General features: G+C 71.3%; 214 protein-coding genes and 3 pseudogenes (2 of these 217 only partly in view). 100 read left to right on the top strand and 117 right to left on the bottom strand.

Annotated elements, in window-relative coordinates:
* From OG371_RS39315 to OG371_RS39330, 4 genes are all read right to left on the bottom strand, one after another.
* Window positions 1-1,672, bottom strand: the 5' portion of a protein-coding gene (locus OG371_RS39315) for an FUSC family protein (protein WP_329061445.1). The gene continues 428 nt to the left of window position 1, outside the view; 1,672 of the gene's 2,100 nt are visible here — the first part of the coding sequence; it begins with the start codon at window positions 1,670-1,672; the stop codon falls past the left edge of the window.
* On the bottom strand, window positions 1,669-4,803 hold the full coding sequence (locus OG371_RS39320; RefSeq protein WP_329061447.1) for a GH92 family glycosyl hydrolase: 3,135 nt from the start codon (window positions 4,801-4,803) through the stop codon (window positions 1,669-1,671). Before OG371_RS39320 ends, OG371_RS39315 begins: the two co-directional genes overlap by 4 nt.
* Before the next feature lie 192 nt (window positions 4,804-4,995).
* A complete protein-coding gene (locus OG371_RS39325) occupies window positions 4,996-9,303 on the bottom strand; it encodes a GH92 family glycosyl hydrolase (RefSeq protein ID WP_329061449.1) in 4,308 nt (1,435 codons plus the stop codon).
* A 451-nt stretch (window positions 9,304-9,754) separates the two neighbouring features.
* Window positions 9,755-10,162, bottom strand: a complete 408-nt coding sequence (locus tag OG371_RS39330; RefSeq protein ID WP_329061452.1) for a DUF6924 domain-containing protein — start codon at window positions 10,160-10,162, stop codon at window positions 9,755-9,757.
* A gap of 52 nt (window positions 10,163-10,214) precedes the next feature.
* On the opposite strand from OG371_RS39330, the gene OG371_RS39335 reads away from it, so the two are divergent.
* Window positions 10,215-10,877 carry a class I SAM-dependent methyltransferase gene (locus tag OG371_RS39335; RefSeq protein WP_329061454.1) on the top strand — a complete coding sequence of 221 codons (663 nt, stop codon included), beginning with the start codon at window positions 10,215-10,217 and terminating at the stop codon, window positions 10,875-10,877.
* A gap of 1 nt (window position 10,878) precedes the next feature.
* On the top strand, window positions 10,879-11,226 hold the full coding sequence (locus OG371_RS39340) for a hypothetical protein (protein ID WP_329061456.1): 348 nt from the start codon (window positions 10,879-10,881) through the stop codon (window positions 11,224-11,226).
* A gap of 88 nt (window positions 11,227-11,314) precedes the next feature.
* Here OG371_RS39340 and OG371_RS39345 read toward each other — a convergent pair whose 3' ends face one another.
* Both OG371_RS39345 and OG371_RS39350 read right to left on the bottom strand, forming a co-directional pair.
* Window positions 11,315-12,643 (bottom strand): M20/M25/M40 family metallo-hydrolase, encoded by a 1,329-nt coding sequence (locus OG371_RS39345; RefSeq protein ID WP_329061459.1) that lies wholly within the window; start codon window positions 12,641-12,643, stop codon window positions 11,315-11,317.
* A complete protein-coding gene (locus OG371_RS39350; protein WP_329061461.1) occupies window positions 12,636-13,463 on the bottom strand; it encodes a M55 family metallopeptidase in 828 nt (275 codons plus the stop codon). The genes OG371_RS39345 and OG371_RS39350 overlap by 8 nt, the downstream gene beginning before the upstream one ends.
* A 192-nt stretch (window positions 13,464-13,655) precedes the next feature.
* On the opposite strand from OG371_RS39350, the gene OG371_RS39355 reads away from it, so the two are divergent.
* From OG371_RS39355 to nikE, 4 genes are read left to right on the top strand one after another with little or no spacing between them, the layout of a single operon-like run.
* A complete protein-coding gene (locus OG371_RS39355) occupies window positions 13,656-15,497 on the top strand; it encodes an ABC transporter substrate-binding protein (protein ID WP_329061462.1) in 1,842 nt (613 codons plus the stop codon).
* A 6-nt stretch (window positions 15,498-15,503) separates the two neighbouring features.
* A complete protein-coding gene (locus OG371_RS39360; protein ID WP_329061464.1) occupies window positions 15,504-16,532 on the top strand; it encodes an ABC transporter permease in 1,029 nt (342 codons plus the stop codon).
* Window positions 16,529-17,443: an ABC transporter permease gene (locus OG371_RS39365; protein WP_329061466.1), complete on the top strand. Its 915-nt coding sequence runs from the start codon at window positions 16,529-16,531 to the stop codon at window positions 17,441-17,443. The genes OG371_RS39360 and OG371_RS39365 overlap by 4 nt, the downstream gene beginning before the upstream one ends.
* The gene (gene nikE / locus OG371_RS39370) at window positions 17,440-19,080 is read left to right on the top strand and encodes an ABC transporter ATP-binding protein (RefSeq protein WP_329061469.1); all 1,641 of its coding nucleotides are present in this window, start codon (window positions 17,440-17,442) and stop codon (window positions 19,078-19,080) included. Before OG371_RS39365 ends, nikE begins: the two co-directional genes overlap by 4 nt.
* Here the strand turns inward: nikE and OG371_RS39375 are convergent, their stop codons facing one another.
* The gene (locus tag OG371_RS39375; protein WP_329061471.1) at window positions 19,081-19,383 is read right to left on the bottom strand and encodes a hypothetical protein; all 303 of its coding nucleotides are present in this window, start codon (window positions 19,381-19,383) and stop codon (window positions 19,081-19,083) included.
* 53 nt (window positions 19,384-19,436) lie between these two features.
* On the opposite strand from OG371_RS39375, the gene OG371_RS39380 reads away from it, so the two are divergent.
* Window positions 19,437-20,042, top strand: a complete 606-nt coding sequence (locus OG371_RS39380) for a TetR/AcrR family transcriptional regulator (RefSeq protein WP_329061473.1) — start codon at window positions 19,437-19,439, stop codon at window positions 20,040-20,042.
* Window positions 20,043-20,216: 174 nt separating this feature from the next.
* The gene (gene mptB / locus OG371_RS39385) at window positions 20,217-21,785 is read left to right on the top strand and encodes a polyprenol phosphomannose-dependent alpha 1,6 mannosyltransferase MptB (protein ID WP_329061475.1); all 1,569 of its coding nucleotides are present in this window, start codon (window positions 20,217-20,219) and stop codon (window positions 21,783-21,785) included.
* A gap of 20 nt (window positions 21,786-21,805) precedes the next feature.
* Here mptB and OG371_RS39390 read toward each other — a convergent pair whose 3' ends face one another.
* Complete coding sequence (locus OG371_RS39390; protein ID WP_329061476.1) at window positions 21,806-22,372, bottom strand: TetR/AcrR family transcriptional regulator; 567 nt, start codon at window positions 22,370-22,372, stop codon at window positions 21,806-21,808.
* Between the two features lie 116 nt (window positions 22,373-22,488).
* On the opposite strand from OG371_RS39390, the gene OG371_RS39395 reads away from it, so the two are divergent.
* On the top strand, window positions 22,489-23,412 hold the full coding sequence (locus OG371_RS39395; protein WP_329061478.1) for an NmrA family NAD(P)-binding protein: 924 nt from the start codon (window positions 22,489-22,491) through the stop codon (window positions 23,410-23,412).
* 52 nt (window positions 23,413-23,464) lie between these two features.
* On the opposite strand, the gene OG371_RS39400 is transcribed toward OG371_RS39395, so the two are convergent.
* Genes OG371_RS39400 through OG371_RS39410 form a run of 3 tightly spaced genes read right to left on the bottom strand, consistent with a single transcriptional unit; the run spans window position 23,465 to window position 26,733 of the window.
* Window positions 23,465-23,878: a TIGR03668 family PPOX class F420-dependent oxidoreductase gene (locus tag OG371_RS39400; protein ID WP_329061481.1), complete on the bottom strand. Its 414-nt coding sequence runs from the start codon at window positions 23,876-23,878 to the stop codon at window positions 23,465-23,467.
* A 15-nt stretch (window positions 23,879-23,893) separates the two neighbouring features.
* The gene (locus OG371_RS39405) at window positions 23,894-24,793 is read right to left on the bottom strand and encodes a S66 peptidase family protein (RefSeq protein WP_329061483.1); all 900 of its coding nucleotides are present in this window, start codon (window positions 24,791-24,793) and stop codon (window positions 23,894-23,896) included.
* Complete coding sequence (locus OG371_RS39410) at window positions 24,790-26,733, bottom strand: prolyl oligopeptidase family serine peptidase (protein ID WP_329061484.1); 1,944 nt, start codon at window positions 26,731-26,733, stop codon at window positions 24,790-24,792. The genes OG371_RS39405 and OG371_RS39410 overlap by 4 nt, the downstream gene beginning before the upstream one ends.
* Window positions 26,734-26,852: 119 nt before the next feature.
* Between OG371_RS39410 and OG371_RS39415 the strand changes: the two genes are divergently transcribed.
* The 6 genes from OG371_RS39415 to OG371_RS39440 all read left to right on the top strand — a co-directional run bounded on the left by OG371_RS39415 (window position 26,853) and on the right by OG371_RS39440 (window position 31,993).
* Window positions 26,853-27,428 carry a DUF3090 domain-containing protein gene (locus tag OG371_RS39415; protein WP_329061486.1) on the top strand — a complete coding sequence of 192 codons (576 nt, stop codon included), beginning with the start codon at window positions 26,853-26,855 and terminating at the stop codon, window positions 27,426-27,428.
* 8 nt (window positions 27,429-27,436) lie between these two features.
* Entirely contained in the window at window positions 27,437-28,243 is an 807-nt protein-coding gene (locus tag OG371_RS39420; protein WP_329061488.1) for an SCO1664 family protein, read from the top strand.
* Between the two features lie 16 nt (window positions 28,244-28,259).
* The gene (locus OG371_RS39425) at window positions 28,260-29,138 is read left to right on the top strand and encodes an aminoglycoside phosphotransferase family protein (protein WP_329061490.1); all 879 of its coding nucleotides are present in this window, start codon (window positions 28,260-28,262) and stop codon (window positions 29,136-29,138) included.
* Window positions 29,139-29,189: 51 nt separating this feature from the next.
* The gene (locus OG371_RS39430; RefSeq protein ID WP_329061492.1) at window positions 29,190-29,996 is read left to right on the top strand and encodes a DUF3097 domain-containing protein; all 807 of its coding nucleotides are present in this window, start codon (window positions 29,190-29,192) and stop codon (window positions 29,994-29,996) included.
* Between the two features lie 91 nt (window positions 29,997-30,087).
* On the top strand, window positions 30,088-30,522 hold the full coding sequence (locus OG371_RS39435; protein WP_329061494.1) for an NfeD family protein: 435 nt from the start codon (window positions 30,088-30,090) through the stop codon (window positions 30,520-30,522).
* 127 nt (window positions 30,523-30,649) lie between these two features.
* On the top strand, window positions 30,650-31,993 hold the full coding sequence (locus OG371_RS39440) for an SPFH domain-containing protein (protein ID WP_442876203.1): 1,344 nt from the start codon (window positions 30,650-30,652) through the stop codon (window positions 31,991-31,993).
* Window positions 31,994-32,048: 55 nt separating this feature from the next.
* Here OG371_RS39440 and OG371_RS39445 read toward each other — a convergent pair whose 3' ends face one another.
* Window positions 32,049-33,392 (bottom strand): MFS transporter, encoded by a 1,344-nt coding sequence (locus OG371_RS39445; protein WP_329061496.1) that lies wholly within the window; start codon window positions 33,390-33,392, stop codon window positions 32,049-32,051.
* A 117-nt stretch (window positions 33,393-33,509) separates the two neighbouring features.
* Entirely contained in the window at window positions 33,510-34,022 is a 513-nt protein-coding gene (locus OG371_RS39450; protein ID WP_329061498.1) for a GNAT family N-acetyltransferase, read from the bottom strand.
* A gap of 94 nt (window positions 34,023-34,116) precedes the next feature.
* Between OG371_RS39450 and OG371_RS39455 the strand changes: the two genes are divergently transcribed.
* Window positions 34,117-34,707, top strand: coding sequence for a TetR/AcrR family transcriptional regulator (locus tag OG371_RS39455; protein ID WP_329061500.1), 591 nt, complete (start codon window positions 34,117-34,119; stop codon window positions 34,705-34,707).
* Between the two features lie 7 nt (window positions 34,708-34,714).
* Here OG371_RS39455 and OG371_RS39460 read toward each other — a convergent pair.
* Window positions 34,715-35,492 (bottom strand): annotated as a pseudogene (locus OG371_RS39460) (SGNH/GDSL hydrolase family protein).
* 112 nt (window positions 35,493-35,604) lie between these two features.
* Between OG371_RS39460 and OG371_RS39465 the strand changes: the two are divergent.
* Together OG371_RS39465 and OG371_RS39470 are read left to right on the top strand one after the other, a co-directional pair.
* Complete coding sequence (locus OG371_RS39465; RefSeq protein ID WP_329061502.1) at window positions 35,605-36,507, top strand: NAD(+)/NADH kinase; 903 nt, start codon at window positions 35,605-35,607, stop codon at window positions 36,505-36,507.
* A gap of 32 nt (window positions 36,508-36,539) precedes the next feature.
* A complete protein-coding gene (locus tag OG371_RS39470) occupies window positions 36,540-37,397 on the top strand; it encodes a S1 family peptidase (protein ID WP_329061504.1) in 858 nt (285 codons plus the stop codon).
* Here the strand turns inward: OG371_RS39470 and OG371_RS39475 are convergent.
* Window positions 37,394-38,242 carry a helix-turn-helix transcriptional regulator gene (locus tag OG371_RS39475; protein ID WP_329061505.1) on the bottom strand — a complete coding sequence of 283 codons (849 nt, stop codon included), beginning with the start codon at window positions 38,240-38,242 and terminating at the stop codon, window positions 37,394-37,396. The genes OG371_RS39470 and OG371_RS39475 overlap by 4 nt on opposite strands.
* An 86-nt stretch (window positions 38,243-38,328) precedes the next feature.
* Here OG371_RS39475 and OG371_RS39480 point away from each other — a divergent pair, with 86 nt between their 5' ends.
* The 12 genes from OG371_RS39480 (at window position 38,329) to OG371_RS39535 (ending at window position 50,973) form a co-directional block, all read left to right on the top strand.
* Entirely contained in the window at window positions 38,329-39,108 is a 780-nt protein-coding gene (locus OG371_RS39480) for an SDR family NAD(P)-dependent oxidoreductase (RefSeq protein WP_329061507.1), read from the top strand.
* A 47-nt stretch (window positions 39,109-39,155) separates the two neighbouring features.
* The gene (locus OG371_RS39485; RefSeq protein ID WP_329073387.1) at window positions 39,156-39,740 is read left to right on the top strand and encodes a cysteine hydrolase family protein; all 585 of its coding nucleotides are present in this window, start codon (window positions 39,156-39,158) and stop codon (window positions 39,738-39,740) included.
* Window positions 39,741-39,814: 74 nt separating this feature from the next.
* Entirely contained in the window at window positions 39,815-40,843 is a 1,029-nt protein-coding gene (locus tag OG371_RS39490) for a LacI family DNA-binding transcriptional regulator (RefSeq protein ID WP_329061509.1), read from the top strand.
* A 75-nt stretch (window positions 40,844-40,918) separates the two neighbouring features.
* Complete coding sequence (gene araB, locus OG371_RS39495; RefSeq protein WP_329061512.1) at window positions 40,919-42,592, top strand: ribulokinase; 1,674 nt, start codon at window positions 40,919-40,921, stop codon at window positions 42,590-42,592.
* 1 nt (window position 42,593) lies between these two features.
* Window positions 42,594-43,280, top strand: coding sequence for an L-ribulose-5-phosphate 4-epimerase (locus OG371_RS39500; protein WP_329061514.1), 687 nt, complete (start codon window positions 42,594-42,596; stop codon window positions 43,278-43,280).
* A gap of 32 nt (window positions 43,281-43,312) precedes the next feature.
* Window positions 43,313-44,818, top strand: a complete 1,506-nt coding sequence (gene araA, locus OG371_RS39505; protein ID WP_329061516.1) for an L-arabinose isomerase — start codon at window positions 43,313-43,315, stop codon at window positions 44,816-44,818.
* Window positions 44,819-44,832: 14 nt separating this feature from the next.
* A complete protein-coding gene (gene chvE / locus OG371_RS39510; RefSeq protein WP_329061518.1) occupies window positions 44,833-45,933 on the top strand; it encodes a multiple monosaccharide ABC transporter substrate-binding protein in 1,101 nt (366 codons plus the stop codon).
* Complete coding sequence (mmsA, locus tag OG371_RS39515) at window positions 45,930-47,480, top strand: multiple monosaccharide ABC transporter ATP-binding protein (protein WP_329061520.1); 1,551 nt, start codon at window positions 45,930-45,932, stop codon at window positions 47,478-47,480. Before chvE ends, mmsA begins: the two co-directional genes overlap by 4 nt.
* Window positions 47,477-48,700, top strand: coding sequence for a multiple monosaccharide ABC transporter permease (gene mmsB, locus OG371_RS39520; RefSeq protein ID WP_329061522.1), 1,224 nt, complete (start codon window positions 47,477-47,479; stop codon window positions 48,698-48,700). The genes mmsA and mmsB overlap by 4 nt, the downstream gene beginning before the upstream one ends.
* Window positions 48,701-48,775: 75 nt before the next feature.
* On the top strand, window positions 48,776-49,624 hold the full coding sequence (locus tag OG371_RS39525; protein ID WP_329061524.1) for an SDR family oxidoreductase: 849 nt from the start codon (window positions 48,776-48,778) through the stop codon (window positions 49,622-49,624).
* A 30-nt stretch (window positions 49,625-49,654) separates the two neighbouring features.
* Entirely contained in the window at window positions 49,655-50,251 is a 597-nt protein-coding gene (locus tag OG371_RS39530; RefSeq protein ID WP_329061526.1) for a TetR/AcrR family transcriptional regulator, read from the top strand.
* A gap of 59 nt (window positions 50,252-50,310) precedes the next feature.
* Window positions 50,311-50,973: a class I SAM-dependent methyltransferase gene (locus OG371_RS39535; protein ID WP_329061528.1), complete on the top strand. Its 663-nt coding sequence runs from the start codon at window positions 50,311-50,313 to the stop codon at window positions 50,971-50,973.
* Between the two features lie 45 nt (window positions 50,974-51,018).
* On the opposite strand, the gene rox is transcribed toward OG371_RS39535, so the two are convergent.
* Together rox and OG371_RS39545 are read right to left on the bottom strand one after the other, a co-directional pair.
* A complete protein-coding gene (rox, locus tag OG371_RS39540; RefSeq protein ID WP_329061530.1) occupies window positions 51,019-52,461 on the bottom strand; it encodes a rifampin monooxygenase in 1,443 nt (480 codons plus the stop codon).
* A 146-nt stretch (window positions 52,462-52,607) separates the two neighbouring features.
* On the bottom strand, window positions 52,608-53,132 hold the full coding sequence (locus OG371_RS39545) for a CGNR zinc finger domain-containing protein (protein WP_329061532.1): 525 nt from the start codon (window positions 53,130-53,132) through the stop codon (window positions 52,608-52,610).
* 25 nt (window positions 53,133-53,157) lie between these two features.
* Between OG371_RS39545 and OG371_RS39550 the strand changes: the two genes are divergently transcribed.
* Window positions 53,158-53,331 carry a hypothetical protein gene (locus OG371_RS39550; RefSeq protein ID WP_329061534.1) on the top strand — a complete coding sequence of 58 codons (174 nt, stop codon included), beginning with the start codon at window positions 53,158-53,160 and terminating at the stop codon, window positions 53,329-53,331.
* Between the two features lie 3 nt (window positions 53,332-53,334).
* Here the strand turns inward: OG371_RS39550 and OG371_RS39555 are convergent, their stop codons facing one another.
* From OG371_RS39555 to OG371_RS39565, 3 genes are read right to left on the bottom strand one after another with little or no spacing between them, the layout of a single operon-like run.
* The gene (locus OG371_RS39555; RefSeq protein ID WP_329061536.1) at window positions 53,335-54,240 is read right to left on the bottom strand and encodes an alpha/beta hydrolase family protein; all 906 of its coding nucleotides are present in this window, start codon (window positions 54,238-54,240) and stop codon (window positions 53,335-53,337) included.
* A gap of 2 nt (window positions 54,241-54,242) precedes the next feature.
* On the bottom strand, window positions 54,243-54,998 hold the full coding sequence (locus tag OG371_RS39560; protein WP_329061538.1) for an SDR family NAD(P)-dependent oxidoreductase: 756 nt from the start codon (window positions 54,996-54,998) through the stop codon (window positions 54,243-54,245).
* Window positions 54,988-55,404: an ester cyclase gene (locus tag OG371_RS39565; protein WP_329061540.1), complete on the bottom strand. Its 417-nt coding sequence runs from the start codon at window positions 55,402-55,404 to the stop codon at window positions 54,988-54,990. Before OG371_RS39565 ends, OG371_RS39560 begins: the two co-directional genes overlap by 11 nt.
* Window positions 55,405-55,475: 71 nt before the next feature.
* Between OG371_RS39565 and OG371_RS39570 the strand changes: the two genes are divergently transcribed.
* Window positions 55,476-56,375 carry a LysR family transcriptional regulator gene (locus tag OG371_RS39570; protein ID WP_329061542.1) on the top strand — a complete coding sequence of 300 codons (900 nt, stop codon included), beginning with the start codon at window positions 55,476-55,478 and terminating at the stop codon, window positions 56,373-56,375.
* Here OG371_RS39570 and OG371_RS39575 read toward each other — a convergent pair.
* Complete coding sequence (locus OG371_RS39575) at window positions 56,353-57,156, bottom strand: pentapeptide repeat-containing protein (protein ID WP_329061543.1); 804 nt, start codon at window positions 57,154-57,156, stop codon at window positions 56,353-56,355. The genes OG371_RS39570 and OG371_RS39575 overlap by 23 nt on opposite strands.
* 52 nt (window positions 57,157-57,208) lie before the next feature.
* Window positions 57,209-58,390: a tyrosine-type recombinase/integrase gene (locus OG371_RS39580; protein ID WP_329061545.1), complete on the bottom strand. Its 1,182-nt coding sequence runs from the start codon at window positions 58,388-58,390 to the stop codon at window positions 57,209-57,211.
* A gap of 226 nt (window positions 58,391-58,616) precedes the next feature.
* Here OG371_RS39580 and OG371_RS39585 point away from each other — a divergent pair, with 226 nt between their 5' ends.
* Window positions 58,617-59,789, top strand: a complete 1,173-nt coding sequence (locus OG371_RS39585; protein WP_329061547.1) for a hypothetical protein — start codon at window positions 58,617-58,619, stop codon at window positions 59,787-59,789.
* 8 nt (window positions 59,790-59,797) lie between these two features.
* Here OG371_RS39585 and OG371_RS39590 read toward each other — a convergent pair whose 3' ends face one another.
* A complete protein-coding gene (locus OG371_RS39590) occupies window positions 59,798-60,571 on the bottom strand; it encodes a hypothetical protein (protein WP_329061549.1) in 774 nt (257 codons plus the stop codon).
* Between the two features lie 51 nt (window positions 60,572-60,622).
* Window positions 60,623-61,309: a TetR/AcrR family transcriptional regulator gene (locus OG371_RS39595; RefSeq protein ID WP_329061551.1), complete on the bottom strand. Its 687-nt coding sequence runs from the start codon at window positions 61,307-61,309 to the stop codon at window positions 60,623-60,625.
* Window positions 61,310-61,399: 90 nt separating this feature from the next.
* Here OG371_RS39595 and OG371_RS39600 point away from each other — a divergent pair, with 90 nt between their 5' ends.
* Window positions 61,400-62,518, top strand: a complete 1,119-nt coding sequence (locus OG371_RS39600; protein ID WP_329061553.1) for an FAD-dependent oxidoreductase — start codon at window positions 61,400-61,402, stop codon at window positions 62,516-62,518.
* A 7-nt stretch (window positions 62,519-62,525) separates the two neighbouring features.
* Here the strand turns inward: OG371_RS39600 and OG371_RS39605 are convergent, their stop codons facing one another.
* On the bottom strand, window positions 62,526-62,990 hold the full coding sequence (locus tag OG371_RS39605) for a MarR family winged helix-turn-helix transcriptional regulator (RefSeq protein WP_329061555.1): 465 nt from the start codon (window positions 62,988-62,990) through the stop codon (window positions 62,526-62,528).
* 205 nt (window positions 62,991-63,195) lie between these two features.
* On the opposite strand from OG371_RS39605, the gene OG371_RS39610 reads away from it, so the two are divergent.
* A complete protein-coding gene (locus OG371_RS39610; protein WP_329061557.1) occupies window positions 63,196-63,783 on the top strand; it encodes a ClpP family protease in 588 nt (195 codons plus the stop codon).
* 76 nt (window positions 63,784-63,859) lie between these two features.
* Here the strand turns inward: OG371_RS39610 and OG371_RS39615 are convergent, their stop codons facing one another.
* Window positions 63,860-65,068 carry an AraC family transcriptional regulator gene (locus tag OG371_RS39615; protein WP_329061559.1) on the bottom strand — a complete coding sequence of 403 codons (1,209 nt, stop codon included), beginning with the start codon at window positions 65,066-65,068 and terminating at the stop codon, window positions 63,860-63,862.
* A gap of 82 nt (window positions 65,069-65,150) precedes the next feature.
* On the opposite strand from OG371_RS39615, the gene OG371_RS39620 reads away from it, so the two are divergent.
* On the top strand, window positions 65,151-65,972 hold the full coding sequence (locus tag OG371_RS39620; protein WP_329061561.1) for an NAD(P)H-binding protein: 822 nt from the start codon (window positions 65,151-65,153) through the stop codon (window positions 65,970-65,972).
* A 29-nt stretch (window positions 65,973-66,001) separates the two neighbouring features.
* A complete protein-coding gene (locus tag OG371_RS39625) occupies window positions 66,002-66,478 on the top strand; it encodes an anthrone oxygenase family protein (protein WP_329061563.1) in 477 nt (158 codons plus the stop codon).
* A gap of 573 nt (window positions 66,479-67,051) precedes the next feature.
* Here the strand turns inward: OG371_RS39625 and OG371_RS39630 are convergent.
* The 5 genes and pseudogenes from OG371_RS39630 to OG371_RS39650 all read right to left on the bottom strand — a co-directional run bounded on the left by OG371_RS39630 (window position 67,052) and on the right by OG371_RS39650 (window position 70,862).
* Entirely contained in the window at window positions 67,052-67,540 is a 489-nt protein-coding gene (locus tag OG371_RS39630) for a GyrI-like domain-containing protein (protein ID WP_329061565.1), read from the bottom strand.
* Between the two features lie 20 nt (window positions 67,541-67,560).
* A complete protein-coding gene (locus tag OG371_RS39635; protein WP_329061567.1) occupies window positions 67,561-67,884 on the bottom strand; it encodes a YciI family protein in 324 nt (107 codons plus the stop codon).
* Between the two features lie 9 nt (window positions 67,885-67,893).
* Window positions 67,894-68,766, bottom strand: a complete 873-nt coding sequence (locus OG371_RS39640) for an alpha/beta fold hydrolase (RefSeq protein WP_329073388.1) — start codon at window positions 68,764-68,766, stop codon at window positions 67,894-67,896.
* A 12-nt stretch (window positions 68,767-68,778) separates the two neighbouring features.
* A pseudogene (locus tag OG371_RS39645) lies at window positions 68,779-70,014 on the bottom strand (RNA polymerase sigma factor); the annotation flags it as partial.
* A gap of 77 nt (window positions 70,015-70,091) precedes the next feature.
* Window positions 70,092-70,862 carry a TetR/AcrR family transcriptional regulator gene (locus OG371_RS39650; RefSeq protein WP_329061569.1) on the bottom strand — a complete coding sequence of 257 codons (771 nt, stop codon included), beginning with the start codon at window positions 70,860-70,862 and terminating at the stop codon, window positions 70,092-70,094.
* Between the two features lie 93 nt (window positions 70,863-70,955).
* Between OG371_RS39650 and OG371_RS39655 the strand changes: the two genes are divergently transcribed.
* Together OG371_RS39655 and OG371_RS39660 are read left to right on the top strand one after the other, a co-directional pair.
* Complete coding sequence (locus OG371_RS39655; protein WP_442876204.1) at window positions 70,956-73,454, top strand: DEAD/DEAH box helicase; 2,499 nt, start codon at window positions 70,956-70,958, stop codon at window positions 73,452-73,454.
* Window positions 73,451-74,098 carry an SWIM zinc finger family protein gene (locus tag OG371_RS39660; RefSeq protein WP_329061571.1) on the top strand — a complete coding sequence of 216 codons (648 nt, stop codon included), beginning with the start codon at window positions 73,451-73,453 and terminating at the stop codon, window positions 74,096-74,098. The genes OG371_RS39655 and OG371_RS39660 overlap by 4 nt, the downstream gene beginning before the upstream one ends.
* Here OG371_RS39660 and OG371_RS39665 read toward each other — a convergent pair.
* From OG371_RS39665 to OG371_RS39685, 5 genes are all read right to left on the bottom strand, one after another.
* Window positions 74,035-74,385, bottom strand: a complete 351-nt coding sequence (locus OG371_RS39665) for a helix-turn-helix domain-containing protein (protein ID WP_329061573.1) — start codon at window positions 74,383-74,385, stop codon at window positions 74,035-74,037. The genes OG371_RS39660 and OG371_RS39665 overlap by 64 nt on opposite strands.
* A 241-nt stretch (window positions 74,386-74,626) precedes the next feature.
* A complete protein-coding gene (locus OG371_RS39670) occupies window positions 74,627-75,424 on the bottom strand; it encodes an SDR family NAD(P)-dependent oxidoreductase (protein WP_329061575.1) in 798 nt (265 codons plus the stop codon).
* Between the two features lie 37 nt (window positions 75,425-75,461).
* A complete protein-coding gene (locus tag OG371_RS39675; protein ID WP_329073390.1) occupies window positions 75,462-76,037 on the bottom strand; it encodes a DUF4865 family protein in 576 nt (191 codons plus the stop codon).
* 58 nt (window positions 76,038-76,095) lie between these two features.
* Entirely contained in the window at window positions 76,096-76,953 is an 858-nt protein-coding gene (locus tag OG371_RS39680; protein WP_329073391.1) for a TIGR03620 family F420-dependent LLM class oxidoreductase, read from the bottom strand.
* A 91-nt stretch (window positions 76,954-77,044) separates the two neighbouring features.
* Window positions 77,045-77,377 carry an ArsR/SmtB family transcription factor gene (locus OG371_RS39685; RefSeq protein WP_329061577.1) on the bottom strand — a complete coding sequence of 111 codons (333 nt, stop codon included), beginning with the start codon at window positions 77,375-77,377 and terminating at the stop codon, window positions 77,045-77,047.
* A gap of 124 nt (window positions 77,378-77,501) precedes the next feature.
* Here OG371_RS39685 and OG371_RS39690 point away from each other — a divergent pair, with 124 nt between their 5' ends.
* Window positions 77,502-78,392, top strand: a complete 891-nt coding sequence (locus OG371_RS39690) for a helix-turn-helix transcriptional regulator (protein WP_329061579.1) — start codon at window positions 77,502-77,504, stop codon at window positions 78,390-78,392.
* Here OG371_RS39690 and OG371_RS39695 read toward each other — a convergent pair.
* Genes OG371_RS39695 through OG371_RS39710 form a run of 4 tightly spaced genes read right to left on the bottom strand, consistent with a single transcriptional unit; the run spans window position 78,380 to window position 81,903 of the window.
* Window positions 78,380-79,054, bottom strand: coding sequence for a class I SAM-dependent DNA methyltransferase (locus OG371_RS39695; protein WP_329061581.1), 675 nt, complete (start codon window positions 79,052-79,054; stop codon window positions 78,380-78,382). The genes OG371_RS39690 and OG371_RS39695 overlap by 13 nt on opposite strands.
* A gap of 51 nt (window positions 79,055-79,105) precedes the next feature.
* A complete protein-coding gene (locus tag OG371_RS39700; protein ID WP_329061583.1) occupies window positions 79,106-80,722 on the bottom strand; it encodes an acyl-CoA dehydrogenase family protein in 1,617 nt (538 codons plus the stop codon).
* Window positions 80,706-81,311 (bottom strand): TetR/AcrR family transcriptional regulator, encoded by a 606-nt coding sequence (locus OG371_RS39705; RefSeq protein ID WP_329061585.1) that lies wholly within the window; start codon window positions 81,309-81,311, stop codon window positions 80,706-80,708. Before OG371_RS39705 ends, OG371_RS39700 begins: the two co-directional genes overlap by 17 nt.
* A gap of 16 nt (window positions 81,312-81,327) precedes the next feature.
* The gene (locus tag OG371_RS39710) at window positions 81,328-81,903 is read right to left on the bottom strand and encodes an ATP-binding protein (protein WP_329061587.1); all 576 of its coding nucleotides are present in this window, start codon (window positions 81,901-81,903) and stop codon (window positions 81,328-81,330) included.
* Window positions 81,904-82,504: 601 nt separating this feature from the next.
* Between OG371_RS39710 and OG371_RS39715 the strand changes: the two genes are divergently transcribed.
* Window positions 82,505-83,494, top strand: a complete 990-nt coding sequence (locus OG371_RS39715) for a tyrosine-type recombinase/integrase (protein ID WP_329061589.1) — start codon at window positions 82,505-82,507, stop codon at window positions 83,492-83,494.
* A gap of 81 nt (window positions 83,495-83,575) precedes the next feature.
* Here the strand turns inward: OG371_RS39715 and OG371_RS39720 are convergent, their stop codons facing one another.
* A complete protein-coding gene (locus tag OG371_RS39720; RefSeq protein ID WP_442876031.1) occupies window positions 83,576-83,959 on the bottom strand; it encodes a hypothetical protein in 384 nt (127 codons plus the stop codon).
* Window positions 83,960-84,025: 66 nt separating this feature from the next.
* Here OG371_RS39720 and OG371_RS39725 point away from each other — a divergent pair, with 66 nt between their 5' ends.
* Window positions 84,026-84,811, top strand: a complete 786-nt coding sequence (locus OG371_RS39725) for a glycerophosphodiester phosphodiesterase (RefSeq protein WP_329061591.1) — start codon at window positions 84,026-84,028, stop codon at window positions 84,809-84,811.
* A gap of 97 nt (window positions 84,812-84,908) precedes the next feature.
* On the opposite strand, the gene OG371_RS39730 is transcribed toward OG371_RS39725, so the two are convergent.
* Window positions 84,909-85,610 (bottom strand): transglycosylase family protein, encoded by a 702-nt coding sequence (locus tag OG371_RS39730; protein ID WP_329061593.1) that lies wholly within the window; start codon window positions 85,608-85,610, stop codon window positions 84,909-84,911.
* Between the two features lie 246 nt (window positions 85,611-85,856).
* Here OG371_RS39730 and OG371_RS39735 point away from each other — a divergent pair, with 246 nt between their 5' ends.
* From OG371_RS39735 to OG371_RS39755, 5 genes are all read left to right on the top strand, one after another.
* Entirely contained in the window at window positions 85,857-87,257 is a 1,401-nt protein-coding gene (locus OG371_RS39735) for an MFS transporter (protein WP_329061595.1), read from the top strand.
* A 21-nt stretch (window positions 87,258-87,278) separates the two neighbouring features.
* Window positions 87,279-88,058 carry a thymidine kinase gene (locus OG371_RS39740; protein ID WP_329061597.1) on the top strand — a complete coding sequence of 260 codons (780 nt, stop codon included), beginning with the start codon at window positions 87,279-87,281 and terminating at the stop codon, window positions 88,056-88,058.
* A 225-nt stretch (window positions 88,059-88,283) separates the two neighbouring features.
* Window positions 88,284-88,631, top strand: a complete 348-nt coding sequence (locus OG371_RS39745) for an RNA polymerase-binding protein RbpA (protein ID WP_091613651.1) — start codon at window positions 88,284-88,286, stop codon at window positions 88,629-88,631.
* Between the two features lie 105 nt (window positions 88,632-88,736).
* Window positions 88,737-90,719: a S9 family peptidase gene (locus tag OG371_RS39750; protein WP_329061605.1), complete on the top strand. Its 1,983-nt coding sequence runs from the start codon at window positions 88,737-88,739 to the stop codon at window positions 90,717-90,719.
* A 97-nt stretch (window positions 90,720-90,816) separates the two neighbouring features.
* Window positions 90,817-91,092 (top strand): hypothetical protein, encoded by a 276-nt coding sequence (locus tag OG371_RS39755; RefSeq protein ID WP_329061607.1) that lies wholly within the window; start codon window positions 90,817-90,819, stop codon window positions 91,090-91,092.
* A gap of 12 nt (window positions 91,093-91,104) precedes the next feature.
* Here the strand turns inward: OG371_RS39755 and OG371_RS39760 are convergent, their stop codons facing one another.
* From OG371_RS39760 to OG371_RS39780, 5 genes are all read right to left on the bottom strand, one after another.
* Entirely contained in the window at window positions 91,105-92,418 is a 1,314-nt protein-coding gene (locus OG371_RS39760; RefSeq protein WP_329061609.1) for a DUF4474 domain-containing protein, read from the bottom strand.
* On the bottom strand, window positions 92,415-92,723 hold the full coding sequence (locus tag OG371_RS39765) for a hypothetical protein (protein ID WP_329061611.1): 309 nt from the start codon (window positions 92,721-92,723) through the stop codon (window positions 92,415-92,417). Before OG371_RS39765 ends, OG371_RS39760 begins: the two co-directional genes overlap by 4 nt.
* 120 nt (window positions 92,724-92,843) lie before the next feature.
* A complete protein-coding gene (locus OG371_RS39770; protein WP_329061613.1) occupies window positions 92,844-93,611 on the bottom strand; it encodes a polyprenol monophosphomannose synthase in 768 nt (255 codons plus the stop codon).
* 60 nt (window positions 93,612-93,671) lie between these two features.
* The gene (gene lnt / locus OG371_RS39775; RefSeq protein WP_442876032.1) at window positions 93,672-95,282 is read right to left on the bottom strand and encodes an apolipoprotein N-acyltransferase; all 1,611 of its coding nucleotides are present in this window, start codon (window positions 95,280-95,282) and stop codon (window positions 93,672-93,674) included.
* Window positions 95,283-95,292: 10 nt separating this feature from the next.
* Window positions 95,293-96,909: an amidohydrolase gene (locus tag OG371_RS39780; RefSeq protein ID WP_329061614.1), complete on the bottom strand. Its 1,617-nt coding sequence runs from the start codon at window positions 96,907-96,909 to the stop codon at window positions 95,293-95,295.
* A 144-nt stretch (window positions 96,910-97,053) separates the two neighbouring features.
* Here OG371_RS39780 and OG371_RS39785 point away from each other — a divergent pair, with 144 nt between their 5' ends.
* Complete coding sequence (locus OG371_RS39785) at window positions 97,054-98,445, top strand: KamA family radical SAM protein (protein WP_329061616.1); 1,392 nt, start codon at window positions 97,054-97,056, stop codon at window positions 98,443-98,445.
* 749 nt (window positions 98,446-99,194) lie between these two features.
* On the opposite strand, the gene OG371_RS39790 is transcribed toward OG371_RS39785, so the two are convergent.
* On the bottom strand, window positions 99,195-99,416 hold the full coding sequence (locus OG371_RS39790; protein WP_329061617.1) for a hypothetical protein: 222 nt from the start codon (window positions 99,414-99,416) through the stop codon (window positions 99,195-99,197).
* Window positions 99,417-99,520: 104 nt separating this feature from the next.
* Between OG371_RS39790 and OG371_RS39795 the strand changes: the two genes are divergently transcribed.
* The 12 genes from OG371_RS39795 (at window position 99,521) to OG371_RS39855 (ending at window position 109,807) form a co-directional block, all read left to right on the top strand.
* Window positions 99,521-99,718, top strand: a complete 198-nt coding sequence (locus OG371_RS39795) for a ferredoxin (protein ID WP_329061619.1) — start codon at window positions 99,521-99,523, stop codon at window positions 99,716-99,718.
* Between the two features lie 5 nt (window positions 99,719-99,723).
* On the top strand, window positions 99,724-100,926 hold the full coding sequence (locus tag OG371_RS39800) for an NAD(P)/FAD-dependent oxidoreductase (RefSeq protein WP_329061622.1): 1,203 nt from the start codon (window positions 99,724-99,726) through the stop codon (window positions 100,924-100,926).
* A 31-nt stretch (window positions 100,927-100,957) separates the two neighbouring features.
* Window positions 100,958-102,172, top strand: coding sequence for a cytochrome P450 (locus OG371_RS39805; RefSeq protein WP_329061624.1), 1,215 nt, complete (start codon window positions 100,958-100,960; stop codon window positions 102,170-102,172).
* Window positions 102,169-103,065: an SDR family NAD(P)-dependent oxidoreductase gene (locus OG371_RS39810; RefSeq protein WP_329061626.1), complete on the top strand. Its 897-nt coding sequence runs from the start codon at window positions 102,169-102,171 to the stop codon at window positions 103,063-103,065. Before OG371_RS39805 ends, OG371_RS39810 begins: the two co-directional genes overlap by 4 nt.
* 58 nt (window positions 103,066-103,123) lie before the next feature.
* Window positions 103,124-103,714 (top strand): TetR/AcrR family transcriptional regulator, encoded by a 591-nt coding sequence (locus OG371_RS39815; protein ID WP_329061628.1) that lies wholly within the window; start codon window positions 103,124-103,126, stop codon window positions 103,712-103,714.
* Complete coding sequence (locus tag OG371_RS39820; protein ID WP_329061630.1) at window positions 103,711-104,124, top strand: carboxymuconolactone decarboxylase family protein; 414 nt, start codon at window positions 103,711-103,713, stop codon at window positions 104,122-104,124. The genes OG371_RS39815 and OG371_RS39820 overlap by 4 nt, the downstream gene beginning before the upstream one ends.
* 595 nt (window positions 104,125-104,719) lie before the next feature.
* Entirely contained in the window at window positions 104,720-105,487 is a 768-nt protein-coding gene (locus tag OG371_RS39830) for an IclR family transcriptional regulator (RefSeq protein ID WP_442876033.1), read from the top strand.
* 248 nt (window positions 105,488-105,735) lie between these two features.
* Window positions 105,736-106,791: an aromatic ring-hydroxylating dioxygenase subunit alpha gene (locus OG371_RS39835; protein WP_329061632.1), complete on the top strand. Its 1,056-nt coding sequence runs from the start codon at window positions 105,736-105,738 to the stop codon at window positions 106,789-106,791.
* The gene (locus OG371_RS39840; protein ID WP_329061634.1) at window positions 106,788-107,009 is read left to right on the top strand and encodes a hypothetical protein; all 222 of its coding nucleotides are present in this window, start codon (window positions 106,788-106,790) and stop codon (window positions 107,007-107,009) included. Before OG371_RS39835 ends, OG371_RS39840 begins: the two co-directional genes overlap by 4 nt.
* Before the next feature lie 21 nt (window positions 107,010-107,030).
* Entirely contained in the window at window positions 107,031-108,005 is a 975-nt protein-coding gene (locus OG371_RS39845; protein WP_329061636.1) for a PDR/VanB family oxidoreductase, read from the top strand.
* A gap of 18 nt (window positions 108,006-108,023) precedes the next feature.
* On the top strand, window positions 108,024-109,226 hold the full coding sequence (locus tag OG371_RS39850; RefSeq protein ID WP_329061638.1) for a cytochrome P450: 1,203 nt from the start codon (window positions 108,024-108,026) through the stop codon (window positions 109,224-109,226).
* A 212-nt stretch (window positions 109,227-109,438) separates the two neighbouring features.
* Window positions 109,439-109,807: a VOC family protein gene (locus tag OG371_RS39855; RefSeq protein ID WP_329061640.1), complete on the top strand. Its 369-nt coding sequence runs from the start codon at window positions 109,439-109,441 to the stop codon at window positions 109,805-109,807.
* Window positions 109,808-109,828: 21 nt separating this feature from the next.
* Here the strand turns inward: OG371_RS39855 and OG371_RS39860 are convergent, their stop codons facing one another.
* Window positions 109,829-110,863 (bottom strand): SDR family NAD(P)-dependent oxidoreductase, encoded by a 1,035-nt coding sequence (locus tag OG371_RS39860; RefSeq protein WP_329061642.1) that lies wholly within the window; start codon window positions 110,861-110,863, stop codon window positions 109,829-109,831.
* A gap of 41 nt (window positions 110,864-110,904) precedes the next feature.
* Between OG371_RS39860 and OG371_RS39865 the strand changes: the two genes are divergently transcribed.
* From OG371_RS39865 to OG371_RS39875, 3 genes are all read left to right on the top strand, one after another.
* Window positions 110,905-111,882, top strand: coding sequence for an AraC family transcriptional regulator (locus OG371_RS39865; RefSeq protein ID WP_329061644.1), 978 nt, complete (start codon window positions 110,905-110,907; stop codon window positions 111,880-111,882).
* Window positions 111,883-112,397: 515 nt separating this feature from the next.
* Window positions 112,398-114,374, top strand: coding sequence for an acetate--CoA ligase (gene acs / locus OG371_RS39870; protein ID WP_329061646.1), 1,977 nt, complete (start codon window positions 112,398-112,400; stop codon window positions 114,372-114,374).
* Window positions 114,375-114,424: 50 nt separating this feature from the next.
* Window positions 114,425-115,033 (top strand): acetate uptake transporter, encoded by a 609-nt coding sequence (locus OG371_RS39875; RefSeq protein WP_329061647.1) that lies wholly within the window; start codon window positions 114,425-114,427, stop codon window positions 115,031-115,033.
* A gap of 58 nt (window positions 115,034-115,091) precedes the next feature.
* On the opposite strand, the gene OG371_RS39880 is transcribed toward OG371_RS39875, so the two are convergent.
* Together OG371_RS39880 and OG371_RS39885 are read right to left on the bottom strand one after the other, a co-directional pair.
* Window positions 115,092-115,634, bottom strand: coding sequence for a hypothetical protein (locus tag OG371_RS39880; protein WP_329061649.1), 543 nt, complete (start codon window positions 115,632-115,634; stop codon window positions 115,092-115,094).
* 193 nt (window positions 115,635-115,827) lie between these two features.
* On the bottom strand, window positions 115,828-116,313 hold the full coding sequence (locus OG371_RS39885) for a GbsR/MarR family transcriptional regulator (RefSeq protein ID WP_329061651.1): 486 nt from the start codon (window positions 116,311-116,313) through the stop codon (window positions 115,828-115,830).
* Between the two features lie 105 nt (window positions 116,314-116,418).
* Here OG371_RS39885 and OG371_RS39890 point away from each other — a divergent pair, with 105 nt between their 5' ends.
* Both OG371_RS39890 and OG371_RS39895 read left to right on the top strand, forming a co-directional pair.
* Complete coding sequence (locus OG371_RS39890) at window positions 116,419-117,972, top strand: GMC family oxidoreductase (protein ID WP_329061653.1); 1,554 nt, start codon at window positions 116,419-116,421, stop codon at window positions 117,970-117,972.
* 27 nt (window positions 117,973-117,999) lie between these two features.
* A complete protein-coding gene (locus tag OG371_RS39895; protein WP_329061655.1) occupies window positions 118,000-119,421 on the top strand; it encodes an aldehyde dehydrogenase family protein in 1,422 nt (473 codons plus the stop codon).
* Between the two features lie 68 nt (window positions 119,422-119,489).
* Here OG371_RS39895 and OG371_RS39900 read toward each other — a convergent pair whose 3' ends face one another.
* The 3 genes from OG371_RS39900 to OG371_RS39910 all read right to left on the bottom strand — a co-directional run bounded on the left by OG371_RS39900 (window position 119,490) and on the right by OG371_RS39910 (window position 123,441).
* On the bottom strand, window positions 119,490-121,064 hold the full coding sequence (locus OG371_RS39900; protein WP_329061657.1) for a succinic semialdehyde dehydrogenase: 1,575 nt from the start codon (window positions 121,062-121,064) through the stop codon (window positions 119,490-119,492).
* 7 nt (window positions 121,065-121,071) lie between these two features.
* Window positions 121,072-122,700 carry a GMC family oxidoreductase gene (locus tag OG371_RS39905; protein ID WP_329061659.1) on the bottom strand — a complete coding sequence of 543 codons (1,629 nt, stop codon included), beginning with the start codon at window positions 122,698-122,700 and terminating at the stop codon, window positions 121,072-121,074.
* A gap of 171 nt (window positions 122,701-122,871) precedes the next feature.
* Window positions 122,872-123,441, bottom strand: a complete 570-nt coding sequence (locus OG371_RS39910; RefSeq protein WP_329061661.1) for a TetR/AcrR family transcriptional regulator — start codon at window positions 123,439-123,441, stop codon at window positions 122,872-122,874.
* A 90-nt stretch (window positions 123,442-123,531) separates the two neighbouring features.
* Between OG371_RS39910 and OG371_RS39915 the strand changes: the two genes are divergently transcribed.
* Complete coding sequence (locus OG371_RS39915) at window positions 123,532-124,494, top strand: NADP-dependent oxidoreductase (protein ID WP_329061664.1); 963 nt, start codon at window positions 123,532-123,534, stop codon at window positions 124,492-124,494.
* A 24-nt stretch (window positions 124,495-124,518) separates the two neighbouring features.
* On the opposite strand, the gene OG371_RS39920 is transcribed toward OG371_RS39915, so the two are convergent.
* The 3 genes from OG371_RS39920 to OG371_RS39930 form a co-directional block, all read right to left on the bottom strand.
* Complete coding sequence (locus OG371_RS39920) at window positions 124,519-128,001, bottom strand: ricin-type beta-trefoil lectin domain protein (RefSeq protein WP_329061666.1); 3,483 nt, start codon at window positions 127,999-128,001, stop codon at window positions 124,519-124,521.
* Window positions 128,002-128,113: 112 nt separating this feature from the next.
* Window positions 128,114-129,526: an MDR family MFS transporter gene (locus OG371_RS39925; RefSeq protein WP_329061668.1), complete on the bottom strand. Its 1,413-nt coding sequence runs from the start codon at window positions 129,524-129,526 to the stop codon at window positions 128,114-128,116.
* Window positions 129,527-129,536: 10 nt separating this feature from the next.
* A complete protein-coding gene (locus tag OG371_RS39930; protein ID WP_329061670.1) occupies window positions 129,537-130,841 on the bottom strand; it encodes an alpha/beta fold hydrolase in 1,305 nt (434 codons plus the stop codon).
* 209 nt (window positions 130,842-131,050) lie between these two features.
* Here OG371_RS39930 and OG371_RS39935 point away from each other — a divergent pair, with 209 nt between their 5' ends.
* Window positions 131,051-131,320, top strand: coding sequence for a cupin domain-containing protein (locus tag OG371_RS39935; protein ID WP_329061672.1), 270 nt, complete (start codon window positions 131,051-131,053; stop codon window positions 131,318-131,320).
* 46 nt (window positions 131,321-131,366) lie between these two features.
* The gene (locus OG371_RS39940) at window positions 131,367-131,744 is read left to right on the top strand and encodes a nuclear transport factor 2 family protein (RefSeq protein ID WP_329061674.1); all 378 of its coding nucleotides are present in this window, start codon (window positions 131,367-131,369) and stop codon (window positions 131,742-131,744) included.
* Here OG371_RS39940 and OG371_RS39945 read toward each other — a convergent pair.
* Window positions 131,712-132,062, bottom strand: a complete 351-nt coding sequence (locus OG371_RS39945; protein ID WP_329061677.1) for an RNA polymerase sigma factor — start codon at window positions 132,060-132,062, stop codon at window positions 131,712-131,714. The two genes, OG371_RS39940 and OG371_RS39945, sit on opposite strands and share 33 nt — an antisense overlap.
* Before the next feature lie 37 nt (window positions 132,063-132,099).
* The gene (locus tag OG371_RS39950) at window positions 132,100-132,222 is read right to left on the bottom strand and encodes a hypothetical protein (protein WP_329061679.1); all 123 of its coding nucleotides are present in this window, start codon (window positions 132,220-132,222) and stop codon (window positions 132,100-132,102) included.
* Between the two features lie 264 nt (window positions 132,223-132,486).
* Here OG371_RS39950 and OG371_RS39955 point away from each other — a divergent pair, with 264 nt between their 5' ends.
* From OG371_RS39955 to OG371_RS39965, 3 genes are read left to right on the top strand one after another with little or no spacing between them, the layout of a single operon-like run.
* Complete coding sequence (locus OG371_RS39955) at window positions 132,487-133,620, top strand: hypothetical protein (RefSeq protein ID WP_329061681.1); 1,134 nt, start codon at window positions 132,487-132,489, stop codon at window positions 133,618-133,620.
* Window positions 133,621-133,667: 47 nt separating this feature from the next.
* Window positions 133,668-134,123 (top strand): MarR family winged helix-turn-helix transcriptional regulator, encoded by a 456-nt coding sequence (locus OG371_RS39960; RefSeq protein WP_329061683.1) that lies wholly within the window; start codon window positions 133,668-133,670, stop codon window positions 134,121-134,123.
* Complete coding sequence (locus OG371_RS39965; RefSeq protein ID WP_329061685.1) at window positions 134,120-134,944, top strand: class I SAM-dependent methyltransferase; 825 nt, start codon at window positions 134,120-134,122, stop codon at window positions 134,942-134,944. The genes OG371_RS39960 and OG371_RS39965 overlap by 4 nt, the downstream gene beginning before the upstream one ends.
* A gap of 11 nt (window positions 134,945-134,955) precedes the next feature.
* On the opposite strand, the gene OG371_RS39970 is transcribed toward OG371_RS39965, so the two are convergent.
* The 7 genes from OG371_RS39970 to OG371_RS40000 all read right to left on the bottom strand — a co-directional run bounded on the left by OG371_RS39970 (window position 134,956) and on the right by OG371_RS40000 (window position 147,719).
* On the bottom strand, window positions 134,956-135,705 hold the full coding sequence (locus OG371_RS39970) for a DUF3592 domain-containing protein (RefSeq protein WP_329061687.1): 750 nt from the start codon (window positions 135,703-135,705) through the stop codon (window positions 134,956-134,958).
* A gap of 54 nt (window positions 135,706-135,759) precedes the next feature.
* Entirely contained in the window at window positions 135,760-136,617 is an 858-nt protein-coding gene (locus OG371_RS39975) for a GH25 family lysozyme (protein ID WP_329061689.1), read from the bottom strand.
* Between the two features lie 161 nt (window positions 136,618-136,778).
* Window positions 136,779-138,050: a S53 family peptidase gene (locus OG371_RS39980; RefSeq protein WP_329061691.1), complete on the bottom strand. Its 1,272-nt coding sequence runs from the start codon at window positions 138,048-138,050 to the stop codon at window positions 136,779-136,781.
* Window positions 138,051-138,209: 159 nt separating this feature from the next.
* Window positions 138,210-141,638: a glycoside hydrolase family 3 C-terminal domain-containing protein gene (locus OG371_RS39985; protein WP_329061693.1), complete on the bottom strand. Its 3,429-nt coding sequence runs from the start codon at window positions 141,636-141,638 to the stop codon at window positions 138,210-138,212.
* Window positions 141,635-145,564, bottom strand: coding sequence for a family 78 glycoside hydrolase catalytic domain (locus OG371_RS39990; RefSeq protein WP_329061694.1), 3,930 nt, complete (start codon window positions 145,562-145,564; stop codon window positions 141,635-141,637). Before OG371_RS39990 ends, OG371_RS39985 begins: the two co-directional genes overlap by 4 nt.
* 201 nt (window positions 145,565-145,765) lie before the next feature.
* Window positions 145,766-146,893, bottom strand: coding sequence for a S1 family peptidase (locus tag OG371_RS39995; RefSeq protein ID WP_329061696.1), 1,128 nt, complete (start codon window positions 146,891-146,893; stop codon window positions 145,766-145,768).
* A gap of 163 nt (window positions 146,894-147,056) precedes the next feature.
* Window positions 147,057-147,719, bottom strand: coding sequence for a TetR/AcrR family transcriptional regulator (locus OG371_RS40000; protein WP_329061698.1), 663 nt, complete (start codon window positions 147,717-147,719; stop codon window positions 147,057-147,059).
* A gap of 81 nt (window positions 147,720-147,800) precedes the next feature.
* On the opposite strand from OG371_RS40000, the gene OG371_RS40005 reads away from it, so the two are divergent.
* From OG371_RS40005 to OG371_RS40015, 3 genes are read left to right on the top strand one after another with little or no spacing between them, the layout of a single operon-like run.
* Window positions 147,801-148,691, top strand: a complete 891-nt coding sequence (locus OG371_RS40005; RefSeq protein ID WP_329061700.1) for an AurF N-oxygenase family protein — start codon at window positions 147,801-147,803, stop codon at window positions 148,689-148,691.
* A 32-nt stretch (window positions 148,692-148,723) separates the two neighbouring features.
* Complete coding sequence (locus OG371_RS40010; protein ID WP_329061702.1) at window positions 148,724-150,271, top strand: flavin-containing monooxygenase; 1,548 nt, start codon at window positions 148,724-148,726, stop codon at window positions 150,269-150,271.
* 22 nt (window positions 150,272-150,293) lie between these two features.
* Window positions 150,294-151,343 carry a hypothetical protein gene (locus tag OG371_RS40015; RefSeq protein ID WP_329061704.1) on the top strand — a complete coding sequence of 350 codons (1,050 nt, stop codon included), beginning with the start codon at window positions 150,294-150,296 and terminating at the stop codon, window positions 151,341-151,343.
* A 21-nt stretch (window positions 151,344-151,364) separates the two neighbouring features.
* Here the strand turns inward: OG371_RS40015 and OG371_RS40020 are convergent, their stop codons facing one another.
* A complete protein-coding gene (locus OG371_RS40020) occupies window positions 151,365-152,615 on the bottom strand; it encodes a S53 family peptidase (RefSeq protein WP_329061706.1) in 1,251 nt (416 codons plus the stop codon).
* Between the two features lie 245 nt (window positions 152,616-152,860).
* Here OG371_RS40020 and OG371_RS40025 point away from each other — a divergent pair, with 245 nt between their 5' ends.
* Window positions 152,861-155,212 (top strand): chitobiase/beta-hexosaminidase C-terminal domain-containing protein, encoded by a 2,352-nt coding sequence (locus OG371_RS40025; RefSeq protein ID WP_442876034.1) that lies wholly within the window; start codon window positions 152,861-152,863, stop codon window positions 155,210-155,212.
* Between the two features lie 83 nt (window positions 155,213-155,295).
* On the opposite strand, the gene OG371_RS40030 is transcribed toward OG371_RS40025, so the two are convergent.
* Window positions 155,296-156,225 (bottom strand): glycoside hydrolase family 16 protein, encoded by a 930-nt coding sequence (locus OG371_RS40030; protein ID WP_329061710.1) that lies wholly within the window; start codon window positions 156,223-156,225, stop codon window positions 155,296-155,298.
* Window positions 156,226-156,531: 306 nt separating this feature from the next.
* Here OG371_RS40030 and OG371_RS40035 point away from each other — a divergent pair, with 306 nt between their 5' ends.
* A complete protein-coding gene (locus tag OG371_RS40035; protein ID WP_329061712.1) occupies window positions 156,532-156,855 on the top strand; it encodes an STAS domain-containing protein in 324 nt (107 codons plus the stop codon).
* On the opposite strand, the gene OG371_RS40040 is transcribed toward OG371_RS40035, so the two are convergent.
* The 4 genes from OG371_RS40040 to OG371_RS40055 all read right to left on the bottom strand — a co-directional run bounded on the left by OG371_RS40040 (window position 156,852) and on the right by OG371_RS40055 (window position 159,830).
* Window positions 156,852-157,160, bottom strand: a complete 309-nt coding sequence (locus OG371_RS40040; protein ID WP_329061714.1) for a protease inhibitor I42 family protein — start codon at window positions 157,158-157,160, stop codon at window positions 156,852-156,854. The genes OG371_RS40035 and OG371_RS40040 overlap by 4 nt on opposite strands.
* Window positions 157,161-157,245: 85 nt before the next feature.
* Window positions 157,246-157,668: a hypothetical protein gene (locus OG371_RS40045; RefSeq protein WP_329061716.1), complete on the bottom strand. Its 423-nt coding sequence runs from the start codon at window positions 157,666-157,668 to the stop codon at window positions 157,246-157,248.
* A 10-nt stretch (window positions 157,669-157,678) separates the two neighbouring features.
* Window positions 157,679-158,893, bottom strand: a complete 1,215-nt coding sequence (locus OG371_RS40050; RefSeq protein WP_329061718.1) for a C1 family peptidase — start codon at window positions 158,891-158,893, stop codon at window positions 157,679-157,681.
* A 97-nt stretch (window positions 158,894-158,990) separates the two neighbouring features.
* The gene (locus OG371_RS40055; protein WP_329061720.1) at window positions 158,991-159,830 is read right to left on the bottom strand and encodes an oxidoreductase; all 840 of its coding nucleotides are present in this window, start codon (window positions 159,828-159,830) and stop codon (window positions 158,991-158,993) included.
* Window positions 159,831-159,926: 96 nt separating this feature from the next.
* Here OG371_RS40055 and OG371_RS40060 point away from each other — a divergent pair, with 96 nt between their 5' ends.
* The 4 genes from OG371_RS40060 to OG371_RS40075 all read left to right on the top strand — a co-directional run bounded on the left by OG371_RS40060 (window position 159,927) and on the right by OG371_RS40075 (window position 163,710).
* Entirely contained in the window at window positions 159,927-160,829 is a 903-nt protein-coding gene (locus tag OG371_RS40060) for a LysR family transcriptional regulator (RefSeq protein ID WP_329061722.1), read from the top strand.
* A 67-nt stretch (window positions 160,830-160,896) separates the two neighbouring features.
* Entirely contained in the window at window positions 160,897-161,244 is a 348-nt protein-coding gene (locus OG371_RS40065) for a YciI family protein (protein WP_329061724.1), read from the top strand.
* A gap of 2 nt (window positions 161,245-161,246) precedes the next feature.
* Window positions 161,247-162,461: an RNA polymerase sigma factor gene (locus OG371_RS40070; protein WP_329061726.1), complete on the top strand. Its 1,215-nt coding sequence runs from the start codon at window positions 161,247-161,249 to the stop codon at window positions 162,459-162,461.
* Window positions 162,462-162,630: 169 nt separating this feature from the next.
* The gene (locus tag OG371_RS40075; protein WP_329061729.1) at window positions 162,631-163,710 is read left to right on the top strand and encodes a GDSL-type esterase/lipase family protein; all 1,080 of its coding nucleotides are present in this window, start codon (window positions 162,631-162,633) and stop codon (window positions 163,708-163,710) included.
* On the opposite strand, the gene OG371_RS40080 is transcribed toward OG371_RS40075, so the two are convergent.
* The 6 genes from OG371_RS40080 to OG371_RS40105 are packed head-to-tail and all read right to left on the bottom strand — an operon-like array spanning window position 163,711 to window position 167,451.
* On the bottom strand, window positions 163,711-164,010 hold the full coding sequence (locus OG371_RS40080; RefSeq protein ID WP_091613545.1) for a hypothetical protein: 300 nt from the start codon (window positions 164,008-164,010) through the stop codon (window positions 163,711-163,713). It lies immediately after the preceding gene.
* Complete coding sequence (locus tag OG371_RS40085; RefSeq protein WP_329061734.1) at window positions 163,997-164,224, bottom strand: hypothetical protein; 228 nt, start codon at window positions 164,222-164,224, stop codon at window positions 163,997-163,999. The genes OG371_RS40080 and OG371_RS40085 overlap by 14 nt, the downstream gene beginning before the upstream one ends.
* Before the next feature lie 48 nt (window positions 164,225-164,272).
* Complete coding sequence (locus tag OG371_RS40090; RefSeq protein WP_091613539.1) at window positions 164,273-164,728, bottom strand: Lrp/AsnC family transcriptional regulator; 456 nt, start codon at window positions 164,726-164,728, stop codon at window positions 164,273-164,275.
* Window positions 164,725-165,867 carry a M24 family metallopeptidase gene (locus OG371_RS40095; protein WP_329061736.1) on the bottom strand — a complete coding sequence of 381 codons (1,143 nt, stop codon included), beginning with the start codon at window positions 165,865-165,867 and terminating at the stop codon, window positions 164,725-164,727. Before OG371_RS40095 ends, OG371_RS40090 begins: the two co-directional genes overlap by 4 nt.
* 10 nt (window positions 165,868-165,877) lie before the next feature.
* Window positions 165,878-166,558 (bottom strand): CPBP family intramembrane glutamic endopeptidase, encoded by a 681-nt coding sequence (locus tag OG371_RS40100; protein ID WP_329061738.1) that lies wholly within the window; start codon window positions 166,556-166,558, stop codon window positions 165,878-165,880.
* Complete coding sequence (locus tag OG371_RS40105) at window positions 166,555-167,451, bottom strand: NAD(P)H-binding protein (RefSeq protein WP_329061740.1); 897 nt, start codon at window positions 167,449-167,451, stop codon at window positions 166,555-166,557. Before OG371_RS40105 ends, OG371_RS40100 begins: the two co-directional genes overlap by 4 nt.
* A 149-nt stretch (window positions 167,452-167,600) precedes the next feature.
* On the opposite strand from OG371_RS40105, the gene OG371_RS40110 reads away from it, so the two are divergent.
* Window positions 167,601-168,554 (top strand): 5'-3' exonuclease, encoded by a 954-nt coding sequence (locus OG371_RS40110; RefSeq protein ID WP_329061742.1) that lies wholly within the window; start codon window positions 167,601-167,603, stop codon window positions 168,552-168,554.
* A gap of 39 nt (window positions 168,555-168,593) precedes the next feature.
* Here OG371_RS40110 and OG371_RS40115 read toward each other — a convergent pair whose 3' ends face one another.
* The 13 genes from OG371_RS40115 to pafA all read right to left on the bottom strand — a co-directional run bounded on the left by OG371_RS40115 (window position 168,594) and on the right by pafA (window position 181,853).
* A complete protein-coding gene (locus OG371_RS40115) occupies window positions 168,594-169,817 on the bottom strand; it encodes a GNAT family N-acetyltransferase (RefSeq protein WP_329061744.1) in 1,224 nt (407 codons plus the stop codon).
* A gap of 58 nt (window positions 169,818-169,875) precedes the next feature.
* Complete coding sequence (locus tag OG371_RS40120) at window positions 169,876-170,238, bottom strand: DUF4333 domain-containing protein (protein WP_329061746.1); 363 nt, start codon at window positions 170,236-170,238, stop codon at window positions 169,876-169,878.
* A gap of 179 nt (window positions 170,239-170,417) precedes the next feature.
* Window positions 170,418-171,236, bottom strand: coding sequence for a DUF4333 domain-containing protein (locus OG371_RS40125; RefSeq protein ID WP_329061748.1), 819 nt, complete (start codon window positions 171,234-171,236; stop codon window positions 170,418-170,420).
* 139 nt (window positions 171,237-171,375) lie between these two features.
* Window positions 171,376-174,156 (bottom strand): DEAD/DEAH box helicase, encoded by a 2,781-nt coding sequence (locus OG371_RS40130; RefSeq protein ID WP_329061750.1) that lies wholly within the window; start codon window positions 174,154-174,156, stop codon window positions 171,376-171,378.
* Window positions 174,157-174,348: 192 nt separating this feature from the next.
* Complete coding sequence (locus tag OG371_RS40135; protein ID WP_329061751.1) at window positions 174,349-175,230, bottom strand: diacylglycerol/lipid kinase family protein; 882 nt, start codon at window positions 175,228-175,230, stop codon at window positions 174,349-174,351.
* Between the two features lie 7 nt (window positions 175,231-175,237).
* The gene (tatC, locus tag OG371_RS40140) at window positions 175,238-176,197 is read right to left on the bottom strand and encodes a twin-arginine translocase subunit TatC (RefSeq protein WP_329061753.1); all 960 of its coding nucleotides are present in this window, start codon (window positions 176,195-176,197) and stop codon (window positions 175,238-175,240) included.
* A gap of 89 nt (window positions 176,198-176,286) precedes the next feature.
* The gene (gene tatA, locus OG371_RS40145) at window positions 176,287-176,616 is read right to left on the bottom strand and encodes a Sec-independent protein translocase subunit TatA (RefSeq protein ID WP_329061755.1); all 330 of its coding nucleotides are present in this window, start codon (window positions 176,614-176,616) and stop codon (window positions 176,287-176,289) included.
* Window positions 176,617-176,652: 36 nt separating this feature from the next.
* Window positions 176,653-176,865, bottom strand: a complete 213-nt coding sequence (locus OG371_RS40150) for a bacteriophage holin (protein WP_329061757.1) — start codon at window positions 176,863-176,865, stop codon at window positions 176,653-176,655.
* A gap of 9 nt (window positions 176,866-176,874) precedes the next feature.
* On the bottom strand, window positions 176,875-177,855 hold the full coding sequence (locus tag OG371_RS40155) for a helix-turn-helix transcriptional regulator (protein WP_329061759.1): 981 nt from the start codon (window positions 177,853-177,855) through the stop codon (window positions 176,875-176,877).
* Window positions 177,852-178,844: a helix-turn-helix transcriptional regulator gene (locus tag OG371_RS40160; protein ID WP_329061761.1), complete on the bottom strand. Its 993-nt coding sequence runs from the start codon at window positions 178,842-178,844 to the stop codon at window positions 177,852-177,854. Before OG371_RS40160 ends, OG371_RS40155 begins: the two co-directional genes overlap by 4 nt.
* Before the next feature lie 9 nt (window positions 178,845-178,853).
* Window positions 178,854-179,285 (bottom strand): winged helix-turn-helix transcriptional regulator, encoded by a 432-nt coding sequence (locus OG371_RS40165; protein WP_329061763.1) that lies wholly within the window; start codon window positions 179,283-179,285, stop codon window positions 178,854-178,856.
* Between the two features lie 75 nt (window positions 179,286-179,360).
* A complete protein-coding gene (locus OG371_RS40170; RefSeq protein WP_329061765.1) occupies window positions 179,361-180,407 on the bottom strand; it encodes an oxidoreductase in 1,047 nt (348 codons plus the stop codon).
* Between the two features lie 87 nt (window positions 180,408-180,494).
* A complete protein-coding gene (gene pafA, locus OG371_RS40175; protein WP_329061768.1) occupies window positions 180,495-181,853 on the bottom strand; it encodes a Pup--protein ligase in 1,359 nt (452 codons plus the stop codon).
* 203 nt (window positions 181,854-182,056) lie between these two features.
* Between pafA and OG371_RS40180 the strand changes: the two genes are divergently transcribed.
* Together OG371_RS40180 and OG371_RS40185 are read left to right on the top strand one after the other, a co-directional pair.
* Complete coding sequence (locus tag OG371_RS40180) at window positions 182,057-183,499, top strand: bifunctional phosphatase PAP2/diacylglycerol kinase family protein (protein WP_442876205.1); 1,443 nt, start codon at window positions 182,057-182,059, stop codon at window positions 183,497-183,499.
* 160 nt (window positions 183,500-183,659) lie between these two features.
* Entirely contained in the window at window positions 183,660-184,847 is a 1,188-nt protein-coding gene (locus tag OG371_RS40185) for an alpha/beta hydrolase (RefSeq protein ID WP_329061771.1), read from the top strand.
* 2 nt (window positions 184,848-184,849) lie between these two features.
* Here OG371_RS40185 and OG371_RS40190 read toward each other — a convergent pair whose 3' ends face one another.
* The 9 genes and pseudogenes from OG371_RS40190 to dop form a co-directional block, all read right to left on the bottom strand.
* Window positions 184,850-185,371, bottom strand: a complete 522-nt coding sequence (locus tag OG371_RS40190) for a serine hydrolase (RefSeq protein WP_329073395.1) — start codon at window positions 185,369-185,371, stop codon at window positions 184,850-184,852.
* Complete coding sequence (locus OG371_RS40195; RefSeq protein ID WP_329061772.1) at window positions 185,350-185,811, bottom strand: serine hydrolase domain-containing protein; 462 nt, start codon at window positions 185,809-185,811, stop codon at window positions 185,350-185,352. The genes OG371_RS40190 and OG371_RS40195 overlap by 22 nt, the downstream gene beginning before the upstream one ends.
* 122 nt (window positions 185,812-185,933) lie before the next feature.
* Window positions 185,934-187,157: an epoxide hydrolase family protein gene (locus OG371_RS40200; protein WP_329061774.1), complete on the bottom strand. Its 1,224-nt coding sequence runs from the start codon at window positions 187,155-187,157 to the stop codon at window positions 185,934-185,936.
* On the bottom strand, window positions 187,154-187,855 hold the full coding sequence (locus tag OG371_RS40205; RefSeq protein ID WP_329061775.1) for a class I SAM-dependent methyltransferase: 702 nt from the start codon (window positions 187,853-187,855) through the stop codon (window positions 187,154-187,156). Before OG371_RS40205 ends, OG371_RS40200 begins: the two co-directional genes overlap by 4 nt.
* A gap of 33 nt (window positions 187,856-187,888) precedes the next feature.
* A pseudogene (locus OG371_RS40210) lies at window positions 187,889-189,346 on the bottom strand (amidase).
* Between the two features lie 138 nt (window positions 189,347-189,484).
* Entirely contained in the window at window positions 189,485-190,294 is an 810-nt protein-coding gene (gene prcA, locus OG371_RS40215) for a proteasome subunit alpha (protein ID WP_329061777.1), read from the bottom strand.
* Window positions 190,295-190,361: 67 nt separating this feature from the next.
* On the bottom strand, window positions 190,362-191,225 hold the full coding sequence (gene prcB / locus OG371_RS40220; RefSeq protein WP_091613480.1) for a proteasome subunit beta: 864 nt from the start codon (window positions 191,223-191,225) through the stop codon (window positions 190,362-190,364).
* Window positions 191,226-191,330: 105 nt separating this feature from the next.
* Window positions 191,331-191,525: a ubiquitin-like protein Pup gene (locus OG371_RS40225; protein ID WP_091613477.1), complete on the bottom strand. Its 195-nt coding sequence runs from the start codon at window positions 191,523-191,525 to the stop codon at window positions 191,331-191,333.
* Window positions 191,526-191,613: 88 nt separating this feature from the next.
* Window positions 191,614-193,116 carry a depupylase/deamidase Dop gene (gene dop, locus OG371_RS40230; protein WP_329061781.1) on the bottom strand — a complete coding sequence of 501 codons (1,503 nt, stop codon included), beginning with the start codon at window positions 193,114-193,116 and terminating at the stop codon, window positions 191,614-191,616.
* Window positions 193,117-193,157: 41 nt separating this feature from the next.
* Between dop and OG371_RS40235 the strand changes: the two genes are divergently transcribed.
* Entirely contained in the window at window positions 193,158-193,670 is a 513-nt protein-coding gene (locus OG371_RS40235; protein ID WP_329061783.1) for an NUDIX hydrolase, read from the top strand.
* Here the strand turns inward: OG371_RS40235 and OG371_RS40240 are convergent.
* From OG371_RS40240 to OG371_RS40250, 3 genes are all read right to left on the bottom strand, one after another.
* Window positions 193,661-194,275: a hypothetical protein gene (locus OG371_RS40240; RefSeq protein ID WP_329061785.1), complete on the bottom strand. Its 615-nt coding sequence runs from the start codon at window positions 194,273-194,275 to the stop codon at window positions 193,661-193,663. The two genes, OG371_RS40235 and OG371_RS40240, sit on opposite strands and share 10 nt — an antisense overlap.
* A gap of 69 nt (window positions 194,276-194,344) precedes the next feature.
* Window positions 194,345-195,268 carry an aldo/keto reductase gene (locus tag OG371_RS40245; RefSeq protein WP_329061787.1) on the bottom strand — a complete coding sequence of 308 codons (924 nt, stop codon included), beginning with the start codon at window positions 195,266-195,268 and terminating at the stop codon, window positions 194,345-194,347.
* 78 nt (window positions 195,269-195,346) lie between these two features.
* On the bottom strand, window positions 195,347-195,634 hold the full coding sequence (locus tag OG371_RS40250) for a hypothetical protein (RefSeq protein ID WP_328612062.1): 288 nt from the start codon (window positions 195,632-195,634) through the stop codon (window positions 195,347-195,349).
* Window positions 195,635-195,802: 168 nt separating this feature from the next.
* On the opposite strand from OG371_RS40250, the gene OG371_RS40255 reads away from it, so the two are divergent.
* Window positions 195,803-196,717 (top strand): DMT family transporter, encoded by a 915-nt coding sequence (locus OG371_RS40255; RefSeq protein ID WP_329061789.1) that lies wholly within the window; start codon window positions 195,803-195,805, stop codon window positions 196,715-196,717.
* Between the two features lie 69 nt (window positions 196,718-196,786).
* Here OG371_RS40255 and arc read toward each other — a convergent pair whose 3' ends face one another.
* Window positions 196,787-198,589 carry a proteasome ATPase gene (gene arc, locus OG371_RS40260; RefSeq protein ID WP_091613459.1) on the bottom strand — a complete coding sequence of 601 codons (1,803 nt, stop codon included), beginning with the start codon at window positions 198,587-198,589 and terminating at the stop codon, window positions 196,787-196,789.
* 350 nt (window positions 198,590-198,939) lie between these two features.
* On the opposite strand from arc, the gene OG371_RS40265 reads away from it, so the two are divergent.
* On the top strand, window positions 198,940-199,845 hold the full coding sequence (locus tag OG371_RS40265; RefSeq protein ID WP_329061792.1) for a hypothetical protein: 906 nt from the start codon (window positions 198,940-198,942) through the stop codon (window positions 199,843-199,845).
* A 10-nt stretch (window positions 199,846-199,855) separates the two neighbouring features.
* Window positions 199,856-200,317 (top strand): hypothetical protein, encoded by a 462-nt coding sequence (locus OG371_RS40270; protein ID WP_329061794.1) that lies wholly within the window; start codon window positions 199,856-199,858, stop codon window positions 200,315-200,317.
* Window positions 200,318-200,320: 3 nt separating this feature from the next.
* Here the strand turns inward: OG371_RS40270 and OG371_RS40275 are convergent, their stop codons facing one another.
* On the bottom strand, window positions 200,321-201,151 hold the full coding sequence (locus OG371_RS40275) for a tRNA (adenine-N1)-methyltransferase (protein ID WP_329061796.1): 831 nt from the start codon (window positions 201,149-201,151) through the stop codon (window positions 200,321-200,323).
* Window positions 201,152-201,224: 73 nt separating this feature from the next.
* Window positions 201,225-202,382 carry a site-2 protease family protein gene (locus OG371_RS40280; protein ID WP_329061797.1) on the bottom strand — a complete coding sequence of 386 codons (1,158 nt, stop codon included), beginning with the start codon at window positions 202,380-202,382 and terminating at the stop codon, window positions 201,225-201,227.
* Window positions 202,383-202,591: 209 nt separating this feature from the next.
* Here OG371_RS40280 and OG371_RS40285 point away from each other — a divergent pair, with 209 nt between their 5' ends.
* The 6 genes from OG371_RS40285 (at window position 202,592) to OG371_RS40310 (ending at window position 207,616) form a co-directional block, all read left to right on the top strand.
* Window positions 202,592-203,485, top strand: a complete 894-nt coding sequence (locus OG371_RS40285; protein WP_329061799.1) for a RecB family exonuclease — start codon at window positions 202,592-202,594, stop codon at window positions 203,483-203,485.
* Window positions 203,485-204,276, top strand: coding sequence for a thioesterase family protein (locus OG371_RS40290; protein ID WP_329061802.1), 792 nt, complete (start codon window positions 203,485-203,487; stop codon window positions 204,274-204,276). The genes OG371_RS40285 and OG371_RS40290 overlap by 1 nt, the downstream gene beginning before the upstream one ends.
* A gap of 63 nt (window positions 204,277-204,339) precedes the next feature.
* Window positions 204,340-205,275, top strand: coding sequence for a ParA family protein (locus OG371_RS40295; RefSeq protein ID WP_329061804.1), 936 nt, complete (start codon window positions 204,340-204,342; stop codon window positions 205,273-205,275).
* Between the two features lie 139 nt (window positions 205,276-205,414).
* The gene (locus OG371_RS40300) at window positions 205,415-206,023 is read left to right on the top strand and encodes a dihydrofolate reductase family protein (RefSeq protein ID WP_329061806.1); all 609 of its coding nucleotides are present in this window, start codon (window positions 205,415-205,417) and stop codon (window positions 206,021-206,023) included.
* Between the two features lie 31 nt (window positions 206,024-206,054).
* Entirely contained in the window at window positions 206,055-206,378 is a 324-nt protein-coding gene (locus OG371_RS40305; RefSeq protein ID WP_329073396.1) for a YciI family protein, read from the top strand.
* The gene (locus tag OG371_RS40310; protein WP_329061808.1) at window positions 206,375-207,616 is read left to right on the top strand and encodes an RNA polymerase sigma factor; all 1,242 of its coding nucleotides are present in this window, start codon (window positions 206,375-206,377) and stop codon (window positions 207,614-207,616) included. Before OG371_RS40305 ends, OG371_RS40310 begins: the two co-directional genes overlap by 4 nt.
* Window positions 207,617-207,639: 23 nt before the next feature.
* Here OG371_RS40310 and hisG read toward each other — a convergent pair whose 3' ends face one another.
* The 3 genes from hisG to OG371_RS40325 all read right to left on the bottom strand — a co-directional run bounded on the left by hisG (window position 207,640) and on the right by OG371_RS40325 (window position 209,536).
* Entirely contained in the window at window positions 207,640-208,485 is an 846-nt protein-coding gene (gene hisG / locus OG371_RS40315) for an ATP phosphoribosyltransferase (RefSeq protein WP_329061810.1), read from the bottom strand.
* Window positions 208,486-208,520: 35 nt separating this feature from the next.
* Window positions 208,521-208,784 carry a phosphoribosyl-ATP diphosphatase gene (locus OG371_RS40320; protein ID WP_091614552.1) on the bottom strand — a complete coding sequence of 88 codons (264 nt, stop codon included), beginning with the start codon at window positions 208,782-208,784 and terminating at the stop codon, window positions 208,521-208,523.
* A gap of 65 nt (window positions 208,785-208,849) precedes the next feature.
* Window positions 208,850-209,536, bottom strand: a complete 687-nt coding sequence (locus OG371_RS40325) for an HAD family hydrolase (RefSeq protein WP_329061813.1) — start codon at window positions 209,534-209,536, stop codon at window positions 208,850-208,852.
* A gap of 186 nt (window positions 209,537-209,722) precedes the next feature.
* On the opposite strand from OG371_RS40325, the gene OG371_RS40330 reads away from it, so the two are divergent.
* Window positions 209,723-210,637 (top strand): PAC2 family protein, encoded by a 915-nt coding sequence (locus OG371_RS40330; RefSeq protein ID WP_329061815.1) that lies wholly within the window; start codon window positions 209,723-209,725, stop codon window positions 210,635-210,637.
* Window positions 210,638-210,703: 66 nt separating this feature from the next.
* Here OG371_RS40330 and OG371_RS40335 read toward each other — a convergent pair whose 3' ends face one another.
* Genes OG371_RS40335 through OG371_RS40350 form a run of 4 tightly spaced genes read right to left on the bottom strand, consistent with a single transcriptional unit; the run spans window position 210,704 to window position 214,320 of the window.
* Window positions 210,704-211,651, bottom strand: coding sequence for a phosphotriesterase family protein (locus OG371_RS40335; RefSeq protein WP_329061817.1), 948 nt, complete (start codon window positions 211,649-211,651; stop codon window positions 210,704-210,706).
* Window positions 211,652-211,667: 16 nt separating this feature from the next.
* Window positions 211,668-212,498: a metallophosphoesterase family protein gene (locus OG371_RS40340; protein ID WP_329061820.1), complete on the bottom strand. Its 831-nt coding sequence runs from the start codon at window positions 212,496-212,498 to the stop codon at window positions 211,668-211,670.
* A complete protein-coding gene (locus OG371_RS40345) occupies window positions 212,462-213,736 on the bottom strand; it encodes an MFS transporter (RefSeq protein WP_329061822.1) in 1,275 nt (424 codons plus the stop codon). The genes OG371_RS40340 and OG371_RS40345 overlap by 37 nt, the downstream gene beginning before the upstream one ends.
* Window positions 213,733-214,320, bottom strand: a complete 588-nt coding sequence (locus OG371_RS40350; protein ID WP_329061825.1) for a winged helix-turn-helix domain-containing protein — start codon at window positions 214,318-214,320, stop codon at window positions 213,733-213,735. The genes OG371_RS40345 and OG371_RS40350 overlap by 4 nt, the downstream gene beginning before the upstream one ends.
* A gap of 147 nt (window positions 214,321-214,467) precedes the next feature.
* Between OG371_RS40350 and OG371_RS40355 the strand changes: the two genes are divergently transcribed.
* Together OG371_RS40355 and OG371_RS40360 are read left to right on the top strand one after the other, a co-directional pair.
* Window positions 214,468-214,956, top strand: coding sequence for a MarR family winged helix-turn-helix transcriptional regulator (locus tag OG371_RS40355; RefSeq protein WP_329061827.1), 489 nt, complete (start codon window positions 214,468-214,470; stop codon window positions 214,954-214,956).
* Between the two features lie 154 nt (window positions 214,957-215,110).
* Window positions 215,111-216,736 carry an ABC-F family ATP-binding cassette domain-containing protein gene (locus OG371_RS40360; protein ID WP_329061829.1) on the top strand — a complete coding sequence of 542 codons (1,626 nt, stop codon included), beginning with the start codon at window positions 215,111-215,113 and terminating at the stop codon, window positions 216,734-216,736.
* A 51-nt stretch (window positions 216,737-216,787) separates the two neighbouring features.
* Here OG371_RS40360 and mshC read toward each other — a convergent pair whose 3' ends face one another.
* On the bottom strand, window positions 216,788-218,026 hold the full coding sequence (gene mshC / locus OG371_RS40365; RefSeq protein ID WP_329061831.1) for a cysteine--1-D-myo-inosityl 2-amino-2-deoxy-alpha-D-glucopyranoside ligase: 1,239 nt from the start codon (window positions 218,024-218,026) through the stop codon (window positions 216,788-216,790).
* A gap of 117 nt (window positions 218,027-218,143) precedes the next feature.
* On the opposite strand from mshC, the gene OG371_RS40370 reads away from it, so the two are divergent.
* Window positions 218,144-219,460, top strand: coding sequence for a cytochrome P450 (locus OG371_RS40370; protein WP_329061834.1), 1,317 nt, complete (start codon window positions 218,144-218,146; stop codon window positions 219,458-219,460).
* Between the two features lie 74 nt (window positions 219,461-219,534).
* On the opposite strand, the gene OG371_RS40375 is transcribed toward OG371_RS40370, so the two are convergent.
* Window positions 219,535-221,493, bottom strand: coding sequence for a VWA domain-containing protein (locus OG371_RS40375; protein ID WP_329061836.1), 1,959 nt, complete (start codon window positions 221,491-221,493; stop codon window positions 219,535-219,537).
* 37 nt (window positions 221,494-221,530) lie between these two features.
* Window positions 221,531-222,928 (bottom strand): ATP-binding protein, encoded by a 1,398-nt coding sequence (locus OG371_RS40380; RefSeq protein ID WP_329061838.1) that lies wholly within the window; start codon window positions 222,926-222,928, stop codon window positions 221,531-221,533.
* 100 nt (window positions 222,929-223,028) lie between these two features.
* Between OG371_RS40380 and OG371_RS40385 the strand changes: the two genes are divergently transcribed.
* On the top strand, window positions 223,029-223,826 hold the full coding sequence (locus OG371_RS40385; RefSeq protein ID WP_329061840.1) for a hypothetical protein: 798 nt from the start codon (window positions 223,029-223,031) through the stop codon (window positions 223,824-223,826).
* Between the two features lie 204 nt (window positions 223,827-224,030).
* On the opposite strand, the gene OG371_RS40390 is transcribed toward OG371_RS40385, so the two are convergent.
* Window positions 224,031-225,083, bottom strand: a complete 1,053-nt coding sequence (locus OG371_RS40390; protein ID WP_329061842.1) for a ferrochelatase — start codon at window positions 225,081-225,083, stop codon at window positions 224,031-224,033.
* An 85-nt stretch (window positions 225,084-225,168) separates the two neighbouring features.
* On the opposite strand from OG371_RS40390, the gene OG371_RS40395 reads away from it, so the two are divergent.
* Both OG371_RS40395 and OG371_RS40400 read left to right on the top strand, forming a co-directional pair.
* Window positions 225,169-225,753: a TetR/AcrR family transcriptional regulator gene (locus OG371_RS40395; protein WP_329061844.1), complete on the top strand. Its 585-nt coding sequence runs from the start codon at window positions 225,169-225,171 to the stop codon at window positions 225,751-225,753.
* Between the two features lie 89 nt (window positions 225,754-225,842).
* Window positions 225,843-227,015 carry the 5' portion of a Cmx/CmrA family chloramphenicol efflux MFS transporter gene (locus tag OG371_RS40400; protein WP_329061846.1) on the top strand. 21 nt of this gene lie beyond the right edge of the window, so the window shows 1,173 of its 1,194 coding nt (coding positions 1-1,173); it begins with the start codon at window positions 225,843-225,845; its stop codon lies off the right edge, out of view.

Below are 227,015 nucleotides of genomic sequence, written 5' to 3' on the forward strand. Positions count from 1 at the left end.
CGAGGTCTCGGGACATCTCGATGATGTTGACGTTGTCGCGGCCCGAGAGCAGGCGTTCGGCGGATTCGAGGAACTCGTCCAGCTCGTCGAGGACCAGGGCGATGTCGTCGAGCATCACCGAGCGGGTGCGGACGGGGACGATGACGAGGGCGGCAAGCAGTCCGGAGGCGGCGCCGACGGCGGTTTCGGCGACGCGGATCCAGAGCACCTCGATGGTGAACGTGCCGAGCAGGCTGTAGAGCAGGGCCAGCATGCTGGTGACGAAAAACGCCATCAGGAACTGCGAGACGCGGGACATGTAGACCATGCCGAAGACGCAGACCATGAGCAGCGCGAGGATGGCGGCGGTGTCGCCGCTGACGAGCAGGGCGAGCACGACGCCGCCGACGATGCCGATCAGGGTGCCGGCGGTGCGGCGGACGCCTTTGACGAAGCGGGCGCCGGCGCTGGAGGTGCCGATGAACACGACGAAGACGGTGAGCACGGCCCAGTACCAGCGCTGGTGGGAGATGAGCTGGCCGGCCAGGACGGCGAGCCCGCCGCCGACCACGGCCTGGATGGCGCTGCGGGTCTGGTTGTCGTAGGCGAAGACCTTGGTGGGCTCGGGTTCGTCGGTTTCGGTGTCGTCGAGGGAGAAGTCGACGCCGCCGTCCTTGGCGGCGACGCGCTGGGCGCGGTCGTCGGCGACGGCGAGTTCGGCGATGGCGCGGCGGACCCCGTCGCCGGGTTTGGCGTTGCGGTCGATGCGGCTGCCTTCGACGAGCATGCGGCTGTATTCGCCCGTCTCGCTGATCAGGGGCAGTTCGCGCGGGTCGCGTTCCATGAGGGAGCGGAATTTGGCGAGGCGGCCGAGGAGGTCTTCGGCGACGCCGGTGTGGAGGCTTTCGGAGCAGGTGCGCTGCACGGTGATGGTGAGCCATTGGACGGCGAGCTCGACTTCGATGGCGCGGCGGCGGAGCTGGTCGGCCTTGCGCTCGTCGACGACGTCGGGGGCGTTGTCCTCGATCAGGAGCACGGACTCGTGGAGGCGGGCGAGGGCGGTGCGGATCTGACGGTCGGCTCGGTCGCCGCCGGCGGCGGTGATGTAGGCCTCGGTGGCGCGGATGGCGGCGGCGACGCGGGCGCGGAACGCGCGGCGGATGCGGATGAACTCGCTCTCGGCGTTGCGGCGCAGCAGGACGAAGCGGACCAGCGCGTTCGAGGCGAGGCCGATCAGCATGGCGATGAGCAGCTGTGGGACCTGGCTGAGGTGGGCCTGCAGGAACATCGGGAAGAAGAACAGGAAGAACATCATCGAGCCGAGCGCGGTGCCGCGGGGGCCGAAGCGCTGGACGTAGACGGCGATGAAGATCAGCAGCACGAAGATGATGCTGTCCAGCGGCGGGTATGCGGCGCCGACGCTGGCGAGGGTGATGGAGGAGGCGCCGACGAGGGCGGCGAGGCCGAGGGTGACCGCTTGGCCGCCGCTGGTCGGGTCGTTCACGGAGAAGGCGCTCATCATCGCGGAGATGGCGGCGACGAGGCTGATGGTGAGCGGGTAGCCCAGTGGCTGCAGCGCGAGGATCGCGATGACGATGCCGAGCACCGCGGAGCCGGCCAGGCGCAGCCGGATGAAGCCGGGGTCGGCGGCCGCGAGCCGGTCGAGGGCGGCGTTGCGGAGGTCGGCGATCATCGGGCGAGCAGCTCCCACTGGGCGAGGGTGACGCGACGGCGGGTGGAGCCGGTGACGCGGAGGCGGTAGTGGGCGAAGGCCGCGGGGGTGGCGAGGGCGAACGGCCGGGTCTGGCGGCGCCAGCGGAACAGCTCGCCGGAGCGTTCGTCGAGCACGGTCCAGCGTCGTCCGTCGGCGGAGCCTTCGAGGGTCCAGCCGGTCGGGTCGCCCGCGCGGCCGCCGGAGGTGAGCGTGTACATGGTGACTTCGCGGGGCGGGCCGTCGACGAGGAATTCGACGGTCGGGGTCCGGCTGGTGAAGGTGGCTTCGGTGCGGCTGGTGTCGTCGATGAGCGGGTACGCGGGGCCGTCGGGGCTGTGGACGGTGCCGCGCAGGTCGGTCAACGGCGTGGGCGGGACCGCCGTGACGGGCTCGGCGCTCCAGGTGCCGGGCTCCGCGCGGACGTCGAATTCGAGCACGGCGCCGCCCGCCAGCACGGCATGCGCGATCGTCGGCGAGGTGTGCGGGGTGCCGTCGATGGTGAGGCCGTGGACGTACGGGGTGTCCGTGGTGGCGCCGCGTGCTCGGATGACCAGGTCCTTACCGTTCTCCAGGTGCACGGTCGCAGTCTGGAACAGGGGTGTGCAGAGGGTGTAGCGCGGGGTGCCGACGGCCAGCGGGTAGAGGCCGAGTGCGCTGAAGACATACCAGGCGGACATCTCCCCGTTGTCCTCGTCCCCCGGGTAGCCCTGGCCGAGTTCGCTGCCGAGGTAGAGCCGGCGCAGGACTTCGCGGACGGTGCGCTGCAGTTTGGCGGGCGCGCCGGCGAAGGCGTAGATGAACGGGATGTGGTGCGACGGCTGGTTGGAGTGGCCGTACTGGCCCATGCGGACGTCGCGGGCCTCGGTCATCTCGTGGATCAGGCCGCCGTACGAGCCGGGTTTGCGGCCGGTTTCGGGGGTGCGGAAGAACTCGTCGAGCTTCGCTTCGAGCCCGGCCGGCCCGCCGTGGAGGGCGGCGAGGCCGGGGCCGTCGTGGGGCACGGAGAAGGCGGTGTTCCAGGCGTTGGTCTCGACGAAGTCGCCGCCCCAGGCCTGCGGGTCGTAGCCCTCGGGCGGGAAGTGGCGGCCGCCGTCGGGGGTGCGGCCCTGGAAGAAGCCGATGCGCGGGTCGAAGTGGTGGACGTAGTGCTGGGCGCGTTGGCGCAGGTAGGCGGCGTTGTCGGCGAAACGGCGCGCGCGGGGGCCTTCGCTTTCGCGGGCGAGGGCGTCGGAGAGGTTGGCGAGGCCGAAGTCGTTGAGGCAGCCTTCGAGCGCCCAGGACAGTCCTTCGCGCACCGAGGTCGGGGTGTAGCCGAGGAATGGCGAGCGGTGGAGTCCCTTGCGGCCGACGCCCGCGCGGGGCGGGGCGACGGTGGCGTTCTTGAGCGCCGCGTCGTAGGCGGATTCGACGTCGAAGGTGCGGACGCCTTTGAGGTAGGCGTCGGCGAAGGCGACGTCCGAGCTGGTGCCCGTCATCAGGTCCGCGTAACCGGGGGAGGACCAGCGGGCGATCCAGCCGCCTTCGCGGTACTGCTGGACGAAGCCGTCGATCATGCGGCCGCAGCGTTCGGGGGCGAGCAGCGCGTACGCGGGCCAGGTGGTGCGGTAGGTGTCCCAGAAGCCGTTGTTGACGTACAGCTCGCCGTCGACGATGCGCGCGCCGGTGCGGCGGCGGGTGCTCGGGCGGAGGCTGCGTCGCACCGGGCTGGCGTGCCGGATGCCGTCGGGAGTGTTCTCGTGGGCGGTGTTCGGGTAGAGGAACAGGCGGTACAGGCTGGAGTAGAAGGTGGTGAGCTGGTCTTCGGTGGCGCCGTCCAGCTCGACCCGGCCGAGCAGTTCCTGCCAGCGTTCGCGGGCGCGGTCGCGGACCTGCTCGAAGGTGGTGCCGGCCGGGATCTCCAGCTCCAGGTTGCGTTTCGCCTGCGCCAGGCTGATCAGTGAGGTCGCGATCCGGAGGGTGACCTCGGGCGCGTCGAAGCTCAGCTGCCCGGTGACGGTCCGCCAAGGCGGGCGGCGGACGTGGCCGCCGCCGGTCGCCGGGGTGTCGGCCTTGGCGTAGACGAACATCCGCCGCGCCCCGGTGGAAAGCCCGCTGCGGACCCAGGTGTGGCCGGTGACGACGCCACTGTCCGGATGGATGCGCAGGCCGCCGCGGTTGCGGGCGTTGTCGAACAGCACCCAGCCACGGCCTTCGGGGAAGGTGAACCGGAAGATCGCGGCGTGCTCGCTGGGCGCGAGGTCGGCCGTGATTCCGCCGGCGAAGCGGACGCCGTAGTGGTGCGGCCGGTCGGTCTCGTCGTCGTGGGAGAAGGCCAGCGAACGTCGGACGGGGTTCGGCTGGACCGGGCCGGTGCCGGGCATCAGCTGGAAGGTGTGCCGGTCGCCCATCCACGGGCTCGGCTGGTGGCTGAGCGCGAACGCCTGCAGCCGCGGGGAGTTCTGCGCGTCGTTGTGCCGGTGGTAGGAGTAGATCCAGTTCAGCGCGCGGGCGTCGGTGACCGGGGTCCAGAAGTTGAACCCGTGCGGCACGGCGGTGGCGGGGAAGGTGTTGCCGCGGGAGAACTCGCTGCTGGAATGGGTGCCGCGGGTGGTGCGGACGTGGTCGACCGGGTCTTTCGGCTCGACCGGGTGCTCGGCGACGCGGACGTCGTCCAGCCAGCCTTCGACGGCCTCACCCCCGGGCGGCTCGGTGACCAGCACGATCCGCCGGATCCGGCGCCCGGCGAACGCCCCGAGCGGGTGCCGGACCAGGTTCCACTGGTCGACCAGCAGCGTCTTGCCCCGGCCCTGCTCACCCGCGGAGATCCCGGCGCTGCTGCCGTCGTCGAACTCGACGTCCAGCGCGACGAACGTGGCGCGGTAGGACGGCACCGGCCGCTCGCCGACCGGGAAGACCACGTAGGACAGTGCACTGTGGGCGGTCACCGGCAGGTCCACGTCGAACAGCACGGCGCGCCCGGGCCGCCCGTAACGCAGCGCGCGCTGCCCGGTGAACCCGACGCCGGCCTTCGCGGTCGGCGACCGGTCCGGCCCGCGGCCCACCCGCAGGCCCGTGCCGACCGGCTGTGGTTCACCGGTTTCGAAGGAGGAGAAGAAGCCGGTGCTCGTCACGCGCTCACGGTAATCGCTCGGACGCCCGGGCACCCGGTGATCGTCCTCCGCGTGGCGCGGCCCGTGCGATGCCGTAGTGGCGGGGAATGCGCCTCAATGTGGCGTTCGGTGCGTCCAACGCACCGAACGCCACATTGGGTGCGTGGCCCCCTCCCGGGATCGGGAAGGGGCCACCGCTGATCATTCAGCCGATCAGAACTTCGCGCACTGCCCCGCGGACGGCCCGCGGACCGTGTTCGCGAGGGTGTTGTCCGTCGGTGCCGGGGTGTTGCCGGCGCAGGCCAGCGGGCCACCGACGGTGCTGCTCGCCAGTACCGCCGCGTGGTTGCCCACCAGGGTCGCCGGGCCGCCGATGGTGGTCAGCTCGATCGACACCGAACCCGTGGTGCCGGTGATCGCCACCGGGCCCGACACCTTCGTGCGGTTCAGCACCACCTGTCCCGCACCGGTCGAGGACAGCGGGCCCGAGATCGAGCCGCCGCGGACGACCAGCGAAGCGCCGCCCGACACCGTGACCGGGCCGGACACCGTCGCGCCGTTCAGGCACACCGTGCCGCTCGACACGGTCAACGGGCCGTTCTGCACGCCGGTCAGCGTCTTCGTGCACGACGCGTCCGGGCGGCCCAGCAGCTCGAACTCCGCCAGCGACGCCGTGCCGCCGGTGGTCGCGGTGACCTCCAGCCGGTAGTAGGCGTAGTGGGCCGGGTTCTTCACCGCGAACGCGCGGGTCTGCTGCCGCCACTGGAAGGCCTGGTCGGTCTGCTGGTCCGCGACCGCCCACGTCTTCCCGTCGTAGGAGCCCTTCAGCACCCAGCTCTTCGGATCACCCGCACCCTTCGGCGAGGTCAGCGTGTAGTGCGTGACCGCCTCGTCCGTCGAGTTCAGCTGGTACTGCACCGCACCGGTCACCTTCGCCTCGGTGTTCGAGGTGTTGTCCACCAGGGCCTTGGCGTCGGAACCGTCCGAAGTGGACAGAGTGCCCCTGCCCGGACCGGTTTCGTCGTGCAGCGGCGTCGGGGGAGTGTCGCCCGTGGTGATCGACTTCGGCGCGTCGTTCGGGCCGGTGCCCCACTTCGACGGGTTCGGGCCCATGTCGAAGTCCAGCGTGCCGCCGTGGGCCAGCAGGTCCTGCGGCAGCGACGTCGAGGTGTAGGGCTTGCCGTTGACCTTCAGGCCCTGCACGTAGACGTTCTTCGCGTTGTTCTTCGGCGCGTTGATCACCAGGTCGCCACCGGGCAGGTGCACGGTCGCCTTGGTGAACAGCGGCGACCCGATCGCGTAGTTCGGGCTGCCCATCTGCAACGGGTAGAAGCCCAGCGCGCCGAACACGTACCACGCGGACATCTCGCCGTTGTCCTCGTCGCCCGCGTAGCCCTGACCCAGTTCGCTGCCGGTGTAGAGCCGCGAGAGCGCCTCACGCACCTTCGCCTGCGTCTTCGACGGCTGACCCGCGTAGTCGTACATGTAGAGCAGGTGGTGCGAGGGCTGGTTGGAGTGGCCGTACTGGCCCATCCGCACGTCCCGCGCCTCCCGCATCTCGTGGATCGCGCCGCCGTAGGTGCCGGGGTAGTTCGCGGTCTCCTGGTCGGCGAAGAACTGGTCCAGCTTGTTCGCCAGCTTGTCCTTGCCGCCGTAGAGGTCCGCCAGGCCCTGACCGTCCTGCGGCACCGTGAAGGCCATGTTCCAGCCGTCGGTCTCGGTGTAGTCCCCGCCCCACACGCGCGGGTCGTAATCGGCCTTGGACTTGGTGAACTGGCCGTTCGCGTCCTTGCCCTGGAAGAACCCGACACTCGGGTCGAACAGGTTCACGTACTGCTGCGCGCGGCTGGTGAAGTACTGGTAGTTCTCCAGGTACTCCGACTTCTTCGGGTCGGTCGCCGGCGCCTGGTCGTACAGCTTCTTCGACAGGTTCGCGATGCCGAAGTCGTTGACGTAGCCCTCCATCGCCCAGGAGAAGCCCTCACCGGTCGAGTTCGGCGTGTAGCCGAGGAAGATCGACTGGTCCAGCCCCTTGCGCCCGACCGCCGAGTTCGGCGGCGTCACGGTGGCGTTCTTCACCGCCGCGTCGTAGGCCGACTTGACGTCGAAGTTCGTCACGCCCTTGAGGTAGGCGTCGGCGAACGCGACGTCCGAGCTGGTGCCCGTCATCAGGTCCGCGTAACCGGGGGAGGACCAGCGCGCGATCCAGCCGGCGTCGCGGTACTGCTGGACGAAGCCGTCCACCATCTTCCCGGCCATGTCCGGCGTGAGCAGCGAGTACGCCGGCCAGGTCGTGCGATAGGTGTCCCAGAACCCGTTGTTCACGTAGGTCTGGCCGTCGACGATCTTCGAGCCGGTCTGCGTCGCGGTGTCCGTGCCCGTCTTCGGCGACACGGGACTGGCGTACTTGTACGCCGGCTTGTCGGCGGTGCCGGTGTTCTCGAAGCCCTCGTTCGGGTAGAGGAACAGCCGGTAGAGGTTGGAGTACAGCGTCTCCAGCTGGTCCTTCGACGCGCCCTGCACCTCGATCACGCCGAGCTGCTTGTCCCACGCCTGCTGCGCGGCGTCACGCGCCTGGTCGAACGACACGTTCGGCCCGGCCTCCATCGCCAGGTTCTTCTTGGCCTGGTCGACGCTCAGCAGCGAGGTCGCGATCCGCATGGTGACGGTCTTGTCCGCGCCCGCGTTGAACCGCATGTAGCCGGTGACGTTGTCCCGGCCCTGCCCGGTCAGCTTCGAACCGGCCGTGACCGGCTTGTCGAAGGTGGCGTAGACGAACATCCGCCCCGCGCCCGCCGAAAGGCCGCTCTTCGCGTCCGTGTACCCGCTGAGGGTGCCGGTGGCCGGGTCGAGGGTGAGCCCGCCGGAGTTGTTGACGTTGTCGAAGATCAGGCTGGAGTCGTTGCCCGGGAAGGAGAACCGCATGACCGCCGCGTGATCGGTCGGCGCGATCTCGGTCTTGATCCCGTTCTGGAACGTGACCCCGTAGTAGTGCGCCCGCGCGACCTCGTCGTCGTGCTTGAACGCCAGCGCCCGCGCGTTGCGGTCCGCGTCCGGCACCCCGGCCGCGGCCGAGGGCATCACCTGGAAGCTCTGCCGGTCACCCATCCACGGGCTCGGCTCGTGGCTCACGCTGAACGCCTGCAACGCGGGCAGGTTGTCCGTGTTGTTCTGCGAGTGGTAGTTGTACAGCCAGCTCGCCGAGCCGGCGTCGGTCACCGGCGTCCAGAAGTTGAAGCCGTGCGGCACCGCGGTCGCCGGGAAGTTGTTGCCCCGCGAGAAGGTGCTGTTCGCGAGCGTGCCGCGGGTGGTGAGCACGTTGTCGCTCGGGCGGGTGCTCGCCGGCGGCGTCGGCGTGGCGGAGATCTTCACGTCGTCCAGCCAGCCCTGGAACGTGCCCGGGCCGTTCGGGTTGTCGTAGCCCACCAGGATCCGGGCGATGGTCTTGCCCTGCGCGGCCGTGCCGATCGCCGAGCGCACCAGGTTCCACTGGTTGGCGTAGAGCACCTTGCTCGCGCCCTGCCCCTGCGGCGAAAGCGGGAACCCGTACTGGTCCGTCGCGCCCAGCGAGCTCAGGTACGTGCCGTCGGTGAAGGCCAGGTCGATCGCGACGTTGGTGCTCGGGTACTTCAGGTCGCCGGTGACGAACTGCGGCTGCACCTTGTACGACAGCTCGGTGGAGGCGACCACCGGGATGTTCACGTCGAAGACCTTGTTGTACGACCAGCCGTGCCCGGCGGCGGTCTGGCTGCCGGAGTACCGGAACGCCTTCTGCCCGGTGAAGCCCACCCGGTTCTTGTTCGTGTACCCGCTGGTGGGGCCGGAATCGACGAAGCTGCGCATGTTCGGCAGCGGCGGCGGCGCCGGATCGTCGTTGGCCAGCAACAGCTCCGAGAGCTGCAGCGCGGTGTCCCCGTGGTTGCGGGTGACGTTCAGCCGGTAGTACTTGAACGGCGCGCTCGGGGCCGCCAGCTTGTAGTCCTTCTGCTGGAACCGGTTCTCGAACGTCTGCCCGGACTGCTTGTCCAGGTCCGTCCACGACTTCGCGTCACTCGAGCCCTGCAGCGTCCAGTCCTGCGGGTCGCGGCCGGCGAAGTCGTTGGCCGAGCTGATCGCGTAGTGCGTGATCAGCGTCGGCTCGGACAGCGTCACCTGCGCCCACGCCGCGGGATCCCACGACAGCCACTTGGTGTCGGTGGTGCCGTCGACCAGGTTGGCCGCGACCTCACCGCCGTCGGTGTTCTCGCTGCTCGCGGTCACCTCGGTCACCTTGCCGCGGATGTCACCTGGGATCGCGGTGCCGTTCGCCCCGTTGACCCCGGACGCCCGCGGCTTGCCCGCCGCGTCGGTGTCAACGGTGTCCTGCCACGTCGGCTGCGGGTCGCTCGGCTCGAACGACGAGGAGAAGTCCGGTGGGGCGGCCGCCTCGGCGGTGGCCGCGGTCACCGGCAGGGCGGCCAGTCCGGCCGCCGCCACCACCGCGACCAGCACGGCGTGGACGGGTCTGGCGCTTCGGGGCATCGTTGCTCCCAGCTTGTCGGGACGGTCTTCACGCGCCCGCGCACAGGGACCCCGGCGGCGGCGCCGGGCAAGCGAAACCCGCGTGTGACATCGATGTCAAGTCCGCGGCGGCAACCTGGCCGGAAACAGACAAGGACGGACGTAACCGGGCTGGTGCAGCCGGCCCGCGGCGCTACCGGCTGAGCGGCCCGGTCCGGCGAGCGCGAGGCGTTCGCGCTCCGGGGGACGATCGGGACCACGCCGATCGCGCTCAGCACGGCCACGAAACCGTTCTGGATCTGGGTGCCGGTGCTCGGCCCGTAGCCGGGCGTCTCGCACATGTACTGGTCGCAGACCTCCGGGGGCGGACCGGCGCAGCCGGCGGCGGCAACGGCAGCCAGTCGGATCCGGGACGATTTCAGGGCAGGCTGACCGCGGGCGCCGGAACCCCTCCCGGACTCGGTCCGGCCTCTCAACCGCTGAAGCCGCGGTAGACGCCGTCCGCGTCGGCCGAGGAGGTGAACTCCGCCCAGTCCATATTGGCCAGCGAGATGTTGTTCTCCACCGACCACAGCTGCGCCGGGATCACCCGCAGCTGCCCGTTCTCGTGCGGGCTCACCCGCACGACCAGCAGCGGCAGCTCCGGCGACGCGAGCGCGGCCCGGTCGGCCAGCACGAGCAGCGCCCACTCCGGGGCCAGCGCGACCAGCTGCTCGACGGTCGCGTCCCGGTACGCCGGGTCCTCGACCACGCGCAGGCTCGCGCGGAAACCGTCCTCGCTCGGGGTCTTGACCGCCTCGAGGACGGCGTCCCACGCGTCCTGATCGGCGAAGTCCGTGCGGATCAGCAGGCCGAAGTGGATATCGGGCAATCGCTCCATGCGCCTCATCCAACTCCCGACGGCCGCCGGCCGTCGCCGGTATAAGGGAACAATGGCCGAAGATCCGATCGACCCCGACGACGAAGCCCGCCGACGTGCCGAGAAGGCGCTGGCGGCCGGGGATCCCAGCGGATGGTTCGAGCCGTTGTATGCCGCGGTGGAGGCAGGGGACGCCGTGCTGCCGTGGTTCCGCGGCGAGCCGTGCGTCGAGCTGGCGGCCTGGGCGCGGGACAACCCCGGCGACGGCAAGCGCGCGCTCGTGGTCGGCTGCGGTATGGGCGACGACGCCGAGCTGCTCGCCGAAAGCGGCTACGACACCGAGGCGTTCGACGTCTCGCCCAGCGCGATCAAGGCCGTGCTCAACCGCTTCCCGGACACCCGCGTCGCCTACCGCACCGCGGACCTGCTCGACCCGCCCGCGGAATGGCGCCACGCGTTCGACCTCGTGGCCGAGATCCTCACCGTGCAGTCGCTGCCGAAGGACGTCCGCGGTACCGCCATCCGGTCGGTCTCGGGGTTCGTCGCCCCCGGCGGCCTCGCGCTGGTCAGCGCGGTGGCCGAGGAGACCATCGACCTGGCCACCTGGGCCGGCCCGCCCTGGCCGCTCAACCGCGCCGAAGTCGAGTCCTTCGCCCGCGACGGCGTCTCCGCCCGATCCCTCGACCGCATCCGCGACGGCCGGCGCTGGTGGGCCGAATTCACCCGGGAGGCCTGACATGACCGGAAACCCGATCGTCGAGCAGTGGCTGGCCGAGCAGGTCCCGCAGGCGCTGCTGCCGACGGAACACCTCACCGCCCTGCTCGCGGTGACCCAGCTGGGCCACCCCGTCCCCGAGGACGTGCTCGACGCCTGGGGCCGCGAAGTCGTGCTCGCCCACCGCGTCGTGGACCAGTCGGAACCGGCGTTCATCGCCGAGGCCCGCCGCCAGGGCTGGTCCTGGGAACGAATCGCCGACCGCCTCGGCCTGCCCGACGCCGAAACCGCCGAACAACGCCAGACCGTCCTCGAAGCCGAGCTGACCCGCACCCATCCGCAGAACCTGCCCGGCGCCTGGCGTCCCTAGGCCGGCCCGGCCCGGTGCAGCGGATGACGCTTTCAGTGCACTCAGCGCGGGGAAAGCGTCATCCGCTACCCACGGGGAGCCCCGGTACTCAGCAGGAATCGAGGAACCGCTTCAACACCCGCGTGCCAAACCGCAGCCCCTCCACCGGCACGCGCTCGTCCACTCCGTGCGCCATCGCGCGGTACGGGAAGCCTGGCGGCAGCCACAGGGGAGCGAAGCCGTAACAGGCCATGCCCAGCTTCGTGAACGCCTTCGCGTCCGTCCCGCCGCCCATGCAGTACGGCACCACCACCGCGTCCGGGTCCTCGGCGCGCAGCGCGGCCGCCATCGCGTCGAACCACGGCGAGTCCACCGGCGCCTGCACCGGCGGCTGGTGCGCGACGAACTCGCGCGTCACCCCCGGGCCGAGCAGGCCGTCCAGCTCCGCGAACAGCTCGTCCTCCGCGCCCGGCAGCACCCGCACGTCCACCTGCGCGGTCGCCGTCGACGGGATCACGTTCACCTTGTAGCCGGCGGACAGCATGGTCGGCGTGGTGCTGTTGCGGACCGTCGGCACCACCAGCGAACCCGCCGGGCCCAGCCGCGCCACCGTCTCGTCCACCGCCGCACCTGAGGACAGGTCCACCGGCACACCGAGCGCCGCACCGGTGCGTTCCAGGAACGCCCGCACCGTCGGCGTCAGCCGCACCGGCCACCGGTGCGCGGCGATCCGATGCAGCGCGCCGACCAGCATCGTCACGGCGTTCTCGTCATTGGGACGCGAACCGTGCCCGGCACGCCCGCGCGCGGTCAGCCGCAGGTGCGCCGTGCCGCGCTCCGCCGTGCCGACCGGGTACAGCCGCACGGTCCGGCCGTCGGCCGCCGGCACGTGATAGGTGTAGCCGCCGGATTCGCTGATCGACGCGGCACAGCCCTCGAAGAACTCCGGGTGCGCCTCGACCAGCCAGTGCGCCCCGAAATCGCCCTTGTCCTCCTCGTCGGCCACGAACGCCAGCACCAGGTCCCGGCGCGGCCGCAGCCCCGACGCGACGGCCGTGAGCACCATCGCGCAGAAGTCCTTCATGTCCACCGCGCCGCGGCCCCACAGGAACCCGTCGCGCACCTCGCCGGAGAACGGCGGCACCGACCAGTCCGCCGCGTCCGCCGGGACCACGTCCAGGTGCCCCTGCACCAGCAGCCCGGGCAGCGACGGGTCGGTGCCCGGGATCCGCGCGAGCACGTTCGCCCGCCCCGGCGCCGATTCCACGATCTTCGCCGGAACCCCGTGGCGCTCCAGGAACTCCGCGACGTACTCCGCCGCGTCTCGTTCCCCCTCAGCGTCGCCGCCGCCGCGGTTGGTCGTGTCGAACCGGATCAGGTCCGCGCACAACGCCACCACATCGACACCGGCGGGATTGTCCACTGTGGAGTCAGCCATAAATGCCCTGCACCGCCCCGGCCGCGATGGCCGTGACCACCTTGAACGCCTTCATCGCCTCGGTCATGCTCGGCGCGTCGAAGCCGACCCGGCGTGTGCCGATCTGCTCCACGGTCGGGATCACCGCGGTCGCCTGCGCCAGGTGGCTCGCGTCGAACTCCACCTCGATCCGGTGCCGCGCCGGCGCCCGCTCCACCCGGCCCGCCAGCGCCATCGACTCCGCCGCGCCCGCCTTCAGCAGGTCCGCGGTGCGCGCCGGCGGCAGGCAGATCGCCGCGTACCGGCTCACGCACTCCTTGACCTGGACCAGCTCGGCCTCGGGGGAGTAGTCCCGCGCGTCCTCGCAGGTCCGGTCGTCGCCGCTGACCAGCAACACCGGCACGCCGTACTCCGCCGCCATCGCCGCGTTCAGCCGGCCCTCGCTCGCCGGCACGTCGTCCAGCCACACCCCGGTGATCTGGTTCTCCAGATAGGTGTGCGACAGCACCCCGTCGAACCCCGCGCCCGCGTGGTAGCCGAGGAACACGACGCCCTCCACCCCGGAATCGATACCCTGCATCATCGACAGCGGCTTGTGCCGCCCGGTGAGCATCCGCGCCCGCGGGTCCAGCTCCTCCAGCAGCAGATTCCGCTGCGAGGAATGCGCCTCGTTGACGAGCACGTCGGTCGCGCCGGCCCCGAACAGCCCCGCCAGCACCGCGTTGACGTCGCCGGTGAACAGGCGCCGGAACCGCTGCCACTGCTCGGTGCCCGGCACGACGTCGTCGGTCCAGGTGACGCCCGTGGCGCCTTCCATGTCCGCCGAGATCATGATCCGCATGCCGGGCACTCTAGTCATCCTACGTCCTGCCCGTCGCACCCCGCCGAAGGTCACGTAGGGTCACCACTCGCGGTGCATAACGATCGAGCACGCACCGTCGCCGCAACATATTGCGCGCTTGCGTCGGTATGTGGTTACTTTTCGGCCTTGGGGTGGCTCGGGGCTAGACGATGGGGTGGTCTGCAAGTGCGGATGAAGCACGTTCAATCCAGGGTGAGCCGCGTGATCGCGGTTTTGACGGCGGGGACGCTGGCGATGCTGCCGCTGGCGGGCACTGCCGCCGCGCAGCAACAGGTCCATCAGCAGCAGCCCGCGCAGCCGAAGGTGCTGCGGGTCGCGCTGACCACCGGGATCGACCATCTCAACCCGTTCACCGCGTCACTCGCGGCGTCCACCCAGGTCGGCCGGTTCATCTACGAGTTCCTGACCATCCCGTCCGCCGACAAGGCCGAGGCCTCGCCCGCGCTGGCCGAGTCGTGGACGACCTCGCCGGACAAGCTGACCTGGACGTTCAAGGTCCGCCAGAACGCCAAGTGGACCGACGGCCAGCCGGTCACCGCGAAGGACGCGGCGTTCACGTTCAACCGCATGCTTTCCGACGAGACCGCGCGCACCGCGAACGGCAACTACGTCGCCAATTTCCAGAGCGTCACCGCGCCGGACGCCGGCACGCTGGTGATCAAGACCAAGGCCGTGCAGTCCAGCATGGACCTGCTCGACGTGCCGATCGTGCCCGAGCACGTGTGGGCGCCGATCAAGGACCTGAACGACCCGAAGACCGACGACCTGTCGGTGATCGGCGTCAGCGACGGGCCCTACCAGCTCACCGAGTACAAGCAGAACGAGTACCTGAAGTTCAAGGCCAACAAGGACTACTGGCGCGGCGCCCCGAAGGTCGACGAGCTGCAGCTGCTGATCTTCAAGGACGTCGAGTCCGCGGTGAACGCCCTCAAGCAGGGTGAGGTCGACGTGATCAACCGGCTCACCCCGACCCAGTTCGACGCCCTGCAGGGCCAGCCGAACATCGCCACCAACAAGGCGCCCGGCCGCCGCTACAACGAGATCAACCTCAACTTCGGCGTCGAGAACAACCAGAACCAGCCGATCGGCAACGGCAACCCGGTGCTCAAGGACCTCCGGCTGCGCAAGGCGATCGCCCAGGCCATCGACCCGAAGACCATCGTGGACAAGGTGATGGGCGGCTACGGCCAGCTCGGCGGCGGCGTCATCCCGCCGATCTACTCCGCCTACCACTGGGACCCGCCGGCCAATGAGGCGATGAAGTTCGACATCGCCGCCGCCAACACCGCGCTCGACCAGGCCGGTTACGTCAAGGGCCAGGACGGCATCCGCGTCGCCCCCGGCGGCGCCCGCCTCGAGCTGCGCCTGACCGGCCACGCGAACCGCCCGTTCGACCAGCGCACCGCCCAGTACGTCAGCGGCTGGCTGCACGACATCGGCATCTCGGTCAAGCAGGAGCTGGTCTCCGACGAGGAGCTGAACGACCGCACCAACGCGGGCAACTACGACCTCGCGATCTCCGGCTACGCCACCAACCCGGACCCGGACTACGCGCTGGCGCTGCACACCTGCGCCGGCCGCCCGAACGCCGAGGGCAAGGGCGCCACCACCGACACGTTCTTCTGCGACCCGCAGTACGACGCGCTGTACGCCAAGCAGCTGACCGAGACCGACCCGGCCACCCGCGCCGGCTACGTCAAGCAGGCCCAGGCGCGGCTCTACAGCCAGGCCGTGAACGTCGTCCTCGACTACGACAACTCACTCGAGGCCTACCGCTCCGACAAGTTCTCCAGCTTCGAAAAGCAGCCCCAGCCCGACGGCTCGATCCTCGAGCAGACCGGCTACTGGGGCGTCTACGGCGCCGTGCCGGCCGGTTCCGAGGCCGCGGCCGGCGACAGCGGCGGCTCGAACACCGTGCTGTGGATCGTGATCGGCGTGGTCGTGGTGGTCGTGCTCGTCGGCGGCGGCGTGCTGATCGGCCGTCGCGGCAAGTCCGCGGACGACCGGGAGTAGCACCTCTTGTCCCAGGCATTCACCTCCGGCCAGGCCTCGGCGCTCGTCGACCCCGACCAGCGCCGAGGCGGGACCGGCACCCTCCGGTTCATCCTCACCAAGGTCGCCGAAGCCGCCGCCAGCATCGTGCTGGTGATCGTGCTCGGGTTCTTCCTGTTCCGGCTGCTGCCCGGCGACCCCGTCGCGTTCATGGTCCGCGAACGGCCCACCGACCCGCACCAGATCGCCGAACTGCGCCAGCAGCTCGGCATCGACAAGCCCGTGCTGGCCCAGTTCGGCAACTACTTCGTCGGCCTGTTCCGCGGCGACTTCGGCACCTCCTACATCGAGCGCCGCCCGGTGATCGACATGATCGGCGAACGGCTCTGGCCCACCGTGCTGCTCGTCGGCAGCGCGACCGTGCTGGCCATCGCGCTCGGCCTGTGGCTCGGCATCCGCGCCGCGTGGAAGCGCGACAGCTTCTTCGACCGCGCCCAGACCGGCATCGCGCTCACCCTCTGGTCGGTCCCGCAGTTCTGGCTGGGCCTGCTGCTGCTGGTCGTCACCAACGGGGTGTTCCCCAGCCGCGGCATGCACTCCCCGGACGCCGGGCCCGGGTTCTTCGCCCAGGGCCTGGACGTGCTGCACCACCTGGTCCTGCCGTGCGTCACGCTGCTCGCGGTGTTCTACGCCCAGTACATGCTGGTGATGCGGTCCTCGCTGCTGGGGGAGATGAACGCCGACTACCTCACCACCGCCCGCGCCAAAGGCTTGCGGGAGGACATGGTCCGCCGCCACCACGCCGTGCCGAACGCGCTGCTGCCTACCGTGACCCTGGTGTTCATGCAGTTCGGCATGGTCGTCTCGGGCGCCGTCACGGTCGAGGCCGTGTTCAGCTGGCCCGGGCTCGGGCAGCTGACCTACGACGCCCTCCACGGCCCGGATCTGCCGGTGCTGCAAGGGGTTTTCGTGGTGCTCGCCGGCGCCGTCGTCCTGATGAACATGCTCGCGGAACTGCTCTACCGCGTGCTCGACCCGAGGGTGCGTACCGCATGACCGCGACAGCACCCGCCGAGAGCGCCCGCGCGATCGCGTGGCGCCGCCGCCGCGCCGGCATCGCCCGCACCTGGCACGAGTTCGCCGCGCAGAAGGCCGCGCTCACGGGCCTGTGCCTGCTCACCCTCACCGTGCTGCTGGCCCTGCTGCTCCCGGTGATCAGCAACTCCGACGGCCTCGACGTCACCAAGGCCACCGGCCACCCGCTCAGCCCGCCGGACGGCCAGTTCTGGCTCGGCACCGACATCGACGGCCGCTCGGTGCTGCTGATGACGTTGTGGGGCACCAGGATCTCGCTGCTCGTCGGGTTCTCCGCCACCGTGCTCAGCGTGCTGATCGGCACCGTCATCGGCATCACCGCCGCGCACTTCGGCGGCTGGGTCTCCACCGTCCTGCTGCGCTTCACCGACTTCTTCCTGGTGCTCCCGTCTCTGGTGCTCGCCATCGCGCTGTCCGCGGTGCTGCCCCAGGGCGTGTGGACGATCATCGTCGCCATCGGCCTCACCGCCTGGCCCAGCACCGCCCGCCTGGTGCGCGCCCAGACCCTCACCATCGAGAGCCGCCCGTACATCGAGCGCTCCCGCGCGCTCGGCGGCGGCCACCTGCACGTGGTCGGCAAACACGTGCTGCCCGGCGTGATGCCGCTCGTGCTCGCCAACACCACCCTGGTGGTCGGCAACTCGATCATCGCGGACGCGACCCTGTCGTTCCTCGGCGTCGGCGACCCCACCTCCATCTCCTGGGGCGCGATGCTCGAGACCGCGCTCAACAACGGCGCCGTCAGCCGCGGCGCCTGGTGGAACCTGCTCCCGCCGGGTATCGCGATCGTGCTCGTCGTCCTGTTCTTCACCCTGGTCGGCCGCGGGCTGGAGACGGTGCTGAACCCGAGGCTCAAAGGACAACATTCGTGACCGCCCTGCTCGAACTGAAGAACCTCGGCGTCACCTACCGCACCGGCGGCGGCGACGTGCCCGCGGTGCGCGGCGTCGACCTGCGCCTCGACCCCGGCGACACGCTCGGCGTCGCGGGGGAGTCCGGCTCCGGCAAGTCCACCGTCGCGATGAGCGTGCTGCGATTGCTGCCGCGCAGCGCCGAGATCACCGGCGAGATCCTGCTCGACGGCGAGGACGTCACCGAGATGCGCTGGGGACGGCTGCGCGCGGTCCGCTGGGCCGAGGCGTCGGTGGTGTTCCAGGGCGCCATGCACGCGCTCAACCCGGTCCACCGCGTCGGCGAGCAGATCGCCGAGCCGATCCGGCTGCACCCGCCCGAAGGCGGCAAGGCCCCCACCGAGGCGCAGGTCCAGGCCCGCGTCGCCGAATTGCTCGAACAGGTCGACCTGCCCCGCTCGCGCGCCGGCGCGTACCCGCATGAGCTGTCCGGCGGGCAGAAGCAGCGCGTGATGATCGCGATGGCGCTGGCCTGCTCGCCCCGCCTGGTCATCGCCGACGAGCCCACCACCGCGCTCGACGTGATCGTCCAGGCCCAGGTCCTTGACCTGATGTCGCGCCTGGTCGCCGAGCACAACATCGGGCTGGTCATGATCAGCCACGACCTGTCCGTGCTCGCCGCCACCTGCCACCGCATCGCCGTGATGTACGACGGGCAGGTGGTCGAGGAGCGGCCCAGCGCCGAGCTGATGTCCTCGCCCCGGCACGAGCACAGCCGCGCGCTCGCCGCCGCGTTCCCCACCGTCGGCGACCCGGTGTCCCGCTTCGCCCCGGCCACCAGCACCCCGCTGCCGGCCGAGCCCGAACACCGGGGCGGCGACGACGGGTCACCGCTGCTGGAAGCCGAAGACCTGCACGTCACCTTCCGCGACCGCACGGGCAAGCGCATCCATGCCGTGGACGGGGTGAACCTCGCCGTGCGACGCGACGAGATCGTCGCGCTGGTCGGCCAGTCCGGCTCCGGCAAGACCACCCTCGCCCGCACTCTGCTCGGCCTCCAGAAAGCGGATTCCGGCGCCGTCCGCCACGACGGCAAGCCCATCCCCGCGGGCGGTGACGGCCTGCGCGCCTACCGTCGCCAGGTCCAGCTCGTCCTGCAGGACCCGACCAGCGCGCTCAACCCCGCCCACACCGTCTACGAGGCAGTGGCCGAAGGCCCGCGCATCCACGGTCTTCCCGACGAGCGCGCGATCGTGTCGCGGGCGCTGGAGGCCGCGGAACTGCGTCCGCCGGAGAAGTTCTTCGACCGGCTCCCGCACGAGCTGTCCGGCGGACAGCGGCAACGCGTCGTCATCGCCGGCGCGCTCGCGCTGGAACCGTCGGTGGTCGTCGCCGACGAACCGGTCGCCTCGCTCGACGCCTCCGTGCGCGGCGAGATCCTCGGCCTGCTGCTGCGGCTGCGCCGCGAACTCGGCCTGGCCGGCCTCGTCATCACCCACGACCTGGGGCTGGCCTGGAACATCGCCGACCGCGTCGCGGTGATGTACCGCGGGAAACTGGTCGAGACCGGCACCGTCGAACAGGTCCTGCTCGACCCCCAGCACGACTACACCAAATCGCTGCTGGCCGCGCTGCCGGGCGGCACCGCCAAGCTGTAGTTACACCGTGCCGAAGGTGGTCACGTCCTCGTAGACGGCTTCCAGCTGCGTGGATTCGACCACCTCGGCCAGCCGCCGCGCCGAGTCCGGGTGCACGAGAGAGGGAAACGCGTCGGCGAGGCGGTCGGCGGGCAGGTCCAGCTCGAAAGTCGAGATGATCTGCCGCTCCTCGGTCAGGCTGCGGCTGATCGTGACCCGGGCCGGGTACGAGTCGAGGGTCAGCCCGGGCGGCAGCCACGCGGCGATGAACTGGGCCTCGGTGACGCCGGGCTTGAGGGTTCGAACGTAGGTGGCGCGGAGCATCGGTCCCCTTCCCCTATTCATGTAATGGACAGTACATGAATAGGCTGGCGGGTATGGCGCGCACCGTGGACACGACCTATCGCGACGAACTCCTCGACGCGGTCGCCCGGGACCTGCTGCGGGCCGGGCTGGTGGGCGCCTCGCTCGAACGGCTCGCGGCCGCGGCGGGCACGAGCGCGCGCATGCTCGTGCACCATTTCGGTACCAAGCAAGCACTTCTTGACGCGGCCCTGCGCCGCTGCCGGGAATGGGAACTGGACCGCGCGCGAGCGGAACTGCCCGCCGGTCCCGACTTCCCGCGGGTCCTGGCGCGCGCGTGGACCTGGTTCGGCAGCGACGAGGCCGGGCAATACTTCCGCCTGTTCGGTCAGCTGGCGGCATCGAGCCGCCTCGGGACGGACCACGCGGGGGTGTCGCGGGTTCAGCTCAGCACCGAGTGGCTCACCGTTGTCGGCGACGGATTCCTGGCCTGCGGCTGCCGCCCGCCGATCGCGCAGCGGTTCGCCACCGTCGTCGTGGCCCAGATCCGCGGCCTGCTCCTGGACCTCGACGCGACGGGCGACAGCGAGCGCGTCCAGGACGCGTACGAGGGGTTCATGGAACTGCTCGTGGCCGATCTCGCCACCGGCAACCGAAAGCCGGGCAAGATCGCCAGGTGATGAGCGGCGAGACCGGCCCCCGATTCACCCGAGGCGGGCTTTTCCGCCGCAGAAACCGGAAAGCCCGCTTCGCCCCGGCCACCCCGGTATGGGCGAACACCTGAACGAAGACCGAACCCTGGCGGGAGCCGGGGCGGTGACCGGAAACTCCACCCGGTAATCTCCTGGATCGAAATGGCGACCACCACCACCGACTCTGCGCAACCGTCCGCGGCCGGCCCGCTGGACGAGCGACTTCTCGTGCCCACGAGGTTCCCGTACCGGACCATCGCGATGGGCACCATCGGCACCACGCTGCTCATGCTCGCCGCCCTCGGGGCCGGCGGCATCCTCATCCGCGACCCCGTCCTCGGGCACGGGCCGCTGTCCTGGATCCGCTACGGCCACGGCCGGGCGCTGGCGAACGCGCTGCTCTACACCGGCTTCGGCCTGGTCGTGTGGGCCTGGGTGCGCCTCGGCCGCTACGTGCTCGCCGGCCGCATCGGCAGCCGCCCGATCCTGATCGCCGCGCTGTGCTGGATGGCGCCGCTGCTGGTGTCGCCGCCGCTGTTCACCCGCGACGTCTTCTCCTACCTCGGACAGGGCGCCCAGCTGCTGTACGGCCTCGACCCGTACGCCAACGGCCCCGCCGAACTGCACGTGCTGCCGAACGTGGTGCAGAACGTCCACCCGCTCTGGCAGACCACGCCCGCCCCGTACGGGCCGCTGTTCCTGCTGATCTCCAAGTGGATCGTGGCGATCACGCAGGACAACATGATCGCCGGCGTGATACTGACCCGGCTGGTGCTGCTGATCGGGCTCGGCATGACGCTGTGGGCGCTGCCCCGGCTGGTCAAGCACCTCGGTGGCAAGCTGCCGGTGGCGCTGTGGCTCGCGGTCGCCAGCCCGATGATGGTCATCCACCTCTTCGGCGGCCCGCACAACGACCTGATGATGCTCGGCTTCCTCACCATCGGCATGGTCGCCGCGCTCGAGCGCAAATACGTGGTCGCGGTCCTGCTGATCACCGTCGGCATGCTGATCAAGCCGACTGCCGCCGTGGCGCTGCCGTTCCTGGTCTGGATGTGGGCCGCCCACATGTCCGGCGAATCGAAGGTCAAGAACTTCTTCAAGGCGGGCGCCGCTTCGGTCGGGCTGTTCGTGCCGGTGTTCGCGGTCGGCACCTGGCTCTCGCTCGGCTCGCTCAACCTCGGCTGGTGGTCCGGCCTCAAGGCCCCGCAGCTGATCGCGAACTGGCTGAACTTCCCGACCGGCATCGGCGAGGCGATCTACAACCTCGTGCACCTGGTCGCGAACGTGCAGCCCTCGCCGTTCGTCACGGTCACCCGCGCCATCGCCATGGTCGGCCTGGCCGCCTTCGGCATCCGCCAGTGGTGGCTCGCCCGCGGCGGCGGCAAGGAAGCCGTCTTCCGCGCCGCGATCACCATGCTGGCCGTCGCGATCCTCATGCCGCCCACCCTGCCGTGGTACCTGACCTGGGGTTTCGTCCTGTTCTCGGCGTTCGGCTGGCAGCGGCGGCACCTCTCGGTCGTGGTCGCCGTGTCGGTCTTCGTCACCCTCGTCTACTACCCGACGGGGGAGCAGGCCCTGTACGACTGGTGGTTCATCGCCATCGTCGTGCTGGTCAGCCTGTACGCGGCCGCTTCGCTGCTGCGCCCGGACCCGCTCGGCCTGATCGCCGCCTGGCGCAAGCCCGGCGAGGAGTTCCTGCCGGAGAAAACCCCGGCGCCCGCGGGCGACTAGCAGGCCCGGGTCAGTTCGGGTCAGTGCTGCGGGCTCAGCCCCGCCACGGCCAGCCCGAACAGCCGGTCCGCCCGCGCGGCCGGATCGGGATGGTGCTCGGTCGCCAGCACCACGCCGACGGCCAGCGTGATCAGGTCCGAGACCGTCACGCCGGCCGTCACCGCGCCGTCCTGCACCGCGCGGCTCAGCAGCGGGCCCGCCGCGTCCTCCAGCGCCATCGAGCAGGAACTCTCGTGCACTGACTCGGGCTCGACGCCGTCGTAGGCCAGCGCGGCCGCCAGCCCCCGCGCGGAGACGCAGTACGCGACGACGTCACCCAGCCAGTCCAGCAGCGCCTTCCGGCTGTCGCCGTGACCGGCCAGCTCCTGCGCGCGTACGCACAGGGCCTCGATCCGCGTCCGGGAAACCGCCTCCACCAACGCCCGGCGCGTGGGGAAGTGCCGCCGCACCGTCGCCGAGCCCACCCCCGCCGTGCGGGCGATCTGCTCGAGCGACGCACCGGCCCCATGCACGGAGACCTCCGCCTCGGCCACGGCGAGGATGCGCACGTAGTTGCGCCGAGCGTCGGCGCGCTGGTGGTCAGGCATGGCGCTCCTCGGTGGTTGTTTCGGTGGTTGCTAAGTGGCGGACCCCGCCGTATCGTAGCGGAACAGAAACGGCGGGGCCCGCCACTTAATCAGCTTGACCCTTACCGAGGAGCACCATGTCTGTTGAGTCCGCGCCTGTCCTCGTCACCGGCGCCACCGGGCGGCAGGGCGGCGCCACCGCCCGTGCGCTGCTCGCCACGGGCGTTCCGGTCCGCGCTATGGTGCGTGATCCGGGCGCCGCCGGGGCGAAGGCCGTCGAAGCGCTCGGTGCCGAATTGGTCACCGGCGACCTGCACGACCGCGAGTCCGTGACCCGCGCCGCCAAGGGCGCCCGCGCCGTGTTTTCCGTGCAGATGCCCGGTTTCACCGGCGAAGCCTTCGATTTCGACGGCGAGGTGACCCAGGGCGTCAACCTCATCGAGGCTGCGAAAACCGCCGGGGTGCCGCAGTTCGTGCACACCTCCGTCAGCGGCGCCGGACAGCACGTCGAGGCTCCCGGCTGGACCGAAGGCCGCTGGGCTTCGATGGAAGGCACGCTGGGCGCCAAGGCCGCGATCCAGGATCGCGTACGCGCCGCCGGATTCCCGCATTGGACGCTGCTGAAGCCGGCGTTCTTCATGGAGAACTTCTTGCCCTCATTGCGTTTCCTGTTCCCGCGGGGTGTTGAGGGCGGTCTCGTGAGCGTCATCAAACCGGACACCCGGCTGTCGCTGATCGCGGTCGAGGACATCGGCACGGCAGCCGCCGCGGCCATCGCCGACTCGGCGCGATTCGACGGCGTCGAACTGGAACTGGCGGGCGACTACCGCTCGGTGACGGAGATCACCGCGACCCTTTCCCTTGTGCTGGGCCGGGAATTGGCCGCACCGGACCTGACCGAGGCCGAGGCCCTCGCCGCCGGAATGCCCGCGATGGGCGCCTCGCACGAGTGGCTGAACGTGGTCGGCCAACCGGCCCGCCCCCAGTTCGCGACGGACCTCGGTCTGCCGCTCACCAGCTTCGAAACCTGGGCGCGGCAGCACATGCGGGCAGACGCCTAAAGGCTCGTGAGTGTTTATACCGGTTAGAACCGTTCTCAACACTCACGAGTCCTTACGAGCCGGCCCACCCGCGCCAGGAGTGCACCAGCGTCGACACCACGGCGTGCTCCGGCGGGTGGGCTGCGTACTGCTCGTACTTCGCGGTCAGCCACTGCAGTGGCTCCGCGCGGTCGGCCGAGTCCAGGACCCGGGCGACGCCGTCCGCACGGGCCCACCACAGCTGGGACCAGTCCTCGGCGTACTCGTCGACCAGGAAGCACACCGCCGGGTTCGCCGCGATGTTCGCCAGGCGCCGCAACGCCGTCGTGGTCTTCGGCTTGTGGTCCACGGCGAACACCACCGCGTCGCCGTGCACCGCGAACGTCACCGGGACCAGGTGTGGCACCCCGTCGGCGCCGGCCGTCGCCAGCCGCGCGACGCGGGCCGCGGAGAAACGGGCCCGGGCGTCCTCAGCAGACAGTCGCATAGCGGCACCGTAGCGTCAGGCCAGCGCGGGGGAGTCCAGTGCCAGCGTGCCCAGCTCCACGTCCAGCGCCGCCCGCGCGCCCAGCGGCACCGTCGGCGACGACGCCACGTGCCCGAACCCGAAGTCGCCCAGCATCGGCACTTCCAGCGGCGCCAGCCGTTCCAGCAGCAGCGACCGGATCTCCGCCGGGTCCCCGCACGCGGCCCACGAGCCCAGCACCACCGCGCGCACGCCGTCGAACCAGCCCGCGCGCAGCAGCTGCGTCAGCATCCGGTCCAGCCGGTACACACTCTCGGTCACGTCCTCCAGCAGCACGATCCCGTCGCGCGCCGAGCCCTGCTCGGCCGTCCCGATCCCCGCCGCCAGCAACGACAGGTTCCCGCCGACCAGCACCCCCGACGCCCGGCCCGGCACCAGCACGTCCGGCTCCGCCGTGCGCAGCACCCGGTGCCGCTCCGGCTCGAACAGCGTCCGCCGCAAGTGCTCCGCGGCGAACGCGTCGAACAGCACGCTCGCGGGCATCGGCGAGAACAGCGTGTCGAGTCCTAAATGGACCGAAACGGCGCGGTGCAGCGCCGTCACGTCGCTCGACCCCGCCAGCACCTTCGGCCCGGCCTCACGCAACGCCGGCCAGTCCACCAGGTCCAGCATCCGCTGCGCGCCGTACCCGCCCCGGGCGGCCAGCACGCACGTCACCTCCGGGTCCAGCCACGCCTCGGTGAACTCCGCCGCGCGGGCCTCGTCCGGCGCCGACAGGTAACCCGACGCGGAAGCCCGAACGGAGGCGCCCACCTGGACCTTCAGCCCCCAGCCGCGCAGCACCGGCAGCGCCGCCTCCAGCAGGTCCGCCGGCACCGGGCCGGACGGCGCCACCAGCGCGATCGTGTCCCCGGCCTTCAACCGCGGCGGTCTCACCGGGAAAGCTCCAGCTTCGCCACACCCGGCGTCGGGAACCCGAACACCTGCCCGTAGAACGACAGCTCCGCCTCCAGCGCCGCGATGATCGTCACGGCCTTGCGGAACCCGTGCTGCTCGCCCTCGAACCGCAGGTACGCGTAGTCGACGCCGCGCCCGGCCAAACCGGCGACGAACCGGTCCGCCTGCTCGGGCGGGCAGATCTGGTCCTCCAGCCCCTGCAGGAACAGCACCGGCCCCGCCAGCGAGCCCGCGTGCGTGATCGGCGAGCGCTCCCGGTACCGCTCCAGCGTCTCCGGGTACGGCCCGACCAGGCTGTGCAGGTACTGCGACTCGAAGTCATGGGTTTCGCCGCCCGCGCCCGTCCACGTGGCCAGGTCCAGGATCGGGAACTTCACCGTCGCCGCCGCGTACGTCGTGGTCATGGTGATCGACGCGGCCGAGGTGAACCCGCCCGCGCTGCCGCCCCGGATCGCCAGGCGCGCGCCGTCGGCGATGCCCTCGGCCACCAGCGCCTCGGCCACCGCCACGCAGTCGCCGACGTCCACCACGCCCCACTGCTCGCGCAGCCGCTCCCGGAACACCCGCCCGTAGCCGGTCGAGCCGCCGTAGTTCACCGCGACCACGCCGATGCCGCGGCTGGTGAAGTACGCGAAGTCCAGGTCCAGCGAGGCGTCGGAGCTGCCAGTCGGACCGCCGTGCACGTGGACCACGAACGGCGGCCGCTCACCCTCGGGCGCGGTGAAGCCCGGGTTGGCCGGCGGGAACACGAACGCCGGGATCGCCGAGCCGTCCGGCGCGGTGAACACCCGCTCCTGCGGCACCGGCAGGTACTCCGGCGCGGGCAGGTCCGCCGGCTGCGGCGTCAGCTCGGCCCAGGTGCCGGCCGCCAGGTCCACGCTCACCACCGCGCGCTCACGCCGCGCGCCCGCCGCGATGCCGGTCACCGCGCCGTCGACCACGGCCAGCCCGGACGACGACCAGCTGGTCAGCTCCCCGGCCACCGCTTCGACCGGCGACACCGAGCCGTCGCGCTCGTCCAGCACGGCCAGCCGCCCGGCGTCCAGCACCGCGTGCCGCCCGCCGCCGAGCGGGGTGAACCAGCGCAGGCCGAGCTTCCACAGCGCCCCGCCCAGCTCCGTCGCCACCGGGGCGAGGTTCACGACGGACCCGTCCAGCCCGATCCGGTGCAGGTTCCACCAGCCGTCCGGGTCAAGCAGCGCGAGCAGCCGGTCCGGCGACTCCCACTCCAGCTGGCACACCGCGACGTCCGCGCCGCCGGCCAGCACCCGGGCGTCGCCGAACGTGCCGTCCGCGGCGACCGGCGCGACGAACAGCTCCGTGCCGTCCCACGGCATCGCCGGGTGGTCCCACGCCAGCCACGCCGCGTGCGCGCCGTCCGGCGACAGCTGCGGCGCGGTGAAGAACCGGCGCCCGTCGACCAGGACACGCTCGGCGCCGTCCAGCGGGATTGCGACGAGCGCTCGTTCGATGTCGGTGCGCCGCGGGCCGGTGCTGCTCTCCCGCACCGCCCAGACCTCGCCGCCGGGACCGGGCCGCAGGTCGCCGTAACGGACTCCTTGCGGCTGCGCGGGTTCCGGCGTCAGCGCCGTGGTCTCACCGGAGGTCAGGTCGTGCGCGTACACCCGCTGGTCGGCCCAGTGCGTGAAGACCACGGTCTCACCGATGACCAGCCACGGCCGGCCGCCGTACTCGTGCACCCGGTTGCGGACGTTCCACGGCGCGGGCAGCACGTCCTGCACACTGCCGTCCGCCGTCAGCCGGACCAGCGCGACGCGGCCGCCCTCGGCGGGCCGGCCCTCGGCCCACCACAGCTCGCCGCCGACCCGGTCGAGCCACGACGCGCCGCCCCCGGCCGCCGCTGCGTCCGCGGCCGAGACGGGTGAGGTCCATGTTCCATAAGGTGAGAGCTCAGGCACCCGAAGAGCCTAACGGCGATCCGCAGCGTGGCCGCACACGCACGCAGCGCGCTGAAATCCCGGTCAACCAGGGGCGGCGGATGCCGATCATGCCCGCGTGGCTTAGGGTCGTAAGTGCTATGTCTCGCGTAATCCACGTCTTCCGCAAGCCCGACCGGTTCGTCGCCGGGACCGTCGGCGAGCCCGGTGATCGCACGTTCTACCTCCAGGCGTCGGAGGACGTCCGGACGATCAGCGTGACGATCGAAAAACAGCAGGTCGTCGTCCTCGCCGAGCGCCTGAGCGCGCTGCTCGAGGAGGTCGCCAGCCGGTTCGGCGCCGACGTCCCCGACGACGTGCCCGAGGACCAGGTAGACGTGGCGCCGCTGACTGTGCCGGTCGAGGAGGAGTTCCGCGTCGGCACCATGGGCCTGGGCTGGGACGCCGACTCCGGCGCCGTCGTCGTCGAGCTGCTCGCGATCACCGAGGGCGAGGTCGACGAGACCGTCGTGCTCGACGACACCGAGGAGGGCCCGGACGCCGTCCGCGTGTTCCTCACCCCGGTGGCCGCGCGCGCCTTCTCCGAGCGGGCCGACCGTGTCGTCAACGCCGGGCGCAAGCCGTGCCCGCTGTGCGCGGAGCCGCTCGACCCGGCCGGCCACATCTGCCCCCGGCAGAACGGCTACCGCCGCGACGTCGACGTGACCGAGGACTGAGGCCGCCCGTGGCGAGCAGCCCACCCGGACCGGCCGACCCCGCCGCCCGCGAATTCGTCACGCACGGCCGCATCGACGTCGAGGGCCGGCTCGTGGACGCGTCCAACGTGACGTTGTTCTGCGCGATCGAGCTGGCCGGCGTCACCGGCCGGGTGGTGTACAAGCCGGTCTCGGGGGAGCGGCCGCTGTGGGACTTCCCGGACGGCACGCTGGCCGGCCGCGAGGTCGCCACCGCGATGATCTCCGACGTCTCCGGCCTCGGCGCGATCCCGCCGACCGTGCTGCGCGACGGCCCGTTCGGCCCCGGCATGGTCCAGCTCTGGGTCGAGACCGGCGAGAACGAGGTCGTCGACGTCTGCGCGCCCGAAGACGTCCCGGACGGCTGGCGCACCGTGCTGCACGCCCACGACCGGCTCGGCGACCCCGCGGTCCTCGCGCACGCCGACCACCCGGGCATGCGGGAGCTGGCGGTGCTCGACATCGTCGTCAACAACACCGACCGCAAGGGCGGCCACCTGCTGGCCGGCACCGACGGCCGCGTCTACGGCGTGGACCACGGCATCTGCCTGCACACCGACCCGAAGCTGCGCACCGTGCTGTGGGGCTGGATCGGCGAGCAGGTCCCGGACGAGGCAGTGGAGAAGCTGCGCAAGCTGCGGTCCGAGCTGGACGGCAAGCTCGGCGCGGACCTCGGCGAGCACCTCACCGCGTTCGAGATCCGCGCGCTCAGCCAGCGCGCCGACCACCTGCTCGCCGAGGGCGTCTTCCCCGAGCCCGGCGACGACTGGCGCGCCATCCCCTGGCCCCTGTTCTGATGACAGCGCTGTTCCGATGACGGCGATCCTCGACGACGCGGCCCGCGCCCGTCTCGTCGATCGCTTCGGCCCGCAGGTCGGCCCGTGGTGCGATGCCTTGCCCGCGCTGGTCGCGCGGCTCACCGAGCGCTGGGGCCTGACGGTCGTCGAGGCCCGTCCGGGCAACACCGGGCGCACGCTCATGTGCCGCGGGACCGAAGGCGAGAGCCGGGTGCTCAAGCTCTGCCCGGACCAGGAGGTCACCGCCGGCGAGGCCACCGCGTTGCTGACCTGGGCCGGTCTCTCCCGGGTGGTGCAGGTCCTCGACGCCGACCTCGAGGAAGGCGCCGTCCTGCTGGAAGGCCTCGAACCGGGCACCCAGCTGGCCGGGCGCGGCGCGGACGTGCCGTGGACCGAGGTGGGGGACCTGCTCGCCCAGCTGCACAGCGTCCCCTTGCCCAGGGTCCAGTTCCCGTCGCTGGCCACCCGCGTCGGGCAGATGTTCGAGCTGGCCGAACGCCGCCTGCGCGGTTCGGCCGCCGAATCCCGGCTGCCGCTGGACCTGCTGCACCACGCCCGCGCCCGGGCCGAAGACCTCGCCACCGGCGGCCCCGTCGCGCTCCTACACGGCGACCTGCACCCCGGCAACGTCCTCGACGCCGGCCCCGCGCGCGGCACCGTCGCGATCGACCCCCGGCCGTGCCTGGGCGACCCGGCCTTCGACGCCGTCGACTGGGCGTTGCTGCCGATGGTCGCGGGCGGCACTCTCGACGACGGCGTCACGAAGCTCCCGGGCCTCGACGCCGATCGCGTCCGCGCCTGGTGCGCCGCGCTCGCCCCGCTCGTCGCCATGGCCCCGCTCCGGGCCGGCCGGTCCACGCCGTTCACCGACGCCCTCCTGGAGATGGCGCGCTGACCGGCGTGGCGCCAGGACGCGGCCACCCCGGCACCACTAGCTTTTCCCACCGTGCGCTCCCATTCGTATGACGACGTGCTGTCGGGCCCGCGGAAGCGGAAGGTGCCCGAGGTGCCGGCGGAACCCGGCCTGGTGGTCGAAGACCCGGCCAGCGGCTACTGCGGCGCGGTGGTGAAGATCGAGTACGGCAACGTCGTCCTCGAAGACGCGCGCGGCCGTCACCGGGTGTTCCCGCTGGCCCCGGCGGCGTTCCTGCTCGAAGGCAAGCCCGTCACCCTGGTGCCGGTGAAGAAGGCCGCCGCGCCGGTGAAGCGGGTTTCCGCGTCCGGCTCGGTGAAGGTGCAGGGCCTGCAGGCCCGCGTCGCGCGCGACTCCCGGATCTGGGTCGAGGGCAAACACGACGCCGAGCTGGTCGAGCGCGTCTGGGGCCACGACCTGCGCGTCGAAGGCGTGGTCGTGGAGCCGCTGGACGGCGTCGACGTCCTGTCCGACCGCATCGCCGAGTTCGGCACCGGCCCCGGGCGGCGGCTCGGCGTGCTCGTCGACCACCTGGTCGCGGGGAGCAAGGAATCCCGCCTCGTCGAGCAGGTCCGCGACGAGCAGGTGCTGGTCACCGGCCACCCGTACATCGATATCTGGCAGGCCGTGAAACCGTCCGCCGTCGGCATCCGCGCCTGGCCCGAGATCCCGCGCGGGATCGAGTGGAAAGTCGGCATCTGCGACGCGCTGGGCTGGGGCGAGACCTACGAAGGCTGGCAGCGGGTGCTGGCCGCGGTGAGCAGCTTCCGGGACCTCGAAACGCCGCTGATCGGCGCCGTCGAGCGGCTCATCGACTTCGTCACCGAGCCGGCGGAGTAGCGCGATTATGTCCCTTTTGTCCAAGGTCACGCGTCGGTCACGTCGGGTCACTTGCCCGGTGCGAACCGACGCGATCTGAGAGCATGAGGCCATGGCAGCGGCTCTGATCTGGCTGATCGTCGGCATCGTCCTGATGATCGCCGAAGTGCTCTCCGGCGACTTCGTCCTGATCATGCTCGGGATCGCCGCGCTGCTCGGCGCCGGCTCCGCGGCGATCACCGGAAACCCGGTCATCGACGTCGCGGTGTTCGCCGTCAGCTCGGTCGGGCTGATCGTGCTCGCGCGCCCCGCGCTCAAGCGCCGCTTCCTCGCCGGCTCCCACATCGCCACCGGCATCGACGCCCTGGTCGGCGCCCGCGCCGTGGTCGTGTCCACAGTGGACTACGACGCCGGCCAGGTGAAGATCGGCGGCGAGGTCTGGTCCGCCCGCGCCGTGCACGAGGCCCAGCCGCCGATCGCGCCCGGCACCAGCGTCACCGTCGTCGAGATCTCCGGTGCCACCGCGGTGGTGGACATCCTCTCGTGACCCCAGAACGTCCGGGAAAGTCCAGGAAAACGGTACTAGGTAAGGGGAGAAGCTCTTGTCGACAATAGCGATCGTCGTGGTCGCGCTGCTGGCCCTGTTCGTCATCATCACGGTGGTCAAGGCGATCATGGTGGTGCCACAGGCGCAGTCGGCGGTGATCGAGCGCCTCGGGCGGTTCCGCACGGTCGCCTCGCCCGGCCTGACGTTCCTGGTGCCGTTCCTGGACAAGGTCCGCGCGCGGATCGACCTGCGCGAGCAGGTCGTCTCGTTCCCGCCGCAGCCGGTGATCACCGAGGACAACCTGACGGTGAACATCGACACCGTCGTGTACTTCCAGGTCACCGACTCGCGCGCCGCGGTGTACGAGATCTCGAACTACATCATCGGCGTCGAGCAGCTCACCACCACCACGCTCCGGAACGTGGTCGGCGGCATGAGCCTGGAGGAGACGCTGACCTCCCGCGACGCGATCAACACCCAGCTGCGCGGCGTGCTCGACGAGGCCACCGGCCGCTGGGGCATCCGCGTCGCGCGCGTCGAGCTGAAGGCGATCGAGCCGCCCGCGTCGATCCAGGACTCGATGGAGAAGCAGATGCGCGCGGACCGGGAGAAGCGCGCGATGATCCTCACCGCGGAAGGCCAGCGGGAGTCCTCCATCAAGACCGCGGAAGGCCAGAAGCAGAGCCAGATCCTCTCCGCGGAAGGCCAGAAGCAGGCGGCGATCCTCGCGGCCGAGGCCGAGCGGCAGTCCCGCATCCTGCGCGCGCAGGGTGAACGGGCCGCCCGCTACCTTCAGGCGCAGGGCCAGGCGAAGGCGATCGAGAAGGTGTTCGCCGCCATCAAGGCCGGCCGCCCGACGCCCGAGGTGCTCGCGTACCAGTACCTGCAGACCCTGCCGCAGCTCGCACAGGGCGACGCGAACAAGGTCTGGATGATCCCCAGCGACTACGGCAAGGCCCTCGAAGGCTTCGCCCGCGCGCTCGGCGCCCCCGGCGACGACGGCGTCTTCCGCTACGAGCCGCCGAAGGACGACAGCCCCCAGCGGCCCGAGCTCGAGGACGAAGAGGTCGCCGGCTGGTTCGACACCTCCAGCGACCCGAAGGTCGCCGAGGCCGTCGCCGCCGCGGAAGCCGTGGCCCGCAAGGAGGTTCCGGGGCCGCTCGGCACCGAGCGGCCCCGCCGCGCCATCGGCCCCGCCTCCTCGGCCGACGACGTCGAAGAGGAAGAGGACGCGCTTCCGCCGGCCCTGGCTCCGCAGCCCTCGAGCCCGCCGCCGGGAGTCCAGCAGCGCCAGCAGCAGGGCCCGCCGTCGCTCCCGCAGCCGCAGCAGCCGCCGACCCCGCCGGGCGGCCCGTACCAGGGCCCGCCCGCGCAGTTCGGCGGCCCGCCGCAGCAGAGCCCGGGCAGCGGCCCGTTCCCGCAGCAGGGCCCGTTCGGCGGCCCGCAGGGCGGACCTCCTCAACAGCGCTGAGCACGAAAGAAGCGGGGCCTCGCCACCACGGCGGGGCCCCGCTTCTCGGGTCAGCTCAACGGGAGTAGACGCTCAAGTCGGTGATGTCGGCCTTCGACCGGTCCGGCAGCGCGATCACACACAGGATCGTGACTACCGCCGACAACACGATGTAGATCGAGATCGAGTACGGCGTGCCCGTCTTGTGCAGCAGCCAGGTCGCCAGCAACGGCGCCGGCCCGCCCGCGAACACCGAAGCCAGCTGATAACCCAGCCCCGCCCCGCCGTACCGCAGATGCGTCGGGAAGCTCTCGCCGATCAGCGCCGCCTGCGGCCCGTACTGCAGCGCGTGCGCGATCAGCGAAACGATGATCACGACGAAGATCAGCGCGTGCCCGCTGTGGCTCAGCACGGTGAAGTACGGGAAGGCGATCGCGGCCGTGAGCACGGAACCGGTGAGGTACACCTGTTTCCGCCCGATCCGATCGGACAGCTGCGAGAACACCGGGATCAGCACCAGCTCCGCCGCCGCGCCGACGAGCACCGCGGTGAGCACGAAGGTGTTGCTGAATTCCGGCCGCTGCACCACATACACGAGCACGTAGCTGGTGAACAGGTAGAACGGCAGCTGCTCGCTGAACCGCAGCCCGGCCGAGAGCAGGATCTCGCGCCAGTGGTGGCGCACCGCGTCCTTCACCGGCGCGCGCGAGGTCTTCTTGTCCGCCACCACGGCGGCGAACATCGGGGTCTCCAGGATCCGCAGCCGGATCACCAGGCCGATGCCCACCAGCACCAGGCTCAGCAGGAACGGGATCCGCCAGCCCCACGCGTCGAAATCGGCGCGCGACAGCGTGGCCGAAAGCAGCGTCATGCCGCCCGTGCCGAGCACCAGCCCGACCGGAACGCCGACCTGGGCGAAGCTCGCGAGCAGCCCGCGCCGGCGTTGATCGCCCCATTCCATCGCGAGCAGCACCGAGCCGCTCCACTCACCGCCGATCGCGATCCCTTGCACCAGCCGCAAAAGCACCAGGATCAACGGCGCGGCGAACCCGATCGCCGCCGTGCCCGGCAGCAGCCCGACCACCGCCGAGGACAGGCCCATCAGCAGCAGCGTGACGATCAGCGTGGTCTTGCGGCCCAGCCGGTCGCCCCAGTGCCCGAAGATCGCCGCGCCCACCGGACGCGCCGCGAACCCGACCGCGTAGGTCGCGAACGACTGCATCACCCCGGCGTAACCCGTGGACGAGGGGAAGAACAGATGCGGGAAGACGAGTGCCGCGGCGGTGTTGTAGAGGAAGAAGTCGTACCACTCGATGGTCGTGCCGATCGACCCGGCCAGGGCCGCCCGCCGGACTTGGACCCGGCGGTCGCGGGCGGAAGCGTCGACTGACTGGGTGACCTCGTTGTCGCCTAGAACCATGTTTCGCACACCTCTCGTGACTGGCGTCACACCATAGTGTGAGGTATGTCGGGGTGCTTGACGATTCCTCACCGCCGAAACGGGCTGACTGTTTCGGGCAGTGACCGAATCCGGGGGCTAGGTGACGGTCCGCTCCCACCGGACCTCGCCGTCCTCGACGATCCCGGTCGGCGTGAGCCCGAGGTGCCGGGCGACGGCGGCCGAGGCGGCGTGCTCCGGGTGGATGTGCGCGAAGACGCCGGTGACGCCGCGCGCGTCCAGCCAGCCGAGCATCAGCGCCGCCGCTTCCCGGGCCAGTCCCTGGCCCTGCCACCGCGCGTCGATCAGCCAGGCCACCTCCGCGGACGCCAGATCCCGGCCGACGGTCGCCTGCACGAACCCGGCCGCCGGCCCGTCCGCGGTATCGCGCACCACCCAGTTCAGCCACCACTGGCTGCCGTCCCCGGACCGGCCGACCGACTGCCGGGCATACCGGGCACGCAACTCGTGGGGCGTCGGCGGCTCACCGCCGGTGAAGGCGTAGAGCCGGGGGTCGGCCAGCACGGGGTGCATCTCGTCGGAGTGCCCGGGGCGCAAGGGTTCCAGGCTCAGCCGGGGACCGGTCAGCGGCTCGGCCCGCAGCTCGTCCATGGCCGGCAAGCCTAGCGGCCGGCTCAGTGCCGTTTGCGTGCCGGAACACGTGCTCAGCGTGCTGCCCGGCGAGGCCCGGCTACCATCAGGCACCGTGACGGACCCGAAACCGCTGCGCGCCGACGCCCGGCGCAACCGCGCCAAGGTGCTCGAAGCCGCCGAGACGGTCTTCGCGGCCAAGGGCACCAGCGCGCCGACCGAAGAGGTCGCGCGCCAGGCCGGTGTCGGCGTCGGCACGGTGTTCCGGCATTTCCCGACCAAGGAGGCACTGCTCGAGGCGGTGCTCCACGTGCGGCTGCGCCGGTTCGTGGACGAGGCGGAGGCCGTGGTCGCACAGAACTCGGCCGACCCGGGCGCCGCGTTCTTCTCGTTCCTGACCAGCTGGGTCGAGATGTCCAGCGCCAAGACCGCGTACTTCGAGGCCCTCAGCGCGGCAGGCGTGAACGTCGAGTTCGCCCGGCACGAGATCGGCGTCCGGCTGCTCGGCGCGCTCGGCGTGCTGATGGGCCGCGCGCAGGAGGCCGGCGCGGTGCGGTCCGACCTCGTCGTCGCGGAGCTGATCCCGGTGATCATCGGCACTGCGAAGGCAGCCGAGCACGTCGGCGCCGACGGTGCCCTGCGCGACCGCATCATCGCGGTCCTGTTCGACGGCCTCCGCTCGGCCGTCGCCTACCACCAAGCCTGAGCTGCGGTCAGTTGTGCGGTGAGAAAGCCGGGCCGACCGGCTCCAGCGTCGGCCGCTTCGGGCTGAGCGTCGCCGGAGGATTCGCCGCGCAGCCGCCGCTGCACCCACGGCATCGCGTGCTCGCGGCTCCACCGCAGGTTCTCCGCCCGCCGCTCGCGGGGGCTGAGCTGCGGGCGCGGGCCCAGCTCCGCCGGGACTAGGTCGTGCTCGATTCCCAGCAGGCCCAGCAGTTCGATCGCGATCTCGGTGTGCCCGAGCGCGTTCAGGTGCAGCCGGTCCGCGGCCCACAGCCGCCGGTCGCGCAGCTGCCGCATGGCCCACATGTCCACCAGCAGCGCGCCATGCCGGGCGGCGATGCCGCGGACGTGCTCGTTGTAGATCGCGACGCGGCCGCGGATGGTCCGGAACAGCGCGTCCTCGACCCCGTCGACGCCGGTGAAGAGGACCACTCGCGCGCCACTGGCCCGCAGCCGTTCGACGGTGCCCTCGTAGGCGTCGGTCAGCGCGTCGACGTCGACCTTGGGGCGCATCAGGTCGTTTCCACCCGCATACAGCGTGACCAGATCCGGTTGCATGGCGAGCGCCGGCTCGATCTGCTCGGCCAGCACCTGCGGCAGCAGCTTGCCGCGGATGGCGAGGTTGGCGTAGCGGAACTCCGGGTCCCGCGCACCCAGCACCTCGGCGACGCGGTCGGCCCAGCCCCGCACACCGTTCGGCGCCGTGGGGTCGTCGTCGCCGACGCCCTCGGTGAAGGAGTCACCCAAACAAACTAAGCGGTTGGTCACGGCGCTGATCTTAACCGCAGGCCCCGTCGGGGATCTCGCCAAGCCGGGCCGTTCCGGGGGAGACTGGCGCCATGACCATCCGGGAACGTCCTCGTGAAGGGGCCCGCTGACGATGCACTCCGCAGGCTTGGTGCTGCACCCCCGGCGGGACTCGGCGGCGGCGGTCGCCGCGGTCCTGGGCTGGGCGACGAACCGGGGCATCGAAATCCTCGGCATCGCGGACGAGATCGACCGGCTGGACTGCGCCGCCGTGCCGGTCACGCCCGAGGAGCTGGGCAGCCGGTCCGACCTGGTGGTCAGCCTCGGCGGCGACGGGACCATGCTGCGCGCGATGCGGCTGGCCGACCGTCAGCGCGCCCCGGTGCTCGGTGTCAACCTGGGCAAGCTCGGCTTCCTGGCCGAGGTCGACGTGCCCGATCTGCCCGACGCGCTCTCGGCCATCGACGGGCAGGACTTCACCGTCGAGCCCCGCCTGGCCGTCGACGCGACCATGCGGGGCAAGACCGTGACCGCGTTCAACGACGTGGCCGTGGTGCGGGTGCCGGGTGACGGCAGCGCAGTGGTCGCGGTGCGGGTGAACGACCAGCCGTTCGTCAGCTACGCGGCCGACGCGGTGATCGTCGCGACCCCGACCGGCTCCACCGCGTACAGCTTCTCCGCGGGCGGCCCGATCACCAGCCCGGCCGTCGAGGCGTTGCTCGTCACACCCGCCGCGCCGCACTCGGCGTACAGCCGCGGGGTGGTCCTGTCCGTGCACGACACGGTGGCGCTGGAGGTGCTGCCCTCCAGCGGACGGCTGGCGGTCGAGGTGGACGGGCAGGTCGCCGGCTACGTCGAGCCTGGTGACAGCATCGACCTGTGCTCACGGCCCAGCGCCGCGCGGGTCGTCCGGCTCGGCATGACCACGTTTTTCCAACGCGCCAGGCGAAAGCTGCGCCTGACCGACTCCGCGGAGATCCCGTCCGTCTGGCCCGGCGATCGTGGCCTTTCGGGCGATGATCTGCCGATCGGGTGAACTTCCGGCCCCTGTCACCCGTCTAGGTGAGTGTGAAGAAGAGTTCCGGCCGGAAACCGGCCCGTCCCGGTGCGCTGGCTCTTGCCATCGTTGTCGGCGCCGGGGTCGCCGGCACCTACGTCAGCGTCCAGAAGGTGGAGGCGGCCGACGAGCACCCGGTGGCCGAAGGGGCCAGCGGGCAGAGCGTTCACCCTGCCTCGGCGCTTCCGGCCAAGCCGGCGCTGCCGCCCAGCGTGATGCCGTTCAACGCGAAGCTGCACTCCGACAACATCCCGCTGCCCACCGGCGGGGTGCGCAGCGGCGGCTGCAGCGGCTCGCTGATCGCCGCGGACTGGATCATCACCGCCGGGCACTGCTTTCACGACGTCAACATGGTCCGGACCGGCGGGAAGCCGGACTTCACCATGAACGTGACCATCGGCAAGATCACCGACTCCGACCCGCGCGGGCACGTGGTGCAGGTAGTGGACGTGCGCCAGTCGGCGGTCAACGACCTCGCGCTGGCCCGGCTGAGCACCCCGATCACCGACATCAAGCCGCTGTCCCTGCCGGACCGCGCGCCGAAGGTCGACGACCCGCTGTCGTTCGCCGGCTGGGGCGCGCTCTCGGCCAACGACACCGTCCAGTCCGACCACCTCAAGCACGGCCGGTTCACGGTGAAGAAGGTGCACCAGTACGAGCTGGAGATCGACTCGGTCGATCCGCGGACCGTCGAGAACAGCCCGTGCCCCGACGACTCGGGCTCCCCGTACTTCATCCCCGACGGCGACCAGAACGGGCAGATCGTGGCGGTGGAGAACAACGGGCCGGACTGCCCGCAGCCCGGCCTGGAAACCACCGCCCGCGTGGACGCCGTGGTCAGCTGGATCCACAAGCAGATCGACGGCTAGCCGGCGTTGAGGCTCTCGGTGCCCAGCACGTTCAGCAGCGCCAGCGCCTCCGCGTCCCGAGAACCCGCCGGCGCGGTGTACAGCACGAGGTGCTGATCGCGGTCGGTCAGGGCCAGGGAGTCGCAGTCGACGGTGATCTCGCCGACGGCCGGGTGGTGGAAGGTCTTGGTGAGCATCGGCACGGCCTGCACGTCGTGCCGTTCCCAGAGGCGGGCGAACTCGGGGCTGCCGGCCAGGAGGTCGTCGACCAGTCCGGTCACCGCGGGATCCGACGGGTACCGGGCGAGCGTGGCCCGCAGTTCCATGACGACGTGCTGCCGGAACTCGGAAGCGTCCGAGATTCCGTACAGGCTCGCGTCCGGTCGGGCCGGGCCGAGGAACGCGCGCCGGGCGAGGTTGCGGTCTTCGGGGGCGAGCGCGGCGAAGTCCTCCATCAGGGCGGCCGCGAGATCGTTCCACGCCAGCACTTCGAACACTGCGGACGTCACGAATCCGGCCGTCTGCGAGATCCGTTCCAGGAGCGCGAGGATGCTCGGGCGGACATCGCGGCGGTGCCGGCCGTTCCGGGCGGGCGCGGTGCCCGCGAGCAGGTGCAGGTGATCGGACTCCGCGTCGGTCAGCCTTAGCGCGCCCGCGATCCCGGCCAGGACTTCGGCCGACGGACGTGGCGCGCGGCCCTGTTCGAGCCGCACGTAGTACTCGGTGGAGATGTGCGCGAGCACCGCGATCTCCTCGCGCCGGAGCCCCGGAGTGCGTCGCCGCGGGCCGGACGGCAGCCCGACGTCCTCCGGCCGGAGCCGCTCACGCCGGCTGCGGAGGAACGCCCCGAGTTCCTGTTTGTCCATACCCCGAGTGTGCCCTTTCGGCGGCCGCGGACCCTAGTACCGTCTGTGCCTGTCTCCGGCTCCCGGACCGCGGTGATGCTTTCGGCATGACCACCAACACCACTCCGATCGGCCTGCTCACCGGCAAGGTCGTGTTCATCACCGGCGCCAGCCGCGGCATCGGCGAGGCCGCCGCCCGGCTCTTCTCCCGGGAAGGCGCGGCCGTCGTGCTCGCCGCCCGCGGCACCGAAGCCCTCGACCGCATCGTCACCGAGATCCGTGCGGAAGGCGGCGTCGCCGACGCTGTTGCTCTCGACCTCGCGGACCAGGCGGGCGTCCGCGCCGCCGTCGGCCGCGTCGAGGAACTGCACGGCCGGATCGACGGCGCCTTCAACAACGGCGCGGCCATCCAGCAGCGGCCCGGCCCGCTCGACACCACCAGCGACGAGGACATCGACGAGCAGTTCGCAGTGAACTTCCGCTCCCACTGGACCGCCATGACCGCCGAGGCCGCGCTGATGCGCCGCACCGGCGGCGGCGCGATCGTGAACACCTCGAGCATCGGCAGCCGCCGCGCGAACCCCCGCCTACCGGCGTACGGCGCCATGAAGCGCGCGCTCAACAGCATCACCGAAACCGCCGCGGTCAGCTGGGCCGGTGACGGCATCCGGGTCAACGGCATCACCCCCGGCGGCACCGCCACGGAAATGATCGACGCCTGGGAGACCGCGACCCCGGGCGTCATCGACCAGATCAAGGCGTCGATCCCGCTGGGCCGGATGGCCGAGCCGCGCGAAGTCGCCGAGGCAGCCGCCTGGCTGCTCAGCGACCGCGCCTCGATGGTGACCGGCGCGATCATCCCGGTCGACGGCGGGGCCGGCGCCTAGGGCCGGGCCGCGCCGGTTCCCCCATGGCTGAGATGATGCGGGAAGCCATGGGGGAGAGGGGCTTCGCCCGAACGAAAGGCACGATTTTGTCCCGCACCGCCCTGCTGCTCATGGATCTCCAGCGGAACCATCTCGCCCGTATGCCTGCCGATTTCCTGCCCCGCGCCGTGCACGCCCTCGAAACGGCGCGCACCGCGGGGATCCTGGTCGTCCACGTGGCCGCCCGGCTGCGTCCCGGCCACGTGGATGCCCACCCCCGCAACAAGATCTTCGGCGGCCTCCCGCCACACGTGTTGACCGCTGACGACCCCGGCGCCGTCATCCACCCCGACGTCGCCCCCGCTGACGGCGAGGTCGTCGTCCGCAAGAACCGGATCAGCGCGTTCGCCGGGAACGACCTCCGGCAGGTGCTGGACGCCCAGGACGTCGGGCACCTGGTCCTGGCCGGGATCTCCACCAGCGGAGTCGTGCTATCCACTGCCCTGCAGGCCGTCGACCTCGACTACCGGGTGACCGTGCTGGCCGACGCCTGCGCCGACCCGGACCCGGACCTGCACGAAACCCTCGTCCGCGAACTCTTCCCCCAGCGCGGCGAGGTCACCACCGTCGGCGAATGGGAGCCGGCGCCGTGACCGAGATGAGGCTTGACGCCGGCGTTGTTATCGCTAACATTGTCGCCTGAACGAGTGACTGGGACCACGCGGCGATGAAGGCGGTGGGCGGGATGGCGGGAGCGGCCGGGCAGCGGCAGGCCAGTCTGACGGACGTGGCCGAGGTCGCGGGGGTCTCGCACATGACCGTGTCGCGGGTGATCAACGGGACCGGTCCGGTGCGGCCCGAGACGCGGGCCCGGGTGCTGGCCGCGGTGGAAGAACTGGGCTACCGGCCCAATTCCGCCGCCCGCGCGCTGGTCACCGGGCGGTCCGGCACGCTCGGCGTGGTCGCGCTCGAGTCCAATTTGTATGGTCCCGCGAGCACCCTGCACGGGATCGAGAACGCCGCCCGCGAGGCCGGGTACGCCATCACCATCTCCAGCGTCAGCAGGCCAGGGCGATCGTCCATTTCGGACGCCGTGGAGAGTCTGCGCCGCCAGGCGGTGGAGGGCATCGTGGTGATCGCCCCGCATGTCACGGCCGGGCGGGCCCTCGCGGGCGCGCCCTCGGACGTGCCGGTGGTCGCCGTCGGTGGCGGGGAGTCCGCGCCGGTTCCGGTGATTTCGGTGGACCAGTACGACGGCGCCCGCCGCGTGACCGAGCACCTGCTCGCGCTCGGCCACCCGACGGTGTGGCACGTCGCCGGGCCAGAGGACTGGCTGGAGGCGATCGACCGCGAGCGCGGCTGGCGCGAGACGCTGGAGCGCCACGGCGCCGAGGTGCTGCCCGTCCTGCGCGGCGACTGGAGCCCGGCGTCCGGCTACGCGGCCGGCCGCGATCTGGCCAAAAAACCCGGCCTGGAAGCGGTTTTCGCCGCGAACGACCAGATGGCGCTGGGGCTGCTGCGCGCGTTCACCGAGGCCGGCATCGCCGTGCCGGGAGACGTGCACGTGGCGGGCTTCGACGACGTCCCCGAGGCCGCGTACTTCACCCCGCCGCTGACCACGGTGCGCCAGGACTTCATCGAAGTCGGCCGGCGCACCTTCGGCCTGCTCACCGCGCGGATGGGCGGCGGCGACCCGCACGCCCGGCACCTGGTCGAGCCCGAGCTGATCGTCCGGGAGAGCACCGGACCACGCTGAGCGGTCCCCACCGAAGGAGGACGCCGTGTTCTCACGTCGCCGAAATGTTAGCGCTAACACTACTGGGAGGGCTGGGTGAGCGAGCCGCTGACGGTCGGCGTCGACTTCGGCACGCTCTCGGGCCGCGCCGTTGTCGTGCGCGTCCGGGACGGGGCCGAGCTGGGCACGGCGGTGTACGAGTACCCGCACGGGGTCGTCGACCGGACGCTGCCCGCGACCGGCGCGCCCCTGCCACCGGACTGGGCGCTGCAGGTCCCGTCGGACTACCTCGGGGTGCTCCGGACCGCCGTCCCCGCCGCGATCCGCGACGCCGGCGTCGATCCCGCGGACGTCATCGGCCTCGGCACCGACTTCACCGCCTGCACGATGGTGCCGACCGCTGTGGACGGAACGCCGCTGTGCGAGCTGCCGGAGTTCGCGGCCGAGCCCCACGCGTACGTGAAGCTGTGGCGCCATCACGCCGCCCAGCCGCAGGCGGACCGGATCAACGCGCTGGCGCGGTACCGCGACGAGAAGTGGCTGCCGCGTTACGGCGGGCTGATCTCCTCGGAGTGGGAGTTCGCGAAGGCGCTGCAGATCCTGGAGGAGGCGCCGCACGTCTATGCCGCGACCGTGCACTGGGTCGAGCTGGCCGACTGGGTCGTCTGGCAGCTCACCGGCCACTACGTCCGCAACGCCTGCACCGCCGGCTACAAGGGCATCCTCCAGGACGGCCAGTACCCCAGCACCGACTTCCTGCGCGAGCTGAACCCCGAGTTCGCCGATTTCGTGACCGGCAAGCTCGACCGGCCGCTCGGCCGTCTCGGCGACCGTGCGGGCCCGCTCACGGCCGAGGCGGCGGCGTGGACCGGCCTGCCGGCGGGCATCGCCGTCGCGGTCGGCAACGTCGACGCGCACGTGACCGCGCCCGCCGCGCAGGCGGTCGGGTCCGGCCGGATGGTCGCGATCATGGGCACCTCGACCTGTCACGTGCTCAGTTCCCGGGAGCTGCGCGAGGTGCCGGGAATGTGCGGGGTGGTGGACGGCGGGATCGTGCCCGGGCTGTGGGGGTACGAGGCCGGGCAGAGCGGAGTCGGCGACATCTTCGCCTGGTTCGTCGAGCACGGTGTCCCGCCGCGGTACCACGAGGACGCGCGACGGGCGGGCGTCTCGCTGCACAAGCACCTCACCTCGCTGGCCGCGAACCAGGGGATCGGCGAGCACGGGCTGGTCGCGCTCGACTGGCACAGCGGCAACCGCTCGGTGCTGGTGGACCACGAGCTGTCCGGGGTCGTCGTCGGACAGACCCTGGCCACCCGCGCCGAGGACACCTACCGCGCGCTGCTGGAGGCGACCGCGTTCGGCACCCGCATGATCATCGAGTCCTTCCAGCGCGCCGGGGTGCCGGTGACCGAGCTGGTGGTGGCGGGCGGGCTGGTGCGCAACGCGTTCCTGATGCAGGTCTACGCGGACGTGGTGAACCTGCCGCTGTCGGTGATCGGCTCGGACCAGGGGCCGGCACTCGGCTCCGCCATCCACGCCGCGGTGGCTGCCGGCGCCTACCCGGACATCACCGCGGCGTCGCGTGCGATGGGCTCCGTCCGGCGCGGGGTGTACCGGCCGGTGCGCGAGAACGTCGCCGCCTACAACCGGCTCTACGCCGAGTACCGCGAGCTGCACGACCACTTCGGCCGCGGCGGCAACGACGTGCTGCACCGCCTCGCCGCCCGCCGCCGCGAGGCCGCCTCCGTCCGGAAAGGACAGTCCTGACATGGCTGACACGGCACTGGCCGAGGAACTGCTCGGCACCGTCGCCGAACTGCGCCGGACGGTCGCGGACCTGCACGGCGAGCTGACCCGCAACGCGCTGGTCGCGTGGACCGCAGGCAACGTCTCGGCGCGGGTGCCGGGGCGCGAGCTGATGGTGATCAAGCCGTCCGGGGTGTCCTACGACGAGCTGTCCGCGGACACGATGGTCGTCACCGACCTGCACGGGCGGCTGCGCCACGGCGAGCTCGCGCCGTCCTCCGACACCGCCGCGCACGCCTACGTCTACCGGCACCTGCCCGAGGTCGGCGGGGTGGTGCACACGCACTCCACCTACGCCACCGCGTGGGCCGCGCGCGGCGAGCCGATCCCTTGCGTGCTCACGATGATCGCGGACGAGTTCGGCGGGGAGATCCCGGTCGGGCCGTTCGCGCTGATCGGCGACGACTCCATCGGCCGCGGCATCGTCGAGACGCTGCGGGCCAGCCGTTCCCCGGCCGTGCTGATGCGCAACCACGGCCCGTTCACCGTCGGGCGCACCGCGCGGGACGCGGTCAAGGCGGCGGTGCTGGTGGAGGACGTGGCCCGGACCGTCCACAAGGCCTTCGAGCTGGGCACGCCCGAGCCGCTGCCCCCGGCCGACGTCGACCGGCTCTACACCCGCTACCAGAACGTCTACGGCCAGCGCTGATCCCGGCCGGCCGGGAGCACCCGAGGAGAACGATGCCTTCGCAGAACAAGCCCCAAATCTGGTTCCTCACCGGGAGCCAGGCGCTCTACGGCGAGGAGACGCTGGCACAGGTGGCCGGCCAGTCGCTGGAAATCCAGCGGCTGCTGGCCTCGTCCGGGCGGCTGTCGGCCGAGCTGGTCGGCAAGCCGGTGCTGACCGAGGCCACCTCGATCCGCCGCTTGCTGCTGGAGGCCAACGCCGACGCCGCGTGTGTCGGCGTGATCGCCTGGATGCACACCTTCTCGCCGGCGAAGATGTGGATCGGCGGGCTGTCCGCGCTGCGCAAGCCGTTGCTGCACCTGCACACCCAGCTCAACGAGTCGCTGCCGTGGCAGAGCATCGACATGGACTTCATGAACCTGAACCAGGCCGCGCACGGCGACCGCGAGTTCGGGCACGTGCTGACCCGGCTGGCCGTGCCGCGCAAGACCGTCGCCGGGCACGCGGCCGACCCGGGCGTGGTCGGCCGGATCGACGCGTGGGCGCGGGCCGCGATCGGCGCGGACCACCTGCGCGGGCTGCGGCTGGCCCGGTTCGGCGACAACATGCGCGACGTCGCCGTCACCGAGGGCGACAAGGTGGAGGCCCAGCTGCGGTTCGGCGTCTCGGTCAACACCTACGGCGTGAATGACCTGGTCGCACTGGTCGACCGGGTGTCCGAAAAGGACACTGACGGACTGGTGGCCGAGTACGCCGAGGCGTACCAGGTGGTGCCGGAGCTGACCGAGCGCGGTGCCCGGCACGAGTCGCTGCGGTACGCGGCGAAGGTCGAGCTGGGCCTGCGCCAGTTCCTCGGCGAAGGCGGCTTCGGCGCGTTCACCACGAACTTCGAAGACCTCGGCGGACTGCGGCAGCTGCCGGGGCTGGCCGTGCAGCGGCTCATGGCCGACGGCTACGGCTTCGGCGGCGAGGGCGACTGGAAGACCTCCGCCCTGCTGGCCGCGGTGAAGGGGATGGGCGAGGGCACCGGTCTCGGCACCTCGTTCATGGAGGACTACACCTACCACTTCGGGCCGGGCGAGCCGAAGATCCTCGGCGCGCACATGCTGGAGGTCTGCCCCAGCATCGCCGCCGCCCGGCCGTCGTGTGAGATCCACCCGCTCGGCATCGGCGGCCGCGAGGACCCGGTGCGGCTGGTGTTCGACGCGGCGCCCGGCCCCGGTGTGGTGCTCGGCCTGGCCGACCTCGGGGACCGGTTCCGCTTGGTGGCCAACGAAATCGACGTGGTCCCGCCGGACGAGCCGCTGCCCGGGCTGCCGGTCGCGCGCGCGGTCTGGCGGCCCTCGCCGTCGCTGGCCACGTCCGCGGAGTCGTGGATCACCGCCGGCGCGCCGCACCACACCGTGCTGACCCAGGCGGTGCCGCTGGAAACGCTGCGCGACTTCGCGCACCTGCTCGGCGTCGAGCTGCTGGTCATCGACGCCGCCACCACCGGCCCCGGCTTCGCCGACCGGATCCGCTGGAACCAGGCCTACTACCGGCTCGCCCAGGGCTTCTGAAAGGAGCACGAACAATGAGGTTCATCCGAGGGATTCGAGGAGCCGCAGTCGCGGCGTTGGCGCTGACCCTGGCCGCCTGCGGGTCGAGCGTGAAAACCGCCGACCAGGCCCCGTCCGGCGGTTCGGCCGCCGGGGCGCTGGTCGGGGTCACGATGCCGACGAAATCGTCCGAGCGCTGGATCCACGACGGCGACAACATCAAGTCGGCGCTGGAAAAGCTCGGCTACAAGGTCGACCTGCAGTACGCCGAGAACGACATCCCCACCCAGGTCAACCAGATCGAGAACCAGATCACCAAGGGCGCGCGGCTGCTGGTGATCGCCTCCATCGACGGCACCTCGCTGACCACGCAGCTGCAGGAGGCGGCGGACCACAAGATCCCGGTGATCGCCTACGACCGGCTGCTGACCAACAGCCCGAACGTCGACTACTACGCCACCTTCGACAACTTCAAGGTCGGCGTCGAGCAGGCGAATTCGCTGCTCAAGGGCCTCGGCACCGGACCGGGCCCGTTCAACATCGAGCTGTTCGGCGGCTCCCCGGACGACAACAACGCGACGTTCTTCTTCAACGGCGCCATGTCCGTGCTCAAACCCCTGATGGACAGCGGGAAGCTGGTCGTGAAGAGCGGCCAGACGACGTTCGCGCCGACCGCGATCCTGCGCTGGGACCCGGCCACCGCGCAGCGGCGCATGGAGGACCTGCTCACCAAGACCTACACCGGCGGAGCGAAGGTCGCCGGCGTGCTTTCGCCGTACGACGGGCTTTCCATCGGCATCCTCTCGGCGCTCAAGAGCAACGGCTACGGCACCGCCGGCCAGCCGTACCCCGTGGTCACCGGGCAGGACGCCGAGGTCGCGTCGGTCAAGTCCATCATCGCCGGGGAGCAGTACTCGACCGTCTTCAAGGACACCCGCCAGCTGGCCGACGTCACCGTGAAGATGGCCGACACCGTGCTCAAGGGCGGCAAGGCGCAGGTCAACAACACCACCGACTACAACAACGGCAAGAAGATCGTGCCGTCCTACCTGCTGCAGCCCGTGGTCGTGGACAAGGCCAACTACCAGAAGGAGCTCGTCGACTCCGGCTACTACACCGCGGGCGAGCTGAAATGACCGAGCTTGAAACGACCGAGCTTGAAACGACGGAGCTGCTCGGCATGCGCGGGATCACCAAGACCTTCCCCGGGGTCACCGCGCTCGCCGACGTCACCCTTTCCGTGCGCCGCGGGGAGATCCACGCGATTTGCGGGGAGAACGGCGCCGGGAAGTCGACGTTGATGAAGGTGCTCTCCGGCGTGCACCCGCAGGGCAGCTACGACGGCGAGATCCGGTTCGACGGCGAGCTGTGCCAGTTCGGCTCGGTGCGCGACAGCGAGCGCCGGGGGATCGTGATCATCCACCAGGAGCTGGCGCTGTGCGGGCAGCTTTCGATCGCGGAGAACATCTTCCTGGGCAACGAGCGGGCGCGGCGCGGGTTCGTCGACTGGAACCGCACCAACCACGAGGCCGCCGCGCTGCTGCGGCGGGTCGGGCTCGCGGAGGCCCCGGTGACGCCGGTGCGTGACCTCGGCGTCGGCAAGCAGCAGCTGGTGGAGATCGCGAAGGCGCTGTCGAAGCAGGTGCGGCTGCTCATCCTGGACGAGCCGACGGCGGCGCTGAACGACGATGACTCCGCGCACCTGCTCGACCTGCTGCGGGGGCTGCGCGAGGACGGCGTCACGTCGGTGATCATCTCCCACAAGCTCGGCGAGGTGATCGCGATCGCCGACACCGTCACGATCCTGCGCGACGGCCGCACGATCGACACCCTCGACGCGGCTGGCCTGACCGAGGAGCGCCTGATCACCGGCATGGTCGGGCGCGACCTCGAGCACCGCTTCCCACCGCGCGAGCCCGACATCGGCGAGGAGGTACTGCGGATCGAGGACTGGACGGTGCACAGCCCGACCCAGCCGGGCCGGGTCGTGGTCGACCGCGCCAACCTGACGCTGCGGCGCGGGGAGGTGGTCGGCCTGGCCGGGCTGATGGGCGCGGGCCGGACCGAGCTGGCGATGAGCGTGTTCGGCCGCTCCTACGGCACCGGCATCTCCGGCCGGCTGGTGAAGGACGGCGTGCCGATCGAGGTGCGGTCGGTCCGCGACGCGGTCCGGCACGGCCTCGCGTACGCCACCGAGGACCGCAAGCGCTACGGCCTGAACCTGATCGAAGACGTCCAGCGCAACGTCTCGGCGGCCGGGCTGCCGAAGCTGGCGCGCCGCGGCTGGGTGAACGAGCCCGCCGAGCACGACACCGCCGCGCGGTTCCGGCGGGACCTGCGGATCAAGGCGCCGAGCGTGCGCAGCGTGACCGGGAAGCTCTCGGGCGGCAACCAGCAGAAGGTGGTGCTGGCCAAGTGGATCTTCACCGACCCGGACGTGCTGATCCTCGACGAGCCGACCCGCGGCATCGACGTCGGCGCGAAGTTCGAGATCTACTCGATCATCAACTCCCTTGCCGCGCAAGGGAAAGCGATCCTGGTGATCAGCTCCGAGCTGCCGGAGCTGCTTGGCCTGTGCGACCGGATCTACGCGCTGTCCGCGGGCCGGGTGACCGGTGAGGCCACCCGCGAGCAAGCCTCCCAGGAACTGCTGATGCAGTACATGACGAAGGAACGGCAATGACTGCAACGGACACGGCCCGGCCCGCCGCGCCCCCGGGCGCCGCCCCCGCGCGGCGGATCTCGATCAACCCGCGCCAGAGCGGGATCTACGTCGCCTTCGCGCTGATCGTGGTGCTGTTCGAGGTGCTCACCGGCGGCGCGCTGCTGGAGCCGCAGAACATCTCGAACATCATCGTGCAGAACTCCTACGTGCTGATCCTGGCGGTCGGCATGATCCTGGTGATCATCTCCGGGCACATCGACCTGTCCGCCGGGTCCGTGGTGGCGATGACCGGCGCGGTCTCCGCGGTGCTGATGGTGAACCTGCACGTGCCGTGGCCGATCGCGGTGCTGATCACCCTGGTCACCGGCGCGTTGATCGGCGCATGGCAGGGCTACTGGGTCGCCTACTTCGGCATCCCGGCGTTCATCGTGACGCTGGCCGGGATGCTGGCGTTCCGTGCGCTCACCCTGACCGTGCTGGGCAACCAGGGCATCGGCCCGTTCCCCGACGCGATCCGCACCCTGTCCAACGGCTTCACCGACGGCTACCTCGGTAACATCGGGCTCGGCCCGCTCGGCGGCGCCGACCTGCTCAGCCTGCTGGCCGGCGTGGTCGCGGTCGCCGCCATCGCCGTCACCCAGCAGCGCAAGCGCTCCGCGCGGCTCGGTTACGGCCAGGAGGTCGACCCGTACCCGGTGTTCGTCGCGAAGGTGGCCGGGGCCGCGATCCTGGTGCTCGCCGTGGTCGTGCAGCTGGCGCGGTTCAAGAACCTGCCGTGGGTGCTGATCCTGCTGGCCGTGCTGGTGGTCGGCTACTCGCTGGTGGCGGGCCGCTCGGTGTTCGGCCGGCACGTCTACGCGGTCGGCGGCAACCTCCAGGCGGCGACGCTGTCCGGGATCAAGGTCAAATCGGTGACGTTCTGGATCTTCGTGAACATGGGCGTGCTGGCCGCGCTCGCGGGGATCATCTTCGCCGGGCGGCTCAACCAGGCCGGGCCGACGGCGGGCGTGAACTTCGAGCTCGACGCGATCGCCGCCGCGTTCATCGGCGGCGCGGCCGTGCAGGGCGGCGTCGGCAAGGTGGTCGGCGCGATCACCGGCGGCCTGATCATGGCGGTGATCAACAACGGCATGTCCCTGATCGGCGCCCCGAGCGAGCGCGTGATGCTGGTCAAGGGGATCGTGCTGCTGGCCGCCGTGGCCTACGACATCTGGACCAAGCGGCGGGGGACCGCCTGAGTCACACCCGCGCGCTTTTCGCGACAACCTGTCGTAAAGTTAACGACAGGTTGTCGCGAAAAGGAGTGTGGCGTCATGGCCCAGCAGCTGATTGTCGTGACCGGAGCGTCGACGGGGATGGGTGCCTCGGCCGCCCGGGAGCTGGCTCGGCGGGGCTTTCACGTCCTGGCCGGGGTGCGGCGCGACCCCGACGCCTTCCGGGCGCCCGGCATCGAGCCGGTCCTGCTCGACATCACCGAGCCCGGGCAGGTGGCGGCGCTCGCCGCGCGGGTGGCCGACGATCCGCGCGAGCTGCACGCTGTCGTCAACAACGCGGGCATCCAGGTGAACGCGCCGGTCGAAGCCCTGCCAATGGCGGAGTGGCGGCGGGTGTTCGAGGTCAACCTGTTCGGGCACATCGCCGTCACCCAGGCGCTTCTGCCCGCGTTGCTGCGCAGCCGGGGCCGGGTGGTCAACATCAGCTCGGTCGGGGGCAAGGCCGCGATGCCCACGTACGGCGCGTACGCCGGGGCGAAGTTCGCGCTGGAGGCGGTCAGCGATTCGCTGCGCCGGGAGGTCGAGCCGCTGGGCGTGCGGGTGGTTGTGGTCGAGCCCGGCGGCGTCCGCACGGAGATGGCCGCGCGCGGCGTCGCGACGGCGAACCGCCTGGCCACCGGGATGACGCCCGAGCAGGACGCCCGTTACGGCCGTCTGGTCCAGGCGATCAACTCGCTGATGTCGTCCGGCACCGAGTCGGGTCTGACCGCCGACGCCGCCGCCCGGGTGATCGCGAAGGCAGTGATGGCCCGAAAGCCGCGCACCCGCTACACGATCGGCCGCGACGCCGCCCTGATCACCCGCCTGACCCGGGTGCTGCCGGATCGCGCGCTCGACCGCGTCATCGCCGCCGGCGTGCGCCGCCACTACCCGGCGGCCACGGCGTGACCCGCGGCTGCGGTCGGGGAGGATGAGCGGATGCCGCGGATCCGGGGCGCCAGCATCGGCGAGCACCACGAGATGGTGTGGGCCGACCTCGCCGAAGCGATGCGGCAGCTGCTGCAGGAGCGCGACTACGAATCGATCACCATGGGCCACATCGCGGCCCGGTCCGGGCTCGCGCGCAACACGCTGTACAACTACGGCCGCGACAAGCACGCGCTGGCACTGGCGCTGACCGAGCGGGCGGGCCGTCCCACCGTCGAGCAGGTGGCCGCGATCGCCGCGCGGTCGGCGGACCCGGCGGCCTCGCGGCTCGGGGAGATCGTCGAGGCGGTACTGGCGGCGTTCACCGACCCGGTTGTGCAGCTGATGTTCCGGACGAGTGCCTCGCCGCCGTCCGAGCAGGGCCCCGGCAGCCCGTTCCACGAGATCGTGGCCGAGGTGGAGAACGTCGTCCAGGACGGCATTTCACGCGGGGAGTTCCGCGACGTCCGCGACGTGCGCCTCGCGGTGGAACTGCTGTCGGGCGTCATGCGCGCGGGCGCGGAACGACTCGGCCGGGACCCGGCCGCCTTGAAGGCCACGGTCCGCGCGGCGCGGGAGATCGTCCTCGCGTCCCTCACCCCCGCTTGAGCCTTACGCCGACAGCAAAACCTCTCGTCGGGCCGTCCGGCGGCCGGTAGACCTGAGGCATGCGGGCACGCTACGACGAGATCGCCGACTGGTACGAGCTGGAGTTCCTTGCCGGGCAAGGCGAAGACGACCCGTTGGAGGTCGGACTCGCGCTGACGACGCTGCTCGGCCCCGGCAGCGGGCCGTGCCTGGAGATCGGCTGCGGCACGGGCGTGCACGCCGAAACGGTGCGGGCGCTCGGCCGTACCCCGGTGGGCGTCGACCTGTCCGGCGAGATGCTGCGCTACGCGAAACCGCGGCTGCCCGTCGCCCGCGCGAACGCCGAGCGCCTTCCCCTGCGCGACGCCTCGGTGCCCGCGGCAGTCGCGGTCCTCGTGCACACCGATATGCCCGGCTATCCGGACGTGGTGCGCGAAGCCGCGCGGGTGCTGGAGCCCGGCGGCGTGTTCGTCCACATCGGAGTGCACCCGTGTTTCTGCGGCGGTTTCGCCGACCGGTCGGACCCGGCCGCGCTGGTCGTGCGCCGTGGGTACCGCGAAAGCGGGTGGACGACCGACTCCTGGACCGACCAGGGCCTGCGCGACAAGGTGGGCGCCGCGCACTGGCCGTTGCCGGACCTGCTGTCGATGTTCCTCGACGCCGGCCTCGTCCTCGACGGCTTCACCGAAGGCGGCGGCGACAGCCCGCTCCAGCTCTCCATCCGCGCACGTAAAAGCTCGTGAGTGTTTATGCCGGTTAGAACCGTCATAAACACTCACGAGTCCTTGTCAGCTGCTGGCGGCGCCGAACCACTTCGCCAGCTGCTTCACCAGATCCGCCTGATCTTCCCCGGCCCAGACGACATGTCCGTCCGGTCGCAGCAATACCGCGGGCGCGTCCACTTCCTCGCTGACGTCGACGACGTGGTCGACCCGGTCCGCCCAGCCCGCGGCCGAGAGCCGGGCGGTCTGGTCGAGCAGCAGCCCGTGGCCTTCGTGCATCAGCTCGTAGAGCCGGCCGTGCTTGAGCGTCACGTCCCGCAGCCGGCGGCCGAGCAGCTCGTGCCCCTCGCCGAAGTCCCCCTCACCGAAGTCATAGCGGATGTCGATCGCGGAGATCTTCCCGATCAGGAGCCGGTTCACCTCCTCGAAGTCCATCAGCTCCGACACCAGCCGGCGCACGGCCCGCGCCCCCGGCTCGGGTGAGCCCAGCTCGACCTGGGCCCGGGTGCTGTCCAGGACGTCGGCGGCCACCGGGTGCCGTTCGGCCTCGTAGCTGTCCAGCAGCCCGTCCGGCGCCCAGCCGTTGATCTCGGCGGCCAGTTTCCAGCCCAGATTGAACGCGTCCTGGATGCCGAGGTTGAGCCCCTGCCCGCCCATCGGCGGGTGGATGTGCGCCGCGTCGCCGGCCAGCAGCACCCGGCCGACGCGGTAGTGCTCGGCCAGCCGGGTGGCGTCGCCGAAGCGCGAGAGCCAGCGCGGGGAGTGGATGCCGAAGTCGGTGCCGGCCAGCGTCCGGACCTGCTGCTTGAACTCCTCCAGCGTCGGCGGGACGGCCCGGTCATGGGCCACCCCGGCGGCCGGCGTGACGAAACGGTACAGCCCGTCGCCGAGCGGCACGGCGCCGAAACCCCCGCGTTCCTTGTAGATCTTCAGCACCGCGGGCATCAATTCCTCTTGCGGCACAGCGACTTCCACCGCGCCCAGCAGCCACTCGTGCCGCGCGGGGTCGCCGGGAAACCCGACGCCGAGCTGCTTGCGCACGGTGCTGCGGCCGCCGTCGCAGCCGACGAGGTAACGCGAGCGCAGGCGCGTGCCGTCGGCCAGCTCGGCGGTCACCCCGTCGTCGTCCTGGCTCAGCCCGGCCAGTTCACAGCCGCGCCGGATCTCGACGCCCAGCGACGCGGCGTGCTCGTTCAGCAGCCGGTCGGTGGTGGTCTGCGGGATGCCGAGGACAAACGGGTACGTGGTGTCCAGCCGGTCCGGCTGCGGTTTGGGGATGCCGGCGAAGAAGCCGCCGACCGGATGCTGCGTGCCGAGCGCGAGGAACCGCTCCAGCAAACCCCGCTGGTCCAGCACCTCGAGGCTGCGCGTGTGCAGGCCCTGCGCGCGGACGACGTCGGTCGGCTCCGCGTCCCGCTCCAGCACGACCACGTCCAGGCCGTGCAGCCTCAGCTCACTGGCCAGCATGACGCCGGTCGAGCCGCCGCCGGCGATGATCACGTCGAACAAGAAAACCCCCTGAGAAAACACTCTGAGAGAACGCTCCGAGATGGCGATTCTGAGCCCTCACGGGGGTCTTGCCACAAGCCCTGGGGTGCGCTATAAGTTGGGAGAGGCGGGGGGAACTCCCCGCATTTTGTCCCGTGTGGACGGACCTAGGCGCTGACTTGGCGCGCGCGGTGCTCGGCCACGGCGACCCGCGTCCCGCACCGCGTGGAGCAGTAACGACGACGGCCGTTTCGTGAGGTGTCCACGTACGCGACCCCGCAGCCCTCGCGGGCACACAGCCCGAGCCGGTCCGGCTCCTCGCACACCAGGTGCGCCAGACCTCCCGCGGTGTACCCGTACACGCGCTCCACGCGCCCTGCGGCCTCGCTTGAGTAATGCAGGTGCGGCGGCTTGCCGTCGTGACGCGAGATGTACGGGCGGCAGGCCGCGGTGGTGAGCAGGTCGTTCACCAGGTCGACGCGCTCGGCGGGCCGGGCGCCGAACACCTGCCACAGCCGCCGGCCCCACGCCAGAATGCGCACGGCCTCGTCGTCGGTGACCTCGGTCAACGACATGGAGTGGGTACGCGCGATCGCCAGGACCTCGGCGGCGCCGGCGTCCGGTCGCAGGCTCAAGGTGGCCAGGTCGGCGGCCACTTGGGCGCCCGACCCGCCGTAAGGGTTGAAGTGCACTGACTCATTACAGCATGCTCGGGGCATGGAAGAAAACCACTGCCCCCGCTGCGGCTGGCCACTGGTCGAGCTGCCCGCCTCCGCGACCGTCCCCGGCTCGGCCGGCAGCCGCGCCGACTACGTGCGCTGCATTTGCGGCAGCTGGCTCGCCCGCGTGAACGGCGTTGTGGTCGGTGCGACCCGCCCCGTGAGCAGGTGAGGATCAGCCCCAGTGCCGGACGAGCCAATCCAGGATCCGGCCCGGGTACAGCTGAAAGTGCCGGTAGCCGTCCCAGCGGCGAGTGGTGCCGTGGATCCAGGACAGCTCCTTCGGCACGTCCGCGGGGATGGCGTCGAAAACCGCCTGGACGTCGGACGGCCTGGTCATGAGGTCGTCGCGGACCTGGTAGACGAACGTCGGCACCCGGACGCTTCCGGCCGGGCCGACCGGGGACATCTCGTCGAGACTGAAACCGGTGCGGCGCCGGATGAGCCGGTCCAGCTCGGTCATCTGCCCGGCCGGGATGCCAAGCGCCGCCAGCCGTCGCTCCAGCAACGCCCGCGGCGACGCCGGCTGGCACGCGACCAGGCACCGGACGTCCGCGAACTCGTGCGGGGCCCGCTGCATCGCGAAGAACGTCGCGTTGGCGCCCAGACATCGGCTGAACAGCGCGATTCCCGCGCCTCGCAGGTCGTCCCGCGAGCGCGCGTACCGCAGGGAACCCACGACGTCGCGTGATTCGAACCGGCCGCTGCTGGTCACGCCCCCGTCGGCGGCGCCGCTGAGGCCGAAGTTGCGCAGGTCGTACGCCAGCACGTGGTAACCGGCGGCGTGCAGGACCGCGAGGTCCAGAACCAGGTCGACCTCGATGTCGTTGCCGGTCCCGGCGTTCATCGACCGCCAGGGCACCAGGTGCGACGGCAGCCCCGAGCGGCTGAAGAACCGCGGGTGGTTGACGATCACGACCCCGGCTCCCGCGCGATCCGCCGGCACGAACCAGCCTTCGAGCGGAGTCCCGTCCTCGGCGGGGAACGTGACGTCCTCGAAGTCCAGTCCGTGGTCGGCGGGGGAGCGCAGCACCGGTGAGCGCGGCGAAAAGCTGAACCGGTCGGCGAGTGTGTCGAGCATGGTCAGGCCCCCGTACGCGTGACGCCGCCGTCGACGTGCAGGATCTGCGCGGTCATGAAATCGGCGTCGTCCGAGACCAGGAAAGCCAGCGCGTTGGCGAGATCTGCCGCGACCGACGGGCGTTTGATGGTCTGCAGCGCCGTCACCCGGGCGAAGACCTCGTCGGCGGTCGGGCCGTTCGTCCGGGCACGGCCCCGGAAACCCTCGGTCGGCACCAGCCCGGGCGCGATCGCGTTGACCGTGATGCCGCTCTCGCCGAGTTCGTTGGCGAGCGCCCGGGTCAACGCGTGCACGGTGCCCTTGCTGGTCAGGTACACGAGGTCGCGATTCTGCGTGAGGGTGATGCCCGAGCCGGTGTTGACCACGCGACCCCACCCGGCGGCCCGCATCCCCGGCGCGAACGCCCGGGTGAACAGCAGGATCGCCTCGACGTTCACCGCCTGCACCCGGCGCCACAGCTCGATGGTCACGTGGTCGAGGTCGGCGACCGGGAAGATGCCGGCGTTGTTGACGAGGATGTCGCAGCGCCCGTACCGCTCGAGAACCGTCGCGGCCACCGCGTCGATCTGCGGCGGATCGCTGATGTCGCACACCAGGCCCAGATGGTCGCCGCCCTCCAGTTCCCGCACGGCGTCCGACGGGTCGTTGATGTCGACCGCGACCACGTTCGCGCCGTCCGCGGCGAGCCGCCGGCAGTAGGCGTACCCGAGGCCCCGCGCCGCGCCGGTGACCAGCGCCGTTTTCCCGTCAAGCGCCACGGGTGAACTCCAGGCCGATCTGCTGCGCGATCCCGAAGTAGTCCTCCAGGTGCCAGGTCCGCACGATCCGGCCGTCGGCCACCTGGTGGAAGTCGGCCGCCCGGAACTCGACCGCGCGGCCGGTCCCTTCGACGCCGAGCAGCGGGCCGGTGTGCTTCGCGCGCGTGACCGCCCGCACCGCGACCCGGTCCCCGCTCACGACGACGTCCTCGATCTCGGTCTCCAGCTCACCGAACGCGCTGCGGAGGTGGCTGATCGCCGCCTTCCACCCCTCCGGACCGCCGCCGGTGCGCAGCGGCGGGACGCTTTCCCAGTCGTCGGCGAGAGCGTCGTCGACCAACCCCGGGTCACCGGTGACGAGGGCCTGGTAGAAGCGGCGCACCGGGATTTCGTTGTCAGCAGGCATGAATCCCACGCTAGGGCTGGGCACCCTCAGTGATCAAAGACCTGTTCCGGACCAGGTAATACGATCGAGGCATGACGGATCTCGACCTTCGGCTGGTGCGGTACTTCGCCACCGTCGCGTCACACCTGCACTACGGCCGGGCGGCGGCCGAGCTGCGGATCGCCCAGCCGTCACTGAGCCGGCAGATCAGCCAGCTCGAAACCCAGGTCGGCGCCCGCCTGCTCGACCGCACGCGGCAAGGCACCCGGCTCACCGAAGCGGGCGAAGCGTTTCTGCCGCGCGCACGCGAGTTGCTGCGCTCGTCCGAGCAGGCCACGGCCGCCGCCCGCGCCGCCGCGCAGCCGACCCGGATCACCGTCGGCTACACCGCGGGCCTGATCGTCACTCCGGCGGTGCGGAACTTGCGCCACCACCATCCCGACGCCGAGGTGCACACGATGCACCTGGAGTGGAACGAGGCGCGCGACGCCCTGCTCGACCGGCGGGCCGACGCGGTGATCACCCGGCTCCCGCTGGACGCCGACGGGCTGCACGTCACGGCGCTCTACGACGAGCCGAAGCTGCTGCTCGTCCGGCTCGGGCACCGGCTGGCGGGCAAGGAATCGGTCACGCTCGACGACATCGAAGGCGAGCCGATCCCGCGGTTCCCGAACCGGGACTTCGACGCGTACTGGCGCATCGACCCGCGCCCGGACGGCCGCCCCGCACCGGACGGGCCGCTGGTCGAGACCATCGAGGACAAGCTCGAATGCATCGCCGCCGGGCAGGCCGTGGCCATCGTCCCGGCCGCGCTGTACGCAGCCGGCCTCCGCGGCGACCTCACCACGATCCCGCTGCACGGTGTCGAACCGGCCCGGGTCGTCGTGGCCACCCGGGCCGGGGACCGCAATCAGCTGGTGGCCGCGTTCCGCGCCTCGGCCGAGGATTGCTTGGCGCAGAACGGAAACGTCACCAGTGAGACGGACGGGTAAGACCGGGCGGAAGCTTTGTCACGGCGTCCCCGCGGGCGGCGTTGACCTGTGACTGGGTGAGGAAGAGGCTGCCGGTGAGGTCGGCCCCGCGCAGGTCCGCGTCGCGGAAATCCGCGCCGATCAGGTCGGCCAGCCGCAGATCGGCGTCACGCAGGTCCGCCGCGATGAGGTACGCGCCGCGCAGGTTCGCGCCCCGGAGGCCGGCGCCCTTGAGCTTCGCGCCCATCAGGTCGGCTCCGCGACGGTCCTTCTTCTTGCCGGGGACGGCGGTGCGCACCAGCTCGCTCGTCCGCAGGAGCAGCCCGTTGACGCGCCCGCGCTGCTCGCCGACGTCGATCGCGAGCAGCGTTTCGGGGTCGCTCGCGGCCAGCCGCTCGGTCTCCTCGAAGGCGGTCTCGAGATCACCGTGCAGCTCGCGGGCGGCGTCGAGGCTGCGCGCTTCGGTCAGGTAAGCCAGGAGTTCGTGCAACTGCCGCATCACCGGCAATGCGGCGAACATCTGCCGGGCCGTCCCGGGTTCGTCACGCCAGCTGCGCCCGCCGAAGGTGATCTGCGAGATCCGCTGCCCGGCGCCGAAGCAGTCGTAGACCGAGCAGCCGGAGAACCCGCGTGGCCGCAGCTGGTCGTGGATGCCGCAGCCGAAGTCCGGCTGGAGATTGTGGCAGGGGTCCCCGGCGGCCTTGTCGATCGCGAAGTCGGCCGAGCGCGTGAAGGTGAGGGCGACGCAGCAGAGCCCGAAGCAGTTCGCGCAGTCCGCCTTCAGCGCGGCGGGTTCGGGCACGGGTCACTCCTCTTGCGGCTGGACGGTTCCCCGGATCGTAGTGAGCGGGCCGTCAGGCCAGCCACCCGCGGTGCAGGGCGGGGGACAGCTCGTGCGCCGCGGAATTGCGGATGCTGTCCTCGTCGTGCAGGTAGATCTCGGTGGTGGACAACGAGGCGTGGCCGAGGTCCTGCTGGACCTGGCGCAGCCCCACGCCCCGTTCCTTCGCGTAGGTGGCGTAGGAATGCCGGGCGGAGTGCGGGTGGATGGTGTCCCGCAACGGGCCCAGGTGCGTCGCGATGAACGAAGCCTGCGAGGTCGCGAGGAGGTCGGCCAGCCAGCGCGCCCGCGGCGGCGCGGCGTCCGGTTCCGGCGCGAACGTCGCGCACAGCCGCCGCAGCACGGCGTCCACATGGGACACATGCACTCGACGTCCGGTGCTGGTGATGAACAACGGTTCGGCCGGCCGGGGGCCGACGTCTCCCCGTAGCGCGGGCACTGTGGCCGGGCGACGCTGGACGAGGTAGGCGTCGACAGCGTCGGCGACCGGAACAGCCAGCGCGACCTCACGGTCCTTGCCGCCCTTGCCGTGGACGCGCAGCACGCCGATGTCCCGCGCCGCGGCGCGCCGGTAGTCGAGCAGGTTGACGCCGACGAGTTCTTCCGCGCGGACCCCGGTGCCGATCAGGATCTCGACCATCGCCCGGTCACGGCGTCCATCGCGGCGGTGCTCGGCCAGCAGGTAAGCCGCCAGCAGCAAGGCGCGGCACGCCTCGAACGACCACCGCTTGGTGGCGGACGGCGTGCCCGTGGCGCGGTTGACCTGCTGGGCCCGCCGGTCGACCAAGGCGACGGGATTGTGCCCGGCCAGCCCTTCCCGCAGCAGGTACTTCTGGTAGAACGCGGACACTGCCGAGAGCATCCGGCCGCGGGTGGCGCCGCTGTATCCCGCGCGGGCCAGGTCGTCCAGCCAGCGCTCGACGTGCTCCACTCGGACCTCGGCGAACGAGTCGATCCCGTTGCGGACACACCAGACCAGCCACTCCAGCCCGCTCGATTGCTCGCGCCGCCGTCGGCCACGGCGTCGCCCGGGATCCGGCGCGACGTACCCGGGCACCCACTCCAGGGGAATGCCGAGGTCGGTGGCGTAGGCGATCCGGGTGTTGAGCGAGGCGTAGATCCGGAGGAACTCCGCGAACCGCTCCGGCCCGCTCTTGCCGGCACCGTCGGCTCCGGGAACCAGGGCAACAGTCATGGATCCGCCGATTTCTCCCTAGCCACCGTGGTTTCCCTGGTCCACCGCAGTCTGGCACAGGCGCCTCAGCAGGCCCGGGCGCGACACAGCCACTCCGCTTTCAAGTTCATATGGATAATCCTCCTTATCCATATGACTCACACCTTCGCAAGTGATGTCACGTTTCAGTTTTGAATCTCAAACTGCTGGTTTCAGATTACAAACTCGAACCTGATAGATTGGTGGAGTGGAGCTAGAAGCTGCTGAGACCAGCGAAGACGGTGTGGACGGTGAGGTGCCGGTCCGGCGTTCGGCCGCCCCGGCGCGGCGGGGGAGCCGGGAGGAGCGGCGCGAGGCGACGTTGCGGGCGATTGCTGCTGAGGGGGTGGGGCACTGCGCCTACTGCGACCGCCGGCTGCCCCCGCTGCCGCCTCGTGGCGGGCGGCCGACGCCGTACTGCCCGGCCGACCCCGGCCGTTACGGCCAGTGGGGCGCGAAGGTGATCAGCTGCGCGATGCTGGACGAAAACCGGGAGATCTGGGTCCAGGTGTATGGGCCGGACCAGTCGATGACGCACGTCGACGTCCAGGTCGTCGACGATCGTGCGGCCACGTTGCTGGCCGCGCTGGAGCCGGTGCGGGACGAGCTGACCGCGCTGCGGACCCGGATCGCGGACGAGACGGCGGCCGCGCTGGCCGACAAGACAGCCGCGGACGCCGCGCGCGATCAAGCCTTGCTGCAGGCGGACCAAGCGGCGGCGAAGCGGGACCAGGCTTTGGCCGAGGCTGAACAGGCTCGTCTGCAGGCTGAAGAAGATCGCGCCGGCCTGCAGGCGGCGAAGCAGGAGGCGCGGGCCGCCGGTGAGGAACGCGATCAAGCGGTCACCAGCAGGCAGGCCGCCCAGAAGGCGAAGGACACCGCCGAGGCCGATCGTCAGCGCGCCCTCGAACAGGTGGCCGCCGCCCAGGACCGGGTGACCGAGTTGCAGAACACGCTGGCCGGTGAGCGTGCCGAGACGGTGGAGCGGCTCGACCGGCTACGGCAGGACGCCGACCGGAAACAGCAGGAGGTCCGCGCGTCGCTCACCGAGGAGTGGGAGCACCGGCTCCGGACCCGCACCGACGAGTTCACCGACCAGCTGCACGGCGTGCGCGAGACCGCCGATCAGCGGATCGCCGACCTGACCGGGCAGCTGACCGCGGCCACCAGCCAGTACGCCGGTGCCTTGGGACCGCTGCACGAGCAACTCGCCGGTCTTCGCGCCGAACTCGCCGAACTCGCCGAACGCGCGGCAGCGGCAACCGAGCTAGCGCAGCGCCGCGACGCCCTCGACCACACCGTGCGCCAGATGCTTGAGCACGTCGGTGACGAAACCCTGCGCCGGCAGTTCGCCGGGATCCTGCACGAGCCTCCCGGCTGACCGCGGGCTCAGTCCCCGGACGGCTGCAGGATGCTTCCCACCACGCTGAACGCCTCGCCGCACACGCCGCAGGTGATGTCGCCGAGGTCGAAGACGGACAGCGCCGCGCGGATCCGCCGGGGTTTCGGGCACCGGCAGACGGCGGCGAAGTAGTTGGCGCCGCCGCGGTGCGCGCCGCGGCCGTCGACCGGGGCGACGTTGACCGGCGGCAGGACCGGCTGCTCGGGATCGCCGGGCTCGCCCAGGTCGTCGGGTGGCGGGGAGGCGCGGTCCTGGGCCCGCTGCGCGACCTCGGTTTCGGTGTGGCGCCAGACTTTCAACGCGTTTTCGAGGACGGCGAGCTGATCGTGGTACGAGGCCACGGTCGCGGGCCGCGCGGTGGTGACCGACCAGCCGATCCGGTCGGCCTGCTCGGCGTCCACCCCCAGTTCGTGGGCGAGCGCGACGAACTTCTTGTTGTGGTACCGGCCATCGCTGACGTCGACGATGTCGCGGGTCGCGGCGAGGCCGTGTGCCGCCTCGTGCAGAGTGGTCCCGAGGATGGCGGCGGCGGGACGGCGCAGCCCCTCGCCGCCGAGGAAGAACTCCGCCCGCGGCTCACGGCCTTCACCGACGTGCCAGCGGGACCGCGCGAAGTGGCCGTGAATCTCGGTGGTGGTGCCCATCGTCCCGGACGCGAGCACGAGAATGGCGTCGGGCACGTCCGGGTGCCGGCGCCGGACCTCGGCCCAGAGCTGCTCCATCGCGTGCATCACGCGGGTTGTCGGCCCCAGTTCGTCCACCGGGTCATGGTGGCAAATCTTCCCGCTTAAGCGGTAACCGGCGCGCCGGGTTCACCGTGGCGCGACGCCGTTCAGCACCTGCTCAAGGCCGGTCTCGAACTCGGTGTCCCGGTCGGGGTGGGTGGTCTCGCGCACGACGCGTTCGAGCGTGGGGTAGCGGCCGGTGGCGAACACCCGCTCCAGGTACGGCCCGGACGCCTGGAGCCACTGGCCCTCGTCCTGGCCGGAGGCGCGTTCGACGCGGCGGCCGGTGACCTCGTCGCGGACCGCGCCGATGACGTAGGAGTTCACCGTGTGCATGGCCTGCATGGCCGCTTCGAGGCTGCCGAAGTCGCCGAGCGCGGCGAGCGTGGCCTCCATGTAGGCCAGCGCGTTCGGGCCGAGGCTGGGACGGCCGCCGATCAGGTCGGCGAACCACTCGTGCCGGTGGGCGGTGTGGCGCAGGGAATGGGCGATGCCGCGCATGGCGGTCCGCCAGTCGTCGTCCGGGGCGGGGCGGTCCAGCTCGGCGTACAGCGCGTCGGCCATGAGGTCGAGCAGCTCTTCCTTGGTGTCCAGGTAGCCGTATAGCCGCATGGGCCCGGCGCCGAGCGCGGCCGCGACCTTGCGCAGCGACACCGCTTCGAGGCCGTCCGCGTCGGCCAGCTCGCAAGCCGCGGCGACGATCGCTTCGCGGCTCAGCGGACTGGGCGCGGGGCGCGCCGGCGGCTCGGGCCGCTCCCACACGAGCTCGCTCATCGTTCTCCTTCGGTTCGGTGGGGTAACGATACAACGCCCCGTTCGATACAGTGTATTGTGGAGATACAGCGTATCGAAGGAGAGTGCTTCATGACCCACATCGCCATCGCCGGAGCCGGGCTCGGCGGCCTCACGCTCGCCCGCGTCCTGCACGTCCACGGCATCGAGTCCGTGGTCTACGAGCGCGACGCCTCGCCCACCGCGCGGGTCCAGGGCGGCAGCCTCGACCTCACCGTCGAGGCCGGGCAGCGGGCCCTGCACGAGGCCGGCCTGACCGAGGGCTTCCGCGCCATCGCCCGCCCGGACGGCCAGGACCTGGTGGTGTACGACCACACCGGCGCCCTGATGCTGCGCAAGGACACCCCGGACGAGGCGGAGCCGTTCGAGCGTCCCGAGGCCGACCGGCCGGCGCTGCGCAAGCTGCTGCTCGACTCGCTGCCGCCCGGCACCGTCCACTGGGGACAGGCCGTGGTGGAGGCGGTGCCGCTGCCCGGCGGCCGGCACCGGCTGCGGCTGTCCGACGGCACGACCACCGAATGCGACCTGCTGGTGGGCGCGGACGGCGCGTCGTCGCGGATCCGCCCGCTGGTCACGCCCGAGGAGCCGGTGCACTCAGGCGCGAACGCCGTCTCGCTCAACATCCCGGCCATCGACCGCGACCACCCGGTGCTGTCGGAGCGGGTCGGGCGCGGCAGCCTCATGGTGATCGGGGTGAACCGCGCGCTCTCGGCCCAGCGCAGCGGCGATGGCAGCGTCCGGGTCAACCTGACGGTGCGCGGCGGCGAGGACTGGTTCAGCACCTCGGGCATCCCGTTCGACGACCCGGCCGCCACCCGCGCGGCGCTCAAGCAGCTCTACGCGGACTGGTCGCCGGATTTCGTCGAGCTGGTGGACGCGGCGACCGGGCCGGTGATGCAGGTCCGGGTGGCCGCCCTGCCGGTGGGCCTGAGCTGGGAGAACATCCCGGGCGTGACGGTGCTCGGGGACGCCGCGCACCTGATGTCGCCGTTCGCCGGGCTGGGCGCGAACCTGGCCATGCTGGACGGCGCGGAGCTGGCGCTGGCCATCGCGGCCGGCACCCCGATCGCGGACTTCGAGGCGAAAATGCAGGCTCGGGCGGCGGAAGCGGCCGCGGAGTCCGCCGCGAACCTCGAGGTGTTCCTGTCCCCGCAGGGCGCCGCGGGGGTGGCGGAGCTGATGGCGGGCTGAGCGCGCCTCAGCTCCGGCGCTGGGCCTGGAGGTGGTCCAGCATCCGGTCGAGGTACCCGGTCAGCTGCGCGCGCTCGGCCGCCGAGAGCGGGGCGGTGACGGTGTCCTGGACGTCGTCGAGCGTCCGGCTCATGCGGTCGAGCTGCGCGCGGCCCTCGGGGGTGAGGGTGATGACGTTGCGGCGCCGGTCGGCCGCGTCGGGCTCGCGGTGGACCAGGCCGCGGGCGGCGAGCTCGTTGACCGCCTCGACGACGTAGCTGCGGTCGATGCGGCAACGGCGCCCGAGCGTGGCCTGGCTGCCGGGGCCGAACTCGTCGAGCGCGGCCAGCAGCGCGTAGTGGTAACGGCGGAACTCGCCGGCGTCGAAGGCGGCGCCCAGCACGTGCCCGACCTGCGTGGCCAGGTGCGTGAGCAGCCAGCTGGGGCGGCCGCGCAGGAGGGCGGGGGTGCGGTCGTCCGCCGGGGTGTCCATGGCGGAGAGCGTAACAAGATTTGTTGGCCGGGCCCACGATCGCTTCGCGGTAGCTGCCTGGCGCACCTACCTCACCGGCCGCGTTCGCCGGGATGATCGCCACGAGCGAACCCCGCACGCCGTGAGCGAACGCCGCCCCTCCGGCGGTCCCGCGCGCCCTACGTTCGGTCAGGACAAGGGATCCGAACACAGGCAGGAGACGACGATGACCGCGGTACCGGTGCTGGAAGTCCAGGGTGGACAGTCGCCCAACGACTCGGTGTACGAGCAGCTGCTGCGCGACCGCATCGTGTTCCTCGGCACGGAGGTCAACGACGAGGTGGCGAACCGGATCACCGCGCAGCTGCTGCTGCTCGCGGCCGACGACGCCGAGAAGGACATCACCTTCTACATCAACTCACCCGGCGGCTCGGTCACCGCGGGCATGGCGATCTACGACACGATGCGGCTGGTGAAGCCGGACGTGGCCACCTGGGGTCTGGGGTTCGTCGCGTCGATGGGGCAGTTCCTGCTGTCCTCGGGCACCCCGGGCAAGCGGTACCTGCTGCCGAGCACGCGGGTGGTGATGCACCAGCCGTCGGCGGGGATCTCGGGCGCGGCGAGCGACATCGCGATCCAGGCCGAGGTGTTCGGGAAGATGAAGCGGCGGATGGCGGAGATCACCGCGCGCCAGACCGGGCAGACGGTCGAGCGCATCACAGCCGACGCGGACCGCGACCGCTGGTTCGACGCCGAAGAGGCGCTGGCGTACGGGTTCGTGGACCACGTCGTCGCCGGTGAGACGGTCGCCTGAGCCGGGTCTCGGTGCCGGAGCCGCGCGTGGGGTACGCGGCTGCGGCATCTTCGGGTTCAGGCAGGTTCGGGCGGGCTCAGGCGGGTACGCGGGTGCGGTATTGCTGGGGGCTGCGGCCGTACTCGCGTTTGAAGGCGGCGCTGAGCGCGAACGAGCTGCCGTAGCCGACCTGGCGGGCGATCGCGCCGATCGTGGCGTCGGGATGCTGGCGCAGCAGGTCCGCGGCCAGCGCCAGGCGCCACGCGGCGAGGTAGGCCATCGGCGGCTCGCCGACGGTGCCGGTGAACCGCCGGGCCAGCGCGGCCCGGGAGACACCGGTGCCGGCGGCGAGCCCGGCCACGGTCCACGGCCGGTCGGGCTGGTCCTGCAACAGCCGTAACGCCTGGCCGACAACGGCGTCTTCGTGCGCCCGGTACCAGGCCGGCGCGGCGGAGTCCGGCCGGGCGAACCAGGTCCGCAGCGCGGCGATGAGCAGCAGGTCCAGCAGCCGGTCGAGAACGGCTTCCTGACCAGGCACGTCACGCCCGATCTCCTCGGCGAGCAGGGGCACGAGCGGACTGTCCCACTCGTCCGCGCGCACCACCAGCACCTGCGGCAACGCGGCGAGCAACCGGCGCGACACCTCGCCGACGGCCGGGTAGGTGCCGGTGAGCAGCACAGTCTCGACGCTGGTCTCGCTGTTTGCCTCGCCGCCGGTGTCGCCGCTTGTCTCGCCGCCGGACTGGCCGCGGGTAGCACCACCCGTCTCGCTGGCGGCCTTGTCGCCCGACTCGCCGCCTGGCTCGCTATGGGTAGCGCCGCCTGACCTGCCACGGGCGGCGCCGCCCGTCTCGCTGGCGGTGTTATCGGCTGACTCGCCGCCTGGTTCGCCACGAGTAGCACCGCCGGACTCGCTGGCGGTCTTGCTGCGTTGCTCACCGCCGGCCGTGCCGTCGGCCGTGCTGCTGCCCCAGGTGCGGACACCGGTGTCGACGAGGTCGGTGAGGTGCTCGCCGTCGGGGGTCCGGCATTCCTGCCCGGGCAGGATCACTGCCTGCGGCGGGGTGGCGGGGTGGTCGGCGAACAGGTACGGCTCGGGGCCGCGGACGATCGCGATGTCACCCGCGACCAGCCGGGACGGTGCGCCGTGGTCGGGCACGATCCACGCGTGGCCGGTCACCACGGCCACGAGCGTGAGCGGCGCGCGGTCCTCGATGCGCAGCGACCACGGCGGGCGCAGCACCGAGCGGAGCAGGAACGCCCCGTGGGCGCGGGGGCCGTCGAGCAGGGCGGCGAGCGGGTCCATGCCAGTCATCGTAGACGCTGAAACATGATATCGAGCTCGTGAACCATGGAACGTCTCACTCCGCTGAGCTTGACTCGCTGACATGACTTCCGAAACGACAACCCTGGTCCTGGGCGGCACGGGCAAAACAGGCCGGCGAGTGACCCGGCTGCTGACCGAGCGCGGCGTCCCGGTGCGGCCGGTCTCGCGCGCGAGCGAGCCGCGGTTCGACTGGGCGGACGAGAAGACGTGGGAGCCAGTGCTCGATGGCGCCGCCGCGGTGTACGTGACCTTCTACCCCGACCTGGTCGTGCCGTGGGCGGCGCCGACCATCCGGGCGTTCTGCGAGCAGGCCGTGGCAAGTGGGGTGCGGCGGATCGTGCTGCTGTCCGGCCGCGGCGAGCCGGACGCGGCAGTCAGCGAGCAGGTCGTGCGTGCGTCGGGTGCCGAGTGGACGGTGCTGCGCGCGAGCTGGTTCTTCCAGAACTTCAGCGAGGACTTCCTGCTCGGCCCGGTGCTCGACGGCGAGATCGCGTTGCCGGCGGGCGAAGTGGCTGAGCCGTTCGTGGATGCCGACGACGTGGCCGAGGTCGCCGTCACGGCGCTGACGACGGACGCTCTGGTCGGCCGGACGTTGGAGCTGACCAGTCCCCGGCTGCTGACTTTTGCCGCTGCCGCAGCCGAAATCTCCTCGGCTGCGGGGCGGGATGTCCGCTACCGTCCGGTTTCCGTGGGGGAGTTCGTCCGGCTGGCGACGGCGTCGGGGATGTCGGCGGACGAGGCCGCGATGCTCGCGGAGCTGTTCACGCGAGTGCTGGACGGCCGGAACTCGTCCATCACCGATGACGTGGAGAGGGCACTGGGGCGGCCCGCGCGGGACTTCGCGGCCTACGCCCGGGCCGCGGCGGAGGCCTGGGCGCGATGACGGTTTCGGCTGCGGGAAAGGAAAAAACGATGTCCTCGGTGTCCGGAATGGTCCTGGTGGCGGCGATCGTCGCGGCGGGGCTGATCGCGGGTTTGTTCTACGCGTACGCGGTGTCGGTGATGCCCGGCCTGGCGCGAGCGGACGACCACACCTTCGTCACGGCCATGCGGCAGATCAACGTCGCGATCGTCAACGGCTGGTTCCTGCTCACCTTCCTCGGCGCCCCACTCCTCGCCGCCGCGGCCGCGGTCCTGCACCTGCCCGCGGACGGACGCCGCGCGCTGCCGTGGCTGATCGCGGGTTTTGCGCTGCTGCTGGTGATGGTCGTGATCACGGCGGCGGTGAACATCCCGATGAACAACGCGCTGGAAAACGGCACCGCGCCCCTGGCCGAACTGCGCGCTCGTTTCGAGACCGTCTGGGTGCGCTGGAACCTGCTACGCGCCTTGGCATCAACGGCGGGCTTCGGCTGCCTCCTCGGTGGATGGCTGGCCCGGGGCCGTTGAACGAGCCGGGCCGCCGCCCTCGGCCGGACCAGCTCGACACTTCGCCAGACCAACCGCCGCTGCCCGACTCGACAGACTCGCCCCAGTTCAACCCAGCGGACTCGGCATTGCCCGAACGAGAGCGGCCGCTGCCGACCTGGCCCAGATCAGCTGACTGGCCCGGACCGACCGAGTCAGTTCCACCGGGCCGGGCTGGACCCAGGCGGATCGGCTCAGCCCGGCCCGAATCGGCAGCGGCTGCCGGTCCGGCGGAGTCCGCCCGGCCGAGCAAACCGGCCCTGCCGAGCGAGCGAAGTCTGCCGAGCCGGCGAAGTCTGCCGATCCAGCTCGATCGCCCTGGCGATACGAGCTCGGCTGCGCCGAGTCAGTTCGGCCAGAGCGAGCCGGCCGAACTGGGGCCGAGCTCCTCAGCCAGGCCAGGCTGGGGTTGGCAGAGCCTGCGAGGCGGTGTCGGCCCAGCCCAGCCAGCCGGGCTAGGCCTAGTCGGTCGCGCCGGGCCAGCTTGGCCGGAGCGAGTCAGCTGAACTGGGCCCCAGCCGGCCAGGCCGGGCAGGCCAGGTCGGGCGGAGCGAGTCAGTCGGCGAGGCGGAAGTACAGGTCGGTCTCCCATTTGGTTGCGTCGGGTTCCTGGCGGGGGTCGGTGCGGTAGACCTCGAGGCGGCCGGTCCAGTGTTCGCCGTCGGGGGTTTCGGTGCGGTCCCAGCGGACGCCTTGCTGTTCGCCCCAGGACAGGACGGCGGCGGTGGCGGCGTAGAGGCCGTCGGGGGCGCCGTGGTGGGTGGTCATGGCGTACTTGCCGCCGGGCACGACGTCGGTGAAGTACTCGTCGCCGAGGTCCACGGGGTCCTCGATGGGGACGCCGGCTTCCACGGTCAGGCTGCTCATGCCCGGCCCGATCACGAGGTAGCGGAAGAACGGCGCACCGGCGGGCGTGACGCCCCGGGCGGCGAGCGCGGCCACGATCGCGGCGATGCGGTGGGCGACTTCGCGCAGGCCTTCGACGGTGACGGTGGCGCGGTATCCCGCGTAGCGCTGGGCGGGACGGTCCACAAAGGACGGCATAACGCTTCTCTCCTCGGTGCTCAGCCCAGCATGGGGCGGATTTCGATGGTGCCGTACGCGGCGGCGGGGTGGCGGGAGGCGATGTCGACGGCCTCGTCCAGGTCGGCGCAGTCGATCACGGCGTAACCGCCGATCTGCTCCTTGCTCTCGGCGAACGGGCCGTCGCTGAGCTGGACGTCGCCTCCGCGGACGCGGACGGTGGTGGCGGAGGCGGGCGGGTGCAGGCCTCCGCCACCGACGAGGACGCCGCGGGCGAGCAGGTCGTCGGACCAGCCGCCGCAGCCGATCGCGAGCTGTTCTTCGGTCGGTTCGCCTTCGCCGGCGATCATCAGCAGGTAGCGCACGGGTTTCTCCTAGTGCTGCTCGAGGACGGCGGTCAGCTGCTCCGCGAACGGGCCCGGCTCGCCGGCGAAACCGCCGTGGTCGCCGGGGAACGGGACGGGCTCCTGGCCGAGGTCGCGGGCCAGCCCGAGGCCGGCGGTGTGGGCGGGGGTGCCTTCGGCAGCGGCGCCGACCGCGACGACGAGACGCGTGGGGGAGGCGCGCAGGGCGTCGAGGTCGGGCTCCCACTGGCCGATCGCCGCCATCAGGTGGCCGAAGAAGAAGCCGAGGTTGGCCTGCATCCGTTTGCCCTGCTCGATTTCCTCGGGCGTGGGGGCGGCGGGCGGGGGCGGGACCTCGAAGCCGGTGCCGGCCATGAACGCGGCGAACGCGGCCTCGGTGCCGTGCTCGCGGTAGATCGCGGGGATGTCCGGGACGTCGGCGAGCATCTCGCCGAGGTAGCGGGAGACCGGCGGCTCGTGCGCGACCAGGGTGCGGACCTGGCCGGGGTGGCGCTTGAGGTGCTCGAGCATCGTGATCGCGCCGCCGCTGTTGGCGAACACGTACGCGGGCTCGCCGCCGATCTCGGCCAGCAGGCGGTGCACGTCGTCGGCGTGGTCGCCCACCAGGTCGGGCCCGGGCTCACCGGTGACGGCGCTGCGCGAGATGCCGCGCGGGTCGAACGTGACCACGGTGTACCGGCTGGTCAGCAGCGGGCGCAGGCCGGTGAACGCGGTGGCGTCGGCGGGGCCGCCGGGCACCAGGAGCAGCACCGGGCCGCTGCCCTCGAGGTCGTAATGCAGTTCGGTGCCGGGCAGCCGCAGGGTCTTGCTGATCACGGGGTGTCCTTCCGTCGGGTGGGTCGGTTCGCCCAGCCGACGAACGGCGGGGGCCGGGACCGACACCCCGGCGCCGGGCAATTCCGAGATCCGGCGGGTGAGGTAGGCGCGTTCGGCTCCGGTGCCCGCCAGCGCCAGCGCTTCGGTGTACGCAGCGCGGGCTTCGGCGGTGCGGCCGAGGCGGCGCAGGAAGTCGGCGCGGGTGGCGGGCAGCAGGTGGTAGCCGGCCAGGTCGCCGCGGGCGGTCAGCTCGTCGGCCAGCGCGAGCCCAGCCGCGGGGCCCGCGGACATGCCGACGGCGACGGCGCGGTTCAGCTCGACGACCGGCGTCGGCAGGTGTTTCAGCAGTTCGCGGTAGAGCCCGGCGATCTGCGGCCAGTCACTGCCCTCGGGGGTGTGGCAGGCCGCGATGGCGGCCTGGATCTGGTAGCGCCCGGGCTCACCGCGGCGCAAGGCGGCTTCCAGAAAGGCGGTGCCTTCGGTGATGGCCGCGGTGTCCCAGCGGGCGCGGTCCTGCTCGTCGAGCGGGACCAGATCGCCGTCGGACGTGACGCGGGTGTCGCGCCGGGCGTGCTGCAGCAGCATGAGCGCGAGCAGGCCGGCGGCTTCCGGTTCCTCCGGCATGAGCGCGGCGAGCACCCGGGCCAGGCGGATCGCCTCGGCCGCGAGGTCCGGGCGTTGCAGGTCCGGGCCGGCGCTGGCCGAGTAGCCCTCGTTGAACAGCAGGTAGAGCACGCCGAACACGGCGGCCAGCCGCTCGGGCAGCAGGTGTGCGGGCGGGACGCGGTAGGGGATGCCCGCGGTGCGGATCTTGCGTTTCACCCGGACCAGCCGCTGGGACATGGTGGGCTCGGGCACGAGGAACGCCCGGGCGATCTCCGCCGTGCTGAGCCCGGCGAGGGTCCGCAGCGCGAGCGCGACCTGGGCCTCCACGGCCAATGCCGGGTGGCAGCAGGTGAAGATCAGCCGCAGCCGGTCGTCCGGCACCCCGCTCTCCTCGGTCCCATCACTGGGCCCGGGTTCGTCGGGAACGATCAGGCGCGCGGCCTCCCGGAGTTTCCCGGCGCCCACCGTTTCGCGCCGGATCCGGTCGATGGCGCGGTTGCGGGCAGTGGTGGTGAGCCACGCCCCGGGGCGTGCGGGGACCCCGTCGCGCGGCCAGGTGCGCACGGCGAGGGCGAAGGCGTCCTGAACGCACTCCTCGGCCAGGTCCCAGTCGCTGGTGACCCGGATGAGCGTGGCCACGACGAGGGCCCGCTCCTCCCGGAACGCCTGGGCGACGGCGGCCTCGGCCGTGCGTCTGTCCGCTTCCACCTCAAACCCCCTCCGGTGACGGCCCAGTGCCGGCACCCGCAGTGAACCTAACCCGGGGGACCGACAGTTTCCGCTCGTCAGCCCCTCGATACGAGATGTTCGACGCCGTCGAGGATGCGCGCGAGGCCGAACCGGAAGTGGTGCTCGGGGTTGTCCGCGGCGCCGTAGGCCTGGCCGGCGGAGGTGCCGACGCGGCTCGCGCGCGGGTAGTTCGCGGGGTCGGCGGCGGGGATCTCGGCCAGGACCGGGGCGCTGCGCTCCCACCACTCGCCGTCGGTCAGTCCGCTGCGGCGGACCACGCGCACGGCGTCGACCGAGCCGCGGGCAGCGCCGCGCACGAACCCGGTGAGCAGGCTGACCACGGCGTCGAGTTCGAGATCGCCGAGGCCGAGCCCGTCGAGCGCGGTCAGCTCGCGTTCGTACTTGGCGAAGGTGTTCGGCCCGAGCGGCGGGCGGCCGACGGTGACCTGCAGCAGCCACGGATGCCGGTGGTAGAGCTGCCAGAGGTCCTCGGCGACGGCGGTGACCGCGTCCCGCCAGCCGGTGGCGGGCAGCTCGTCGGGCAGCTCGCCGTGGGCGCGGTCGAGCATCAGGTCGACCAGCTCGGCGTGGCTGGGCACGTACGTGTAGAGCGACATCGGGGCGACGCCCAGGTCGTCGGCGATCCGGCGCATGGTGACCGCCTCCAGGTCGTCGGCGTCGGCCAGCCGGATCGCGGCGGTGACCACGTCGTCGACCGTGAGCTTGGGCTTCGGGCCGCGCCGCGGCGGTCCGGGCACGCCCCAGAGCAGCTCGATGGCCCGCCGCGGGTCGCCGGCGCCGGTGTACTCGGTGCTCATCCCGGACATTCTGCCCGCCACTTCCTCGTACGCCGTACAGAGTTCTGGTATTTTCATGGTACAACGTACGGAAATCATGGGGGTGGGCAGCTGAAGGCCGTGATCGCAGAGCCTGGCCAGGTCGTTTTCTGGGCGCCGGACGGGGGTGACCCCGGTGGTCCCGGCGCCGCCGGCGTGGTGCGGCTGGTACTGGCGGACGGGATCCGCGAGGTGCCCGCGCGTCGCCTGCCCATCGCGGAGGCGGTGCCGGTGCTGCTGGCGATGCCACCAGACAGCGACGAATCGGCCATTTTCTGGGCTACGGCGGCAGAAGCCGGCGTACGGCTGCGTGAAGCCGGGTGGACGGGCCCGCTGGAGCCGGCCGAGGACCGCTGGCTGCGCCGCCTCGCCGAAGCCATGCCGCCGCACGCCCACGCCGCCCCGGTCCCGGGCGACGACACCCGCCTGCCCGAGCCGTACCCGTTGCTGCTGCGGTTCCTGGGCGACGTCGCGGGCCTGACGGTCCGGGTGTCGCTGCGGGTGGAGGCGGAAGACCCGGCCGGCGGCCGTTTCCGTGCGGTCGTGCAGGTGCACGGCGGGGCGGAGCCGCTGGTGGACGCCGCGCGGCTGTGGGAGTCCGGGGACCAGGAGGCGCGCCACGAGGTGGTGCTGGCGCTGCGCCGGGCCGCGGAGGTGTGGCCGCCGCTGGCGCCGTTGCTCTCGGCCGCGGTGCCGGCCGAATTGCCGCTCGGGGACGAAGAAGTGGTCGAGCTACTGTCTTCCGGCGCGGGCCGCCTCGCCGAAGCGGGCATCAGCGTGCACTGGCCCGCCGAGCTGACGGGCCTGACCGCGCGCGCCGTAGTGGCGGCCGGGGACGCGCCCGGCGACGTGCCGTCGTTCTTCGGCGGCGGCCGGGTGCTGGAATTCGACTGGCAGCTCGCCCTCGGCGGCGCAGTACTGAGTGCGGCGGAGCTGGACGAGCTGGCCGAAGCGCGGCGTCCGGTGGTCCGGCTGCGAGACCGCTGGGTGCTGCTCGATCCGACGTCCGCGGACCGGGCCCGGGAGCGGACGCTGAAGCCGCTGACGGCCGTCGACGCGCTCGGCGCGGTGCTGGCCGGGACGACGGAGGTCGACGGCGAGCTGGTGGAGGTCGTCACCGACGGCTGGCTGGAGACGGTGCGGGAGCGGCTTTCCGAGGTGCCCGAGCCGGGGGAGCAGCCGCCGGGGCTGGCCGCCACGCTGCGCGACTACCAGCTGCGCGGCCTGCGCTGGCTGAGCACCGTGACCGCGCTCGGGCTGGGCGGCTGCCTCGCCGACGACATGGGGCTCGGCAAGACCGTCACGCTCATCGCGCTGCACCTGCACCGCGGCGGCGGCCCGACGCTGGTGGTCTGCCCCGCGTCGCTGCTGGGCACGTGGGAGGCGGAGATCCACCGGTTCGCGCCCGGCGTCGGCGTCCGCCGCTTCCACGGCGGTGAGCGGTCCCTCGAAGACCTCGACGGCTTTGTCCTCACCACCTACGGCACCCTGCGCTCGGACCCAGGGCCGCTCGCCGGGATCGAGTGGGACCTGCTCGTGGCCGACGAGGCCCAGCACGTGAAGAACCACCGCTCCGAGACGGCGAAGACGTTGCGGCAGTTGCGGTCCTCGGCCCGCGTCGCGCTCACCGGCACCCCGGTGGAGAACACGCTGTCGGAGCTGTGGGCGATCCTCGACTGGACGACGCCGGGCCTGCTCGGCACCCACGCGGAATTCCGCGACCGGTGGGCGAAACGCGTCGAGGCCGGCACGGACCCGGCGGCGGCGGGGCGGCTTTCCCGGCTGCTGCGGCCGTTCCTGTTGCGGCGCCGCAAGTCCGACCCGGGCATCGCGCCCGAGCTGCCGGCCAAGACGGAGACCGACCGGCCGGTGTCGCTGACCACCGAGCAGGCCGCGCTCTACGAGGCGGCGGTGCGGGAGCTGATGGCGGAGGTCGGCGCGGCCGACGGGATGGCGCGGCGCGGCCGGATCGTCAAGCTGCTCACCGCGCTCAAGCAGATCTGCAACCACCCCGCGCAATACCTCAGGGAAGACGCTGACACCCCGCTGTCCGGCCGGTCCGGGAAGCTCGAGCTGCTCGACGAGCTGCTGGACACCATCCTCGCCGAAGACGGGGCGGTACTGGTGTTCACCCAATACGTGGTGATGGCCCGCCTGCTGGAGCGGCACCTGGCCGCACGCGGGATCGGCGCGCAGCTGCTGCACGGCGGCACCCCGGTCCGGCAGCGGGAGGAGCTGGTGCGCCGTTTCCAGGACGGGGCGGTGCCGGTGTTCCTGCTCTCGCTCAAGGCGGCCGGGACCGGGCTGACGCTGACCCGCGCCGACCACGTCGTGCACTACGACCGCTGGTGGAACCCGGCGGTGGAGGACCAGGCGACCGATCGGGCGTACCGGATCGGGCAGACCCGGCCGGTCCAGGTGCACCGGCTCGTCGCGGAGGGCACCGTCGAGGATCGGATCGCGTTGATGCTGCGGGAGAAACGGGCGCTGGCCGACGCGGTGCTGACCGGGGGCGAGGCGGCGTTCACCGAGCTGTCCGACGCCGAACTTTCGGAGCTGGTCCAGCTGAGGAGGCACGGATGACCGAGCGGGTGCGGGGTTTCCCCGCGTTCCCGGCGCGCGCCGGCCGGGGCCCGTTCGCGCGCTCCTGGTGGGGCCGCGCGTGGCTGCGGGCGATGGAGGACACGGCGCTGGACCAGCGGCAGCTGCGGCGCGGGCAGCGGTACGCGGCGGCAGGCCTGGTCGGCCCGATCGCGGTCAGCCCGGGCCGGATCGCGGCGACGGTGGACGACACCGACGGCGGCCCGTACCGCACGTCCCTGCGGCTGGCGGAACTGTCCACAACGGACTGGGACCGACTGCTCGGCCATGCCGCGGACCGGGCGGCCCACCTGGCCGCGCTGCTGGACCGCGACCTGCCGCCGGAGCTGGCCGACGACGTGGGGCTGCTGCCCGGCATCGGCGACCTCGACCCGGAGTGCGACTGCCCCGGCTGGGAGCTGCCCTGCCGGCACGCCGCGGCGCTGTCGTTCCAGGTTTCGTGGCTGCTCGACGCCGATCCGTTCGTGCTGCTGCTGATGCGGGGGCGCACCGAGCGCGAGGTGCTGGACGAACTGGGCCGGCGGACCTCGCGCCCGCCGGAAGGGGTGCTTGCCGCGGACGCCTACGCCCGCGCCGTGCCGCCGTTGCCGGACCTCGCGGAGTTCATGCCGGTGCCACGGCACTGACCGCCGTCATTCAGCAGTGTCGCGGTCGGAGCCTGCCGGAAACGCCCCGGCGCGACGCCGTACTCGCGGCGAAACGCACTGGAGAGGGCGAATTCGGTCGAGTACCCGACCTGACGGGCGATCGCCAGCGACGCGTCGGTCTCCCGCAGCAGCCGGGCGCCGCGCCCGAGCCTGGCGACGGTCCACGCGTGTTCCGGGTGCTCGTGGATCTGCCGCAGCGCGGCGGCGATCGCCGGATCGGCGGTGCCCGGCTGGGTCTCGTGCTGGTCGTGCCACTGCCGCAGCACCTGGACCAGGCTCGGGGTACCGGTCGCAATCCGGCGAGACGGCGATGAGGCCGGGCAGCGCGCGGAGGTACTGCGGCACGCGGCCGTACTCCATCCGGTAGGCCCCGCACAGGAACTCGAAGTCGCACGGCCCCGGCGCGGGCGGGATCGGGCCCATCTCCGAAGGCGGCCCGGACCATCCGGATGACCTCGCTCAGCACGTCCATGCCGCCATGCTGATCAGCGGCGGGCCGCCGGCGGCTCAGGTGTGGGTGCCACCGTCGATCCGGATTTCGGTGCCGGTGATGAACTCGCCGTCGTCCGAGACCAGCATGGCGACGACGCCCGCGACCGCCTCCGGCCTGGCCATCGGCGCGCCGATCTCGGCGGTGACGTCGGTGGGCAGGATCGGCAGCAGCCGGCCGAACAGCGTCCAGTCGACGTCCTGCGGCATCCAGGTCGCGGCGCTGTCGGTGATGCCGCTCTTGACGCTGCCCGGCGCGACACTGACCACGCGCACCCCTTGCTTCGCGTACTCCAGCGCCAGCGAGTGCGTGAGCGCCTGGATGCCGCCCTTGCTGGCGGAGTACGCCGCCATGTACGGGTGGGCGAAGCTGGCCGAGGTGGAGCTGAAGTTCACCACCACGCTCTTGCCGGCGGCGATCAGCGCGGGCAGCGCTTCCCGCGTGACGAGGAACGTGCCGGTCAGGTTGACCGCGATGATCCGGTTCCAGAACTCCAGCGACGTCTCGTGGGTGTGCGAGGCCCGCAGGATGCCGGCGGCGTTGACCAGCGCGTCGAGCCCGCCGAGGTGTGCGATCGCCGCCGCGGTGCCCTCGGCCACGGACTGCTCGTCGCCGACGTCCATCAGCAAGGTCTCCAGCCTGGCCTTGGACTCCGGCTCGGACTCGGCGAGTTCGGCGGTGCCCTTGAGGCCGTCGACCGAGACATCGGTGGCGACCACCCGCGCGCCCTCGGACAGCAGCCGCAATGTGGTGGCCCGGCCGATGCCCGAACCGGCACCGGTGACCAGGATCCGGCGATCGTGCAAGCGTGTCATCGTCCTCCTTCGGCCGTACTGATCACCGTAGGAGACTTCACCACTGTTGACCATGCCCCAGCGAAGCCAGCTCCGGCGCCGAAACGTGCCCGACGCGGTAGCGCACCGGGTCCTCGGCCGGCGCGGTGTCCTGCCACAGCGTGTACCGCACCAGCTCCCACGCGCGTGGGTCGATGACCAGCGCCGTGGAGTGCACGCCGTCGCGCCGCGCGTGGTCCCGCAGCGCCTCGAGCTCCGGCCGGACGACGTCCGCGGGCCATGTCTCGCGGGGGATCAGCTCCGTGCGCTTCCCGGCCGCGCGCGGCGTTTCGCCGAACGCCGGCCCGGGCTCGAACGCCAGCACGGTCCAGTGCTGCACCGGCGGACGGCCGAAGTCGTCGATGATGCCGCGGTACCCGCCGTCCCACAGGAAGGAGTGCATGCCCGCCGGGTCGTGCCAGAGGTAGAAGGGGGAGTACTGGTTCAGCTCCGACCCGTCGACGCCGCGCTCGCGCACCCCGTACGCCTTGAGCCCGAGGCCCGGCAGGCCGTCCAGCAGCGGTCCCCGGGTCCGCACCCGGTGGTGGATCACCTCCATGTCGTAGTCCGCGGGCAGGGTGATCTCGTAGTGCATGGCGTGCACGGCGGGCCTCCGTTCGTCCCGTACATACTAGTAGGTACAGAGCCTTTTCTCAGCCGGGCAGCAGGGCCTCGGCGAGACGGCGCCACTGCGGCATCGCCGATCCGCCGGGCTCGGTGCCGAGCACCTGGATGCCGACGTGGTCGGCGCCGGCGTCGAGGTGCTCGTTCAGCTTGCGGGTGATCGTGTCGAGGTCGCCCCAGAAGACGAGGTCGTCGACGAGCCGGTCGCTGCCGCCGTCGAGGTCGGCCTCGGTGTAGCCCAGGCGCAGGAACTTGGCGATGTTGTACCGCTGGGTGAAGTACACGTGCAGGTGCTCCCGCGCGATCGCGCGCGCCCGGTCCGGGTCGGTTTCGAACAGCACGGCGTGCTCGACGCCGAGGAAAGCCTTGTCTCCCAGCACTTCCCGGGCTTGGGCGGTATGCGACACGGTGACGTGGTAGGTGTGCGCGCCGTCGGCCCGCTCGGCGGCCAGCTGCAGCATCTTCGGCCCGTACGCCGCGAGCAGCCGCCGCATCGGGGCCTCCGGCAGCGGGTTGGCGCTGGTCGTGGCGTCCAGCTCGTCGAGGTACCCGGCCATCGCGTCCAGCGGTTTGACGCCGGGGCGCGCATCACCGACGCCGAGGCCGAGCAGGTGCCGGCCAGGGTAGGCGTCCGCCAGCAGCACGGCGGCACCCTGAGTCCAGCGCGGCTCGCGGGACCAGATCTTCGCGATGCCGTTGACGATCCGGATCCGCTCGGTGGCCGAGAGCAGGAACCCGGCGTGGGTCAGCGCCTCGCGCCCGTCCCGCTCCGGGATCCAGAACGCCGGCCAGCCGAGGCCCTCCAGCTCCTGGATCGAGTCCCGCATCCGGCTCGCCGGCTGGTCTTCGAAGTCGAACGTCCAGATCCCGAAGCGCCCCAGGTCCATTCCGTCGATCGCGCCCATGTCTCCTCCAGCCGGGTGGGTGACTCAACGGATCGAAGTATCGCAGAACTTCGATATGAGTCTCCGGCGAGGGTCAGAGCGACTGGCCGAGCGCGCCCACGATCCAGGAGATCCGCTCTTCGTCGCGCCGGTAGTGCGTCCACTTCCCGACCCGGGTGGCGCGGACCAGCCCGGCCCGTTGCAGAACCGCCATGTACGCCGACACGGTGGACTGCGCGAGCCCGGTCTTGGCCTGGATGTGGCTGACGCACACCCCGACCTCGTGCGGGTCGGCGATCCCGTCCTCGACGGGAAAATTGCGCTCCGGCTCGCGCAGCCACTGCAGCAGCTGGAGGCGCACGGGATTGGCGAGCGCCTTGAACACGTCAAGCAGCTCGTCGGGCGAGGGTTCGGCTGAGGTCGTCATAGCTGATCAAGCCCGAGTATAGGGCCGTGCCGACGATTCGCGGACTGTCGATGCCACGCCGAGGGGGACGGATTGGGCCACCTTCGCCGCGCCCGTGCCGATGTGGATGTCCGACACTGCGGTCATGACCGCAGAGGAGACACCGTCCGCACTGGCCCAGTTCCTGCGTTCCGCGCGCTCCCGGCTCAGCCCGGACGACGCGGGGCTGGGGGAGGAGGGCACCGGCCGCCGTCGCGTGCCCGGGCTGCGGCGGGAGGAACTCGCCCGGCTGGCCGGCGTGAGCGTCGACTACTACACGCGCCTCGAACAGGGCCGCAGCCCGAGCGCGTCCGCCGCGGTCCTCGACGCGCTGGCCACCGCCCTGCACCTCGACGACGCGGAACGAGCCCACCTGCACACCCTCGCGCGGCCCGTCTCGGCCCAGCGCAAGCGCCGGGCCCGCCCGCAGCGGGTCCACCCCGTCACCCTCGACCTGCTCGACACCTTCGAAACGGTGCTGCGCCCGGCTTTTGTCCTCGGCCGGCGCCTGGACGTGCTCGCCCACAACCGCCTCGCCGGCCGGCTGATCACCGACTTCCGGTCCCTGCCCGCCGCGGACCGCAACCAGGCCCGGTTCGTCTTCCTCGACCCGCACGCCCGGGAGCTGTACACGGACTGGGCGGCCGTCGCCGCCGACACCGCCGCCATGCTGCGCCTCGACGCCGGCCGCCACCCCGATGACCCGGCGCTCGGCGCGCTCGTCGGCGAGCTGTCCATCCAGAGCCCGGAGTTCCGCCGCTACTGGTCCGACCAGCGGGTCCACCAGCGCACCACCGGCACCAAGGGCTACCACCACCCGCTGGTCGGCGACCTCACCGTCACCTACCAGGCCCTCACCCCGGGAGACGACGCCGAGCAGATCCTGTTCGTCTACCACACCGAACCGGGCAGCCCGTCCGAAAACGCGCTGCGGCTGCTGACCGCGGCGGAGGCCGACGCACCGGCGAACACCCGGGCCGAGTCCTACCCGTCCTGAACGCAGCCCTTGCGCGCCACCAAGTACGCCTGCGGCACCTTCTCGTGCGGCGGCTCCGGCGCCCGGACCAGGCGGGACTCGATGGTGAACCCGGCGTCCGCCGCCAGCTGCTCGATCAGCTCCGGCCGCAGGCGGTACGCGTCGAGGGAAAGGCCCTCGTGGCCGTACCCCTGCTCGATGTGCCGCACCTCGTCACCCACCTGGAAGGCCAGCAACAGCCGCCCACCCGGCAGCAGCACCCGCGCCAGCTCCGCGAACACCTCCGGCAGCCGGGCCGGCGGCGTGTGGATGATCGAGTACCACGCCAGTGCGCCCGCGAGCGACTCGTCCGCCAGCTCCAGCGCCAGCAGCGAACCCACCTCGAACTTCAGCCCCGGCCACGCCCGCCGCGCGACCTCCACCATGCCGGGGGAGAGGTCCACCCCGAACACGTCCAGCCCCAGCGACGCCAGGTACCCGGCGATCCGCCCCGGCCCGCACCCCAGGTCGCCCACCGGGCCGGCCGCGCCCACCAGCTCGGCGAACGCGTTCAGCATCGCGCGGTCCCAGGTGCTCTCCGCGAGCATGCCCTCCGCGATCTCGGCGTAGCTCGCGGCGACGGTGTCGTAGGCGGTCCGCGTCGCGGACACGAAACCGGGCTGGGCATCGGGGGAGACGGTCATGACCGCTGACCCTAAACCCTTGCCCGCCAACGCGTCCGCGAAACGCCGGGACTACACCCGGGCCCGGTCGATGATCGCCGAAGTGTCCGTGCCGGCCGGCAGCGTCCCGAACGCGATGCCCCAGTCACCGGCGAACCGCGACGCGCAGAACGCGTCCGCCACCGCCTGGTTCCCGTCGCGCACCAGCAGGGAACCCTGCAGCACCAACGCCATCGACTCCACCACCCGCCGCGCCCGGAACTCGATGTCGTCCACATCGGACAGTTCCTTCTTCAGCCGGCCCACCGCGTCGTCCAGCCGCGAATCCGCGCCCGAAGCCAGCTCGACCTCCGCGAAGTACGCCGCCACCGACTCCGGCTGACGCGCCATCGCCCGCAACGCGTCCAGCGCCGCCACGTTGCCCGAGCCCTCCCAGATCGACATCAGCGGCGCCTCCCGGTACAGCCGCGGCATGCCCGACTCCTCGACGTAACCGTTGCCGCCAAAGCACTCCAGCGCCTCCGCCGCGTGCGCCGGCGCCCGCTTGCACACCCAGTACTTCGTCACCGCCAGCCCCAGCCGACGGAACGCCTGCTCCTGCTCGTCACCCGTCCGGTCGCCCGCCGCCGCCAGCCGCATCGCCACCGTGGCCGCCGCGTCCGACTCCACCACCAGGTCGGCCAGCACGTTCGCCATCAACGGCTGGTCCACCAGCGACTTCCCGAACGCCTGCCGGTGCGTCGCGTGGTGCACCGCCCGCACCGCGCCCAGCCGCATGCCCGAAGCACTGCCCAGCGCGCAGTCCAGCCGCGTGTTGTTCACCATCTCGATGATCGTGCGGACCCCGCGGCCCTCCTCGCCGACCAGCCAGCCCACCGCGTCCTCGTACTCGATCTCCGACGACGCGTTCGACCGGTTGCCCAGCTTGTCCTTCAGCCGCTGCAGCCGGATCGGGTTCCGGCTGCCGTCCGGCAGCACGCGGGGGAGCAGGAAACACGACAACCCGCCCGGCGCCTGCGCCAGCGTCAGGAACACATCCGACATCGGCGCCGAGGTGAACCACTTGTGGCCCACCAGCCGATAACTGCCGTCACCCGCCGGCCGCGCCGTCGTGGTGTTCGCGCGGACGTCCGAGCCACCCTGCTTCTCGGTCATCGACATACCCGCGATCAGCCCGCGCTTCGAGCTCGGCTCGCGCAACCCGAAGTCGTACTCCGTCGACGCCAGCAGCGGCTCGAACCGCTCGGCCAGCTCCGGCGTCGCCCGCAACGCCGGCACGGCGGCGTAAGTCATCGAGATCGGGCAGGTGTGCCCGGCCTCCACCTGACCCCACACGTACAGCTTCGCCGCCCGCGCCGCATGCGCACCGACCCGACTGTCCCGCCACGGAGCCGCCTGAAGACCGTGCGACACCGCAACACGCATCAGGTCGTGCCAATGCGGATGGAACTCGACCTCGTCGATCCGATGCCCGTACCGATCGTGCGTGCGCAGCACCGGCTCGTTCTCGTTGACGATCCGGCCCCACTCCTGCGCCTGCTCACCACCGGCCAGCCGGCCCAGCTCGTGCAGCTCGTCCACGGCCCAGCCGGCGTCCGCGCGGCCGACGGCCTCCAGCAGCGCCGGATCGTCCGCGACGTCGTAGACCAACGGCGGCACCTGGTTGGTGACTTCATGCGTGACGGACATCCGAACCTCCCAAGGACCGCACGACAAACGTGCGCAACTCGACGACATCAGCGGTCCCGCCACTGGTCAGCGGGCCGATCAGCACCTCGGCCGCAGCACCCACCAAGGCGGCGGCGGTGATCTTCGCGTCCTGCGCGGGCAGCACACCCGCCCGTACGCCATCGGCAACGTGCTCGGCCACGACATCCCGGAACGCCCGCCGGAACTCCAGCCGCTCCGCATCGATCAGCGCGTCCACCGGCTCCGCCAGCAGCGCGTACGCCAAGCGCGGCGCCTTCAACGCCCGCGCGGCGAACGTCTCGAACACCGCGACCACTCGGCCGGCTGCGTCCCCGGGCCGCTCCGACGCCGCGCGCACCGCCTCGACCTCACGGGACACGACCTGCCGGAACACCCGCACCACCAGCTCGGCCTTGGTGGGGAAGTGGCGGTACACCGTGCCCACCGCGATCCCGGCCCGCTCCGCGACCGCGGCTACCGAACACCCCGCGTACCCGTGCTCGGCCAGCTGCTCCATCGCCGCGACGACGATCGAGTCGCGCAACGCGTCCAGCCGCTCCTGCACCTTCGGGGTCCGTCGGTAGGGCATGTCAAGAAGTGAACCACTAATTCACATCTTCGGTCAACGTCAGGTGCGGCCCGAAGTCGACCGGGCCCAGCTCGCACACGGGCAGCAGAGCGGGATCGGGGAGAAAGTGGACGGTCGTCCCGGTAGAGCCGACCACCGGGACCGGAGTGAGGTCCGTGACGGGCACACCCCACTCGTACCGCTGTGTCCACGAGGCACCGTCCCGGCGATTGGTGTGCACCAGCCACACGCTCAGCGCGGCGACCACTGACATGCCGCGGCGCGGATGACCGTCGGGGAGGAGCGGCGGCTCGGGGGAGTCGACGAACCGGAGATCCCGGGTCGCCATCACGGGTTTCCGGATGGTGCGGCCTTCCTCATCAACCTGGGTGACGGTGCCACGACCTTCGTCAGTCACCGAGATCGAGCCGTCGGGGTGGAAGGTGACGCACGCGCGTCCCGCGCCGAGGTCTTCGGCTTCCTCGGACGGATAAGCCAGGACTTCCAGCAACAGGTGCCGCGCACCGCCGGGAGCGAAGACGTCCGGGCGCCGGCGGACCGACTCGAGGTGTTCGACGTCGACCGTCCGGGACCAGTCATGGGTGTTTGCCATCGGAGGAGTCTCTCCAGAACGGCTCCGGCGTTCAACTTGACATAATGTACATTATCGGCACTGGGATAGCGTCCTGAAGGAAGGACTGGAGAGGGGTCTCAGGAAGCAATCTGAGCGGGTTTTGTCGCCCGAGGCCGGTGGCGCCGACGACTGCGTCTCGCCGAGTCCGGTCCTGTGTCGCAGTTACCCGTCGCCGACTGCATGCGCCGACCCTCAGGGCGCCACCGAGAGATCTTCCGGGAAGAGATCCCCGAGTTCGACGCCTCTGACGTGCGATTACTCGATTCATTTCGTCACCGTGACGAATTGGTGTCGAGTGGCCGGACGTTCAGGTGGAGCGTCAGTAGAACACCTCACGAAGTTGATCAGCGTAGGCCGGGCCCAGGCGCCGGGAAGCCGGTCGGCAGCGATTCGAACAGGTGAACGCATGTCGCCCACGGTGTCTCGGGGTCACCAAAATGGCCTCAGCGGACCATTCGCGACGAGGTGGCCGGATCGAGAGTCCCCCGGAGAGGCAGACCGCCCGATATCGCCGTTTCATGCATAATAGCAATTATGCATGAGTCTGGATAGTCATCCGGCTGCGTAGATTGTCGGTGCCGTGCGGTACAAGATCCGGATGCAGCTTTCCCAGGCGCAGCAAGCCTTCTTCGCGGCCCGGCGGCCGCGCAAGGATTCGCCGCACACCACTGCCGCTTACCGGCGCGACCTCGCCGGGATCACCACTCTCCTGCTGGCCGAGGCGGGCCGGTCCGAGGACGAGCTGGAGGTCGAGCACCTGACCGCCCCGGTGCTGCGGGCGGTCTTCGGCGCGTTCGCCGACGGGCACGCGAAAAGCTCGGTGCTGCGGGCCTGGTCGACGTGGAACCAGTTCCTCACCTTCTGCGTGTCGGACGGGCTGCTGGCCGGCAATCCGATGGGCGCGGTGGCCCGGCCCAAGACTCCCCCGCTGACGCCGAAGCCGTTGCGGGGCGAGGAAACCCCGGAGCGTCTGCTCGCCGCTGCGGCCGATGGCGCGCGGCGGGCGCGGGATCCGTGGCCGGAGCGGGACGTGCTGGTGCTGGCCCTCGGGCTGGTCGCCGGTCTCCGGGCGGCGGAGATGCGGGCGCTGGCTCCGCGGTCGGTCGTGGGACGCGCGGGTGAGCTGCGGCTGCACGTCCACGGGAAGGGCAGCCGGGACCGGTCGATCCCGGTGCAGCCGGTGCTGGCGAAACTGATCGAGGCGTACGTCGAGTCGTGCCGGCGGCGGTTCCCCCAGCGGCGGTTCTCATCCTCGGAGCCGTTGCTGCGGGATCGCGCGGGCGAGCCGATCGGGCGCGGGGCGTTGGAGTACCTGGTGAAGTCGTGTTACCGCTGGGCCGGCCTGCACGACCGGGTGCCGACGGGGGCGAATCTGCACGCCCTGAGGCACACCTTCGCGACGCGGCTGGCGGAGGACGGCGCGACGGCGTCGGAGATCATGAACCTGCTGGGCCACGCGAGCCTGGCCACGAGCCAGAACTACATCGAGGCGACCGGGCGCGAGCAGCGGGCGGCTGCGGCGAGCAACCGGACCTACCGGGCACTGGACGGGCTGGGCGCGCCGGAGTGAGCGGGCCTGCTTTCCCGGAATCGCTGTGGAAGCAGAGCGATTTCCGCGCGGGCTCGGCTGTTCCGGAATCGGCAGCGCGGGTCAGCGGAGTTGTTCGAGGTCCTTGGCCGCGTGCACGATCTCTTCGGCGAGTTTGCGCAGCTCCCCCGCGGCGGCGCCGTCCTCGGCGGCCGTGACGATGTCTTCGGCGGCGCAGCGGAGCTGGAAGAGACGGTCCTGCAGTGCGGCGATCTCGGTGTCGGACAGCACGACGGCGTCTTCGGGCAGGCCGCTGCGCTGGAGGGCGGTGCGACGTTCGTACGCGCGCTGGCGGCAGGACTGCCCGCAGTAGCGGCGGCGCCGGCCGACGTTGCCGCCTTCGGGGAGGCGGCGGCCGCACCAGCCGCAGTGCTTGGGCGCGCTCGGGCGTCGCGGGACGACCAGCTCGTCTCCGGTCAGCGGGGCGTGTTCGGCCAGATCCCTCACCCGGCAGACCATAGCTGGCCATGGCTCGCTCATGCCGGGGCCATGCCGGAAGCGCACACTGGTTCCATGCGCCCACCGTTTCCGTACCTGGCCGGCTCGCTCCCCCGTGCGTTCGCCCACCGCGGCTGGCATCTCGGTGACCTGGCCGGGATGGAGAACTCGCTGCCGGCGTTCCGGCAGGCGGTGGCCGAGGGCTACCGGTACGTGGAGACGGATGTGCACGCGACGTCGGACGGGGTGGTCGTGGTGCACCACGACGGCACGCTCGACCGGACCACCGACGGCGGCGGGGAGATCGCGGCGCAGACGTGGGCGCAGCTGAAAAACGTGAAGGTCGGCGGGCGGGAGCCCTTGTCGCGTCTGGAGGACGTGCTCGAGGAGCTGCCCGAGGCGTGCTTCAACATCGACGTGAAGTCGAACGGCGCGGTGGAGCCGTTCGTACGGGTGCTGAAGCGGACCGGGGCGCATGGCCGGGTCGCGGCGGCCTCGTTCTCGGACGCCCGCCTGGCGCGGCTGCGGCGGCTGGCGGGGCCGGAGCTGCTGACGGCGATGGGTCCGCGGTCGGTGCTGGCGCTGTGGGCTCAGGGCTGGATGCCGCTCCTGCCGGTCGGACGGCTGGCGAGTGGCTGGCTGGCGCAGGTCCCGGTGCGGCAGGGGCCGCTGACGGTGGTGGACCGGTCGTTCGTGAAGGCGGCGGAGCGGGCCGGGGCCGAGGTGCACACCTGGACCATCGACGATCCGGCGCAGATGCGGGAGTTGCTGGACCTCGGCGTACACGGGATCGTGACGGACCGGCCGGACCTGCTGCGTGAGGTGCTGGTCGAGCGGGGTGCGTGGCAGCCGGCCGAGTGACCGCCGCTCGCGCCGGCATCTGACGCGCACGCCGTCAAGGACTCCTTACCGGCGCCCCACGCGGGCAAGGAGTCCTTGACGGCAGGTGTCGGCCGGATCAGCGGGGCGGTTTGCCTTCCCAGGCGGCTTTCCAGGTCTTCGGGCCGAGGCGGCCGGAGTCGTTGATGCCGTTGGCGCGCTGGAGGGCGAGGACGGCGTCGCGGGTTTTGTCGTAGTAGCAGCCGGTGCCGGTGAAGCCGTAGCCGAAGGCGTTCATCCGGAGCTGGAAGGTCTTGAGGGCGGGGGCGCAGTCGCCGTACGCGTAGACGAGGCCGGGCCAGGCGGGCATCGCGCCGGACGGCGGTGCCGGGGTGGGCTTGGGCGCGGGGGCCGGCGGGGCGGGCTGGCCACCGCCGCCCATGTAGGCGGAATCGTCGTAGGAGGGGACGCGCTTGCTGCGGGCGTCGTTGTCGGCGGCGAGGCTGAGCATGCCGGCGCACTCCCAGGGCTGCCAGCCGCGCATGCGGTACAGGTAGAGCGCGCGGTAGTCCTGTTCGCGGGGGCTGGCCTGGTCGGGGCGGCCCTGCCCGCCGACGCTGCGCCAGGTGTCGAGGTTGAACTGGTAAGCGCCGTAGTAGCCGTTTCCGGTGTTGGTGTTGTAGCGGCCGCTGGCCTCGCACATGCGGAGTTTGGCCCAGGAGTTGGAACTGGGGTCCGCGGACGCGGCGCCGGTGACGGCGAGCTGCAAGCCGAGCACGGCCAGGGCGAGGATCAGGCATCTCGCCGCGGCCCGGTGAGCAGTGCGAACGCGGTTGGTCATGGGTGCACAGTAAGCAGGAGCCCCACTGTCCACAAGAGTCACACGACGAACACCAGTCTCACATGAACCATCGAAAAACCCCGTCAACGACACGCGGGAATCGTGTTCACGGCGGCCGTTCGGAGTAGTTCTTGATGATCTTCGGCGACGAACCGGACACGGTTTCGCTCATTCGGCGGTGTGCCCGGTCGCCGTCGCAGTAGTGTGCCGCCTGACCTGGAGGTTCGTGACCGACGAGGAGCCCCGATGACGCTGGCCGACACCCGTGACAGGAAGCGGGAACGGTGGGGCTGGTACTTCTACGACTGGGCGAATTCCCCGTTCTATTCGTCGGTCACGACGGTGTTCGGCGCGCTCTACATGAGCACGATCGCGGCCTCGGACGCGAAACAGAACATCACCCTTAACGGGGACAGGCCTTGTGTCGGCGTCACGGGCGCGGACGACAAGCTGCGGAACTGCGACGTCTCGTTGTTCGGCCTTCATTTCCCGGCCGGTTCGACGTGGGGCTACCTGCTTTCGGCGGCGACGGTGGTGCAGGTGCTGGTGCTGCCGATCGCGGGCGCGGTGGCGGACCGGAGCCGGAACAAGCGGCGGATCCTGGGCGGGTTCGCGCTGCTGGGCGCGGTGGCGTCGGCGCTGATGTTCTTCATGGCCGGCTCGGACTGGCAGCTGGGCGCGGCGCTGTTCATCGTGGCGAACATCGGCTACGGCGGTTCGCTGGTCGTCTACTACTCGTTCCTGGTGGACATCGCCGAGCCGGACGAGCGGGACGACGTTTCGGCCAAGGGCTGGGCGTTCGGGTACCTGGGCGGCGGGGTGGCACTGGCGTTGCAGCTGGCGTTCTACCTGAGCCGGGATTCGCTGGGGGTCAGCACGGAGACGGCAGTGCGGATCTGCTTCCTCACCTCGGGTCTGTGGTGGGCGGTGTTCACGGTGCCGACGTTGCGCGCGCTCCCCCGCGTCCACGTGCCGGCGGCCGTCGAGTGCGGGGTGTCGGTGCTGCGGGCGGGGTTCCGGGAGCTGCGCCAGACGCTGCGCGAGGCCCGGCAGTTCCCGCTGACGCTGGCGTTCCTGGGCAGTTACCTGCTGTTCGCGGACGGGATCAACACGGTGGTCAGCGTGTCGGCGCAGTACGGGAAGGACGAGCTGCGGTTCTCCGACGAGGTGCTGATCGTGACGGTGCTGGTGATCCAGTTCGTCGCGTACGCGGGCGGGGCGCTGCACGGGCTGGTGGCGCGGCGGCTCGGCGCGAAGCGGACGATCCTGGGCAGCCTGGTGCTGTGGGTCGTGGTGCTGGGGTGCGCGTATTTCGTGCAGCCCGGCAAGTCGTTGCAGTTCTACGCGCTGGCGGTGGGGATCGGGCTGGTGCTGGGCGGGACGAACGCGTTGTCGCGGTCGCTGTTCAGCCAGATGATCCCGGCCGGGAAGGACGCGCAGTACTACTCGCTGTACGTCGTGGGCGAGAAGGGCACGTCGTGGCTGGGCCCGCTGGTGTTCGCGGGCGTGGGCCAGGCGACGGGGTCGTTCCGGCTGGCGATCGTGGCGCTGGTGGTGTTCTTCGTGCTCGGGCTGGTGTTCGTGGCGCTGGTGCCGGTGCGGCGCGCGATCGTGGCCGCGGGGAACCGTCCGCCGGAGGTGCTGTGAGCCCCGATAGGGTCGAACGTCGTGACTGCGCTCAACGACAGCGGGCTCGATGCTCCGCCGCCCGCGGAAGACCCCACCGACGCCCTGTCCCCGGTTCCCCCGGCGGGCGCGCGGCTCAGCGCGGTCCCCGGCGGGCGGCTGAAGTTCTGTTACGGCCCGATGGACTGCGGGAAGTCGACGCTCGCGCTGCAGATCGACCACAACCACGCGCGGCAGGGCCGTCGCGGGCTGGTGCTGGTGCGCCACGACCGCTCCGGCGAGCCGCAGATCACCAGCCGGATCGGGATCACACGGCGGGCGACTGAGGTCGGCACGGGCACCGACGTGCGGGAGCTGGTGCGCGCGCAGTGGGCGCGGGGGCAGCACGTGGACTACATCATCGTGGACGAGGCGCAGTTCCTCTCCCCCGCGCAGGTGGACCAGCTGGCGGAGCTGGCCGACGAGGCGGCCGTCGACGTGTACTGCTTCGGCATCGCGACGGACTTCCGGAGCCGGCTGTTCCCGGGGGCCGCGCGGCTGTTCGAAGTGGCCGATGACCTGCAGCCCGTCCAGGTGGAGGTGCTGTGCTGGTGCGGGCTGCCGGGCCGGTTCAACGCGCGGGTCAGGGATGACAAAATACTTCGCGAGGGTGACACTGTTGTAGTAGCTGACACGGAGCAGGTCATAGTTGAAACTTCAGCTTCGGCACGATCTGATGCCGAAATGGCTACGGTCCGTTATCAGGTACTGTGCCGCCGACACTTCCGTTCGGGCGACCTGGGTCCCGCGACCGAGCACCACGGTCAGTTACGGTTGTCATGAACACAGGGTCAGTAGCCCAACTGGGGGATATCCGCACTAAGAAGGCGGTGACCGCGTCATGCCAGAGCGCGAAACGTCTCCTAGTAGTGGAAGCTGACGCCGAGGGGTGACACAGCTCATCGTGAGCAACGACATGATGTCCCGGGAATCCCTCGGACGCCGCGATCGTTGCATAGGGTGAGCACCACCCTGGCTCCACCCGGAGCTGACTGAAAGGACTCCATCATGGCCGACCGTGTTCTCCGTGGAAGCCGGCTGGGAGCGGTCAGCTACGAGACCGACCGCAACCACGATCTCGCCCCGCGTCGCACCGTGCGCTACGCCTGCCCCAAGAACCACGAGTTCGAGGTGCCGTTCTCCGACGACGCCGAGATCCCGACGGTGTGGGAGTGCAGGCTGCACGGCAGCGAGTCCGAGATCGTCGATGGCGGGCAGCCCGAGCAGAAGAAGACCAAGCCCCCCAGGACCCACTGGGACATGCTGCTGGAGCGCCGCTCCATTCCCGAGCTCGAGGATCTGTTGAACGAACGTCTCGCCGAGCTCAAGGGACGTCGGACCAGCCGGTCCGCGTGAGTCTCGGCCAGTAGCTGGCTCCCACCACAGGAAAGCCCCCGTGACCTCCCCCCACGGGGGCTTTTCGCTGTCCTGGGCCGGTCTCCGGGGTGGAAAACTGGGGTGATGATCTCCCTGCCCGAACAGCTGGCCCGTACGCGGCGATTCACTCTGGGCGCGCCGGATCGGTTCCGTCTGACTCAGGGCGGGGTGGTGCTGTTCCTGCGGAGCCGGGGCGGCGAGGACCCGGTGGACTGCCTGTGGGCGCTGGACCTCTCGGGGACCGAGCGGCTGCTGGCGGATCCCGCGCGGCTGTCCGGGGACACAATCGGTGCCTACGAGACGGGCGGCGCGCTGGCGGCGTTCGTCCACGGCGGGGGCTTGTGGACGGTGGACGTCGGCGGTGGTTCCCCGGGGCGGCTGCCGGTCGAAGGCCCGGTCAGCGATCCCCGGCCGGACCCGAGTGGAATGCGCATCGCTTACGTCCGTGACGGAGCCTTGCGAGTGGCCGAGGCCGACGGGACCGGCGACCGGGCGCTCCTGGTGCCTGACTCCCCCGGTGTTTCGTACGGCGTCGGCGAGCACACCGACGACGGCCATTGGTGGTCGCCGGACGGGTCGCGGCTGCTGGTCGCCCGCGTGGACTCCGCCGCGGTGGCGCTTTGGCACACCACCGACCCGGCTCGGCCGGACCGCCCCGCGCGGGCGTACCGCTACGCCGCGGTTGGCCAGGCGAACGCCGACGTCGCGTTGTGGATCACGGGGCTGGACGGCGAGCGCACGGAGGTGAAGTGGGACCGGGATGCGTTCGAGTACCTGGTCGATGCCTCCTGGACTGCTCTCGGGCCGACCGCTCTGGTGCAGTCACGCGATCAGCAGACCGTCCGGTTCCTCGGCATCGACCCCGTCAGCGGAGCGACAACCGTCCTGCACGAGCAACGGGACGCGGCGTGGGTGCAGGTCGTACCCGGCCTGCCCGCGCGGACGGACGCCGGTGCCGTCGTGGCGCACGTCGACGAGCCCGAGACGCGGCGGCTCACGGTGGACGGTGCGGCCGTCACTCCGCCGGGCCTCCAGCTTCGGGCCGTGCTGGACGTCGATGGTGACGACGTGCTGTTCACCGCGTCCGAAGAACCCACCGAAACGCACCTCTGGCGCTGGCGGGCGGACGGTCTCCGACAACTGAGCGCCGTGCCAGGCGTCCACTCCGGTGTACGGCGCGGCGGCACGTTGGTCCAGGTCGCCCTCGGCCCGGACTCCCCCGGCGGCCGGGTGACGGTCGTGCGCGAGGGGCAGCCGACGGTGCCGGTCACGTCGCTGGTGGCGCGGCCGGTGCTGGATGTCGACGCGACGCGGCTGGTCCTCGGGCCGCGAGAGCTGCGGGCGGCGCTGTACCTGCCGTCGTGGCACCGGCCGGGCGACCGTCTGCCCGTGCTGCTCGACCCGTACGGCGGCGCGGCGCGCCAGCAGGTCACGGCCGGGCTGGACTGGCGGATGCTGACCGCGCAGTGGTTCGCGGAGCAGGGTTTCGCCGTCCTGGCCGCCGACGGCGCCGGCACCCCGGGCCGCGGCCCGGCCTGGGAACGCGAGTCGTACGGCGACCTGCTCAGCCCGGTTCTGGACGACCAGGTCACCGCACTGCACGAGGCCGCGCGCCGGTTTCCCGACCTCGACCTGGCCCGCGTCGGCATCCGCGGCTGGTCCTTCGGCGGTTGCCTCGCGACGTTCGCCGTCCTGCGCCGGCCGGACGTCTTCCACGCCGCCGTCGCCGGCGCGGGCGTCACCGATCAGCTGCTGTACAACGCCCATTGGCGCGAACGCTTCCTCGGCCACCCCGCCGACTTCCCCTCGCGGTACGAAGCGCTGTCGCTGGTGCGCGCCGCACCGTCGCTGACCCGGCCGTTGCTCCTGATCCACGGCCTCGCGGACGACAACGTCCACCCGGCGAACACGGTCCGCCTGTCCGCCGCGCTCCTGGCCGCCGGACGGCCGCACGAGGTGCTGCTCCTGCCGGGTGCCGGGCATCAGGTGATGGGGTCGCCGTTCACCGTGGGCGTGCTGCAGCGTCAGGCCGGGTTTTTGCAGCGTCATCTGGGCGAGCCAGGATAGGCGGGAACCGGCGCCCGGGAGGCTCGCCGGGTGCTGACCACCACGGAGGTTTCGGCGATATCGACCGCTTCGCGGCGAATCCGCATATTGTGTGGCCATGACTGAGCCCAGACGTGGCGCCGCCGGGACCTCCGACAAGACTCCGGAGGAGCTGGCCCGCCTGCTGAAGGCCAAGGCCAGGAGCGCCGCGATCGCCGCGTTGCGCGAGGGGCTCGAGGAAATCGAGGGCGAGCACGGTCAGCACCTCGCCGATGAGGTGGCCGGGCTGGTCGACGTGGCCGCGGTGTTCGCCGGGCTCGACGACGAAGCCGAGGCCCGCCCGGACGAAACAGACGACGGGCCCTGGGAACTCAAGTCGCTCTCCGCGCGGTGACCGGGGAGCGCGTCACTCCTGCCAGTCGTAGCTGAGCGTGGGCGGGTGGTCGGAGCCCTTCGTCACCTTGAGGTTCGCCTCGGGGTGCGCGGTGGCGTAACGGGTCATCTCGTCGTACATCCGGTCACGCATCTCCGAGTCCCGCACCTCGATCGTCGCGCGCTGGCCCAGGTCCGCGGGATGCACTCCGGGCTCGGTGCGGATCCCGAGGTTCCAGAAGTGCCGCTTGTCGGTGCCGTCGGCGCCCTGGCCGTCGTTGGTGAAGTAGACCTTGCCGCTTTTCTTGTCGTAGATCTGCTGGGTCACCTTGATCTGGTCGTCGCCCTGGGCCGCGTTGAAGTACCCGGAATTGTTCTTGGCGTCGCTGGTGTAGAAACCGACTTCGCCGCCGAACGCGCCGCCGAATCCGTAACTGCCCTTCCACAGTTCCAGCCGGTACTTCTTCCCGGTTTTCGGGTCGGTGAACTCCATGTTGTCGCCGTTGTCGCTGGTGCGGTGCAGGTCCGCGCCGATGACCTTCTCCAGCTTGTCGTAGATGTCGTGCCAGCCCAGGTAACGCTGTACGGAATGCTCGCCGGTGGTGTAGAAATCGCCGTCCTTGACGTATTTGAAGCCGAAATAGTCGTAGATCTTCTGCGCGACCTCGGGGTCCTGCATGATCTTGTCCCAGTCGCCCGTGACCAGGGCGAGCCGGAGCTTGGGGTTTTTCGCGACCAGCGCGGCGATACCGGGGATCTCACGGAGGATGAGCGCGCCGATCTCGGCGATATTGCGCTTTTCCGAGCCCGCCAGCTCCCACACCTGGCCCGGTTTGTTGCGGATCTTCAAGCCCTCGGCGAGCAGCACCGCGTCGTAGGTCTTGACCACCAGCTCCAGATCGGCCAGCAGGGCCAGCGCCTCGGCCTTGGCGATCTTGTCCTTCGCCCAGGCGAGCACGATGTTGCCCTTGCCGTGCGCATGGTCCTTCCACATGCCGTCGAGCTTGTCCTGCAACGCCTGAGCGTCCGCGCGCTTGCTGCCGGCCTCCTGCTGGGCCTTCGCCAGCGCGTCGCGGACCACCTCGAACGACCGGGCCGAGTCCTCCAGGTCCTCGGCCTGCGCGTCGCGGTTCTTCTTGAAGTCGTCCAGCGAGGACAGCGCCGCCTCGCCGGCCCCACCGTGCCAGCCCTCGGCCAGCTCGGTCCGGACGCTCTCCACCAAGGACTTGGCGTCGTTGACCGCTTCCTTGGCGGCCCGGCAGGTCCGCGCCCGATCGTCCAGGTCGGCCGGGCTGCCCTTCTGGACCTGGTCGGCGAGCTGGTGGATCTTGTCGAACACCGCGCTCATCGGTCGATCCCCTCGAAGTCGCCGTCCAGCGCCTTCAGGAAGACATCGCGCGCGTTGGCATCGGAGCGGTCGTAGCTCTTGGCGGCGTTCCGGATGCCCTCCACCAAGCTCTCGACCTGCTCCTGCGCGGCCTGCAGGTCCTCCTGCCGGGTCAGGAGCCAGACGTCGTAGTCACCGGCGTAACCGTCGGCCCGGCCGGTGCTCCCGACGTTCGGCGCCCCGCCCGCGGACAGCACCGGCGGCTTGCCTGCGGCCAGCTTGGCCGCCGCCTTCCCGATGTTCGCGACATTGACCTCGAAGCCCACAGAACTTCCTCCCCCAGCAGTCCCGAGTGACACTCCTCACCAGGAATGTAACACTCATGCCGCTTTGGGACGGAGAAGTTCCGCTTCTGGTTCCCTGTCCGTTTTGCCGGGCGAGCCCGCTCAGCCGCGCCCGAACAGCCGCTTCACCTGGGTGACCCGGCGCTGCACACCCCAGGCCGCCACCCGGAAGAACGCCTCGCGCATGATGTCGCCGCTCATCTTCGACACGCCGATCTCGCGGTCGGTGAAGGTGATCGGGACCTCGACGATCTCGAAGCCCGCGTCAGCGGTCCGGCGGGTCAGGTCGATCTGGAAGCAGTAGCCGTGCGAGGCGATCTCGTCCAGCTCCAGCTTCTCCAGCACCGGGCGCCGGTACGCGCGGAATCCCGCCGTCATGTCCGACACCTTCAGGCCCATCGCGATCCGCGAGTACACGTTCGCGCCGCGGGAGAGCACCTTGCGGCTCATCGGCCAGTTCACCGTGCTGCCGCCGGGCACGTACCGCGAGCCGATGGACAGGTCGGCGTCGCCGACGGCGTCCAGCAGGCGCGGCAGGTCCTCCGGGGCGTGCGAGCCGTCCGCGTCCATCTCCACGAACGTCGCGTAGCCCTTGGCCAGGCCCCAGCGGAACCCGGCGATGTACGCCTTGCCCAGGCCGGCCTTCTCGGTGCGGTGCAGCACGTGGACGCGGTCGTCGCCGTCCGCGCGCTCGTCGGCCAGCTCACCGGTGCCGTCCGGGCTGCCGTCGTCGACGACCAGCACGTGGACGTCCGGGAGTACCTTGTGCAGGCGGTCCAGAACCGGGCCGAGGTTCTCCCGCTCGTTGTACGTCGGGATCACCACCAGCACCGGCTCGATTCCTTCGGCCCCCCGCGGCGCCTGCGCCATCCGTTCTCCTCCGAATCCCGCGGGATCGCACCCGCCGCTTCCCCTGCTGTCGTGCCGGCGCTAGCTCGCGCGGCGGGTGCGAAAACGGAGTACGAACCCGCCGGCGACACCGGCGATCGCCAGTGCCAGCAGTCCGTACTCCGTCCACGCACCGAGTCGATCCGACAGCGTAGTCTGCGTCCGCAGCGGCACGCGGCCGACCAGGGCATCTGCCGTGAAAAGGCCGGTTGAGCTGGTGATCGTCCCGTCCGGCGCGACAATCGCGCTCACCCCGGAGGTGGCGGTGACCACCACGGCGCGGCCGTGCTCCACCGCCCGCAGCCGCGACATCGCCAGCTGCTGGTAGCTCATCTCACTGCGCCCGTACCACGCGTTGTTGGTCGGCACCACGAGCAGCTCGCCGCCAGCGGCGGTGGCCTCGCGGGCCGGGTAGTCGAACGCCGTCTCGTAACAGATGAAGACGCCGACCTTGGTGCCCGCGACCGACAGCGCTGCGTTGCTGCCGTCGCCGGTGGTCATGTCGCGGGTGTCGTCGACGAACGGGGTGACCAGCCGGGCGATGGCGCGGGCCGGCACGTACTCCCCGAACGGGACGAGCTGCTGCTTGGCGTAACGCTGGCCGGGGCCGGTGCGCGGGTCCCAGACGACCGCGGAGTTCTGCGCGCTGCCGTCGGGCAGGCGCACCAGCGCGCCGATGATCGCGGGGATGCCGTACGCGGACACCATCTGGTCGATGCCGGGGTCGTCGCCGTCGTAGGAGGTCGCGGTCTCGGGCCACAGCAGCAGGTCCGGCTTGGGGACCTGGCCGGACTGGATCTGCCCGAGCAGTTTGGCGCTCTCGGCGAGGTGGCTGTCGCGCAGCACGTTCCGCTGGCCCTCGAGCTCGATGCCGATGTCGGGGGCGTTGCCCTGCACGGCCGCGACGGTCAGGGAGCCGTCCTGCGCGGCGGTGCCGATCGTCGGCCACAGCGCCAGGCCGGCGACGACGGGCAGCACGGTGAACACGGCGGGCCAGACGAGCCGGCGGTCCCGCGCCTTCCGCTCGGTCCACAGCCGGGCGACGAGCGCAGCGAGCCCGAAGCCGGTCAGCACCACGGCCAGCCCGACCAGCGGCGCGCCGCCGACCGAGGCGAGCGGCAGGAACGCGCCCTCGGGCTGGCTGAACGCCACCCGGCCCCACGGGAAGCCGCCGAGCGGGAACCACGCCCGCGGCGTCTCCAGCCCGACGAACACCAGCGCGCCCCAGAGCGGCGCCAGCGGCAGCCGGGAGACGACCGTGATCAACCAGCCCGCGAGTCCGAAGTAGAGCGCCAGCACGACCGACAGGCCCAGCCACGGCCACGGCCCGAAGTCGCGGCCGAGGAAGTCCTGCAGCCACAGCAGCTGGGTCAGGAAGAAAACGACCCCGAACACGAACCCGTAGCCGAATCCGCCGCGGAACGTCCGTCCACGCAGGACCAGAGCGAAGACGGCGAACGCGATCGGCGCCAGCCACCACAGCGGGCGCGGCGCGAAACTCAGCTCGTAGACGCCGCCGGCCACCGCCGCGACGACGAGCCGCAGCAGCCAGGCCCGCGTGAATCGCCGTTTTCCGGCCGGTTTCGGAGTGTTCTGCCCGGAGTTCGCTTCGTGCGGGACGCCCGGTCCGGGATCCGCGACTTTCACTGGCACACCGGGAACTCTAGGCGGCGGAGGTGAAGCCCTCGTGGATGACCGCCCCGTCGCGGACCGTGCGCAGGCAGCGCGGCAGCGGCGTTTCCCCGTCCAGGCGCGGCAGCGGCGGCACGCCGGAGCGCGGGTCGGTGGACCAGCGCTGCACGCGGGCGTCGGCGGTGGCGACGACCAGCTCGGTCGCGTCCCAGATCGCGTAGTGCGCGGGGGCGCCGGGGACGAGGCTGCCGGTGACGCCGTCGTTCACCCCGGCGGCGCGGTGCCCGGCGCGGGTGTGCGCGGTGAACGCCGCCCGCGCGGACAGCCGGGCGCCCTGGGTGTGGTGGTGCACCGCGGCGCGCACGGCGGCCCAGGGGTCAAGCGCGGTCACCGGTGAGTCGGAGCCGAACGCGAGCACCACCCCTTCCGCGGCGAGGGTGGCGAACGGGTTGAGGCCCGCGGCGCGGGCCGCACCGAGGCGGTCGGCGTACATCCCGGCGTCCCCGCCCCAGGCCGCGTCGAACAACGGCTGCGCGGACGCGACGACACCCCAGCCGGCCAGCGCACGGGCCTGGTCGGCGGTGACCATCTCCAGGTGCTCGAGCCGGTGGTGGCGCGCGGCGAGCGCGCGCTGCCCGACCTCCTTCTCGGCCAGCCGGAAGCCCTCCACGACCTCGGCCGTCGCCGCGTCGCCGATCACGTGGAAACCGGCCTGCAGCCCGGCTTCGGTGCAGGCGGCGAGGTGGTCGGCGATGGCGGCGGCGTCGAGGTAGAGCGAGCCGGACGTGCCGGGCTCGTCCGCGTACGGCGTGGTGAGCGCGGCGGTGCGGGAGCCGAGGGCGCCGTCGACGAACAGGTCGCCGCCCATGCCGTGCGCGCCGAGTGCGCGGGCGGTTTCGAGGCCGGCCTGGCCGGGTTCGCCCCAGTAGCCGACGACCTCCGGGGACCCGGGCTCGGCGGCGAGTGCGAGGAGGCCGGCGAAGTCGTCGCGGCCGGCGATGTCCGGGCCGCCGCACTCGTGCACGGAGACGATCCCGCGGGCGGCCGCCGTGCTGAGGAAGGCGCGTTGCGCGGCCGTTCGCTGCTCCGGCGTGATCGCCGCGCGGGCAGCGGCGCGGACCGCGTGGTGGGCGTCGCGCGTGAGCGGGCCGTCGGCGGACCAGCCGGCGGCTTCGCGCGCTGCGGGCGCCAGCTCGACCAGCGCGCTCGACACGAGCGCGGAGTGGACGTCGACCCGGCTCAAGTACACCGGCGTCGCACCGGCGGCCTCGTCGAGTTCCACGCGGCTGGGCAGGCGGGGCTCGGCCCAGCCCGACTCGTCCCACCCGTGCGCGAGCAGCACACGGCCGGGGACGGCGGCTTCGTGCACCGCGGCGAGCAGGGCGGCGGCGCTGCGGACGCCGGCGAGGTCGAGCCCGGTCAGGTGCAGGCCCGTCGCGGTCGCGTGGACGTGCGCGTCGACGAAGGCGGGGGCGACGAACGCGCCGGCGAGGTCGACCTTCCGGGCGCCGGGGTGCAGCGCGCGGGCGGGGGCGTCCTGGCCGACCCAGACGACCGTGCCGCCGGACACCGCCATCGCGGTCGCGTCCGGCGAGGAGGGGGTGTAGATCCGGCCGCCGAGCAGGAGCGTGGTGCTGTCGTTCGTCACGGTGTACGAGTCTCCCCCGGCCTCGAGGGTCCGCTTTGCCGGGGTGCGACCAGCCGACTCCCCCTGTCACTGTGCAGGAAGATTTACGCCGTGAGAATGTTATGACAGGATATTTTAACGCGATACCGACGACTAGGAGTACAAGTGACTGCGATCCAGGAACCTGTGACGCCTGCCGCCGCCCAGGACCAGCCCTATGAGTACGCCCGCGCCGAGCTGGTCGAACCCGACTGGCGCAGGTTCCCCGGCTGGCAGGCCGTCACCGATGCCGAATGGCGTGACGCGCAGTGGCAGCGGGTGCACTGCATCCGCAACGTCAAGCAGCTGCGCGCCCTGATGGGCGACCTGCTGGAAGATCGCTTCTACGAAGACCTGCTCGCCGACCAGCGCGAGATGGCCACGATGTCGATGCTGCTGCCCCCGCAGATGCTCAACACCATGGCGCCGACGGCCGGCACCGACCCGGCGAAGGTCACCGAGGCGTTTTACGCCGACCCGATCCGGCGTTACATGATGCCGGTGCGCAGCGACCGCGACCCGGTCTGGCCGAATCACCCGCACTCCGAGCGCGACTCGCTGCACGAGGCCGAGATGTGGGTCGTCGAGGGCCTCACCCACCGGTACCCGACGAAGGTGCTGGCCGAGATGATCTCGACCTGCCCCCAGTACTGCGGGCACTGCACCCGGATGGACCTGGTCGGGAACTCGACCGAGCAGGTGGAGAAGCACAAGCTCAGCCTCAAGCCGGTCGACCGCCAGGACGCGATGATCGACTACCTCAAGCGCACCCCGGGCGTCCGCGACGTCGTGGTCTCCGGCGGCGACGTGGCCAACGTGCCGTGGCCGCAGCTGGAGTCGTTCCTGATGCGGCTGATGGACATCGAGACCGTGCGCGACGTCCGGCTGGCCACCAAGGCACTCGCCGCGCTGCCGCAGCACTGGCTCCAGCCGAAGGTCGTCGAGGGCCTCGAGCGCGTCGCCGTCACCGCGCAGCGCCGCGGGGTGAACCTGGCCATCCACACGCACGTCAACCACGCCCAGTCGGTGACCCCGCTGGTCGCGGAGGCCGCGCGGACCGCGCTGGAGGTCGGCGTCCGCGACGTGCGCAACCAGGGCGTCCTGATGCGCGGGGTGAACGCCACCTCCGCCGCGCTGCTGGACCTCTGCTTCGCCCTCCAGGGCGAGGCGAACATCCTGCCGTACTACTTCTACATGTGCGACATGATCCCCAACGCAGAACACTGGCGCGTCGCCGTCTGGGAAGCCCAAGAACTCCAGCATTCGATCATGGGCTACCTGCCGGGCTACGCGACGCCGCGGATCGTGTGCGACGTGCCCTACGTCGGGAAGCGCTGGGTGCACCAGCTGGCCGAATATGACCGTGAGCTGGGGATTTCCTACTGGACCAAGAACTACCGCACCGGGATCGAGCACTCCGACCCCGAAGCCTTGCAGCGGCGCTACCCGTACTACGACCCGATCCAGACCCTGCCCGAAGCCGGCCAAACCTGGTGGAACACCCAACCCCGCTCTTGACCACGTAGCCACATGATCCCCACTGCTTGTCCGTAGCCGGGGAGGAACCTCTGAGTCGTACCAACCGACCAAAGGTTCCTCCCCCGTTACCTGCTCGACAGGAGCACGAAAACGCCTTGACCAGCGTAGATGCAGACGCAACCACGACCGTGACACTGTCATGGCGTTGGCGCTGACACAGCGAAACGGGCCCACCGACTCGGCACCGCGGGCCCTGGCCCGGGCATCCGGATCCATGAGCCCGATCGGCGAACGACCCAGAAACGTCCCAGTGATTCCACAGTGGACACTCCCGGCACACTTCGCCAGCCGGTCCACCAGCGGACCTGCGACTACCAGAACCGCACCCGTCGGGCGAATTCGCTCATTGCGAAGATAACGGCACCTAAAAGAACAAGCGCCTGAGCGCGAAGTGAATCCGCCGGGCTGATTCGACCACTGCGCACACCGTGCCGAGAGCCCTGCAGCAAGCTGTCGCCGGGCGTACCCACTTGCTAATCCGCGTAGATTCGTCACGCTGTGAGAACCACTATGGCTCTCTACCGGGGACTCCGACCCTCGCGGGTGGTGATCGTCTTCGACGACGGCGACGCCTGGACCTACTGGGCACGCCGGCCACCGGAACTCGTCCACAAGGGACATCACGCTCCTCGGCTCGACCACGCGCGGCGCAGTAGGTCCCGGCGAGGCCTTCGGCCACTACCGGTTCCTCGGTCATCGTGACTCGCAACGCAGAGGAACGGCTGCCGTCAGGAACGGGTTTTGCTCACCTGTTCGGTGTCTCGGGGCAGCCCGGGACCTCGTTCGGCGATCTGAGTCCGGAGGACCTCGTCCGCTCCCCCGGCGATCGTGTGGGCCCGCGAGTACAACTGCGCGTCCTGCCACCAGCCGTCGGCGACCACGTCAGGGTCGCCCTCGACGAGCAGCCCTCGAGTGCCCTGGATATCGCGGCGCTTGCCGGTTTCAAGCACGACCGCAACCACCTCGCACCTGGAGCCGGACTGCTTGCAGGACTAAGAAGACAGTCGTAAGGTTACGAGTGTCTGGTAAAACTTTTATCGAGGGAGCCGAGTCCATGAAGATCGTTGTCGACGAGGAGAAGTGCTGTGCCGGAGGTCAATGTGTGCTGGCCGCGCCGGAGGTGTTCGACCAGCGTGACGAGGACGGAGTCGTCGTGCTGCTGAACGCGAACCCGGTGACTGAGCTGCACGAGGGTGTGCGCGAAGCCGCGCAGATCTGTCCTGCCGCCGCTATCGCCGTTCACGAGGACTGACCCCGATGAAGCCCACGCGGATCGTGATCGTGGGAGCCGCGGCCGCCGGGCTGGCGGTCGCCGAAGGTACTCGATCGGCCGGATACGGTGGGCAGCTGGTCATGGTGGGCGACGAGGCGCACGCGCCTTACGACCGGCCGCCGCTGTCAAAGCAGGTTCTCCTCGGGGAGTGGTCTGCGGAGCGGATCGCGCTCCGCAGTGACGCGGATCTCGGCAAGCTGGGTCTCGACCTGCGGCTGGGCATTCCCGCCTCGGGTCTGGACGCCGACGCCCGCGAGCTGGTGCTCGCCGACGGCGCCCGGATCGCCTTCGATGCGCTGGTCGTCGCGACCGGGGTGCGGGCGCGGAAGCTGCCCGGCGCCCCCGAAGCGCGGAACGTCCACGTGCTGCGTGACCTCGGTGACGCGCTCGCCCTGCGGCAGCAGCTGACACCCGGCGCCCGTCTGGTGGTGATCGGCGCGGGAGTCCTCGGTGCCGAGGTCGCCGCCGTCGCCACCACGCGGCGGGCCACGGTCACCTTGGTGGATCCCGTGCCCTTGCCGATGACGCGGGTCGTGGGCGACGACGTCGGCGAGTTCATCGCCGGTCTGCACCGTGAGCACGGGGTCGACGTGCGCTGCGGCGTGGGCGTGCGCCGGTTGCGCGAGGCCGGCGGGCAGGTGAGCACGGTCGAGCTCGAGGACGGCACGCAGGTTCGGGCCGATGTCGTCCTGGTCGCGATCGGTGCTGTTCCGGCGGTGGACTGGCTGCGCGATTCCGCGGTGCCGCTGGGCGGCGCCAAGGCCGCCGAGGGCGCGGGCGGTGTCCTGTGCGCGGCCGGCGGCAGGGCGATCGATGGCGTTTACGCGGCCGGCGACGTCGCAGCGTGGCGCACGCCGGACGGTGACGGCTATCTGAGAGTGGAGCACCGTCTCAACGCGACAGAACAGGGCCGCGCGGTAGCGAAGTCCATTGTGGATCCCGCTTTCCGGCACGCTCCTGTCGTTCCCTACTTCTGGTCCGATCAGTACGGCCTCAAGATCCAGTCTTTCGGGCTGCCCGGCCCGGACGACGAGTTCGTCGTCGTCGAAGGCTCGCCGGCGGAGCGCCGTTTCGTCGGCGCGTACCTGCGGGCCGGAGTGGTGACCGCGGCATTGGGCGTCGGCATGCCACGCCAGTTGCGAGCGTGGCGAGCCCGGGCCGGCCACCCCGTACCGCGTGACCTCTAGACAGCACTTTCCCGAACTGTAGGAGACTTCCATGACCGAAACCCTTGCCGACAAGCCCGGTGACCCGCTGTTCTTCCCCGCCGCGCGGAGCTGTCCCATCAGCGCGCCCCCGGCGTACACGGAGTTCCGTGAGGCCGGAGGCCTGCACAAGGTCAAGATCTGGGACGGCTCACAGCACTGGCTCGCCACCCGGCACGAGGACATCCGCGCGGTGCTGGGCAACCCGGCCTTCAGCGCGGACGTGCGCTCAGAGGGCTTCCCGCTGGTGCACGCCGGCCAGGACGAACAACAGGGCGGGCTGTTCCTCCGGCTCGACGATCCCGAGCACGCCCGGATGCGGCGCCTGCTCACCCGAGAGTTCAGCGTGAAAGCCACCCAGGCCCTGCGCGACGAGCTGCTGGCCATCACCGACGAGCTGATCGACGCGATGCTGGCCGACGGCGGCCCCGTCGAGTTCATCAAGCAGTTCGCCCTCCCGCTGCCCTCGCGGGCGATCTGCCTCATCCTCGGCGTCCCCTACGAGGACCGGGAGATCTTCCAACGCCACGCCGACGTCGGTACGGACCTGTCGATCTCGCACGAAGACCGGATCACCGCACACCGGGAAACCGGCGCGTACTACGGCGAGCTGATCGAGCGCAAGCGCCGCGAACCCGGCGACGACATGATCAGCAGGCTGCTTGCCGAAGACGGATTCACCCCCGAGGACCTGCCCCGGCTCGTGGGGATCCTGGTGGGTGCCGGCCACGAGACCACCGCCAACATGCTGGGGCTCGGCACGCTGGCGTTGCTGGTCAACGACGCCGAGCGCGAGCGGCTGCGGGCGCACCCGGAGCTGGCCCCGAGCACGGCGGAGGAGATGCTGCGGTACTGGAGCATCGTGTCGACCGACCCGCGCCGAGTCGCGCTGGAGGACGTCGAGATCGGTGGACAGCTCGTCCGCCGCGGCGAAGGGGTGATCGTCTCCCTGGTCGCGGGCAACCGTGACCAACGCCGTTTCGGCGACACCGCGGACCAGGTCGACATCGGCCGCAACGCGCGGCAGCACGTCGCCTTCGGGTTCGGCACCCACCAGTGCCTCGGCCAGAACCTCGCTCGCGTGGAGATGCAGGTGGCGTGGCCGCGGTTGTTCGAGCGGATCCCGGACCTGCGGCTCGCGACCGGCGAGGACGAGGTTCCGTTCAAGCTGAACTCGATCGTCTACGGCGTCAAGGAGTTGCCGGTCACGTGGGGACCGGAGCAGTGACCTCGACGGAACCGGGCGGCTACCTGGACGGTCGCGGAAACCGGCTCGCCGGGCTCGGCGCGCTCGTCTCCGGCGCCGGAAGCTCCGGTGACTTCCTCGGCACCCGCGCCGCCACGGCAGCGCTGTTCGCGGTGCAGGGGGCCCTCACCGGAGTGCTGGACGTGTCGCCCGAGCGTGCGGCGGCCACCTGCGAGCTGATCAAGCGCCACGGTGGCACCGCGATCGCGCTGACCGCGGACATCACCGACGCCGACGCGGTACGGGCCGCGGTGGAGGCGTTCACCGCGGCAGCGGGCCGACTCGACGTGGTCGTGAACAACACCGGGATCAGCGCCGGCGAATGGGACCAGGTGTTCGCCGTCGACGCGAAGGGCACCATGCTCGTCAGCGAGGCCGCACACCCGCACCTCGTCCGCAGCCCCGCCGCCTCGGTGATCAACGTGTCCACCGTCGCGGCGCTGCGAGGCTTCGGCGGCGGCGCCTACGCGGCCAGCAAGGGCGCGGTCCTCTCGATGACCACCGATTACGCCTACCGATGGGGACCGGATGGAATCCGGGTCAACTGCCTGGTGCCCGGCCACCTGAACACACCCATCGGGAACCAGGGCGGCGCCGGGGCGAGAGAGGCCCGCCGCAAGGCCAACTTGCTCGGCACAGAAGGAGACGCCTGGGACCTCGCCTGGGCCGCGCTGTTCCTCGCCGGCCCGGAATCCCGGTTCATCACCGGCGTGACGCTGCCCGTCGACGCCGGCACGACCATGGCCACCGGACTCGCCATGCTGGGCCGGCGGACGTCATGCTCCCCGCGCGCGACACGCGAACCCACGCTGCGGCCCGTACACACGATCCCGGTGACCGATCATGATGCCCATGGAAACAAGCCGGACCGGTGACAAAAACTCCTCGCCCGAGCCGCGCAGACCGCGAAGTCCCCGGGGTCAGGGCGAGCGGTTGCGCGCGGAAATCCTGGCCGCGGTGGCGCACCTGCTCGACGAACAGGTTCGCCGTCCCGACCTCAACCTGTCGCTGCGGGAGGTAGCGAGGGAAACCGGAATCGCCACCCAGAGCGTCTACCTCCATTTCGCGAGCAAGGAATCCCTAGCCTGGGCGACCGCGGCCGACGGGTACGGCCGGCTCGTCGAAGCGATGCGCGAGGCCGAGCGGACCACGCCTGGGAGCGCAGCCGACCGGCTCCGCGCCCAGGCGCACGTGTTCTGGCGATTCGCCGAAGACAACCGAGGCGTGTTCCGGCTGATGTTCGGGCACGACGTGACCCGCCTCGACCCCGACGAGGCGCAACAGCACCCAGGCGGCCGGCTCTGGCGCCAGTGGATCGACGCGGTGCGCGCATGCGGGGCCGAAGGACACATCCGGCCGGCGGATACCGAACAGATCGCCCTGCACCTCTGGTCAGGGCTGCTGGGCCGGTTCGCGCTGTGGTCGACGACCTTCGGCCGCCACGACACCGCCGACCCGGCCGAGTTCACCGACTACCTCATCGACCGTCTCCTCGACGGGAGCACGACGAAAGGACCACGATGACGGACAATGATCCCAGCCGCACGGACGCGGCGCGGCGAGCGGACGGCGAGGAGGTCGTCCGCCGCATGTTCGGCCAGGATTTCCTGGACCGCACCATGGGCGGAATCTCGCAGGGCGACGACGCGCTCGCCGCGATGGTCGGTTTCGCGCTCGAACAATGTTACGGCGACATCTGGACCCGACCGGGGCTGAGCCCGCGCGAGCGCAGCCTGATCACGCTGGGCATCCTCATCGCCGCCGGGCACCCCGACGAACTGGCCAACCACGTGCGGGGCGCCCGCGGCAACGGCCTCACGCGCGAGGAGCTGGCCGAACTGGCGCTGCATTCGGTGCCCTACGTCGGCTTCCCCGCGGCGGGACAGGCGATGAGCGCGATCCTCGATGCGTGGGCCGAAACCGGCGAGGCGTAGCCGGACAGCTCGTCGCCGGTCGTCGTCTCGGAAGTCGCGGTCGAAATCGCGGTGCGCCTCCGGCAGCGTCACCGCTACTCCGGCCCGCCCGAGCAGGCAGGCCAGCACCATGCTGCCCGGCCCGCCGCCGACGATCACGCACCGTGGCTGCGCGCAGTTCATGCCGTCGCCCCGGATTCGGGGCTCGCACCGACGATCGAGCCGAGCCGAAACTTAGACCGCTTCGAGGTTGTCCGCGGTGACGGCGAATCCGGGGGCGCTGGCTGAAGCCCGGTCCTGCAGCAGGGTGATCGTGTCGTACTGACTCAGGGCCTCGAAGCGCGTCGGGCTGTGGAGGTGACTTCGATCGTCAGCCAGGTCCTGTCCAGGCCGCCCGCTCCGGTCAGGCTGACCGGACGTGACTGTTCGAGCCATCGCCGGACCTCCACCAGCTCGCGGCGTCTGCCGACGAACCCCGTGCACGAGCTGGGCAGATTCCCGGCCGGGATGTGGTGGACTTCGCTGACCCATCACTCCGGCGTTCCAGGCCTGACCGGGCACCAGGGGTGTCCGACGTGACCGGTCAAGCCGGTGAGCGATCAAGGACTAGTGAGCAATGATGCGCAGAGGTCGCCCCGCCGGCCCCACCGGCTCCGTCGTCGGCCGGACGTTGCAGATGCTGGACGCGTTCAGCGCCCAGCGCCGGGCGCTGAGCCTCAGTGAGATCGCTCGCCGGACGGACATGCCCCTGTCCACGGTGCACCGGTTGATGCACGAGCTGTGCGCGTGGGGAGCCGTCGAACGAGGTGAGGACGGCCTGTTCCGGATCGGGCTGCGCTTGTGGGAGCTGGGCTCGCTCGCGCCGCGGGGCCAAGGAGTACGGGAACACGCCCTCCCTTTTCTTGAAGATCTTTCACAAATCACCAGGGAAAACGTGCAACTGGCCGTCCGGGAGGGCGGCGAGGTGGTGTTCCTCGAGCGGATCGGCGGCACCGGCGCGGTTCCCGTCCTGACCCGGGTCGGTGGGCGTTTCGCACTCACCACTACCGGTGTCGGCCTGGTGCTGCTCGCCCACGCCCCGGCCCAGGTTCAGGAGGACGTCCTCGGCAAGCCCATTGAGCGGTACACGAGCAAGACGGTCACTGATCCCGGCCAGCTCCGCCGCATGCTCGCTGACGTGCGCGCTCAAGGCTTCGCCACCAGCGACCGGCAGATCTCCATGGACACCTTCTCGGTGGCAGCGCCCGTACAGGACGCCCACGGCCAGGTCATCGCCGCGGTCTCCCTGGTTGTCCACCACGGAAGTAGCAAGCCGCTCGCCTTGGCGCAGCTGGTGCGCACCAGCGCGCGGGCGATCTCACGGGCACTCGACACACCGATCTGATCTGGGAACCCCGAACTGCCAGCGAAAGTCTTCCATTTTCCGGGAAGGCTGTTCGGGGCGAGGGGCCTGCCCGTCACGCTGTCACTCACCCGGCCGTCACCTCGCAGCCGACAACGGAGTTCGCATGCGCAGCCCTGATCCGCGTTCCCTTCGTTGCCCGCTCGCGCGCCACCGAAGACCGGCACCGGCTTGCTTCCGGCCCGCCGGCCATCGGCACGAACCGACCTCCATCCGAGGGGACAACGCTCATGACGACCATCCCGCGCGACCAGTGGTACGTCGCCGCCTACAGCACCGAGATCACGCACGATCTGTTCTCCCGCACCATCTGCGGTGAGCCGATCCTGTTCTGGCGCACGCGCCGCGGGGAGGTCACCGCCGTGCCCGACCGCTGCGTGCACCGGCGGTTCCCGCTCTCGCAGGCGCCGTCGCGACTCGTGGACGACCAGGTGGTCTGCGGATACCACGGGTTCACCTACGGCACGGACGGCAAGTGCGTGTCCGTGCCGGGTCAGAGCCGCATTCCGCGCACTGCCCGGCTGCTGCCGTACCCGTTGGCCGAGCAGGACTCCTTCGTGTGGGTCTTCATCGGCGACCCGGCCAAGGCGGACACCTCGAGGATCCCGCGGGCCCCCTACCTCGACTCACCGGACTACACCGCCGTGCGGGGGATGGAACCGTTGAAAGCACGGTACTCGCTGCTGGTCGACAACCTGCTCGACCTGTCGCACGAAACGTACCTGCACGGTGGCTACATCGGCACTCCGGAGGTGGCGGCGACCCCGACCACGACTGAAGTCGACGAGGATGCCGGCATCGTCTACGTCTCTCGTCACATGGACGACGCCGAATGCCCCCCGTTCTACGCCAAATCGACCGGCCTGGAGGGCAGGATCGCGCGATGGCAGGACATCGAATACACGCCGCCGTGTCTGTACAAACTGCACAGTCGCATCGCGACCGTGGGCTCCGTCCCCAATCCTGACGGCAGCGACCCGGACGCTTTCCACGTCGAGGTCGTCTACGCGATCACCCCGGAGACCGAACACTCCACCCACGACTTCTGGTCCGTGGCGCGCGACTTCGCGCTCGGCGACGGCGCGGTTTCGAAGTTCCTCGCCGAGAACAACTGCACCGTCGTCCTCCAGGACGTCGAGGCGCTTGATGTACTCGAGCAGGTCATCTTGCACGAGCCTGAGGGCTACCAGGAGCTGTCGGTCAACATCGACACCGGTGGCCTCGCAGCACGGCGGATGCTCCAGCGTATGGCGGCCCCACAACAGACCCGGACGGCCCGGGCATGAACGACGTACCGGCCAACCAGCCCATGTTGTCCGGCGAGCGCGTGTACCGCATCCACTGGGTACTGGGTACGGACCGGTTGCGGGCGGTCTGCCACTGTTCCGCCGAACGTGAGTTCGACGACCCCGTGGACCTGTGGGAATGGCTGCTCTCGCATCCCGCGGGTCACGACACGATCCGCTCCGGACCGGACCCGGCACCGGTCCTGGCTTCGCGCTGAGACCAGGAGGGGAACACTCCGATGAAGACCGAACCCCACGTCGAGCACGAGCTCGACCTCGTGCTCGAACGCAAGGAAACCGTTGCCGAAGGCGTCGTCCGGCTGACGCTGCGGCACCCGGAGGGCCAGTCGCTGCCGGACTGGGAGCCGGGCGCGCACCTCGACCTCGTGCTGGCCCCAGAGCTGACCCGCCAGTACTCGCTGTGTGGCGACCCGCGCGACCGGTCGGTCCTGCAGGTGGCTGTGCTCCGTGAGGAAGCCGGGCGCGGTGGGTCCCGGCACGTGCACGACACGCTCGCCGAGGGTCAGCGGGTGCACGTGCGCGGCCCGCGCAACCACTTCCCCCTGGTGGAGGCCAAGCGCTACCTGTTCATCGCGGGCGGCATCGGCATCACCCCGATCCTGCCGATGATCGACAAGGTGGCCGGCTTGAGCAGCGACTGGAAGCTCGTCTACGGCGGCCGGAGCCGCTCGACGATGGCATTCCGCGACGAACTCGAAACCCGCTATCCCGGTCACGTCGAGATCCACCCCCAGGACGAGCGAGGCCTGCTCGACCTGCCCGCCCTGCTCACCGAGCCCGGCGGCGACGCCGCCGAGACCGCGCTCTACTGCTGCGGGCCGGAGGCACTGCTCGGTGCCGTGGAGCAGCACTGCGTCACCCGGCCGGCTGGTGCCCTGCACGTGGAACGATTCGCGCCCAAGTCCGGCGTGAACGACGGTCCCCGCGAAGCCTTCGAGGTCGAACTGGCGCAAACCGGCACCGTCGTCCAAGTTCCCGCTGGCCGCTCCATCCTCGATGTCGTCGAGGCGTCCGGCGTGCCCGTCCTCTCTTCCTGTCAGGAGGGCACCTGCGGCACCTGCGAGACCGCAGTCCTCTCCGGGAAGCCGGATCACCGTGACTCGGTCCTCACCGACGACGAGCGGGAGGCCGGCGACGCGATGATGATCTGCGTGTCCCGCTCGTGCTCGCCCCGTCTGGTCCTCGATCTCTGACTCACGCAGGAGACACCGATGCCCGCCACCGCAGGAAACAGCACGGCCCCCGTGCTCGGCGTCGACCCGTTCGCCGAGACGAACCTCGCCGATCCGTATCCCATGCACGAGGACCTACGCGAGTCCGGCGCCGTGGTTTACCTCGAGCGCTACCGGGTTTGGGCCATGGCCCGGCACGCGCAGGTGTATGCCGCGCTGACCGACCACGAGACATTCTGCTCCAGCCGCGGCGCAGGACTGTCCGACTTCCACAAGGAAAAGCCCTGGCGGCCGCCGAGTCTGCTGCTCGAAGCCGACCCGCCGGACCACGCCGTGACCAGGGGCGCGATGGGGAAGGTGATTTCGGCGAGCACCGTCCGCGGATTCCGGGAGACATTCCGGGCCGAGGCCGAAACGCTCGCCGACGAACTCGTCGCCCGAGGACGATTCGACGCCGTGACCGATCTCGCCGAACGTTATCCGCTGAAGGTGTTTCCCGACGCAGTCGGCCTGCCGGTCGAAGGGCGGGAGAATCTGCTGCCTTACGGCGCTCTGGCATTCAACGCCTTCGGCCCGCACAACCACCTCCTCGAACGTGCCCTGGCCGGCGCGGCGCCCGTCCAGCAGTGGATCTGGGACAGCTGTCAACGAGACGCGCTCGCCCCTGGCAGGCTGGGGGCGCAGGTGTGGGAGTCCGCCGACCGCGGCGAGATCACCCACGAGCAAGCCCCCATGCTGGTCCGGTCGCTGCTGTCCGCCGGCGTCGACACAACCGTCTACGGCATCGGCAACACCATCCAGGCGCTGAGCGCCAACCCCCAGCAATGGGCGCGCCTGCGCGAAAAACCCTCACTGGCACGCTTCGCCTTCGACGAGGCCTTGCGCTACGAATCGCCCGTGCAGACCTTCTTCCGGACCACCACCCGCGAGATCGAGGTAGCCGGGGTCCGGATCCCCGAGGGAGAGAAAGTACTGCTCTTCCTCGGCGCCGCCAACCGGGACCCACGGAAGTGGGGACCGGACGCCGACCGGCTGGACATCACCCGCAAGGCCGCCGGGCACGTGGCCTTCGGCATGGGCATCCACCAATGCGTCGGACAACCCATCGCCCGCCTTGAAGTCGAACTCGTGCTCACCGCACTCGCCAAGCGGGTCGACCGGCTCGAATCCGCCGGCGAGCCGGTTCCAAAGTTGAACAACACCCTCAAGGGCTGGAGCAGCGCTCCCGTCCAGGCAATGTGACGCCACCTGATAGCGAAAGAAGATTGATGTCACAGAAAGTTCGCGCGGTCGTGGCCCACGCCCAGGGCAAGCCGGTCTGCGTGGAGGTGATGTGGTCCCCGGGCCTGGCGAGGCGGTGGTCCAGGTCCGGGCGTGCGGCCTGTGCCACACCCAGCCCCGTGAAGCCTGCGAAACAGACAGGAGCTTCTGACATGAAAAGAAGGAGCGTCACCATGCCAGCCACCGGCCCCGACTTCATCTCCCTGCAAGCTCGCGACCTCGACGCTTCGCAGGCGTTCTACGAGCAGTACCTCGGCCTCGTGCGCTCCCCGGTGGGCCCTCCGCACGCCGTCGTCTTCGAGACGAAGCCGATCGCGTTCGCTCTCCGCAACGTTGTTCCTGGCGCCGACCTCGCGTCCGTCACCCAGCCCGGCATCGGTGCCGCGAGCTGGCTCCACGCCACCGACGTCCAGGACATTCACGATGCCCTCGTCGCCGACGGCCACACGATTGTCTCCGCGCCGATCGACGGGCCCTTCGGCCGGACGTTCACCTTCGCCGACCCCGACGGATACCAGGTCACTCTCCACGACCGCTCCTGATCACGAAGTACTGCCGGAGTATCAGTCCTTGAGCAGTCGCTCGCTCAGCTCCCAGAGTCGTTGCGCCGACTCGGGATCGACGGCGTGCGGCACGACGGTGGCCGGGGGATTCTGCTCGGTGCTGAAGTCGATGGGCTGCGGGTCTTCGTCCAGCGGCGAGATGTCGTTGTCCTTGAGGTAGACACCGCCGATCTCGGTGAGCAGTGAACTCGTCGACGCGAACACGCTGGTGCTTGCCCCCTGCCGCAGGGACTTCCGGTCACGGTCGGGGTCGATGATCGGCCGGCCCGACTCGTCGATCAGCCCCATGGCCCGCTGTGCGTCGTCGCCCATCACGGATTTCCGCGCTTCGCCCTCAGCCCGCCAGGGCCCCAGGCTCGTGCCGACGACGATGCCTGGGTGCACGGCGTAGCCGCGGATTCCCTCGTCGGCCCATCGGCGATCCAATTCGACGGCGAACAGCACGTTGGCAGTCTTGGACTGGCCGTATCCGAACATGCCCAGGTCGTCGTAGCCGGTGGTGAAATGCGGGTCGTCCCAACGAATGCCGGACAGGCGGTGTCCACCGGAGGTCAGGTTGACGACACGAGCACCGTGAGCGGCGCGCAGCGCGGGCCGCAGGCCCAGGGTCAGCTGGAAGTGGCCCAGATGATTGGTGGCGAACTGCGATTCGTAACCACGGGCATCCCGGACCAGGGGGCCGCCCATCAGGCCGGCGTTGTTGAGCAGGAGGTGGAGCGGGCGGCCGGAGCCGAGGTACCGGGTGACGAAGGCGTCGATCGACTCCGGGTCGAGAAGGTCCAGCCGACTGATCTCCACGCGCTCGATCCCGGCCAGCTTCGCCGCGGCGCGGTCAGGGTTGCGCGAGGCGACGGTAATGGACGCACCGGCCTTGCTGAGCGCGCGAGTGGTCTCCGGGCCGAGGCCATTGTGGCCGCCTGTGATGACCACGCTCGTGCCTGCAAGGTCGATGCCCGCCAGCACGTCGTCGGTCGTCGAGGCGGCGGTGAAGCCGGATCCGAGGGGGTGCTGCTTCGGTGTCGTGTTCTGCGTCATGCCCACAACCCTGCACCCGCGCCAGCGGACTCTGAATCCTTGTGAGTCCGGATCTTTTACGCAAGAGTACAGAGATGGCCAGTGATCACCTTTCCGAGGTTTTCGACCTCATCGAGGTCCGTGGTGTGGTGTCGGGAGGGTTCGCGGTGCGGGGGCCGTGGGTGTCGCGCGCGGCGATCGAGGGGCTGAAGTTCTCCGCGATGGTGGGTGGCCGGGCCCGGCTGACCGCCGAGGGCGTCGATGGCTCGATCGAACTCGAGCCTGGCGACGTCGCCATCCTGAACAACCGGTCGTGGCTGGAGATCGAGGGCGGCGACGGCGACGGCCCGCGCCGCGAGGTCATGCCGGAGGCGGACTTCAGGTCCGCTCGCCAGATCGGCCACGACCGCGGCACCGACGTCGTCGTCGGCGGTCATATCGACCTCAACGCGGCCGGCCAGGCGTTGCTGCTGCAGGCGCTCCCGCCGCTGGCACACGCCCGCGGGTCGGCCGCCGCCGCGGGAAACCTGCGCGGCAGTCTCCACCGGCTGTTCGACGAGGTGACCGAAAATCGGATCGGTTCCGCGTTCGCGATCCGGCAGCACGGCCAACTCCTGCTGCTCGAGGTACTGCGCACCTACGTCGACCAGGCCGAGTTGCCCCCGGGGTGGCTACGGCTGGTGACCGACGAACGGCTGCGACCGGCGCTCAGCCTCATGCATGCCGATCCCGGAACGCCCTGGAGCTTGCGGGAACTGGCGCGTGCCGCGGCGATGTCGCGGACGTCCTTCGCCGGACGCTTCCGGACCGTGGCGGGCGTACCGCCGCTCGCCTATCTCAACCGCTGGCGGATGTTGCTGGCACAGCGGGCTCTTCGCGACGGTGATGTGCGCGTCGGATCGCTGGCGGCCGAGCTGGGATACGCGTCGGAGAGCTCGTTCAGCACCGCGTTCAAACAGGAGGTAGGTGAATCACCGCTGCGCTACCGATACCGGGTCCGCGATGAACTGCCTGCCCCCGCGAACACCTTGACGACTTAGTTTCACCCATCCAGACCCGAGGGCCGGAGGCGGTGCCGCAACCGCGCGGCACCGCACCTCCCAGTGCGACAATGACAGTATCCGACGAGATACCAGTACTATCCACAGTGGACGCCAGCTCAATCGTACAAGTCCCTGCGCGGAAACGGTGAGGGCGGCCGGTGCAGTCGCGCCGTCCGCCCGTACGGGACTCATCGCGGAGAACTGCTTGCGCGCCGGCAGCGGTGACGGTGACCATCGGCAGCGGCCCGAGGTCGTGGTTGGCGATTTTCCTCTTGCGTCCCTTGGTTTCCTTGCCCGTCTGTACCGGCGCCGACTGCGGCCACGGTAGCCGGCCACCCGGCGCCAATTCCACCTAAAGCAACAAATAGTGTTTATGACCTATTCAGTACAAAACCGGCTGTGGTCTGGTCTGGATTCCGCATCTCCCGTCAAAGCTGTCCTGTTTAGAGGTGGCGTACCGGCTGGCGGGCTCCTAATATGCAGGGACTTCACTCCGGCGATTGGGAGTCGGCATGGGCAATGAGACGTTGGACAATCTGCTCAATGAAAGCCGTACGTTTCCCCCGAGCGACGAATTCGCTGCTCAGGCCAACGCCAAGGCCGAGCTGTACGCGAAAGCGGACGCCGACCGGGAGCAGTTCTGGGCCGAGCAGGCTGAACGGCTGACCTGGGACACGAAGTGGTCCCAGGTATTGGACTGGACCAATGCCCCGTTCGCGAAGTGGTTCGTCGGCGGGAAGCTGAACGTCGCATACAACTGTGTCGACCGCCACGTCGAGGCCGGCCACGGCGAGCAGGTGGCGATCCACTGGGTCGGCGAGCCCGGCGACACCCGCGACATCACGTACGCGCAGTTGCAGGACGAGGTGTCCAAGGCCGCGAACGCCCTGACGTCACTGGGCGTGAAGGCCGGCGACGTGATCGCGATCCAGTTGCAGATGATCCCCGAGGCCATCTTCGCGATGCTCGCCTGCGCCCGGATCGGCGCGCTGCACAGCGTGGTCTTCGGCGGCTTCTCCCCGACCGCGCTGCGGGCCCGGGTGGACGACGCCGCGGCGAAGATCGTGATCACCTCCGACGGCCAGTACCGCCGCGGCAAGGCCGCGCCGATGAAGGCCAATGTGGACGAGGCGCTCGAGGGCGCCGAGACCGTGGAGAAGGTCATCGTGGTCCGCCGCACCGGCTCGGACCTCGAGGGCGAGGTGCCGTGGACCGACGAGCGCGACCTGTGGTGGCACGAGCTCGTGGACGGCCAGTCCGCCGAGCACACGCCCGAGGCGTTCGACGCCGAGCACCCGCTGTTCATCCTGTACACCTCGGGCACCACCGGGCGGCCGAAGGGCATCCTGCACACCTCCGGCGGCTACCTCACCCAGACCGCGTACACGCACCACAACGTGTTCGACCACAAGCCGGGCGAGGACGTCTACTGGTGCACCGCCGACATCGGCTGGATCACCGGGCACAGCTACATCGTCTACGGCCCGCTAGCGAACCGCGTCACGCAGGTCGTCTACGAAGGCACGCCGAACACCCCGCACGAGGGCCGGCACTGGGAGATCATCCAGAAGTACAAGGTCTCCATCTACTACACCGCGCCGACGCTGATCCGCACGTTCATGAAGTGGGGCGCGCAGATCCCGGCCGAGTACGACCTGTCGTCGCTGCGCGTGCTGGGCTCGGTCGGCGAGCCGATCAACCCCGAGGCGTGGATCTGGTACCGCGAGACCATCGGCGCGAACTCCGCGCCGATCGTCGACACCTGGTGGCAGACCGAGACCGGCGCGATCATGATCTCGCCGCTGCCGGGCGTCACGTCAACGAAGCCGGGCTCGGCGCAGCGGGCGCTGCCGGGCATCTCCGCGAAGGTCGTCGACGACCAGGCCCAGGAGGTCGGCAAGGGCGGCGGCGGGTACCTGGTGCTGGACCAGCCGTGGCCGTCGATGCTGCGCGGGATCTGGGGCGACAACGAGCGTTACCGGGAGACGTACTGGTCGCGGTTCGCCGAGCAGGGCTTCTACTTCGCCGGCGACGGCGCGAAGTACGACGCCGACGGTGACATCTGGCTGCTCGGCCGCGTCGACGACGTGATGAACGTGTCCGGCCACCGCATCTCGACCACCGAGGTCGAGTCCGCCCTGGTCTCGCACCCGACGGTGGCCGAGGCGGCCGTGGTCGGCGCTTCCGACCCGACCACCGGGCAGGGCATCGTGGCGTTCGTGATCCTGCGCGGCAACGCGGTGGACGGCGGCGACGAGGCGATCCAGGCCCTGCGCAACCACGTGGCCAAGGAGATCGGCCCGATCGCGAAGCCGCGGCAGATCATGGTGGTGCCGGAGCTGCCGAAGACCCGCTCGGGCAAGATCATGCGGCGCCTGCTCCGTGACGTCGCGGAGAACCGGCAGGTCGGCGACGTCACCACGCTGGCCGACTCGTCGGTGATGGACCTCATCTCCACCGGCCTGCAGTCGGGCAGATCCGAAGACTGAGTCAGGTCCAGCGCCCCACCATCTTCTCGTGCAAAAAGGAGTGAGGACGAATGACGAGCGCAGAGTCGCAAACCGCATCGGGAACGACGGCAGCCGCTTCGATCGCCGACCCAGGCCCGTTGGGCCTGGCCGGGTTCGCGGCGACGACCTTCGTACTGAGCATGGTCAACGCGGGCTTGGTTCCCAAGACGATCGAACCGGTAGTACTCCCCCTCGCACTATTTTACGGCGGAATCGCGCAGCTGCTGGCGGGTATGTGGGAATTCCGGAAGAACAACACGTTCGGGGCTACCGCCTTCGGCACATATGGCGCTTTCTGGCTTGCGTTCGCCTTCTACGTATGGCAGTTCGCGGGGAAGATCCCAGCCGCTGACGCCGGCACCGCCACCGGGATGTTCCTGTTGGTATTCACCATCTTCACCGCGTACATGGCTGTCGCTTCTTTACGCACCAACGCTGTGCTCGTCGCTGTTTTCGTCCTGCTTTTTCTCACCTTCCTGTTCCTCACGATCGGCGAGCTGGCCGGCGCGGAGGGGATGGGCAAGGTCGGTGGCTGGCTGGGGCTGCTCACCGCGGTGGCTGCCTGGTACGGATCGTTCGCGGTAGTCGTGAACTCCACCTTCAAGCGGACAGTCATGCCGGTGAAGCCGCTGGCCTGACATCAGCGTCCGGCTGGCCCGAACCGGAGGTGCCGGCGCTGACAGGCCGGGCGCTGGATCAGTGCCCGGCCTGCGGCCGCGTCGTGGCACAGGTCGTGCAGGCGGGAGTTCGGCGGCGTCGTCGAGGGCGATGACGCCGCCGGAGGCTTCGCTCCCGGGTTCGCCGAACTACGATATCGCGCAGGCCGTTGACGACCTCGCGAGCCAGCCAGGTGCTGAGAAGCCCTTGCTGGTCGCCGGCGTGCAGCGCGTCGTAGATGTCCCGCGGCAGCGCGTTGCCGTTCTCGTCGAGCCGGCTGTCCAGGCCCATGATGAGGATGTTGGTGTCCCCGTTGGCCGATTTCGTGTCGCCGCCGAGCGCGTCCGAGGTGTGCAGTCCGGCGACCAGGTTGTTGTACTGCGTCCAGCCGTAACCGGTCAGGCACAGCACCAGCAGCGACAGCACCCCGGCCACCACAGCGCCGCGCTCGCCGCCGACGCGGGGAACCAGCCCGGACGCGCGGCCGGTCCACCGATCGTCGATCCACCATGGCCGCCGGCCTGTCGCCGGGACCAGCTCTCCCCGGAGAGGGGAAAACCGGTCCCTATCGCGGCCCTCCACAGCAGACCTCTCTCACCTTCGGAACACACCACGCGCCCAGGATCGGACGTGCCGGCGGGGACTCGGTTGCCCCACAGTGACGAACCACGCACCACCTCAGCGCCACCACCACAACCACGAACGCGGAATGCCTCACCGCAATTCGAGCCGCGACTCGTCGTCGATCGGCACCCGCCAGGCGACCTGGTCGAGGTCAGCTCTCGGACTTGGCCCGGCTGGTGTACTCGGCCAGGAGCGCTTCGAGCTGCCCGGTCATGAAAACGTAGTAGTCGCGCATCTGCCTCAATCGCCCGCGCTGTTCGGCCGGCAGGTGCGCCCCGTACTCCTCCGCGTTCCCGGCCAGCTCCAGCAGTTCGCGAGTCATGGTCACCTGGTGCCGCAGGCAGCCGATCCAGGCGTCGTCACGCCAGCGGTAGACGAACTGGCGGCTGCCGGGTTGCTTGGCACGCTCGACGACGCCGTTGACCATGAGCAGCCGGGTCGTCTCCGACACCGAGCCCTTGCTCGCGTCCAAGGCCTCCTGGAGCTGGCCCAGGGTCAGGGGCTTCTCACTGAGTATCAGCACGCCGCTTGTGCGCCCAGCCATCGGCGGCCACCCCATGGCACGGCCGATGCGCAGGCCGAAGTCCTCGATGAGCGCGTTCTCGCCGGGCCGGCTGTCACTCGCGGGCAAGGTCATCGACACCCCACTCTAGCTCAGAAGAAACTGAACGTTCACTCTTGACTGAACGTACGGCTTCGGCACATTCTAACCGCGACGACGACCCGGCGAAGGAGCAGGCACATGGCGAACAGCGGCTGGGACCTCATCGTGGTCGGTGCCGGATCCTCGGGCGCGGCGCTCGCGGTGCGGTCGGCGGAGCGGGGTAAGCGGGTCCTGCTGCTCGAGGCCGGCCGCGACTACCGCTCGGCCGAGATGCACGAAGCGTGGCGCTCGCCCAATCCGATCGTCGCCCTGCTGCACCCGACGGCGGCCGAGGGCATGGTGTGGCCGGGCCTGGACTCCACCCGGACGGAAAAGCAGCCGCCGGCACCGTACTGGCGCGGCCGCGGCGTCGGCGGCAGCTCGTCGATCAACGGGCAGATCGCGATCCGCCCGCCGATGGCGGACTTCGTGGACTGGGCGGTGCCCGGCTGGGCACCCGACGACGTCCTGCCGTACTTCGCCAAGCTGGAGGACGACGAAGCCTTCGGCGACGAGCCTTACCACGGCCGTGGCGGCCCGACGCCGATTTTCCGGACGCCGCAAGAGAAGTGGGGAGCCGTCGACGCCGCACTCCACCGCGCCGCGACCGCGGCGGGGCACAGCTGGGCGCCCGACGCGAACGCCCCGGGCGCCACTGGCGTGTCGCCTTACCCGATCAACTCCCGCGACGGACGGCGGGTCTCGGTCAACGACGCCTACCTGGAACCCGGCCGGACGCTGCCGAACCTGACGATCCGCGGGGACGCGCTGGTGGACCGGGTGCTCTTCGAGGGCAGCCGAGCGGCCGGTGTCCGAGTCATCCGCGGCGGGACGGCCACGACGGAGCTCGCCGACACGGTCGTGCTCAGCGCGGGCACGATCCACTCGCCGGCGATCCTGCTGCGCTCCGGAGTAGGCCCGGCGGGGCACCTGCGTTCGCTCGGCCTCGACGTGCGCGCGGACCTGCCGGTCGGCCGCGGCATGCAGGACCACCCGATCGCGATGGTCCAGCTGCCGCTGACCGAAGCGGCGGCGATCAAGACGCCGGACGACCGGCACACCAACGTCTGCGTCCGCCTCACCAGCGGTCCCGGCGCGCCCGACGGTGACTTGATGTTCGTCTCGATGAACCAGAGCGTGCTGGCCATGGCCTTCGCGAACACCGGGGCCGGGGCCGGCTCCTACGGGGTGTGGCTCAACCAGAGCCACTCGCGCGGCGAGGTCGGCCTGACGTCGGCCGACCCGGGCGTCCAGCCGCAGGTGCACCAGCGGATGCTCGCCGACGAGCGCGACCTCCCGCGGCTGCGCGCCGGCGTGCGGGCGCTGGTCGAGCTGGCCCGCGGCGAAGAAACCGCCCGGATCCTCGGCGGCTCGCTCGAGCGCGCGAACGAGCCGCTGTTCGCCGCCCTCGACCACGACAGCGAGCTCGACGACCACCTCCTGGCCACGGTCGGCGACTCGCAGCACGGCACCAGCACGTGCCGGATGGGTGACCCCGCGCACGCCGGCACGGTGGTCGACCCCGCGTGCCGCGTGCTCGGCGTCGACGGTCTCCGGGTGGTCGACGCGTCGATCTTCCCCGCCGTCCCCCGCGCCAACACCAACCTCGCCGCGATCATGGCCGGCGAGCTCATGGCCGACCGGCTCGGCTGACCCGGCACCGACCTCGGAGGAATCCTCATGAAGACCTTGCAGAACCTGATCGACGGCCAGTGGGCGGACTCGCGCGGCGAGATCTTCCTGGACCTGGTGAACCCGGCGACCGAAGAGGTCATCGCCCGGCATCCCGCGGGCTCGCCTGAAGACGTCGAAACCGCGGTGGCCGCGGCGATCGCGGCGCAGCCCGCCTGGGCGGCGACGCCGGTGGCCGAACGGGCCCAGCGGATCACCGCCTGGGCCGACGCCGTCGCCGCGCACGCCGACGAGCTGGTGGAGCTCGAATGCCGCGAGATGGGCAAACCACTGGGCATCGGGCGGACCTTCCTCGACGGCGCGGTCGCCGGCCTGCGCGCAGCCGCCGAGGAAGCGCTTTCCTACGACTTCGAGCGGACCGTCGTCCGGCCCGACGGCGCCCGGACGCGGATCCTGCGTCACCCGCTGGGCGCCACCGCGGTCATCACGCCGTGGAACTTCCCCGTGACGGCCGTCCTCGCGGCCATAGGGCCGCTGCTGGCCTCTGGGAACACGGTGGTCGTCAAGCCGTCCGAGCGCGGGCCGTTGTCGGTCGTGCGCCTGCTCGAGCTGGCCGACATGGCGCCGGGCGTGGTGAACCTGGTGCTCGGCGACGCCCGGGCCGGGACCCCGCTGGCCGAGCACGAGCAGATCCGGCTGGTGCACTTCACCGGCTCGGTCGCCACCGGCAAGCGCGTGGGCGCGGCGGCAGGACTGCGGCTGCACCGCGCGGTCCTCGAGCTGGGCGGCAAGGACCCGGTCGTGGTCGACGCCGGCGTCGACCCGGTCGCCACGGCCCGCGCCGTCGCCTTCGGCGCGTTCATCAACACCGGGCAGATCTGCACCTCCATGGAACGCGTCTACGTGCACTGCGACGTCGCCGAACCGTTCGTCGAGGCGCTCGTCGCCGCGGCCGAAGGCTTCACGGTCGGCAACGGCCTGGACGACGGCGTCATGCTCGGCCCACTGGTCGACCGCCGGCAGCGGGACCTCGTCGCCCGCCACGTCGAGGACGCTGTGCATAAGGGCGCGAAGGTCCGCACCGGCGGCGGCGTCCCCGAGGGGAAGGGCTTCTTCTACCCGCCCACCGTGCTCACCGACGTGGACGACTCGATGCTGGTCATGACCGAGGAGACATTCGGGCCGATCGCCCCGGTCGTCGTCGTGGACTCTTTCGAGGAAGGACTCGAGCGAGCCGCCCGGTCGAAGTACGGGCTCGCGGCCACGGTCTACACCGCGGATCCGGACCACATCGACGCCTCCGCCCGCATCCCGGCCGGCGTCACGTGGATCAACCAGTGGCAAGGCGGCGGCCCCGAGCGGCTGTACGAGCCCGCCGGCGACAGCGGCATGGGCGCCACCGGGGCGCGCGCCGCCTTCGACGCTGCCACCCGGCCGGCGTCGATGCACATCCCGGCGGCGACAGCGTGACCGCGAAGACCGCGATCGAGCAGCGGATCCGGACGGCGGGTGCCGGCCTGATGATCCTGATGCGTCGGCTACCGGATGCGTAACCGGCGCATCATCTTCAGGGCCGAGAGCATGCCTTCGACGTACTTCTCGTAAGCCTGCCCGGGACGGGGGCTCATCACCTGCTTCTTGAGCACCGCCATGTTTTTCACGTCGGTGTACTTGAGCAGGCCCTGATCGCCGTGGCGGGCGCCGACGCCGGAGTTCTTCACGCCGCCGGACGGGGTTCCCTTCGCGGCGTACGCGGTGGCGAGGATGTCGTTGATGTTCACGTTGCCGGACTCGATGCGGGCGGCCACGGCGCGCGCGGCGGCGACATCCCCGCCCCAGACCGAGGCGTTGAGGCCGTAGTCGGTGTCGTTGGCCAGTGCGACGGCCTCGTCGACCGTGCCGTACTTGTACAGCGCCACCACCGGGCCGAAGGTTTCGGTGACGCCGCAGAGCATGTCCTTCGTGACGCCCTCGAGGATCGTCGGCTCGAAGAACGCCGGGCCCAGGTCCGGCCGCGGCTTTCCGCCGCACAGTACGGTGGCGCCCTTGGCCACCGCATCGTCCACATGCGACTGGACGCGGCGCAGATGGTCAGGCGAGACCAGCGAGCCCATCTCCGGGCCGAAATCGTACGCGGCCCGGACGTCGAGCGCGCGGGCCTTGGCCACGTACGCGTCCTTGAACTCGTCGTAACGGGACTCCGGCAGGTAGATCCGCTCCACGTGCATGCAGATCTGCCCGGTGTTGCCGAACGCCCCGAAGACGGCGCCGGACACGGCCTCGGCCAGGTTCGCGTCCTCCAGCACGATCATCGGGTTCTTGCCGCCGAGCTCCAGGCAGCAGCCGATCAGGTTCCGCCCGGCCTGCTCGCCGATCACCTTCCCGGTGGCCGTGGAGCCGGTGAACATCACGTAGTCGGCGTGGTCGATCAGTGTCGGCCCGACGTCCGGGCCCTCGCCGCAGACCACCTGGAACAGGCCTTCGGGCAGGCCGGCCTCCTCCAGCATCCGGATGCCGTACAACGGCGAGAGCGCGGTCTTGTTGTCCGGCTTCAGCACCACCGCGTTGCCCGCCATCAGTGCCGGCACGGCGTCGGAAATGCCGGTGGCGAACGGGAAGTTCCACGGCGCGATGATGCCGACGACCCCCTTGGGCTGCCGGATCTCGGTCGAGGTCGTCAGCAGCGGCACCGGCCCGCCGCGCTTCACCGGCGCCAGCAGTTTGGCGGCGCGGCGCAGGTAGTGGCTCATCACCATCGGCGGATCGCAGCTCTCCTCGATCGCCATCCGCCGGTTCTTGCCGCTCTCGACCTGGATGAGATCGGCGACGGTCCGCGCGTTGTCCACGAACAGCGCGTGCGCCCGCTTGAACACGGCCAGCCGCTCCTTGACCGGGGTGGCGGCCCACTTCCGTTGCGCCTCCCGCGCGACGGTGAACGCCTGCTTGATGTCGTCCGGGGTCGACTGCGGCAGCTCGACCAGCACGTCGCCGGTGTAGACCTCGGTGAGCGGCCAGGTCGCGCCGGACGAGCCGGGCACCCGGGTGACGAGCTGCCGCAGGAACGCGTCGGTGGCCGAGGCCGGGCGGGTCAGCCCTAGCGGGGTCACGGTCATGGCCGGCTCACTTCCCCGCGAGGACGAGCTGCGCGCCCGCCTCGCCGATCATGATGGCGGGGGCGTTGGTGTTGCCACCGGTGATCGACGGCATGATCGAGGCGTCGCAGACCCGCAGGCCCTCGACCCCGCGGACCTTGAGCGCGGGATCGACCACCGCCAGCTCGTCCACGCCCATCCGGCAGGTGCCGACGCCGTGGTATACCGACGTCGCCCGGTTCAGGATCGCGTCGCGCAGCTCCTGGCCCCGCAGCCCGGTGCCCGGGTGGATCTCCTCCTTGACCGCGCCCTTGAACGCCTTCGACGCGAAGATTTCGCGCACCATTTCCGAACCCTCGCCGAGCACCTCGAGGTCGGCCGGGTCGGACAGGTACTGGAAGTCGATCAGCGGCGCCGCCGTCGGGTCGGCCGAGGCGAGCCGCACCGTGCCGCGGCTCTTCGGATAGATCAGCGTCGCCATCACCGTCAGCGCCGGGCGCTTGTCGACGGCGTGGCGGATCGGCGCGTCCTGGTTGGGCGAGACGTACGCCCACGGCAGGACGTGCAGCTGGAGGTCCGGAACCGCGTTCGCCTGGGAGGTCCGCAGGAACGCGACGGCTTCGAAGACCGAATTCGCCATGAACGTGCTGCCGGGCCGGATCAGCTCCTTCGCCAGGCCGCGCGCGAAGTACGGGGCGGTGCCCTTGTTCCGGCTGGACGAGACGTGGAACGTCAGCGCGTGGAACATGTGGTCGTGCAGGTTGTCGCCGACCGGCAGGTCCGCGACCACGTCGATGCCGTGTTCCTTGAGGTGCTCGGCGCGGCCGATGCCCGACAGCATCAGCAGCTGCGGGGACCCGACGAATCCGGCGGAGACGATGACTTCCTTGGCGGCGCGGACGATTCGCGTGCCACCACTCGCGTCGACGACCTCGACGCCGGTCGCGCGGCCGTTCTCGATGACCACTTTTTTGGCCAGCACGCGGGTTTGCAGTTCGAGCGTCCGCGGTGCGAGGTGGTGCACGTAGCCGCGCGAGGCGCTGTACCGCAGGCCGTCGGCGGCGTTCTGCTGCATCCGGCTAACGCCCTCTTGGGACTCGGCGTTGTAGTCGTCGAGGATCTTGCAGCCGATCGTGTCGGCGGTGGCTTCGAGGAACTGCAGGGAGCCTTCCTGCGGGGTCTTCGCGCGGGTGATCCGGATCGGCCCGCCCTTGCCGCGGAAGGCGTTTTCGCCGTCTTCGAAGTCCTCCATGCGCTTGTACGCGGCGTTGACGCTGTCGGCGTCCCAACCCGAGTTGCCCTCGGCCGCCCACGAGTCGTAGTTCGCGCGGTTCCCGCGGACATAGACCATCCCGTTCACCGAACTGGACCCGCCGACAACCTTGCCCCGCGGCACCGGCAACCGCCGATCGAGAACGTGTTTCTGTGGCACCGAGTAGTAGCCCCAGTCGACCGTCCGCTTGAGCTGGGGCACCGCGTGCATCGGGGCCGACATGCCCGGCTTCCGGACCAGCAGCTGCTCATCGCTCTTCCCGGCTTCGAGCACGATTACGCTGGCCCCGGCCTCAGCCAGACGTCCCGCGATCGCCGCGCCCGAGCTGCCCGACCCGACGACCACATAGTCCGCCTGGTCGCCGCGCACCGGCCTCTTCGCCATGTTCGCTCCTCGGTCCACCGCCGCCGATACTGTAACCTGTTCTAGTTCTGTTCGACGGTATAGCGGACGGGCCCGGTTCCGCAACGCCCAGCGCCCGGCCGGACGGCGAAACCCATCGCGCCTCCCCCGGTGGGAGCAGGCGCGATGGGTTCAGCTTGGCTCGGAAAACGCTCAGGCGCGCCGGAGGCTGTCCATCAGGAGGTTCAGCAGGCGGCCGGCTTTGGCTTCATGTCCGGGCCGGGGGGCCACAGTGAAGATGCCGATGAGGGCGGAGGCGATGTCGTCGGCGGGGACGTCGGAGCGGAGGTCGCCCGCCGCGTCGCCGGCGTCGAGGATCGTGGTGATGGCGGCCAGCAGCTCGGTCCGGGTCTCGGCATGGGCGATCTCGCCCGACTCGATCATCGCGAGCAGCGTGTCGAGCATGCCGTTCTTGGTGGCGATCCAGTCGCCGAACAGGTCCATCCAGCGCCGCATCGCCCCGGCCGGGGGCAGTTCGCCGAGCAGTTCGCGGGCGCCGGTCGTCAACCGGGCGACCTGATCCCGGTAGACCGCGTCGACCAGCGACTCGCGCGTCGGGAAGTGCCGGTAGAGCGTGGCGATGCCGACTCCGGCCTCGCGGGCGATCGCGCGCAGCGACGGCTCGGCGTCCGCCGACACGAACATGCGGGTCGCCACCGCGAGCAACTGGTCGCGATTGCGGGTCGCGTCCGCCCGTGGCGCGCGCTGCTCCGCCTCAGTCAAAACGGATCACGCTCCGGTTGTGTTATCGTCGGCCATGGAGACGGAGCATAGTCCGTTTCGTGTTCCCCCAGGTCAAGGAGACAGGCGTCCATGCAGCACCAGAGTCATCCCCCGGCGACGGGCCGGAGCAGGGCGGTCCGGCTGGATTCCTTCGGCGGCCCCGAAGTCCTGGACGTCCGCGAGGTACCCGCGCCGCAGGCCGGCCCGGGGCAGCTCCGCGTGCGGGTCACCGCCGCCGGGCTGAACCCGATGGACTGGATCATGACCGCCGACGCGGACACCGCGGCCCGCTTCGGCCTGAGCCTGCCGGCCGGGTTCGGCACCGACTACGCGGGAGTGGTCGACCAGGTCGGCGCCGGAGTGACTGGGTTCGCCCCCGGCGACCGGGTGTTCGGCGGCGCCCTGTCCCGTGCGGTCGCCGACTTCGTGGTGGTGGACGCCGCCGGGAGCACCGCGGCGAACGAGGCGCACCGAACTCCCGACGGCGTCGACGACCGCACCGCCGCCACCCTCTCGATCGCGGGCCGCACCGCGGCCGCCGCCCTCGCCGTGATCAACCCCGGCCCGGACGACACGGTGCTGCTCGGCGGAGCGGCGGGCGGGGTCGGGGTGTTCGCGGTCCAGCTGGCCCGGCTCGCCGGAGCACGCGTGATCGGCACGGGATCACCGGCATCGGCCGATTTCCTGCGCGATCTCGGGGCCGAGCCGGTTGCCTACGGCGACGGCCTGGCCGACCGGGTCCGGGCCCTCGGCGGGGTCACCGCCGCCGCCGACCTGCACGGGACCGAGACAGTGCACGCCGCAAGGGAACTCGGCATTCCGGACGCCCGCATCTGCACTATCGCCACGCAAATAGACGGAGTGGCGGCGGCCAACGGCGCGAGCGCCCCGCTCGGCGCCCTGGAGGAGATCGCCGGCTTGGTCGCGTCGGGCCGTCTGCGGGTGCCGATCGCGGCGAGCTTCCCGATCGAGCAGATCCGCCCTGCGGCCGAGCTTCAGGCCAGCCGACGCGTGCATGGCAAAGTCGTCATCGAAGGGCTCGTGAGTGTTTAGGACGGTTCTAACCGTCATAGCCACTCACGAGTCCTTGCCCAGGTGGAACTGCTGAGCCGCGGTCTGGTTGCAGTCGTGGATCTGCAGCCGGTCGCCCGCGGTACCGGCGTTGTTCGGATCGTCGAGGCAGCGGCCGGACTGGGGGTTGAGCAGTGAGCCGTCCGCCTGCGTGACCCAGGTCTGCGCGCCGGAGGTGTTGCAGTCCCAGAGCTGCACCGGGGTGTTGTCGGCGGTGAGTCCGTTGTTCACGTCCAGGCATTTGCCCAGCGCCCGCAGAGTGCCGTCGCCGGGCGCGGACCAGCGTTGGGCGTCACTGGTGTTGCACCGGTAGAGCTGCACCGCGGTGGCCGACGCCGGGTCCGCGTCGGCGACATCCGCGCACTGCCCGCCCGGGCCGCTGATCTGCGCCGGCGGGAACCGCCAGACCTGGGTGGCCGCGGTCGAGCAGTCGGCGAGCTGGGCCGTGCCACCGGCGGGAACGTTCAGGCAGCGGCCGGACTGCGGGTTCACCAGCGTGCCGTTCGCCCGGAGTTTCCAGGACTGCGAACCGGTGGTGTTGCAGGTGTAGAGCTGGACCGGGGTGCCGGCGGCAGTGCCGCCGTTGGCCGCGTCCAGGCACTTCCCGAGCATCTTGACCGCACCGGCGGCCGGCGGGGTGACGAGCTGGCCCGCGGAATGGTCACAGGCCTGCAGCTCGATCGGCTGGTTGTCCGCGGAGGTCCCGCCGCGCACGGCCAAGCATTCGCCGCCCGAGCCCAGGACTTCACCCGACGGCGGGTTGCCCGCCGCGCTGCCCGTCAGGGTCACGGTGTGCGCGCTGCCGACCGGCAGGCTCGCCGTGTTGACGGTGACCGTGCGGGAGTCGGCGTTGTAGGCCCACGCCGTCTCCGGCAGCTGAGTGCCGTCCACCGAAACCGCCGTCGGCGCAACGGTATTGCTCAGCCGCAAGGTGTACGCGCGGGCGGTCGCGGCGCCCGGATAGGTGCCGGCCGTGGCCCCGACGGTGAGTGCCCGGCCGGCGTCGTTCCAAGTGACCGGTGTGGTGGCGGATGGGCCCGTGCCTTCGCCGGAATCCTGGTACAGCGAGAAGTTCCCGTTGGCGCCCGCCGAGACGGAGAGCGTGAGCTGGGTCAGCGGCTGCTGCTGGTTCTGCGTGTAGTCGGTGCGGGTCGGCAGGATTCCGCCGGACTTCACCAGCACCGGCATGCTGGTCAACGGCGCCGTGATCGTCGTGGTCGAGGGGCCGGTGTAAGTCGTGCCGGTGAAGTAGTCGGTCCAGGTGCCCGGCGGGATCCAGGCGCTCACCGAGCCGCCGGCGGACGTGATCGGCGCGACCAGGACGTTGCCGCCGTACAGGTATTCCTGCGGGTGGGTGTAGGCGTCGTTCTGCGCCGGGTAGTCAAGGTAGAGCGGCTGGGTGATCGGGACTCCGGTGGCATTCGCCTGCCGGGCCAGCGTGTAGGTGTAGGGCACCAGCGATTCGCGCAGCCGCAGGAATCGCTCGGCGCTCGCCGCGGCGTCGCCGTTGTAGTTCCACGGCAGCCGGTCGCCGTGGTCGGAGTGCAGGCGGTCGACCGGCTGGAACGTGCCCAGCTGCACCCAGCGCGCGTACAGGTCGTCGGGCAGGTGGCCGCCGTGGAAGCTGCCGATGTCGTGGCTGACGTTGACCAGCCCGGCCGCACCCTCGTCCGGGGTGAACCGCGCCTCGAACGCGAGCATGTCCCAGGTGGCCGGCGTGTCCCCGGTGAACTGCACGGTGTTGCGCCGTTCCGACCACGGGCCGCTGGGGTACGAGCTGTGGATGCCGCCCTGCTCGGCGCCGCCGGCCCGGGCGAAGGAGAACCCGCGCAGGCCGCGCGCCCTGGCGTCGTCGGCGTACGCCTGGTTGATGAAGTTGTCCGCCCCGACGTGGGGATCACCGGCCCGCGACGCGCCGCAACCCGTGCAGTAGTCCAGCCACCACTCACGAACCCCTTGCTGCTCAAAGGAATCCTGCACACCGAGGTACGACTTGAGGTGCGCGGGATTGGTCCAGTCCCAGCTGTAGGTGTTCCCGCCGTTGTCCAGCAGCCCGCCGGCCTGGGCGTTGGCGGCGGCGAACTTCTGGTCGTCGCCCGCGATGGACGGGTGGATGTTCAAGGACACCGAAAGGCCCTGCAGCTTGGTCCAGTCCAGGAAGGCCTGCGGGTCGGGGAACAGCGCGGGGTTCCAGTTCCAGCCGTTCCACTGCGACGGCGACTTCCAGTCCGTGTCGACCACGAGCCAGTCGATCGGCGTGAAGGTGGAGCGGAACGCCGGCAGCAGGGTGTTCTGGTAATCGGCGGTGGTGTAGGCGAAGTACCGGGAGTACCAGACCCCGTACGCGGACTGGGGAAGCAGGTCGGCGCCGCCGCTGAGCGCGTTGAGGTCGGCGAGGCCCTGCTTGTAGTCCTGGCCGTAGCCGAACAGGTAACCGTCCTGATACGGCTGGGCGCCGTGGGCCGGGCGGTCGGTGATCGACCGGTCGGCGTTCAGCAGCGCGGTCCGGGTGTCGTCGAGCAGGTACCAGCCGTCGCGGTCCAGGATGCCCGGGTGCTCCGGCGTGGGCACGGCCTCGGGATTGTCCAGCGATCGGTCCCAGCCGCCCAGCACGTTCTTCGGTCCCGCGCCGTACCCGGTGCTCAGCAGCGTCTCGTCCGCGCCGGGGAAGGCCGCGCCGGTGGAGGTCACCGCGACGCTGTCGAGGTTGACGTTGCCGGAGGCGCCTTGATCCTGCGCGATCCGCACCGAGTGGGTGCCCGCGCCGAGGCTGATCGCGGCCGAGACCGTCGACCAGGTGTCCCAGGAACCGGTGGGCGGCAAGGTGAGCGTGGGTCCGGGCGCCCCGTCCACAGTGGTCGCCAGCGTCCGGGTTGTGGTCTGGCCGTCACCGCCGGCCGCGTTGGCGTACCGCACCGCCAGCTGGTAGGTGCCCGTTGCCGGGATCGCCGACACCTGCTCGGTCAGGCTCGAGCCGGTGGAGGTGAACCCGGCGAGGAAACCCGAGCCGGAATAGCCCTGATGGTCGTACGCGGTGGAGGCCGTGCCGCCGAGCAGGCCGTTCTCCGCCTGGCAGGCGGTGCCGAAAGCGCAGTACGACGGGAAAGCCGGTGCCCCGGTGACGTTCGTGCCCGCGAGCTGGACCGAGGTGTTGGCCGCGGTGAACGGGCCGCTGCCCTGCCGGTAGCGCACGGTCACCCCGACGGTGTGGATCTCGCGCACGCCGTTCGCGACGTCCGTGGTGAACGCGGGCACCGGCAGGTTCCGGGTAAGCGCGGTGAAGGTGGCTCCGTCCTGGAACTGGTCGTCGCCGGCGTACTCCAGCCGGATCAGCGTCGGGGTCAGCACCTCGAACCGGGCGTGCCCGTCGGTGACCACGTTCGACGCGGCCTGGGCGGCCGGGGTGGCGACGAACGTCGCGGCCGCCACGACAACGGTGGCCAGGATCCCGTGACCCCACGAGCGGATGAGCGAACCGTGTCGCGGCACAAGGCACCCCACTGGATTCGGCGAAGTGAATCAACGGTGAGCGATCACTACGAAGATGAACCTTGTCCGGTGGACATCGCATCCGCCGAACGAACCAACCCGGGACGCGGGATCACCCCTGCTCCGAAGTACGAAGCGGGGTTTCCCGAATCGCCCACGCCGCCGCGAGGGCCAGCAGGCTCAGGACACCGGCGACCACGAAGATCCGCGACACCCCGGTGACGACGCCCTGCGCGTCGCCAGTGCCGCCGGCCGTCAGCAGCGCTCCGAACACCGACGTGCCGAGCGCGCCGCCGATGGTGCGGAACATGGTGGTGTTCGCCGTCGCCACGCCGATTTCGCCGATGGCCACGGTGTTCTGCGCGATCAGCGTCATCATCTGCGTGCTGAGGCCGAGCCCGAAGCCGATCAGCACCAGCGCGCCGCTGGTGATCCACACCGAGGTGCCGGCGTGCAGCGTGGCGAGCACACCGCACCCGATGGCCAGGCAGAGCGTGCCCACGATCGGGAAGACCCGGTACCGGCCGGTCCGGCTGCTCAGGCGGCCGGCCACCTGGGACGCGATCACCACGGCCAGGGTCATGGGCAGCAGCAGGATGCCCGAGCCGGACGCCGTCGCGCCCTGCACGTTCTGCTGGAACAGCGGGACGAAGGTGATGGTGCCGAAGCTGACGACGCCGACCACGAAGATGATCGCCGTCGTCGCCAGGATGTTGCGCCGGGCGAACAGGCTCAGCGGCAGGATCGGCTCGCGAGTGCGGCGCTCCACCAGCACGAACGCGATCAGCGCGACGACAGTGACGACGGCCAGCAGGCCCGTGGGCCCGGCCTGGCCGATCGTGGTCGTCAACAGGAGCAGGCTGGTCACCGCGGCCGTGAGCAGGAACGCGCCGCGCAGGTCGAGGTGGACCTCGCGGTGCGGCACCGGTGGCACCACCAGGACCAGCGCGGTCGCGGCGATCACCACCAGGCCGAGCGGGAGGTTCAGGTAGAAGTTCCAGCGCCAGCCCAGCAGCGAGGTGACCACGCCGCCGAACAACGGCCCGCCGATCTGCCCGGCGGCCATCACGCTGGCGGTCATGCCCTGGTACCGCCCGCGTTCACGGGGCGGCACGAGCACCCCGATCAACGACAGCGCGCCGACCGCGAGACCGCCGCCGCCGAGCCCCTGAACCGCCCGGAAAGCGATCAGCTGAGCCATGTTCTGCGCGAATCCGCAGGCCACGGAGGCGACGGTGAACAGGACCAGCGCGCTGAGGTGGACCCGTTTGCGCCCGTAGAGGTCACCGAGCTTGCCCCAGATCGGCGTGGAAGCCGCGGTGGTGAGTGTGTAGGCCGTGACGACCCACGCGAGGTGGCTCAGGCCGCCGAGTTCGGCGACGATCGTGGGCATCGCGGTGCCGACCACGGTGTTGTCGAGCATCGCGAGCAACATCGAGAGCAGCAGGACGCCGAACGCGACCCGGAGCCGCTTCGGGCTCATCGGCGGCGCTGCGGTTTCCCGCTGGAGCACAGGAACGGACATGGTCCCCGCCTCAGTTCGTGACGTCGAGGCCGAGCACCACGTCCGCGGTGCGGTCCGGCTGCTCGAGCTGCGGCTGGTGACCGGCCTCCCGGATGACGGTGAACTTCGCGCCCTCGTCGTGCTCCCCCGCGAACGACGCCGCGTACGCCCGGCCGTAGGCGACATCAACGATCCCGTCGCTCTCGCCCCAGGCCACCCGCACCGGCAGCCGCACGGATTCGAGCCGCGCCCGCAGCTGCGGGTCGTGCATGTACGGGTTGCCGGCGTAACGGTCCAGCGCCGCGGCGTTGTCCTTCATCGCGGCGAGCCGCCCGGGCGGCATGGTGGCCGGGTCCATCCGAAAACGGTCGGGGTCGTGGAACACCAGGTCCGCCAGCCGGCCCGGCGGCTCCGCGGAAATGTCGGTGATCGGGTGCCTGTCGACGGTGATCCCGACCGCGTCCAGCAACACGAGCCCACCGACCCGTCGAACGCCTTCGGGCTCGGCGTCACGGGCTTCCTGCTCGTCGACCCCCATCCGCGCCGCGATCCAGCCGCCCACCGAGTTGCCGGCGACGAGCACGTCACGCAGGTCGAGTGCCTCGATGAGCCGGCGGAACGCGCGGGCGATGTCCGCGACGTCGCGCACCTGCTCGGAACCGGGTGTCCCTTCGAACCCGGGGACGACCGGCGTGAGCACCCGGACCCCGCGCGCGGCGAGCGCGGCGGCCAGCCCGGCGACCGACGCCGGGCCCGCGCCGCCGTGGACCAGCAGCACCGGCCGTCCACTGCCGTGGCTCTCGACCCGGACCACCAGATCGTCGTCGAGCCGGTGGTCTTCGATCTCCGGTTCGGAGGGCGTTTCGGGATCGTCTTCGGCGTAGGTGGTCGCGGCCTCGGTCTGGTAGTTCCCCATGATCTCGGCGAGCTCCTCGCCGTTCGCCGGCCGCCCCGCCTTGGCCGCGAAGTCCCGCAGGTCCCGGAAATACTGGACATACAGGTCCGGGGTGAAGGTGTTCAGCATGACCGCCGGCTCGTCACCCGGGTTGGCGAAGGTGTGCGGCGCCCCCGGCGGGACCATGACCAGGCTGCCGGGCGCGGCGTCGTAGGAGTCCTCCCCCACGGTGAACCGGACCGTGCCGCGCACGACGTAGAAGCCTTCGTCGTGCGCGGCGTGCCGGTGCTGCGGCGGACCGGTCACGTGCGGGGCCACGACGATCTCCCCCAGCCCCAGTCGATGGCCGGTGGTGCTGCCGTCCTCGAGGATCCTCAACCGGATCGGCCCGGTCAGGGTGATCTCGCCGGCTTCCGGCCCGACGATCGCGATACGCGTCACGTCTGCTCCTTCATGAGAGTGAACTTGCATGGAGAGACTACGACCCAACGTCTGATGTATGCAAGTCCACTCTCATAACAGTGGGGTACTCTCGTCGGGGAGCGCCTCAGGCGACGGGGAACGTGGCGCCGATCCCCATGCCGGTGATCCACTCCGGCACCGGCTCGTAGCTGGTCCACACCAACGGCGCGTACTCCCTGTTCGAGTACGTGGTGCCGCCGGACCTCGGCGGCCCGCCGACCCACATCCACAGCCGCGAGGACGAGCTGTTCACCCGCGTCCAGGGCCGGGTCGAGGTCGAACTCGACGGCACCCGGCACGTGCTCGGCCAAAGCGATTCGCTGCTGATGCCTCGCGGCGTGCCGCACGTGTTCCGCAATCCGTTCGACGAGGAAGCGCGCGTCATCGCCGTGGTTTCGCCGCCGGGCTGGAGAACTGCCACCGAGCGCTGTCCGAGCTGCCACCCGGGCGCGACATGAAACCGGTGGCGGAAGTAATGGTCCGCTACGGGCTTTCGCTGCAGAAATGACGGATCACGAAGACATGGTGCGCGCCATGTGCGCGGCCGTCGACGCCGGTGACGCCGAAGCGTTCGGCGCCTGGTTTGCCGACGACGCCACGTACACCTTCGGCAATGGCGGGACGCTGGTCGGCCGCGAAGCGATCGTCGCGGCCACGGCCGGCGCTGCCGGGGCCCTGCCCTGGGTGCGCCACGTCGTCGACCAGGTCGCCGACACCGGCGGCGGTCAGCTGTTCTGCCGGTTCACCATCAGCACGGCGGCTCCCGACGGCGCCGAGCTGGCCCTGCCGTGTGTCACGGTCATGTGGCTGGACGGGGCGCGGGTGACCGACTACCGCGTCCACCGGACCTCACGCCCGCTTCGCCTTGGCCCCGGGGACTGAACGAGGGCCGCGGCGGAGGCGGTCGAGACCGGTCAGGCAGCCGCCGACGGGCTTGCTCAGCACCCGGACGAACCCCTCCCCGGCAGCGCCCCGCTGCCCCGCGTGCCACACCTGGCAGAACACGGCGATCACCACGTCGTCGGCCAAGGCCCCGTCGCCGACGCGCGAGCGCACGATCCACAGCACCGCCGCGCTGTAACGGGTGACCAGGACTTCGAACGAGTCCAGGTCACCCGTCGCGGCTCTCGCGAACAACGCGTTGTCATCCTGCGCCCGGAGAACAGCGTCCGGCGGGCGGCGCACGACGCTTTTCACCACCAGGTCCACCTCGTCATCACCCCTCGGCCGGAATCGGCTAGAACGAGAATGCCGCCCAGAGCATCGCCCACGCGACGACGCAGACGACCACCACCACGGCCACGATGTCGACGGCACCGCGGAGGAACCGCCGAAATGCCGGCACACTGCGAACATTCATTTCAACTCCCCTTCCCTGGCCTTACGTGATGATCGAACGTTACCCCGAGCTCGCACAAAGTCATTGCTCATACGGGGGTCACCCGCGAAGGGGACCCAGGACCGTAATCTCGCGGTGAAACGGTGAAAAACGCACCGGAACCGGTCGGATTGTGACGCGATAGACTCCCCGGAAAGTGTTTCCCGAACGCCTCAAGTAATAGTAAAAACAGCTTCGGCCACCACAGCGCACCCGAGACCGGAGCCTCGTGGTCTACTGCGCTTCGTGTCGCTGACTTCGGAACTGGCCGATCCCGCGAGCGCGCTCACCTCCTGGTGCGCGCGCGTCTTCACCGGCACCCCGGCCGTCGCGGCGGAGGTCGCCCGGGCGGTCCGGGATGTCAAACCGGTCCGCCCCGTCGGACGCGACGTCCCGCGACGGCATTGGGCGGAGATCGGCGGGGCCTTCGGGCAGCGGGTGGCCGACCTGGTGCAGCCCGCGCCGCCGTATTACGCGCTGCTCGGCCTGGTCGGCGCGCAGTGGGCCACCGGTGACTGGGCGCACCGGCAGGCCGCCGCCTACCCGACCCATCGCGATCTGCCCGAGGAATACCGCGCGCGGGCGCTGTTCGTCCGGCCCGCGGCGACCACCTGGCTCGACCTCGGCGACCCGTTCCCGGCCGCCGTCGAGGTGCCCGACACCGAAGCAGTCTTGGGCGAGCTGCTGGAACGCTCGCGCGGCTACCTCGCCGAGCACGCGCCGTCCGGCACACTCGCCCAGCCGGGCGCCGAAGCCGGGCTGGCGCGCACGAACTGGGTGCTCTCGGCGTGTGAGGACATCTACCGCTCCGGCGGCATCGACCCCCGCCTCGCCCGCGCGGTCGACGGCGGCGCCCCGACCGTCGACCTCCTGCGGGGGCTGGCCGGCGAGGACCAGGTGGCCGAGCTGGTGCAGCTCGCCCAGCGGCTGCACGAAAGCGGCGCGCTCTGGGAGCTGCGCTCGCTCGCCGGGAACCCGCCCGAAGGCCGTCAGCTCGGCATCGCGGGCCCGACCATCGTGCCCGGCTGGGCCGACGGCGACATCCTGCTCGGCGCCATCGACCCGGAAACCGGCGTCGACGAGCGGGGCACGACCCTGGTGGACGTCAAAACGGTCGCCACCGTCCGCGATCCCGACCGCGTCGCGTGCTGGCTGTGGCAGATCCTGCTCTACGCCTGGCTCGACACCAGCGGCCTGTACGACATCCGCCGCGCGGGCCTGCTGCTCGCCCGCCACGGCACCCTGATCACCTGGCCGCTCGACGAGCTGGCCGGAAAGCTGCTCGGCGGCCCGGAAACCACGGAGTACCGGCGCGACGAGGCCCGCGAGATCGTCGGCCGGATCCTGGCGTCGGTGGGCCTGGAGCTGCCGCCGGTCTAGCGTTCAAGGCATTGACTGTTAGGTCATTAATGATTAAGGTCCTCAGTATGGAGTACGCCGAAGGGCCTCTCGACCGGCTCAGGATCATCCACTGGGCCCAGGTGCAGGCGGGCCAGGAGTGGATTCGCACCCGCGGGCTCAGCCTGCAGCAGGCGTTCGTGCTGAGTCACCTCGCGGAGCACCCCGGCGCCATCCAGCGCGACATCGCCGAGGCGACCCGGACGAGCGCGGCCAACGTCTCCGGTGTCCTGCGCGGCCTCCAGGCCCACGACCTCGTCGAACGCCGTTATGAGGACGGCGACGAACGCAGCAAGCGCGTCTTCGCGACCGACGCAGGGGTCGAGCTCATCGCCGGGCGCGACGAGGCGATGGCCGCGGTGGACGAATCGATCCTCGCCCCGCTCACCAAGCCCGAGCGGGCTGCTTTCCACCAGCTGCTCGGCAAGATCACCGCCGGCTTGCCGGACCCGGGCAAGCAGAATCCGCGGAAGGACCCCCCGTGACGACAACGGAAAACCCGCTGCTGACGATGATCCGCGAGGTCTGCGCCCTCGGCCGCGTCGAGTTCGAGCGGCCGCACACCGCCGAGGGCGATCCCGGCGCCGGCCGCGCGCTCGTCCGGGGGCTGCGAGCGGTGGACCCGGGCGGCGAGCCCAGTGACATCTCCCTGTCCCTCGGCCTGCTGGCGCCCCGCGCGCCGTACTTCGACCGGCTCGTGCTGGCCGCCATCGCGGCGCAGGTCCCGCAGGTGGTCAACCTCGGTGCCGGTTACGACGACCGCGCGCTGCGGTTCCGGCGCTCCGGGGTGACGTTCTTCGACCTCGACCGGCCCGGCATCATCGCGGACAAGGTCCGCCGGCTCGCAGCGACGGGCACCGACACCAGGCACCTCATCCCGGTCGGGCTGGACTTCCGGACCGACGACGTCGCCGAAGCGCTCGCCCGCGCGGGCCACGACGCCACCCGTCCGACCCTCTTCCTCGCCGAACACCTCGCCCTGTTCCTCGAACCGGACGACGTCCTCGCACTCCTGGCGGGGCTTTCCGCCCGCGCCGCCGAAGGCAGCACGCTGGCCCTCACCGCCGAGGTGCACCCCGAGGGTCTCGATTCCGATCGGGTTGTCTCCGTTGTGGATCAGGAGATGTTCGGCGGCGGCGGACCGCTGCACACGATCCAGGCCCGCGACGCCTGGCTGGCGCTGTTCGCCAAGACCGGCTGGACGGTGGAGGACCCCGACGAGGTGACGGCGGTCGGCCACTTCGCACTGCCTGTGGGCGGGCAGGTGGTCCAGATCCAGACGCAGTTCCTCACGGCGACCTGCTGAACCGGGCTCGGTCAGTGGCCGGACCGGCCGAACAACCCGGAGAACTGCCGCTCGGCCTCGTCGAACTGCTGCTGGGTGAGACGGCCGTCGCGGACCATCGCGCGCAGCTGGTCCAGCGCGGTGTCCAGGCCGTGGGCGCTGGCTTCGTGGATGTGGGAGGCGAGGTCGCTCGCGACACCGTCGGACCCCGACACCGTCGTCGTGGTGAACACCGACGCACCCTTGGACGAGGTTTTCCCTTGCTGCCGGAACATCTCGTCGATCCAGGCCTGCCGCTTGCGGCCCGCGCGCCGGGCCAGGTCGACGGCCAGCGCGGTCAGGTCGTCGGCCACCACTGCCTTCGCCGGGTCGGCCAGGTCGTACGCGATCGTGGCGGGAGTGCCCGCGGGCAGCGCCGCCGTGGTGCGCTCGACCGCGCGGATCGGCGTGCCGGCCGACCGCGACTCGAAGGTCAGCTTCCGCACCGCGTGCCCGTTCACCCTGGTCCCGGTGTACGACACGTCGACCAGCAGGGCGGGCACCCGCGAACCGGTGTCCAGCAGCCGCCGGCGAGTCCGGGCCGCGGCCCGCCAGCGCACGAGCAACGTCGCCGTCGTGCCCACGATCCCCACCGCGACCAAGCCGAAGCCGGCCGTCAACACCAGCAGCACCGGCTCGGGCGTGATCAGGTACGCGCGGCCGAACACCAGCGACAAGGGCGCAGACCACACCAACTGGACAAGCAGGACCACCACAACGATCCAGCGGGTGCTACGCGGCATGAAGTGAATTTAGCCAGCCCAGCGCCCGAGTCAATCGGCCGGTCGGACGTCTCCTCAGGCCGCGGCCGCGGACGGGCCCGCGGCCAGCGCCTCGACCCGGCCCATCGGCCCGTTGTAGTAGTTCTGGTCGCCGGGCAGGCTGCCCGAGCGCGAGAACTGCCAGATGCTCTGCTTGTCCCAGCCGGCCGGCAGCTCCCCCACCTGCGGCGCGTAGCGGGCGAGCCACAACGGGTCGGTGTTGCCGAAGCGGCTCGTGTTGCCGGTGCAGAGCTTCCACCACGCGGTGCTGGTGTAGATCAGCGCGCTGCGTTTCTCCTTGGCGAGGTAGGTGCTGGTGAAGTCGGCGATCCAGTTCGTCATGTCGGCCGGGTTCTTGCCGTAACAGGAGTCGCCGTACGGGTTGTACTCGAGGTCGACCGCGCCCGGCAGCGTCTTGCCGTCGCCGTTCCACCCGCCGCCGTTCGCGATGAAGTACTCGGCCTGCTGCGCGCCGGTGGAGACGTCCGGGCGGGCGAAGTGGTAGGCGCCGCGGATGATCCCAGCAGCGTGCGCGCCGTTGTACTGCCCGCCGAACTGCGGGTTGACGAACCCGGTGCCCTCGGTGGCCTTGACGTAGGTGAACCGCGCGCCCGAGCCGCTGGCCGCCGCCCAGTCGACCGGGCCCGTGTGCCCGCTGACGTCGTGGCCCAGGGTCTGGTCGCCGGTCACGTCCGCGCGCGCGGTGTCCGGTCCGCCGTGCACGCCCTCGTGCGCCTCGATCTGTGAGCCCGCGTAGTTCCCGGCGGCCTGCGAGTAGTCGGCGGCGGCCGCCGTCCCCGCGGTGATCAGCCCCCACGGCAGCGCGGCGACGGCCGCGAGCAGCAGCCCGGTCCGCCACCGTCGGCTCCGCTCGTTTCCCGGCAGTTCAGGCATTCCGGCTCCGATCTCGGCACTGGCAGGTCCGGTGATCATGGTGCCTGCGCTGTACCGCCCCCGCTCGTCCGCCGTCACCCGTTCGTGGTCAGCCGGACGAGAACGGGGCCGCCGGACCAGGTCGTGCCCAGTCCGGCGGCCCCGCGGAAAACCCCGGTGGCTCAGCCGATCTGCTGCACCAGCGCCGGGACGAACTTGGCCGCGTCGAGGGTGCCCCAGCCCGACACGATGTCGAAGCCCTTGCCCGCCGTGTAGCCGTCCACGCCGTCCGTGGCATTGCTGCCCGAGGTCACGTCGACGATGCCGTTCGCTGTCGCGCCGGCGCCGATCTTGTACAGCGCCGGGTTGATGAAGCCCAGTCCCTTGCCCGCCTTCTGTGAGGCGAGCGCGACCACCGCGGCGAACAGCGGCGAGGACTGCGAGGTGCCCGACGTGCCGAGCAGCGAGATGTCCGGCAGCGATCGCCCGGTGGCCTTGATGGTCTGGTCCACGTCGGCCTGCCAGTCCGGCGCGGGGTACTCGTGCGACACGCCGCCGCCCGAGAGCGGCCACACAGTGTCAGGCGAGGTACGGGCGCCGGTGGAATCGGTGTGCAGCACCGTGCCGCCGACGGCCGTGACGTAGGAGTTCGCGGCCGGGAAGCTCACGACCTTCTTGCCCCACGGCGAGTTGTCCTTCTTGGTGCCGGTCGAGCCGTCGTCGCCGGTGGACGCGGTGACCGTGATGCCGGCGTCGGTCGCCTTCTTGAAGTGCGCGTCGAGGCCGTGCAGCTGCGCGGAGCTGTCGAAGTCGTCCTCCGGCGTGCCGAGGCTCATCGAGATGACGTTCGCGGAGTGGTGGTCGGCCAGGTAGTCGATGGCCGTCATCATGTCCGGGAACCCGTCGATGCCCTGGGTCTCCGAGGTCGGCGTGGCGACGACCAGGATCTTCGCCTTCGGCGCCAGTGTGTGGAACATGGCCACGTCGAGGTCGGTCTCGCCGCCCCAGCTCGAGCAGTCGGCGGGCGTGCCGGGGTCGCCGCACGCCGGGACCTTGCCCGCGGGCTCGAGGATCTGCACGTCCGCGGCGGGCAGGTTGTGCGACTTCGAGTAACTGTCTATGTAGGACTTGATGTCCTTGTCCCCGTACGAGACGACCGTCGCCAGCGTGGTGCCGGTGCCGTCGATTCCCTGGTCGTACAACGGTTTCGTGTCGTACGAGGTCTGCAGGCTGTTGCCCGCCGCGGCGAGCGCGCGATCGGTCAGCGCCGCCCGCTCCTGCGGCGACCTCGCCCCGCTCAGCAGCGACGCCGCCGCGCTGAACTGGTGGTGCTTGGCCACCGGCGCCGCGGTCGCCGGCGCCCCGGCAGCGCACAGCGACAGGGCGGCAGCGGCCCCCACGGTCAGCGCGAGTGTCCGGCGCGCACGAGAGTTCTTGCCGAGCTGAGCAGCCATTCTGTTCCTTCCGGCGGCTCCCGCGGGTGCGGGATTTTCGGGGTGTACCACCGGATTAAAACTCTCCCACCCCGCGGCTGCCACGGCCATTGGTCGCGGATGCCCCCAAGCGGTCAGCAAGGGGACGAAGTGGACAGCCCGGCCGGACGGCGCCGGTGCTCAGGCCCCGCTGAACGCCGTCGCGAACACGTGCAGCTGCTTGGCCACCGGCAAGGTCACGAAGGCGACCGGCTTGCCCGCCGTCAGCGGCACCGATGCCGCGTACAGGCTCACCTTCTGATCGTGCGGGTACGTACTCCCCGCCGGCCGGTTCCAGTACGGCGTGGTGGCCACCAGCACGCAGCCGTCGACGGCCTGGTTGGCGTACCAGTCCGCGACGGTCAGCGTCGAGGTGGACGTGGTGCCATCGGTGTACGTCACGGTGACCGGGCCGCTCTGGGTGCCGTTGGTGCCGGCGGCGAGGAAGGACAGCGCCGAGCCCGAGCCGGGTTGGGCGATGCTCTGGCCGGCGGCCGTGACGGTGTCCGGCTGGCCCGCCGCAACGTCCGGCCAGGTGAACGTCGCGGGGCCGGACCGCACCTGACCGCCCGGGGTCACGCCGACGGATGCGAGTGCCTGCGCGGAAAAGCTGAAGCCGGCGCCGTCGAGGTTGCCCGAGGCCGGGTCCGCGTCGTCGGTCACACCGACGTCGGTGTACGCGGCGGCCAGGCTCGGGTACGACACCTGCACGGTCGCCGGCCCGGGGCCGGTCGAACCGCCCGCGTACCGCGTGGTCGCCGTGAAGTTCGCCGGGCCGGGAGCGGCGTCGGACGCGGCGGTCACGGACCACGTCGTCGACACCGTCTGTCCTGATCGCACGGTTGGGAAGTGCGCCGTGGTGCGCGGCGTCGCGGTCCAGCCCTTCGGCGGCGCAAGGCTCGTCACGGCGTCGCGCACCGGCTCGGTCGCGCCGTTGGTGAAGGCGGTGGTCACCGCGAACGTCTTGCCGCCGGTCGCGATCGCCGGCGCGGCCACCTTGGTGAACCGCGGCCCGGACGTCCGGTCGACGCGGAAGCCTCCGGAGAGCGGCAGGTTCCGCGAGGAATCGCCGACGCGGACGGTGTACTGGCCGGCGCCGAGTTCCCACGCGTGCGCGTCGCTGCTCCAGTACGACGCGTCCTGCGCGGTGAGGTCGAACTGCACCCGCTTCGTCTGGCCCGGCTGGAGATCGACCTTCTGGAAGCCCTTGAGCTGGCTGCCCGGCTCGCCGGTGGCCGCGGGGTCGCCCAGGTACAGCTGCGCCACCTCCGAGCCCGCCCGCGCGCCGGTGTTGGTGACGTCGGCGCCGACCTTCAGGTGCCCGTTCTCGCCCATCGTGGTGCCGTCCACCTTCAGGTTCGAGAACCGGAAACTGGTGTAGGACAAGCCATAACCGAACGGGTAGAGCGGGGCGAGCTGCTTCTGGTCGTACCAGCGGTAGCCGACGTCGAGCCCCTCCGAGTACTGGACCTTGCCGTCGACGCCGGGCCACTGCTGCGGCGTCGAGGCGGGCACCTGGTCCAGCGACGCCGGGAACGTGACCGGCAGTTTGCCCGACGGCGTGGTGTCGCCGAAGAGCAGCGAAGCGATGGCGTTACCCGATTCCTGTCCCGGGTACCACGCCTCGAACACGCCCTTGACCTTCGACAGCCACGGCATCGTCACCGCGGAGCCGGTGTTGAGCACGACGACGGTGTTCGGGTTGGCCGCCGAGACGGCGTCGATCAGCTGGTTCTGGTCGGCCGGCAGGCTGATGTCGGCCAGATCGCTGCCCTCGGACTCGAAGTCGTTGGCGTAGACGACCGCGACGTCCGACTTCGCGGCCAGCGCGGCCGCCTGCCCGGGCAGGTCCTGGCCCGGCGGAAGCCAGCCGAGCGTGACGGTCGAGTCGCCGCCGCCCTGGTAGTAGTCGACCTCGACCTGCACCGGCCGGCCCGCGGTCAGCGGGACCTGCGCGGTTTTCGTGGCCGCCGCGTGGTCGCCCCAGTTGTCGATCACCTGCTGCCCGTTGACCAGCAGCCTGCTGCCGTCGTCACTGGTCAGCCCGAGGGTGTACGTGCCGGTCGCGGGCGGGGTGAGCGTGCCGGTCCACTTGGTGGAGAAGTTCGTCGCGGGCAGGCCGGGCGCGGGCGTCGTGCCGGTCCAGGTGAAGTCGACCTGCGGGTCGGTCCGCGTGACAGCGGGGGCACCGGACGAGTCCGTGTTCGGGTAGTAGTCGCCCTGCAGGCCGTGGCCGGTGCCGGACGGCGGCGTCAGGTAGTTGCTTTCGATCGCCGGGAGCGCGCTGCCCTGGCCGAGGTTGCCCTGCGCGTAGTCCACGGTGACGCCGGATCCGGCGCGCGCCTTGATCCCGTCGAACGGCGTGACGGTGCCGGTGCCCGCGATGTGCGCGCTGCCGCCGCCGGAGCTGAGCGTGTTCTTGCCCGCGCCGTCGCCGATCACCGCGATGGAGTGCACCTTCGCCGGGTCCAGTGGCAGCACGCCGCCGTCGTTCTTCAGCAGCACCGTGCCGTCCTCGGCGGCCTTCTTCGCCACGTCGAGGTGGGCCGGGGTCGACGCGGGCGCGCCCGGGGTGTCGGGCGACGGGTGCTCGAACAGCCCGAAGCGGAACTCCTCGCGCAGGATCCGGCCGACCATGTCGTCCAGCCGGGACTGCGGCACCTGTCCATTTTGGACGGCGGTCTTCAGCGCGGTGCCGAAGAAGTCCTGGCCGGGCATCTCCATGTCCATCCCGGCGTTGGCCGAGCCGGCCGCGCTGTGCGTGCCGCCCCAGTCCGAGGTGACGAAGCCGTCGAAGCCGAAGTCCTGCTTGAGGATGGCGTCGAGGTAGGAGTTCTCGCACGCGTACGTGCCGTTGATCGAGGAGTAGGAGCACATCGCCGAGGACGGCTTCGCCTGGTCGACCACCGTGCCGAACGCGCTCGCGTAGATCTCGTGCACGGTGCGGTCGTCGATCACGGCATTGTCGGCGGTGGTGTTGCGGCTGGTCTCCTGGTTGTAGACGGCCCAGTGCTTCACCTGCGCCATCACGCCCTGGGACTGCACGCCCTCGATGTCGGCGGCGCCCATCTGCCCAGCCAGGTACGGGTCCTCGCTGTAGGACTCGAACGCCCGGCCCCAGCGCGGGTCCCGGACGATGTTGATGGTCGGGCCGAGGTCGACGTCGACCCCCTTGGCCTTGTCCTCGGCGCCGATCACCGACCCGTAGGTCTTGGCCAGCGAGGAGTCGAACGACGCGGCGACCGCGGACGCGGCGGGCAGCTGCGTGGTGCCGCCGAGGTTCACCCCGAGCGGGCCGTCCTCCATCTTCAGCGACGGCACGCACAGCCGGTCGTTGCCCGCGACGCGGCCGGTGTAGCCGGCGGCCGCGGTCCCGTGCACCATGGTGATCTTCTCGTCGAGCGTCATCTGCCCGAGCACCTGCGCGATCCGGGTGCCGATCGGCGCGGTCGAGCCCACCCAGGGGCAGCCGGCGGAGCCCGGTGCCGGGGGGGCGGCCTCGGCGGTGGCGGGGACGACGGTGCCGGCAATGAGCACGGCCGCAATCAGGGCTGTTGCACGCCGCGTCACGGCGTCACCTCCGCGATCCTCGTATAACTGTTCTGTGCGGCCGAAACGACGATCCGCACCTGGTTCGTGGTCACCGGCGCGCCGAACGGCACCCGCCGGTACACCGACGCATTGCCGGTCACGTGCGCCTGTTCGGCCCACTGCGTGCCGTCCCAGGTCTGCACGGTGAAGTCGGTCGGCACGCCATCGGGGTGGGACGCGAAACCGATGCCGGTCAACGCGGTCGCGGCGGGAGCCGTGACGGTGAGCGTGTCCGGGTAGGCGTTGTCGGTGTCGTCGTTCCAGAAGGTCGCCAGGTCATGGTCGATTGCGTTGGCCGCGACGTACGTCCGCGTCGCGCCGTCGACGGTGTTGGGAGGGTGCTCACTCGACGCGGCTGCCGTGGTGCCGCTCGCCCAGCTGCCGAACACCGGGACGGTCACCGTGACCTTCCCGGTCGCGCCACCCGGTGCCTTCGCCGTGACCGTCACCGGGTACAAACCGCTCTTCGTGCCGGCGGGCACGGTGATCCGGACCGTGGCCGAGGCCGGGGAAGTGGCCGGGGTCAACGGGATCCGGTCCGGCGTCGCCGTCACGGTCCAGCCGGCCGGTACCTGGGCACCGAGCGTCGCCTGACCGGCCGCGGTGGAGCGGCCCTCCAGGACCACGGAGACGTCGCCGCTGCTGCCCGAGGTGATTGCGGCGGGGGTGCCCGCGGTCAGCGCGAGCTGGGTGAACGTCGGCTGTGGCGGGGTGACGGTGAAGGCGTAGTCGCCCGAGCCCACGGTGAGGGTCAGGGTCTGGTCGTCGGCCGGGCCCACGGTGAGCCCGGGGTCGGGCCGGGCGGGGTGGCCGTAGATCGTGCGGCCACCCTCTCGTACCGAGGACTGCTTGCCGCCCAGCAGCGGCAGCTTGATGGTCGCCGTCGCCCCGACGGGGATCGTCGCGCGGTAGGTCAGCGTGCTGCCGTACCGCTGCCACGAGCTTACGATCGTGCCCCGCACCGTCTCCTGCTTCGCCGACGCGTGGGTCAGGTCGCCGGCCACGGCGGGCGCGAGGGTGAACTCACGGTAGCCGGGCGAGCCCGGCTGGATTCCGCCCAGCTGCTGGTAGAACCACTGCCCGATCGCGCCGCCGAGTCCGATGTGGTCTTTCGACGAGGTCCCGTCCGGCGCCGAGGAGTTGTCCCATTTCTCCCAGATCGTGCCCGGGCCCTGGTTTACCATGTAGCCGAAGCTCGGGTAGTCGGTGCGCTGAGCGACTGCGAGCGCGACATCGTCGCGCTGGTAGCGGCCCAAGGCTTGGAACACCAGCGTGGTGCCGACGAACCCGGTGGTGACGTGGTTCTGATGCGCGGCGAGGTCGGCGACGAGCCGGTCCGCGGTGGCCTGGTCCCGGCCGGCCGGGACCAGCCCGAACACCAACGGCAGCGCGTACGAAAGCTGCGTGCCGGTGCCGAAGACTCCGGTGTCCGGGGCGAAGTAGCGCTTGAGGAAGCCTGCCGCGATCTGCCCGGCGAGCGCGGTGTAGTGCGCGGCGTCGGCGGTTTTCCCCAGCGCCGTGGCCATCTTCGCGAGCAGGGTGGTGTCGAGGTAGGAGAAGCCGGTCTGGAAGTAGCTGTGCGGGGTGCTGACCGTGGACAGCCAGTCGTCGCCCCATGAGGTGGGCGCGTTGACCACGATGTGGTCGGCGTCGCTGATCGTGGCGAGGTAGTCGACCCAGGACTTCACCTGCGGATAGTGGGCGGCGAGCAGCCGGGTGGTGCCGTACTGGGTGTAGGAGTCCCAGACGATCTGCGGGTACGCGGTGCCCCACGCCGGGTCGGTGAGCCAGTCCGTGCGGCCGCCGGTGGGCGCGACCGAGGGCAGGCTGCCATCGGCGTTACGGCTCGTGACGATGTCGCCGAGCCATTTGCCGTACAGCGACTGGAGGTCGAAGTTGGCCGTCGCCTCCTGGTCCGAGTCCCCCGCGTCGCCGAGCCAGCCGTGTTTCTCCCGGGTCGGGCAGTCCATCGGCATGGTCTCGAGGTTGTTCAGCTGGGTCTGCGCGACGGCGGCCTGGATCTTGTCGAGCCCCGGGTCGGAGGTGCTGAACGCACCGGTCGACGGCACATCGGTGTGGATCTCCTGCGCGGTCACGGTGAGCACCGCGTCGTCCGGGATGCCGGTCAGCTCGAGGTAGCGGAACCCGGCGTAGTTGAAGTGCGGCCGGTACGTCTCGGCGCCGGCGCCGCGGAAAGTGTAGCGGTCGGTCTGGCGCTGCGTGTCGGTGGCGTTGAAGCTGATGTTCGCGGTGGACACCCGCCCGGTCGGGTCGAGGATCTCGCCCTTCCTCAGCACTGCTGTCGCGCCCGCGGGCTGGGTGGCCTTCAGCGTCGCCTGGCCCGTGCGGTTCTGACCGAAGTCGTAGACGCGCACGCCTGGGGCCGGCCGGGTTTCCTTGACCGGGGCGAAGTCCGCGACCACGCGGGTGGGCGGGGACGGGTCCGCTTCCAGTCGCGTGAGGCCGCTGTCGGTCACCGCCGGGTGCGGCGCGTAGACGCCGATCTCCGCCAGCCGGAAGGTGCAGCTGGTGCCGGCACAGGGCAGCTTCGTCGCGGTGATCCGCACGTACCGGCCCGTGACGTCGGCGGGCAGGGTGACCGGCGCGGTGCCCGGGTTGGCCTGGTCCGCGCCGGTCCGGTCGGCGACCGTCGTCGCGGTGGCGAAGGCCGGGTCGTCGCTGACCTGGACCCGGTAGCGCACCGGGAATCCCGCGCCGACGAGGTCGCCCGCCGGGTCGTTCGCCGGGCGCGCGGGGAACAGCGACACCGAACCCAGCCGCTGCGAGGAGCCGAGGTCGACCTGCACCCACTTGGTGGCGTCCGCGACCGGTCCGATGGCCGAGTGGAAGCCCTCCGACGCGTCGGACGAACCGTCGATGCCGTCCGTGGCTGCCGACGGCGACCAGCCGCAGCACGTGGTCGTGTCCGAGGCCGTGACCGGCCTGCCGGCCGCGAGACTCTGCCGGTGCGAAGCCGGGGCCACGGCATGGGCCGCGGGCCAGGTGCCGGCGTCGAAGCCGGCCGAATCCCAGCCCGGGATTTCCTGACGGGCGTCGTAGGCCTCGCCGTTGTAGAAGTCGTCGGCGGTGACGGGGCCCGCGTGAGTCTTCCAGTCCGGGCCGGTGCCGAACCGCGCGGACGAACCGTCGGTGTAGGTGACGTCGACCTGGGCCACGAGCGTCGGACGGCCGGGGAACTGGCCCTTCCCGGCCATGAACGCGAGCGCGTTGGGTCCGGGCTTGAGCAGGCTCGTGACGTCGAAGCCGCGGTAGAGCACGCGAACGGCGTAGTCCGTAACCGAAGAGTCGAGGACGCGGTCCGGCGCCACCAGCGCGCCGTCGAGGTGCGGCTCGGCGATCCCCTGCGCCCCGAAGTACAGCCGAGCGCGGGCGACCGGCTTGGTGACGTCGAAGCTGCCGCGGACGAGCGCGCCGTAGTCGGCCTGCAGCCACCAGGCGGACCAGTCGGCCGGGTTCAGCAGGCCGGTGTCGAACCGGGAGGGCGCCGACCACGGGGACTCCGCGCCCTCCCGGTTCCACGTCCGCACGGACCACTCGTAGGTCTGGTCGCTCGTCAGCGCCGGGCCGGTGACGTCGATCGAATCGGCCGAAGCGACCCGGCCGGAGTCCCAGTGGCTGCGCGCACCGTCGACGCGGATCTGGTACGCCGTCTGGGCTTCCGCTCGCCCGGTGTCGTTCACGGTCCACGTGAACGTCGGGTGCGGGCTGGCGACGAGCACGTCGGAGGCCTGTCCGTCAGCACGCAGGGCGGTCGGTGCCAGCGGCCGCCCGTGGGCCGTGTCCGGCTCCGCGGACGCGAGTGCGGGCACCGTCGCGGCAACGAGCGCCACGGCCAGCGCGCCGAACCAGACCTGGGCCGTACCCGCGAATCCCGACCGGCGCATGAACGTCTCCCGCCGTTGTCAAAACGTTTCACCCAGCCGGGATCTGTCTACCGCCACCGCGGGGCGGAAAACAACGAACGGGGCCGAACCTGTCCGGATACGGTCAGCGGAACCACCGCATCCGCCGCTTGACAGGGTCCGGCGCTGCGCCGTTCGGCGCAACGCCGGACCCTGGGTCCACTATGGACGATCTCGGGGAGGTCAGCCCGTGACGAGGGACCGGCCGTAGGTCTGCAGGATCTCGTTCACCGGCTGGAACCAGGTGTTGCCGCCGGCGGTGCAGTCGCCGTAGCCGCCCGAGGTGACGCCCTGGGCCTGGTCGCCGGTGATGAAGGAGCCGCCGGAGTCACCGGGCTCGGCGCACACGCTCGTGCGGGTGACCTGGTAGACCGCGCCCTGCGAGTAGTTCACGGTGTCGTTGATGGTCAGCACGGTGCCGCAGTGCCAGTGCGAGGTCGAGCCGGACCGGCAGATCGAGGACCCGACCGGGGCGACCGAGGAGCCGCGGACGATCACGTCGCTGACCGTCCCCCAGCCGAGCACGACCGGGGCGGTCCACCAGCCGTTGCCGATGTTGATGATCGAGTAGTCGTTGCCGGGGAACGAGGAGCCGCCGAAGGTGCCCATCGCCGAGCCGTCCCAGCCGACCACCGAGCTGCCCGCGCTGCCGCAGTGCCCGGCGCTGACGAACCCGCCGTTCACCGAGAACCCGATGGAGCAGCGCGTGTTCCCGTTGATGTAGTAGGGATCGCCGCCGACGGTGCCGGCCGAGAAGGTCTGCGGCCGGGGCTGGGTCGCGACGGTCACCGGCCCGGCCGCGCGGGCGCGGGCGAGGAAGGCGTCGACGTCCGCGCCGTGCGCGCCCGGCTGGAGGCTGACGACCACGCTGCCGGTGCGCGGGTCCGCGCTCCAGCCGCTGACCTGGGCCGGGGCGGGCTTGGTCTTCGTCGAGGCGTCGATGGCCGCCTTCGCCGAGTCCAGCGCCGCCGCGCTGATCCGCGCCGGGGCGGTCTCGGCGCCCGCGCGGTGGACCGCGTCGGCCGCGGCCGGGTTCGTCACCCCGACGACCAGCTTGCCCAGCGCCGGGTCGAACCAGGCGCCGCCGTACGCCGCACCGGCCGCCTGCTGCGCGGCGGGCATCAGCTTCGACGCCGCCAGCTCCTGCGTGAGCCGGGCCTGCGCCTGCCCTGCGCTCAGGCCGAGGTCTCGTTGCATGGCCGCGAGCAATTCGGGCGAGGCCTGCGCGGTGGCGGCTGGCGCGACTACCGCCGCCAGGCTCGCCGTGAGCGCGGCCGCACCGGCCAGTGCCAGGGTGATTCTTCGACGCATCGGAACTCCTCCAAGGTCGGGGGAAAGAAACCCACTGCCCGCCGAGTGTGGGAAGCCGATCGGAACCGGTCCAGCATTGGCCCGCGTTTTGTCTGAAACCTGTCGCTGTGACTACTCCGAGCGTCCACAGGGGAATGGACTTCCGGGCAAAACCGCCGCCCGTTCAGCGGCCGGCGTGGTCCCGGTGGGGACGCAGGGCGCGCACGATCGGCGTCAGGTACAGCTCCGCCAGGCGCCGTCGTTCGGCCGGGGAATCGAGCGGCAGCACGGTCTCGGGCGTGAGCACCAGCGACAGCACGACGCGGACCAGGAGTTCGGCCGCGCTGTCGACGTCGCGGTCGGGCAGGTCGAGGTGGTCCGCGGCGATCTCGGCCCGGATGAGGCCGGCGATCCAGGCCCGGGCCGCGGCCACGACCCCGCCGGCCTGAGTGGTCAGGTGCGGCAGGATCAGCTCCGGCTCGGTGCGCAGCAGCCGGTTCAGCAGCCGGTGCGCGCGCAGGAATTCGAGGCAGAACAACAGGCCCTCGACGAGTTTGTCCTCGGGGCGCGGGTGCTTCGCGACGACCTCGTCGACCTTGGTCAGGAACCGGCGCAGCTCGTGCATCAGCAACGCGTTGAGCAGCTGGTCCTTCTTGGGGAAGTAGCGGTAGATCGTCACCCGCGACAGCCCGACCCGGCGGGCGACGTCGTCGATGGTGAACCGGCGCAGGCCGAAGTCCTCCGCCTGCTCCAGCGCGGCGCCGAGGATGCGTTCGGACCCCTCGTCCGGCAGCTCGCTGGCCCGCGCGCGGCGCAGCAGGTCCTCGCCCGTCCCGTCCACCGTCATGCGAAAAGCCTAACGCCTTTACAGCTTGACTAACATTGTTACATGCGTTCTGCTGTACGGACGCAGCGACGGGAGGCTGAGATGGTGCGAACCGATCGTGAGACCACCGCGAACAGGCTCCTGAAGGCCAGCGCGAACCTGTCGTACGACCCGCACGTGGACATCGACTGGAACGCCCCGCTGGTCGACGGCAGCTTCTTCATCCCCGAGCGCACCGTGTCGCTGTACGGCACGCCGCTGTGGGACCGGATGAGCCACGAGCAGCAGGTGGAGCTTTCGCGGCAGGAGCTGATCAACTCCGTCAGCGTCGGGATCTGGTTCGAGATCATCCTCATGCAGATGCTGCTGCGGATGTCGTACCGCACCGATCCGACCACCGCCCACGTGCGGTACGCGCTGACCGAGATCGCGGACGAATGCCGGCACTCCACCATGTTTTCGATGCTGATCGAGCGGGTCGGCGGCCGGCCATACCGCAACCCGAGGCCGTTGCAGCTCACCGCTCAGGCCCTGCCGCTGATCCTGCGCGGCCCGTCGATGTGGGTGGCGACGCTGATCGGCGAGGAGGTGTTCGACGCCCTGCAGCGCGAGCATCTGAAGGACGAGACCGTGCAGCCGCTGGTCCGCGCGGTGATGCGGATCCACGTCACCGAGGAAGCCCGGCACGTGCGCTACGCCCGCGAGGACCTGCTGCGCCTGCTGGAGCACTCCCCTTGGCCCGCCCGGGAATTCACCCGCGACGTGGTGGCGGTCGGCGCGCTGATGCTGGCCCGGATCCTGGCCCGCCCCAAGCAGTACGCCCGCGCCGGGCTGCCGAACCCGAAGCAGGCCGCGGAGCTGGCCTGGGCCAACCCCCAGCGCCGCGAAACGCTGGCGTCGGGCGCCTCCCGGCTGGTGCGCTTCCTGGAGGAGGCCGACCTCATCGGGGGCCCGAGCAAGAAGCTGTGGCGCGACTCCGGCCTGCTCGCCTGACCATCGCCGGACGCTACCGAGGGAGTACCGCCTTGCCCCCATCACCTCAGCACGAGGTCATCGTCATCGGCGCCGGGTTCGCCGGGATCTGCATGGCCATCCGGCTCCGGAAAGCGGGCGTGCGCGACTTCGTGATCCTGGAGCGCGCCGACGACATCGGCGGCACCTGGCGCGACAACCGGTATCCCGGGGTGGCGGTGGACATCCCGTCGGTGACCTACCAGTTCTCCTTCGCGCAGAACGGGAACTGGCGGCGCGTGTTCGCCAAGGGCGCCGAGGTGAAGGAGTACGCCGACCGCCTGGTGGCCGAGCACGGTCTGCGCCCGCACGTCCGGCTCGGCCAGGACGTGGTCGACGCCGAGTTCGATGCCGAACGGCACTGCTGGGTGGTCCGGACGGCGGCGGGCGACGAGTTCACCGCCCGGTTCCTGGTGTCCGCCCACGGGGTGTTCGGCAAGGCCAACACCCCGGACATCGAGGGCGTCGGCGAGTTCGCCGGCCGGACCGTCCACACGCTGCACTGGGATCAGGACTACGCGCCGCAAGGCGAGCGGGTCGCCGTGATCGGCACCGGGGCCTCGTCAGTGCAGCTGGTGCCGGAGCTGGCCCGGGAAGTCGAACGGCTCGACGTCTACCAGCGCACGCCGATCTGGGTCATGCCCCGGCCCGACCTGAAGCTGTCCCCTCGCGCGCGGACGGTGCTCGACCGGTTCGCCCCGGCGCGCTGGGCGAGCCGCGGCCTGGTCAGCACCGGCATCGAGCTGGCGATGTGGCTCGGCGTCACGAACTACACCCGGCTGCCGTTCCTGACCAAACGCATCGAGAAGCTGTCGCTGCGGCACCTCCGGCAGCAGGTTTCCGATCCGGGCCTTCGGGAACGGCTGAAGCCCGGCTACGATTTCGGCTGCAAGCGACCGGCGCTGTCCAACCATTACTGGAGCTCGTTCGAGAAACACAATGTCGAGCTGGTGACCGACAGCATCAAGCGAATCCACCCGCACGCCATCGAAACCGCGGACGGCACGGTCCGCGAGATCGACACCCTGGTGCTGGCGACCGGGTTCAAGTTCTTCGAATACGACAGTGTGCCGGGTTACGCGGTGCGCGGCGAAGACGGGGTCGATCTGCGCGACTGGTGGGCGGAGAACCGTTTCCAGGCGTACGAGGGCATCACCGTGCCGGGTTTCCCGAACCTGTTCCTCATTCCCGGCCCGCATTTCGCGACCAGCTGGTCGTGGCTGGTGATGGCCGAGAACCAGACCGCGCACGCGCTGCGCTGCATCACCCACGCCCGCGAGCGGGGCGCGACGTACGTGGGCATCCGCCGTCCCGCCCACGACCGCTTTTACCGGGTTATGCGGCGCGGGCACCGGAAATCGTTGTTCACCAGCGCCTCTTGTGCGGATTCGAACACCTATTACCTCGACCGCAACGGCGAGCCGTCGATCGTCCGGCCGCAATCCAGCGCACAGGTGTGGTGGCGGGCCCGCCACTTCCCGCTGGCCGACTACGAATGGCGCAGGCCGGTTCCCGACGGTGCGAAACAGCCCGGGGTCACCGCCTCGAACCGATTGTCGTGATCGGGGCGCTAAAGTCTCCGCGGTGAACTTCAGAACGCACCCGTACCGCACCGTTTCCCTGCTCATCGTCGCTGTTCTGGCGTTCTGGACACTGGTCGCGTACGGCGTGGGTCTGGTGTGGGACAAGGTGTTCGGCCCGCAGGCGCCGACAAGCCTGCCCGCACCGTGGCCGTCGGCGGGCGGCTCGGCCGTGCGCACGGTGCCGCTGCCGACCGGCGAGATGATGGCGGCGTTGCCCTTCCGGACCGCGGCCGACGCGCTCTGCACTGCGATCCCGGAGCAGACTTGGTCGAAGCTGCTCGGCGGCCCGGTCGCGCTTGAGATCGACGGGCAGGGTTCCTGCCACGTCGTCACCGCCACCCTCAGTCTCCGGGCGCACCTGGCCAGTGCGGCCGACGACATCGTGATCGGCGCCCGGCGGCCGGTAACGGTGGCCGGGCACCGGGCCACGCTCACCGGCGACCAAGGGGCGGCTGACGCGAAGCTGTCCGTCACGATCGCCGACGCCGCCCCGACCACCTGGGTCGACCCCGAGCTGACGTTCGCCCTCACCCGGCATCCGGCCGCCGACCCCGACACCGACCTGCTCGCCCTGGTCCAGGGCATCGGGAACGCGGTCGTGCCGGCAGTGACGGCGCCCGGACCGTCGCTGCCCCGGGTCGTCGCGAACGCCCTGCCGCCGCGGCAGGTCAGCAGCGTGCCCGGGATCGGCATCGCCGACAGCGCCTTGCCGATGGCCGCCTGGCAGCTGTGCACCCAGCTCGCCCAGACGCTCGGCCGGCCCATCACCGACACCCAGCCCAGACCCGACGGCAGCTGCGACACCCAGTCCGGCGCCATCCTGGCGAGCGCCTCGTACTCACCGCCGGCGTGGAGCGACAAGGAGCAGAGCTGGCCGGACAGCGTCGCCGGACGCCCGGCCCGCTTCGACGGCACGACCGTCGTGGTCAAACTCCGCGACGACTCGGACCAGTCCGTGCAGATCCGCTACAGCGTCGCCCGGTCGCACAACGAGCGGCAGGATTTGCAGGACTTCGCGGACCGGATGATGCCGCCGTTGCTGGGCCGCTGACCCGACAACGGCGGCGCCACCTCAGAACGCCGTCGTGCCGTGCGGGGTGCCGAGCCCGGTCGGGCCGTCGTAGCCCGCGCCCGCGGTGCACAGGTACGAGCCGCCGCAGCTGCCGTTGTTGCCGGACGTGACGTCGTACAGGCCCTCGGGGTGCGCGTACGGCGCGGATCCGGCGGTGACGGAGTTCCCGGCCAGCGCGTACACGCTCGCGATCACCGGCGAGGACAGGCTGGTGCCGCCGACCTGCACCCAGCCGTCGGCGCCCTGAGCGAGCCCGAGCGAGAGCAGCAGGTCGCAGAAAGCCGAGCTGCCGCAGCTGTTGTACGTGTCGTAGACGCCCAGCCCGGTGTTCGGGTCGGCCACCGCGGCGACGTCCGCGACGGTCCGCTTCGCACAGCCGGTGTCGTGCTGCCACGCGGGTTTCGTCTCGATCGTGGAGCAGCCGCTGCCGCTGCCCGACCACGTGGTTTCCGACCAGCCGCGGGTGGTGCCCGCCGCCTTGCTCAGCGTGGTGCCGCCGACGGCGGTGACGTACGGCGAGGACGCGGGCCAGCTGACGCCGTAGCCGGAGTCGCCGGAAGACGCGGTGACGGCGATGCCCGGGTGGTTCAGGTGGGCGTCGGCGGCGGTGATGGTCGGGTCCTCGGTGCCGCCGTAGCTGTTGGAGATGGCCACGACGCCCGGGGTCGCGGCGGCGGTGTCGACGGCCGTCATCAGCGGGTCGGTGTCCGCGGAACTCGCTTCGACGAGCAGGATGTGGCAGTCCGGGCAGGTCGACGAGACGGCGTCGAGGTCGAGGCTGATCTCTTCGGCCCAGCCGTAGTCGCCGGCGGGCAGCGGGCCCGCCGCGCCGTTCTGGTTGACCTTCTTGAAGCAGCCGTTCGCCGTGGTGCACGGGGAAAGCCCGCGTGCGGAGCGGAACTGCGCGAGGTCGGCCTCGGCGGTCGGCGCGTCCATCGCGTCGACGATCGCGACGGTGCGGCCGTCCCCGTGGAGCCCGCCGAGGTTGTACGCGGCCTGGATCTCGGCCGGCCCGTAGCCGACCGGGGTCGAGGTGAGCAGCGGGCCGCTGCCCTTCGGCGACTTCACCGCCTTGCCGAGGCAGTGCAGCTGCCCCGAGGCCGAGCAGGCGAAGTTCACCAGACCACCACGCAGGAGCGGCGTCGCCTCGGCGCTCGTCGCGGTGACCAGGGAAAGCGGGACGACGGCGGCCGCGGCCAGCACTGCCGCCGCGAGCGCACGGACCAGGGTTTTGCCGCGAGAGGGTGACATCCTGCCTCCTCGGAGAACGCGAACACGCTGAGACAGAAGATGGTCGCACGTCACCCGGTCGCGGATCACCCGTCCGAAGGAGGGAATTGCTGACCGTGGTCGTTTTCGATCATTGGTCCAGACAAATGTTACCGACTCGTGACAGTGGTCCCGCAGGCCGGGAGCTACTTTGTTGTGACTCACAACAAATGCTCGTCGGTGCATTACCAACGGCAGTGGATTTCCAACGGCGGAGGTGTCACGGCGTGAACCGGAACTTTGTGTTGCCCCGAAGACCGCAGGTGTCCCGAAGGCCACGGCGGGGCTCCCTCGCCGCTCTCGCGTTCGCCGCGGCGGGCCTGCTGGCCGGCGCGGGACTCGTGGCCCCCGCCGCTTCGGCGGCGGCCGACTACACCCAGAGCGCGACCCAGCTCAGCAGCAGCCAGGCGCAGATCTCGTTCACCCCGACCACCGCCTCGCTCTACGTCGATGTGCACTACACCGGCGTCCCCGGGATCGGCCAGCAGAACGTCCGGATGACCAACAGCTCCGGCACCTGGAGCTACACCGTCGGCGGCCTCAGCACCGGCACCGTGCTCGACTACTGGTTCACCTACGAGAAGAGCGGGCCGCAGTACGACACCCCGCACTTCAGCTACACCCAGGGCGGCGCGACCGGGACCGTCGGCGCACCGGCCTTCAGCCCCGCGGGCGGCACCTACGCCGGCGCCCAGACGGTGACCCTCACGACGGCGACGTCCGGCGCGAGCATCCGGTACACCACCGACGGCTCGACCCCCACGGCATCGTCCACTTTGTACAGTGCGCCGATCAGCGTGCCGACCTCGCGCACGATCTCGGCGATCGCGATCAAGTCCGGCTCGGCGAACTCCCCCGTCACCAGCGCGACCTACACGATCGGCGCGCAGGCCGGCTGCACCACGCAGCCGAACGTGCCCAACTTCGGGCCGAACGTGCGGATCTTCGACCCGAGCATGTCCGCCGCGGCCATCCAGTCGCAGCTCGACACCGACTTCAACGCACAGAAGGACACCCTCACCGCGCAGTTCGCCGACCGGCGGGTCGCGCACCTGTTCAAGCCGGGCACCTACAACGTGCACGACAACGTCGGCTTCTACACCTCCGTCGCGGGCCTCGGGCAGAACCCGGACGACGTGCAGATCAACGGCGACATCACCGTGGACGCGTTCAACGCCTCCGACCAGGGCGTCGCGCTGCAGAACTTCTGGCGCTCCGCGGAGAACATGGCCGTCACGCCCAGCAGCGGCAACGACCGGTGGGCGGTGGCGCAGGCCGCGCCGTTCCGCCGGATGGACGTGCGCGGCGGGCTCCAGCTGTACCCGGCGAGCTACGGCTACGCCAGTGGCGGCTACATCGCCGACACCCGCGTGTCCGGGCAGACCGCGTCGATTTCGCAGCAGCAGTGGTACACCCGCGACTCCGCGCTGGGCAGCTGGGCCGGCGGCGTCTGGAACATGGTCTTCTCCGGCACCACGGGCGCCCCGGCGAACACCTTCCCCAACCCGCCGGAGACCACGCTCGCGACCACCCCGGTCTCGCGCGACGTGCCGTACCTCTACGTCGACGGCAGCGGGAACTACCGCGTGTTCCTGCCTTCACTGCGCACGAACGCGTCCGGGCCGAGCTGGGCCGGCGGCAGCACCCCGGGCTCGTCGCTGCCGATGAGCCAGTTCTACGTGGTCAAGGCGGGCGACACCGCCGCGACCATCAACAGCGCGCTTTCCTCGGGCTGCAACCTGTTCTTCACCCCGGGCATCTACCACCTCAACCAGACGCTCAACGTCACCCGGGCGAACACCGTGGTGCTCGGCGTCGGCTACCCGACGCTGGTGCCGGACAACGGCGTCAACGCCATGCAGGTCGCCGATGTGGACGGCGTCCGCGTCAAGGGCCTGCTGTTCGACGCCGGCACCACGAACTCCCAGGCGCTGCTGACCGTCGGCGCGTCCGGGTCCACCGGTGACCACACGGCGAACCCGGCCACCCTGCAGGACGTGTTCTTCCGGATCGGCGGGCAGATCGCCGGCAAGGCCACGAACAGCCTGGTGGTCAACAGCAACAACACGATCATCGACCACACCTGGGCCTGGCGCGCCGACCACGGCAACGCCGGCACCGTCGGCTGGACCACCAACACCGCCGATACGGGCGTGCTCGTCAACGGCAACAACGTCGAGGCGACCGGCCTGTTCGTCGAGCACTACCAGAAATACCAGGTGATCTGGAACGGCCAGGGCGGCAAGACGATCTTCTTCCAGAACGAGATGCCCTACGACGTGCCGGACCAGGCTTCGTGGAACGCGCCATCGGGCGTCGCCGGATACGCCGCGTACAAGGTGGGCGCGAACGTGACCTCGCACGAAGCCTGGGGGATGGGCAGCTACTGCTTCTTCGACACCAACCCCGCGGTCTCCAGCTACCACGCGTTCGAGGTGCCGAACAACGCCGGCGTGCGGTTCCACAGCCTGCTCACGGTGTCCCTCAACTACCGGGGCACGATCACCCATGTGATCAACGACGCAGGCGGAACCACCCCATCGGGGACCGTCCCGGTCGACGTGGTGAGCTACCCGTAGCCGCTGAGATGCGGTAGAAAGCAGATGGCCTCCTTGCCGGTCCCCCGACCCGGCAAGGAGGCCATCCCTCTTTCCGGCCTTCCTCAGTCGGTGCTGGTCTTGACCGTGAACGAGTCGATGCTCATGCCCGCGCCCGGGGTGATGTCGGCCGAGGGCGAGGTGCAGCCGCAGACCTTGTTCGGGTACGAGCCGCCGATCGCGACGTCGAAGATGGCGAAGAAGCCGTGGTCGACCGCGGCCTTCCAGGTGGCGTCGGAGACCTGGTTCTGCTTGACCGAGTAGGTCTGCGTGCCGTCGAGGGAGAAGCGCAGCTCCTCCGCGGCGGCGTTGCGGCGGTCCACGACCACCGAGTACGTGTGGTAGCCGGTCTGGCAGCCGGGGCAGTCCTGCAGGTCGCTGGTGATGCCGTCCGGGTCGTGGCACTCGCCCGCCCACTGTCCACAGTGGAACGTGGTGGAGTGCTTGCTGAGCGCGTTGACGTCCTCCATGATGTCGATCTCGCCGATGCTGGGCCAGTTCGTGGCGCCGACCGGGCGCGCGTCGGCGCCCATCGCCCAGAACGCGGGCCAGTACCCGAGGCCGCTGGCCGGATTCGGCTGCTGGAGGGTAGCGCTCATCTCCATCTGGCCGCCGGCGGGAGCGCCGAAGTCGGTGCGCTGGGTCTCGATCCGGCCCGAGGTCCAGTTGCCGCCGCCGTCGCGCAGGGGCTTGATGACCAGGTGGCCGCTGCCGTCGTGGTAAACGTTGTCGGTGGAGTCGGTGGAGGTCTCGATCTCGCCGGTGCCCCAGTTCGCGGCGCCGCCGGGGTAGCCGGTCCCCTTGTCATAGAGCCAGTCCTGCGTGTTCAGCCCGGTGCCGGCGGCCCCGTCGAAGTTGTCCTGGAAGACGGTCGTCCAGGTTTCGGCCGCCTGGGCCGGGGCGCCCGCCAGCGCCGTGGCCAGCGGGAAGGCGAGCGTGGTCAAGAGGATGGAGAGGCGCTTGGTGGTCCGGCGCGTCGGGCTGCGTCGATGCATGAGTCCGCCTTCTCGTCGGTGAGATCGGAATCGATTCCGATCCACTGTCGGCGACGGTTCGCGCGGGGGTCAAAGAACAGTGCCCGGCCAGGAAGACCTCGCGGTACGCAGGGGCACCACCCGCGGCACGGGGTTTGAGCGGGCGGCCCGCCGGGAACGCGCCGCGCCGGCGTGAACGCGGTGCGTCATCAAATTTGGCCGAAGCGTGACTATTCGATGTCACCACTCAACGCGCCGCGGCCGCTGAGCCTGCCGTACGCTGGAATTTCCGGTGAAGCCGGTGCCACTTGGCGGTTGGAGGCCAGGATGAGCCTGCTGAGCGTCTTTCTTGACGGAGAAGTCCTTCTCACCGTGGACGGCGTGCTCGACGGCGGCGTCGCCCCGGCCTACCACCACCTCATCGAGCAGGCGCTCGAGCAGGAGGCCCGCCGCGTGGTCGTGGACCTGACCAGGACGACCGCGGTGGACGGCGGTGGTTCCGCGGTGCTGGCCGCGACGGCCGCGGCCTGTCTCGCGCAGGACACGCACCTCATCATCGCGCTGCCCAACGGCGTCGAGGCCGAGATCACCGATCCCGGCCAGGTGCGCGTGCTGCTGCGCAGTGTCGATCCCTGGCAGGACGCGGGCTAACGGACCTGCACGGCCAGCCGGAACCGCCGGGCCACCTGCGTGGTGTCCCACGGCCGGACCAGCCGTGCCGCGACGCTCGTCTCCCCCGGTCCCCCGGCGCGCAGCAGGAACCGGTGCTCGCCGGTCGCGCCGGGCTGTCCCGCCGCCGGTTTCAGCGCCTCCTCGACAACGGCCAGCGCCGGGTCGAGCGGGTCGAGCTGCCACTGGTAGCCGGTGCCGGCGTTCTCGGGCAGGCGGAGTTCGACCTGGTCGCCGGGGGCCAGCGTCAGGGTCCTGGTGTCGTCTTCGATCGTGACCACTCGCATCGGGTCTCCTGTCCGCTCGGCTTGGGCGCGCCCGCGGCCCGGTGCAGGCTGCGGGCGTTCCCCGGCATGGTCGGCGTGGCCCGGTTTACCAGAGGTAGATCTCGTGGATGAGGCCGTCGCCGGGTTCGGGATAGGTGACGGAACCCGCCAGGCGGCCCGAGCTGGCCAGCATCAGCAGCGCTTCGTGCACGCTGTCGCTGGGGGTCGCCAGGCGCTTCCAGCCGATGCCGTCGATGTAGGCGTAACCGTTGCGGTCGGCGTTGTTGGTCCACAGCGAGAGGACCTTCTTGGTCGACTGCCACACGGCGGCAGCGGTGACGCCGGCGGCCGCGGACTGCGGGGCGCCGGGCGGGCTGAGCAGGGGTTCCGCGGGCGCTGTCGCCGTGGCGATAGTGCTCGTCGCGGTCAGCTGGTCCGGGGTGAGCGGTTGTGGCGCGGTGTCGGGGCTGGCGCCGGCGGACAGTGCCGCCGGGGCCGGCGCGCCGGCCGGACTGATCGATGCGGCCATCTTGGCGCTCCTAGAACACGTAGGTTTCGATGATGGTGCCGTTGCTGTTGAACGCGTTGACCGGACGGCCGCCCTGCTTCGCGGCGATGAGCTCGACGAGCATCGCCTTGTTCATCACCTCGTCGTCGCCGGCCAGGTGCAGCCAGCCGAGGTTCTGCAGGTAGGCCCAGGTGTTGCGGTCCGAGTCGTTGCTCCACAGCCCGAGCACCGGCGTCGAGCCGGTCCAGGCCCGCAGGTTCACGGCGCCGACCTGCTCGACCTGCCAGGTCTCGATGCCGCACTCGCCGTAGCCGATCCGGAAGAACCCGTTGTCGCCCCAGCCGGTGCTCCAGCTGTTCTTCGCGATCCAGCAGCCCTGGTTGTCGTCGTAGCCGACGAGGGTGACGCAGTGGCCGCCGGCCAGATCGCCGGTCACGTGACGGTAGACGCCACTGCGGTAGGCGAAGAAGTCCTGGTAGACCAGGAAACAGGCGACCAGCGCGCCGCGGGCGGTGAGCTGTTCCTTCATCGCCGCCGGGTTGCCGGTCAGGTCGCTGGAGGACGGGACGGTGGCCAGGCGGTTCGGCCAATCGGCGTTCAGCACGGCGCCGGTGCGATTCCGTGGGCTGTACGGGAAGTAATTCTCGTAAGTGATGCCGACGTCGTGGCACGCTTTCAGCGCGCGATCGGGCATCCACCCGGTGTCACAGTTGGCGTTGTCATTCTTGCCGTGGGTGTAGAACAAATGCGCTTCGGACAGATCCAATTGAAGCCCGGGCTGACCGCGGGTATAGGCGGCGACGGTCTCCATCGTCCCGACCACGCCGAAAGCGACGCAACAACCGCAGTCGCCTTGATCCTTGACGGGTGTGACAAAATTCGCGCCGCCGACGTCCCGTCCGTCGAACTGCGCGCCCGCACCCGCGCCGGCCACGGCAGAGGCCCGTGCGGCCTGGCCCGCGGCGAGTGTTTTCGCCTGAGATTCGAGTTGTCTTCGCTCGTTTTCCCGTGGCAACGGGACACCGAGCCGTTGCCCACGTTGATCTTCGCCGAGAATGGTCATGGTGGTTTCGCCCATGATCCACGGGTGCCCCTGCGCGGCGAGTTCGGTCCGGATCCGGTCGAGGTCGACCGGCGTACGGTTGGTGCTGGGATCGGCCATGATGACTCCAAATCCTGGGCTGTCATGCGGCGGCCATGCACAAACAGTCCTACCCGGCCCGCGAAATCCCACCAGCTCCTTCATCCCTTTGCCGGTTGGCAGTTTTGTGGCACCGTGCTGATCAATTCTGCTGTCTGTGATTATCGGCTAAAAATATGTTGCGTAAATGTTCTCGACCGGGTCAGGAAAACGCGGTATCCCGGCTGACGTCCTCCCACGCGGCCAAATCCGCGGCGACGGAGTCGTGGTGGGCGCGGATCGCTTCCACCGCGTCGGCGCCGAGGGCCAGCCGCAGCGGCGCGTCCGAGTCGCCGACGGCGCGGACGATCGCGGCGGCCGCCTTGGCCGGGTCGCCGGACTGGGTGCCGTCCATGCTGTTGATGGCTGCGCGGGTGTCGCCGGTCGAAGCGGCGTACGCGTCGAGCTCCTGCGAACGGTGCATCGCGCCGCCGCCGAAGGACGTACGGAAGGCGCCCGGCTCGACAATCACCACCCGCACCCCGAACGGCGCGACCTCCGCGGCCAACGACTCCGAAATGCCCTCCAGCGCGAACTTCGCGGCACAATAGGCGCCCAATCCCGGCGGCGCGGTCTGCCCGCCCATCGAGCTCATCTGCACGACCACGCCGCTCCCCTGCTCGCGCAGGTGCGGCAGCACCGCCTTGGTGACCTCGACGGCGCCGAAGAACATCACGTCCATCAGTGCCCGCAGATCGGCGACGGACAGCTCCTCGACGGCGCCGACCGAGCCGTGGCCGGCGTTGTTCACCACCACGTCGATCCGGCCGAACTCGTCCAGCGCGGTTTTCACCGCGGCCTGCACCTGTGCGGAGTCGGTGACGTCCAGCGCCGCCGCGCGCAGCCGTCCCGCGCCCTGGTCGACCAGCTCGTCCAGGGTCTCCGGGCGGCGCGCGGTCGCGAGCACCCGGTCTCCGGCCGCGAGCGCGGCCAGTGCCAGCTCGCGGCCGAAGCCGCTCGAGCAGCCGGTGATCAGCCAGACGCGGCCGTCGGTGTTCGTCATCGTCTTCCCTCCGGAGGTGGTCCTGGTTCCCGATCTTGGCGACGCCCGGCCACCGGCGCCAGCACCGGTTTCCTGACGGGGCTACAGTCGGAGCCTGTGACCCCGGAGCTTCGGCAGTTGCGGTACTTCGTCGCTGCCGCCGACGAAACGAGCTTCACTCGTGCCGCGGCCGGCCTGCACGTGGCGCAGCAGTCGCTTTCGCAGCAGATCTCGGTCCTGGAACGGATCCTGGGCACGAAGCTGTTCGACCGCGGCGGCCGGGGCGCGCGGCTGACGGCCGCCGGTGAGGTGTTCTTGCCCGAGGCCCGCGCCGTGCTGGACCGGGCCGAGGAGGCGGTCGCGACGCTCGCGCGCGCCGTGCGAGGTGAGCTCGGCACACTGCGGCTGGCCTTCCTGGCTTCCACCGCGAACTACCTGCTGCCACCGGTGGTCCGGGCGGCGCGCGATCAGCTCCCCGGCCTCACGCTCAGCACGGCGGAGGTGTCGATCGCGGAGCTGGTCGACGGTGTGCGCGCCGGCCGTTTCGACGCGGCCTTCACCCGGCCGCCGCTGGTCGAAGACCTGGCCAGCCGGACGTTGATCACCGAGCCGGTGTGCGCGGTGCTGCCGGACGGGCACCAGCTCGGGGACCGGGCCGGGCTCACGCTGTCCGACCTCGCCGACGAGCCGTGGGTGCTGACGCCGCGCGCGAGCTGGGAGCCGTGGCATCGCAAGTACGACGCCGATTTCGCCGCCGCGGGCTTCACCCCGCGGGTCGTGCAGCGCGCCGCCACCGCGCAGGGACTGCTCGGGCTGGTCGCCGCGGGGGTCGGCGTCACGCGGCTGGCTCGCTCGGCCCACAGCCTCCGCCGCACCGGCGTGGTTTTCGTGCCGCTCGCCGGGGACTCCGCCCGCACCGAGCTGGTGTGGCGGCCCGGCCACCGCTCGTCCGCGCTGGACGCCCTGGCCGGCGTCGTGACCGCGCTGGCCGCCACCACCGATCTGACCGGTTCCGGCTGAGCGCTGTCGAAACGGCCGGCTCCCGTTCGTGTAAGGGGTGACCGCACCCGAGGAGAGGGAGTTCCCGATGAAGCAGTACCTGCTGAGCGTCTACCAGCCCGACGGCCCCGTGCCGGACGCCGAAGTCCTCACCGAGATCTCCGGGCAGCTCGACGCGCTCAACGCGGAGCTGAAGGCCGCCGGCGCCTGGGTGTTCTCCGGCGGCCTGCACGCGCCGGACTCGGCCACGGTCGTCCGCGCGAAGGAGGGCGACGTGCTGATGACCGACGGCCCGTTCGCCGAGGGCAAGGAGCACCTGGGCGGGTTCACCATCGTCGCGGCGCCCGACCTCGACGCCGCGCTCGGCTGGGCCGGCCGGCTCGCCGCGATCACCACCCTGCCCGTGGAGGTCCGGCCGTTCCGGGGCGAGGCCTGACCGTGTCCACTGTGGACGCCGAAACGCTGGACCGGGTGTTCCGGGCCGAGTACGGCCGCACCGTCGCGGTGCTGACCCGGATGCTCGGCGATCTCGACCTCGCCGAGGAGGCAGTGCAGGAGGCGTTCACCGTGGCCGCGGACCGCTGGCCGTCCGCCGGGCTCCCGCCGAGCCCGGCGGGCTGGCTGGTGACCACGGCGCGGAACCGGGCGCTCGACCGGCTCCGCCGCGAATCCTCCCGCGACGACCGGCACGCCCAGGCCGCGCTCCTGCACGCGCGCGGCGAACCCGTCGAGGAGGGACCTGTGCGTGACGAACGGCTGCGGCTGATCTTCACCTGCTGCCACCCGGCGCTGGGCATGGCGGCGCGGGTCGCGCTGACGCTGCGGCTGCTCGGCGGGCTCACCACCGGCGAGATCGCGCGCGCGTTCTTCGTGCCCGAGCCGACGATGGCGCAGCGGCTGGTGCGCGCCAAGGCGAAGATCCGCGACGCGCGCATCCCGTACCGGGTGCCCCGCGACGCCGATCTGCCGGACCGGCTGACGGCCGTGCTCGCCGTCGTCTACCTCGTCTTCACCGAGGGCCACACCGCGGGCGCGGGCCCGGCGCTGGGCCGGCCGGACCTGGCCGCGGAGGCCATCCGGCTGGGCCGGCTGCTGGCCGGGCTGATGCCGGACGAGCCGGAGGTGCTCGGCCTGCTCGCGCTGATGCTGCTGACCGAGTCCCGCCGGCCCGCGCGCACCGGCCCCGATGGCGCGGTGGTGCTGCTCGCGGCCCAGGACCGCACCCGCTGGGACGCCGAGCTGATCGCCGAGGGGCAGGAGCTGGTCCGCCGGTGCCTGCGCCGCGACCGGCCGGGCCCGTACCAGCTGCAGGCCGCGATCAACGCCGTGCACAGCGACGCCCCGGTCGCCGCGGGCACCGACTGGGCCCAGATCGTCCGCCTCTACGACCACCTGCTCGCCCTCACCCCGACGCCGGTGGTCGCGCTCAACCGGGCGGTCGCCGTGGCGGAGGTCGACGGCCCGGGCCCGGCACTGGCGCTCGTGGAGGCCCTCGACTTGGGGAGTTACCACCTGTTCCACGCCGTCCGCGCCGATCTGCTCGCCCGGCTGGGACGCACCGGCGAGGCCTCGGCCGCCTACGCCGACGCGATCGGGCTCAGCGGGAACGAGGCCGAACGCGAGCTGCTGGAACGCAAGCGCGCCGCGCTTTGAGGGGTTGACAGGGGCGCCCCCTACCGGTCCACTGTGGACGGAATTCGGCCAACGGCGCAGGCAGGCAGCGGGCACGCGCGAGGCCTGTGGCGTCCCTGGTGGTGATGAACATCCCAGGGCAGGCCAGGACGAACCTCGTGGTGCCGCGGCTCGCTAGACTCGGGCGGCGATGCGACGATTCAGGTGGTGGTGGGGGGCGCTGGTCCTCGGCTGCGTGGCCGTGCTGGCGGGGTTCTTCCTTTTCTTCGGCGCTTCGAGCCGGACCGGGCAGCCGTTGCCGCGCCAAGGGCCGCCGGGCACGGGCCCGCTGACCGTGGTCGCCATGGGCGACAGCACGGTGTCCGGCGAGGGCGCGGGCAGCTACACCCCGGACACCGACGGCCGCAACGGCGATTGGTGCCACCGCTCGGCGGACGCGTTTGTGCAGAAGGTGCGGATCCCCGGCGTCACGGCGCGGGTGAACCTCGCGTGCTCCGGGGCGCCGTCCGCTCAGGTCGCGCTCGGCGGGCAGCCGCAGTGGGGCGAGCCGTCCCAGGCCGGGCAGCTGGCGAAGGTCGTGAAGGACCACCGGGTGGCCGCGGTGGTGATCGCCGTGGGCGCGAACGACGACCCGCAGTTCTCCGCGCAGGTGACCGCCTGCTTCAAGGCATGGTTCAGCTTCGGCGGGCCGTCGTGCAACGTGGCGCTGCAGCAGACCTGGAAGTCCAAAGTGGACGCGATGGTGCCGAAGGTGGTCAATGCCGTCGGCGATGTGAAGAAGGTGCTGGCGCAGGCCGGTTACGTGCCGGCGGACTACCAGCTGGTGCTCCAGTCCTACGCCACCCCGGTCGGCCCGGGCATCCCGGCGAACCTGCAGAGCCTCGACGGCTGCCCGTTCCGCACCGACGACCTGAGCTGGATCGCGAGCACGGGCATCACGACGCTTTCGGCGGGTCTCAAGCAGGCGTCGGTCCAGAGCGGCGCGCGGTTCCTGGACCTGGCGCGCGCGGGCGCGAACCACGAGGCGTGCAGCGGCGGGGCGGACCCGGCCAAGGAGTGGTTCACCCGGCTGACGCTGCACCTGAGCGACCTCGGGCAGACGGACCGGGCGCAGCACGCGCTGCAGGAGTCCTTCCACCCCAACGCCGCGGGCCACCTCGCGATCGCCGACTGCCTCACCGAGTTCCTCGCCGTGCGCGAGGGCAACGCGGCCTGCCTGAGCGGGCCGGACGGCAAGCTGCACGCCGTCCCGGAAGTCACCGCCCGCTGATCAGAGATCGAGCGCGGCGCGCAGGGCGACGTCGATGTTCTCCTGCACCTCGGCGTCGATCTCGGCGATGCGCTCGTCGAACCAGGGCCGGTACAGGCGCGTGAGATTGAGCGTGGACACCCAGTAGCGGGCGTCCACGGCGACCCCGAGGATGTCCTGGGGGTCGCGGTCGAGCAGTTCGGTGCCGAGCAGCCAGGGCCGCTCGGATTCGTTCACCCCGTCCGAGGACAGCAGGACCACGGTGCGGGTCCGGGCCGGATCGGTCGGGGGGTGGTACGTCCAGACTTCACCCCTGCGCACGCATGTCCTTTTCCGCCGCGCTCCGCTCGGCCTCGTCCGACTCCGCGGCCGGCGCGGCGGGCGCCTGCTGCGGGGTGTAACCGGTGCGTACCGCCTCACGCCGGGCTGCCTTCGACAGCCAGGAGGAGACCGAAATCCCGTGCGCCCGCGCGGCTCGCTCGGCGAACTCGAGCGCCCCGCTGTCCAGGGAAAGTGTCACCTTACGTGTTGCCATACTTTTTATCGTACCAGTGACCGCACTGCCGGGAGCCGTTCTCCTTGCTCAGAGCGTCGGCGACCGGCCCTCGAACGGCGTCGAGAGCACCACCGTGGTCCGGGTCGAGACCTTCGCCGCCTCACGGATGCGGCGCAGCAGGTCCTCCAGGCCGAGCGGCGAGGCGACCCGTACGAGCAGGATGTACGACTCGTCGCCGGCGACCGAATAGCAGGACTCGATCTCGGTGATGTGCTGGATCCGCTGCGGGTAGTCGTCCGGGGCGGCGGGGTCGTTGGGCGTCAGCGAGATCAACGCGGTGAGCGGCAGGCCGATCTGCTCGCCGTCGAGCCGCGCGGTGTAGCCGAGGATGACCCCGCGCTGCTCGAGCCGCCGGACGCGCTGGTGCACGGCCGACACCGAAAGCCCCACCCGCTCGGCCAGGTCGGTGAAGCTGCGCCGCCCGTCGGCCGCCAGCTCCTGCACGATCGACTGGTCGAGCGGCTCCAGGCCGGGCACGGTCATGCGTCCAGCACGGTCAGCTCGTGCGGCCGGGTGTTGAAGGCCTCGACGCCGCTCTCGGTGACCACCACGATGTCCTCGATCCGGGCGCCCCAGCGGCCGGCCTGGTAGATGCCGGGCTCGACGCTGAAGGCCATGCCCGGCTCGAGCGGCAGCTGGTTGCCGGCGATGATGTAGGGCTCCTCGTGCACGTCGAGGCCGATGCCGTGGCCGGTGCGGTGGATGAAGAACTCGCCGAACCCGGCGGCCTCGATCACCTCGCGGGCGGCGGCGTCGATCCGCTCGGCGGTGACGCCGGGGCGCACCTCGTCGACCGCGGCCTGCTGCGCGCGCTGCAGCACCGCGTACGTCTCGGCGACGTCGGCGTCACGGGGCTCGCCGACGGAGTAGGTGCGGGTGCAGTCGGAGTTGTAGCCCTCGGGCAGCGGGCCGCCGATGTCGACGACCACGACGTCGCCGCGCTGGATCACGCGGTCGGACACGTCGTGGTGCGGGCTGGCGCCGTTCGGGCCGGAGCCGACGATGACGAAGTCGGCGTGGCTGTGGCCCTCCTCGACGATGGCGGCGGTGATGTCCTGGCCCACCTCGGCCTCAGTGCGGCCCGCGCGCAGCCACTCGCCGACGCGCGCGTGCACGCGGTCGATGGCCGCGCCGGCGGCGCGCAGGGCGGCGATCTCGGCGGCGTCCTTGCGCATCCGCAGCTCGCGGATGACCGGCCCGGCGAGGGTCTGCTCGGCGTCGCCGAGGGCCGCGCGCAGGGCGAGCACGTGCAGGGCCGGGGTGAAGTCGCTGACCGCGACGCGGCCGGGCTTGCCGAGCCGGTCGGCCACCAGCCGGTACGCGTCGTCGCCGTCGACCCAGGTGAGCACCTCGATGCCGAGCTCGGCGGTGGGCACGTCGGCGTAGCCGGGGGCTTCCAGCTTCGGCACGACCAGCGCCGGGACGCCGTCGGCGGGCACCACGAGGGTCGTCAGCCGCTCGAACGAGCCGCCCGCCTGGCCCAGCAGGTACCGCAGGTCGGAACCGGGGGCGATGAGCAGGGCGTCGGTGTCCGCCTTCGCGGCCGCGGCGGCGGCGCGGTCGAGGCGGGCGCGGAGCGCGGCGGCGTCGGGGGCAGGCGTGTGGAGGGATCGGCGCGACATGAGTTGGAGCCTAGTACCGGCGCGGGCCGTGGTCCGGCACCCGGTCCGGGGCCGGGGTTTCGAACAGCGGCGGCAGGTAGCGCAGCATCAACGCGGACCACACGACATGGGTCAGCAGCGGGGCCTGGACGCCGCCGGTCACGCGCCGCTGGAGCCCGAACACCGTGCCCATCACGACGGAGGCGAGCACCAGCGCGGGGTTGCGGGTGGCGACTGTGGACAGCGCGTACACAGCGGTCGAGGCCGCGACCGCCGTACCGGGCTCCTGCACGACGCCGCGAAAGAAGACCTCCTCTGCCGCGCCCGTGACGAGAGTGGTCGCGAGCACCGCCGGGCCGGAGCCGCGGTGGGCGTAGGCGAGCACACCGGCGAGCGCGCGGGAGAGCACCGGGATGCGGCGGGCGACCAGCGCCGCTGCGTAGAACACGCCGAACGCCCCGGCACCGATCAGCACCGGGGTGGCGACCGGATGGCGGGACCGGCCGCGTGGGGGCGGCCCCGCGGCCAGCCCGCCCGCGATCCAGGTGGCGGCGACGGCGTTGGTGAGCACGTAGAAGCGGCCGGAGCCGGGCCGGGTGGCCAGCGAGAGGCCGAGCAGCCCGGTGCCCGCGGCCGTGAAGACCGGAAGGAGGACGCGCCGCTGCTTGGCCCCGGTGGTGAAGGCGGTGAGCAGGCCGCGCGACGCCGTCAAGCCGTCCGCCGTTCGCGGGCGCGCTCCCCCAGCGCGGACAGTGCGGCGGCGTCGTAGTCCATCGGCTCGAACGGGACGAGCTTCCGGATGCCGTCGTCGCGCACCACGACCTCGTTCGCCATCGAGTCGATCAGGGTGCGGCCGGTGGTGACGTCGACGTCGGTGACCAGCGCCAGCCAGTACGAAGACAGCCTCGGCGTCAGCAGCGGCACGGGCACGATCAGCGGGCGGCGGCCCTCCAGCTCGGCCAGGCGGCGCAGCATGTCCACGTACGCGAGCTGTTCGGTGCCGCCGATGTCGAACGTGCGCCCCTCGGCGTCGGCGGGTTCGAGCACCCCGGCGAGGTAGCGGATGACGTCGGCGATCGCGATCGGCTGGGTGCGGGTGGCGGCCCAGCGCGGGGTGACCATGGCCGGCAGGTGCTCGACCAGCTGGCGGGTGATCTCCCAGGAGATGCCGCCGTGGCCGACGACGATGCCGGCCCGCAGCACGGTGACGGGCACGCCCGCGGAGCCGAGCAGGTGCTCCACCAGGCGCCGGCTGCGCAGGTGCGCGGACAGGTCGTCGGTGTCGTCGCCGAGCCCGCCGAGATAGACGATGCGGCCCACTTCCGCTTCCTTGGCGGCCTGGGCGAAGGCGCGGGCGTGGGCGGCGTCGCGGCGTTCGAAGTCGGCGGCGTCGAGGGAATGGATGAGGTAGTACGCGGCGTCGGCGCCTTCCAGCGCGGCGCGCAGTGAGCGCGGCTCGGCCACGTCGCCGCGGACGGCGGTGCCGGCCCCGGTGTACTCGGTGGGTCGCCGGGTCATCGCGCGTACCTCGTGCCCGGCCTCGGCGAGCGCGGGCACGAGCCGGCTCCCGACGAAGCCGGACGCCCCGGTCACCAAGACCTTCACGGCCGTCCCCCGCTCTTCGCCCGCCCTTGTTCGTCCGGTGTGGACATCGTGCTCCCCTCCTGGCCCGTCCCCGCCCGGTTACCCCGGCGGGGCCCGGGGCAACCGGCGCGGCACCGATGGTCCGGCGCCCGGCATGGCACGCTGTGCGGGTGACCGGACCACTCGCCTTGCTCGACTCCGCCAGCCTGTACTTCCGCTCGTTCTACGCGCTGCCCGACTCGATGACCGCGCCCGACGGCACCCCGGTGAACGCCGTGCGCGGCTTCACCGACACGATCGCGCGCATCCTCACCGACCGCCGCCCGTCGCGGCTGGTGGCGTGCCTGGACGCGGACTGGCGGCCGAAGTTCCGCACCGACCTGCTGCCCAGTTACAAGGCGCACCGGGTCGCGGCGCCGGGCCACGGCGAGAGCGAGGCGGACGTGGAGGAGGTGCCGGACACGCTCACCCCGCAGGTGCCGGTGATCCTCGACGTGCTGGCCGCGTTCGGCTTCGCCACCGCCGAGGCCGCGGGCTACGAGGCCGACGACGTCATCGGGGCGCTCGCCACCCGCGAGCGGGACGCCGCGGTGGAGGTCATCACCGGCGACCGCGACCTGTTCCAGCTGGTGCGCGAGGAGCCGACGCCCACCGCCGTGGTGTACGTCGGCAAGGGCTGGGCGAAGGCGGAAGTGCTGGGGCGCAAGGAGATCGCCGAACGCTACGGGGTGCCGGTCGAGCACGCGGGCCCGGCGTACGCCGACATGTCCGCGCTGCGCGGCGACCCGTCCGACGGGCTGCCCGGGGTCGCCGGCATCGGCGAGAAGACGGCGGCGAAGCTGATCACGCAGTTCGGCTCGCTGGAGGAGCTGATCGCGGCCTCGTCCGCGGGCGACGCGCGGGTGCCGCTCAAGACGCGGCTGCGGCTTTCCGACGCCGCCGACTACCTCGCGGTCGCGCCCACCGTGGTGCGCGTCGCCGTGGACGCCCCGGTCGAGGTGTCCGGCCCGGACGCGGTGCCCACGCGCCCGGCCGACCCGGAGCGGGTCGCGGAGCTGGCCGAACGGTGGAACCTGGGCCGGTCGGTGGAGCGGCTGCTCGCCGCGCTGCCCCCAGACTCGTGAGTGTTTATGACGGTTCTAACCGTCATAAACACTCACGAGTCAGAAGTGCGTGCCGCACCACGGGCGTTGCTCGGTGGTGAACAGGATGTCGGCGCGCGCGGCGGCGGCCGGGTCGGTCGCGGTGAGACGGCCGGCCTGCAGCAGGCTCGTCGCGCGCCACTCGCCGAGGTAGAGCATCGCGAGGGCCTCGGAGTCGAGCTGCAGGTCCGCCGGTGCGTCGGTGCGGTGGGCGCCTTCGGGGCCGACCGCGTAGTGGCCGGTGTTGGCGGGCAGCTGCGGGTCGGTGAGGCCGAGGACCACCGGGGCGGCGTCGCCGTAAGTGCGGGCGGCCAGTGCACCGGCGACGTCGACCACCCGTACCCACAGCTGGTCCCCCAGCTCCGTGGTGTGGGCGCGGCGCGGGTCGGTGAGCAGGACGCCGACGGGATCGTCCACCGGCCGGTCGCGGGCGACGACGGTGCCGATCAGGTCGACCGACAGCAGGAACCGCCACAGCCCGGCGATCGCCGCGGGGTTCGCGCCGTTGAGGTCCCGCACGTCCAGCAGCGCCCGCCGCTCCGGCTCGTCGGTGGTGCCCCGGTCCACGCTGCGGAACACGGCGAACCCGTCGTCCTCGCCGTCCAGTCCGGTGTGGACGGCCACGCGGTAACCGCCGCCGTAGCGGACCTGGCGGTTGTGCTCGCTCGGCCACCAGTAGGCGGGGCGTGCGAGCTGGCCCGGCCGCGGGGCGCGCTCGATGATCCGCTGGTACAGCGTGGGGATCTGCACCACCGCCTGGTTTTCGTCGAGCAGCCGGACGGTGCCGGTGGACGGGGCGCTGCCGCGGATCCGGGCCGGGTGCTCGACCCGGACCGAGCGGCCGAGTGTGGCGGCGCCGTAGCCGAAGCGGCCGTAGATGACCGCTTCGCTGGCGTACAGCGCGGCGAGGCTGATGCCGCGGGCGGCGAAATCCTCGAGCTGGGTGCGCATCAGCGCGCTGACGACGCCGCGGCGGGTCCAGTCCGCACGGACCCCGACGCCGTCGACCGCGCCGGTGCTCAGGCGCGCGCCGCCGGGCACGACCAGCTCGGTGTCGAACGAGCCGGTGATCCCGACCGGGCCGGTTTCGGCGAAGGCGCCGAACTTCCGCTCCGCGGCCCAGGACTCCGCGTACTCGCGCCAGTTCTCATCACTCGGCACGCGCGAGTGCAGGGCCTGCATCAGGAGGGTGAAGGTGGGCCGGCGCTCGTCGTCGGTGATGGGCCGTACCGCGAAGTCCGTCATGCCCCTGATCAAACCAAGCCGGCCGGTCCGGGGCCATGCGATTTAAGGGCCGAGCCATTTACCGGGGCGCGTCCACCCGGTACTGGCCTTCGGTGCCGGTCACGGTGATGGGCACGCGCTTGCGCTCCCCCGCGACGTCCACTGTGCACTGGAACCGGTTGCCGTCGGCGACGGCCTGCCGGTCGGGGCAGGTGACCTGGCCGAGGTCGTGCAGCCCGTAGTTCTCGGTGAGGATCTTCGCGACACCGGCGCTCATGGCCTTGGCGTCGAAGACCCGGACCGGCGGCGGGGACGAGGGAGCGGTCGAGGGGTGGCTGAAGGTGGTCGTCCACTCGGGCTGCCCCGCGTTCGGGCCGGCGCCGCAGCCCGCGGCGGCCAGCAGCCCGATCACGCACAAACCCAGCACCCGCAGCGCGCGCATGCCCACGATCCTCCGCCCCGAAGGCCTTTGGTCAAGGTCAGGAAAAAGTACCGCACCACACCGCGGCGCGCGTCCCGGACAAGCTGTCCGCGCGGCTCCGTCGACCCGGCCGTGACACCGAGGACGGGCCGCCGGTTTCCCGGGCGGCCCGTCCTCGGGCGGTGCTTACTGAGCTGCGCTCACGGCGAAGTGGGCGGCGAGACCTCGTAGTTGCCGTCGGTGCCCTTGACCGTGATCGGGACCTGCTGCGGCTTGCCGCTGATGGTGGCGGTGCACTCGAACTTCGCGCCGTCGGTCACCTTCTGCTCGGCCGGGCAGGTGACGCCGCTGACGCCGTCGATCTTGTACGTGTCGGTCAGCAGCTTCGCCACGTCGGTCTGCATCTGGGTGTTGTTGAAGACCTCGGTCCGGAAGAACCCGGGCGCGACGAAGCCGAGGATCGCGACCACCGCGACCACGACCACCAGCGCGCCGATGCCGATGAACAGGCCCTTCTTGGAGCCGCCCGGCTCCTTCTCCCCCGCGGCCGGGGCGGCGGGCTGACCGTAGTCGTACTGGCCCTGCTGCTGCGGGTTCTGCCCGTACTGCTGCTGGGCCTGGGGACCGCTCGGCGGCTGGCCGTACAGGGGCTGCTCCTGCGGCCCGCTCTGCGGGTACCCGCCGGGCTGCTGCTGGCCGTACTGCTGCTGGTTCGGGTCGTACGGCTGGCCGTACTGCTGCGGTGGCTGCTGGCCCCACTGGGTCTGCTGCGGCGGGGTGTAGCCGCCGGGCTGCTGGCCGTACTGCGGCTGCTGCGGCGACGGGGGCTGGACCCACTGGGTGGGCTGCGACGGGTCGTACGGCTGCTGGGGTGGCTGCTGCCCGTACTGCTGCGGGTTGTAGGGCTGCTCCTGCGGCCCGCTCGGCGGGTACGCGCCGCCCGGCTGCTGCCCGTATTGCGGCTGCTGCCCGTACGGGGGCTGCTGCTGCGGGTCGTTGCCGCCATACGGCGTGCTCATCGTTCGCCTCCGCCTCGCTTCGCCTGGTCTCGAGCGCGATCCAACCACAGGTCGGGGCCGAGCACACGCGCCCACGCACACCCTGTCCGCCAGGTGCGCCACAGATGCCCCCGAACGCACTCCCGGGGTAACGCGGACCTCACGCCGCCCCGGCCGCGACGACGCCCCGGCGCAGGGCGCGGACGGCCTCGGCCGCGGTGGCGCCGACCGGGTCGGCCTTGCCCAGCACGTCGCGGACCTGGTCGAGCAGGTCGATCACCTGGCGGCACCAGCGGACGAAGTCGCCCGCGGACAACTCCTGGCCGTTGGTCTCCGCGGCGGTGAGCACCTTCTCCAGCGACTCGCCGCGGGCCCACCGGTAGACCGGCCAGGCGAACCCGGCGTCGGGCTCGCGGGTGCGGTCGAGGCGGTGGCGGCGCTCGTCCTCGGTCAGCTCGACCCACAGCCGGGTGGTCTCCTGCCAGGCGGCGGGCACGCCGCCGGCCGGCAGCCGTGGCTCGCCCGCGGTGTCGCGGCGGGCTTCGAACACCAGCGTCGAGACCACCGCGGCCAGCTCGGCCGGGCCGAGGCCGGCCCACACGTCGTTGCGGATGCACTCGGCGGCCAGCAGGTCGGACTCGCTGTAGAGCCGGGTGAGGCGCTGGCCGTGCTCGGTGACGCGGTCCTCGCCGTCGCCCGCCGTCGCCGGCCCGAGGTACCCGCGCTCGCCGAGCAGGGCGAGGATCCGGTCGAACGCCCGGGCGAGCGAGTGGGTGGTCGCGGCGACCTTGCGTTCGAGCTGGGCGGTCTCCTCGGTGAGCCGCTGGTAGCGCTCGGCCCAGCGCAGGTTCGCCTCACGCTCGGCCAGTCCGTGGCAGGGGTGCGAGCGCAGGGCGCGGCGCAGGCTGGCCAGCTCGGCGTCGTCGTCCGCGCCTCCGCGGCGGCGCTGGCGGCCGGGCAGCGCGATGCCGGCGTTGCGCAGCGAGGACGCGATGTCGCGGCGGGTCCGCGGGGAGCGCAGCTCGATGTGCTTGGGCAGCCGGATGTGCCCGAGCGGTTCGACCGGCGCCGGGAAGTCGGCCACCGACAGCGGGCCGGACCAGCGGTCCTCGGTGACGACCACGGGGCGCGGCTCGCGGATCGGGTCGAGCCCGGGGTCGACGACCACGGCGAGCCCGGCGCGGCGGCCGGCCGGGACCGCGATCACGTCGCCCTTGCGCAGCTTCTCCAGCGATTCCGCCGTGCCCGCGCGCCGGGACGCGGTGTTCTGGCGGGCCAGCACCTTCTCGCGGTCGGAGATCTTCGCGCGCAGCTCGACGTACTCCAGCGTCTGCGCGAAGTCGCCGGTGACGGCCTTCGCGTAGCCCTTGAGGGCTTCCTTGTTGCGCTCGATGCGGCGCGCGGTGCCGACCACCGAGCGGTCGGCCTGGAACTGGGCGAACGACTGTTCCAGCAGGTCACGGGCGGCGTCGGCGCCGACCTGCGCGACCAGGTTCACGGCCATGTTGTAGCCGGGCCGGAACGACGAGCGCAGCGGGTACGTGCGGGTGGAGGCGAGGCCCGCGACCTGCTTGGGGTCGACGCCGGGCTGCCAGGACACGACGGCGTGGCCCTCGATGTCGATGCCGCGGCGCCCGGCGCGGCCGGTGAGCTGGGTGTACTCGCCGGGCGTCAGATCGACGTGCGCCTCGCCGTTGTACTTGACCAGCCGCTCGAGCACGACGGTGCGGGCCGGCATATTGATGCCGAGCGCGAGGGTCTCGGTGGCGAACACGACCTTCACCAGGCCGCGGACGAACAGGTCCTCCACGGTCTCCTTGAACGCCGGCAGCAGCCCGGCGTGGTGCCCGGCGATGCCGCGCTCCAGCGCGTCGCGCCATTCCCAGTAGCCGAGCACGCCGAGGTCGCCCTCGGGCAGGTCCTTGGTGCGCTCCTCGACGATGCGGCGGACCTCGTCGACCTGCTCTGGGCCGTTGAGCCGCAGGCCGGCGCGGACGCACTGGGTGACCGCGGCGTCGCAGCCGGCGCGGGAGAAGATGAACACGATCGCGGGCAGCAGCCCGGCGTGGTCGAGCCTTTCGACGACGTCCACGCGCGACGGCGGCCGGAACCTCGGCCCGCGCTGGGGCGCGCTCCGGCGTCCGCCGCGAGGCCCGCGGAAGCCGCTGGGACCGGCGTAGCGGCCCATTTCCTCGGTGCGGCGCAGCAGGCTGGGGTTGATCCGCAGCTCGGCGCCGGGGTCGGCCTCGTCCTGGCCGGCGAACAGGTCGAGCAGCTGGTTGCCGACCTGCATGTGCTGCCACAGCGGCACGGGCCGGTGCTCGTCGACGACGACGGTGGTGTCGCCGCGGACCTCGACCAGCCATTCGCCGAACTCCTCGGCGTTGCTGACCGTGGCGGACAGGCCGACGACGCGCACGTGCTCCGGCAGGTGCAGGATCACCTCTTCCCAGACCGCGCCGCGGAACCGGTCGGCGAGGTAGTGCACCTCGTCCATCACGACGTAGCCGAGCTCGGGGATGGCCGAGCTGCCGGCGTACAGCATGTTGCGCAGCACCTCGGTGGTCATGACGACCACCTGGGCGTTGCCGTTGATGGAGGTGTCGCCGGTGAGCAGGCCGACCGCGTCGGCGCCGTACCGGTTGACCAGGTCGGTGTACTTCTGGTTCGACAGCGCCTTGATCGGCGTGGTGTAGAAGCATTTGCGGCCCTCGGCCAGCGCCAGGTGCACGGCGAATTCGCCGACCACGGTCTTGCCGGCGCCGGTGGGCGCGCAGACCAGCACGCCGTGGCCGTTCTCCAGGGCCTCGCACCCGCGGACCTGGAAATCGTCGAACTCGAAGGACACCTCGCCGGCGAATTGGGTCAGCCGGGGGTACTTCCCGCGGCGCCGCGAGACCGCATAGGCCTCGGCCGGGGACTGAGAAGGGCTACTGGCCACTCCGTCAGGGTTCCACACGGCACCGACAGTCCGCACGCCGCGTGACGATCAGCGCGCCCCAATGTGGCGTTGGTTGCTCCGGCCCTGCCCCGCCGCCACCCTCAACGGAGGCGCTCCGCGCCCAGCCCTTGTTCCACGCACCCAATGTGGCGTTCGGTGCGTCCAACGCACCGAACGCCACAGTGGGGCGCTTCAGGCGACGACGGTCAGCGCGTCCGGCACGCAGGTGACGGTGAACGGCGCCGTGCCCTGGGATTCGCCGTCGGCGTAGGTGGGCCAGCCGGGGCCGGTGAGGGTCAGCTCGCGGGCGCGCAGGGTGCGGACGGCGGGGTGTGTCACGTGGCCGCCGGAGCGCAGGCCGGGCAGCAGTCGCAGCAGCTGGAGGCGGGTGGCGGCGCCGATGACGGTGACGTCGAAGAGGCCGTCGTCCGGGGTGGCGGCCGGGCAGATGGGGACGCCGCCGCCGTAGAACGGGGTGTTGCCGATCGCGACTAGGGTGGCGTCGAGGTCCAGGGTGGTGCCGTCGGCGGTCAGGGTGAGCGGGCTGGGGCGGAACGCGGCCAGCTCGGCGAGGATCGCGACGTCGTAGCGATGCGGGCCGGACGGCCAGCGGAGCCGGTTGGCGCGGGCGTTGACGCTGGCGTCGAAGCCGGAGCAGAGCACGGTGGCGAACCAGGTGTCCGCGGTCCGGCCGAGGTCGATGCGGCGGCGGGTGCCGTCTTCGAGCGCCGTGACGAGCTTGGTGACGGCGGACGATGCGTCCGGCGGGCTGCCCAGCGCGCGGGCGAAGTCGTTGCCGGTGCCGGAGGGGACGAGGCCGAGGGCGACGTCGTGGTCGGCGCAGAATTGCACGCCCTGGTGGGCCGCGCCGTCGCCGCCCAGGACGATCAGCACGTCCAGGCCCGCGTCGTGGGAGGCGCGCATCAGGGCGCGGGACTCCTCGACGGTGTTGGCCACCAGCACGTCGAGGCGGTCGGCGCAGGGGCGCAGCCGGGCGGCGACGGTGTCCGCGATGCGAGCGGCGGCGCCGTGTCCGGAGGCGGGGTGCACGGCCAGTGCCGCGTGCAGGCCCATGCCGGCGTTACGTGATGTCGTCGGTGCGGTTGCCGCCACCGCGGGCGACGGGCTCGTCGTCGGCGGTGCTCGGGGTGTAGTCGAACGGCGCGGCCTCGTCGTCGGCCAGCTGGTCCCAGCCCTCGTCCTTACGGACCTTGTCGCGCTTGCGGTCGTGGAAGCGCGCGAGCTGGATGGAGATCTCGAACAGCACGGTCAGCGCGGCGGCCAGGCCGAGCATGGAGAACGGGTCCGAGCCGGGGGTGGCGAAGGCGGCGAAGACGAACAGCGCGAACACCAGCCCGCGGCGCCACTTCTTGAGCTGCTGGTACTTGACCACGCCGACGCGGTTGAGCATCACCACGAGCAGTGGCAGCTCGAAGCTGACGCCGAAGATCAGCAACAGCGACAGGATGAACGAGATGTACTTGTCCGCGGTGAGCGCGGTGACGAACTGCTCCTGGCCGAAGCCGGCGAGCAGGGCCAGCGCGTGCGGCACGAGGTAGTAGGCGAGCACGGCGCCGGCGGCGAACAGGACCGAGGCGAACGCGACGAAGGTCAGCGCGTACTTGCGCTCCTTGGAGTACAGGCCCGGGGCGATGAACGCCCAGAACTGGTACAGCCAGAACGGCGAGAGCAGCACGGCGCCCGCGGCGACACCGACCTTCAGGCGGACCATGAAGATCTCGAACGGGACGGTCTGCAGCAGCTTGCAGCCGCCCTGGTCACTGCCGAAGCGCTGCGAGGGCGGGATCGCGCAGTACGGCTGGGTCATGATGTTGCCGAGCGACGGGATCGGGCCGAGGTGCTGCTCGAACCAGATCCAGCCGAAGATGCCGCCGATGACGATGAACAGCAGGGCGAACCCGAGCCGGCGGCGGAATTCGTAGATGTGCTCGATGAGCGTCATCGTGCCGTCGGGGTTGACCCGGCGGCTGCGGCGCCGCCGGGTGCTCCGGCTGCCGTTGCCGTTGACGGCTTCCGCCACTGGTCGTTCCGTTCTCATCGTCGGCCGCGCGAGCGCGCCGGGTGGTCAGCGCGCTGCGCGGCAGGGGGACCGGGTGGGGCCGGCTGAGCTCAGCTGGCGTTCTTCTGCGGCTGGTCGACGGTCTGCTGCTTCTTCAGCTCGTCGAGCTGGCGCTGGAGGTCGGCGACCTGCTTGTCCTGGGCCGAGGTGACACCGGCGGCGGGCGCGGGGCTCGCGGCGGCGGCCGGCGGGATCTGCCGGGTCTCGGCCGGCTCGGCGTCGTCCGCGTTCTTCTCGCCGGAGAGGTCCTTGGTCTCGGCCTTGAAGATCTTCATGGACTTGCCGATGGCGCGGGCCGTGTCCGGAAGCCTCTTGGCACCGAACAGCAGAACCACGAGAAGCACCAGGATGATGATGTGCCACGGCTGCAGCGCGTTCATGGTCGGTGGCCTCCTTCTTTCCGTCTCAGGGAGATGTTACTGGTTTTCCGGAGCCTCGCGGCGCTGCACCACAGCCACGCGAAGAGCGGCGGAGCGGGCCCGGAGCAATCCGGTCCGCTCCTGGGTGTTCGTAGCCACCATGCTCATGGTGCGGCGGAAACCGCGCAAGACCCTGAGCGTCCGCACGAGCAGGACAATCAGGACAAGAAGACCCGCCGCGAGGAGCACGACGGTGGGCAGGTACGGCACGTCGTTACCTTAACGCTCGTAGGTTGACGGTAGGTGACGGGCACGGGCCACCGCGTCGGCCGCGCGCCGGCGGACCGCTTCGCCGAGGGCCGCGGGGCTCTCCACCAGCGCGTCCCCGGCGAGGCTGAGCACCAGCCGGACCATCCAGGACTCGTCGGCGTAGCGCATCCGGATCCGCAGCCGGCCGCCCGGCAGCTCGGCCAGCTCCTCGCACGGGTAGTACTCGGCGACCCAGCGGGCGTCCGGGCCGAGGACCAGCTCGGCCTCCTGCTGGTCCGGGCGCGGGGCGAAGAGGCCGTCGGACAGGTCGGTGGGCCGGGCGTGCGCGGGCGGCGCGGCGGGCTCGTCGAGCACGGTCAGCTCGTCGATGCGGTCCAGGCGGAAGAGCCGGACGCCTTCGACGCGGCGGCACCAGGCTTCGAGGTAGCCGACGGCCTGCACGATGAGCAGCCGCATCGGGTCCACGGTGCGCTCGGTGACCTGGTCCTTGGACGCGGTGTAGTAGCGGATCCGCAGGGCGCGCCCGGCTTGCAGGGCGCCCGCGACGGCCTCGCGGGTCTCCGCGGTGCGCTTGCCCTCGCGGACCCCGCCGGCGACGACCACGCCGGCCGGCTGGGCCTGCCCGGCGGCGACCTCGATCTTGGCGATGGAGCGGCGCACGGCGTCGGCGTCGACCACTCCGGGCGTCTCGGCCAGGGCGCGGAGCGCGACGAGCAGGGCGGTGGCCTCGCTGCCGGTCAGCCGCAGCGGCCGGTTCATGCCGGCGTCGTGGGTGACGACGATGGTGTCGCCTTCGAAGGACAGGTCGATCAGGTCGCCGGGGCCGTAGCCGGGCAGCCCGCACATCCAGAGCAGCTCGAGGTCCTTGCGCAGCTGCTTGGGCGTGACGTCGAAGTCCTGCGCCGCGTCGTCGACCCGGATCCCGGGCCGGGCCAGCAGGTAGGGCACGAGCGCGAGCAGCCGGGGCATGCGCTCGGTGGAGCTGCTCATCGGCTGCTCCCCGCGGCGGTGCGGGCGAGCACGTCCTCGAGCCGGTGCTGCACGGCCTTGGCCAGCACGTCGGGCTCCAGCACCAGCACGTCCGGGCCCTGGGAGGCGATCCAGTCGGCGGCGGACTCGGGGAAGTTCAGGCCGATCTCGACCAGGTCGCCCGTCTCCCCGCCGATGGTCTCCCGGCCGACGACGCGGCCGCGGCGGCGGACCCCGGCCGCGCGGCCGTCGGCGATCCAGAGGCGGGCGGTGGTCACGGGCGCGGGCTCCTCGCCGCCGCCGGTGACCGAGACGAGCTGCAGCAGGTTGACGCCCTCGGGCCGGGTGACCGCGCCGGCCGGGCCGATCGCGGTGACCTGGCCGGTGACGCGGGAGAGCCGGAAGCAGCGGGTGGCGCCGCGGTCGCGGTCGTGCCCGACGACGTACCAGCGGGCGCGCCAGGACACCACGCCCCACGGCTCGAGGGTGCGCATCATCCGCTCCGGCGAGCCGACGCGCCGGTACTCGAAGCGGACGGCGCGGCCGTTCTGGACGGCGGCGAGCAGCGGCCCGAACGCCGGCTCCGCGCGGACCCGCGGCTCGATCACGGTCGGGGCCTGGTCGTCCACCTCGACGCCGGCCGCGCGCAGCTTGACCAGCGCGCCCAGCGCCTGCCCGGTCAGCTCGGGCGAGTCCCAGAGGCGCACGGCGAGGCCGACGGCCGCGGCCTCGTCGGGGGCCAGGTCGATCTCGCCGAGCTCGTAGTCGCGGCGGGCGATGCGGTAGCCCTCGACGGCGTCGAAGGCGGAGTTGCGGCCGGTCTCCAGCGGGATGCCGAGCTCGCGCAGCTCGGTCTTGTCCCGCTCGAAGGTGCGGAAGAACGCCTCGTCGCTGGCCGCGTCGGTGTACCCGGGCACGATCCCGCGGATCCGCTCGGCAGTGAGGTACTGCCGGGTGGACAGCAGGGCGAGCACGAGGTTGACCAGGCGTTCGGCGCGTGCGGTGGACACCCGGCAACCCTAGACCGTGCCGTGGTTCCCGATCGTGAGGTCCGGCGTGCGCGCGTCGTAACCGGCGCGCGCGGCGTCGACCTCGTCGAAGTGCGTCTCCGCCCAGTCCTTGAAGCCGGTCATCAGCGCGTGCAGGCTCGCGCCGAGGCCGGTCAGGGCGTAGTCGACGCGCACCGGCACGCCCGCGGTGACGGTGCGGGTGAGCAGGCCGTCGCGTTCGAGCACGCGCAGGGTCTGGGTGAGCATCTTCTGGCTGACCCCGGCGATGCGGCGCGAGAGGTCGCTGTAGCGCTGCGGGCCGTCACCGAGCGCGACGAGGATCAGGCTGACCCATTTGCCGGCGATCTCGTCGAGCAGCTTCCGGGTCGGGCAGGCGGCGAGATAGGCGTTGTATTCGGCGTCTTCGGCTTCGGGGTGCTGTTCGGCCGTGCTGGTCGCCACGACGGACCTCCTTGCGCTGCCGACCCTGCTTCCCGTCGGAGAGTAGCTCCCCGCGGGTTCGGTGGTAGGCCCGCGTCAGCGGCCGAGCCGGGCGATGCGGCCCTGGACACCGCTGGCCCAGCAGCTGCCGGTCGGGGTGCAGTCGACCGTGTCGAAGCTGCCGGTGTCGAACGAGGTCCAGTGGCGTCCGCCGTCGGGGCTGAGGTCGCTGCCGCCTGGGCCGACGGCGAGGACGGTGCCGCCGAGCCAGGCCAGCCCGGAGCGGTAGCCGTCCGGGTGCTGCGGCGGGGTGTGCCAGGTGCGGCCGCGGTCGCCGCTCAGCGCGACGGCGGGGCCGGGCGCGGTGGGGTTCGCGAAGTCGCCGCCGATGGCGACGCCTTGCCACGGCGTGCGGAACGCGAGCGCGAACACCCCGGCCGAGGCGCTGCTGGGCAGCGGGGTGACGGCGGCGCTCCAGTGCCGTCCGCCGTCACCGGAGTGCAGGACCCGGGCCTGCGCGCCGCCGCCGGTGGCGAGCCAGGCGTCGGCCGGGCCGGAGGTGGTGACGCACTGGCCACTGGCGGCGAAACCGGCCTCGCCGGGCAGCGCGGGCGGGAACGCGGTGTCGGGGATCTGGTGCCAGCTGCGGCCGCCGTCGGAGGTGGCCTGCATCCGGAACTTCCCGTCGACGGGGTCGCTCATGGCGAGGCCGCGCCACGGGTCGAAAAAGGCCAGGCAGTCGTAAAAGGCCTTCGCGTCGGGGTTCTGGAAGGTCTGGCGCCAATGCCGTCCGCCGTCGTCGGTGCGGTAGACGCGCGAATCCGGGCCGGGCCCGATCGACAGGGTCACGGCGTGCTCCGCGTCGAACGCCTCGATGTCGCGGAATTCCAGCGTGCCGGTTCCGGGCGGGCCGACGGACGACCAGGTGCGCCCGCCGTCGACGGTCCGCAGCACCGTCCCCTGCGTCCCGCTGACCCACGCGACGCGGCTGCTCACCGCCGAAAGGCCGCGGAACTGCGCGGTCACCCCGGTCGGGGCCAGCTGCCACGAAGGCAACCGGTCCGGCAGCGACGCGGCCGAGGCCGTCGCCGGGACCAGCAGGATCGCACCGAGCAGGACGAGCAACGCACGCACCAGACGCATGCGCCAGATCCTGCCGCACCGGGCCGGCGACTTTCGTAGGAAACGCGGAAGAGGCCGCCCCATCGGGACGGCCCCTTCCGGTACCGGCTACAGAGAGCTGATCAGCCGTTCCACGCGCTCGTCGACCGAGCGGAACGGGTCCTTGCACAGCACGGTGCGCTGCGCCTGGTCGTTGAGCTTCAGGTGCACCCAGTCCACGGTGAAGTCGCGGCCCGCGGCCTGCGCGGCGGCGATGAAATCGCCCCGCAGCTTCGCGCGGGTCGTCTGCGGCGGGGTGTCCTTGGCGACCTCGATCTCGCCGTCGTCGGTGACGCGGCGGACCAGAGCCTTGCGCTGCAGCAGGTCGAAGATGCCCCGGCCGCGGCGGATGTCGTGGTAAGCCAGGTCGATCTGCGCCACCCGCGGGCTGGACAGGTCCAGGTCGTGCTTGGCGCGGTAGCGCTCGACCAGGCGGTGCTTGATGGCCCAGTCGATCTCGGTGTCGATCTTGCTGAAGTCCTGCTGCTCGACCGCTTCCAGCGCTCGGCCCCACAGCTCGACCACGCGGTCGTTCGCCGGGCTGGAGCCGTTTTCCTTGAGGTGCTGCACGGCGCGGGCGTGGTACTCGCGCTGGATGTCCAGCGCCGAGGCCTCGCGCCCGCCGGCGAGCCGGACCTGCCGGCGCCCGGTCAGGTCGTGGCTGATCTCGCGGATCGCGCGGATCGGGTTGTCCAGGGTGAAGTCCCGGAACTGGACGCCGGCCTCGATCATCTCGAGCACCAGGTTCGCCGACCCGATCTTGAGCATCGTGGTGGGCTCGGCCATGTTCGAGTCGCCGACGATGACGTGCAGGCGCCGGTAGCGCTCGGCGTCGGCGTGCGGCTCGTCGCGGGTGTTGATGATGGGCCGCGAGCGGGTGGTCGCGCTCGAGACGCCTTCCCAGATGTGCTCGGCTCGCTGCGACAGGCAGTAGACCGCGCCGCGCGGGGTCTGCAGGACCTTGCCCGCGCCGCAGATGAGCTGGCGGGTGACCAGGAACGGCAGCAGCACATCGGCGATCCGGGAGAACTCCCCGGCCCGGGTCACCAGGTAGTTCTCGTGGCAGCCGTAGGAGTTGCCCGCCGAGTCGGTGTTGTTCTTGAACAGGAAGATGTCGCCGCCGATGCCCTCGTCCGCCAGCCTCCGCTCGGCGTCGACGAGCAGGTCCTCCAGGATCCGCTCCCCCGCCTTGTCATGGGTGACCAGCTGGACCAGGTCGTCGCACTCGGCCGTCGCGTATTCCGGGTGTGAGCCCACGTCGAGGTAGAGCCGGGAGCCGTTCGACAGGAACACGTTCGACGAGCGTCCCCACGAGACGACCCGCCGGAAGAGATAGCGCGCCACCTCGTCGGGCGAGAGCCTGCGCTGGCCGTGGAAGGTGCACGTGACCCCGAACTCGGTCTCGATGCCAAAGATCCGCCGCTGCATCCCACCAGAGTAGGCGCTGGACCCCCTCCGACGGTGCGCCGTTCGGGCGGCGACACGCGGTCGGTACGTTGCGTTCGGTGAAAAAGCGTGCGAATCCGGCGCCAGCCGATCGTGTGCCCGGCTCGACGGACCGGAGGTCCCCCAGCGTGTTCTCGCAGCTCAGCCGGCCGTTCCGGCGGGTCGGCCGAACCGATCGCGCGCTGATGCGGCGCAGTGCGGCACTGCCGGAGACCCGGGCCGACCAAGTACTGGGATCGCTTTCGAAGGCGGCGAACCAGTCGCGGCTGTGGTGGGTCGTGGCCGCGGCGCTGGCCGCGCGCAAGGGTCCGGCGCGCCGGGGCGCGTTGCGCGGGGTGGCCGCGATCGCCGGGGCGAGCGCGGCCGCGAACCTGATCGGCAAGCCGTTGTTCCCACGCCGCCGCCCGGCCGAGGACGAGGTGCCCGAGCACCGTCGTCTGCGCGACCGCCCGGTCTCCTCGTCGTTCCCCTCGGGCCACGCCGCTTCGGCCGCCGCGTTCGCCACGGCGGTGGCGATGGAGTCGCCGCGCGCGGGCCTGGCCCTCGTCCCAATCGCCGGCGCGGTCGCGTACTCGCGGGTGCACACCGGTGTCCATTGGCCCAGTGACGTCGGCGCGGGCATCGCGATCGGCGTCGGCGTGGCCGCGCTGACCCGGCACTGGTGGCCGCTGGGGCCCGACCGACCCGCGCGCACCGCGCACGCCGCCGAAGCCCCGGAGATGCGCGACGGCGAGGACATGCTGGTGCTGGTCAACCGGCACTCCGGCGTCGACGGGCACGACCCCACCGAGGATGTCCGCTACGCCTGGCCGAAGGCGACGATCCTCTACCCGGACCCGTCGCAGGACCTGCGCGACCAGCTCAACGCGGAGATCGACGCCCGGATCGGCGGCATCCGCGCGCTGGGTGTGGCAGGCGGGGACGGGACGGTGGCCGCGGTCGCCTCGATCGCCGCCGAGCGGAACCTGCCGCTGGCGCTGATCCCCGCGGGCACCCTCAACCACTTCGCCCGCGACGTCGGGGTCCGCTCGATGCCGGACGCCGACGCCGCGACCGAGGCCGGCCACGCCGTCGGGATCGACCTCGGCGAGGTCGAGGTCACCGGGGCCGGCGAGCCGGAGCACCGCTGGTTCGTCAACACCGCGAGCCTCGGCGGTTACCCGGAAATGGTGCGGTTGCGCGAAAAGCTCCAGCAGAAGCACCCGAAGTGGCCTGCGGCGGCGATCGCGCTCGCCCGGGTGCTGCGCCGCGCCAAGCCGTTGCGGATCCTGCTCGACGGCGAGGCCGCCGAGGTCTGGCTGATCTTCGTCGGCAACGGCACGTACGCGCCGAAGGGCTTCGCCCCGTCCCGCCGCCCGGCGCTCGACACCGGCCTGCTCGACGTCCGGTACCTGCGCGCCGACCTGCCGTACTCCCGGGCCCGGTTCCTGCTCGCGATGGTCACCAACAGCCTCAACGCCAGCCACGTCTACCAGCAGCTCGACCGGCCCGAACTGCACGTGCGGCTGCTCGACGGCAATCGCCGCGTGGCCACCGACGGCGAGGTCGGCCCGCTCGGCCAGGAGTTCCACTTCCGGTCCCGGCCCAGTGCGCTGACCATCTACCGCAACCGTGACCAGGGTATTTGAGGCACTCTTTACCCGCTCTCAACAAATCCACAGCGACTGGTTCCTAAAATGATCTTTAGAGGTGCGGGCGACCCTTGCCCGCACCGGCTCATGGCAGGGATTCCCAGTTGCGTTTGCTTTCCCGCGGCGGCTCGTGCTGCCCCCGACCGGCGGTGCGCCGGTGATCCCGCACGCCGGCGTCGACCCGGTGCTGCCGCCCGATGTCACCGCGCAGGCGCGTGACCTCGGCCCGCTGGAATCGCCGCTGATCTGGCTCACCGCCGCGGGCGCCGCGGTCGCCATCCTCGCCGTCACCATCGCGCTTTCGCGCAACCGGAGGGCCCGGCGCTGGGGAACCTCGGGCGCGGTGGCGTTTTTCCTGATCGCAGCCGTCACCGCAGTCAACAGCTACGTCGGCTACGTCCGCACGCCCGACGACCTCGGCCGCCTCTTCCAACGCGGCTCCGGCGTCGCCAGCGCGGTGGGCCAGCTCCTCACCGACAGCGATCGCGAGTCGGACGCCATCACCCCGGCCAGCCAGGCCACCGCCGCGCACCAGCAGCCGAACAGCAGCCAGGCGATCGAGGTGCTCAGCGTCGCCGGCCCCGCCGACAGCGTGCCCTCCGGCGACAATTACGTGATCCTCCCGCCGGGCTATTCCGACCCGGCCAACGCGCACCACCGGTACCCGGTCGTCTACCTGATCCACGGCTACCCGTACGGCGGCCCGCGCGACTGGCTGACCTCCGGCTCGGCCCCGGACACCCTCCGCAGCCTGGAAGCGGCGAAGGTGATCGAGCCGATGATCGTGGTCAGCGTGGACATGACCGCGGGCCAGCCCAGCAAGGACTGGGAGTGCCTCAACGTGCCCGGCGGCCCCCAGCTCGAGACCTACCTGGCCAAGACCGTCGTCCCCGCGGTCGACCACCGCTACCGCACCGTCGCCGACCGGCGGCACCGTGCGCTCGGCGGCATGTCCGGCGGCGGCTTCGGCGCGCTCAACATCGGCCTGCACCACGTGGACGAGTTCGGCACGCTGGTCATCGCGCTGCCGTACGACGACTTGAACGACTCCATCGGCGTGCTGAACGGCAACCAGGCCGCGATCGCCGCCAACACCCCGCGCCGCTACCTGCCCACGATGACCTTCAGCGCGCCGGTCTCGGTGATGCTCGCCGTCGGCACCGGCGCCCCCACCGACGTCGCCACCGCCCGCCGCATCGCCACCGCCTTCCACGAGCGGGGCCAGGAAGCCGTCGTCCACTCCGAACACGGCTTCAACCACACCTGGCACACTGCCCGTGCGACGCTGCCGTATCTGCTCGCCTTCGCCGACCAGAACTTCCGGGGTTCGCCGCCGGCTTCCTGACCTCACGCGAACTGGTCGTAAACGGCCTTCATCCACGGGACGGTGTCGCGCTGGGGCAGTGCGTAGCCGATACCCCAGCGCAGCGCGAGCCCGTTGACCAGGTCGATGCCGTCGGCCTGGACGTCGAAGACGAGGTCGATCGTCTTCTCGCTCAGGAGCCGGACGCCGTCGACCTCGCCGCCGCGGGCGAGCACGGACAGGATGCGGGCGACGGAGCGGGCGTTGCCGTGGCCGTTCGCCGCGCCGATCTCTGCGGTCCGCCAGGCCGGGGTGTTGGCGGCGTCCGCGGTGGCGGCTGGCCCGGTCAAGGTCTTGCCGGCGGGGCTGTCCGGGTCCACCGCCGGGCGGTCGGCGGGCAACGGCGGCGGGACGACGTCGGCGATCCGGCCCCAGTCCTCCCGCGCCGCCCCGATCTGGAAGTCGGCGCCCAGCGGCCCGGCGATCTCCTCGGCGACGAACTCCCGCAGGGACCGGCCGCTGACCCGGCGGACGACCTCGCCGATCAGGTGCCCGAAGGTGAGCAGGTGGTAGCCGGACGCGGTGCCCGGCTACCACCAGGGGGCTTGCGCAGCCAGCCGGGCCGCGGCCCCCTCCGTGTCGTAGAGGTCTTCGATCGTGGCCGGCTGCTCGAGGCCGGACACCCGGAGGTGTGTGAGAGCAGGTGGCGGATCTGAATGTCCTGCTTGCCGTTCGCGGCGAACTCGGGCCAGTACCGGGCCACCGGTGCGTAGACGTCGAGTTCGCCGCGGTCCACGAGGATCAGCGCGGCCAGGCTGGTGACCGTCTTCGTCGTCGACCACACGGTCGTGATGGTGTGCTCGTCCCAGGCGACGGCGCGGGCAGGGTCGCGGAACCCGCCCCACAGGTCGACCACGCGCTCGCCGTTGAGGTCGACGACCAGCGAGGCGCCCAGCTCCTCCCCGGAGTCGAGATTTCGTTGCAGCGCACGGTGAACGGCCTCCAAGCGCGGCGTGGTCGTGCCCTGCAGATCGGCGCGCTGCGCCTCGGGGCGCCCGTACCCCGGTCGAGGACCGTTCGGGTATACAGACCAGGGATTTCCGCCAAAGTTTCGTGCTAGCCAAAACGTCAGGGCCGGCGGCCGTGGAAGGTGCGGCGCAGGTCGCTCACCCAGGCGCCGGGGTTCTCCCAGGGGATGAAGTGGCCGCCGTGATCGTGGGCCGTGACGTTGACGTGGTTGAACCACGCGGCCTGCGGGCCGGCCTTGAACGCCTCCACGCGCTCCTCGGCGGAGTGGATGCCGGGCGGATTCTCATACGTGACAAGGGTGAGCCCGACCGGGGCCGTCACGACCGGGGTGCGGTCGTGCGCCGGGGTCCAGGGGTAGCGGTTGGCGTTGGCGTAGTACCGCATGGACGTGGCGATGGAGTTGGTCACCCAGTAGATCGTGGCGTGGGTGAGCAGATCGTCCTTGGTGAAGACGGACTCGACGTCGCCATCGTTGTCGCTCCAGGCGTTCCAGCGCTCCAGCAGCCAGGCGAGCAGTCCGGCGGGCGAGTCGCTGAGGCCGTGGGCCAGGGTGGCGCCGTCGAGCATGTGCACGGCGAGGTGGGACGCCGAGCGGTGATCCTGCTCGATGATGCGGGCGCGGACGTCGGCGGGCTGGTCTTCGGTCAGCGGCCGGTTCCGCGCGAAGTCCCAGGCTCGCGGGCCGGTGAAGAAGTCGAGCGGCAGCCCGGAGCCGATGTGGATGCCGTACAGCTCGTCGGCGTACTTGTGGCCGAGCTGGCTGGTGACGATCCCGCCGATGTCGCAACCCCCGGCGGCGTACTTGCGGTAGCCGAGGGTCTCGGTCATCAGCGTGTGCCAGAGGTCGGAGACCTTCCAGAAGTTGACGTCCGGGAAACCGGTCAGCGGCCCGGGGAAGCCGAAGCCGGGCAGGGACGGCACGATCACGTCGAACGCGTCCGCGGGGTCGCCGCCGGACGCGGCCGGGTCGGCGAGCGGGTCGATCACCCTCGACCAGTGCCAGAACGTCCACGGCCAGCCATGAGTCAGGATCAACGGGATCGGGCGAGGACCGCGGCCGGGCTTGCGCATGAAGTGCACCGGGACACCGGAGACGCTCACCTGGTAGTGCTCGTAGGCGTTGATCGCGGCCTCGGCCTTGCGCCAGTCGTAGCCCTCGCGCCAGTAGGCAGCCAGCTCACTGACATAGGCGGCCGACACGCCATAGGACCAGTCCTCGTTCCCCTCGTCCAGCGGCGGCCGGGTCAGCGCGAGGCGGGCGCGCAGGTCGTCGAGGACCTGGTCGGGCACCCGGATCGGGGTGGGCTCCAGGGGGAAGGTCACTCGGCCTCCAGGACGAAGAACAGGAAGCACAGGAACGCTTCCTTGTCGCCGAATTGCTCGGGGAAACGCTCGCGGGCGCCCGGCGCCGGGTACGGCTCGCTGATGACGGCGGTCCGGAAGCCGGCCGCGGTGAAGGCGTCGGTCATCGCGTGCAACGGCCGGTGCCAGTACGTCAGCACGGCTTTCTCACCGTTGAAGGTGTACTCCTCGGACCACTGCTCGGTCGCGAAATAGCTGCCTTCGGGATGGACCATCTTGTAGATGATGGGGTGGTTGACAACCAGGATCAGCCGGCCGCCGGGCTTGAGCACCCGCCGCAGCTCGGCCAGCGGGGCAGTCCGGTCATGGAGGTAGTGCAGGACCAGGGACACGACCACGTCGTCGAACACGCCCTCGGCAAACGGCAGCGGCTCGGCGAGGTCGGCGACCTGCAGGGCCGCGTCTTCGCCGAGCCGTTTGCGAGCCAGCTCCACCATCGTCGTGCTGGCGTCGAAACCGGTCACGGTGGCGCCCCGGTCACGCAGCTGCGCGAACAGGGGCCCGGCGCCGCAGCCGGCGTCGAGGATCTGCCGGCCCGCCACGTCCCCGGCCAGGTCCAGGATCGCGGGCCGCGTGTAGTAGGCGTTGATCAGGCTGGTCTCGTTTTCGACGGTGTACGCCTCGCCGAAGGTGTTGTAGTCGTTGGAAACAGAAGCCATGCCACCGATCCTGGCACGATCGGCCCCGGCGGCTCAGGCAAAACCGGGCGGCGGGGTGAACCCGCCGAACTCCTGCTCGACCAGTTCGGCGAACCGCAGCGGAGTGCGGTCTTCGAGATACGGCCCGACGATCTGCATGCCGTACGGCAGCCCTTCCGGCGAGTGCCCGATCGGCACCGCGGTGGCCGGCAGCCCGGTCAGCGTGGCGGCACTCGGCCAGAACAGGTGGCTGTCGTAGGGGTACGCCGTGCCGTCGATCTCGAGTCTGCGCTCGCCCCGCTCCGCATGGTCGTGGGGGAACGCCGGGGTCGGCGTGATCGGGAACAGCACCGCGTCGAATTCCCGGAACAGGCGCCGCCACCGATCGGCGAGGCCCACCCGGACCCGGTCCGCCCGGACCCAGTCGGCGTGGCCGGCCACGGCCCCTCGGGTCATGATCGCCTGCACCGTGTCGGCTTCCGGCGGAATCCCGGCGGCAGCGGCCTGGACCGCCCGGTACGCCTCGGGCGGCATGTCCACGCCGAATCGCGACGACAGCAACGTCAGGTAGGTCTTCGCCGTCTGCTCGAGGTCGGGCAGCAGCTCGCTGTGCCGGGCGACCGTGGCACCGGCCTTCTCAAGCCCTTGCGCGATCCGCTCGAAGCCCTCGCGGATGACCGCCGCCGTCGGCACCAGCGGATGGCTGTCGACGACCAGCACCCGGAAGTCGCGCAACTCGGCACCGCGCGACGGTTGCAACGCCAGCTGGTAAGCGACTGCCTCCACCTCGTCGGGACCGGCGAGCAGCAGGGTCGCCAGCGTCAGGTCGGCCGCACTGCGCGTCATCGGCCCGACCACCGCGAGATCCGGCGGGGCCGCCAGCGCGGGCACCCGCGGCGGCACATTGCCACGGCCCGGCAACAACGGCAGCGACGGCTTGTGCGCGAACACGCCGCAGAAATGCGCCGGAACCCGCAGCGACCCGGCGAGGTCGGAGCCGAGCGCGAGCGAGACGTACCCCGCCGCGAGCGCCGCCGCGGAGCCACCGGAGGAGCCGCCCGGAGAGCGCGTCAGCTCCCATGGATTGCTCGTCGTGCCGTAGATGTCGTTGTAGGACTGCCAGTCGTGCAACAGGTGCGGCACATTCGTCTTGCCGACGACGACCCCGCCCGCGTCCTTCACCCGCGTCACCAGCACCGCGTCCTCGGCCGGTTACCGGCCCGCCGCCTCGGGAATCCCCCAGGTGGTCGGCAAGCCGGCGACGTTGAAGGATTCCTTGACCGCCACCGGAACACCGAGCAGCGGCGCGCGCTCACCCCGCGCCAGCGCCGCGTCAGCCCGCTTCGCGGCGGCACGGGCACGCTCGAAGTCCCGCACCACCACGGCGTTGACCTTCTCGTCGAACTCCTCGATCCGCGCGATGCTCAGCTCGAGCAGCTCGGTCGCCGAGACGGTCTTCGCCGCCAGCGCGGCCACCTGCGCACGCAGCGTCGCAAATTCCAGTCCGGACATAGACTCCCCCTCGGATCCGTTTCAGAGTACGGAAAGCGCCAAGCGGTTTTCCCTCCCGCACCGGATGGGCCGCTCCCCCGGAACGCAAGATGGGCCGCGCCCGGGAAACCCCGGCGCGGCCCATCCAGGCGCACAGCGTCACTCCTTCGCGGAGTCACCCTTAGCGTCGGAGTCCTTGTCCTTACTGCCCTTTTCCTTGCCGTCCTTGTCCTTCTCGTCCGGCTCGTCGTCCTTCTTCTCCGGCGGAGCCGGCAACAGCGCGTCCAGCGCCGCACCGGTCAGCCGGCGGAACGCCCGCCGCGGACGGTCCCGGTCCAGGACCGCGACCTCCAGCTTGATCTGGTCCGGCACCCCGCCATTGCCGTTCGACGAAGCCGCGACCGTCGCCTTCAACGCCTCCACCGCCGTGCCCAGCGCGGTCTCCAGGTCGTGGTCCGGGTCGACCGTGTCCTTCAGCTTCGTGCTGATCGGCTCGGTCTGCCCGCCCATCACCACATACGGCGACTCGTCGAAGATCGAACCGTCGTAGGTCAGCCGGAACAGCTGGTCCTCGGCCTGGCTCGACCCCACCTCCGCCACGCAGACCTCCACCTCGAACGGCTTCAGCTGCTCGGTGAAGATGCTGCCCAGCGTCGCCGCGTACGCGTTCGCCAACGCCCGCGCGGTCACATCCCGCCGGTCGTACTGGTAGCCCTTCAGGTCCGCGTGCCGGATCCCGGCCACCCGCAGGTTCTCGAACTCCGAGTACCGGCCGACCGCGGCGAACCCGATCCGGTCATAGATCTCCGAGACCTTGTGCAACGTCGCCGACGGATTCTCGGCCACGAACAGGATCCCGCCCCGGTACTTCAGCACCACGACGCTCCGGCCGCGCGCGATGCCCTTGCGCGCCAGCTCGGAACGCTCCCGCATCAGCTGCTCGGGAGAGGCATACAACGGCATCGTCACGGTGTCGGCTCCACGTTCTTCGAGGTAACGGCGTTCGATGGTCCAGTGCTGAGCGCGCTCACAGGCCTCAGCTCGTCCGGTGGTGCGTCCGCTCGGCCCGGCCGGCCACCACGGCCTCCGCCACCGCGGCCGTCTCCTCGGCCGGCAGCTGCACCGCACCGTGCTCCGCGGTGATCGTGACCACGGTCGGGAAGATCCGCCGCACCATGTCCGGCATGCCGCTCGCCGTGTCGTCGTCCGCCGCGTCGTACAACGCCTCCACGGCCGACCGCACGGCCGCCTCGGCGTCCGCATCGGGGTCGTACAGCTTCTTCAGCGCCGACTTCGCGAACAGCGAACCCGAACCCACCCCGGCGTACCCGGCGTTCTCCTCGTACCGGCCGCCCGCGGCGTCGTACGACACGATCCGCCCGGCGTGCTTCGCGTCCACGGCCTCCAGGTCGTACCCGACGAACAGCGGCACCACCGCCAGCCCCGCCATCGCCATGTCCAGGTTGGCCTTCACCATCCCGGCCAGCTTGTTCGTCTTGCCGTCCAGCGACAGCGTGACGCCCTCGATCTTCTCGTAGTGCGCCAGCTCCACCGCATACAGCCGCACCATCTCCACGGCCAGCCCGGCCGTGCCCGCGATGCCCACCGCCGAGTACTCGTCGGTGACATGGACCTTCTCCATGTCCCGGCTCGCGATCAGGTTCCCCGACGTCGCCCGCCGGTCACCCGCGATCAGCACGCCCCCGGCGAAAGTCAGCGCCACGATCGTCGTGCCGTGCGGCACACCCAGCTCGCCCGCCCCGGACGGCACCCGCCGCGCCGGCAACAGCTCAGGCGCCTGGTCCCGCAGGAAGTCCGCGAACGAGGACGACGCCGGCGAGAAGTACGCGGCGGGCAGGCCCGGACCGGAAAGCCCCGCGCGAGGGGAGGTGTTGTCCATACGTGCTCTTGGTTCCCATCTGTGCTGTGGTTGTCCCGACGAACGCTTCGCGCACCCGCGACCACCGCCCCGCCAACGCACCGGGACGGCGACCACGGGAGACGACTACTCGCCGCCCTTCTGCACGTAGGCGCGCACGAAGTCCTCGGCGTTCTCCTCCAGCACGTCGTCGATCTCGTCGAGGATCGTGTCGACGTCCTCGCCGAGCTTCTCGCGCCGTTCCTGACCCGCCGCTCCGGCCGCCTCGAACTCCTCGTCGGAGTCGCCGCCGCCGTGCTTCTCGACCTTCTCCTGCGCCATCTCGCCTCCCGGTGTGGCTGATGATTCCTAGCCTACCCAGCGGCCCCGACATTCGGGGCAACGCCGCGATCGCGATCCCCCGGACGCCCTAGTCCGAACCGGTGATGGCCTCGACCAGCTCCTCCGCCGTCGCCGAAGCGTCCAGCAGCTTCCCGACGTGCGCTTTCGTCCCCCGCAGCGGCTCCAGCGTCGGGATCCGCACCAGCGACTCCCGGCCCACGTCGAAGATCACCGAATCCCACGACGCCGCCGCGATCGAAGACGCGTACTTCTCCAGCGCCCGGCCCCGGAAGTACGCCCGGGTGTCCGAAGGCGGCGTCGTGATCGCAGCCTGGACCTCATCCTCGGTCACCAGCCGCTTCATCGAACCCCGCGTGACCAGCCGGTTGTACAGGCCCTTGCCCAGCCGCACGTCCGAGTACTGCAGGTCCACCAGCCGCAGCCGCGGCGCGCCCCAGGCCAGCTGGTCCCGCTCCCGGTACCCCTCCAGCAGCCGCAGCTTCGCCGGCCAGTCCAGCCGGTCCGCGCACTCCTGCGGGTCCCGCGCCAGCGCGTCCAGGATCTCGCCCCAGACCCGCAGCACCTCCTTCGAGGCCTCGTCGGCGCTCGTGCGCTCCAGGTTCGCCGCCGCGATCTCGTGATACGCGAACTGCAGGTCCAGCCCGCTGTACTTCTTCCCGTTCGCCAGCTCGACCTGCACCTTCAAGGTCGGGTCGTGGCTGATCTGGTGCACCGCGCGCACCGGCTCGTCCAGCTTCAGCTCGTCGAACCGGATCCCCGACTCGATCAGGTCCAGCACCAGCGCCGTCGTGCCGACCTTCAGGTACGTCGAGTACTCCGCCAGGTTCGCGTCGCCCACGATCACGTGCAGCCGCCGGTACTTGTCCGCGTCCGCGTGCGGCTCGTCCCGGGTGTTGATGATCCCGCGCTTGAGCGTCGTCTCCAGGCCGACCTCGACCTCGATGTAGTCCGCGCGCTGCGAGAGCTGGAACCCGGCCTCCTCGCTCTGCTGCCCGATCCCCACCCGGCCCGAGCCCGTGATCACCTGGCGCGAGGCGAAGAACGGCGTCAGCCCCGCGATCACCGCGGTGAACGGCGTCGACCGCGCCATCAGGTAGTTCTCGTGCGTGCCGTAGCTCGCGCCCTTGCCGTCCACGTTGTTCTTGTACAGCTGCAACGGCGGCTGCCCGGGCACGGTGGCCGCCTTCAGCGCGGCCTCCTCCATCACCCGCTCGCCCGCCTTGTCCCAGATCACCGCGTCGCGCGCATTCGTGACCTCGGGCGCCGAGTACTCCGGGTGCGCGTGGTCCACGTACAACCGCGCCCCGTTGGTCAGGATGACGTTCGCCGCCCCCAGGTCCTCCACGTCCGGATCGTGCCCGGGACCGCCCGGGCCGGTCAGGTCGAACCCGCGCGCGTCCCGCAGCGGGGACTCCACCTCGTAGTCCCAGCGGGCCCGGCGGGCCCGCGGAATGTCCGCCGCCGCCGCGTAGGCGAGCACGACCTGAGTCGAGGTGAGCACCGGGTTCGCCGTGGCGTCCCCGGGCACGGCGATGCCGTATTCGACTTCGGTTCCCATGATCCGACGCATGCCACCCACCCTACGGGGTGCACCCGTGCGACGATGCCCCCATGCCAGGCAGTGACGAACTCGTTGCCCTCTATGACCGAACCGGCCGGGCCACCGGGGAAGTGCTCCGCTCCCGCGTCCGCGCGGAAGGACTCTGGCACGCGGCGGGCGTCGTGCTGGTCCGTTCGGGCGACGGCCGCTCCGTCTACGTCCACCTCCGCACCCCGGACAAGGACGTCTTCCCGTCCACCTGGGACTGCTGGGCCGGCGGCGTGGTCGCCGCGGGCGAGACCCCCGCCGAATGCGCCCGCCGCGAGCTCGCCGAAGAACTCGGCGTCCACGGAGTGGAACCGGAACCGCTGTTCACCCTCGTCTACGACCAGGGCACCCTCCACTGCCACAACTTCGCCTTCGAAGTCCGCTGGGACGGCCCCATCCGCCACCAGCCCGAGGAGATCGTCGAAGGCCGCTGGATCCCGCTCGAAGAGCTGCGCAGCTGGGTCGAAGACCCCGACCGCCCGTTCATCCCGGACGGCCGCGCCGGCGTCCTCGAATGGTTCCGCCGCTACGGCTGAGCGACCAGCTTCGCCACCAGCTTCGGCAACAACCGCTTCGCCGCGTCCGCCGCCCGCGTCGGCGTACTCGCCGCGACGCTCAACGCCGACACGAGATTCCCCTTCGCCGCCAGCACCGTGCACGTCGAGCCCTCGCACCACGCCCGCAGCGCGGTCACGCCCTCCTGCGGCGGCAGCGAAAGCACCGTGCCCGCACAGTCCGCGCCGGACACCACGTCCGCACCCGGCCGGTCCGGATAAGCCGTCACCTGATGATCCAGCACCGAGCCACTCGGGTACACCCAGCTCGCCGACCGCCGCTCCCCCGCAGCCAGGCCGTTGAGACAACCCGAAACCTTGCCCGCGCCCGGGTGCACACCCTCTTCGGCAACGTCCTCATCGGACAGCAGCGCCGCCGGGGCGGCCGCGATCGCCGCCGCGCGCGGGTCCGGCTTCGGCACTACCGGCACGGCCGACGGACGCGGGGCCGGCGCGGCGGCCGCCGAGGGCGTATCACTCGGCGTCGGATCGTCGTAGTACGTCTCGAGATTGTTGGGCCGGTTGCCGCACCCGGCCAGCCCGACGAACGCGACCGCGGCCACGGCGAGCACCTGCCGATGACGCACTTGCTGCCCCTCCGCAAGATCCGCGCCCCGCCCAGCCGGAACGCGATTCAGCGAGGGTAGTGCAGCCGCTCAGTCCCACCCGAGCCGGGACCGGTGCCGCCAGTACGCGCCCGGCTCCTCGGCGGCCGCGGCCAGCCCGGCCAGCTCGTCCGCGCCCAGTGAGACGTCCGCGGCAGCCAGGTTCGCCGCCAGCTGAGCCGGGCTCGACGGCCCGATCACCGCCGCCGACACCCATTCCTGCGCCAGCACCGCCGCAACGGCGACCGCGTCCGGCCCGACTCCGTGCGCCTCGGCGATCCGCGCCACCACCGGCGGGGCCTCGACCGCGAGCCGCCCGTTCGCCAGCGTCTCCTTGACCAGCACGCGTTTCCCCGCCGCCCGCGCCTCCGCCAGCGCGGGGCCGACCGACGTTTCCAGCACGTTCCAGGTGGACTGCACCGCCGTGAACACCGGCCGCCCCGCCACCTCCAGCGCGAACGCCCGCCGCACCGCGTCCGCCTGCGCCGGCCCGGAGGTCGAGAACCCGACCTCGACCCCGGACGCGGAAAGCCCCGCCAGCGCCTCGATCAGCGGCTCGTCCGAGAACAGCGGACTGTCCACAGTGAGCGAATGCACCTGGTAGAGATTCACCCGATCACCGAGGAGCGCCCGCGTCTGCGCCCACTGCTCGCGGAACCGCGCCGCCGTGTGCTCCTTGACTTCGTGGACCTCGGCGTCGAGTCGCCACTCGCCGACGTAGCGGTAGCCCCACTTGCTCGACACGGTCACGTCCGGGTGGCCACGCTCGTCGAGCCAGCCGGCCAGGAACTCCTCCGAAAGCCCGTACGAGCGCGCCACATCGACCCACCGGACGCCCGCGCGATAGGCGTCGTCCAGCACAGCGTGGGTGGCGGCCCGCATCGCCGCGACGTCGCGTGACACCGGCAGGTCCCGGCCCAGGTTGATGTACGCGGGCCGGCCCAGTGCGGCGAGCCCCACCGCGATGCGATCCATGGGTTCCCTTGTCTTTGCTGGGTTTTGGGGGTCGGTGGCCACGGCTGATTTTCCTACGACGCCGGGCTGTATAGGCCGTTATACATCTTGTTTGTGCCGGAGGATGGCCAGCCATTGGCCGGAGTTCTGGGCTTGGCGGTGGAGCTTCTCGAGCCGCGCCGCCGGGGCCCGGACGTAGCCCTTGCCGAAGACCGGCGCGATCTGACGGAGGCTCGCACCCTCCTCACGGGCGGCCAGCAGCGCCCAGTCGGACGCGTCGGCGCACGCGGCCGAGGCGCGGCGCAGCTCCCCCAGCAGCTCGATCAGCTCCGGTGCGCCCACCTCCCCCGCCTGGACGGCGGCCGCCGTCGTCTCCAGCCAGGCCATGACGTCGGCTTCGGTGATCGGCGCGCGTGGCCGACCTGCGTCATCTGTGCTCACGCCCGTGAGTATAGGGCGTTATACAGCAGTCTTAGCGCGCAGTCCGAAAACCGCTGGCCCCGCGGCGCGGCGAACCCGTTGACTGGGCGGGAATTCACGAAGACCGGGAGGACCATGCCCAGGCGGTTCGGTGTCACCGCGCGGTTCGTCGCGCTGGCGACGGTGTGGGGTGCCAGTTTCCTGTTCATCAAGGTGGGCCTCGAAGGCCTCTCCCCCGCGCAGGTCGCGCTGGCCCGGGCCGGCTTCGGCGCGCTCGGGCTGGCCGTGGTCCTGGTGGTGCGACGGCGGCCGCTCCCCCGCGACCCGGTGCTGTGGGGCCATCTCGCGGTCGTCTCGGTGCTGCTGTGCGTGGGGCCGTTCCTGTTGTTCTCCTGGGCGGAGCAGTACGTCCCGTCCGGGCTGGCCAGCATCTTCAACGCGACCACGCCGCTGCTGACGATGTTCTTCGCCGCCGCCACGCTCCCCGCGGAGCGCCTCACCCGACCCCGCGCCGTGGGTCTGCTGCTCGGTTTCGCGGGCGTGCTGACGCTCGTCGGGGTGTGGCAGGGCATCGACCTCACTCATGAGCTGACCGCGCAGCTGGCCTGCCTGGGCGCCACGACCTGCTACGGCGCGGCGTTCGTCTATCTGCGCCGTTTCGTTTCGCCACGTGGTGCCGACCCCGTCACCGTCGCGTTCGGACAGGTCGGCTTCGCCACGGTGATCCTGGGCCTGCTGGCCCGCGCGGTGGCCACCTCCCCGGTCCACCTCAGCCCCGCCGTGGTCCTCAGCATGCTCGTGCTCGGCGTGTTCGGGACAGGCGTCGCGTACGCGTGGAACACCGCCGTCATCGCCGCCTGGGGAGCCGCCAACGCGTCCGCCGTGACTTACCTCACACCAGTGGTCGGTGTGGTCCTCGGAGTGGTCGTGCTGAACGAACCCGTGCACTGGAACGAACCCGTCGGCGCGGTCCTGGTGGTGCTCGGGATCCTGGCCTCCCACGGACGGCTCCGGCTGCGCCGGAGGGCCGCGCTCACCGCCATTCCCTGAGGCGTTTTCCGGCCCGGACACGGCAGTGGGGCCGCCGGCGAACCGGCGGCCCCACGTGCTCCGTGCCTGTTACAGGTACTGACCCGTGTTGGTGGCGGTGTCGATCGCCCGCCCCGAGTCCTGGTTCTTGCCGGTGACGAGGGTGCGGATGTAGACGATCCGCTCCCCCTTCTTGCCGGAGATCCGGGCCCAGTCGTCCGGGTTCGTGGTGTTCGGCAGGTCTTCGTTCTCCGCGAACTCGTCGACGATCGCGTCCAGCAGGTGCTGCACGCGCAGGCCGGGCTGGTTGGTCTCCAGCACGGACTTGATCGCCGACTTCTTCGCCCGGTCCACGATGTTCTGGATCATCGCGCCCGAGTTGAAGTCCCGGAAGAACAGGACCTCCTTGTCCCCGTTGGCATAGGTCACCTCGAGGAACCGGTTCTCGTCGCTCTCCTCGTACATGCGCTCGACCGTGTGCTGGATCATCGCGTCGAACGTGGCCTTCTGGTCCCCGCCGAACTCCGCCAGGTCATCGGCGTGGATCGGCAGGCCTTCGGCCAGGTACTTGGAGAAGATGTCCTTCGCGCCTTCGGCGTCCGGACGCTCGATCTTGATCTTGACGTCGAGCCGGCCCGGCCGCAGGATCGCCGGGTCGATCATGTCCTCGCGGTTGGAGGCGCCGATGACGATGACGTTCTCCAGTCCTTCGACACCGTCGATCTCCGAGAGCAGCTGCGGCACGATCGTGGTCTCCACATCGGAGGACACGCCCGAGCCACGGGTGCGGAAGATCGAGTCCATCTCGTCGAAGAACACGATGACCGGGGTGCCCTCGGACGCCTTCTCACGAGCCCGCTGGAAGATCAGGCGGATGGACCGCTCGGTCTCGCCGACGAACTTGTTGAGCAGCTCGGGACCCTTGATGTTCAGGAAGTAGGACTTCCCGTCCTCGTTGTCGCCCCGGGCCAGCGCCACCTTCTTGGCCAGGGAGTTGGCCACCGCCTTGGCGATGAGCGTCTTCCCGCAGCCCGGAGGGCCGTACAGCAGCACACCCTTCGGCGGCCGCAGCTGGTACTCCTGGTAGAGGTCGGCGTGCAGGAACGGCAGCTCCACCGCGTCGCGGATCTGCTCGATCTGCCGGCTGAGGCCGCCGATGTCCTCGTAGCGGACGTCCGGCACCTCCTCCAGCACCAGGTCCTCGACCTCGGCCTTGGGCACCCGCTCGTAGGCGTACCCGGCCTTGGAGTCGACGAGCAGCGAGTCCCCCGGCTTCAGGGGCTGCTCGGCCAGCAGATCGGAGAGCAGGACGACCCGCTCCTCGTCCGCGTGCCCGACGACGAGCGCGCGAAGGCTTTCGCCCTCCACCTCCGCCGCGAGCACCTCACGCAGGGAACACACCTCACCGGTGCGCTCGAAGCCGCCGCCTTCGACGACGGTGAGCGCCTCGTTGAGCCGCAGCGACTGGCCCCGTTGCAGCGACGAGACCTCCACGGCCGGCGACACCGAGACCCGCATCTTGCGGCCCGAGGTGTAGACGTCCACCGTGTTGTCCTCGTACGCCGCCACGAACACGCCATAACCGCTGGGCGGCTGGGCCAGGCGATCGACCTCCTCGCGGAGGGCGAGCAGCTGTCCCCGTGCTTCACGCAGGGTCTCGACCAGCTTGGTGTTCCGCTCGGTGAGCTGGCTCACCCGCTCGGACGCCTCGGCGAGGCGCTGTTCGAGAACCCGGTTCTGTCGCGGCGAATCGGTCAGTTTGCGGCGCAGCAGCGCCACTTCCTCCTCGAGAAAACGAATCTGCCGGGCTTCCTCGTTCGATGGCTGCCCTGCTCCGCTCGTTGCTGAAGGGTCGGCCTCCTCGCGCCGACCTCCGGGAAGGTCATGATGCATTGGGCACCTCCTCGGAGTGCTTTTCATTCCACGGTACCGGCGATCACCGACAAGAAAAGGCCTTTCCGCATTACAAGATCGGCGCGTCGCGTCTTCTCCGCCCGCCCAGCACGGCGGCCACCGCAGCGCAAGCGGCCATTTCGGTGCCCGGGCACCGGACCGCGACACGCCGTGTTCCACCAGGCGAAAGCGAGCAGCACAGAGATACCCGCCACGCTGCCCGTCGAACCCTGTTTTCGGGCCAGTTCCGGCCTCCGCGCACGGATCCGGCCGCTGGTGGCTAGCATCGGCCGCGACCTCACCACACCTGGTGGCCGGGTCTCCACGCGCAGCAGCTAGGGGGCACAGACATGACCTACCCGCCGCAGCAGCCCGGCGGCTACGGCCAGCAGGGCGGCGGTTACGGGCAGCAGCCGGATCCGTACGGCCGGCCGCAGCAGCCCGGCTACCCCCAGTCGGGCCCGCAGCAGCAGCCCGGCTACCCCGGGGCCGGACCGCAGTACGGCCAGCAGCCCGGCGGGTACCAGGGCCGCTACCCCCAGCAGGGCGGCTACGGGCAGCAGCCGTCGGGCTACCCCCAGTCCGGCCCGCAGCAGCAGCCGGGCTATCCGGGCGGGACGCAGCAGTTTCCGCAACAGGATGCCTACCAGCAGGGCGGATTCGGCGACCAGTACGGCCAACCGGGTGGTTATTCGCCGAGCGGCTACGGTGAGCAGCCCCCGCCGAAAAAAAAGAAAACCGGCCTGATCATCGGCATCGCGATCGGCGCTGTGGTCGTCGTCGGCGGGGCGGTGGGCCTCATCATCGGCCTGACCGGCAACGACGACAACTCCACCACCGCCGCGCCGCCGGCCTCGAGCGCGCCGCAGAACCCCGCGCCGAGCCAGCCGAAGAGCAGCTCGCCGACCAAGCCGTCGAGTTCAGGCTCCGCCCCGACGACCGGCGCCGGCGGCACCGGCCCCGCGCCCGGCGGCAAGGCGTCCTCGCAGGAGCTGTTCCAGGCCGCCGCGGCCGACTTCAGCGCCGGTGACGGCAAGGCGCTCTCCACGCTCGCCTGCCGCAGCATCTACTCCGGCGGCGCCGTGGACATCCAGACCATCCAGGTCCAGCTCACCGGCACCGCGCAGGAGAACGGTGACAGCGCCACCGTGCGATACACGGCCACGCAGGGCACGAAGACCGCGAACGGGACCATGACGTCCAAGCGCGAGTCCGGCGTCTGGTGCCTCGTGGACGCCCAAGCGGACAAGAAGTGAAACCCCGGCGGTGAGCGGACGGCTCACCGCCGGGCTCGCCCTGCTCGGCGCGCTGGTGGCCGGGGTGGTGATCGGGCTGCTCCTGGTCGCCCCCGCCGGCCCCGATGACGCTGCCGTGCCCCCGGAGCCGCCGCCGACCACAACCGTTACGCACTCCAGCGCGGTGACCCCGGCGCCGGACGCCGACGTCGCCGCGGTCACGGTCCTCGCGCACGCGATCGCCGACGCGATCCAGCGCCGGGACGCGAAGAAGTTCGGCACCCTCACCTGTCAGCCGCAGACCTCGGATGCGCTGTCCGCGTTGCAGAAACGCTGGGACGCGGCCGGGCCGATGGCCGTCACGCTGCCCGAGGCGCCGATCGTCGACGGCGATTCGGCCAGCGTCAACGTCCACGTCGAGGGCACCGGAGGACGCAAGCAGACGCCGTTCCCGATGCGCCGCGAGAACGGCCGCTGGTGTGTGCCGGGCTGAGGCTCAGCCCTTGCCCTTGGCGGGCCGCCGCGAAACCCGCGGCGAGACCGTGCCGTCCGCCAGCCGGCGCGCGGTGAGCAGGAACGCGGTGTGCGCGACCATCCGGTGGTCCGGCCGCACCGCCAGGCCGACCACGTGCCACGGGCGCACCAGCGACTCCCACGACTCCGGCTCGGTCCAGCACTGCTGCTCCCGCAACGACTCCGTCACCCGGGACAGCTGGGTCACCGTCGCCACGTAGACGGTCAGCACGCCGCCCGGCACCAGGTGCGCGGCGACGTTCGGCAGCTGGTCCCACGGCGCCAGCATGTCCAGCACCACGCGGTCCACCTCGCCGGTGTGCGTGGCGAGGTCGGCGACGGTGAGCGACCAGTTGTCCGGCTTCTCGCCGAAGAACTTCACCACGTTGCGCTCGGCGTGCTCGGCGTGGTCGTCGCGGATCTCGTACGAGGACACCCGCCCGGCCGGGCCGACCGCGCGCAGCAGCGAACAGGTCAGCGCGCCGGACCCGGCCCCGGCCTCCAGCACGCGCGCGCCGGGGAAGATGTCGCCGAACATGACGATCTGCGCGGCGTCCTTGGGGTAGATCACCTGGGCGCCGCGCGGCATCGAGAGCACGTAGTCCGGCAGCAGCGGCCGGAGCGCGAGGTAGGTGCTGCCGCCCGCGGACGTGACCACCGAGCCCTCGGGGAGCCCGATCAGGTCGTCGTGGGCGAGGGCGCCGCGATGAGTGTGGTACTCCCCGCCCTCGGCGAGGGTCAGGGTGTAGTGGCGGCCCTTCGAATCCGTCAACTGAACCCGGTCACCCACACTGAACGGTCCACTGACCGACAACTTCGTCCTCCACCCTCACGCGAAACGCTGGCGTCAGATCTTCCCAGGTCGCCCGCGCGGGCCGCGGCTGGGGTCAGTACCCGCGGCGGTCGCGCACCAGCGCGGCCCGGAGATCGTCCCGGCGCAGCACCCCGGCCGGGCGGCCTTCGTCGTCGACCACGAGGAACTGCCACGCGGGGGTCTCGCGGACCCGCTCGGCGATCTCCTCGCCCGGTTCCGACGCCAGCAGCACGGTCTCGGCGCGGATCGGCTCGGCCGCCAGCTCCGCGGGCGCGTGCGGATTGGCCGCGGCGAGCTGTTCGGCCGCCTGCTCGTCGAGCAGCCCCGCGGCGACGCCGTCCGCCCGCACCAGCACCACACCGCGGCCGGCGGACGCGGCGAGCGCGTCGGACACCGGGCTCTCCGCGGGCAGTTGCAGGACCGGCCGCACCAGCTCGGTGATCTCCAGCCCGTCCGGCCAGCTCCGCCGGGCTTCGGCGACGAGCTCGGCGCGGGCGCCCATGATGACGAACCACGCCGTGACGACGCAGACGCCCAGGCGCAGCCACCGGTCCTCGCTCGCGGTCGCCAGTCCCCACAGCGCCCACACGATCAGCGCGGTGGCCACGAGCGCGCCGCCGGCCACCGCGGCGCGGGTGCCCTTGGCGCGCAGCCCGGTCGCCGCCCACACGCCCGCGCGCACCAGGCGCCCGCCGTCCAGCGGCAGTCCCGGGAGCAGGTTGAACAGGCCGACCGCGAAGTTCGCCACGGCGCACTCGGCGATCAGCAGCCACACCGCGCCGTCCGGCGGCACCGCGAGCATCAGCAGCGCGCAGAACCCGCCGAGCACCAGCGACACGGCCGGGCCCGCCGCGGCGACCAGCCCCTCCTGCCCCGGCTTGCGCGGGGTTCGCGCCACTTCGGACAGTCCGCCGAGCAGGAACAGCCGCAGCCGCCGCACCGGGATCCCCAGCCGCAGCGCGACCAGGCAGTGCCCCAGCTCGTGGGCGAGCACCGAGAGCCCCAGCAGCACCGCGAACGCGGCCGCCAGCAGCCAGGACGTGAGCGTGGACGCGTCCGGCAGCAACCGGCTGACCAGCGGCGCGTAGAGCACGACGATGATCGCCGAGCCGATCCACCACGACGGCGCGAGCAGGACCGGGACCCCGCGGACCCGGAACAGCAGCAGCCCGCCGTCGCCGGTGGCGGCGCGCCGGGGCGGCCCGGCGTTGTGCTGACTGGTCGCGGCCATGCGGGCAAGAGTAAAGGGCAGGGTGTGGGGAGGCGGTTATCCGCCCGGCGCGGACGAGTGGTGTCGCCTCCCGGCCACGGGGTTTGCCCAGTGCCGGACGCAGCGGATGACGCTTTCGCCTCGCTCAGTGCGGGCAGCGCGTCATCCGCTCCGGCACGGCGGCGAGTCGCGCGAGCGGAAGTGTCGGTGCCCGGCGTTACGCTCTGGCCATGCCCGACACCGCTACGGTCACCACTCCCCCCGAGGCCGGTGGCGCGCCCGTCCGCAGGCGGCCCGCGCTGTCGCCGTCCCGCGCGAGCGACTTCAAGCAGTGCCCGCTGCTCTACCGGTTCCGGGCCGTCGACCGGCTGCCGGAAGTGCCCACCCGGGCACAGCTGCGCGGCACGCTCGTCCACGCCGTGCTGGAGCGGCTCTTCGCGCTGCCGGCGAACGAACGCGTCCCGCCGCGCGCGAAGGAGCTGATCGAGCCCACCTGGGCCGAGCTGTCCGCGGGCAGTCCGGAGTGGACGGACCTGTTCGAGGGCGAAGATGACGACGAGACCGGCAAATGGCTGCAGTCGGCGGAAAAGCTGCTCGACTCGTACTTCGGGCTGGAGGACCCGCGCCGGCTGGAACCCGAGGCCTGTGAGCTGCACGTGGAGATCGAGCTGGGCTCCGGGGTGCTGCTGCGCGGCTACATCGACCGGGTCGACGTCGCGCCCACCGGCGAGATCCGGGTGGTGGACTACAAGACCGGGGCGGCGCCGCGCGAGATCGGCGAGGCCAAGGCGATGTTCCAGATGAAGTTCTACGCCGTGGTGCTCTGGCGGCTGCGCGGCGTGGTGCCGCGGCAGCTGAAGCTGATGTACCTGACCGACGGGCAGTCCCTCGCGTACACGCCGGACGAGGCGGAGCTGGTGCGCTTCGAGCGCACGCTGGAGGCGATCTGGCAGGCCATCCTCAAGGCGGGCAAGACCGGCGACTTCCGGCCCAACCCGGGCAAGCTGTGCTCGTGGTGCGACCACCAGGCGCACTGCCCGGAGTTCGGCGGCACGCCCCCGGAGTACCCGGGCTGGCCGGAGCCGGACGCGGGCGAAGAGACGGCACTGGACCGGGCCGACTGATGGCCGACGCTTTTTACGCCCCGCTCGGCGAAGAGCGGTACGCCGCGACCGAGCACACCAGCGGTCCGTGGGCGCCGGGCGCGCAGCATTTCGGCCCGCCGTCGGCGCTGCTCGTGCGCGGGCTGGAGCGGATCGAGGCGCCGCACCCTTCGCTGCTGGCGCGGGTGACCGTCGAGATCCTCGGCCCCGCGCCGGTCGCGGAGCTGGACCAGCGGTCGTGGGTCGAGCGGCCGGGCCGTTCGGTGGAGCTGCTTCAGTCGGAGCTGTCCGCCGCCGGCCGGGTCGTCGCCCGCGCCTCGGCGTGGCGGCTCGCGACCACCGACACCGAGTCCGTGGCCACCGACGCCGGGCCGCTCCTGCCCTCGGCCGAAGCCGGCACCGAGACGGCGTTCCCGGACGACTGGTCCGGCGGATACCTGCAGGCCATCGAGTGGCGCGCGGTGCGCGGCGGGATCTCCGCGCCCGGGCCCGCCGCCGTCTGGGGCCGGCAGCGGATCCCGCTCGTGGACGGCGAGGAGCCGACCGGGCTGCAGCGGCTGTTCGCGATCGCCGACTCCGGCAACGGGGTGTCGCACTTCCTGCCGGCGCGCGACTGGTGGTTCATCAACTCGGAGCTGACCGTCCACCTGCGCCGCGAGCCCGAGGGCGAATGGGTCGGGCTCGACGCGGTTACGCTGGTCGGCCCACACGGAATCGGCACGGCCACGAGTACCCTGCACGACGGTTCCGGTCCGGTCGGCACGGGGGCGCAGGCCCTGCTCGTCCGTCCGCGACAGGCCGGAGGCGAATAACCGCGCGGACCCGCCCCGGATCCAATAGCCTTCGCGGAACGACCGACAAGGGAGCGCTCCGGCATGCAGATCACCTCGGTGGTCAACCAGAAAGGCGGGGTCGGCAAGACCTCGCTGAGCGTCGGCACCGCCGCGGCACTCGCCGAGCGCGGCCGGCGGGTGCTGCTGATCGACCTCGACCCACAGGGGCACGCCACCACGGAGATGCTCGGCCTGGACGAGGTCGCCTCAGACATGCCCAGCCTCGCCAAGGCGCTGACCAAGCTGTGGAAGGGCTCGATCGAGGAGCTCGCCGTCCCGCATCCGCGCAGCAACATCGGCCGCGGCGGCGCGTTCGACGTCATCCCGACCTCGCCGGGCATGTTCGACCTGATCCGCCGATTGGACCAGTTCCGCGTGCCCGGCTGGCAACTCGCCCGGGTCGTCCAGTTCGCCAACTACGACCACGTCGTGATCGACTGCCCGCCGGCGCTCGACGTGCTGACCAACAACGCGCTCGCGGCCTCGCACGGGATCCTGGTGCCGGTGCAGCCGGACAAGACCAGCATCCGCGCGATGCGGCTGCTGGCCGACCAGGTGCGCTACGTGGAGCAGACCACCGGCCGCTCGCCGATCGCGTGGTACGGCATCGTGCCCGGCCTCTACCGGCGGCCCATCTCGCACTACGCGGCCGCGGCGCTGCAGGAGATGTACAACTTCGGCGTGCCGATGCTCTCGCACGTCCCGCTCGGCGTGGTGATGAACGAGGCGGCCGCGCACGGCGTCCCGGTCACCACGTACGCGCCGGAAACGCTGCAGGCCCTGTCGTTCCGCGAGATCGCCGACACGCTCGACGGCTACCTCGCCCAGAACCCCGGCCCCACCGAGGTCCCGGCCGACGACGAGTTCGTCTTCGAGGACTTCATCTCCGAGGTCGCGGTGGCCCGCAACGTCAACGACAACGGCGCGCGCAAGAAGCTCTACGACCTGATGCCCAAGCGCCCGCAACGGCCGCGCTGACCGTCCACTGAGGAACCCGGGCGCGCCGGAAAACCCGGGGAAAGAAAATCCGCGGGCGGTGTCGGATCGGGGCCGCGGTGTTCGTGGCAGGGGTGAGAGGCCGCCCGCGAGGGGCGCCCCTGAGGGACAGGGAACCGCGATGAAGCTGACGACCATCACGCAGATGACCATCGACGGCGTGACGCAGGGCAACGGCGGCGCGTCCGATGAGGACCGCAGGAACGGGTTCGACCGCGGCGGCTGGGCGAAGGGCGCGGGCGACGACGAGACCCGGGCGTTCATCACCGAGGCCTACCAGCGAGCCGGCGCGTTCCTGTTCGGACGCCGGACCTACGAGCTGTTCGCCGGTTCCTGGGGAACCGCCGAAGCAATGCGCGCCCACCCCATCGGCGTCGCGCTGAGCCAGGCACCCAAGTACGTCGCGTCGACCACGCTCTCCGCACCGGATTGGGCGGACACGACCGTCCTCACCGGTGACCTGGCGGCGGCCGTCCGGGAGCTGAAGGCCAAGCCGGGTGGTGAGCTCCAGGTGCACGGCAGCAGCGTCCTGGTCCAGTGGCTGCTGGCGAACGGGCTGGTCGACGAGATGACGCTGATCGTGATCCCGGTGATTCTCGGCCAGGGCGCGCGGTTGTTCCCGGAGAGCGGCCCGGATCTCGCGCTCGAGCCGATCGACTCGCGCGTCGACTCGAAGGGCGTGACGATCCAGCGCTACCGGCCCGCCGGACGCCCCCAGTACGCCGCATGACACCTGAACCGCTCACCCACAGGAGATGACCGTGCAGTACCTGCTTTCCGTGATCCACGACCAGCCCAGCCTCGCCGACGCGGACGAGCAGGCGGCGATCGACGTGTTCAACGAGCGGCTCCAGACCGAGGGCCACTGGGTGTTCGCCGGCGGGCTCGGGGCTCCCGTGGCGGCCACGGTGATCGACAACCGGGGCGGCGAGGCGATGATCACCGACGGGCCGTTCCTGGAGTCGAAGGAGTACCTCGCCGGCTTCTGGATCATCGAGGCCGACGACCTCGACGTGGCGCTCACGCTCGCCACCGAGGGCTCGAAGGCCTGCAACCGCAAGGTCGAGGTCCGCCCGTTCCTGTGAGCAGCGCGGACGTCGAAGCGGCGATCACCCGGGCCCACCACGAGGAGTGGGCCCGGGTCGTCGCCGCCCTGACCCGGCGGTTCGGCAGCCTCGACATCGCCGAGGAGGCGGCGGCCGAGGCGTTCGCGACCGCCGTCGAGCGGTGGCCGTCCGACGGTCTGCCGCCCAACCCCGGCGCCTGGCTGACCACCACCGCGAATCGCAAGGCGATCGACCGGATCCGGCGTGAGAACAAGCGCGACGACAAGCAGAAGGAGGCTCGGGTCATGTACGACGACGACCCGCCCGAGCCTTCCGGTGCCGTCGACGACGACCGGCTCCGGCTGATCTTCACCTGCTGTCACCCGGCATTGGCGATGCAGACCCGCGTGGCGCTGACGTTGCGGATGGTCGGCGGCCTGACCATGCCCGAGATCGCCCGCGCCTTCCTGATGCAGGAAAGCGCCATGGGGCAACGGATCACCCGCGCGAAGGCCAAGATCAAGGCGGCGCGCATCCCGTACCGGGTGCCGTCCGCCGACGACCTGCCGGCCCGGGTGTCCGGTGTGCTCGCCGTCCTCTTCCTGGTCTTCAACGAGGGTTACCTCGTGACCGGCCCCGGCACCGATCCCGTCCGCCACGATCTGACCGCCGAGGCGATCCGCCTCACCCGCCTGATTCGCACACTGCTGCCGGAAGACGGTGAGGTGACCGGCCTGCTGGCGCTGATGCTGCTCACCGAAGCCCGCCGCACCGCCCGCGTTTCGGCCGACGGCGAACTGGTCTCCCTCGGTGAGCAGGACCGCGGCGCCTGGGACACGGCGCTGATCGCCGAGGGCCACCGGCTGGTGCGCGAACGCCTGGCTGCGGCCGCCGCCGGAGTGCCTCCCGGCCGCTACCAGATCCTCGCCGCGATCAACGCTGTGCACACTTCGGCCCGCGACGTCCGCGACACCGACTGGTCCCAGGTCGTCGCCCTCTACGACCAGCTCGTCAGCCTCGACCCCTCACCGATCGTCGCCCTGAACCGCGCCATCGCCGTCGCCGAAATCGACGGCCCCCAGCCGGCCTTGGCGACCGTCGACCGGCTCGAACCCCAGCTGGCCGGCTATCACGCCTACCACGCCACCCGAGCCGACCTGCTGCGCCGCCTGGGCCGAAGCGCAGACTCGCGCGCCGCGTACGACAAAGCCATCGAGTTGGCGGGCAACACCGCCGAGACCGCGGCCCTGACCCGCCGCCGCTCCCAGCTCGGGTAACGCGGCTCAGAAACGCGGCAAGCTCAGAGCCGGCACGACCGGATGTCCGAAGCGAGAATCGCCTTCGCGCCGGTTTCGGCCAGTTCGTCCATCACCCGGTTGACCGCCTTGCGCGCCACCATCGCCCGGACGGCCACCCAGTTGTCGTCCGCGAGAGGGGCGACGGTGGGGGACTCGAGGCCGGGGGTGATGGCGATGGCCTGTTCCAGGATGGAGCGCGGGCAGTCGTAGTCCAGCATCATGTACTGCTGCGCGAAGACGACCCCGCGGAGCCGGGCGGCCACCTGGGACTTCGCCTTCGAGGCGGCGCTGCCCTCGCGCTCCAGCAGGACCGCTTCGGACACGCAGATCGGGTCGCCGAAGGCCACCAGGTTGTTCTGGCGGAGCGAGCGGCCGGATTCGACCACGTCGGCGATCGCGTCGGCGACGCCGAGCTGGATCGAGATCTCCACCGCGCCGTCGAGGCGGATCACCTCGGCCTCGACGCCGTGGCGCTTGAGGTCTTCGCGCACCAGCCGCGGGTACGACGTGGCCAGGCGCTTGCCGTGCAGGTCGGCCGGCTTCCACTCCTGGCCGGCCGGGCCGGCATAGCGGAAGGTCGAGCCGCCGAAGCCCAGCGCGAGCACCTCGGTCACCGGCGCGCCCGAGTCGAGCGCCAGGTCCCGGCCGGTGATGCCGAGGTCCAGGTCGCCGGACCCGACGTAGATGGCGATGTCCTTGGGGCGCAAGAAGAAGAACTCGACCTCGTTGACGTGGTCGAGCACCGTCAGGTCACGCTGCTCATGCCGCCTGCGGTAGCCCGCCTCGCCGAGCATCTCCGACGCCGTGGCGGCGAGGGCTCCCTTGTTCGGCACGGCAACACGCAGCATTTCGCTCTCTCCTCGGTCTCCGGTGCGCGAGCGCGTCACAGGTAGCGGTAGACGTCCTCGGCCGAGATCCCCCGGCCGAGCATCAACACCTGGACCCGGTACAGCAGTTGCGAGATCTCTTCGGCCAGGCGGTCGTCGGACTCGTGCTCGGCGGCGATCCACACCTCGCCGGCCTCTTCGAGCACCTTCTTGCCCTGGGCATGCACTCCGGCGTCCAGGGCCAGGACGGTGCCGGACCCGTCGGGACGGGTACGCGCGCGCTCGGCAAGCTCCGCGAACAGCTCATCGAAGGTCTTCACGGTCTGCAGATCCTTCCACCCCGCGCCCGCGTCCGCCGCCCCGGGTGACCTCGCTGACGCCCGCGTCACACCAGGCTCCGCAGCCCGGCGAGCGTGCCGGCGTCGACGCCCACGAGCGAGCCGCGGAACACCCGCCGCTCCCCCGGCGGCACGTCGACGTCGTTGGGCACGACCAGCACCGTGCAGCCCGCCGATTCGGCCGACTCCGCGCCCGGCGGCGAATCCTCCACCGCCACGCACTGCCCGGCCGGCACGCCGAGCAGCTCGGCGGCCTTCAGGTACGGGCGCGGGTGCGGCTTGTTCAGCCCGTCCACCTCGTCGCCGCAGACGGTGACGGTGAAGAACTCCCGCCCGATCGTGTTCAGCGCCAGCTCGGTCAGGGCCCGCTCGGTGGAGGTGACCAGCGCGGACGGCACGCCCGCGGCCTTCACCGCCGCCAGCGCCTCGCGGGCGCCCGGGCGCCACGGCAGCGCGTCGTCGAACAGCCCCGCGGTGCGCCGCCGGATCCATTCGCCGGTCTCGGCGACCGACTCGGGCGTGACCGGACGCCCGGTCGCCTCCAGCAGCACGGCCGAGGTGGCGTCCATGTTGGACCCCACCAGCGTCAGTCGGACCTGTTCGCTCAGCCGCCCGCCGAGCATCTCCGCGGCCTCGTAGAGGGCGACGTCCCAGAGCTTCTCGGAATCGACGAGGGTGCCGTCCATGTCCCACAGGACGGCAGCCAATCCGTCCGAAGAGGACGGTGCAGTCACGGTTGTCTCCTTGTCTTGTCGGGCGCCGCCGGCGGGCGCGGTGGCGCCACGCCGGAGCGGACCCGCCCGGAAAGTGTGGTCTTCACGCCCGGCCGCGCCCGGCACCGGCGGCGGGCGGGCCGACGGTCACGGCCTGCGGTCGGACATGCTGCACAGGGTACGGGCGCAGGGTCGTAGGCTGGTCAGGTGAGTGAGCCCGTCGACGAGACCCAGCGACCCCCCGAGCCGGATCGCGACCGCCCGGAACCGAACCGCCCGCTGATGGTGGTGGCCTTCGAAGGCTGGAACGACGCTGGTGACGCGGCCAGCCGCGCGGTCGAGCACCTGCAGCTCAACTGGGACGCCACCCCGCTGGCCGAGCTGGAGCCGGACGACTACTACGACTTCCAGGTGAGCAGGCCCACAGTGCGCATGGTGGACGGGGTCACCCGGCGCGTGGACTGGCCGACCACCCGGTTGTCGGTCTGCCGTCCCGAGGGCCTCGACCACGACGTGGTGCTCGTGCAGGGCCCGGAGCCGAACATGCGCTGGCGCGCGTTCTGCGCGGAGCTGCTGGAGCACATCATGCAGCTCGACGTGGCCACCGTCGTCACGCTCGGCGCCCTGCTCGCGGACACCGCGCACACCCGGCCGGTCCCGGTCACCGGCACGGCGTACGACAAGGACACGGCGAGCCAGTTCCGGCTGGAGCTGAACAACTACCAGGGCCCGACCGGCATCGTCGGCGTGCTGCAGGACTACTGCGTGCAGGCCGGCATCCCGGCGGTGTCCATCTGGGCCGCGGTGCCGCACTACGTCTCGCACCCGCCGTCCCCGAAGGCGACTTTGGCGCTGCTGCACAAGCTGGAGGACGTCCTGGACGTCGAGATCCCGCTGGGCGCGCTGCCGGAGCAGTCCGAGGAGTGGGAGCGCACGGTCACCGAGATGGCCGACGAGGACGAGGAGATCGCCGAGTACGTCCGCGGCCTCGAGGAGCGGGGCGACGCCGAAACCGACGTCACCATGGAGGAGGTCTCCGGCGACAAGATCGCCGCGGAGTTCGAGCGGTACCTGCGCCGGCGCCGTCCGGGCCAGGAGGGCGGCGGCTTCGGCCTCCGCTGACGCGAGCCATTCGGAGGGGCTTCTCACCACCACGGTGAGGGGCCCCTTCGCTCGTTTCCGGGACGGTCAGCGGCGCCAGCGGGTGGCGAACGCGCGGGCCGGGTTCGCCACGAACATCGCGTCGGTCACGTCCTCGCCCAATGCCTCGGCCAGCCGGGGCCGCAGCGTGGTGAGCAGGTACGGGATGCCCGGGCCGCCGCCGGAGGACAGCCGCGCCGCCGCGGTGGTCGTGTCGCCGCCCAGCAGCAGCTGCCCGGTGTGCCCGGCCGCCGACAGCTCCAGCAGCAGGTCGGCCAGCCGCCAGTCGGTGGCGTGGTTGGCGCGAGACGGCCCGTCGAAGCCGAGGTAAACGCCGGTGGCGGCGACCTCGCGCAGCACCCGCAGGTCCGGATTGCGGTTCAGGTGCCCGAGGATCACCCGTGACGGCGGCACGGCCAGCTCCCCGCACAGCAGGTCCGCCACCTCGCGCGCGGCGGTGCCCAGCTCCAGGTGCACGGCGATCGGCGCGCCGGTCTCGTGGTGGGCCTGCGCGGCGGCGACCATCGTCCAGTGCGCGTGCCGGTCGACGACGTGGAACGCGCCGGCCACCTTGATCAGGCCCGCTTTCGGGCCGCTGCGCTCGCCGTCCGGGTCGTCGCCCGCCGGGGTGCCCGCGATCAGGTCGGCCACGAAGACCTCGGCCAGCCGGTCCGCGACGCGGTCGAGCAGCTCGGCCGGGTAATGCTCGGCCCGGTGCAGGCCGGTCGCGGCGACGAGCGCCACGCCGGTGGCCCGGGACAGCTCCGCCAGGTCCGCGGTCCGCCGGTTCAGCCCGAACGGCGTCCACTGGACCACCGTCCGCCCGCCCGCCGCGGCGAACGCGCGCAGCTCGGCCTCAGCCGCCGCGCGGTCGTCCAGCTCCTGGCCGGGCAGCTGGCGGGAGGCGAAGAACAGGTGGTCGTGCGCGTCGGTGCGGCCGAGCGCCGCTGGGGAAACGTCGCCGAGCACCGTGCGCACCAAGGGTTCCCCGGTCACCTCGGCAGCCTAGCCGTCAGGCCGTGAGCAGCTTCCGGACCGGGACCGCGCCGCGCGCCCGTCGGCTCCACTCGCGCGGGTAGCCGAGCGAGACTTCCTCGAACCGGACGCCGTCGGCCGAGGTGGTGCGCGGGATGTGCAGGTGGCCGTACACCGCCAGCTCGGCGCGGTAACGCAGGTGCCAGTCCTCGGTCTCGGTGGTGCCGCACCAGAGCGCGAACTCCGGGTAGTAGAGCGGCGCCGTGGGATGGCGGTGCAGCGGCCAGTGCGACATCAGGATCGTGCCGTGGTCCTGCGGGATCGCGTCGAGCCGGTCGGTGCTGACCTTCAGCCGCTCGGCGCACCAGGCCTGCCGGCTCGGGTACGGGTCCGGGTGCAGGAAGTACTCGTCGGTGCAGACCACGCCGGCCTCGCGCGCCTGCGCGAGCGCGACCTCGCGCGGCTGCCCCTCGGCGGCCGGGGTGCGCCAGCTGTAGTCGTAGAGCACGAACAGCGGCGCGATGGTCAGCGGCCGCGCGCCGTGCTCCCACACCGGGTACTCGTCCTCCGGGGTGAGCACGTCGATCGAGCGGCACAGCTCCACGAGGTGCTCGTAGCGGGCCTGCCCGCGCAGCTGCACCTCGTCCTTGGGCGTGGTCCACAGCTCGTGGTTCCCTGGCACCCACACGACTTTCGCGAACCGCTCGCGCAAGGTGGCGAGCGTGTCGCGGATCGACGACGCGCGTTCGGCGACGTCGCCCACGACCAGCAGCCAGTCTTCCGGCGCGTCGGGCACGACCCGGTCGACGATCGGCGCGTTGCCTTCGTGGGTCACATGGAGGTCGCTGGTGGCGAAGAGAGACGGCACTCCTCCACCGTAACCACTCCCGGACCGGCAGATCGCCGGAACCGCCCCTTACCCGCCCCCAGCAGCACCAGCCCGGCGAGCACGTAGATCCCGGCCTGCACGTCCAGCAGCGCGGCAGGCCCGGTGACGGCCACCAGCACGCCCGCGAGCAGCGCCCCGGCGGCCGTGCCCGCCGCCATCACCGCGAACACCGTGCTCAGCACCCGCCCGGCCCGCTCCGGCGCGGCCAAGCCCTGCAGGTGCGAGAGCAGCCCGGCGCCGGTCACCACGGCAGGCGCGCCGACCACCATGAACAGGCCGACGTAAACCCCGAGCGCCGTGGTGAGGAACGCCAGGTTCCAGATCAGCGCGGACAGCACCCCGGTCACCAGTGAGCCCCACGCCAGCAGCCGTACCGGCGCGACCCGGCGGGCCACCGTCGCCACCGCGAACCCCGCGGCCAGCCCGCCGATCGCCTGCACTCCGCGCAGCAGCCCGGCGTCGGCCTCGCTGCCGCCCAGCACGTCGAGCACGAACACCACGAACAGCACCAGGAACATGCCCTGCGCGATGGCGGCGAGCACCGTGGCGACGCCCGTCGCGCGCAGCCGCGGGTCACCCGTCAGCTCACGCAGGCCCGCCAGCCACGCCGCGAACACCGGCTCTTTCACCGGCGCCACCACGGTTTCCGCGCTGACCCGCCGGAACGGGCGCACCAGCAGCAGGCCCGCCAGCGCGAGCGCGCCCAGGTACCCGAGCACCACGCTGTCCAGCCCGCCCCAGCCGACCAGCACCCCACCGGCCCAGCCGCCCGCGAGCCGGGCGACGCTGCCGTTCACGCTCATCAGCCCGATCGCACCGGTCACCTCGCTCGCGCCGACCAGCTCCTGCACCAGGGCGTTGCGGGCCGGCTCGAACACCGACGAGAGCCCGGCCTGCACGGCCATCACGACGTAGATCAGCGCGACCGGGATTCCCGCGCCGGCCAGCAACGGCAGCACCACCACGGCCTGGCCCGCGCACACCGCGACCAGCACCGCGCGCCGGTCCCACCGGTCGGCCACCACCCCCGTGACCGGGCTGAGCAGCACGGTCGGCAGCAGGCCCAGCGCGACGCTCACCCCGGTCGCCACGGCCGAGCCAGTGCTGGTGAACAGGAACAGCGGCACCGCGACCTGCAGGATCCACTCGGCCGTCTCGCCGAAGAAGGCCGCCACCCACAGCCGGACGAACGCGGGGATCGCCAGCAGCTGCCTCATGCGCTCGGCTTCCCGTCGTGCTCGATCCGCAGGAACGCGCGCACCCCCAGGTGCACCGGGCGCGCGTCGGCGGGCGTGTCCTGCCGGATCGGGCTCGCGTAGGGGCGCACCAGCGCGTCGATCGCCTTGACCAGGCGTTCCAGCTCCGCGGGCGTGACCCGCAACGTGTAGTTGCTCATCCCGCCGGCGTCGCGCCACTCGGGGTCGAGCCCGTCGAACGAGTCCAGGTACCGCTGCGTCAGCTCCTGCTCCTGGTTCAGCTGCGAGCCGACCACCGCGAGCTGCGCGCTGGTCAGCACCGGGTCGTCGCCGAAGTCCCCCAGGTCGAGGCCGACCTGGCGTGCCAGCCACGGGCGCTCCCGGCCGTCACCGCCCTCGGACCGCTCGACCAGGCCGTACTGCGCGAGCTGACGCAGGTGCCAGCTGCAGTTCGACGCCGTGGACCCGACCGCGTCCGCGCACTCGCTCGCGGTCCTCGGCCCGACGGCGGTGAGGTACTGCAGCAGCGCCATCCGCAGCGGGTGCGCCAGCGCTCGCAGCAGCTCGGCGTCGTCGACTCGCTTGCGCGGGGGCAGCTCGGCCATGGTTCGCTCCGATACCTGAAAGACTTCTTTCGAAAGACTTCCTTCAGATTCGCAGCCGCCTGACCTGCTGTCAACCGGCTTCGCTACCATCACGGACAGTTACTGCGCGAAGCAGCGACTGCGCCCGCGAGCTCTGAGGACGGTCTGTTGCCCCACCAGCGAGAACTCGCCACCGCCGCCGCACTCGCACTGCCCCGTTTCGTCAGCTCCACCGTCCGCTTCCACACCGCGGTCGCCGACCGGCTCGGCGTGACACCGGCCGAGCTGCACTGCCTTCAGCTCGTGCACAGCGGCGCCACCGACTCCCCCACCGAGCTGGCCCGGCTGCTCGGGATGACCACCGGCGCGTTCACCCGGATGCTCGACCGGATGGAGCGCGCCCGGCTCGTCGAACGCGCCACCGACACGGCCGACCGGCGACGGCTGCGTGTGCGCCCGCTGCCCGACCGGATGGCCGAGCTGACCGACCTCTACGCCCCGCTCGCGCAGCGGCTCGGCGAGCGGATGGCGTCGTTCGACCGGCGTCAGCTCACCGCGCTGGTGGCGTTCCTGACCGAGGGCGAAACGGCCGCCGACCAGGAGGCCGCCGCCCTGCTCGCCGGCGGCGAAGAGACGGCCCGCGAAATAACGGGTTGACTAATCCGACAGGTGTTGCGTTAGTATCTGCGCACTATGAACCGCTGAACCGAGCCCTTCCCCGTACTGAGGCCGCTCCGGTCGAGCCATCCGCTCCCGTGAGCCACGAGTCCCGTCGGGGAACCCGCTTCCCACTCAGGCCCGGTGATCACTCATGTCTCTTTTCCTGCAAGCCAAGGACGTCGTCTTCGGCTACGGCACCCACACCGTCCTCGACGGGGTCTCGCTGACGGCCTCGGCCGGCCAGCGGATCGGCCTCGTCGGTGAGAACGGCTCGGGCAAGTCCACGCTGCTGCGCCTGCTCGCCGGGCTCGAAGTGCCGCGCTCGGGCGAAATCGTCCGCGGCGACGACCTCGGATTCCTGCTCCAGGAGCTGCCGTTCCCGGGCACCGCGACCTTCGCCGACGTCGTCGACGGCGCACTGGCCGAGATCCGCTCGGCCGCCGGCCGGCTGGAGCGGCTCACCGCCGCGATGGCCGACCGGCCCGAGGACCCGGAGCTGCTCGACGAGTACGGCCGGGTGCTGGAGTGGGCCCAGGCGCACGACCTCTGGGACGCCGACCGGCGGGCCGAGCTGGTCACCGACGGGCTCGGACTGGCCGGCGTCGGCCCCGGGCGGCGACTGTCCACATTGTCCGGTGGCCAGCGCTCCCGGCTCGGGCTCGCCGCGCTGCTGATCCGGCGGCCGGCCACGATGCTGCTCGACGAGCCGACCAACCACCTCGACGACGCCGGGATGGAGTTCCTGGAGCAGCACCTGGCCGAGCTGACCGGGGTGGTCGTGCTGTCCTCGCACGACCGGGTGTTCCTCGACGCGGTCTGCACCGGCATCGTCGACCTCGACCCGGCGCCGGCCGACCGGCTCACCGGGGGCGCGACCCGCTACGGCGGCGCGTACACCGACTATCTGAAGGAGAAACGTGCCGAACGCGCGCGCTGGGAACAGCGCTACACCGAGGAGCAGGACGAGCTGAAGGAGCTGCGCGAGTCGGTCGCGGTGACCGCCCGCCGGGTCGCGCACAACCGGCCGCAGCGGGACAACGCGAAGACGCTCTACGACTTCAAGGGCGGGCGGGTGCAGAAACAGGTCTCGCGCCGCGTCCGCAACGCCCAGCTCCGGCTGGACGAGCTGGAACGCGACCAGGTGCGCAAGCCTCCCGCTCCCCTGCGTTTCCAGGGTTCACTCACCGCGCGGGCGCCCGGCGAGGGCCCCGCGATCTCGGTGCGCGGGATCGAGGTGCCAGGACGGCTGAGCGTGCCCCGGCTGGACGTCACCGGTTCGGCGCGGCTGCTCGTCACCGGCGGCAACGGCGCGGGCAAGTCCACGCTGCTGTCGGTGCTGGCGGGCCGGCTCGCGCCGTCGGCCGGGACCGTCCACTTCGGACCCGGGGTGCGGGTCGGGATGCTGGACCAGGACGTGGTGTTCGACGAGCCGGAGCGCTCGGCGCACGAGGTGTACCGCGCCGCGCTGGGCGAGTCGGCCCCGCCGATGTCCCGGCTGGGCCTGCTCGGGCCCCGCGACCTGGGCCGTCCGGTGGGCGAGCTGTCCGTCGGGCAGCGGCGGCGGGTCGCGCTGGCCGTGCTGCTCGCCGACCCGCCGGACGTGCTGCTGCTCGACGAGCCGACCAACCACATCTCGCTGACCCTGGCCGAGGAGATGTTCGCCGCGCTCGGCAGCGCGCCGGGCGCCGTCGTCATGGCGTCTCATGATCGGTGGCTGCGCCGGGACTGGCGGGGAGACCACCTGGAGCTGGTGGCGCAGCAGCCGGTCGCCGTATAGGGCGTTATACGGTCCGGTGGACCGGGGTGATCCAGTCCACCGGACCGGGGCTCAGAGCTGGATGCCGAGCAGCGCGTCGACGGCGGTGCGGATCAGCGCGGGCGCGGCGGTGTCGGTGCCGTCGCGCCGCAGCGCCCCGGCCGCCCAGGCGTCCACCGCGGCCAGTGCCTTCGGCGTGTCGAGGTCGTCGGAGAGGTGGTCGCGCAGGCGGGCGAGCACCTCGGTGGCGTCCGGGCCGGCCGGCAGCGCGACGGCTTCGCGCCAGCGGGCGAGCCGGTCCTGCGCCTCGGTCAGCAGCCCGCCGGTCCACGGCCGGTTCTCGCGGTAGTGCCCGGCGAACAGCGCCAGCCGGATCGCGCCGGAGTCGACGCCGTCGGCGCGCAGCCGCGAGACGAACACCAGGTTCCCGCGCGACTTCGACATCTTCTCGCCGTCGAGGCCGATCATCCCGGCGTGCACGTAGTGCCGGGCGAACGGGTGGTCCCCCGCGACCGCCTCGGCGTGCGCCGCGCTGTACTCGTGGTGCGGGAAGATCAGGTCGGAGCCGCCGCCCTGCAGGTCGAAGCCGAGGCCGAGGCGGTTCACCGCGATCGCGCTGCATTCGATGTGCCAGCCCGGCCGCCCGGCGCCCAGCTCCGACTCCCAGGACGGCTCGCCCTCGCGCGCCACCCGCCACAGCAGCGCGTCGAGCGGGTCCCGCTTGCCGATCCGGTCCGGGTCTCCCCCGCGCTCGGCGAAGAACTTGTTCATCGTCTCGGCGTCGTAGTTGGACTCGTAGCCGAACCGGCCGGTGGCGTTGCGGTCGAAGTAGACGTCCGGGAACTCCGGGTCGTCGGCGCGGTAGGCGCTGCCGTTGGACAGCAGCTTCGCGATCACCTCGACGATCTCCGGGATGCTCTCCACCGCGCCCACGAACTGCCGCGGCGGCAGCACGCGCAGCGCGGTCATGTCCTCGCGGAACAGCGCCGTCTCGCGCATCCCGAGCACCACCCAGTCGTCGGAGTCGCGCTCGGCGCGCTCCAGCAGCGGCTCGTCGATGTCGGTGACGTTCTGCACGTAGTGGACTTCGTGGCCATTGTCCCGCCACACCCGGTTGACCAGGTCGAACGCCAGGTAGGTGGCCGCGTGGCCCAGGTGCGTGGCGTCGTACGGGGTGATACCGCAGACGTACATCCGGGCAGTGGCACCCGGCGCCGTCGGGCGGACCTGCCCGGTCGCCGTGTCGTGGAGCCGGAGGGGGCGGGGGGTGCCCGGAAGCCGGGGCACGTCGACGGATGACCAAGTCTGCATACCCCGACTGTAAGCGTGACAGCCGTACGCTTTCCCACCCGGTGGGAGCGACGGGTGCCGGACCGGGGGGGTCGAGTCCGGTGGACACCGGGTGCCTGCACGAGTACCAACAACAGCATGGCCCTGCGGACACCGTCCCGTTCCCGAACCTCGTCCCTGCCACCCGGCCCGCGGCTCCCCGTCGTCGTGCAGACGGTTTTGTTCGGTGCCTTCCGTCACGTGTTCCAGCCGCTGCTGCAGCGGCGCTACGGCAGCGTGTTCCGGCTGCGGATCTACCCCGAGCGCAACGTGGTGCTGGTCGGTGACGTCGAGCTGATCAAGACGGTGTTCGCCGGGCCGGTGGAGACCTTTCACGCGGGTGAGGGCAACGTGGTGCTCAAGCCGGTGATGGGCGAGCATTCCGTCCTGCTCACCGACGAGCGGGAGCACCTGCGGGCACGGCGGCTGCTGATGCCGGCCTTCCACGGCGCCGCGCTGCGCGGCTACCGCGAGCTGATCACCGAGCTGGCCACGGCGGAGCTGGACCGGTGGCCCTCGGGCACGCCGTTCCGCGCGCACGACCGGATGCAGGCGCTGACGCTGGAGATCATCCTGCGCGTGGTGTTCGGCGTGGCGGAAGGGCCGCGGCTGGACGAGCTGCGGGCGCTGCTCGGGCACGTGGTCGACGTCGGCGCGCTGGACCTGTTCGGCTGGCACAGCCCGGCGCTGCAGAAGGTCGGCCGGTGGCGGCGCAACCGGGAGCGCCAGGACCGGGTGGACGAGCTGCTGTACGCCGAGATCGCGGACCGGCGGACCGCCACGGACCTCGACGGCCGCACCGACGTGCTGTCCCGGCTGCTGTCCGTGCCCGGCGAGGACCGGCTGACCGACGCCGAGCTGCGCGACCAGCTGGTCACCCTGCTGCTGGCCGGGCACGAGACCACGGCGACCGCGCTGGCCTGGGCGTTCCACGAGCTGGCGCGCAACCCTGAGGCCGCCGCCGCGACCACGCGCGCCGCGGACGAGGGCGACGAGAAGTACCTCGAGGCGGTCGCGAAGGAGGCGATGCGGCTGCACCCGATCATCTCCGAGGTCGCCCGCCGCCTGACCGCCGACATCACCCTCGGCGGCTACACGATCCCGGCCGGGCACACCGTGCTGCCGTCGATCTCGATGGTCCACGCCGACGCCGCGCACCACCCGTCGCCCGAGGTCTTCGACCCTGCACGGTTCCTCGGCGGCGGCCCGGAAACGGGCACCTGGCTGCCGTTCGGCGGGGGCGCGCGGCGCTGCCTCGGCGCGGGATTCTCCTTGCTGGAGGCGACGATCGTGCTGCGCGAGCTGTTCAGCCGCTACCGCGTCACGGCCGCCGACCGGCGCCCGGAGCCGACGAAGACCCGGCACATCACGCTCGTGCCGGGCCGCGGCGCGCGGATCGTCGTCCACCGCCGCTGAGTCGATGCAGCGGATGACGCTTTCCCCGCGCTCAGCGCAGCGAAAGCGTCATCCGCTGCAGTTGCATAGTCGCGCTACCGGCGCCGGGTGCGGAGGTAGTCGTTGACCACGGCGGCGCCGAGCCCGTCGACGTCCGGCGCCACCACCCGGCCGCCGGAGCGCCGGGCGATCACGTCGACGAACGCCTCCAGGCGCGGGTCGTCGCCGAGCCGGAACACCGTCACCGAGGCGCCCAGCTTCGCCAGGCGGTCCACTTCGGACAGTGTCTTGTGGATGGTCCGCGGGTCCGGCGGGTAGTCGAAAACCGCCTCGCCGTCGGGTTCCAGGTGGGCCGTGGGCTCGCCGTCGGTGACCATCAGGACCACCGGCTGGGCGTCCGGGTGCCGGCGCAGGTGCCGTCCCGCGAGCAGCAGCGCGTGGTGCGCGTTGGTGCCCTGCTCCCAGGTGCCCTCCAGCCCGACCAGCTCCGGCAGGTCCACCGGCATCGCGTAGCGGCCGAACGTGATGAGCTGCAGCGCGTCGTTGCGGAACCGGGTGCTGATCAGCTGGTGCAGCGCGAGCGCGGTGCGCTTCATCGGCAGCCAGCGGCCCTCCTGGACCATCGACCACGACGTGTCCACCAGCAGCGCGACCGCCGCCCGTGAACGGTGCTCGGTCTCCACCACCTCGACGTCCTCGACGTCGAGGGTGACCGCGCCCGAGCCCAGCGACGTCGAGCGCAGCACGGCGTTGCGCACCGTCCGCGGCACGTCCCACGGCTGCATGTCCCCGAACCGCCACGGCCGGCTGGCCCCGGTCGGCTCGCCCGCCGCGCCGGCCGACTCGGTCTCCCGGTCGCCCGTCTTGCCGCGCAACGCGTTCACGATGTCCGACAGCGCGGTCTCGCCGAGGCGCCGCAACGCCTTGGGCGACAAGCGAAGCGTGCCGTCGGCGGCCCGTTCGAACAGGCCCTGGCGGCGCAGCTCCCGTTCCAGCTCCGACAGCCGCCGCGCGTCGACGCCGGCGTCCTTGCCCAGCTGGCGCTCCAGCGACTCGAGGTCGATGTCCTCCAGCCGCGCGCCGGGATACGACTGGCCCAGCTGCTCGGCGAGCCCGTCCAGCTCGGCCAGGTCGGCCATGGCCTGCGCGCCCTCGCCCATGCCGAGCGGGTCCTGGCCGCGGAAGCGCTCCGAAGACGTCCAGTCCTCCCCCGGCCGCAACGCCTGCAGCTGCGCGTCGAGCGCCGAAAGCTGCTGCGCCAGCCGCGGGTCGCCGAACGCCTGCTGGGTCAGCTCCGCCAGTTCGGCGCGCTGCTCGGCGGACATCGAGTTCATCATCCGCTGCGCGGCGGCCGCGCGGGCGGCGAGCACGTCGATCAGCTCGTCGACGTTCTGCGGGTTCTCGGGGAAGAACTCGCCGTGCCGGTTCATGAACTCGGCGAACCGCTCCTCGATGTCGTCGGCGCCCTGCGCGTGGGCAGCGAGCAGCGCGTTCAGGTCGCCGAGCATCTGGTTGATCTGCTCGACGTCCTCGGGCCCGGCGTTCTGCAACGCCTCCTTCATGCCCTGGAACCGCGAATCGAGCAGCTCACGGCCGAGCAGGTCACGGATCTGGTCGTACTTCTCGCGTCCTTCGGACGAGCGCCAGTCGTACTCACTCAGCTCCCGCACGGCCGCGGCGGTGCCCGGCGGGAGCGCGTCGAGCTGCGCTTCGCGGAACCGCGCTTCGTCGTCGGGGTCCGGGAAAAGCTCCCGGCGCTCGGCGGTCAGCGCCTCGCTCAGCAGCTGCTGGACCTCCTGCAGCGTGCCGTCGAGCCGGTGCCGCCGCTGGATCTCGGAACGGCGCTGCCACAACCGCCGGGACAGCTCGTCGAGGCCCGCCGTGCGCTCGGTGCCGCGCCGCAGCAGCTCCTCCAGCGCCGAACGCGGCGACGAGCCGGCCATCACCTCGCGGCCGATCTCGTCCAGCGCGTCCCGCAGGTCCGCCGGCGGCGCCAGCGGATCCGGCCCGTCGTGCCACGGGCCGTACGCGTAACCCTCCGGAAGCTGTGTCAATGCCGCCTCCGCGGGAAAGAGTACGTCGGCGGGTGCATTACTGGCCGTACACCGTGGTGTTTTCGTCGGAGTCCTTGGCCAGCCGCCTGGCCAGGAACAGCGACTCCAGAGCCAATTCCACCGCCGCGGCGATGCGGCCGGCGGGCTCGTCGGAGCCCACCCCGGCCCGCTGGGCGACCTCGTGCAGCACCGGCAGTTCCGGCAGCGCGGCGAGCACGTCCTTGCCCGGCACGCGCTCGCCGGTGGCGACCAGGTGCCCGTCGGCGACGGCGTCGGACAGCGGGCGCAGGTCCAGCCCGGCGAACCGCTCGCGCGCGGTCTCCGCGACGGCCCTGCGCATCAGGTGCACCAGGTGCTCGACCTCGCGCCCCTCCTCACCCGGTTCGAACTCGATCTTGCCGCGCAGCACGGCGGGCACCGAGTCGAGGTCGACCGGACGCGCGACGGGCGGCTCCTCGCCGGTGAGCGCGGACCGGCGCAACGCGGCAGCGGCCACGGTCTCGGCGGCGGCGACCGCGAACCGCGCGGACACCCCGGAGCGCTGGTCGATCACCGGCGACTCGCGCAGGTTGCGCACGAACCGGGCCAGCACCTCCAGCAGCGGCTCGCCGACCTCGGCGACCAGGTTCGTCTCCTGCCGCACCACCGCGACCTCGGACTCGACGTCCAGCGGGTAGTGCGTGCGGATCTCCGCGCCGAAGCGGTCCTTCAGCGGCGTGATGATCCGGCCGCGGTTGGTGTAGTCCTCGGGGTTCGCGGTGGCGACGAGCAGCACGTCCAGCGGCAGCCGCAGCGTGTAGCCGCGGACCTGGATGTCGCGCTCCTCCATCACGTTCAGCAGCGAGACCTGGATGCGCTCGGCGAGGTCGGGCAGCTCGTTGATGGCCACGATCCCGCGGTGCGCGCGCGGCACCAGGCCGAAGTGGATAGTCTCCGGGTCGCCGAGGCTGCGGCCCTCGGCCACCTTCACCGGGTCGACGTCGCCGATCAGGTCGCCGACGGAGGTGTCCGGCGTCGCCAGCTTCTCGGTGTAGCGCTCGCTGCGGTGGCGCCAGGCCACCGGCAGGTCGTCGCCCAGCTCGGCGGCCCGGCGGATCGACGCCGGCGTGATCGGGTCGAGGGGGTGCTCGCCGAGCTCGGAGCCCTCGATCACCGGCGTCCACTCGTCGAGCAGGCCGGCCAGGGTGCGCAGCAGGCGCGTCTTGCCCTGGCCGCGCTCGCCGAGCAGGACGACGTCGTGGCCAGCCAGCAGCGCGCGCTCGAGCTGCGGCAGGACTGTGCGGGAGAAGCCGACGATGCCGGGCCACGGGTCGCGGCCGTCACGGAGGGCTTCGAGGAGGTTGTCGTGGATCTCGCGCGCGATCGGGCGCGGCGCGTGGCCGGCGGCGCGAAGCTCGCCGGCGGTACGGGGAAAACCGTCTGGAACAGCGTTCACCCCCTCGACGCTACTTACCGTTCGGGTGTACGTCGACGTGGAGCGACTCCAGCGTGGGCGATCGGCGGCCCCGGCCGGCAGACGGGTAAAATAGGGCGTCGTGTGCCGTCCCAGTGCGACCCTCGCCGTCTGGTCTTCCGCGTGGCTCAACGGAGCCGCGGCTTCCGACGATGTGCTCGACTCCCTCGAAGCCTGGGGTGAGGCGCACGACGTCGTCGCGGCCGACGCGCCCGCGGCGGAGGCGTTCGAGCTGCCGCTGGCGTTCAACCGCGCGGCCACCCCGGTCCAGCTGATGATGGCGTTGCGCGCGCAGGGCGCGAAAAGCGCGCAGCTGGTGCTCCCGGTCCCCGGCGACGTCCGCGGCCTGGGCGGCGGCGGCCCGTTCACCGAGGCGGCGCTGCGCTGCGGCGACGCGGTGGTGCTCGCCGAGCTCGGCTTCGGCCTGGTCCCGGAGCCGATCGCCGAGGGTCTGATGCGCTGGACCGTCTACTCGCTCAACGCGCCGGCCCCACTGGAGTACCAGTCGCTGCCCGACGCCGAACACGGCCTCACCGACGCCATCCGCGCGAGCGCCGGCGCGCTGCAGACCCTCGACGTGGCGAGCGACCGCCCGAGCGTGCGCGCCGAGCTGTCCGCCCACCTGCGGTCCCAGCCCCAGGTCGAGTGGCCGGCCGGGATGCCCGCGCGCTCGCTGCGCGTGCTGCAACGCGCCGAGGAGATCTCGGCCATCCTGGCCATCGCGCGCACCGACGACCCGGGCGGCGCGCTGTCCGCCTCGGCGGCGGTCCAGCGCGCCGAAGCCCTGCGTCCCTTGGCCGAGGCCGTCCGCACCGCCCGCGCCGCCGCGGTCAACGAGGCGGTCCGCGTCTTCGCCGACCAGGGCGACCGGCACCCCTGACGCCGGGCTTCCGTCAGGTGCCCGCCGGGCGCCGGGCGGCCGCGGGGATGCGCCCCAATGTGGCGTTCGGTGCGCTCAACGCACCCAATGTGGCGTTCGGTGCGTCCAACGCAACCAACGCCACATTGGGGCGGAACAGCCGAGGCCGGGCCGGCCGAGTCGGAACCGGGGCTGCCGGGGCGGCCGGGGCTCGGACCGGACCGGTCAGGCGGGACGGGGCGAAGGGCGTTTCGCCGGTTCGCAGCAGCCGATCGCGCACGGGGCGCCGTTCACTGTGCAGCCCGCGGCCGGGAACTCCGAAAGCTTGCGGGCCGGGGCGTCCTCGAGGTGTTCGCGGATCAGCTCGACCACCAGCTCGGCGAAGCGGGGGTCCGAGTCGGGCGTCGCGGCGCGGGCGAAGGCCATGCCGTGCCCGGCGGCGCGCTCCGCGGCCTCGTTGTCGAGGTCCCAGATCACCTCGAGGTGGTCCGAGACGAAGCCGATCGGGCTGACCACCACGGCTTCGACGCCCTGCTCGTGCAGCGCGTCGATGTGGTCGACGATGTCCGGCTCCAGCCAGGGCACCTGCGGCGGCCCGGAACGCGACTGCCACACCACGTCGTACTCCGCGATCCCCGCCTCCGCCGCGACCAGCCGGGCGGCCTCGGCGATCTGCTGCGAGTAGCGGTAACCGCCGTCCGACGGCGGGCCCGCGGCCTTGTCCGCGCTCACCGGCACGGAGTGGGCGGTGAAAACCGTCCGGGTGCCGGGCCGGTCGCCGAGCCGCGTGTGGGCGGCGCGCACCGCGTCCGCGACCGCCGAGACGAACAGCGGGTGGTCGAAGAACTGACGCAGCTTCACCAAGTCCGGCGCGCCCTCGCCCACCGCGGCCCGGGCGCGCTCGATGTCCTCGTCGTACTGGCGGCAGGCCGAATAGCCGCCGTACGCACTGGTCGGAAAGACCAGCGCGCGCCGCACGCCATCGGCCTTCATCTCGGCCAGCGTCTGCTCGACCATCGGGTGCCAGTTGCGGTTGCCGAAGCGCACGGGCAGTTCGACGCCCTCGGCCGCCAGCTGCTTCTCGACCGCCGCGATAGCGCTGCGGTTGAGCCGGTTGATCGGCGAGACCCCGCCGAAGTGCTGGTAGTGCTCGGCCACCTCGAGCAGCCGCTCGCGCGGCACGCCCCGGCCCCGGGTGACGTTCTCCAGGAACGGCATCACCTCGTCGGGCCCCTCCGGACCGCCGAACGAAAGCCATAACAACGCGTCGTAACCCACCAGCCCATCTTGCCGCTGTGGCCGCCCCCACGGCGAGCCGGGCTCGTTGTGTACTGATCCATCCAAAACGTGCTACGGTCGCTGCATGCCCAGGCCACGGGAGTTCGACGAGACGGTCGCACTGGAAGGCGCCATGAACGCCTTCTGGGCGCACGGCTACGAGGCGACCTCGACCCAGGACCTGTGCGCTGCCACCGGACTCGGCCGCAGCAGCGTCTACAACACCTTCACCAGCAAGCACGTCCTGTTCCAGCGGGCGCTCGAGCACTACACCGAGCGCGGCGCCCGCAGTCGCGCCGAAGTGCTGGAACACGCCGAAGACGGCCTCGACGCGATCCGCCGGCTGCTGGCCGACCTGATCGAGGACGAACTCGGCAACGGCCGCCGCGGCTGCCTGATGGTCAACACCATCGCCGAATTCGGCACCGCGGACGCGGAAATCACGACCAGGGTCGAGGCGGACACCACGTCGTTTCTGGCCGCCCTGACTGATTACGCCCGTCTCGGCCAGGCGGACGGCAGCATCACCCGCGACCGGGACCCGGCGGACATCGCGCAGTTCGTGCACAGCACGGTCGGCGGGCTGCGGCTGATGTCGCGCCGCGGCGGCCAACGCCCGGCGATGGCGGCGGTGGCCGACATCGCCGTCTCCGCGCTCGCCCGTCGCTGACCGGAAACCCTTCCCGCCCAGCCCTTTCTCATCAGCGTTGATGGCACGTGGGTCCGTTTTGTATCACTCAATCCAAAAGGAGGAGACCCGTGCCCCTGGCCGTCTTCGTGCTCGGGCTCAGCATCTTCGCGCTCGGCACCTCGGAGTTCATGATCACCGGGCTGCTGCCCGGGATGGCCACCGACCTCGGCGTCAGCATCCCCGACGCCGGCCTGCTGATCTCGGCGTTCGCCGTCGGCATGGTGATCGGCGCGCCGCTGCTCGCCGTCGGGACACTCCGGCTGCCCCGCCGGACGACCTTGCTGGCACTGCTGGTGGTCTTCGGCGCCTCACACGTCGTCGGCGCACTCTCACCCGGTTACGCCCTGCTCTTCGCGACTCGCGTGGTGAGCGCGCTGGCCTGCGCCGGGTTCTGGGCCGTCGCCGCCGCGACCACCATCTCGCTGGTGCCCGCGGCCCGGCGCGGACGCGCGCTCGCGGTGCTGGTCGGCGGCCTGACCGTGGCGAACATCGCGGGCGTCCCGGCCGGCACGCTGCTGGGCCAGCACGCGGGCTGGCGCACGGCGTTCTGGGCGGTGGCGGCGCTGACCGTGGTGGCGGCGGCCGGGGTGCTGGCGTTCGTGCCGCACACCGCCGTGGACGCCTCCGCCGTGCGCGTGCGGACTGAGCTGAGCGTGTTCCGCAGCGGCCGGGTCTGGCTGGCACTGGGCGTGATCGCGCTGTCGCAGGCCATGGTGTTCGCGACGTTCAGCTACCTCGCCCCGCTGCTCACGACCACCGACGGCCTGCCCTCGGCCCAGGTCCCGCTCGCGCTCGGGCTGTTCGGCGCCGGCGCGCTGATCGGCATCACCGCGGGCGGCAAGCTCGCGGACGCCCATCCGTTCGCCACGCTGTACGGCAGCTTCGGGCTCGCCCTCGTCGCGCTCACGACACTGGCACTGACCTCGGACGCGGTGGTGGCCGTCGTCGCGGTCCTGGTACTGGGCGCGGCGGGCTTCGCCGCCAACCCGGCGCTGAACGTCCGCGCGTACTCGGTGGCCGGCGGCACCTCCACCATGGTCGGCGCGAGCACGACCGCGGGCTTCAACGTCGGCAACACGGCCGGCCCGTGGCTCGGCGGCGTGGCCATCAACGCGGGCCTCGGGCTGCCGAGCGTCGCTTGGGTGAGCGCGGGCCTCGGCGTGCTGACGCTGGCCGCCTTGACGTTCGCCCGGCAGGTCCAGCGTTCGGACGACGCGCGGGCCGTTTCGGTGCTGCCCCAG

It is taken from the genome of Amycolatopsis sp. NBC_01480, from assembly GCF_036227205.1.
Lineage (GTDB): Bacteria > Actinomycetota > Actinomycetes > Mycobacteriales > Pseudonocardiaceae > Amycolatopsis.

Coding starts and splice junctions, on each gene's coding strand:
- OG371_RS39760 (WP_329061609.1), bottom strand. CDS start 92,418: ATGAGCGCGGTGTTCGACAAGATCCACCAGCTCGCCGACCAGGTCCAG.
- OG371_RS39915 (WP_329061664.1), top strand. CDS start 123,532: ATGCAGCACCAGAGTCATCCCCCGGCGACGGGCCGGAGCAGGGCGGTC.
- OG371_RS39565 (WP_329061540.1), bottom strand. CDS start 55,404: ATGCCTGCTGACAACGAAATCCCGGTGCGCCGCTTCTACCAGGCCCTC.
- OG371_RS39445 (WP_329061496.1), bottom strand. CDS start 33,392: ATGGTTCTAGGCGACAACGAGGTCACCCAGTCAGTCGACGCTTCCGCC.
- OG371_RS39365 (WP_329061466.1), top strand. CDS start 16,529: ATGACCGCGACAGCACCCGCCGAGAGCGCCCGCGCGATCGCGTGGCGC.
- OG371_RS40395 (WP_329061844.1), top strand. CDS start 225,169: ATGCCCAGGCCACGGGAGTTCGACGAGACGGTCGCACTGGAAGGCGCC.
- mshC (WP_329061831.1), bottom strand. CDS start 218,026: ATGCAGACTTGGTCATCCGTCGACGTGCCCCGGCTTCCGGGCACCCCC.
- OG371_RS39745 (WP_091613651.1), top strand. CDS start 88,284: ATGGCCGACCGTGTTCTCCGTGGAAGCCGGCTGGGAGCGGTCAGCTAC.
- OG371_RS39950 (WP_329061679.1), bottom strand. CDS start 132,222: ATGAATGTTCGCAGTGTGCCGGCATTTCGGCGGTTCCTCCGCGGTGCC.
- OG371_RS39855 (WP_329061640.1), top strand. CDS start 109,439: ATGCCAGCCACCGGCCCCGACTTCATCTCCCTGCAAGCTCGCGACCTC.
- OG371_RS39580 (WP_329061545.1), bottom strand. CDS start 58,390: ATGACTGTTGCCCTGGTTCCCGGAGCCGACGGTGCCGGCAAGAGCGGG.
- OG371_RS39800 (WP_329061622.1), top strand. CDS start 99,724: ATGAAGCCCACGCGGATCGTGATCGTGGGAGCCGCGGCCGCCGGGCTG.
- OG371_RS40135 (WP_329061751.1), bottom strand. CDS start 175,230: ATGGGCCTGCACGCGGCACTGGCCGTGCACCCCGCCTCCGGACACGGC.
- OG371_RS39345 (WP_329061459.1), bottom strand. CDS start 12,643: ATGGCTGACTCCACAGTGGACAATCCCGCCGGTGTCGATGTGGTGGCG.
- OG371_RS39730 (WP_329061593.1), bottom strand. CDS start 85,610: ATGACCAACCGCGTTCGCACTGCTCACCGGGCCGCGGCGAGATGCCTG.
- OG371_RS39875 (WP_329061647.1), top strand. CDS start 114,425: ATGACGAGCGCAGAGTCGCAAACCGCATCGGGAACGACGGCAGCCGCT.
- OG371_RS39845 (WP_329061636.1), top strand. CDS start 107,031: ATGAAGACCGAACCCCACGTCGAGCACGAGCTCGACCTCGTGCTCGAA.
- OG371_RS39735 (WP_329061595.1), top strand. CDS start 85,857: ATGACGCTGGCCGACACCCGTGACAGGAAGCGGGAACGGTGGGGCTGG.
- OG371_RS39610 (WP_329061557.1), top strand. CDS start 63,196: ATGACCGCGGTACCGGTGCTGGAAGTCCAGGGTGGACAGTCGCCCAAC.
- OG371_RS39700 (WP_329061583.1), bottom strand. CDS start 80,722: ATGTCCGTCACGCATGAAGTCACCAACCAGGTGCCGCCGTTGGTCTAC.
- OG371_RS39675 (WP_329073390.1), bottom strand. CDS start 76,037: ATGCACTACGAGATCACCCTGCCCGCGGACTACGACATGGAGGTGATC.
- arc (WP_091613459.1), bottom strand. CDS start 198,589: ATGCATCATGACCTTCCCGGAGGTCGGCGCGAGGAGGCCGACCCTTCA.
- OG371_RS39980 (WP_329061691.1), bottom strand. CDS start 138,050: ATGGCTGCTCAGCTCGGCAAGAACTCTCGTGCGCGCCGGACACTCGCG.
- OG371_RS40115 (WP_329061744.1), bottom strand. CDS start 169,817: ATGACGGACTTCGCGGTACGGCCCATCACCGACGACGAGCGCCGGCCC.
- OG371_RS40000 (WP_329061698.1), bottom strand. CDS start 147,719: ATGACGGTGGACGGGACGGGCGAGGACCTGCTGCGCCGCGCGCGGGCC.
- OG371_RS39960 (WP_329061683.1), top strand. CDS start 133,668: ATGGAGTACGCCGAAGGGCCTCTCGACCGGCTCAGGATCATCCACTGG.
- OG371_RS40030 (WP_329061710.1), bottom strand. CDS start 156,225: ATGCATCGACGCAGCCCGACGCGCCGGACCACCAAGCGCCTCTCCATC.
- OG371_RS39485 (WP_329073387.1), top strand. CDS start 39,156: ATGGGGGAGAGGGGCTTCGCCCGAACGAAAGGCACGATTTTGTCCCGC.
- OG371_RS40020 (WP_329061706.1), bottom strand. CDS start 152,615: ATGTCACCCTCTCGCGGCAAAACCCTGGTCCGTGCGCTCGCGGCGGCA.
- OG371_RS39535 (WP_329061528.1), top strand. CDS start 50,311: ATGCGGGCACGCTACGACGAGATCGCCGACTGGTACGAGCTGGAGTTC.
- OG371_RS40050 (WP_329061718.1), bottom strand. CDS start 158,893: ATGAAGGAGCTGGTGGGATTTCGCGGGCCGGGTAGGACTGTTTGTGCA.
- OG371_RS39530 (WP_329061526.1), top strand. CDS start 49,655: ATGCCGCGGATCCGGGGCGCCAGCATCGGCGAGCACCACGAGATGGTG.
- OG371_RS39330 (WP_329061452.1), bottom strand. CDS start 10,162: ATGGAGCGATTGCCCGATATCCACTTCGGCCTGCTGATCCGCACGGAC.
- OG371_RS39340 (WP_329061456.1), top strand. CDS start 10,879: ATGACCGGAAACCCGATCGTCGAGCAGTGGCTGGCCGAGCAGGTCCCG.
- OG371_RS39595 (WP_329061551.1), bottom strand. CDS start 61,309: ATGAGCGAGCTCGTGTGGGAGCGGCCCGAGCCGCCGGCGCGCCCCGCG.
- OG371_RS39500 (WP_329061514.1), top strand. CDS start 42,594: ATGGCTGACACGGCACTGGCCGAGGAACTGCTCGGCACCGTCGCCGAA.
- OG371_RS39355 (WP_329061462.1), top strand. CDS start 13,656: ATGAAGCACGTTCAATCCAGGGTGAGCCGCGTGATCGCGGTTTTGACG.
- OG371_RS40265 (WP_329061792.1), top strand. CDS start 198,940: ATGACCTACCCGCCGCAGCAGCCCGGCGGCTACGGCCAGCAGGGCGGC.
- mptB (WP_329061475.1), top strand. CDS start 20,217: ATGGCGACCACCACCACCGACTCTGCGCAACCGTCCGCGGCCGGCCCG.
- OG371_RS40170 (WP_329061765.1), bottom strand. CDS start 180,407: ATGCGTCTGGTGCGTGCGTTGCTCGTCCTGCTCGGTGCGATCCTGCTG.
- OG371_RS39480 (WP_329061507.1), top strand. CDS start 38,329: ATGACCACCAACACCACTCCGATCGGCCTGCTCACCGGCAAGGTCGTG.
- OG371_RS39710 (WP_329061587.1), bottom strand. CDS start 81,903: ATGGCAAACACCCATGACTGGTCCCGGACGGTCGACGTCGAACACCTC.
- OG371_RS39820 (WP_329061630.1), top strand. CDS start 103,711: ATGACGGACAATGATCCCAGCCGCACGGACGCGGCGCGGCGAGCGGAC.
- prcB (WP_091613480.1), bottom strand. CDS start 191,225: ATGGACAACACCTCCCCTCGCGCGGGGCTTTCCGGTCCGGGCCTGCCC.
- OG371_RS40075 (WP_329061729.1), top strand. CDS start 162,631: ATGCGACGATTCAGGTGGTGGTGGGGGGCGCTGGTCCTCGGCTGCGTG.
- OG371_RS39380 (WP_329061473.1), top strand. CDS start 19,437: ATGGCGCGCACCGTGGACACGACCTATCGCGACGAACTCCTCGACGCG.
- OG371_RS39490 (WP_329061509.1), top strand. CDS start 39,815: ATGAAGGCGGTGGGCGGGATGGCGGGAGCGGCCGGGCAGCGGCAGGCC.
- OG371_RS40350 (WP_329061825.1), bottom strand. CDS start 214,320: ATGGCCGAGCTGCCCCCGCGCAAGCGAGTCGACGACGCCGAGCTGCTG.
- OG371_RS40255 (WP_329061789.1), top strand. CDS start 195,803: ATGCCCAGGCGGTTCGGTGTCACCGCGCGGTTCGTCGCGCTGGCGACG.
- OG371_RS40285 (WP_329061799.1), top strand. CDS start 202,592: ATGCCCGACACCGCTACGGTCACCACTCCCCCCGAGGCCGGTGGCGCG.
- OG371_RS39685 (WP_329061577.1), bottom strand. CDS start 77,377: ATGACGACCTCAGCCGAACCCTCGCCCGACGAGCTGCTTGACGTGTTC.
- OG371_RS40295 (WP_329061804.1), top strand. CDS start 204,340: ATGCAGATCACCTCGGTGGTCAACCAGAAAGGCGGGGTCGGCAAGACC.
- OG371_RS39375 (WP_329061471.1), bottom strand. CDS start 19,383: ATGCTCCGCGCCACCTACGTTCGAACCCTCAAGCCCGGCGTCACCGAG.
- OG371_RS39450 (WP_329061498.1), bottom strand. CDS start 34,022: ATGGACGAGCTGCGGGCCGAGCCGCTGACCGGTCCCCGGCTGAGCCTG.
- OG371_RS39620 (WP_329061561.1), top strand. CDS start 65,151: ATGACTTCCGAAACGACAACCCTGGTCCTGGGCGGCACGGGCAAAACA.
- OG371_RS39600 (WP_329061553.1), top strand. CDS start 61,400: ATGACCCACATCGCCATCGCCGGAGCCGGGCTCGGCGGCCTCACGCTC.
- OG371_RS39605 (WP_329061555.1), bottom strand. CDS start 62,990: ATGGACACCCCGGCGGACGACCGCACCCCCGCCCTCCTGCGCGGCCGC.
- OG371_RS40280 (WP_329061797.1), bottom strand. CDS start 202,382: ATGGCCGCGACCAGTCAGCACAACGCCGGGCCGCCCCGGCGCGCCGCC.
- OG371_RS39725 (WP_329061591.1), top strand. CDS start 84,026: ATGCGCCCACCGTTTCCGTACCTGGCCGGCTCGCTCCCCCGTGCGTTC.
- OG371_RS40045 (WP_329061716.1), bottom strand. CDS start 157,668: ATGGCCGCATCGATCAGTCCGGCCGGCGCGCCGGCCCCGGCGGCACTG.
- OG371_RS40205 (WP_329061775.1), bottom strand. CDS start 187,855: ATGGCTTCTGTTTCCAACGACTACAACACCTTCGGCGAGGCGTACACC.
- OG371_RS39435 (WP_329061494.1), top strand. CDS start 30,088: ATGGCAGCGGCTCTGATCTGGCTGATCGTCGGCATCGTCCTGATGATC.
- OG371_RS39925 (WP_329061668.1), bottom strand. CDS start 129,526: ATGTCCGTTCCTGTGCTCCAGCGGGAAACCGCAGCGCCGCCGATGAGC.
- OG371_RS39990 (WP_329061694.1), bottom strand. CDS start 145,564: ATGCGCCGGTCGGGATTCGCGGGTACGGCCCAGGTCTGGTTCGGCGCG.
- OG371_RS40125 (WP_329061748.1), bottom strand. CDS start 171,236: ATGAGCACGCCGTATGGCGGCAACGACCCGCAGCAGCAGCCCCCGTAC.
- OG371_RS40370 (WP_329061834.1), top strand. CDS start 218,144: ATGGCCCTGCGGACACCGTCCCGTTCCCGAACCTCGTCCCTGCCACCC.
- OG371_RS40095 (WP_329061736.1), bottom strand. CDS start 165,867: ATGTCGCGCCGATCCCTCCACACGCCTGCCCCCGACGCCGCCGCGCTC.
- OG371_RS39525 (WP_329061524.1), top strand. CDS start 48,776: ATGGCCCAGCAGCTGATTGTCGTGACCGGAGCGTCGACGGGGATGGGT.
- OG371_RS39390 (WP_329061476.1), bottom strand. CDS start 22,372: ATGCCTGACCACCAGCGCGCCGACGCTCGGCGCAACTACGTGCGCATC.
- OG371_RS39440 (WP_442876203.1), top strand. CDS start 30,650: ATGGTGGTGCCACAGGCGCAGTCGGCGGTGATCGAGCGCCTCGGGCGG.
- OG371_RS39895 (WP_329061655.1), top strand. CDS start 118,000: ATGAAGACCTTGCAGAACCTGATCGACGGCCAGTGGGCGGACTCGCGC.
- acs (WP_329061646.1), top strand. CDS start 112,398: ATGGGCAATGAGACGTTGGACAATCTGCTCAATGAAAGCCGTACGTTT.
- OG371_RS39890 (WP_329061653.1), top strand. CDS start 116,419: ATGGCGAACAGCGGCTGGGACCTCATCGTGGTCGGTGCCGGATCCTCG.
- OG371_RS40035 (WP_329061712.1), top strand. CDS start 156,532: ATGAGCCTGCTGAGCGTCTTTCTTGACGGAGAAGTCCTTCTCACCGTG.
- OG371_RS39970 (WP_329061687.1), bottom strand. CDS start 135,705: ATGCCGCGTAGCACCCGCTGGATCGTTGTGGTGGTCCTGCTTGTCCAG.
- OG371_RS39400 (WP_329061481.1), bottom strand. CDS start 23,878: ATGCGACTGTCTGCTGAGGACGCCCGGGCCCGTTTCTCCGCGGCCCGC.
- OG371_RS40055 (WP_329061720.1), bottom strand. CDS start 159,830: ATGACGAACACCGACGGCCGCGTCTGGCTGATCACCGGCTGCTCGAGC.
- chvE (WP_329061518.1), top strand. CDS start 44,833: ATGAGGTTCATCCGAGGGATTCGAGGAGCCGCAGTCGCGGCGTTGGCG.
- OG371_RS40155 (WP_329061759.1), bottom strand. CDS start 177,855: ATGAGCAGCTCCACCGAGCGCATGCCCCGGCTGCTCGCGCTCGTGCCC.
- OG371_RS39850 (WP_329061638.1), top strand. CDS start 108,024: ATGCCCGCCACCGCAGGAAACAGCACGGCCCCCGTGCTCGGCGTCGAC.
- OG371_RS39695 (WP_329061581.1), bottom strand. CDS start 79,054: ATGACCGTCTCCCCCGATGCCCAGCCCGGTTTCGTGTCCGCGACGCGG.
- OG371_RS39550 (WP_329061534.1), top strand. CDS start 53,158: ATGGAAGAAAACCACTGCCCCCGCTGCGGCTGGCCACTGGTCGAGCTG.
- OG371_RS39395 (WP_329061478.1), top strand. CDS start 22,489: ATGTCTGTTGAGTCCGCGCCTGTCCTCGTCACCGGCGCCACCGGGCGG.
- OG371_RS39475 (WP_329061505.1), bottom strand. CDS start 38,242: ATGGACAAACAGGAACTCGGGGCGTTCCTCCGCAGCCGGCGTGAGCGG.
- OG371_RS39335 (WP_329061454.1), top strand. CDS start 10,215: ATGGCCGAAGATCCGATCGACCCCGACGACGAAGCCCGCCGACGTGCC.
- OG371_RS39625 (WP_329061563.1), top strand. CDS start 66,002: ATGTCCTCGGTGTCCGGAATGGTCCTGGTGGCGGCGATCGTCGCGGCG.
- OG371_RS39415 (WP_329061486.1), top strand. CDS start 26,853: ATGTCTCGCGTAATCCACGTCTTCCGCAAGCCCGACCGGTTCGTCGCC.
- hisG (WP_329061810.1), bottom strand. CDS start 208,485: ATGCTGCGTGTTGCCGTGCCGAACAAGGGAGCCCTCGCCGCCACGGCG.
- OG371_RS39660 (WP_329061571.1), top strand. CDS start 73,451: ATGACCGAGCGGGTGCGGGGTTTCCCCGCGTTCCCGGCGCGCGCCGGC.
- OG371_RS40235 (WP_329061783.1), top strand. CDS start 193,158: ATGCCAGGCAGTGACGAACTCGTTGCCCTCTATGACCGAACCGGCCGG.
- OG371_RS39905 (WP_329061659.1), bottom strand. CDS start 122,700: ATGGCGAAGAGGCCGGTGCGCGGCGACCAGGCGGACTATGTGGTCGTC.
- OG371_RS39770 (WP_329061613.1), bottom strand. CDS start 93,611: ATGGCGCAGGCGCCGCGGGGGGCCGAAGGAATCGAGCCGGTGCTGGTG.
- OG371_RS40085 (WP_329061734.1), bottom strand. CDS start 164,224: ATGGCAACACGTAAGGTGACACTTTCCCTGGACAGCGGGGCGCTCGAG.
- OG371_RS40090 (WP_091613539.1), bottom strand. CDS start 164,728: ATGACCGTGCCCGGCCTGGAGCCGCTCGACCAGTCGATCGTGCAGGAG.
- OG371_RS39630 (WP_329061565.1), bottom strand. CDS start 67,540: ATGCCGTCCTTTGTGGACCGTCCCGCCCAGCGCTACGCGGGATACCGC.
- OG371_RS39680 (WP_329073391.1), bottom strand. CDS start 76,953: ATGGACCTGGGGCGCTTCGGGATCTGGACGTTCGACTTCGAAGACCAG.
- OG371_RS40250 (WP_328612062.1), bottom strand. CDS start 195,634: ATGGCCTGGCTGGAGACGACGGCGGCCGCCGTCCAGGCGGGGGAGGTG.
- OG371_RS39690 (WP_329061579.1), top strand. CDS start 77,502: ATGACCGCAGAGGAGACACCGTCCGCACTGGCCCAGTTCCTGCGTTCC.
- OG371_RS39325 (WP_329061449.1), bottom strand. CDS start 9,303: ATGCCCCGAAGCGCCAGACCCGTCCACGCCGTGCTGGTCGCGGTGGTG.
- OG371_RS39860 (WP_329061642.1), bottom strand. CDS start 110,863: ATGACGCAGAACACGACACCGAAGCAGCACCCCCTCGGATCCGGCTTC.
- OG371_RS39670 (WP_329061575.1), bottom strand. CDS start 75,424: ATGACACGCTTGCACGATCGCCGGATCCTGGTCACCGGTGCCGGTTCG.
- OG371_RS39570 (WP_329061542.1), top strand. CDS start 55,476: ATGACGGATCTCGACCTTCGGCTGGTGCGGTACTTCGCCACCGTCGCG.
- OG371_RS39840 (WP_329061634.1), top strand. CDS start 106,788: ATGAACGACGTACCGGCCAACCAGCCCATGTTGTCCGGCGAGCGCGTG.
- OG371_RS40360 (WP_329061829.1), top strand. CDS start 215,111: ATGTCTCTTTTCCTGCAAGCCAAGGACGTCGTCTTCGGCTACGGCACC.
- OG371_RS40005 (WP_329061700.1), top strand. CDS start 147,801: ATGGTGCGAACCGATCGTGAGACCACCGCGAACAGGCTCCTGAAGGCC.
- OG371_RS39830 (WP_442876033.1), top strand. CDS start 104,720: ATGATGCGCAGAGGTCGCCCCGCCGGCCCCACCGGCTCCGTCGTCGGC.
- OG371_RS39350 (WP_329061461.1), bottom strand. CDS start 13,463: ATGCGGATCATGATCTCGGCGGACATGGAAGGCGCCACGGGCGTCACC.
- OG371_RS39900 (WP_329061657.1), bottom strand. CDS start 121,064: ATGACCGTGACCCCGCTAGGGCTGACCCGCCCGGCCTCGGCCACCGAC.
- OG371_RS39425 (WP_329061490.1), top strand. CDS start 28,260: ATGACGGCGATCCTCGACGACGCGGCCCGCGCCCGTCTCGTCGATCGC.
- OG371_RS39615 (WP_329061559.1), bottom strand. CDS start 65,068: ATGGACCCGCTCGCCGCCCTGCTCGACGGCCCCCGCGCCCACGGGGCG.
- OG371_RS39705 (WP_329061585.1), bottom strand. CDS start 81,311: ATGCCCTACCGACGGACCCCGAAGGTGCAGGAGCGGCTGGACGCGTTG.
- OG371_RS39755 (WP_329061607.1), top strand. CDS start 90,817: ATGACTGAGCCCAGACGTGGCGCCGCCGGGACCTCCGACAAGACTCCG.
- OG371_RS39885 (WP_329061651.1), bottom strand. CDS start 116,313: ATGACCTTGCCCGCGAGTGACAGCCGGCCCGGCGAGAACGCGCTCATC.
- OG371_RS39750 (WP_329061605.1), top strand. CDS start 88,737: ATGATCTCCCTGCCCGAACAGCTGGCCCGTACGCGGCGATTCACTCTG.
- OG371_RS40120 (WP_329061746.1), bottom strand. CDS start 170,238: ATGCGCGCGCTGCGGGTGCTGGGTTTGTGCGTGATCGGGCTGCTGGCC.
- mmsB (WP_329061522.1), top strand. CDS start 47,477: ATGACTGCAACGGACACGGCCCGGCCCGCCGCGCCCCCGGGCGCCGCC.
- OG371_RS40040 (WP_329061714.1), bottom strand. CDS start 157,160: ATGCGAGTGGTCACGATCGAAGACGACACCAGGACCCTGACGCTGGCC.
- OG371_RS40300 (WP_329061806.1), top strand. CDS start 205,415: ATGAAGCTGACGACCATCACGCAGATGACCATCGACGGCGTGACGCAG.
- OG371_RS40245 (WP_329061787.1), bottom strand. CDS start 195,268: ATGGATCGCATCGCGGTGGGGCTCGCCGCACTGGGCCGGCCCGCGTAC.
- OG371_RS39805 (WP_329061624.1), top strand. CDS start 100,958: ATGACCGAAACCCTTGCCGACAAGCCCGGTGACCCGCTGTTCTTCCCC.
- tatA (WP_329061755.1), bottom strand. CDS start 176,616: ATGAACGCGCTGCAGCCGTGGCACATCATCATCCTGGTGCTTCTCGTG.
- OG371_RS39555 (WP_329061536.1), bottom strand. CDS start 54,240: ATGCTCGACACACTCGCCGACCGGTTCAGCTTTTCGCCGCGCTCACCG.
- mmsA (WP_329061520.1), top strand. CDS start 45,930: ATGACCGAGCTTGAAACGACCGAGCTTGAAACGACGGAGCTGCTCGGC.
- OG371_RS40290 (WP_329061802.1), top strand. CDS start 203,485: ATGGCCGACGCTTTTTACGCCCCGCTCGGCGAAGAGCGGTACGCCGCG.
- OG371_RS39995 (WP_329061696.1), bottom strand. CDS start 146,893: ATGCGTCGAAGAATCACCCTGGCACTGGCCGGTGCGGCCGCGCTCACG.
- OG371_RS40180 (WP_442876205.1), top strand. CDS start 182,057: ATGCGGCGCAGTGCGGCACTGCCGGAGACCCGGGCCGACCAAGTACTG.
- OG371_RS39940 (WP_329061674.1), top strand. CDS start 131,367: ATGACGGATCACGAAGACATGGTGCGCGCCATGTGCGCGGCCGTCGAC.
- OG371_RS40065 (WP_329061724.1), top strand. CDS start 160,897: ATGAAGCAGTACCTGCTGAGCGTCTACCAGCCCGACGGCCCCGTGCCG.
- OG371_RS39835 (WP_329061632.1), top strand. CDS start 105,736: ATGACGACCATCCCGCGCGACCAGTGGTACGTCGCCGCCTACAGCACC.
- OG371_RS39975 (WP_329061689.1), bottom strand. CDS start 136,617: ATGCCTGAACTGCCGGGAAACGAGCGGAGCCGACGGTGGCGGACCGGG.
- OG371_RS39650 (WP_329061569.1), bottom strand. CDS start 70,862: ATGTCCGGGATGAGCACCGAGTACACCGGCGCCGGCGACCCGCGGCGG.
- araA (WP_329061516.1), top strand. CDS start 43,313: ATGCCTTCGCAGAACAAGCCCCAAATCTGGTTCCTCACCGGGAGCCAG.
- OG371_RS40345 (WP_329061822.1), bottom strand. CDS start 213,736: ATGAGGCAGCTGCTGGCGATCCCCGCGTTCGTCCGGCTGTGGGTGGCG.
- OG371_RS39795 (WP_329061619.1), top strand. CDS start 99,521: ATGAAGATCGTTGTCGACGAGGAGAAGTGCTGTGCCGGAGGTCAATGT.
- dop (WP_329061781.1), bottom strand. CDS start 193,116: ATGCGTCGGATCATGGGAACCGAAGTCGAATACGGCATCGCCGTGCCC.
- OG371_RS39465 (WP_329061502.1), top strand. CDS start 35,605: ATGCACTCCGCAGGCTTGGTGCTGCACCCCCGGCGGGACTCGGCGGCG.
- pafA (WP_329061768.1), bottom strand. CDS start 181,853: ATGCAGCGGCGGATCTTTGGCATCGAGACCGAGTTCGGGGTCACGTGC.
- OG371_RS40225 (WP_091613477.1), bottom strand. CDS start 191,525: ATGGCGCAGGAGAAGGTCGAGAAGCACGGCGGCGGCGACTCCGACGAG.